At 72.6% G+C, this 230,686-nt stretch carries 195 protein-coding genes, 3 tRNA genes, 1 pseudogene and 1 riboswitch (1 of these 200 running past the window's edge); of the genes and pseudogenes, 85 read left to right on the forward strand and 114 right to left on the reverse strand.

Features of this window, described 5'->3' with window-relative positions; genetic code table 11:
• Positions 1-483: 483 nt before the first annotated feature.
• Complete coding sequence (locus DDJ31_RS15610) at positions 484-1,491, reverse strand: stage II sporulation protein M (RefSeq protein WP_127179684.1); 1,008 nt, start codon at positions 1,489-1,491, stop codon at positions 484-486.
• A 128-nt stretch (positions 1,492-1,619) separates the two neighbouring features.
• Here DDJ31_RS15610 and DDJ31_RS15615 point away from each other — a divergent pair, with 128 nt between their 5' ends.
• Positions 1,620-2,642 carry an RDD family protein gene (locus DDJ31_RS15615; RefSeq protein WP_127179683.1) on the forward strand — a complete coding sequence of 341 codons (1,023 nt, stop codon included), beginning with the start codon at positions 1,620-1,622 and terminating at the stop codon, positions 2,640-2,642.
• 10 nt (positions 2,643-2,652) lie between these two features.
• Here DDJ31_RS15615 and DDJ31_RS15620 read toward each other — a convergent pair whose 3' ends face one another.
• From DDJ31_RS15620 to DDJ31_RS15660, 9 genes are all read right to left on the reverse strand, one after another.
• Positions 2,653-3,267: a hypothetical protein gene (locus tag DDJ31_RS15620; protein WP_127179682.1), complete on the reverse strand. Its 615-nt coding sequence runs from the start codon at positions 3,265-3,267 to the stop codon at positions 2,653-2,655.
• A 251-nt stretch (positions 3,268-3,518) separates the two neighbouring features.
• Positions 3,519-4,976 carry an adenosylhomocysteinase gene (gene ahcY, locus DDJ31_RS15625; RefSeq protein WP_127179681.1) on the reverse strand — a complete coding sequence of 486 codons (1,458 nt, stop codon included), beginning with the start codon at positions 4,974-4,976 and terminating at the stop codon, positions 3,519-3,521.
• 301 nt (positions 4,977-5,277) lie between these two features.
• Entirely contained in the window at positions 5,278-6,258 is a 981-nt protein-coding gene (locus DDJ31_RS15630) for a cation diffusion facilitator family transporter (protein ID WP_127179680.1), read from the reverse strand.
• Positions 6,259-6,409: 151 nt separating this feature from the next.
• Positions 6,410-7,561, reverse strand: a complete 1,152-nt coding sequence (manA, locus tag DDJ31_RS15635) for a mannose-6-phosphate isomerase, class I (RefSeq protein ID WP_127179679.1) — start codon at positions 7,559-7,561, stop codon at positions 6,410-6,412.
• A gap of 83 nt (positions 7,562-7,644) precedes the next feature.
• Positions 7,645-8,787, reverse strand: coding sequence for an SIS domain-containing protein (locus DDJ31_RS15640; RefSeq protein WP_127179678.1), 1,143 nt, complete (start codon positions 8,785-8,787; stop codon positions 7,645-7,647).
• A gap of 57 nt (positions 8,788-8,844) precedes the next feature.
• Complete coding sequence (locus DDJ31_RS15645; protein WP_127179677.1) at positions 8,845-9,015, reverse strand: Trm112 family protein; 171 nt, start codon at positions 9,013-9,015, stop codon at positions 8,845-8,847.
• 225 nt (positions 9,016-9,240) lie between these two features.
• The gene (locus DDJ31_RS15650) at positions 9,241-10,605 is read right to left on the reverse strand and encodes a phosphomannomutase/phosphoglucomutase (RefSeq protein ID WP_127179676.1); all 1,365 of its coding nucleotides are present in this window, start codon (positions 10,603-10,605) and stop codon (positions 9,241-9,243) included.
• 104 nt (positions 10,606-10,709) lie between these two features.
• Positions 10,710-12,326 (reverse strand): L-lactate permease, encoded by a 1,617-nt coding sequence (locus DDJ31_RS15655; protein WP_127179675.1) that lies wholly within the window; start codon positions 12,324-12,326, stop codon positions 10,710-10,712.
• Positions 12,327-12,549: 223 nt separating this feature from the next.
• Complete coding sequence (locus DDJ31_RS15660; protein WP_127179674.1) at positions 12,550-12,969, reverse strand: DUF3499 domain-containing protein; 420 nt, start codon at positions 12,967-12,969, stop codon at positions 12,550-12,552.
• A gap of 303 nt (positions 12,970-13,272) precedes the next feature.
• Between DDJ31_RS15660 and DDJ31_RS15665 the strand changes: the two genes are divergently transcribed.
• Positions 13,273-13,722, forward strand: coding sequence for a metallopeptidase family protein (locus tag DDJ31_RS15665; RefSeq protein ID WP_127182772.1), 450 nt, complete (start codon positions 13,273-13,275; stop codon positions 13,720-13,722).
• A gap of 40 nt (positions 13,723-13,762) precedes the next feature.
• Here DDJ31_RS15665 and DDJ31_RS15670 read toward each other — a convergent pair whose 3' ends face one another.
• The 3 genes from DDJ31_RS15670 to DDJ31_RS15680 form a co-directional block, all read right to left on the reverse strand.
• A complete protein-coding gene (locus DDJ31_RS15670) occupies positions 13,763-15,259 on the reverse strand; it encodes a DUF5719 family protein (RefSeq protein WP_127179673.1) in 1,497 nt (498 codons plus the stop codon).
• Complete coding sequence (locus DDJ31_RS15675; RefSeq protein WP_127179672.1) at positions 15,256-18,918, reverse strand: glycosyltransferase family 2 protein; 3,663 nt, start codon at positions 18,916-18,918, stop codon at positions 15,256-15,258. The genes DDJ31_RS15670 and DDJ31_RS15675 overlap by 4 nt, the downstream gene beginning before the upstream one ends.
• 217 nt (positions 18,919-19,135) lie before the next feature.
• Positions 19,136-19,399: a WhiB family transcriptional regulator gene (locus tag DDJ31_RS15680; protein WP_003975777.1), complete on the reverse strand. Its 264-nt coding sequence runs from the start codon at positions 19,397-19,399 to the stop codon at positions 19,136-19,138.
• A 691-nt stretch (positions 19,400-20,090) separates the two neighbouring features.
• Between DDJ31_RS15680 and DDJ31_RS15685 the strand changes: the two genes are divergently transcribed.
• From DDJ31_RS15685 to DDJ31_RS15700, 4 genes are all read left to right on the forward strand, one after another.
• Positions 20,091-20,609 (forward strand): cysteine dioxygenase, encoded by a 519-nt coding sequence (locus DDJ31_RS15685; RefSeq protein WP_127179670.1) that lies wholly within the window; start codon positions 20,091-20,093, stop codon positions 20,607-20,609.
• Positions 20,610-20,642: 33 nt separating this feature from the next.
• Positions 20,643-21,602: a 2-phospho-L-lactate transferase gene (gene cofD, locus DDJ31_RS15690; RefSeq protein ID WP_127179669.1), complete on the forward strand. Its 960-nt coding sequence runs from the start codon at positions 20,643-20,645 to the stop codon at positions 21,600-21,602.
• 14 nt (positions 21,603-21,616) lie between these two features.
• Positions 21,617-22,960 carry a coenzyme F420-0:L-glutamate ligase gene (locus DDJ31_RS15695; RefSeq protein ID WP_127182771.1) on the forward strand — a complete coding sequence of 448 codons (1,344 nt, stop codon included), beginning with the start codon at positions 21,617-21,619 and terminating at the stop codon, positions 22,958-22,960.
• Positions 22,961-23,411: 451 nt separating this feature from the next.
• Complete coding sequence (locus tag DDJ31_RS15700) at positions 23,412-24,410, forward strand: DNA-3-methyladenine glycosylase family protein (RefSeq protein WP_127179668.1); 999 nt, start codon at positions 23,412-23,414, stop codon at positions 24,408-24,410.
• A 214-nt stretch (positions 24,411-24,624) separates the two neighbouring features.
• Here DDJ31_RS15700 and DDJ31_RS15705 read toward each other — a convergent pair whose 3' ends face one another.
• Positions 24,625-25,707 carry a sugar phosphate nucleotidyltransferase gene (locus DDJ31_RS15705; RefSeq protein ID WP_127179667.1) on the reverse strand — a complete coding sequence of 361 codons (1,083 nt, stop codon included), beginning with the start codon at positions 25,705-25,707 and terminating at the stop codon, positions 24,625-24,627.
• A gap of 104 nt (positions 25,708-25,811) precedes the next feature.
• A complete protein-coding gene (locus tag DDJ31_RS15710; protein ID WP_127179666.1) occupies positions 25,812-27,194 on the reverse strand; it encodes a peptidoglycan recognition protein family protein in 1,383 nt (460 codons plus the stop codon).
• A 149-nt stretch (positions 27,195-27,343) separates the two neighbouring features.
• On the opposite strand from DDJ31_RS15710, the gene DDJ31_RS15715 reads away from it, so the two are divergent.
• From DDJ31_RS15715 to DDJ31_RS15735, 5 genes are all read left to right on the forward strand, one after another.
• Entirely contained in the window at positions 27,344-28,084 is a 741-nt protein-coding gene (locus DDJ31_RS15715; protein ID WP_127179665.1) for a TIGR03089 family protein, read from the forward strand.
• A gap of 147 nt (positions 28,085-28,231) precedes the next feature.
• Positions 28,232-29,485, forward strand: coding sequence for an LCP family protein (locus DDJ31_RS15720; protein ID WP_127179664.1), 1,254 nt, complete (start codon positions 28,232-28,234; stop codon positions 29,483-29,485).
• Between the two features lie 244 nt (positions 29,486-29,729).
• On the forward strand, positions 29,730-31,463 hold the full coding sequence (locus tag DDJ31_RS15725; RefSeq protein WP_127179663.1) for an LCP family glycopolymer transferase: 1,734 nt from the start codon (positions 29,730-29,732) through the stop codon (positions 31,461-31,463).
• Between the two features lie 133 nt (positions 31,464-31,596).
• Complete coding sequence (locus tag DDJ31_RS15730) at positions 31,597-33,246, forward strand: LCP family protein (RefSeq protein ID WP_127179662.1); 1,650 nt, start codon at positions 31,597-31,599, stop codon at positions 33,244-33,246.
• A 93-nt stretch (positions 33,247-33,339) separates the two neighbouring features.
• On the forward strand, positions 33,340-35,001 hold the full coding sequence (locus tag DDJ31_RS15735) for an LCP family protein (RefSeq protein ID WP_437184207.1): 1,662 nt from the start codon (positions 33,340-33,342) through the stop codon (positions 34,999-35,001).
• 37 nt (positions 35,002-35,038) lie between these two features.
• Here the strand turns inward: DDJ31_RS15735 and DDJ31_RS15740 are convergent, their stop codons facing one another.
• Positions 35,039-36,067: a glycosyltransferase family 2 protein gene (locus DDJ31_RS15740; RefSeq protein WP_127179660.1), complete on the reverse strand. Its 1,029-nt coding sequence runs from the start codon at positions 36,065-36,067 to the stop codon at positions 35,039-35,041.
• Positions 36,068-36,194: 127 nt separating this feature from the next.
• Between DDJ31_RS15740 and DDJ31_RS15745 the strand changes: the two genes are divergently transcribed.
• Complete coding sequence (locus DDJ31_RS15745) at positions 36,195-37,691, forward strand: LCP family protein (protein ID WP_164784958.1); 1,497 nt, start codon at positions 36,195-36,197, stop codon at positions 37,689-37,691.
• Positions 37,692-37,701: 10 nt separating this feature from the next.
• Here the strand turns inward: DDJ31_RS15745 and DDJ31_RS15750 are convergent, their stop codons facing one another.
• Positions 37,702-38,994 (reverse strand): LCP family protein, encoded by a 1,293-nt coding sequence (locus DDJ31_RS15750; RefSeq protein WP_127179659.1) that lies wholly within the window; start codon positions 38,992-38,994, stop codon positions 37,702-37,704.
• Between the two features lie 118 nt (positions 38,995-39,112).
• Between DDJ31_RS15750 and DDJ31_RS15755 the strand changes: the two genes are divergently transcribed.
• The gene (locus DDJ31_RS15755; RefSeq protein ID WP_127179658.1) at positions 39,113-39,670 is read left to right on the forward strand and encodes an acyl-CoA thioesterase; all 558 of its coding nucleotides are present in this window, start codon (positions 39,113-39,115) and stop codon (positions 39,668-39,670) included.
• A 95-nt stretch (positions 39,671-39,765) separates the two neighbouring features.
• Here DDJ31_RS15755 and DDJ31_RS15760 read toward each other — a convergent pair whose 3' ends face one another.
• Positions 39,766-40,923 carry an acyl-CoA dehydrogenase family protein gene (locus DDJ31_RS15760; RefSeq protein WP_127179657.1) on the reverse strand — a complete coding sequence of 386 codons (1,158 nt, stop codon included), beginning with the start codon at positions 40,921-40,923 and terminating at the stop codon, positions 39,766-39,768.
• Between the two features lie 201 nt (positions 40,924-41,124).
• Between DDJ31_RS15760 and DDJ31_RS15765 the strand changes: the two genes are divergently transcribed.
• On the forward strand, positions 41,125-42,468 hold the full coding sequence (locus DDJ31_RS15765; RefSeq protein WP_127179656.1) for a UDP-glucose dehydrogenase family protein: 1,344 nt from the start codon (positions 41,125-41,127) through the stop codon (positions 42,466-42,468).
• A gap of 181 nt (positions 42,469-42,649) precedes the next feature.
• On the opposite strand, the gene DDJ31_RS15770 is transcribed toward DDJ31_RS15765, so the two are convergent.
• On the reverse strand, positions 42,650-43,150 hold the full coding sequence (locus DDJ31_RS15770; RefSeq protein WP_127179655.1) for a CGNR zinc finger domain-containing protein: 501 nt from the start codon (positions 43,148-43,150) through the stop codon (positions 42,650-42,652).
• A 101-nt stretch (positions 43,151-43,251) separates the two neighbouring features.
• On the opposite strand from DDJ31_RS15770, the gene DDJ31_RS15775 reads away from it, so the two are divergent.
• Together DDJ31_RS15775 and DDJ31_RS15780 are read left to right on the forward strand one after the other, a co-directional pair.
• Complete coding sequence (locus tag DDJ31_RS15775) at positions 43,252-43,614, forward strand: VOC family protein (RefSeq protein ID WP_127179654.1); 363 nt, start codon at positions 43,252-43,254, stop codon at positions 43,612-43,614.
• Between the two features lie 15 nt (positions 43,615-43,629).
• On the forward strand, positions 43,630-44,016 hold the full coding sequence (locus DDJ31_RS15780) for a VOC family protein (protein WP_127179653.1): 387 nt from the start codon (positions 43,630-43,632) through the stop codon (positions 44,014-44,016).
• A gap of 40 nt (positions 44,017-44,056) precedes the next feature.
• On the opposite strand, the gene DDJ31_RS15785 is transcribed toward DDJ31_RS15780, so the two are convergent.
• The 5 genes from DDJ31_RS15785 to DDJ31_RS15805 form a co-directional block, all read right to left on the reverse strand.
• Positions 44,057-45,175, reverse strand: coding sequence for a dipeptidase (locus DDJ31_RS15785; protein WP_127179652.1), 1,119 nt, complete (start codon positions 45,173-45,175; stop codon positions 44,057-44,059).
• Positions 45,176-45,268: 93 nt separating this feature from the next.
• Positions 45,269-45,628, reverse strand: coding sequence for a MerR family transcriptional regulator (locus DDJ31_RS15790; protein ID WP_127179651.1), 360 nt, complete (start codon positions 45,626-45,628; stop codon positions 45,269-45,271).
• 89 nt (positions 45,629-45,717) lie between these two features.
• The gene (locus tag DDJ31_RS15795) at positions 45,718-46,932 is read right to left on the reverse strand and encodes a dipeptidase (RefSeq protein ID WP_127179650.1); all 1,215 of its coding nucleotides are present in this window, start codon (positions 46,930-46,932) and stop codon (positions 45,718-45,720) included.
• On the reverse strand, positions 46,929-47,453 hold the full coding sequence (gene purE / locus DDJ31_RS15800; protein ID WP_127179649.1) for a 5-(carboxyamino)imidazole ribonucleotide mutase: 525 nt from the start codon (positions 47,451-47,453) through the stop codon (positions 46,929-46,931). The genes DDJ31_RS15795 and purE overlap by 4 nt, the downstream gene beginning before the upstream one ends.
• The gene (locus DDJ31_RS15805) at positions 47,450-48,616 is read right to left on the reverse strand and encodes a 5-(carboxyamino)imidazole ribonucleotide synthase (protein ID WP_127179648.1); all 1,167 of its coding nucleotides are present in this window, start codon (positions 48,614-48,616) and stop codon (positions 47,450-47,452) included. Before DDJ31_RS15805 ends, purE begins: the two co-directional genes overlap by 4 nt.
• A gap of 218 nt (positions 48,617-48,834) precedes the next feature.
• Here DDJ31_RS15805 and DDJ31_RS15810 point away from each other — a divergent pair, with 218 nt between their 5' ends.
• Positions 48,835-49,380 (forward strand): GtrA family protein, encoded by a 546-nt coding sequence (locus tag DDJ31_RS15810; RefSeq protein WP_127182769.1) that lies wholly within the window; start codon positions 48,835-48,837, stop codon positions 49,378-49,380.
• Positions 49,381-49,387: 7 nt separating this feature from the next.
• On the opposite strand, the gene DDJ31_RS15815 is transcribed toward DDJ31_RS15810, so the two are convergent.
• The gene (locus tag DDJ31_RS15815) at positions 49,388-50,668 is read right to left on the reverse strand and encodes an ATP-binding protein (protein ID WP_127179647.1); all 1,281 of its coding nucleotides are present in this window, start codon (positions 50,666-50,668) and stop codon (positions 49,388-49,390) included.
• A 52-nt stretch (positions 50,669-50,720) separates the two neighbouring features.
• Entirely contained in the window at positions 50,721-51,398 is a 678-nt protein-coding gene (locus DDJ31_RS15820) for a response regulator transcription factor (RefSeq protein WP_127179646.1), read from the reverse strand.
• Positions 51,399-51,878: 480 nt separating this feature from the next.
• On the opposite strand from DDJ31_RS15820, the gene DDJ31_RS15825 reads away from it, so the two are divergent.
• Together DDJ31_RS15825 and DDJ31_RS15830 are read left to right on the forward strand one after the other, a co-directional pair.
• Entirely contained in the window at positions 51,879-53,375 is a 1,497-nt protein-coding gene (locus DDJ31_RS15825) for an oligopeptide:H+ symporter (protein WP_127179645.1), read from the forward strand.
• A 105-nt stretch (positions 53,376-53,480) separates the two neighbouring features.
• A complete protein-coding gene (locus DDJ31_RS15830; RefSeq protein ID WP_127179644.1) occupies positions 53,481-54,119 on the forward strand; it encodes a LysE family translocator in 639 nt (212 codons plus the stop codon).
• Between the two features lie 26 nt (positions 54,120-54,145).
• Here the strand turns inward: DDJ31_RS15830 and DDJ31_RS15835 are convergent, their stop codons facing one another.
• From DDJ31_RS15835 to DDJ31_RS15860, 6 genes are all read right to left on the reverse strand, one after another.
• A complete protein-coding gene (locus DDJ31_RS15835; protein WP_127179643.1) occupies positions 54,146-55,447 on the reverse strand; it encodes a hypothetical protein in 1,302 nt (433 codons plus the stop codon).
• A complete protein-coding gene (locus tag DDJ31_RS15840) occupies positions 55,444-56,637 on the reverse strand; it encodes a hypothetical protein (protein WP_127179642.1) in 1,194 nt (397 codons plus the stop codon). Before DDJ31_RS15840 ends, DDJ31_RS15835 begins: the two co-directional genes overlap by 4 nt.
• Positions 56,634-57,548 (reverse strand): hypothetical protein, encoded by a 915-nt coding sequence (locus DDJ31_RS15845; RefSeq protein ID WP_206280687.1) that lies wholly within the window; start codon positions 57,546-57,548, stop codon positions 56,634-56,636. The genes DDJ31_RS15840 and DDJ31_RS15845 overlap by 4 nt, the downstream gene beginning before the upstream one ends.
• A gap of 30 nt (positions 57,549-57,578) precedes the next feature.
• Positions 57,579-58,319, reverse strand: coding sequence for an LPXTG cell wall anchor domain-containing protein (locus tag DDJ31_RS15850; protein ID WP_127179641.1), 741 nt, complete (start codon positions 58,317-58,319; stop codon positions 57,579-57,581).
• Between the two features lie 476 nt (positions 58,320-58,795).
• Complete coding sequence (locus DDJ31_RS15855; protein ID WP_127179640.1) at positions 58,796-59,341, reverse strand: ATP-binding protein; 546 nt, start codon at positions 59,339-59,341, stop codon at positions 58,796-58,798.
• A gap of 206 nt (positions 59,342-59,547) precedes the next feature.
• Positions 59,548-59,955: an STAS domain-containing protein gene (locus tag DDJ31_RS15860; protein ID WP_127179639.1), complete on the reverse strand. Its 408-nt coding sequence runs from the start codon at positions 59,953-59,955 to the stop codon at positions 59,548-59,550.
• 240 nt (positions 59,956-60,195) lie between these two features.
• Between DDJ31_RS15860 and DDJ31_RS15865 the strand changes: the two genes are divergently transcribed.
• Positions 60,196-61,122 (forward strand): RNA polymerase sigma factor SigF, encoded by a 927-nt coding sequence (locus tag DDJ31_RS15865; protein ID WP_164784957.1) that lies wholly within the window; start codon positions 60,196-60,198, stop codon positions 61,120-61,122.
• Positions 61,123-61,318: 196 nt separating this feature from the next.
• Here DDJ31_RS15865 and hutI read toward each other — a convergent pair whose 3' ends face one another.
• The 4 genes from hutI to hutU all read right to left on the reverse strand — a co-directional run bounded on the left by hutI (position 61,319) and on the right by hutU (position 67,045).
• Positions 61,319-62,488 (reverse strand): imidazolonepropionase, encoded by a 1,170-nt coding sequence (hutI, locus tag DDJ31_RS15870; RefSeq protein ID WP_127179637.1) that lies wholly within the window; start codon positions 62,486-62,488, stop codon positions 61,319-61,321.
• A gap of 71 nt (positions 62,489-62,559) precedes the next feature.
• Positions 62,560-63,942 carry a formimidoylglutamate deiminase gene (locus DDJ31_RS15875; protein WP_127179636.1) on the reverse strand — a complete coding sequence of 461 codons (1,383 nt, stop codon included), beginning with the start codon at positions 63,940-63,942 and terminating at the stop codon, positions 62,560-62,562.
• Entirely contained in the window at positions 63,939-65,141 is a 1,203-nt protein-coding gene (locus DDJ31_RS15880) for an allantoate amidohydrolase (protein ID WP_127182768.1), read from the reverse strand. The genes DDJ31_RS15875 and DDJ31_RS15880 overlap by 4 nt, the downstream gene beginning before the upstream one ends.
• Positions 65,142-65,380: 239 nt before the next feature.
• Complete coding sequence (hutU, locus tag DDJ31_RS15885; RefSeq protein ID WP_127179635.1) at positions 65,381-67,045, reverse strand: urocanate hydratase; 1,665 nt, start codon at positions 67,043-67,045, stop codon at positions 65,381-65,383.
• Positions 67,046-67,172: 127 nt separating this feature from the next.
• On the opposite strand from hutU, the gene DDJ31_RS15890 reads away from it, so the two are divergent.
• The 5 genes from DDJ31_RS15890 to DDJ31_RS15910 all read left to right on the forward strand — a co-directional run bounded on the left by DDJ31_RS15890 (position 67,173) and on the right by DDJ31_RS15910 (position 71,349).
• Positions 67,173-68,642, forward strand: a complete 1,470-nt coding sequence (locus DDJ31_RS15890) for a diaminopimelate decarboxylase (RefSeq protein ID WP_127179634.1) — start codon at positions 67,173-67,175, stop codon at positions 68,640-68,642.
• 171 nt (positions 68,643-68,813) lie between these two features.
• Positions 68,814-69,239 carry a hypothetical protein gene (locus DDJ31_RS15895; protein ID WP_127179633.1) on the forward strand — a complete coding sequence of 142 codons (426 nt, stop codon included), beginning with the start codon at positions 68,814-68,816 and terminating at the stop codon, positions 69,237-69,239.
• The gene (locus DDJ31_RS15900; RefSeq protein WP_127179632.1) at positions 69,236-70,432 is read left to right on the forward strand and encodes a hypothetical protein; all 1,197 of its coding nucleotides are present in this window, start codon (positions 69,236-69,238) and stop codon (positions 70,430-70,432) included. The genes DDJ31_RS15895 and DDJ31_RS15900 overlap by 4 nt, the downstream gene beginning before the upstream one ends.
• 13 nt (positions 70,433-70,445) lie before the next feature.
• Positions 70,446-70,952 carry a roadblock/LC7 domain-containing protein gene (locus tag DDJ31_RS15905; RefSeq protein ID WP_127179631.1) on the forward strand — a complete coding sequence of 169 codons (507 nt, stop codon included), beginning with the start codon at positions 70,446-70,448 and terminating at the stop codon, positions 70,950-70,952.
• A 22-nt stretch (positions 70,953-70,974) separates the two neighbouring features.
• Positions 70,975-71,349: a hypothetical protein gene (locus DDJ31_RS15910; RefSeq protein WP_127179630.1), complete on the forward strand. Its 375-nt coding sequence runs from the start codon at positions 70,975-70,977 to the stop codon at positions 71,347-71,349.
• A 9-nt stretch (positions 71,350-71,358) separates the two neighbouring features.
• On the opposite strand, the gene DDJ31_RS15915 is transcribed toward DDJ31_RS15910, so the two are convergent.
• The 3 genes from DDJ31_RS15915 to DDJ31_RS15925 form a co-directional block, all read right to left on the reverse strand.
• Complete coding sequence (locus DDJ31_RS15915) at positions 71,359-71,952, reverse strand: hypothetical protein (protein ID WP_127179629.1); 594 nt, start codon at positions 71,950-71,952, stop codon at positions 71,359-71,361.
• Between the two features lie 196 nt (positions 71,953-72,148).
• Entirely contained in the window at positions 72,149-73,009 is an 861-nt protein-coding gene (locus DDJ31_RS15920) for a MurR/RpiR family transcriptional regulator (protein WP_127179628.1), read from the reverse strand.
• Positions 73,006-74,691: an aromatic amino acid ammonia-lyase gene (locus DDJ31_RS15925; protein ID WP_127179627.1), complete on the reverse strand. Its 1,686-nt coding sequence runs from the start codon at positions 74,689-74,691 to the stop codon at positions 73,006-73,008. Before DDJ31_RS15925 ends, DDJ31_RS15920 begins: the two co-directional genes overlap by 4 nt.
• A gap of 336 nt (positions 74,692-75,027) precedes the next feature.
• Here DDJ31_RS15925 and DDJ31_RS15930 point away from each other — a divergent pair, with 336 nt between their 5' ends.
• The 3 genes from DDJ31_RS15930 to DDJ31_RS15940 all read left to right on the forward strand — a co-directional run bounded on the left by DDJ31_RS15930 (position 75,028) and on the right by DDJ31_RS15940 (position 78,104).
• Positions 75,028-75,699, forward strand: coding sequence for a carbonic anhydrase (locus DDJ31_RS15930; protein WP_127179626.1), 672 nt, complete (start codon positions 75,028-75,030; stop codon positions 75,697-75,699).
• A gap of 324 nt (positions 75,700-76,023) precedes the next feature.
• Complete coding sequence (locus DDJ31_RS15935) at positions 76,024-77,625, forward strand: SulP family inorganic anion transporter (RefSeq protein WP_127179625.1); 1,602 nt, start codon at positions 76,024-76,026, stop codon at positions 77,623-77,625.
• A 32-nt stretch (positions 77,626-77,657) separates the two neighbouring features.
• Positions 77,658-78,104, forward strand: a complete 447-nt coding sequence (locus DDJ31_RS15940) for a hypothetical protein (protein WP_164785128.1) — start codon at positions 77,658-77,660, stop codon at positions 78,102-78,104.
• Between the two features lie 567 nt (positions 78,105-78,671).
• Here the strand turns inward: DDJ31_RS15940 and DDJ31_RS15945 are convergent.
• Positions 78,672-80,060 (reverse strand): cystathionine beta-synthase, encoded by a 1,389-nt coding sequence (locus DDJ31_RS15945; RefSeq protein ID WP_127179623.1) that lies wholly within the window; start codon positions 80,058-80,060, stop codon positions 78,672-78,674.
• Positions 80,061-80,218: 158 nt separating this feature from the next.
• Between DDJ31_RS15945 and DDJ31_RS15950 the strand changes: the two genes are divergently transcribed.
• From DDJ31_RS15950 to DDJ31_RS15960, 3 genes are all read left to right on the forward strand, one after another.
• A complete protein-coding gene (locus DDJ31_RS15950; RefSeq protein ID WP_171480831.1) occupies positions 80,219-81,277 on the forward strand; it encodes an SGNH/GDSL hydrolase family protein in 1,059 nt (352 codons plus the stop codon).
• 130 nt (positions 81,278-81,407) lie between these two features.
• On the forward strand, positions 81,408-82,628 hold the full coding sequence (locus DDJ31_RS15955; protein WP_127179622.1) for an acetyl-CoA C-acetyltransferase: 1,221 nt from the start codon (positions 81,408-81,410) through the stop codon (positions 82,626-82,628).
• A 285-nt stretch (positions 82,629-82,913) separates the two neighbouring features.
• Entirely contained in the window at positions 82,914-83,690 is a 777-nt protein-coding gene (locus DDJ31_RS15960; protein WP_127179621.1) for a hypothetical protein, read from the forward strand.
• Between the two features lie 224 nt (positions 83,691-83,914).
• Here the strand turns inward: DDJ31_RS15960 and DDJ31_RS15965 are convergent, their stop codons facing one another.
• The gene (locus DDJ31_RS15965; protein ID WP_127179620.1) at positions 83,915-84,226 is read right to left on the reverse strand and encodes a hypothetical protein; all 312 of its coding nucleotides are present in this window, start codon (positions 84,224-84,226) and stop codon (positions 83,915-83,917) included.
• A 104-nt stretch (positions 84,227-84,330) separates the two neighbouring features.
• Here DDJ31_RS15965 and DDJ31_RS15970 point away from each other — a divergent pair, with 104 nt between their 5' ends.
• Positions 84,331-84,561 carry a DUF4287 domain-containing protein gene (locus DDJ31_RS15970; RefSeq protein WP_127179619.1) on the forward strand — a complete coding sequence of 77 codons (231 nt, stop codon included), beginning with the start codon at positions 84,331-84,333 and terminating at the stop codon, positions 84,559-84,561.
• A gap of 95 nt (positions 84,562-84,656) precedes the next feature.
• On the opposite strand, the gene DDJ31_RS15975 is transcribed toward DDJ31_RS15970, so the two are convergent.
• The 3 genes from DDJ31_RS15975 to DDJ31_RS15985 all read right to left on the reverse strand — a co-directional run bounded on the left by DDJ31_RS15975 (position 84,657) and on the right by DDJ31_RS15985 (position 87,337).
• Positions 84,657-85,565 carry a Bax inhibitor-1/YccA family protein gene (locus tag DDJ31_RS15975; protein WP_127179618.1) on the reverse strand — a complete coding sequence of 303 codons (909 nt, stop codon included), beginning with the start codon at positions 85,563-85,565 and terminating at the stop codon, positions 84,657-84,659.
• 177 nt (positions 85,566-85,742) lie between these two features.
• Entirely contained in the window at positions 85,743-86,915 is a 1,173-nt protein-coding gene (locus DDJ31_RS15980) for a 4-hydroxybenzoate 3-monooxygenase (RefSeq protein ID WP_127179617.1), read from the reverse strand.
• Positions 86,916-87,253: 338 nt separating this feature from the next.
• Positions 87,254-87,337 (reverse strand) — tRNA-Leu (locus DDJ31_RS15985).
• A gap of 432 nt (positions 87,338-87,769) precedes the next feature.
• Between DDJ31_RS15985 and DDJ31_RS15990 the strand changes: the two genes are divergently transcribed.
• On the forward strand, positions 87,770-88,543 hold the full coding sequence (locus DDJ31_RS15990; RefSeq protein ID WP_127179616.1) for an ABC transporter ATP-binding protein: 774 nt from the start codon (positions 87,770-87,772) through the stop codon (positions 88,541-88,543).
• On the forward strand, positions 88,543-91,071 hold the full coding sequence (locus DDJ31_RS15995; protein ID WP_127179615.1) for an ABC transporter permease: 2,529 nt from the start codon (positions 88,543-88,545) through the stop codon (positions 91,069-91,071). Before DDJ31_RS15990 ends, DDJ31_RS15995 begins: the two co-directional genes overlap by 1 nt.
• Positions 91,072-91,151: 80 nt before the next feature.
• On the opposite strand, the gene DDJ31_RS16000 is transcribed toward DDJ31_RS15995, so the two are convergent.
• From DDJ31_RS16000 to DDJ31_RS16090, 19 genes are all read right to left on the reverse strand, one after another.
• Positions 91,152-92,441, reverse strand: coding sequence for an SAM-dependent methyltransferase (locus DDJ31_RS16000; protein ID WP_127179614.1), 1,290 nt, complete (start codon positions 92,439-92,441; stop codon positions 91,152-91,154).
• A gap of 246 nt (positions 92,442-92,687) precedes the next feature.
• Entirely contained in the window at positions 92,688-94,076 is a 1,389-nt protein-coding gene (locus DDJ31_RS16005) for an NAD(P)/FAD-dependent oxidoreductase (RefSeq protein WP_127179613.1), read from the reverse strand.
• A gap of 464 nt (positions 94,077-94,540) precedes the next feature.
• Positions 94,541-95,491: a Ppx/GppA phosphatase family protein gene (locus DDJ31_RS16010; RefSeq protein WP_127179612.1), complete on the reverse strand. Its 951-nt coding sequence runs from the start codon at positions 95,489-95,491 to the stop codon at positions 94,541-94,543.
• A gap of 58 nt (positions 95,492-95,549) precedes the next feature.
• On the reverse strand, positions 95,550-96,077 hold the full coding sequence (locus DDJ31_RS16015) for a DUF501 domain-containing protein (RefSeq protein ID WP_127179611.1): 528 nt from the start codon (positions 96,075-96,077) through the stop codon (positions 95,550-95,552).
• 23 nt (positions 96,078-96,100) lie between these two features.
• A complete protein-coding gene (locus DDJ31_RS16020; RefSeq protein ID WP_127179610.1) occupies positions 96,101-96,577 on the reverse strand; it encodes an FtsB family cell division protein in 477 nt (158 codons plus the stop codon).
• Between the two features lie 154 nt (positions 96,578-96,731).
• Positions 96,732-98,012 (reverse strand): phosphopyruvate hydratase, encoded by a 1,281-nt coding sequence (eno, locus tag DDJ31_RS16025; protein ID WP_127179609.1) that lies wholly within the window; start codon positions 98,010-98,012, stop codon positions 96,732-96,734.
• A gap of 334 nt (positions 98,013-98,346) precedes the next feature.
• Positions 98,347-99,078 carry a transglycosylase family protein gene (locus tag DDJ31_RS16030; RefSeq protein ID WP_127179608.1) on the reverse strand — a complete coding sequence of 244 codons (732 nt, stop codon included), beginning with the start codon at positions 99,076-99,078 and terminating at the stop codon, positions 98,347-98,349.
• A 3-nt stretch (positions 99,079-99,081) separates the two neighbouring features.
• A riboswitch (cyclic di-AMP (ydaO/yuaA leader) is annotated at positions 99,082-99,247 on the reverse strand.
• 210 nt (positions 99,248-99,457) lie between these two features.
• Positions 99,458-100,459 (reverse strand): LysM peptidoglycan-binding domain-containing protein, encoded by a 1,002-nt coding sequence (locus DDJ31_RS16035; protein ID WP_127179607.1) that lies wholly within the window; start codon positions 100,457-100,459, stop codon positions 99,458-99,460.
• 200 nt (positions 100,460-100,659) lie between these two features.
• Positions 100,660-101,931: a cytochrome P450 family protein gene (locus DDJ31_RS16040; protein ID WP_127182766.1), complete on the reverse strand. Its 1,272-nt coding sequence runs from the start codon at positions 101,929-101,931 to the stop codon at positions 100,660-100,662.
• Between the two features lie 174 nt (positions 101,932-102,105).
• Complete coding sequence (locus DDJ31_RS16045; RefSeq protein ID WP_240678194.1) at positions 102,106-103,107, reverse strand: nucleoside triphosphate pyrophosphohydrolase; 1,002 nt, start codon at positions 103,105-103,107, stop codon at positions 102,106-102,108.
• Between the two features lie 193 nt (positions 103,108-103,300).
• Complete coding sequence (locus DDJ31_RS16050) at positions 103,301-103,948, reverse strand: SurA N-terminal domain-containing protein (protein ID WP_127179605.1); 648 nt, start codon at positions 103,946-103,948, stop codon at positions 103,301-103,303.
• Between the two features lie 163 nt (positions 103,949-104,111).
• On the reverse strand, positions 104,112-104,939 hold the full coding sequence (locus DDJ31_RS16055; RefSeq protein WP_127179604.1) for a glycoside hydrolase domain-containing protein: 828 nt from the start codon (positions 104,937-104,939) through the stop codon (positions 104,112-104,114).
• 97 nt (positions 104,940-105,036) lie between these two features.
• Complete coding sequence (locus tag DDJ31_RS16060; RefSeq protein WP_276319334.1) at positions 105,037-106,536, reverse strand: serine/threonine-protein kinase; 1,500 nt, start codon at positions 106,534-106,536, stop codon at positions 105,037-105,039.
• Positions 106,537-106,556: 20 nt separating this feature from the next.
• A complete protein-coding gene (locus DDJ31_RS16065) occupies positions 106,557-107,186 on the reverse strand; it encodes a hypothetical protein (RefSeq protein ID WP_127179602.1) in 630 nt (209 codons plus the stop codon).
• A 139-nt stretch (positions 107,187-107,325) separates the two neighbouring features.
• Positions 107,326-108,447 carry a lipid II:glycine glycyltransferase FemX gene (locus DDJ31_RS16070; protein ID WP_127179601.1) on the reverse strand — a complete coding sequence of 374 codons (1,122 nt, stop codon included), beginning with the start codon at positions 108,445-108,447 and terminating at the stop codon, positions 107,326-107,328.
• A gap of 201 nt (positions 108,448-108,648) precedes the next feature.
• Positions 108,649-109,404: an HNH endonuclease family protein gene (locus tag DDJ31_RS16075; protein ID WP_127179600.1), complete on the reverse strand. Its 756-nt coding sequence runs from the start codon at positions 109,402-109,404 to the stop codon at positions 108,649-108,651.
• A gap of 279 nt (positions 109,405-109,683) precedes the next feature.
• Complete coding sequence (mfd, locus tag DDJ31_RS16080; RefSeq protein ID WP_127179599.1) at positions 109,684-113,214, reverse strand: transcription-repair coupling factor; 3,531 nt, start codon at positions 113,212-113,214, stop codon at positions 109,684-109,686.
• Between the two features lie 235 nt (positions 113,215-113,449).
• On the reverse strand, positions 113,450-116,029 hold the full coding sequence (locus DDJ31_RS16085) for an ABC transporter permease (protein WP_127179598.1): 2,580 nt from the start codon (positions 116,027-116,029) through the stop codon (positions 113,450-113,452).
• Positions 116,026-116,814: an ABC transporter ATP-binding protein gene (locus DDJ31_RS16090; protein WP_127179597.1), complete on the reverse strand. Its 789-nt coding sequence runs from the start codon at positions 116,812-116,814 to the stop codon at positions 116,026-116,028. The genes DDJ31_RS16085 and DDJ31_RS16090 overlap by 4 nt, the downstream gene beginning before the upstream one ends.
• Positions 116,815-117,241: 427 nt before the next feature.
• Here DDJ31_RS16090 and DDJ31_RS16095 point away from each other — a divergent pair, with 427 nt between their 5' ends.
• Complete coding sequence (locus DDJ31_RS16095; RefSeq protein WP_431027943.1) at positions 117,242-118,747, forward strand: MFS transporter; 1,506 nt, start codon at positions 117,242-117,244, stop codon at positions 118,745-118,747.
• A 235-nt stretch (positions 118,748-118,982) separates the two neighbouring features.
• Here the strand turns inward: DDJ31_RS16095 and DDJ31_RS16100 are convergent, their stop codons facing one another.
• From DDJ31_RS16100 to DDJ31_RS39665, 3 genes are all read right to left on the reverse strand, one after another.
• Positions 118,983-119,870, reverse strand: a complete 888-nt coding sequence (locus DDJ31_RS16100) for a cellulose-binding protein (RefSeq protein ID WP_127179596.1) — start codon at positions 119,868-119,870, stop codon at positions 118,983-118,985.
• A gap of 245 nt (positions 119,871-120,115) precedes the next feature.
• A complete protein-coding gene (locus DDJ31_RS16105) occupies positions 120,116-123,001 on the reverse strand; it encodes an SUKH-4 family immunity protein (protein ID WP_127179595.1) in 2,886 nt (961 codons plus the stop codon).
• Positions 123,002-123,008: 7 nt separating this feature from the next.
• Positions 123,009-124,028, reverse strand: a complete 1,020-nt coding sequence (locus DDJ31_RS39665; RefSeq protein WP_127179594.1) for an SMI1/KNR4 family protein — start codon at positions 124,026-124,028, stop codon at positions 123,009-123,011.
• A 777-nt stretch (positions 124,029-124,805) separates the two neighbouring features.
• Between DDJ31_RS39665 and DDJ31_RS16115 the strand changes: the two genes are divergently transcribed.
• Entirely contained in the window at positions 124,806-125,366 is a 561-nt protein-coding gene (locus tag DDJ31_RS16115; protein WP_127179593.1) for a YwqJ-related putative deaminase, read from the forward strand.
• A 64-nt stretch (positions 125,367-125,430) separates the two neighbouring features.
• Positions 125,431-125,925, forward strand: coding sequence for an SUKH-3 domain-containing protein (locus tag DDJ31_RS16120; RefSeq protein ID WP_127179592.1), 495 nt, complete (start codon positions 125,431-125,433; stop codon positions 125,923-125,925).
• A 113-nt stretch (positions 125,926-126,038) separates the two neighbouring features.
• Here DDJ31_RS16120 and DDJ31_RS16125 read toward each other — a convergent pair whose 3' ends face one another.
• Positions 126,039-127,346 (reverse strand): sensor histidine kinase, encoded by a 1,308-nt coding sequence (locus tag DDJ31_RS16125; protein ID WP_127179591.1) that lies wholly within the window; start codon positions 127,344-127,346, stop codon positions 126,039-126,041.
• A 167-nt stretch (positions 127,347-127,513) separates the two neighbouring features.
• Here DDJ31_RS16125 and DDJ31_RS16130 point away from each other — a divergent pair, with 167 nt between their 5' ends.
• From DDJ31_RS16130 to DDJ31_RS16160, 7 genes are all read left to right on the forward strand, one after another.
• Positions 127,514-128,386 carry a hypothetical protein gene (locus tag DDJ31_RS16130; protein ID WP_127179590.1) on the forward strand — a complete coding sequence of 291 codons (873 nt, stop codon included), beginning with the start codon at positions 127,514-127,516 and terminating at the stop codon, positions 128,384-128,386.
• Positions 128,387-128,397: 11 nt separating this feature from the next.
• A tRNA-Gln gene (locus DDJ31_RS16135) sits at positions 128,398-128,471 on the forward strand.
• Positions 128,472-128,585: 114 nt separating this feature from the next.
• A complete protein-coding gene (glmU, locus tag DDJ31_RS16140) occupies positions 128,586-130,034 on the forward strand; it encodes a bifunctional UDP-N-acetylglucosamine diphosphorylase/glucosamine-1-phosphate N-acetyltransferase GlmU (RefSeq protein WP_127179589.1) in 1,449 nt (482 codons plus the stop codon).
• A 79-nt stretch (positions 130,035-130,113) separates the two neighbouring features.
• A complete protein-coding gene (locus tag DDJ31_RS16145) occupies positions 130,114-131,088 on the forward strand; it encodes a ribose-phosphate diphosphokinase (RefSeq protein WP_127179588.1) in 975 nt (324 codons plus the stop codon).
• A 197-nt stretch (positions 131,089-131,285) separates the two neighbouring features.
• Complete coding sequence (locus DDJ31_RS16150; protein ID WP_127179587.1) at positions 131,286-131,885, forward strand: 50S ribosomal protein L25/general stress protein Ctc; 600 nt, start codon at positions 131,286-131,288, stop codon at positions 131,883-131,885.
• A gap of 77 nt (positions 131,886-131,962) precedes the next feature.
• The gene (gene pth, locus DDJ31_RS16155; RefSeq protein WP_127179586.1) at positions 131,963-132,565 is read left to right on the forward strand and encodes an aminoacyl-tRNA hydrolase; all 603 of its coding nucleotides are present in this window, start codon (positions 131,963-131,965) and stop codon (positions 132,563-132,565) included.
• Positions 132,566-132,606: 41 nt separating this feature from the next.
• Complete coding sequence (locus tag DDJ31_RS16160) at positions 132,607-133,110, forward strand: hypothetical protein (RefSeq protein WP_127179585.1); 504 nt, start codon at positions 132,607-132,609, stop codon at positions 133,108-133,110.
• A gap of 70 nt (positions 133,111-133,180) precedes the next feature.
• On the opposite strand, the gene ppc is transcribed toward DDJ31_RS16160, so the two are convergent.
• Positions 133,181-135,925 carry a phosphoenolpyruvate carboxylase gene (gene ppc / locus DDJ31_RS16165; RefSeq protein ID WP_127179584.1) on the reverse strand — a complete coding sequence of 915 codons (2,745 nt, stop codon included), beginning with the start codon at positions 135,923-135,925 and terminating at the stop codon, positions 133,181-133,183.
• 310 nt (positions 135,926-136,235) lie between these two features.
• Here ppc and DDJ31_RS16170 point away from each other — a divergent pair, with 310 nt between their 5' ends.
• Together DDJ31_RS16170 and DDJ31_RS16175 are read left to right on the forward strand one after the other, a co-directional pair.
• The gene (locus tag DDJ31_RS16170) at positions 136,236-137,249 is read left to right on the forward strand and encodes an acyl-CoA desaturase (RefSeq protein ID WP_127179583.1); all 1,014 of its coding nucleotides are present in this window, start codon (positions 136,236-136,238) and stop codon (positions 137,247-137,249) included.
• Positions 137,246-137,923, forward strand: a complete 678-nt coding sequence (locus DDJ31_RS16175) for a TetR/AcrR family transcriptional regulator (protein ID WP_127179582.1) — start codon at positions 137,246-137,248, stop codon at positions 137,921-137,923. Before DDJ31_RS16170 ends, DDJ31_RS16175 begins: the two co-directional genes overlap by 4 nt.
• 197 nt (positions 137,924-138,120) lie before the next feature.
• On the opposite strand, the gene DDJ31_RS16180 is transcribed toward DDJ31_RS16175, so the two are convergent.
• Together DDJ31_RS16180 and DDJ31_RS16185 are read right to left on the reverse strand one after the other, a co-directional pair.
• Positions 138,121-138,294 carry a CsbD family protein gene (locus DDJ31_RS16180; RefSeq protein ID WP_093828070.1) on the reverse strand — a complete coding sequence of 58 codons (174 nt, stop codon included), beginning with the start codon at positions 138,292-138,294 and terminating at the stop codon, positions 138,121-138,123.
• Positions 138,295-138,394: 100 nt separating this feature from the next.
• Entirely contained in the window at positions 138,395-139,207 is an 813-nt protein-coding gene (locus DDJ31_RS16185) for a trans-aconitate 2-methyltransferase (RefSeq protein WP_240678193.1), read from the reverse strand.
• 89 nt (positions 139,208-139,296) lie between these two features.
• Here DDJ31_RS16185 and tamR point away from each other — a divergent pair, with 89 nt between their 5' ends.
• Positions 139,297-139,794 (forward strand): MarR family transcriptional regulator TamR, encoded by a 498-nt coding sequence (gene tamR, locus DDJ31_RS16190; RefSeq protein WP_127179580.1) that lies wholly within the window; start codon positions 139,297-139,299, stop codon positions 139,792-139,794.
• On the opposite strand, the gene DDJ31_RS16195 is transcribed toward tamR, so the two are convergent.
• On the reverse strand, positions 139,753-140,520 hold the full coding sequence (locus tag DDJ31_RS16195; protein ID WP_127179579.1) for a LuxR C-terminal-related transcriptional regulator: 768 nt from the start codon (positions 140,518-140,520) through the stop codon (positions 139,753-139,755). The genes tamR and DDJ31_RS16195 overlap by 42 nt on opposite strands.
• 264 nt (positions 140,521-140,784) lie before the next feature.
• On the opposite strand from DDJ31_RS16195, the gene DDJ31_RS16200 reads away from it, so the two are divergent.
• Positions 140,785-141,261, forward strand: coding sequence for a GNAT family N-acetyltransferase (locus DDJ31_RS16200; protein WP_127179578.1), 477 nt, complete (start codon positions 140,785-140,787; stop codon positions 141,259-141,261).
• Here the strand turns inward: DDJ31_RS16200 and DDJ31_RS16205 are convergent.
• Positions 141,258-141,965 (reverse strand): ATP-binding protein, encoded by a 708-nt coding sequence (locus tag DDJ31_RS16205; protein ID WP_164784954.1) that lies wholly within the window; start codon positions 141,963-141,965, stop codon positions 141,258-141,260. The genes DDJ31_RS16200 and DDJ31_RS16205 overlap by 4 nt on opposite strands.
• Positions 141,966-142,128: 163 nt before the next feature.
• Here DDJ31_RS16205 and DDJ31_RS16210 point away from each other — a divergent pair, with 163 nt between their 5' ends.
• The 3 genes from DDJ31_RS16210 (at position 142,129) to DDJ31_RS16220 (ending at position 144,841) form a co-directional block, all read left to right on the forward strand.
• The gene (locus DDJ31_RS16210) at positions 142,129-142,995 is read left to right on the forward strand and encodes a helix-turn-helix domain-containing protein (protein ID WP_127179576.1); all 867 of its coding nucleotides are present in this window, start codon (positions 142,129-142,131) and stop codon (positions 142,993-142,995) included.
• Positions 142,992-143,216 carry a DUF397 domain-containing protein gene (locus DDJ31_RS16215; protein WP_127179575.1) on the forward strand — a complete coding sequence of 75 codons (225 nt, stop codon included), beginning with the start codon at positions 142,992-142,994 and terminating at the stop codon, positions 143,214-143,216. The genes DDJ31_RS16210 and DDJ31_RS16215 overlap by 4 nt, the downstream gene beginning before the upstream one ends.
• Before the next feature lie 116 nt (positions 143,217-143,332).
• Positions 143,333-144,841 (forward strand): hypothetical protein, encoded by a 1,509-nt coding sequence (locus tag DDJ31_RS16220; RefSeq protein ID WP_127179574.1) that lies wholly within the window; start codon positions 143,333-143,335, stop codon positions 144,839-144,841.
• 68 nt (positions 144,842-144,909) lie between these two features.
• Here DDJ31_RS16220 and DDJ31_RS16225 read toward each other — a convergent pair whose 3' ends face one another.
• Positions 144,910-145,431 carry an NUDIX domain-containing protein gene (locus tag DDJ31_RS16225; protein WP_164784953.1) on the reverse strand — a complete coding sequence of 174 codons (522 nt, stop codon included), beginning with the start codon at positions 145,429-145,431 and terminating at the stop codon, positions 144,910-144,912.
• Positions 145,432-145,645: 214 nt separating this feature from the next.
• On the opposite strand from DDJ31_RS16225, the gene amcB reads away from it, so the two are divergent.
• The 3 genes from amcB to DDJ31_RS16240 all read left to right on the forward strand — a co-directional run bounded on the left by amcB (position 145,646) and on the right by DDJ31_RS16240 (position 147,743).
• Positions 145,646-146,797, forward strand: coding sequence for a cyclophane-forming radical SAM peptide maturase AmcB (gene amcB, locus DDJ31_RS16230; protein WP_127179572.1), 1,152 nt, complete (start codon positions 145,646-145,648; stop codon positions 146,795-146,797).
• Entirely contained in the window at positions 146,794-146,982 is a 189-nt protein-coding gene (gene amcA / locus DDJ31_RS16235) for a multiple cyclophane-containing RiPP AmcA (RefSeq protein WP_127179571.1), read from the forward strand. Before amcB ends, amcA begins: the two co-directional genes overlap by 4 nt.
• Positions 146,983-147,053: 71 nt before the next feature.
• Entirely contained in the window at positions 147,054-147,743 is a 690-nt protein-coding gene (locus tag DDJ31_RS16240) for a pentapeptide repeat-containing protein (RefSeq protein ID WP_164784952.1), read from the forward strand.
• A gap of 98 nt (positions 147,744-147,841) precedes the next feature.
• Here the strand turns inward: DDJ31_RS16240 and galK are convergent, their stop codons facing one another.
• From galK to galT, 3 genes are read right to left on the reverse strand one after another with little or no spacing between them, the layout of a single operon-like run.
• Complete coding sequence (galK, locus tag DDJ31_RS16245) at positions 147,842-148,996, reverse strand: galactokinase (RefSeq protein WP_127179569.1); 1,155 nt, start codon at positions 148,994-148,996, stop codon at positions 147,842-147,844.
• Entirely contained in the window at positions 148,996-149,964 is a 969-nt protein-coding gene (galE, locus tag DDJ31_RS16250) for a UDP-glucose 4-epimerase GalE (protein WP_127179568.1), read from the reverse strand. Before galE ends, galK begins: the two co-directional genes overlap by 1 nt.
• Positions 149,964-151,028: a galactose-1-phosphate uridylyltransferase gene (gene galT / locus DDJ31_RS16255; RefSeq protein WP_127179567.1), complete on the reverse strand. Its 1,065-nt coding sequence runs from the start codon at positions 151,026-151,028 to the stop codon at positions 149,964-149,966. The genes galE and galT overlap by 1 nt, the downstream gene beginning before the upstream one ends.
• A gap of 181 nt (positions 151,029-151,209) precedes the next feature.
• On the opposite strand from galT, the gene DDJ31_RS16260 reads away from it, so the two are divergent.
• Both DDJ31_RS16260 and DDJ31_RS16265 read left to right on the forward strand, forming a co-directional pair.
• On the forward strand, positions 151,210-152,898 hold the full coding sequence (locus DDJ31_RS16260) for a sodium:solute symporter family protein (protein ID WP_127179566.1): 1,689 nt from the start codon (positions 151,210-151,212) through the stop codon (positions 152,896-152,898).
• Positions 152,899-152,935: 37 nt separating this feature from the next.
• Positions 152,936-153,283, forward strand: coding sequence for a hypothetical protein (locus tag DDJ31_RS16265; protein WP_127179565.1), 348 nt, complete (start codon positions 152,936-152,938; stop codon positions 153,281-153,283).
• Between the two features lie 15 nt (positions 153,284-153,298).
• Here the strand turns inward: DDJ31_RS16265 and DDJ31_RS16270 are convergent, their stop codons facing one another.
• From DDJ31_RS16270 to rsmI, 10 genes are all read right to left on the reverse strand, one after another.
• Entirely contained in the window at positions 153,299-153,997 is a 699-nt protein-coding gene (locus DDJ31_RS16270; protein ID WP_127179564.1) for a helix-turn-helix transcriptional regulator, read from the reverse strand.
• A 218-nt stretch (positions 153,998-154,215) separates the two neighbouring features.
• A complete protein-coding gene (locus DDJ31_RS16275) occupies positions 154,216-156,105 on the reverse strand; it encodes an outer membrane protein assembly factor BamB family protein (protein ID WP_127179563.1) in 1,890 nt (629 codons plus the stop codon).
• Positions 156,106-156,178: 73 nt separating this feature from the next.
• Complete coding sequence (locus DDJ31_RS16280; RefSeq protein ID WP_127179562.1) at positions 156,179-158,062, reverse strand: outer membrane protein assembly factor BamB family protein; 1,884 nt, start codon at positions 158,060-158,062, stop codon at positions 156,179-156,181.
• 187 nt (positions 158,063-158,249) lie between these two features.
• The gene (locus DDJ31_RS16285) at positions 158,250-160,064 is read right to left on the reverse strand and encodes an ABC-F family ATP-binding cassette domain-containing protein (protein WP_127179561.1); all 1,815 of its coding nucleotides are present in this window, start codon (positions 160,062-160,064) and stop codon (positions 158,250-158,252) included.
• A gap of 349 nt (positions 160,065-160,413) precedes the next feature.
• Positions 160,414-161,313, reverse strand: coding sequence for a 4-(cytidine 5'-diphospho)-2-C-methyl-D-erythritol kinase (locus tag DDJ31_RS16290; RefSeq protein ID WP_127179560.1), 900 nt, complete (start codon positions 161,311-161,313; stop codon positions 160,414-160,416).
• Between the two features lie 135 nt (positions 161,314-161,448).
• A complete protein-coding gene (gene rsmA, locus DDJ31_RS16295; protein ID WP_127179559.1) occupies positions 161,449-162,312 on the reverse strand; it encodes a 16S rRNA (adenine(1518)-N(6)/adenine(1519)-N(6))-dimethyltransferase RsmA in 864 nt (287 codons plus the stop codon).
• Positions 162,313-162,370: 58 nt separating this feature from the next.
• The gene (locus tag DDJ31_RS16300) at positions 162,371-163,759 is read right to left on the reverse strand and encodes a resuscitation-promoting factor (protein ID WP_240678192.1); all 1,389 of its coding nucleotides are present in this window, start codon (positions 163,757-163,759) and stop codon (positions 162,371-162,373) included.
• Between the two features lie 119 nt (positions 163,760-163,878).
• Positions 163,879-164,757: a TatD family hydrolase gene (locus DDJ31_RS16305; RefSeq protein WP_127179557.1), complete on the reverse strand. Its 879-nt coding sequence runs from the start codon at positions 164,755-164,757 to the stop codon at positions 163,879-163,881.
• Between the two features lie 42 nt (positions 164,758-164,799).
• Positions 164,800-165,207 carry a hypothetical protein gene (locus DDJ31_RS16310; RefSeq protein WP_127179556.1) on the reverse strand — a complete coding sequence of 136 codons (408 nt, stop codon included), beginning with the start codon at positions 165,205-165,207 and terminating at the stop codon, positions 164,800-164,802.
• Positions 165,208-165,443: 236 nt separating this feature from the next.
• Complete coding sequence (rsmI, locus tag DDJ31_RS16315) at positions 165,444-166,316, reverse strand: 16S rRNA (cytidine(1402)-2'-O)-methyltransferase (protein WP_127179555.1); 873 nt, start codon at positions 166,314-166,316, stop codon at positions 165,444-165,446.
• Between the two features lie 86 nt (positions 166,317-166,402).
• Here rsmI and DDJ31_RS16320 point away from each other — a divergent pair, with 86 nt between their 5' ends.
• From DDJ31_RS16320 to DDJ31_RS16330, 3 genes are all read left to right on the forward strand, one after another.
• A complete protein-coding gene (locus DDJ31_RS16320) occupies positions 166,403-168,145 on the forward strand; it encodes a dolichyl-phosphate-mannose--protein mannosyltransferase (protein WP_127179554.1) in 1,743 nt (580 codons plus the stop codon).
• Between the two features lie 130 nt (positions 168,146-168,275).
• Positions 168,276-169,898, forward strand: coding sequence for a penicillin-binding transpeptidase domain-containing protein (locus tag DDJ31_RS16325; RefSeq protein ID WP_127179553.1), 1,623 nt, complete (start codon positions 168,276-168,278; stop codon positions 169,896-169,898).
• Between the two features lie 114 nt (positions 169,899-170,012).
• A complete protein-coding gene (locus tag DDJ31_RS16330) occupies positions 170,013-171,677 on the forward strand; it encodes a penicillin-binding transpeptidase domain-containing protein (RefSeq protein ID WP_127179552.1) in 1,665 nt (554 codons plus the stop codon).
• 25 nt (positions 171,678-171,702) lie between these two features.
• On the opposite strand, the gene DDJ31_RS16335 is transcribed toward DDJ31_RS16330, so the two are convergent.
• On the reverse strand, positions 171,703-172,059 hold the full coding sequence (locus tag DDJ31_RS16335) for an SsgA family sporulation/cell division regulator (RefSeq protein ID WP_127179551.1): 357 nt from the start codon (positions 172,057-172,059) through the stop codon (positions 171,703-171,705).
• A 176-nt stretch (positions 172,060-172,235) separates the two neighbouring features.
• Between DDJ31_RS16335 and DDJ31_RS16340 the strand changes: the two genes are divergently transcribed.
• The 5 genes from DDJ31_RS16340 (at position 172,236) to DDJ31_RS16360 (ending at position 177,387) form a co-directional block, all read left to right on the forward strand.
• Complete coding sequence (locus DDJ31_RS16340) at positions 172,236-173,327, forward strand: energy-coupling factor ABC transporter permease (protein WP_127179550.1); 1,092 nt, start codon at positions 172,236-172,238, stop codon at positions 173,325-173,327.
• A 1-nt stretch (position 173,328) separates the two neighbouring features.
• Positions 173,329-174,090, forward strand: coding sequence for a cobalt ECF transporter T component CbiQ (cbiQ, locus tag DDJ31_RS16345; RefSeq protein ID WP_127179549.1), 762 nt, complete (start codon positions 173,329-173,331; stop codon positions 174,088-174,090).
• Positions 174,078-174,932: an energy-coupling factor ABC transporter ATP-binding protein gene (locus DDJ31_RS16350; RefSeq protein ID WP_431027922.1), complete on the forward strand. Its 855-nt coding sequence runs from the start codon at positions 174,078-174,080 to the stop codon at positions 174,930-174,932. Before cbiQ ends, DDJ31_RS16350 begins: the two co-directional genes overlap by 13 nt.
• A 213-nt stretch (positions 174,933-175,145) precedes the next feature.
• The gene (locus tag DDJ31_RS16355; RefSeq protein WP_127179548.1) at positions 175,146-176,096 is read left to right on the forward strand and encodes a GNAT family N-acetyltransferase; all 951 of its coding nucleotides are present in this window, start codon (positions 175,146-175,148) and stop codon (positions 176,094-176,096) included.
• A gap of 91 nt (positions 176,097-176,187) precedes the next feature.
• Positions 176,188-177,387 carry a serine hydrolase domain-containing protein gene (locus DDJ31_RS16360; RefSeq protein ID WP_127179547.1) on the forward strand — a complete coding sequence of 400 codons (1,200 nt, stop codon included), beginning with the start codon at positions 176,188-176,190 and terminating at the stop codon, positions 177,385-177,387.
• Here the strand turns inward: DDJ31_RS16360 and DDJ31_RS16365 are convergent.
• Entirely contained in the window at positions 177,374-178,219 is an 846-nt protein-coding gene (locus DDJ31_RS16365; RefSeq protein WP_127179546.1) for a DMT family transporter, read from the reverse strand. The two genes, DDJ31_RS16360 and DDJ31_RS16365, sit on opposite strands and share 14 nt — an antisense overlap.
• Positions 178,216-178,710: a YbaK/EbsC family protein gene (locus DDJ31_RS16370; protein WP_127179545.1), complete on the reverse strand. Its 495-nt coding sequence runs from the start codon at positions 178,708-178,710 to the stop codon at positions 178,216-178,218. Before DDJ31_RS16370 ends, DDJ31_RS16365 begins: the two co-directional genes overlap by 4 nt.
• 211 nt (positions 178,711-178,921) lie before the next feature.
• On the opposite strand from DDJ31_RS16370, the gene DDJ31_RS16375 reads away from it, so the two are divergent.
• Positions 178,922-179,692 (forward strand): class I SAM-dependent DNA methyltransferase, encoded by a 771-nt coding sequence (locus DDJ31_RS16375; RefSeq protein ID WP_431027919.1) that lies wholly within the window; start codon positions 178,922-178,924, stop codon positions 179,690-179,692.
• A gap of 174 nt (positions 179,693-179,866) precedes the next feature.
• Here the strand turns inward: DDJ31_RS16375 and DDJ31_RS16380 are convergent, their stop codons facing one another.
• Positions 179,867-182,086, reverse strand: coding sequence for an MMPL family transporter (locus DDJ31_RS16380; protein ID WP_127179544.1), 2,220 nt, complete (start codon positions 182,084-182,086; stop codon positions 179,867-179,869).
• 121 nt (positions 182,087-182,207) lie between these two features.
• On the reverse strand, positions 182,208-182,807 hold the full coding sequence (locus DDJ31_RS16385; protein ID WP_127179543.1) for a TetR/AcrR family transcriptional regulator: 600 nt from the start codon (positions 182,805-182,807) through the stop codon (positions 182,208-182,210).
• Positions 182,808-182,990: 183 nt separating this feature from the next.
• Here DDJ31_RS16385 and DDJ31_RS16390 point away from each other — a divergent pair, with 183 nt between their 5' ends.
• A complete protein-coding gene (locus tag DDJ31_RS16390; protein WP_127179542.1) occupies positions 182,991-186,254 on the forward strand; it encodes a S41 family peptidase in 3,264 nt (1,087 codons plus the stop codon).
• Positions 186,255-186,365: 111 nt separating this feature from the next.
• Here DDJ31_RS16390 and DDJ31_RS16395 read toward each other — a convergent pair whose 3' ends face one another.
• From DDJ31_RS16395 to DDJ31_RS16410, 4 genes are all read right to left on the reverse strand, one after another.
• Positions 186,366-186,629, reverse strand: coding sequence for a hypothetical protein (locus DDJ31_RS16395; protein ID WP_206280685.1), 264 nt, complete (start codon positions 186,627-186,629; stop codon positions 186,366-186,368).
• A 92-nt stretch (positions 186,630-186,721) separates the two neighbouring features.
• Positions 186,722-187,600: an SDR family oxidoreductase gene (locus DDJ31_RS16400; RefSeq protein ID WP_127179541.1), complete on the reverse strand. Its 879-nt coding sequence runs from the start codon at positions 187,598-187,600 to the stop codon at positions 186,722-186,724.
• On the reverse strand, positions 187,597-188,541 hold the full coding sequence (locus DDJ31_RS16405; protein WP_127179540.1) for an alpha/beta fold hydrolase: 945 nt from the start codon (positions 188,539-188,541) through the stop codon (positions 187,597-187,599). Before DDJ31_RS16405 ends, DDJ31_RS16400 begins: the two co-directional genes overlap by 4 nt.
• A complete protein-coding gene (locus DDJ31_RS16410; RefSeq protein WP_127179539.1) occupies positions 188,538-190,079 on the reverse strand; it encodes a flavin-containing monooxygenase in 1,542 nt (513 codons plus the stop codon). Before DDJ31_RS16410 ends, DDJ31_RS16405 begins: the two co-directional genes overlap by 4 nt.
• A gap of 175 nt (positions 190,080-190,254) precedes the next feature.
• Between DDJ31_RS16410 and DDJ31_RS16415 the strand changes: the two genes are divergently transcribed.
• Positions 190,255-190,875 carry a MerR family transcriptional regulator gene (locus DDJ31_RS16415; RefSeq protein WP_127182762.1) on the forward strand — a complete coding sequence of 207 codons (621 nt, stop codon included), beginning with the start codon at positions 190,255-190,257 and terminating at the stop codon, positions 190,873-190,875.
• A 32-nt stretch (positions 190,876-190,907) separates the two neighbouring features.
• Here DDJ31_RS16415 and DDJ31_RS16420 read toward each other — a convergent pair whose 3' ends face one another.
• Positions 190,908-191,732 carry an exodeoxyribonuclease III gene (locus DDJ31_RS16420; RefSeq protein ID WP_127182761.1) on the reverse strand — a complete coding sequence of 275 codons (825 nt, stop codon included), beginning with the start codon at positions 191,730-191,732 and terminating at the stop codon, positions 190,908-190,910.
• A 46-nt stretch (positions 191,733-191,778) separates the two neighbouring features.
• Here DDJ31_RS16420 and DDJ31_RS16425 point away from each other — a divergent pair, with 46 nt between their 5' ends.
• Entirely contained in the window at positions 191,779-192,261 is a 483-nt protein-coding gene (locus DDJ31_RS16425) for a GNAT family N-acetyltransferase (RefSeq protein ID WP_127179538.1), read from the forward strand.
• A gap of 161 nt (positions 192,262-192,422) precedes the next feature.
• Here the strand turns inward: DDJ31_RS16425 and DDJ31_RS16430 are convergent.
• The 7 genes from DDJ31_RS16430 to galU form a co-directional block, all read right to left on the reverse strand.
• A tRNA-Ala gene (locus DDJ31_RS16430) sits at positions 192,423-192,496 on the reverse strand.
• Between the two features lie 96 nt (positions 192,497-192,592).
• The gene (locus DDJ31_RS16435; RefSeq protein WP_127179537.1) at positions 192,593-194,008 is read right to left on the reverse strand and encodes a gephyrin-like molybdotransferase receptor GlpR; all 1,416 of its coding nucleotides are present in this window, start codon (positions 194,006-194,008) and stop codon (positions 192,593-192,595) included.
• A 184-nt stretch (positions 194,009-194,192) separates the two neighbouring features.
• Positions 194,193-194,840, reverse strand: coding sequence for a GNAT family N-acetyltransferase (locus DDJ31_RS16440; RefSeq protein ID WP_171480833.1), 648 nt, complete (start codon positions 194,838-194,840; stop codon positions 194,193-194,195).
• 20 nt (positions 194,841-194,860) lie between these two features.
• Positions 194,861-195,376: a MogA/MoaB family molybdenum cofactor biosynthesis protein gene (locus DDJ31_RS16445; protein WP_127179535.1), complete on the reverse strand. Its 516-nt coding sequence runs from the start codon at positions 195,374-195,376 to the stop codon at positions 194,861-194,863.
• Positions 195,373-195,852 carry a cyclic pyranopterin monophosphate synthase MoaC gene (gene moaC, locus DDJ31_RS16450; RefSeq protein WP_127179534.1) on the reverse strand — a complete coding sequence of 160 codons (480 nt, stop codon included), beginning with the start codon at positions 195,850-195,852 and terminating at the stop codon, positions 195,373-195,375. Before moaC ends, DDJ31_RS16445 begins: the two co-directional genes overlap by 4 nt.
• Before the next feature lie 105 nt (positions 195,853-195,957).
• Positions 195,958-197,280, reverse strand: a complete 1,323-nt coding sequence (gene glp / locus DDJ31_RS16455; RefSeq protein ID WP_127179533.1) for a molybdotransferase-like divisome protein Glp — start codon at positions 197,278-197,280, stop codon at positions 195,958-195,960.
• A 4-nt stretch (positions 197,281-197,284) separates the two neighbouring features.
• Positions 197,285-198,187 carry a UTP--glucose-1-phosphate uridylyltransferase GalU gene (galU, locus tag DDJ31_RS16460; protein WP_127179532.1) on the reverse strand — a complete coding sequence of 301 codons (903 nt, stop codon included), beginning with the start codon at positions 198,185-198,187 and terminating at the stop codon, positions 197,285-197,287.
• 156 nt (positions 198,188-198,343) lie between these two features.
• Between galU and DDJ31_RS16465 the strand changes: the two genes are divergently transcribed.
• Complete coding sequence (locus DDJ31_RS16465; RefSeq protein ID WP_240678191.1) at positions 198,344-198,904, forward strand: 5-formyltetrahydrofolate cyclo-ligase; 561 nt, start codon at positions 198,344-198,346, stop codon at positions 198,902-198,904.
• 65 nt (positions 198,905-198,969) lie between these two features.
• Here DDJ31_RS16465 and DDJ31_RS16470 read toward each other — a convergent pair whose 3' ends face one another.
• On the reverse strand, positions 198,970-201,822 hold the full coding sequence (locus DDJ31_RS16470; RefSeq protein WP_127179531.1) for a penicillin acylase family protein: 2,853 nt from the start codon (positions 201,820-201,822) through the stop codon (positions 198,970-198,972).
• Between the two features lie 209 nt (positions 201,823-202,031).
• Here DDJ31_RS16470 and DDJ31_RS16475 point away from each other — a divergent pair, with 209 nt between their 5' ends.
• From DDJ31_RS16475 to DDJ31_RS16505, 7 genes are all read left to right on the forward strand, one after another.
• On the forward strand, positions 202,032-203,594 hold the full coding sequence (locus DDJ31_RS16475) for a potassium/proton antiporter (RefSeq protein ID WP_171480834.1): 1,563 nt from the start codon (positions 202,032-202,034) through the stop codon (positions 203,592-203,594).
• Positions 203,595-203,903: 309 nt separating this feature from the next.
• Complete coding sequence (locus DDJ31_RS16480; RefSeq protein WP_127179530.1) at positions 203,904-205,196, forward strand: MFS transporter; 1,293 nt, start codon at positions 203,904-203,906, stop codon at positions 205,194-205,196.
• A gap of 67 nt (positions 205,197-205,263) precedes the next feature.
• A complete protein-coding gene (locus DDJ31_RS16485) occupies positions 205,264-205,611 on the forward strand; it encodes an FmdB family zinc ribbon protein (protein WP_127179529.1) in 348 nt (115 codons plus the stop codon).
• Positions 205,612-205,765: 154 nt separating this feature from the next.
• On the forward strand, positions 205,766-206,599 hold the full coding sequence (locus DDJ31_RS16490) for an S-methyl-5'-thioadenosine phosphorylase (RefSeq protein ID WP_127179528.1): 834 nt from the start codon (positions 205,766-205,768) through the stop codon (positions 206,597-206,599).
• A gap of 306 nt (positions 206,600-206,905) precedes the next feature.
• Positions 206,906-207,454: a hypothetical protein gene (locus DDJ31_RS16495; protein WP_127179527.1), complete on the forward strand. Its 549-nt coding sequence runs from the start codon at positions 206,906-206,908 to the stop codon at positions 207,452-207,454.
• A gap of 147 nt (positions 207,455-207,601) precedes the next feature.
• Entirely contained in the window at positions 207,602-208,084 is a 483-nt protein-coding gene (gene mscL / locus DDJ31_RS16500) for a large conductance mechanosensitive channel protein MscL (protein ID WP_127179526.1), read from the forward strand.
• A 34-nt stretch (positions 208,085-208,118) separates the two neighbouring features.
• Positions 208,119-208,376 (forward strand): hypothetical protein, encoded by a 258-nt coding sequence (locus DDJ31_RS16505; RefSeq protein WP_127179525.1) that lies wholly within the window; start codon positions 208,119-208,121, stop codon positions 208,374-208,376.
• A 66-nt stretch (positions 208,377-208,442) separates the two neighbouring features.
• Here the strand turns inward: DDJ31_RS16505 and DDJ31_RS16510 are convergent, their stop codons facing one another.
• Positions 208,443-208,640, reverse strand: a complete 198-nt coding sequence (locus tag DDJ31_RS16510; RefSeq protein WP_127179524.1) for a hypothetical protein — start codon at positions 208,638-208,640, stop codon at positions 208,443-208,445.
• A 53-nt stretch (positions 208,641-208,693) separates the two neighbouring features.
• Here DDJ31_RS16510 and DDJ31_RS16515 point away from each other — a divergent pair, with 53 nt between their 5' ends.
• The 4 genes from DDJ31_RS16515 (at position 208,694) to DDJ31_RS16530 (ending at position 213,911) form a co-directional block, all read left to right on the forward strand.
• Entirely contained in the window at positions 208,694-210,001 is a 1,308-nt protein-coding gene (locus DDJ31_RS16515) for a low temperature requirement protein A (protein WP_127179523.1), read from the forward strand.
• 151 nt (positions 210,002-210,152) lie between these two features.
• Entirely contained in the window at positions 210,153-211,181 is a 1,029-nt protein-coding gene (locus DDJ31_RS16520; RefSeq protein ID WP_127179522.1) for a P1 family peptidase, read from the forward strand.
• A gap of 415 nt (positions 211,182-211,596) precedes the next feature.
• Positions 211,597-212,823, forward strand: coding sequence for a L,D-transpeptidase (locus DDJ31_RS16525; protein ID WP_127179521.1), 1,227 nt, complete (start codon positions 211,597-211,599; stop codon positions 212,821-212,823).
• 341 nt (positions 212,824-213,164) lie between these two features.
• Complete coding sequence (locus tag DDJ31_RS16530) at positions 213,165-213,911, forward strand: DUF6227 family protein (RefSeq protein ID WP_127179520.1); 747 nt, start codon at positions 213,165-213,167, stop codon at positions 213,909-213,911.
• 234 nt (positions 213,912-214,145) lie between these two features.
• On the opposite strand, the gene DDJ31_RS16535 is transcribed toward DDJ31_RS16530, so the two are convergent.
• From DDJ31_RS16535 to DDJ31_RS16550, 4 genes are all read right to left on the reverse strand, one after another.
• Positions 214,146-216,356, reverse strand: coding sequence for a PTS fructose transporter subunit IIABC (locus DDJ31_RS16535; protein ID WP_127179519.1), 2,211 nt, complete (start codon positions 216,354-216,356; stop codon positions 214,146-214,148).
• A gap of 97 nt (positions 216,357-216,453) precedes the next feature.
• Positions 216,454-217,401: a 1-phosphofructokinase gene (pfkB, locus tag DDJ31_RS16540; protein WP_127179518.1), complete on the reverse strand. Its 948-nt coding sequence runs from the start codon at positions 217,399-217,401 to the stop codon at positions 216,454-216,456.
• A complete protein-coding gene (locus DDJ31_RS16545) occupies positions 217,398-218,159 on the reverse strand; it encodes a DeoR/GlpR family DNA-binding transcription regulator (RefSeq protein ID WP_127179517.1) in 762 nt (253 codons plus the stop codon). Before DDJ31_RS16545 ends, pfkB begins: the two co-directional genes overlap by 4 nt.
• Before the next feature lie 301 nt (positions 218,160-218,460).
• On the reverse strand, positions 218,461-220,095 hold the full coding sequence (locus DDJ31_RS16550) for an MFS transporter (RefSeq protein WP_164784951.1): 1,635 nt from the start codon (positions 220,093-220,095) through the stop codon (positions 218,461-218,463).
• A gap of 62 nt (positions 220,096-220,157) precedes the next feature.
• On the opposite strand from DDJ31_RS16550, the gene DDJ31_RS16555 reads away from it, so the two are divergent.
• Positions 220,158-221,117 (forward strand): helix-turn-helix transcriptional regulator, encoded by a 960-nt coding sequence (locus tag DDJ31_RS16555; RefSeq protein WP_127179516.1) that lies wholly within the window; start codon positions 220,158-220,160, stop codon positions 221,115-221,117.
• Positions 221,118-221,232: 115 nt separating this feature from the next.
• Here the strand turns inward: DDJ31_RS16555 and DDJ31_RS16560 are convergent, their stop codons facing one another.
• Entirely contained in the window at positions 221,233-221,931 is a 699-nt protein-coding gene (locus DDJ31_RS16560) for a TetR/AcrR family transcriptional regulator (RefSeq protein WP_127182757.1), read from the reverse strand.
• A 1,036-nt stretch (positions 221,932-222,967) separates the two neighbouring features.
• Complete coding sequence (locus DDJ31_RS16565; protein ID WP_127179515.1) at positions 222,968-223,966, reverse strand: sigma-70 family RNA polymerase sigma factor; 999 nt, start codon at positions 223,964-223,966, stop codon at positions 222,968-222,970.
• Between the two features lie 198 nt (positions 223,967-224,164).
• Between DDJ31_RS16565 and DDJ31_RS39175 the strand changes: the two are divergent.
• Positions 224,165-224,422 (forward strand): annotated as a pseudogene (locus DDJ31_RS39175) (N-acetyltransferase family protein); the annotation flags it as partial.
• Between the two features lie 156 nt (positions 224,423-224,578).
• On the opposite strand, the gene DDJ31_RS16570 reads toward DDJ31_RS39175, so the two are convergent.
• Positions 224,579-225,370, reverse strand: coding sequence for a dioxygenase family protein (locus tag DDJ31_RS16570; protein ID WP_127179514.1), 792 nt, complete (start codon positions 225,368-225,370; stop codon positions 224,579-224,581).
• Positions 225,371-225,464: 94 nt separating this feature from the next.
• Between DDJ31_RS16570 and DDJ31_RS16575 the strand changes: the two genes are divergently transcribed.
• Positions 225,465-225,965 (forward strand): MarR family winged helix-turn-helix transcriptional regulator, encoded by a 501-nt coding sequence (locus DDJ31_RS16575; protein ID WP_127179513.1) that lies wholly within the window; start codon positions 225,465-225,467, stop codon positions 225,963-225,965.
• Positions 225,966-226,137: 172 nt separating this feature from the next.
• Here the strand turns inward: DDJ31_RS16575 and DDJ31_RS16580 are convergent, their stop codons facing one another.
• Together DDJ31_RS16580 and DDJ31_RS16585 are read right to left on the reverse strand one after the other, a co-directional pair.
• Positions 226,138-227,688 carry a DHA2 family efflux MFS transporter permease subunit gene (locus DDJ31_RS16580; RefSeq protein ID WP_127179512.1) on the reverse strand — a complete coding sequence of 517 codons (1,551 nt, stop codon included), beginning with the start codon at positions 227,686-227,688 and terminating at the stop codon, positions 226,138-226,140.
• Positions 227,689-228,127: 439 nt separating this feature from the next.
• Entirely contained in the window at positions 228,128-228,772 is a 645-nt protein-coding gene (locus tag DDJ31_RS16585) for a TetR/AcrR family transcriptional regulator (RefSeq protein ID WP_127179511.1), read from the reverse strand.
• Positions 228,773-229,094: 322 nt separating this feature from the next.
• Between DDJ31_RS16585 and DDJ31_RS16590 the strand changes: the two genes are divergently transcribed.
• Together DDJ31_RS16590 and DDJ31_RS16595 are read left to right on the forward strand one after the other, a co-directional pair.
• A complete protein-coding gene (locus tag DDJ31_RS16590) occupies positions 229,095-230,378 on the forward strand; it encodes a M6 family metalloprotease domain-containing protein (RefSeq protein WP_127179510.1) in 1,284 nt (427 codons plus the stop codon).
• Positions 230,379-230,473: 95 nt separating this feature from the next.
• Positions 230,474-230,686: the start of an IclR family transcriptional regulator domain-containing protein gene (locus tag DDJ31_RS16595; RefSeq protein WP_240678190.1), read on the forward strand. 1,668 nt of this gene lie beyond the right edge of the window; 213 of the gene's 1,881 nt are visible here — the first part of the coding sequence; it begins with the start codon at positions 230,474-230,476; its stop codon lies beyond the right edge, outside the window.

Consider the following 230,686-nt stretch of genomic DNA (forward strand, 5'->3'; position numbering starts at 1 on the left):
TGTTTTCTTCAAAGGAACCTCGCCCCGGTCATGATGACCGGAGACGGGGTATCAACATATCTGGCGTTGACTTTTGGCACGCTGTTGAGTTCTCAAGGAACGGTCGCTTCCTTTGTACTCACCCTCTCGGGCTTTCCTCCGGGCTTCCCTTCGGTCTTGCGTTTCCGACTCTATCAGATCTTTCCGATCCGATTTCCTCGGTGCTTTCCGGGGTTTTCGCTTTCGCGCTTTCCCTTTCCGGCGGTTCCGACTTTATCAGAAGTTTCGCGCCGGACTGACCGGCAACTCATTTTCCGATTTATCGGGAGTGCTTCTGCGGCATCGACGTTCACCGATGTTCTGAGAAGCAGTCAGATACTCACCGCTGCCGACCGGAAGAACCAGTTCTAGGCAACTGTTCGAATCTACCGCCCCGATCGCTCCGTGTCAACGGACCTCCTGGGGCGAACAAGAGACTAACAGCTCTGGAGGGCTGTCTGCACATCAGGCGGCCAGGGGCACCGAGGCGCTCCGTTCCGAGGCTTCCACGTCGCCCGTCGCGCCCGCGCGGACCGCTCGTCCGCCCAGGACGAAGACGTAGGCGAGGAAGGCCGCCTCGGCCGCCACCCCGATGCCGATGCGGGCCCAGGTGGGCAGTCCTGACGGTGTCACGAAGCCTTCGATCGCTCCCGAGACGAAGAGGACCAGGGCCAGCCCGATGGCCATGCCCACGGCGGCTCGGCCCTCCTCGGCGAGAGCCGTGCGCCGGGTCCGCTGGCCGGGGTCGATGAGGGTCCAGCCGAGACGGAGTCCGGTGCCGGCGGCGACGAACACCGCGGTCAGCTCCAGGAGCCCGTGCGGGAGGACCAGGCCGAGAAAGGTGTCCAGACGGCCGACCGAGGACATCAGACCGAAGCCGACACCGAGGTTGAGCATGTTCTGGAAGAGGATCCACAGGACGGGGAGGCCCAGGAAGACCCCGAAGATCAGGCACTGGGCGGCGGCCCACGCGTTGTTCGTCCAGACCTGGGCCGCGAAGGACGCCGCGGGATGGCTGGAGTAGTACGTCTCGTACTGGCCCCCGGGACGGGTCAGCGCGCGCAGTTCGTCGGGGGCCGCGATGCTCGCCTGGACCTCCGGATGGGTGCCGATCCACCACCCCAGGAGCACGGCGACGGCCGTCGACAGCAGCGCGGTCGGCACCCACCAGCGGCGGGATCGGTAGACCGCGGCCGGAAACCCCTCGGTGAGGAAGCGGGTCACGTCCCGCCAGGAAGCGCGTCGCGTTCCCGTCACCGCGTTACGCGCGCGTGCCACGAGTTGGCTGAGGCGTCCGGTCAGCTGGGGGTCGGGAGCGCTGGACTGGATCAGCGAGAGGTGCGTGGCCGTGCGCTGGTAGAGGGCGACGAGTTCGTCGGCCTCCGCCCCGGTGAGACGACGTCGACGTCCGAGCAGCGCTTCGAGGCGGTCCCACTCGGCCCGGTGGGCGGTGACGAATACGTCGAGGTCCATCGGTCTGCCTGCTCCTCGGCTGCTCGTCGGGGCGCGTCACTGATGTCAGCTTGTCTTACTGACGCACAAAGTGTCCTCAGCTTGGCAGACTGGCCGTTCTCGATGCTGATCAGGGGAAGGACCATGACGTGAGTGAGCTGGTGACGGGCGAGGCGGTGGCACTGGAGCTGCGCCCCGCGAAGCTGCCCAGCAGGGGGCTCGCGATCCTGCTCGACCTGCTCCTGGCCGTGGTCGTGTACATCGTCCTGAGCATCGGGCTGTCCGCCGCGACCGCCTCGCTCGACGACGCCGCGCAGACCGCCGTCTCGATCGCGGGCTTCGTGCTGATCCTGGTGGGAGCGCCGATCGCCGTCGAGACCCTCACGCACGGGCGGTCGCTCGGGAAGATGGCGTGCGGGCTGCGCGTCGTACGGGACGACGGCGGCCCGATCCGGTTCCGGCACGCGCTGGTCCGCGGCGGGATCGGCGTGGTCGAGATCCTGATGACGTTCGGCGTCGTCGCCTGTATCGCCTCCCTGGTCTCGGCGCGTGGGCGCCGCCTCGGGGACGTGTTCGCGGGCACCCTCGTGGTGCGGGAGCGGGTGCCCGTCTCGCGGACCGGTTTCCTGCCGCCGCCCCCGCCCTGGCTGGCCGGGCGGTTCTCGGACCTCGATCTGTCGGCGGTCCCCGACGGCCTGTGGCTCGCCGTGCGTCAGTACCTGACGCGGATGCACCAGTTGGACCCGCAGGTCGGCTGGGGCATGGCGCAGCGGCTCGCCTCCGACCTGGCGGAGCGCACCGGCACTCCGGTTCCGCCCGACGTCCCGCCGGGCGCGTATCTGGCGGCCGTGCTCCAGGAGCGGCAGGCGCGGGAGGCGCGGCGGGCCTTCGCCCACGGTTCCGCGCTGCCCGGCGGACCGGTCGGTGCGGTGCCTCCGTACGCGGTCGCTCCCCAGTTCCCCGGGGCCGGGATGCCGGCGAAGGCTTCGGCCTACGCTCCTCCGGCCGCCTGGGCCCCCGAGGCGGGTCCGGCGCCGGGCAAGGCTCCGGCCGACGGTCCCGTCGCCGCGCCTTCCTCGCCCTCCGCGCCTCCCGCCACTCCCGCGCCTCCCACGGACACGAGTCACCCCGGCGGCACTTCCAAGCCCACCGGCTTCGTGCCGCCCGCGTAGGCGGGTTCCGTCACGCGAACGTCGACGGCGGTGTCTCCAGGTCCTCCAGCTCGATCCCCGGTGCCGAGAGCACCACGTCGCCGGCCAAGTGCACGGTGTGCCGCTCGCCGGTGTCCAGGGCTGTGACCTGGTATTCCTCCACGGTCAGAGGGCCGTTGTCAGTGGCGTGTGCTTCGCTGTTCACCAAGGCCCAGGACTGATCCACGGTGCGTGGCGCGAGCACCGGATCGGTGAAGGCGACCAGGCGTACGCGGGTGGCGGAGGCGGAGGGGGTGAGGCGCAGCAGACGGGCGGTGGCGATGAGGAACGCGGGGGATGTGCCGGTGAAGGCGTGGGCGCGCACGTTGCCTTCGGTGGCCTCGGTCCCCGTGGGGTCGGTACGGACCCAGGTGACGCCGTCGAGGGCGGCGCCGCGGATCTGCCAGCTCTCGGCGTGCAGTTCGAGGCGGATGGGGCGGCCGAGTTCGTCGAGGGCGAGATCGACGGAGCCTCGGTGGTCGCCTGTGGGGGAGGTCAGTTGGGAGACATAGCGCCAGCCGGACGGGCCGGGGGCGCAGTGGAAGTGCTCGTCTGCCAAGGGGGTGTGATCGTGCGGATCGTGGAGCGAATAACGGCCGCGGGGCATGGGGGTCCTGGGTCTTGACGGGTTGATCCGGCCGCGCCTGGCGACGGCCGACCGGCTACCGGCTACCGGCTACCGGCTACCGGCTACCGGCTACCGGCTACCGGGCGAGGCGACCACTGACGGCGGTCAAAGAGGCAGGCCCCCGGCACGGGGGTGCGGGGGCCTGACTCTTGAGCTTGCCGGGGATAGGACCCGGGCTCGCCCTGGGTCCCATCCCGGTCAGGTCCGGGTCACGCCCGGATCTGGTCGGCTCAGTAGCGGTAGTGGTCCGACTTGTACGGGCCGTCGACCTCGACGCCGATGTACGACGCCTGCTCCGGGCGGAGCGTCGTCAGCTTCACGCCGAGCGAGGCGAGGTGCAGCCGGGCGACCTTCTCGTCGAGGTGCTTGGGCAGCACGTAGACGTCGGTCGGGTACTCGTCGGGCTTGGTGAACAGCTCGATCTGGGCCAGGGTCTGGTCCGCGAAGGAGTTGGACATCACGAACGACGGGTGGCCGGTGGCGTTGCCGAGGTTCAGCAGGCGGCCCTCGGAGAGGACGATGAGCACCTTGCCGTCCTCGAAGGTCCAGGTGTGGACCTGCGGCTTGACCTCGTCCTTGACGATGCCGGGGATCTTGGCGAGGCCGGCCATGTCGATCTCGTTGTCGAAGTGGCCGATGTTGCCGACGATCGCCTGGTGCTTCATCTTGGCCATGTCCGAGGCCATGATGATGTCCTTGTTGCCCGTCGTGGTGACGAAGATGTCGGCCTTGTCGATGACCTCGTCGAGGGTCGTGACCTGGTAGCCGTCCATCGCCGCCTGGAGGGCGCAGATCGGATCGATCTCGGTGATGATGACGCGGGCGCCCTGGCCGCGCAGGGACTCGGCGCAGCCCTTGCCGACGTCGCCGTAGCCGCAGACGACCGCGGTCTTGCCGCCGATGAGGACGTCGGTGGCGCGGTTGATGCCGTCGATCAGGGAGTGGCGGCAGCCGTACTTGTTGTCGAACTTCGACTTGGTGACGGCGTCGTTGACGTTGATCGCCGGGAAGAGGAGGGTGCCCTCGCGCTGCATCTCGTACAGGCGGTGGACGCCGGTGGTGGTCTCCTCGGTGACGCCGCGGATCTCGGACGCCAGCTGGGTCCACTTCTGCGAGCCGTCGATGATGGTGCGGTTGAGGAGTTCGAGGATGACGCGGTGCTCGTCGGACTCGGCGGTGTCGGGCGAGGGGACCTTGCCGGCCTTCTCGAACTCGACGCCCTGGTGGACGAGGAGGGTGGCGTCGCCGCCGTCGTCCAGGATCATGTTCGGGCCGCCGGTGGGGCTGTCCGGCCAGGTCAGCGCCTGCTCGGTGCACCACCAGTACTCGTCGAGCGTCTCGCCCTTCCAGGCGAAGACCGGGATGCCCTGGGGGTTGTCCGGGGTGCCCTCGGGGCCGACGGCGATGGCGGCGGCCGCGTGGTCCTGGGTGGAGAAGATGTTGCAGGAGGCCCAGCGGACCCGCGCGCCGAGGGCGACGAGGGTCTCGATGAGCACGGCGGTCTGCACGGTCATGTGCAGGGAGCCGGTGACGCGGGCGCCGGCCAGGGGCTGCGTCGCGGCGTACTCCTTGCGGATCGCCATCAGGCCGGGCATCTCGTGCTCGGCGAGGGTGATCTCCTTGCGGCCGAAGGCGGCCAGGGAGAGGTCGGCGACCTTGAAGTCCTGTCGGCTGTCGACAGTCGTCATGGGGAGCTGCTCCTCGGGGTTGGGGCGAGGTGGGTACGGCTGGTCTGCGCGAGCGGACACAGGGGTGCCCGAAGGAGGGCACAGGCATGCCCGCGTGCGCGCAGCGCAGTCCGTCGGAGGCCCTCTCTCCCTCGGCCGGTCCGCGGTGGGACCGCCCGACCGCCATCAGCAGCGACGTCTGGCTCTGTCCCAAGCTACACCGGGCGGGCGGCCGTCCCCAGTCCGCCTCCGGATCGGCCGGCGTGATCAGGACCGATCAGGACGGCCGTGGCGGACGAGGAGGCGGACGGAGGAGGGGGGATCAGTGGCCGGCGGGGTGGGCGTCGGGGCCGCCGGGGGTGGCCTCGCGGTCGGCGCCCTTGGCGGCCTCGGCCTCGCTGTAGATGTCCGGTTCCAGGTAGATGACGCGGGCGATCGGGACGGAGGCGCGGATGCGGGCCTCGGCGGCGTTGATGGCGGCGGCGACCTCGGCGGCGGTGTCGTCGTGCTGGACGGCGATCTTCGCGGCGACCAGCAGTTCCTCGGGGCCGAGGTGGAGGGTGCGCATGTGGATGATGCCGGTGACCGTGTCGCCGTCGACGACGGCGGCCTCGATCTTCCTGACCTCTTCGGTGCCCGCGGCCTCGCCCAGGAGCAGGGACTTGGTCTCGGCGGCGAGGACGAGGGCGATCAGGACGAGGAGGATGCCGATGAGGAGGGTGCCGATGCCGTCCCAGATGCCGTCGCCGGTGAGCAGGGCGAGGCCGACGCCGCCGAGGGCGAGGACCAGGCCGATGAGGGCGCCGAAGTCCTCCAGGAGGACGACGGGGAGCTCGGGTGCCTTGGCGCGGCGGATGAACTGGGACCAGGAGAGCGTGCCCCGGAGCTGGTTGGACTCCTTGATGGCGGTGCGGAAGGAGAAGCCCTCGGCGATTATCGCGAAGACGAGGACGCCCACCGGCCAGTACCAGTGCTCGATCTCGTGCGGGTGCTTGATCTTCTCGTAGCCCTCGTAGATGGCGAACATGCCGCCGACGGAGAAGAGGACGATGGAGACGAGGAAGGCGTAGATGTAGCGCTCGCGGCCGTAGCCGAAGGGGTGTTGCGGGGTCGCCTCGCGCTGGGCCTTCTTGCCGCCGACCAGGAGCAGGAACTGGTTGCCCGAGTCGGCCACGGAGTGGACGCCCTCGGCGAGCATCGACGACGAACCGCTGAAGGCGAACGCCACGAACTTCGATACCGCGATCGCGAGGTTGGCGCCGAGTGCCGCCACGATCGCCTTGGTGCCGCCTGACGCGCTCATGTGTTCGCGTTGTCCCTTCACCCTCGTACGCCCACCGGCCGGGTCCGCTGCCCGCCCTGGGGTTTTGCCCGGCCTTTGCCGGTGGGTCATTGTTGCAGTCCGGTCGGGCAGTGGTGTGTCAGGTGTCCACAAGCCCGATAAGACAAACCGATCAGACGACCACGGTGGCCCGGAAGACCGTTCCCGCGCCGGACACCTCGGCCTTCTCCCCCGCCGGGACGAACACGGAGTGTCCGGGCGTCAGCTCGTGCTCGCCCGCGCGGACCGTGCCCGCGGTGCAGAGCAGGATCTGCGGGGTGTCGCGGGTGAGGTCGCGGGCCGCGGCGCCCTCGGGCAGGACGTACCGGGAGAGCCTGAACTCGTCGATGGGCGTCGCGTAGACCTCTTCGCCGTCCGGGGCCGCCTCGGGGCGCAGGACGCCCGCGTCACCGGCCTCGAAGCGGACGACGCGCAGGAGTTCGGGGACGTCGACGTGCTTGGGGGTGAGACCGCAGCGCAGCACGTTGTCGGAGTTGGCCATGATCTCGACGCCGAGGCCGTTCAGATAGGCGTGCGGGATGCCCGCGCCCAGGAAGAGGGCCTCGCCGGGCTGGAGCCTGACGTGGTTGAGGAGCATCGCGGCGATGACGCCGGGGTCGCCCGGGTAGTGGTGGGCGATGTCCGCGTAGGGGGCGTAGGCGCCGCCCAGGTGTGCGCAGGCGGCCGCCGTCTCGGTGACCGTGCGGCGCATGTCCTCCGGGTCGGCGGTGAGGACGGCGGTGAGGACCTCGCGCAGGGCCGCGTCCTCGGGACGGGCGCGCAGCAGGTCGACGTACGGCTTCAGGGAGTCGACGCCGAGTCCGGCCAGCAGGTCGGCGGTCCCGGCCGGGTCGCGGAAGCCGCAGAGGCCGTCGAACTCGGTGAGCGCGCAGATCAGTTCGGGCTTGTGGTTGGCGTCCTTGTAGTTGCGGTACGGGGCGTCGACCGGGATGCCGCGCCGCTCCTCGTCGGCGTAGCCCTCCTTCGCCTGCTCCAGGTCGGGGTGGACCTGGAGGGAGAGCGGGGCGCCCGCGGCGAGGAGCTTGAGCAGGAAGGGCAGCCGGGGGCCGAACTTCGCCGTGGCGGCCGGGCCGAGCTCCCGGCGCGGGTCGGCGTCGATCACCTCGACGAGGGTGCCGCGTCCGGTGCGCGAGGGCGCGCCGGGGTGGGCGCCCATCCACATCTCCGCCTGCGGTTCGCCGCTCGGTGCGGTGCCGAGCAGCCCGGGGAGGGCGGTGGTTGAACCCCAGGCGTAGGGGCGGACGGTGTTGTCGAGGCGGTCCATGCGGTTCTCTCTGCCGTTCTCGGTCGGGCACTGGGGTGACGCGGGTCGCCGTCGCCGCGGCGGTCAGGGCGTCGGCGTCAAGGTCAGGCCCCGGAGACGAGCGCCAGGTAAACGGCGGCGAAATCCGTGATGGCGATCAGTTCGGCGAGGGTCTCCAGTTCGCCGCCGGCCTCCGGCTCCAGCTCGCTGATCGGCGTGTCGTGGCTGAGGGCCAGGTCACGGGCGGCGGGGGCGGCGGTGAGGCCGCCGGTGGGGCGGTCGCGCAGCAGCACCACGCGCGCGTGCAGCGCGGGCGCCTGGTCGACGCGGTCGCGGAAGAAGTCGTCCGGGTCGGCGCCCGCGGCGAGCCGGCCGGCCAGCAGCGTGCTGTGGGCGACGAGGGCCTCGGGCAGTTCGGCGACGACCGCGGGGGTGCCGGAGAGTTCGGCGAGGGAGGCGGCGAAGCGGCGCCCGGCGGGTCCGGCGGAGACGCCTTCGGTCCAGACGACGGGCAGCGACTCGGCGAGTTCGGAGGCGAGCGTCTTGGCGGGGTTGCTGTACGTCGCGACGGCCGGGCCGCACCGTTCGGCGACCTGGTCGAGGCGGTCGGCGACCTTCGCCAGGGCCTCCGGCGGGGCGCTGAGCACGCCGGTGCGGTCGAGGAGCGCGAGCAGCGGGGTGAGCAGCGCCCACAGGACGCCGGGGGCCGAGGCGGTGACCTCGACGCCGTTCTCGTCGTCCTCCTGCTCGTAGGGGGCGGTCGCCATCGGCACGAAGAGGCCGTGGGCGCCGGCGACCGACTCGCTGAGCGGGGTGCGGCCCGGGGCGACGGCGACGACCGTGCAGCCGCGCCGGTAGGCGGCGTCGGCGAGCAGGGACAGGCCGGGTTCGGAGCCGTCGGGGGTGGCGATGAGGAGCAGGTCGACGGAGCCCGCCCAGCCCGGCAGCTCCCAGCGCAGGGCGCCCGCGGCCGGGGCGACGCCGGTGGGGGCGAGGCGGATGACGGGGCTGCCCGCGCCCGCGAGGGTGCCGAGCAGGTCGGCGACGTTGGTGGCGGCGGCGCCGGGGCCCGCGATCAGGACGGCGCGGGGGCGGCCTTCGGGCGTGAGGTCGGGGACACCGGCCTCGACGGCGTTGCGGGCGGCGGTGCGGACCCGGGCGCCGGCCTCGGCCGCGCCGCGCAGCAGGCCGCGGCGGTCGGCCGCAGAGAGCGCCTCGGGGGTGTCGAGCAGCGATTCGTCGAGCATGTGCGGCAGCCTCCGGGCGCCGTGCGGGCGGGCGGGTCGTGCGGGCGGCGGGCCTGGTTACGCCGGGCGGCGGGCCTCGTCGACCAGGAGGACCGGGATGCCGTCGCGGACGGGGTACGCGAGGCCGCAGTCCTGGCCGGTGCAGATCAGCTCGGTGTCGTCCTCCCTGAGGGGGGCGTGGCACGCCGGGCAGGCGAGGATCTCCAGGAGGCCGGCTTCGAGCGGCATGGGTTTTCCCTTCGGAGCTGGGGCGGATGTGCCTGGTCAGGGTACCGCCGTGGCGGGGTGCGGGCGGGGTCGTGGGACGGGCCCGCCCGGCGGGCGTCCAGGCGGTGGCGGGCCGGGCCCGCGGAGAGCACCGCGGGCCGGGCCCCGGGCCCCTGTCGGCGTCGGTCCGGGTCCGGCCGGCTCTGACCGGGCCGGCTCCGGCCGGGACCGGTCGGCTCTGGCCGGTCAGCCGCGGATGAGGGCCAGTGCCTCGTCGCGCACCTTGGCCATCGTCGCCTCGTCCCGCGCCTCGGCGTTCAGCCGCAGCAGCGGTTCGGTGTTGGAGGGGCGGACGTTGAACCACCAGTCGGCGGCGGAGACGGTGAGGCCGTCGAGTTCGTCGAGGGTGATGCCGTCGGCGCCCTGGTAGGCGGCCTTGATCGCGGCGAGGCGGCCGGTCTGGTCGTCGACGGTGGAGTTGATCTCGCCGGAGCCGACGTAGCGGTCGTACTCGGCGACGAGGGCCGAGAGCGGGCCGTCCTGGCCGCCGAGGGCCGCGAGGACGTGCAGGGCGGCGAGCATGCCCGTGTCGGCGTTCCAGAAGTCCTTGAAGTAGTAGTGCGCGGAGTGCTCGCCACCGAAGATCGCGCCCGCGCGCGCCATCTCGGCCTTGATGAAGGAGTGCCCGACGCGGGTGCGCACCGGGGTGCCGCCGTGCTCCTCGACCACCTCGGGGACCGACCAGGACGTGATCAGGTTGTGGATGATCACGCCGTGTCCGCCGTTGCGGGCGAGTTCGCGCGCGGCCACCAGGGCGGTGACCGCCGACGGGGAGACCGGGTCGCCGTGTTCGTCGACGACGAAGCAGCGGTCGGCGTCGCCGTCGAAGGCGATCCCGAGGTCGGCGCCCTCCTCGCGGACGCGCCGCTGGAGGTCGACGATGTTGGCCGGGTCGAGGGGGTTGGCCTCGTGGTGGGGGAAGGTGCCGTCCAGCTCGAAGTACATCGGGACCACGGTCAGCGGGAGGCCGGCGAAGACCGTGGGGACCGTGTGACCGCCCATGCCGTTGCCCGCGTCGACCACGACCTTCAGGGGGCGTACCGAGGTCAGGTCCACGAGCGAGCGGAGGTGGGCCGCGTACTCCTCCAACGTGTCCCGCGAACCGATGGTTCCCGGGGTCGCGACGGGTTCGGGGGCGCCCGTGTCGCTCCAGCGCTCGGCGAGTTCGCGGATCTCGGTGAGGCCAGTGTCCTGGCCGACGGGTGCCGCGCCCGCCCGGCACATCTTGATGCCGTTGTACTGGGCCGGGTTGTGCGAGGCGGTGAACATCGCGCCGGGCAGGTCGAGCGCGCCGGAGGCGTAGTAGAGCTGGTCGGTGGAGCAGAGGCCGATCTCGGTCACGTCCGCCCCGCGCGCGGCGGCCCCGCGCGCGAAGGCCCGCGACAGGCCGGGCGACGAGGGCCGCATGTCGTGCCCGGTCACGATCGCGTCGGCGCCGGTCACCTGGACGAAGGCGGCCCCGAACAGCTCGGCGAGGGACTCGTCCCACTGGTCGGGGACGACTCCGCGCACGTCGTACGCCTTCACGATCCGCGTGAGATCAGCAGCCACGGCCAGCCCTTCCGAAGTCCTGTGGGTCGCCTCAAACTACCCGGAGCGGATGGCCGTGCGCTGTGCGGACGCCCTGGGGGCGGGCGGGGCGGGCGCGCGGCGGCTCAGGGCAGCGTCCAGCCGAGGACCGGGGTGCTCTGGCCGACCACGATCAGGCACATCACCAGCAGCAGTCCCACGCTCCACGGCAGCACCTTGCGCAGCACGTCCCCCTCGCGTCCGGCGAGACCCACGGCCGCGCAGGCGATGGTCAGGTTCTGCGGGGAGATCATCTTGCCGAGGACACCGCCCGAACTGTTGGCGGCGGCGAGGAGTTCGGGCGACAGGCCCGACTCGCGGGCGGCGGTCACCTGGAGGGCGCCGAACAGCGCGTTGGCGGACGTGTCGGAGCCGGAGACGGCCACGCCGAACCAGCCGAGCACCGGTGACAGGAAGGCGAGTCCGGCGCCCGCCGCCGCCACGCAGTAGCCGATCGTCGCGGCCTGTCCCGAGAGGTTCATGACGTACGCGAGGGCGAGCACGGAGGTCACGGTGAGGATCGCGAACCTCAACTCGCGCACGGTGGCGAGCCATTCCGCGGCCGCCACGCGCGCGTGCACGCCGAGCACGACGGCGGCGGCCACCCCGGCGATCAGTACGAGCGTGCCGCCGGTGGAGACGACCGGCCAGCTGAAGACGTTGCCGCCGACCCGCGCGCCGTGCGCGTCCACGACGTCGAGGAAGGGCCAGTCGAAGGTCCGGGTCGCCCGCGCCAGCCAGTCCTTGACGGCGGGGATCTGGGCGACCGAGAAGACCACCACGATCAGCGCGTACGGGGTGTAGGCGCGCAGCACCTCGGGGCGCGGGTCCCGCTGGTCGAAGTCCTCGCCGCGCGCGCCGGTGAGCACGGAGGCGCGGACCGTCTCCGCGGCGGGCACGCGCGCGTGCGGTACGGCGACCAGGGCGCCCGCGCCGATCAAGGAGGCGGCGATGTCGGCGAGTTGCGCGGAGACGTAGTTGGAGGCGGCGAACTGGGCGGCGGCGAAGGCGACTCCGCACACCAGGGCGGGCACCCAGGTCTCGCGCAGTCCGCGCCTGCCGTCCACCAGGCCGACCAGCACGAGCGGCACCACCAGGGCGAGCAGCGGGGTCTGACGGCCCACCACGGAGGCGACGGTGTCCAGTGGCAGCCCGGTCACCTGGGCGAGGGTGACGACCGGGGTGCCCATGGCGCCGAAGGCGACCGGCGCGGTGTTGGCGACCAGACAGACCACGGCCGCGCGCACCGGGTCGAAGCCGAGGGCGACGAGCATGACCGAGCAGATCGCGACGGGGGCGCCGAATCCGGCGAGGGCCTCCAGGAGGGCGCCGAAGCAGAAGGCGACGACGAGCGCCTGGACGCGCGGGTCGTCGGAGAGGCGTCCGAAGGAGCGGCGCAGGACGTCGAAGTGGCGGGTGCGGACGGTCATCCGGTACACCCACAGGGCGTTGACGACGATCCAGAGGATGGGGAAGAGGCCGAAGGCGGCGCCCTGGGCGGCGCTGGAGAGGGTCTGGTCCAGGGGCATGCGGTAGGCGAGGCAGGCGACCAGAACGGCCGTCAGGAGGCCGCTGAGGCCCGCGAGATGGGCTTTCATCCGGACGCCGCCGAGCAGGACCAGGACGATCACCAGGGGCAGCGCGGCGACGAGGGCGGAGAGGCCGAGCGAGTCGGCGACGGGTCGCAACTGCTGGACGTACACGGGCGCCTCCCCGGTCCGGTTCCATGATGCGGAAAGGTGATTTCTTGATTCCGCTCAGGAAATGGTCGTGTCCGCGACAAGAACGAGTCAATGGGCGCGCACGGACGACCGGGCCGGGACAGGATCCGCGAGGGTGTCTGCGCCGGCGGGGGCGCGAGGAAGGGAAGAGGGCGACGGGAGGAGCGCGAGGAAACCGTTCAGCGGCTGCCGGTGAAGGCGGTCGTCAGTTGTCCGGGGAGCGCAGCACGCGCAGATGGCCCCGGCGCGCGACCTCCATCGGGTCCGCCCCGCGGGCGCCCCCGGCCTGCGCCCTGCGCTCCTGCGGGCGGGCCGCCTCGCGGACCGCGTTGGCCAGCGCCTCCAGGTCGTCACCGCTCGGGCGGGCCGGGGCCGAGCTGTCGAGGAGCCGGACGACCTCCCAGCCGCGGGGCGCGGTGAGACGCTCGGAGTGCTCGGCGCACAGGTCGTAGCAGTGGGGTTCCGCGTAGGTGGCGAGCGGGCCGAGGACCGCGGTCGAGTCGGCGTAGACGTACGTCAGCGTCGCTACGGCGGGACGGCCGCAAGCGGTGCGAGAACAGCGACGTACAGGGCTCACGACGTTGGACGGTACCGCACTCTTGAACGGGCCGCGACGACTCTCCACCAGGTCACTCCACCGTGTCGTGTTGTGAAACGCCCCACACGTCCCTTTCGGCACACCCACCTGACCTGCGCGGACGCGCACTGACAGGGTGTCATGCAACCCGCACCCGATCAACACTCGGTACAAACGCACCAATTGTCTCGCACGCAACGGTCCTGCGGCATACCAGAACGAGCCCAACCTTGGCTGGAATGATCGCCTCGCGCCAGGCGGTCCGGGCGTGCCCCGGCGCGGCCCCGGCGCGGCCCCGATGCAGCGTGGGGGCGGGCGTGCGGCCCCGCCGAGGACTACGCTTCAGCGGTGATGGACAGCCCCGTACCGCCCCGAGCCACAGGTCCAGGACCCCGCCGTCGTGACCGCCACGGCCGGGGGATGCGCGGACCGATCGCGCCGCCCCAGGTGCCGCTCGCGGCGAGCCGCGCCGACGCGTTCGCGGACCTGGTGCGGGACTCCGTGGAGCGGCTGGAGCGGCGGTGGCCGCAGCTCGCCGAGATCGACTTCCTGGTCCTCGAGGTGCCGCGCCTCGACGGCCCCGGCACCACCTGGAACGACGAGGCCGTGCCGCTGGGCGGCACGATCGCGGCCCGCGACGGGCAGCCCGCGCGCGTGGTCGTCTACCGGCGGCCGGTGGAGATCCGCGTGAAGGGCCGCGACGAGCGGGCCGCGCTGGTGCACGAGGTTGTCGTCGAGCAGGTCGCCGAACTGCTGGGCCTGACCCCGGAGACGGTCGACCCGCGCTACGGGGAGGAGTGACCTTCCCGGTCACCCTTCCCCGCGGCCCGTCCCCCGCAGGTCACTTCTGGAGCACCGACAGGTCCTGCCGCGCCCGCGGCACCGACACCGTGCCCCGGTCGTCGGAGAGCGTCTGGACCGTGAAGCCCGGGACGCCGCCCTCCGTGGCCGCGAGGGTGCGGGAGGCGTAGACCGGGCCGCCGGAGAGCGGTTCGACGGTCAGCGCGTAGCCGCCCTTCCCGCCGCTCGGGGTGGGCGCGGCCACGTCCTGGGTGGTACCGCCCTTGATCGTGAACGTCTTGGACGCCGCGGTGCCGCCCTCGCTGCCCGCCGACGCCGTCACCTTCACCTGGGCACCCGCGCGCGGGGCGGTGATCGACAGGGTGGAGCCCTTGGCGTTGTTGTCGGCGGACGTCGCGCGGGCGCCGACCGCGCCGGCCGCCGGGATGAACGCCGTCTCCTGGGCCGCGCCCTTGCCGCGCACGACCCGCAGCGCCGCGACCACCGGCACGGACCGGCCGGTCTGCGTCAGCACCAGGGAGCCGGCCTCGCCCCGGGTGATGTCCCCGAGGTCGGCGGCGGCCGTCATGCCCGCCTTGACGTGGAGTTCGCCGTTGCCCGCGGGGGTGATCAGGCCGGTCGGGGAGGCGAGCTTCACGGTGAGGTCGGCGTCCGCGTCGCCCGGCGCGAAGGCGATCAGCCGGACCGCGGTGGCGTCCTTGGGGATGCCGGGCAGCACCAGGCTGCCCGCCGGGTCGGTGGCGGCGGCCAGCCAGTCGCCGCCGATCTTGTCGTCGAGCGCCTGGACGGCGGCGCCCACCCGCCCGCTGCGGACGTTCACGTGGACCGTGAGGTTGGTCTGCTTCTCAGGGGTGAGCGTGGAGAGCAGGATCGGCTCGCTGGAGTGCGGCGGGACGGTGAGGTTCTCCCCCACCTGCGAGGCGATCGCGCCGTCCTTGCCGTACAGCTCGATGTCGACGACGGCGGCGGAGTCGTCCGGGTTGGTGAGGTGGACGTAGTCGGTGCGGTCGGCGTCGGTGCTGGCGCCCGGGAACCAGAACGAGGTGTCGGGGGGCGTGCAGTTGACGCCCTGGAGGCCGCGTCCGGTGCCGGCGGCGACCTCCGTGGTCTGCTGCACCGTCCACCCCGGGGCGAACTTGCCCTCGGCGGAGCCGATCAGCGCGGGCGCGTCGCTGCCCGAGGTGTCCCCGGTGGCGGGCGTGCCGGGGGCCTTGGGCGTGACGACGGGCTTGCCCGCCTTCTTCTTGCCGGTCTTGCCGCCCTTGCCGTCCGCCGACTCCTCGGTGGCGGCCGTCAGTTCGGCCTTGCCCGCGCTCTCCGTGCCCTTGGTGACGGGCGTGAACGACGTGAACGAGGTGTCGGCGAGGTCCGAGGTGCTCGGCGCCGGGCAGAGCAGGCTGGTGCGCTCCACCGGCAGCACGGCCGCGGCCCGTTCGGGTTCCTTCGTGGCGGCGGCCGGTTCGGACATCGAGGCGAAGCCGGTGATCGCGGCGAGCGCGGCCGTGCCGGCGAGCAGGGAGAGGGTGCTGCGGTTCACTGCTGACTCCCGTCGGGGCGATCGGGGTTGTTCGGGTGCGGCTGCCCCGCCTGGTCGTACCGGGGGTCGTAGCCCTGCTGCTGGTACGAGGGGTCGTAGGGCTGCTGCTCGTAGCTCCCCTGGGAGCCGTCGTAGGCGTACGGGTCGTACTGGCCGCCCTGGTAGGGGTCGGCCTGGTACGTCTGGTCGTAGCCGCCCGCCGGGTACTGCCGCTGGTCGCCGTAGCCGCCGTACTCGGCGCCCGCGTACGGGTTCTGGTCCCACTCGCCGTAGGACTGCTGCTGCGGGATCGCCGCCGCCGTCTCCTCCTGCGGAGCGTGTTCTGCGTGTTCTGCGTGTTCGGCGTGTTCTGGGTGTCCCGCCTGTTCCGGGTGTTCGGTCTCCTCGGCCTGGGCGCGCAGACGGCGGGCGCGGCGGCCCTCGCCGGCCTCGGCCTGGGTCGGGATCTCCGGCTCGTCCGGAAGGTCGTCGTCGACGACGCGACGGCGCCCCGGCAGGGCCAGCACGACCAGGACGAGGGCGAGCAGGCCCTGCCCCCACATCCAGGCGGTGTGGGTGATCGGGGCGTCGTAGGTGACGTCGAGCCGGCCGCCCGCGGCGGGCAGCCGGAAGCCCTGGGCCCAGCCGTCGACGGTGGTGCGGGTGAGCGGCTTGCCGTCCAGGGTGGCCGTCCAGCCCTCGGCCGCGGTGTCGGCGAGGCGCAGGACGCGGCCGTCGGCGCCGGCCGGGATCTCCGTGTGGATCTCGACGGGTCCCGCGGCGACGGGCTGCGCGGCGCCGGTGCCGGAGGCCGGGGTGATGGTGGCGCGGGCCACCTCCTGGTTGACCCGCCACAGGGCGCTGCCGCCCTGCTGGCTGAGCCGGCTCAGTCCGGGGGTGGCGTCCAGGACGCGGGTGACCTGACGCGGGGTGCCCTTGTGGACGAGGACGTAGCGGACCGCGAACTTGCCGAGCTGGTCGGACTGGTCGGCGCCCGATCCCGCCGCCAGGTTGGCGACGACCTTGTCCAGGACGGCGTTGCCGCCGGCGGCCGCGGCGAGGTCGGCGTCGCCGAGGCGGGCGCCCGAGCCGCGGACCAGGGTGTAGGCCACGCGCGCGGTGGAGTCGCTGTCGAGGACCAGGGTGCGGGCCTGGTCCCTGGTGCCGCTGTCCTCGGCGACGAACGCGGGCACCTGGACGGGGTCACGGCGTTCGAGGGGGCCGTCGGCGCCGCGGATCATCCAGCCCGCGGCGATGAGCAGCGGGCCCGCGGCGGCCGCGAAGGCGATCAGCGCGGCCACCGGCTGGCGCCAGCCGAAGCTCTGCTCGGCGACCCGGGAGCGGGCGCCGTCGGCGCCGAGGACGGCGGCGGCCAGCAGGGCGAGGCCGTAGACGAGGGTGGCGGGTCCTGCCCAGGTGGAGCCGTTGGACAGCACCGCGAAGACCAGGCCGACCAGGGCGACCAGCCAGGACGCCCAGATCCCGAACTGCCGTTCGGAGCGCAGCAGGGCGGCGAGCGCGGCCAGCACGATGCCGATGAGCATCAGCCCGCTGACCGTGCCGGGGCCGCCGGGGCTGGCGCCGAGCAGGTCGAGCGCGGAGGCGGCCGAGGAGCCGTACTCCAGGCCCGCCTCCTTGAAGAAGCCGAACGGGAGCAGCGAGAGCGACCACGGCGCGAGGACCAGCAGGGGCGTGCCGAGCTGGGCGAGGAAGCGCGGGCCGTAGGCGGTGATCTCGGTGCGGCGCACGGCCAGGACGGCGACGCCGAGCAGCAGCGCGACCGGCCACACGATCGGGGTGAACGCCGTGGTGACCGTCAGGAGCAGGGCGTACGCCCAGGTCGCGCGCCAGCTGCCGCGCGCTCCCGAGCTGTGGGCGAGACCGCTGGCGGCGACGCCCGCGCGGGCCATCAGCGGCAGCAGCACGGCCAGCACGGCGGTGCCGAGCCTGCCGCCCGCGAGCGCGCCGGTGGCGGCGGGCAAAAAGGCGTAGACGACGGCCGCCCAGGCGCGCAGCAGCCGTGACTCGACGAGCGGGCGGGAGGCGAAGTACGCCGTGAGTCCCGCGAGCGGTACCGAGCAGACCATCAGGACGGTGAGCGCGAGGCCGGTCGAGCCGAACAGCAGGGTGGCGAGCGCCGCGACGACGGCGAGGTACGGCGGTGCGGAGGGGATGCCTCCGGTGCCGACCGGGTGCCAGGCGTCGAGGTAGTGGGACCACAGCTCGGAGGCGTCGGCCGGGGCGGGCAGCAGGGCTCCGCCGGAGAGCGCGCCGGTGCCGAGCAGGGAGCGGCAGGCGGCGAGCGAGACCAGCAGCAGCATCAGGAAGAGCATCGGCCCCGGCTTGCGGGCGATGCGCTTGAGGCGGGCGAACTGCTCGATCTCCAGGAAGTCGGCGTCGTCGCCGCCGGGTCCCGACTCGATGCCGCCGCCGTGCCGGCCCGCGCCCGAGGTGACCTCGGGGTCGGAGTTGTCGACGAAGCTGCCCGCGGCCTGTTCGACGGTGGCCCTGATGGTCGCTCCGGGCGGCGGGAACAGCGCCCGCAGCTCCTCCTTGTCGATCTGCGGGCTGCCCCGGCCGCGCCGTCCGGCGATGATCCGCTCGGGGCGCAGCAGGGTGCCCAGCAGGCCGCGGATCTCGTCGAGGGCCTGTCCCGGCACCTTGCCGACGAGGTAGGCGAGGGTCCGCAGGACGGTGCCGAGGACCAGGCGCAGCAGCACCCAGGGCAGCGCGGCGCCGCGGACGTTGACGAGGAGGGTGTAGGCGGCGCCGGCCTTGTCGACCTTGTGCGGGGAGGCGGCGGTGCGGCCCACGCAGTCGACGGCGCGGCGCTCGCGGGAGGCGGCCTCGGCGTGCCGGACGACGGCCTCGGGGGCGACCAGGACGCGGTGGCCCGCCAGGTGGGCGCGCCAGCACAGGTCGACGTCGTCGCGCATGAGCGGCAGGCGGCGGTCGAATCCGCCGAGCTGCTCGAAGACGTCGCGGCGGATCAGCATGCCGGCGGTGGAGACGGACAGCACGGCGCGGACGTGGTCGTGCTGGCCCTGGTCCTGTTCGCGGCGGTCGAGACCGGTCCAGCGGCGGCCGGAGTTGGCGATGGAGACGCCGACCTCCAGCAGCTGTCTGCGGTCGTACCAGCCGCGGAGCTTGGGGCCGACGACGGCCACGTCGTCGCGGCCGAGTTCCATCTCGTTGTCGACCACGCGCAGCAGCTGGGCGAGCGCGTCCGGTTCGGGGGCGCAGTCGTCGTGCAGCAGCCACAGCCACTGGACGGGTTCGCCGTACGGCAGTTCGGGCAGGTCGTAGGCGTCGTCGCGCCAGGTGCGGGTGACGGGGTCCCAGCCGCTCGGCCGCTTCAGGTACGGCAGTTCGTCCGGTGTGAGGACGGGTGCCGTGCGGCCTGCCTCCTCGACGGCCTGGCCGAAGCCGGTGCGCCGGGCGAGGTGCAGCACGTGGTCGGCGCCGAGCGCCTCGGTGACCAGTTGGGCGGAGGCGTCGGCGCTGCCGGTGTCGGCGGCCACCGCGAACTGGACGGGGCGCTCCTGGCCGAGGAGCCCGGACAGCGCCTCGGGCAGCCAGCGGGCACCGTCATGGGCGACGAGCACCGCCGTCACCACGTGACGCGGGAACTCAGGAGTGGCAGCGTCGTGTTGGGCTGCCGTATGGCTGTGCACGGACATCGAGGTACGGGCCCCGGTTCGATGGACTGCGGTGGACTCTCGCGGCCGCTGGGAGCGGCGCGGTGTCTCGGACGAGCGACCACACTATCGGCTGGGCATGACGGCGGCCCGCCGCCTGTGGATAACCCACTGGTGACGGGCCGTTGCCGCGGTGCCCTGCTGCTCGGATGACGCCCTGTCAGGCGCTCGCCGCCGTCTGCGGTGCCGCTGTGGAGCCCTAGACGGCGGCCTTCTTGAGGCGGCGCCGCTCGCGCTCGGAGAGGCCGCCCCAGATGCCGAAGCGCTCGTCGTTGGCGAGGGCGTACTCAAGGCATTCGGAGCGGACCTCGCAGGCGAGGCAGACCTTCTTGGCCTCGCGGGTGGAGCCGCCCTTCTCGGGGAAGAAGGACTCGGGGTCGGTCTGGGCGCACAGTGCGCGCTCCTGCCAGCCGAGTTCCTCGTCCGCGTCGTCGACCAGCAGTTGCTGCACCAGCTCGGTCATGTGCGCCCCTCGTCCGTCTTTCGCGTCCCCGTGATGTGGCCGTTACCGTTCCGGCTGAACGACACGAGTGAAATTACAAGTGTGCTGCTCCGGGCGAGTCAAGCCGAGATCTGCTATTGGGCCCCTTATTCACTCTGCGGAACCAAGGCCGTGCGGTAAGTGTTCAAATCGGCATAAACCTTGACACGCAGACGAGGCCCCCCGGAACCTCCGTTTCCGCGCCCGGCCCACCGGGCTCGGTACGGAGGAGGACGTGCAGGGGTTCGATCGCGTTCCCGCGCGCCCCTCGGATGAGGTGTGCGCGCCCGGTCCTGCGCCATGTGTCCCGGCAACCCGGTGAACAAACCTTTCATCTTTCAGAAGAACCGGAAGAGGTGAACCATGTCCCGCATTTCGGACGTCGAGTTGACAGTGAAGGTGTGAACCGCTGTCCTAGTGGGCATGCTCGCGAACTTGGCACTCACCTCGACCCGCCCCGCCGGGTCCCACGGTGCTGCCCGCGCTCGCTGTAGCTGTTGTTGCCGTTCCAGCTGTTGAGCCACCCGCGCTCCGGCTGCCCCTGAGTCCATCCCGACTCGGCTGCTGCTCTCCCGCCCCACCCAGGGCCCGCCTCTCCCGCCCGCGACCCGGGCGGACGGTATGTGACACCCAGCCAGCCCCACTTCTCCCGCCGAGGACCCTCCCCACCCCCATGAACAGCGACAACGACCTCCAGATCGCCGGCGACATCCTCGAAGTGCCCCACCTCCTCAAGCCCCCGCGCGAGCACCCGGTGACCGTCGCCGAGTTCGTCGGACTGGCCCGCTCGCTGGCCGCCGACCGCTCCCGGTGGGCGCACCTGGTGCGCTACGACGCGAGCGCCCGCTGGTACCACCGGCTGCGCACCGGGCCCGGCTACGAGGTGTGGCTGCTGTCCTGGGTGCCGGGCCAGGGCAGCGGCCACCACGACCACGGCCGCTCCTCCGGGGTGCTGACCGTCCTGGAGGGCACCCTCACCGAGCGCGCCGGGCGCACCACGCGCGTGCTGGGGGCGGGCGCCCAGCGGGTCTTCGCGCCCGGATATGTGCACGAGGTGGTCAACGCCACGCTGGAGCCCGCCGTCAGCCTGCACATCTACCACCCCGGTCTCACCGAGATGCCGATGCACACCGCGCCGCACTGCGAGGCCAGGACCGAGCCGCGCCCCGGGGCGGGTGCGGTGACTGCCTGACGCGTTGTCGTACCCGCCTGCGAGACTTCTCCCATGCGCATTGTGGTTCTGGCAGGCGGCATCGGCGGTGCCCGGTTCCTGCGCGGTCTGAAGCGGGCCGCGCCGGAGGCGGACATCACCGTCATCGGCAACACCGGGGACGACATCCACCTCTTCGGTCTGAAGGTCTGTCCCGACCTCGACACGGTGATGTACACCCTCGGCGGCGGCATCAACGAGGAGCAGGGCTGGGGGCGGGCCGAGGAGACCTTCCATCTCAAGGAGGAGCTGGCCGCGTACGGCGCCGGGCCGAGCTGGTTCGGGCTCGGCGACCGGGACTTCGCCACGCACATCGTGCGGACCCAGATGATCGCCGCGGGCTTTCCGCTCAGCGCGGTCACCGAGGCGCTGTGCGACCGCTGGCAGCCGGGCGTGAAGCTCATCCCGATGACCGACGACCGCGTGGAGACGCACGTGGCCGTCGAGATCGACGGCGAGCGCAAGGCCGTCCACTTCCAGGAGTACTGGGTGCGGCTGCGGGCCTCCGTGCCCGCCGAGGCCGTGGTGCCGGTCGGCGCCGAGCAGTCCAAGCCCGCGCCCGGCGTCCTCGAGGCCATCGCGGCGGCGGACGTCGTGCTGTTCCCGCCGTCCAACCCGGTCGTCTCGGTCGGCACGATCCTCGCCGTGCCGGGGGTGCGCGAGGCCATCGCCGAGGCGGGGGTCCCGGTGGTCGGCCTCTCCCCCATCGTCGGGGACGCGCCCGTGCGCGGGATGGCCGACAAGGTGCTCGCGGCGGTCGGCGTGGAGTCGACGGCCGCGGCGGTCGCCGAGCACTACGGCTCGGGGCTGCTCGACGGCTGGCTCGTCGACACCGTGGACGCGGGCGTGGTGGAGCGGGTCGAGACGGCCGGCATCCGCTGCCGCGCCGTCCCTCTGATGATGACCGACCTGGACGCGACGGCGGAGATGGCCCGCGCGGCCCTGGCGCTGGCGGAGGAGGTGCGGGCGGCGTGAGCGGCACGGGCGCGGTGACGGACAACGGCGGCCGCGGGAGCGGCCCGGGTCCCGCGGAGTACCGGGTGTGGGCGCCCTCAGGGATGCCCGAGGTGCGCGCCGGGGACGATCTCGCGAAGCTGATCGCCGCCGCCGAACCGGGTCTTGCCGACGGGGACGTCGTGCTGGTCACCTCGAAGATCGTGTCCAAGGCGGAGGGCCGGATCGTCGAGGCGGCCGACCGGGAGGCCGCGATCGACGCGGAGACCGTACGGGTCGTCGCCCGGCGCGGCACCCTGCGGATCGTCGAGAACCGGCAGGGGCTGATCATGGCCGCCGCGGGCGTCGACGCGTCCAACACCCCCGCCGGGACCGTCCTGTTGCTGCCCGTCGACCCCGACGCCTCCGCGCGCGCGATCCGCGACAGAGTGCGCGACGCCCTCGGCGTCCGGGTCGGTGTGGTGGTGACGGACACGTTCGGGCGGCCCTGGCGCTCGGGGCTCACCGACGTCGCCATCGGCGCCGCCGGGGTGCGCGTCCTCGACGACCTGCGCGGCGGCACGGACGCGTACGGCAACCCGCTCAGCGCGACGGTGGTGGCGACCGCCGACGAACTGGCCGCGGCGGGCGACCTCGTCAAGGGCAAGGCGGCCGGGCGGCCGGTCGCCGTGGTGCGCGGGCTGCCGCACGTCGTGACCGACGCCGGAGCCGACGCCGATGACGACGGCGCGCGGGCCATGGTGCGCGGCGCCCGCGACGACATGTTCCGGCTCGGCACCTCGGAGGCGGTCAGGCAGGCGGTGACCCAGCGCCGCACCGTGCGGGCGTTCACCGACGCGCCCGTCGACCCCGGCGCGGTACGGCGGGCGGTCGCCGCGGCCGTCACCGCGCCCGCGCCGCACCACACCACGCCGTGGCGGTTCGTGCTGCTGGAGTCCGAGGAGTCACGGACCCGGCTGCTCGACGCGATGCGCGACGCCTGGATCGCCGACCTGCGGCGGGACGGCAGGTCCGAGGAGTCCATCGCCAAGCGGGTGCGGCGCGGGGACGTGCTGCGGGCCGCGCCCTACCTGGTCGTGCCCTGTCTGGTGACGGACGGCGCGCACCGCTACGGCGACGCCCGGCGGGACGCGGCCGAGCGGGAGATGTTCGTCGTCGCCGCGGGCGCCGGGGTGCAGAACCTCCTCGTCGCGCTGGCCGGGGAGCGGCTGGGGTCGGCGTGGGTGTCGTCGACGATGTTCTGCCGGGACGTGGTCAGGGAGGTGCTGGGGCTGGCGGCGGAGTGGGACCCGATGGGCGCGGTCGCCGTGGGCCACCCCGCGGAGGAACCGCGGCCGAGGCCCGCACGGGACGCGGGGAGTTTCATCGAGGTGCGGTGAACGGCGGCACGGCCCGGCGCGAGGTGTCCGGTGAGGACCGGGCGCCGGGCGCCGAGTGGCACGCGGTGTCCGGGGCGGGCCGGGTTTTCGGGGCGGACCCGGCTCCCGGAGCAAACCGGGTTCCCGGAGCAAACCCGGTTCCCGGAGCGGAGCAAGCTCCCGGTCGGGGAGAGTTCCATGTCCGGGAGAGTTCCACGTCCGGGAGAGTTCCACGTCCGGGAGAGTTCCACGTCCGGGAGAGTTCCACGTCCGGGAGAGTTCCACGTCCGGGGCGGTTCCGGATCGAGGACCGCTCAGGATCGAAGGCCGCTCCGGATCGAAGCGTGCTCGGGATCGAAGGCCGCTCCGGATCGAAGCGTGCTCAGGGCTGCTGGCCGCCGCACATCGCGGGGCGTTTAAGCTCGTAGGGGCGGTTTTCGGCTACCGGTTTTCGGCTACCTCAGGACTTTCGTTGGCGGGACGTTTCGCTCCACGGACCACGCGTACCGACGTGCGCGTGCCGTCCGGTGTGCCCCGGCAGGATGCCGCCGGTGCCGCGCGGGTGCGGGTCGTGGTGCCCGGCGGGCCCGTCGATCTGGGGCTCGTGCTCGGGCCGCTGCGGCGCGGGCCCTGGGATCCCACCTACCGGGCGCTGCCCGACGGATCGGTGTGGCGGGCCAGTCTGACGCCCGCGGGACCCGGCACCCTGCGCGTCACCGCCTCCGCCTGCGCGACCGCCGTGCGCGGCGAGGCGTGGGGGCCGGGCGCCGACTGGCTGCTGGAGCGGCTGCCCGATCTGGTCGGCTGCGCCGACGACCCCGCCGCCTTCGTGCCGCGTCACCGCGCCGTCGCGCTCGCCCGGCATCTGCGGCCCGGGTTGCGGCTGACCAGGACCGGTCTCGTGCTGGAGTCGCTGATCCCGTCGGTGCTCGAACAGAAGGTCACCGCCGACGAGGCGTACCGGGCCTGGCGGCTGCTGGTGCGGAAGTTCGGGGAGCCCGCGCCGGGACCCGCCGCCGGTGGCCGGCTCTGGGTGATGCCCTCGCCCCGCGCGTGGGCGCTGATCCCGTCCTGGGAGTGGCATCGGGCCGGGGTCGACGACAAGCGGGCCGCCACCGTGCTGCGGGCGGTGCGGGTGGCCGCGCGGCTTGAGGAGTCGGTGGGGATGACGCCCGAGGCGGCCCGTGCCCGCCTCGAGGTGGTGTCGGGGATCGGCCCGTGGACGTCGGCGGAGACCGTGCAGCGCAGCCATGGCGCCGCGGACGCGGTGACCGTGGGGGACCTGCATCTGCCGGGGATCGTCGGGTGGGTGCTCGCGGGGGACCGGGACGCGGACGACGAGGTGATGCTGTCGCTGCTGGAGCCGTACGCCGGGCAGCGGCACCGGGCCGCCCGGTTGGTGCTGCTCAGCGGGAACGGCCCTGCGCGGCGGGCGCCTCGGATGTACCGGACCGACATCGGACGGTTGTGACGCGGGGGCGCCGGAGGGTGTTCCCGCCCCCGCCGCCCCGCCCGTCCTGTCCCCGGGGGCACGCGCCCCCGGGTCCTCGCTTCCCGCCCGACGGCCTCGTCCTCGAACCCCGGACGGGTCCGGCCGCCGACCGCCCTACCGGTCCGGCGAGAAGGACCGCTCTACCGGTCCGACGAGAACGACCGCCCACCGGTCCGACGCGAAGCCGACCGCCCTACTGGTCCGACGAGAAGCGGACCGCTCCCGCCGGGATCCTCGCGTCGCACCACACCCGTACGCCGTCCCGGAGTTCGTTGTCGGCGCCGACGATCGCGCCGTCGCCGATGACCGTGCCGGTGAGGACGGAGCGCCGGCCCACCCGGGCCCTGGTACCGATCAGGGAGTCGGTGACCACCGCGCCGGGTTCGATGACGGCGCCGGGCAGGATCGTCGAGCCGAAGACGCGGGCGCCCTCCGCGACGAACGCGCCCTCGCCGACCACCGTGCCGCCGGTGAGTTTGGCGTCGGGGGCGACGGTGGCGGTCGGCAGGACCAGGCGGTCCCCGCAGCGGCCGGGGACCGCGGGCGACGGGGCGCGCCCCATGACCAGGTCGGCCGAGCCGCGCACGAAGGCGGCCGGGGTGCCGAGGTCGAGCCAGTAGGTGGAGTCGACCATGCCCTGGAGGTGGGCGCCGGCCGACAGCAGGTCGGGGAAGGTCTCGCGTTCCACCGAGACCGGCCGGCCGGCCGGGATGGTGTCGATCACCGATCTGCGGAAGACGTACGCGCCCGCGTTGATCTGGTCGGTGACGATCTCCTCCGGCGTCTGGGGCTTCTCCAGGAACGCCAGGACGCGGCCGGTCGGGTCGGTGGGGACCAGCCCGTAGGCGCGCGGGTCGGTCACCCTCGTGAGGTGCAGGGAGACGTCCGCGCCGGTCGTCGCGTGGGTGTCGACGAGCCGTCGGATGTCGAGGCCGGTGAGGATGTCGCCGTTGAAGATCAGGACCGGGTCCTCGGGGCCCGAGTGCAGGCGCGAGGCGACGTTGCGGATGGCGCCGCCGGTGCCGAGGGGTTCCTCCTCGGTGACGTACTCGATGTGCAGGCCGAGCGCCGAGCCGTCGCCGAAGTGGGGTTCGAAGACCTCCGCGAGATAGGAGGTGGCCAGCACGATGTGTTCGACGCCCGCCGCTCTCGCTCTCGCCAGCTGGTGGGTGAGGAACGGCACCCCGGCCGCCCGGACCATGGGCTTCGGCGTGTGCACCGTGAGCGGGCGCAACCGGGTGCCCTTGCCGCCGACCAGGAGGATCGCTTCTGTCACCTGTCGTCTCTGCTTCCTGCCGGGACCGGCCGAACTGTCTTTCGGCCGGCCAGTGTATGCAGACCGTTGTGCGGCGGCTTAGACGGCGGGAGAGGCTCCGCGGTTCAGCGGCCCTGGTAGCGGGCCGCCGTCGTGCGGGTGGTGCCGAGCCTGCTGTAGAGCTGCCCCCCGGGGCAGTCCGTGGCGAAGCCGTCACGGTGGCCGGAGATCACGTTCAGTCGTACGTTCTTACCTTTTCGGTAGAGATTGCCACCGCCGGACTTCAGATATGTCTTGCCCCGCGGATTGGCACCGTAGAGGCCGAGCTTCCACGCGGTGAGGCGGGCGAGCGCGGTCACGGCGGCGGCCGGCGGCTTGGCCGAGCCGAAGCTGCCGAGGACGGCGATCCCGGTGCTGTTGGAGTTGAAGCCCAGGGTGTGGGCGCCCAGGACGGCCTTGCCCACTCCGCCGGCGCGGCCCTCGTAGATGCCTCCGCACTTGTCGATGAGGAAGTTGTAGCCGATGTCCCGCCACCGCAGGCTCTTGACGTGGTAGCGGTAGATCCCGCGGATGACGGACGCGGACTGCGCACAGGTGTACCCGTTGCCGGTGGCCGTGTGGTGGACGAACGCGGCCTTCACGGTCGTCGTGTAGACGAACTTCCGTTCGCGCAGCTTCTCGTCGGCGCCCCAGCCGCGCCGGGTGACGATCCGCGGGCGGTCGCCGATGTGGGGCTTGGCGCGCTGATCGTCCGTCAGTTCGGTGCCGCGCAGGGTGACCAGTTCGCGTTCGGTCGCCGTGCGGCCGAGGGCGGGGATCTCGGTCGCGCCGGCCGGGGCGAGGTCGGCGTTGGCGACGGCCGCCTCGGTGGCCTCAGCCGACTCGGCCGCCCCCGGGGTGCCCGCGGCGCGGGAGGCGGGGTCGGGCGGCGCGTCGCCCGGGTCGACGAGTTCCAGGCGCAGACCCTCGGGCAGCGGGGCCCGCGGGCGGACGGCGCGGGCGGTCTCCTCGGTGCGGTCGGCCGGTTCGGCGCTGACCCTGGCCTCGACGGCGTCGGAGTCGCCGACCCAGAGCGGGGCCGTCGCGCCGCGCACCCGGCCGGTGGCGCGTTCGGCGGAGTCGGGGTCGGCCGCGTCGTCGTTGTGGGTCTCCACGTCCCGCCAGTCGGACCAGGTACCGGTGCCGGTCGACCGGGAGCGGACCTGGACCTCGCCGTGCAGGGCGGTGTCGGGGTCGTCCCAGACCACGCCGACCATCGAGAAGCGGGCCACCTCGCGGCGGGTCACGCCCTGGTCGGCGGCGGGGCCGAGGGTGCGGTCGGCGGTCGGTCCGGTGGCGAGGGGGGTCAGCGGGAGGGACTGGGTGGAGCCGGGCAGGTCGGGTCCGGCCGTCCCGGTCGCTCTGCCGGTCGCTGGGGCCACCGGTGCCGCGGTCGCGGGCGGGGTCAGCGGAAGGGCGAGAGCCACCGCGCAGGTGACGCCGATGGAGGAAGCAAGGAATCCACGCATGCCCCTGATCTTGAACATAGTCAGACATATATGTCCATACGGGAACTGACGGGCCGTCGACTCGCCCTCCGCCGTACTCCCCCGGGATTCCCCCGAACCGGTGGCCCCGCCCCGGCCGCGCACGGCTCGCCGCGCGTACCCTTGCCCGGGTGAACGCCACTGATCGCACCCCTGCCGACCTGCTGCGTTCCGCGCTCGCCGCGGACCCGGGACGCCCCCTGGTGACCTTCTACGACGACGCCACGGGCGAGCGCGTGGAATTGTCCGTGGCCACCTTCGCCAATTGGGTGGCCAAGACAGCCAACCTCCTCCAGGGCGACCTGGCCGCCCAGCCGGGCGACCGGGTCGCGCTGCTGCTGCCCGCGCACTGGCAGACGGCGGTCTGGCTGCTGGCGTGCGCGTCGGTGGGCACGGTCGCGGACGTGGGCGGCAACCCCGCGGCGGCCGACGTGGTGGTGAGCGGCCCCGACACGCTGGACGCGGCGCGGGCCTGCCGGGGCGAGCGGATCGCGCTCGCGCTGCGGCCGCTGGGCGGCCGGTTCCCGCAGCGGCCGGAGGGGTTCGCCGACTACGCCGTCGAGGTGCCGGGGCAGGGCGACCGGTTCGCGCCGTTCGCGCCCGTCGACCCGGAGGAGCCCGCGCTGATCGTGGCCGGACGGGAGTTCTCGGCGGCCGAGGTCGTGGAACGGGCCCGCGCCGAGACCACGGAGGCCGGGACCCGGGTCCTGTCCGGGCTGCCGTACGACACCTGGGACGGCCTGGTGGCGGGCCTGTTCGGTCCGCTCGCCACGGGCGGTTCGGTGATCCTGTGCCGGAACCTGGCCGAGCTGGACGAGGACGCGCTGGCCCGCCGCGTGGAGTCCGAGAAGGCGACGGCCCTGCGGCGCTGACCGACCGGCCCGGCACCGGGCGCCACGCCCCCGCCCCTCCCCGATCGCCTCCCTCTCACCCGTCCGGCGCAGCAGCGGCGGCCCCCCGCGCCGGTTCGGGAGAAGGTCGGGAGAGTGCACGCGCCAGACGATCGGGGGGCAGCGGACGTGACCGACAGCGCGGGGTCCCGGCGGACGGGGGCGGTCGCGAGCGGCTGGGGAGCGGGACGGCGGCGGCGACGGCGGTGGATCTGGGCCGGCGCGGTCGCGGCGGCCGTCGCCGCGATCGGCGCGGGCGGCGCCGGGTGGGCCGCGTACGTGACGTTGAGCGGGAACATCACGCCGGACGAGGCAGCCGCCGCCGAACTCGCGCGGTACGCCGGGGAGCGGCCCCCCTCACTCGTCAAGGGCGCGCGCAACGTCCTGCTCATCGGGTCCGACTCGCGCGCGGGGCGCGGCAACGCGCGCTACGGGCGCGACTCGGGCACCGAGCGCTCCGACACCACGATCCTGCTCCACCTGGCGGCCGGGCGGCGCAGCGCCACCGCCGTCTCGCTGCCCCGCGACCTGATGGTGGACGTGCCCGCGTGCAGGCGCCGGGACGGCAGCAGGTCGGAGCCGGAGTTCACGATGTTCAACTCGGCGTTCGCGACGGGCGGTTCGGCCTGCACCATCCGGACCGTCGAGAGACTGACGGACATCAGGGTCGACCATCACGTGGTCATCGACTTCCAGGGTTTCCAGAAGATGGTGGACGCGGTCGACGGCGTCCGGCTCTGCCTGCCCGAGCCGATCCACGACAGCGCGGCCGGACTGCGGCTGCCCGCGGGGAAGGTGACGCTCGACGGTGCGCGGGCGCTGGGCTATGTGCGGGCCCGCAAGTCCCTGGGCGACGGCAGCGACACCGAGCGCATGGACCGCCAACAGCGGTTCCTGGGCGCGCTGGTGAACAAGGTGCAGAGCAACGGCGTCCTCCTCAACCCGGCGAAGCTGTATCCGGTGCTGGACGCGGCCACCTCGTCGCTCACCACCGACCCGGGGCTCGCGAGCCTGCGCGGGCTGTACGACCTCGTCCGCGATCTGCATGACATCCCCACCGAACAGGTACGCTTTCTGACGGTCCCGAGGGAGGCGTACGTGGACGACGACAACCGCGACCAACTCGTGGAGTCCGAGGCGCGGAAACTCTTCGAACGGCTGCGCAGGGACGCCCCGGTGACCGTCGTGAGGAAAGCGCCACAATCGGCTTCGGATTCGCACGAGAAGTCCGGTCAGGATTCGTATACGCAATCGGACGACTACGATGAGTACCGGGGAGATGACGGGAAGCCCCGCGGAAAAGGGCCCGGTGCGGCCTCGGATCCCGTTTCTCCGGCGCCGACGTTCCGTGGAAACACGGCCGCGGAAGACGTCTGCGGGTAAAGCGATCGCCAAGCCGATCAGCGACCGTTCCTAAAAAGTCCAAGGAAATGGGCGGATTGCCCACTTGTAGGGATGAAGAATTTGTCACCGGCGTCGCTCGACGCCGAACTGGCCGGATAGTGTGAGCGATCCGGTGCACCCGGCAGCTTGGGACCGTCCTTGCGTCGCGCACTGAGAGACCGAGACCCGAGCGCCTTTGTAGGGGGAAGGCGCCGCGTGGCCCAGACGGAGGATTCGGACGACCGTGGACGCGCAAGGCCGTGGGCGGGCGGACAACATCGATCCCGCAGACCAATGGGTGCTCAATCCGGACACCGGCGAATACGAACTGCGACTGACTCCTTCCGCACCGCAGTCGGCGGTGCCTGGACCCCGCAGAGGCGCCTCACGCGGCAAGGGCGACGCGACGGCGGGCAAGCGGTCGGCACCTCCCCGGCAGGCCCCGGGCCGTGACGTCCCCGGGCCGCGGCGGCGCGGCGCCCCCGCGCCCGAGGAGCCGGCGGCGGGCCGGCGCGGCAGGCGGCCGGCGAAGAAGAAGCCGAAGGCGAAGAAGGTCCTGCTGTGGACCGGCGGCGCGATGGCGTTCGTCCTGGTGGCGGGGGCGGGCGGCGCCTACCTCTACATCAAGCACCTCAACGACAACATCACCGCCGTCTCCGACGACGGCGCGAGCACCGGTGGCTTCCAGAAGGACAAGGCCATCAACATCCTGCTGATCGGCACGGACAAGCGGACCGGCGCGGGCAACGAGGGCTACGGCGACTCGGGCAGCGTCGGGCACGCCGACACCACGATCCTGCTGCACGTCTCCAAGGACCGTTCGAACGCGACCGCGTTGAGCATCCCGCGCGACCTGATCGTGGACGTCCCCGACTGCCCGACCGAGCAGGAGGACGGCACCACGAAGGTCATCCCGGGCGACAGCGGTGTCCGCTTCAACACCAGCCTCGGCCAGGACGACCGGACGCCGAGCTGCACCATGCGCACGGTCACCGAGCTGACCGGCGTCAAGCCCGACAACTTCATGGTCGCCGACTTCAACGCCGTCAAGACGCTGACCACGGCGGTCGACGGCGTCGAGGTCTGCCTCGGCAAGGACATCGACGACGCCGACTCGCACCTGAAGCTGAAGAAGGGCATGCAGCACATCTCAGGCGAGAACGCGCTGGCTTTCGTCAGGACCCGGCACTCGGTCGGCTTCGGCGGCGACCTCAGCCGGATCGCGCTGCAGCAGCAGTTCCTCAGCGCCCTGATGCGGAAGCTGAAGTCGAACGACACGCTCACCGACCCGACGAAGATGATCAAGCTGGCGGAGGCGGGCACCAAGGCGCTCACCGTCGACTCCCAGCTCGACAGCATCAGCAAACTGAAGGACCTCGGCCTCGAGTTGGGCAAGCTCAACGTCAAGAACCTGACGTTCACCACGGTTCCGGTGATCGACAACCCGGCGGAGAAGGTCAAGGCGACCGTCGTCCTCAAGGCGACGGCCCCCGCGGTCTTCAGCGCCATCAAGAACGACGTCTCGTTCACCGAGGTCGAGAAGAAGAAAAAGCAGCAGAAGAAGGACGCGGACGCCGCCAAGCTCAAGGGCACCAAGGCCGACGCCTCCGAGGTCCGGGTCCGCATCCTCAACGGCGGCGCGGAGCCGGGCAGCGCCCAGGAGACCCTCCAGTGGCTCCAGAACGACGAGGGCGTCCTGAAGTCGGAGAACGCGGGCAACGCGCCCGACAACCTGGCCAGGACGACCCTGGAGTACGCCCCCGACCAGGCCGACCAGGCCCGCCGGCTGGCCGACATCATGGGTCTTTCGGGCTCGGCGCTGAAGCCGGGCGAGAGCGTGCGGAACTCCCAGGGCCTGCCCGCGATGACCCTGACCCTCGGCAAGGACTTCGAGGGCGCGGGCGTCCCCCTCACCGCCCCGACCACGGCGCCGGACGTCGACAAGACGACCGCGGACAAGGTCGAGTGCGCCAAGTAGCAGTGATCCAGTGATCCCTGGAGGCCTGCCGTACGTCTGACAGGACGTACGGCAGGCCTTTCAGTGGCTCGGTATGCCCCGGCCCGCCGCCCTTCGCGGCGGTGCGGGCCGGGGAACGGGGAGGGACGGGGAGATGACGGGGAACGGCGTGCGGGAAGACGGCCCGCTCCAGGAGAGCCGGTGGGTCAGGGGCGCGGCGGCGCCGGGAGGCGCGGGCGGCGCGCCCGCGGGCGGCGACGGCGCGGGCCCCGCGACGCGCGGAACGCCGCGCGGACCGCGGCGCGGGCGCCGGGCGCTCAAGGGCGCGGCGACGGCCCTCTCGGTGCTGATCCTCGGCACCGCGGGAGCCGGGTACCTCTACTACGAGCACCTCAACGGCAACATCCAGAAGGGCGAGCGCAGCAGCGGCGACGCCAAGGCGCGGCGCGCCGGCGCCAACGCGGCCGGGCAGCGCCCGATGAACATCCTGCTGATCGGCTCCGACAGCCGTAACTCGGCGGCCAACGTGCGGCTGGGCGGCAGCAGGTCGAGCCGGGGCAACCCGCCGCTCGGCGACGTGCAGATGCTGATCCACCTGTCCGCGGACCGCAAGAGCGCCTCCATGGTGAGCATCCCGCGCGACACCCGCGTCGACATACCCGCGTGCAAGGACCCCGACAGCGGGCGCTCCTACCCGGCGACCAACGCGATCATCAACGAGTCGCTGGCCCGCGGCGGGGCCGGCTGCACGCTCGCCACCTGGGAGAACCTCACCGGGGTGTACATCGACCACTGGATGACGATCGACTTCGCCGGCGTGGTGAAGATGGCCGACGCGATCGGCGGCGTCGAGGTGTGCGTCAACCAGAACGTGTGGGACCGCCCGCTGCCCGGGGTACCGGGCGGCTCGGGGCTGAAGCTGACCGCGGGCACCAAGAAGGTCAAGGGCGAGCAGGCGCTTCAGTGGCTGCGCACCCGGCACGCGTGGGGCAGCGACCCGCTGCGGGCCCGCGCCCAGCACATGTACCTGAACTCGATGATCCGCACCCTCAAGGGGCAGAACGTGTTCACCGACTCGGGCCGGCTGACGGGCCTGGCGGAGGCGGCGACGAAGTCCCTGACGGTGTCCTCGGAGATCGGCACCGTCAAGAAGCTGTACGACCTCGGCACACAGCTGAAGACCGTGCCGACGGACCGCATCACGATGACGACGATGCCGGCGATCACCGACCCGCAGGACATCGACCATCTGCTGCCCGACGGCGCCCGCGCGGAGAAGATGTGGTCGATGCTCCGTGACGACGTGCCCTTCGACGACAAGGGCGGGGCGTCCGGCACGGCGAAGAAGCCGGCCGCACCGGCGCGGGCCACGAAGGAGCCGTCCACCTCGCGGGACGGGATCGGGGTCGTCGTCCAGAACGCCACCAGGTCCGCCACGCTCGCCCCGGTCACCGGGCGCGCGGGCACCGTCGCGCGGGCGCTGGCGGGCAAGGGGTTCACCCGGGCCGGGACGGACACCACCGCCGGGCTCGCCGAGGAGCGGACCGTGGTGCGCTACCCGAGCGCCGAACTGGAGGGCGACGCCCAGGAGGTGGCCGGGGCGCTCGGGGTGCCGCTCGGCTCGGTGAAGCGGTCGGCCGACGTCTCGGCGGTCACCGTCGTGGTGGGCTCCGACTGGCGCGGCGGGACGTCGTACCCGAAGCAGTCCGCGCCGTCGGCGGGTGACCTTCCGGACAACGCCGACGCCATCAACGGCTCCGACTCCGCGCAGTGCATGGACGTGTACCAGCCGTACCGATGGTGATACCGGGCAGATGGCAGGTAACCCATTGGGGTGTTCGCGCGTCTGACTTGGCGCGGGGAAGCCCGATTCAGGCGCAGGGGTGGAGGCAGGGAGTTGGCGCAAAGTGTGCGCGGTGAGGTTCCCGCGGTCGAGGAGAAGTCCCTCGGATCGCGGGAACCGGCGGAGCCGGCGGACCAGGACGGTGGCAGAGGCGCGGACGGAGACGGAGGGCAGGATCTCGGAAGACGTCGCAGACGGCGTGCGCTGCGCTGGTCGGCGATGGTGCTCGCGGTGGTGATATCGGGGACGGCGGGCGCCGGATACCTCTACTACCGCCATCTGAACGCGAACATCAAGAAGGACCCGCTCAACATCGGTGCCCCCAGGGACCGGGCGACCAAGGTCAGGGCGAACGCGGCGGGGCAGACGCCGTTGAACATCCTGCTGATCGGGTCCGACGCGCGGAACTCCAAGGAGAACCAGAAGCTCGGCGGTGCCAAGGACACGTACAACACCGCCCCGCGCGCGGACGTCCAGATGCTGCTGCACGTCTCGGCGGACCGCACCAACATCTCGGCCGTGAGCATGCCCCGCGACACCCTCCTCGACCTGCCGCAGTGCACGGACCCGGAGACCGGTGACGTGTACGAGGCCCGCTCGAACACCATCACCAACGACTCGCTGGGGCGCGGCGGTCCGGGGTGCACGGTGGCGACCTGGGAGAAGCTCACCGACATCCACATCGACCACTTCATGATGATCGACTTCGCGGGTGTGGTGTCGATGGCGGACGCGGTCGGCGGGGTGCCGGTGTGCGTGGACGCCAACATCCACTCCAAGTCGTCGGACGGCCACGGCTCGGGTCTGAAGCTGAAGAAGGGCACGACGTCGGTGAAGGGCGTGCAGGCCCTGGAGTGGCTGCGCACCCGCTACGGCTTCGAGGACAACACCGACATCGCGCGGGCCAAGGCGCAGCACCAGTACATGAACTCGATGGTGCGCGAGCTGCGTGCCAACGCCACCCTGAGCAACCCGAACAAGCTGCGCACGCTCGCCGAGACGGCCACCCGGGCGCTGACCGTGGACGAGGGGCTCGGCACGGTGGCGAAGCTGTACGACCTGAGCAAGGAGCTGCGGAAGGTCCCGACGGACCGCATCACCATGACGACGATGCCGTGGCAGTACTCGACGACGAGCCCCGGCCGGGTGGTGCCGAGGCCGGGCGACGCGGCGAAGCTGTTCCGGCTGGTGCGCGAGGACATCGCGCTGGACGGCAAGGACGGGACCGACACCCAAGACTCCTCGGACTCCCCAGACGCCGCGGACGCCGCGGACTCGGCTTCGGCGGCCGACCGGGCGGCGGCCGACGACCGGATCGCCGTGCGGGTGGAGAACGGCACCCGGGACAGCGCCAGGGCCGCCGTCGAGGGGCGCGCGGACGCGGTCGCCGACCTGCTCGTCGGCAAGGGGTTCGCCAAGGCCGTCGCGGACCCGTCGGCGGTCGACGGCGAGAAGACGACGGTGGTGCGCTACCCGAGCGCCGAGCTGAAGGGTGACGCGCGCCGGGTGGCCGAGGCGCTCGGGGTGCCGCTCGGCTCGGTGAAGCGGTCGACGGACGTGTCCGGGGTGACGCTGGTGGTCGGCGCCGACTGGCGCTCGGGGACCGCGTACAAGGCGGCGAAGGACGACGACGACTCGACGCCCGACACCGCGGAGGCGATCAACGGCTCCGACGAGAAGCAGTGCATGCACGTCAACCCGAACTACACGTACTAGTCCGGGTCGGGCGTGCGGCGGGAGGGGCTCGCGGGACTCAGTCGGTGACGAGGACCGCGGGGCGGCGGGACGCGATGACCTTCCTGGCCAGCGACTTGGGGCTGGTCAGAAAGCCCCAGCCCCAGCACATGTGCATGGTGGCGAGGGCGAGCGGGATGCGCAGCCGGGCCCCGGCGGGCAGGCCCTTGCCCGCGGGGAGCGAGCCGGCGACGATCGCGGCGAGGTAGCCGCCGGGGACCACCAGGCCCCACGGGGTGACCAGGGCGCCGACCAGCAGGCCCGCCGCGATGGCCAGCACGGCCGTCGGCGGGGCGAGGTAGCGCAGGTTGATGGAGCCCTCGTGGTAGCGGGCGACGACGTGCCGCCAGCGGCCGTAGTCCTTGTACTGCTTGGCGAGGGCCCGCACGCTCGGCCGGGGCCGGTAGGAGACCCGCAGTTCGGGCGAGAACCAGATCAGGCCGCCGGCCTCGCGGATGCGGAAGTTCAGCTCCCAGTCCTGGGCGCGGATGAACTCCTCGTTGTAGCCGCCCTGCCGCTCCAGCGCCTCGCGCCGGAAGACGCCGAGGTAGACCGTCTCGGCCTCGCCCGCCGCGCCGCCGGTGTGGAAGGCCGCGTTGCCGACGCCGATCTTGGAGGTCATGGCGGCGGCGACGGCGTGCTCCCAGTCGTTCTCGCCCTCGGCGTGCATGATGCCGCCGACGTTCTGCGCGCCGGTCTCCGCCAGCAGCCTGACGGCCGTCGCGATGTAGTTCGGCGAGAGCACGCCGTGGCCGTCGACCCGCACCACGACCGGGTGCCGGGAGGCCTTGATCGCCGCGTTCAGGGCGGCCGGGGTGCGGCCCGTCGGGTTGGGCACGGTGTGCACGCGCGGGTCCTCGCGGACCAGTTCGGCGGCGATCTCGTCGGTGCGGTCCGTGGACGGGCCGAGGGCGATCACCACCTCCATCGCACCGGCGTACTCCTGGGCGAGGATGGCCAGCACGGCCGTGCGCAGGTGCCGTTCCTCGTTGAGGACGGGCATGATCACGGAGACGGCGGGCGAGCGCATGTCGGCGTTGGCGTTCATCGGTGCTCACGTTACCGCGAACGGGGGACACGGTACGCCCCGCCGGGTGCGGTGCACCGGTCCGCAGATCGTATCGGCCTACGGTGCTCACGGATCCCGCGTACGGCCGTCGCCCGGAGGTGTCCCCTTGCCCACGCCGCCCCGGTCCGCCGCTCCCGTCCGGCCGCAGCGCCGCCCGCAGCCGCCCCGCCCGCCCCGGTCGGGTCCGCCGCGGCCGGCGGTGCGACGGCGCAGGCCGCGCTGGGCCGGGCGGGTGGTGACGACGCTCTCGGTGGTGGTGCTCGCCTCGGCCGGCATCGGGCACGCGGTGGTCACCAGCCTCGGCTCGGACATCGGCCGGGTCGACCCGTTCAAGGACATGAAGAACCGCCCCCGGGCCGGCCACGGCATGAACGTGCTGCTGGTCGGCACCGACGGCCGGGACAAGATCACCGAGCAGGAGCGGCAGGCTTTCCGGCTCGGCGGGGCGCCCTGCCACTGCACCGACACGATGATGATCGTGCACATCTCGCAGGACCGGGAGCGGGCCAGCGTGGTGAGCCTGCCGCGGGACTCGTTCGCGATGACGCCCGAACACACCGACGAGACGACGGGTCAGCACCACAAGGGCCACCCCATCAAGATCAACGCGGCGTACGCGGAGGGCGGACCCCAGCTGACCGTGCGGACCGTCGAGGACATGACGCACGTGAAGATCGACCACTATCTGGAGGTCGACTTCGCGAGCTTCATGAGGACGGTCGACGTCCTCGGCGGCGTCCGGATCTGCACCAGCGAGCCCCTCAAGGACTCCTACACCGGCCTCGACCTGCCCGCGGGCACCCACACCCTGAAGGGCGGCCAGGCGCTCCAGTACGTCCGTTCCCGGCATGTCGACGGCGCTTCGGACCTGGGCCGGATGAAGCGTCAGCAGCGGTTCCTCGCCGCGCTGATCGAGCAGGCCACCTCCTCGGGGGTGCTGCTGAACCCGCTGCGGTTCCGGGACGTGACCCGGGCGGTGCTCGGCTCGGTCCGGGCCGACCAGGGCTTCGGCACCGACCAGTTGCTCGACCTGGGGCGGGCGATGCGGAACTTCTCGCCGTCGTCGTCGGAGTTCACGACCGTGCCGATCGGGGAGATGTCGTACCCCGTCAAGGGCATCGGCTCGACCCTGAAGTGGGACACCGTCAAGGCCGACCGGCTGTTCCGGGCGCTGCGCGAGGACAAGCCGCTGACCGAGCACCGGCCGGGGCAGCCGCAGCCGCAGGCGCGGGTGGAGGTGGCGCCGCAGCAGATCCGGGTCCAGGTGGAGAACGGGACGGCGACGGCGGGCCTCGGCAGGCGGGTGGACGCGGCGCTGGCCGCGAGCGGGTTCAGGACCACCGGCGCCCCGACCGACGCGGCCGACCGCACGGCCACCCGCACGGTCGTCTCCTACGACCCGCGCTGGGACCGCTCGGCGAAGTCCGTGGCCGCCGCCCTGCCCGGCAGCGAGCTGCGCCAGGTCGCGGGCCTCGGCCCGACCCTGAAGGTCACCGCGGGGACGGACTTCCGTGAGGTGCGCGGGGTGCGCGCCCAGGAGCCGTACCAGGGCGCCTTCGAGGCGGCGAGCGGCGACCGCGTGGTGTGCGGGAAGCAGACCTGACCGGAGCGGGTCAGTCGCTGGTGACGGTGACCTTCTGGTCGTTGTTCAACTCGTCGACCAGCGTCTTCACCTTGGCCTTGTCCCAGACGAGGTTGCCGCCGGTGGAGCCGGAGATCGGCATGTTCATCGAGGTGCCGTCGCCGCCGCTGACGCCCTTCATCGCCCAGAACATCGACGCCAGGTCCCAGAGCGACATGTCCTTGTCGACGGTGAGGGAGTCGAGGCCCGCGCCGAGCGTCGGGTAGAGCTTGAAGGGGTTGAGGACCGTCGAGGGGGTGGCCACCTGGTGGGCCAGCGCGGACAGGAACTTCTGCTGGTTCTTGGTGCGCTGGAGGTCGGAGGCGGCGAAGGCGTGCCGGGTGCGGACGAAGGCGAGGGCCTGCTGGCCGTCGAGGGTCTGCTTGCCCGCCTGGAAGTCGGCGCCCGAGTACTTGTCCTTGAACGCCTTGTCGATCTCGATGTCGACGCCGCCGACCGCGTCCACGATGTTCGCGAAGCCGGCGAAGCCGATCTCCACGTAGTGGTCGATGTGCAGGCCGGTGTTGTACTCGACGGTGCGCACCAGGAGGGTCGGGCCGTCGAAGGCGTAGGCGGCGTTCAGCTTGTTCGGGCCGAGCGGGCCCTTGACCTTGCCGGACTCCGAGCCCTTGAAGGTGGGGATGGTGACGTTGGAGTCGCGGGGCAGCGAGATGAGCGTGTCGCCGCTGCCGCCGACGTGCAGGATCATCATCGAGTCGGTGCGCTGGCCCTCGGCCGAGCCGGTGTGCAGCTTCTTCTTGTCCTCGTCGGACATGCCCGCGCGGCTGTCGGAGCCGACGATCAGGTAGTTGGTGCCCTCGCCCGCCTCGGGGCGGTCGATGACCTTCGAGAGGTCGACGTCCCGGTGGAGCTTGGAGTCGGCCCAGAAGTAGGTGCCGACGGTCGTCACGACCAGCACGGCGACGACGGTGGCCGCCGTCCACTTGATGCGCCGGCGCCAGTCGGGCCGGGGTGCCCCGCCGCCGGGGCCGCGTCCGCCGGGGCCGCCGCCACCGGGACCGCCGTAGACCTGGCCGGTGTTGTAGCCGCCGTCCTGGTAGCCGCCCTGCCCGTAGCCGCCCTGGCCCTGGCCGTCGCCGTACGACGGCTGCTGCGGCACCCCGCCGTAGGGGGGCGCGGCGGGGCGGGGGGCGCCGTGTCCGCCCGCGTCGGGGCGGCGGACCTGGCGCATGACGCGAGGGCCCTCCGGCTGTGCGCTCGCGCTGCCGCCGCCGCGCTGGTTGCGGCGGTTCTGGTCGGACCATGCATCGGGCCATTCGCTCATGGCATCAGTGTGCAGGCAGCCGCTGTGCCTCTTACAAGGGTCGTCGGAAAATCAGGTCACGGCTGTTGCCAAGCCGACACAAATTTCTTGGACACGCGTTCGGCATAAGGTGGAGTCCATGACAGAACAGGCCTCCGGCGCGGACCCGGACACACCGGAGATCCCCGGCAAGCCCACCTCGGCGTCCCGCACCACGCTCAGCCACATCATGACCCACGCCGACACCAACCTGCTGGGGACCGTGCACGGCGGCGTGATCATGAAGCTGGTCGACGACGCGGCGGGCGCGGTCGCGGGACGGCACAGCGGCGGTCCCGCCGTCACCGCGTCCATGGACGAGATGGCGTTCCTCGAACCGGTCAGGGTCGGCGACCTGGTCCATGTGAAGGCACAGGTGAACTGGACCGGGCGGACCTCGATGGAGGTCGGGGTGCGGGTGCTGGCCGAACGCTGGAACGAGTCCACGCCCGCCACCCAGGTCGGCTCCGCGTACCTGGTCTTCGCGGCCGTCGACGCGGACGGCAAGCCGCGCCGGGTGCCACCGGTGGTCCCGGAGACCGAACGCGACGAGCGGCGCCGCCAGGAGGCCCAGATCCGCCGCACCCACCGGCTGGCCCGCCGCCGGGCGATCACGGAACTGCGCGAGCAGCGCGCGGCCGAGGGCCTGGACGCCTGACCGCCCGAACACGAAGGCCCCCGCGGACGGCGCCGGACCGGCGGCCGGTCAGCGGGGGCCGTCCGCAGCGGCCGTTCGCAGGGGCCGTTCGCGGGTTACGGCAGGTTCCGCGCCATGACGATGCGCTGGACCTGGTTGGTGCCCTCGTAGATCTGGGTGATCTTGGCGTCCCGCATCATCCGCTCCACCGGGTAGTCGCGGGTGTAGCCGTAACCGCCGAGGAGTTGGACGGCGTCCGTGGTGACCTCCATCGCGGTGTCCGAGGCGAAGCACTTCGCGGCCGCGCCCAGGTACGTGAGGTCGCCGTCGCCGCGTTCCGAGGCGGCCGCCGCCTGGTAGGTCAGGGCGCGGGCGGCCGAGATCTTCATCGCCATGTCGGCGAGCATGAACTGGATGCCCTGGAAGTCGGCGATCGGCTTGCCGAACTGCTTGCGCTCCTGGACGTAGCCCTTGGCGTAGTCGAGGGCGCCCTGGGCGATGCCGAGGGCCTGCGCGGCGATGGTGATGCGGGTGTGGTCGAGGGTCTTCATCGCGGTGGCGAAGCCGGTGCCCTCGGCGCCGATCATGCGGTCGGCGGGGACGCGGACCTGGTCGAGGTAGACCTCGCGGGTCGGGGAGCCCTTGATGCCGAGCTTCTTCTCCGGGGCGCCGAAGGAGACGCCCTCGTCGTCCTTCTCCACCACGAACGCCGAGATGCCCTTGGAGCGCTTCGTCGGGTCGGTCACCGCCATCACCGTGTAGTACTTCGACTCGCCCGCGTTGGTGATCCAGCGCTTCACGCCGTCGAGGACCCAGTGGTCGCCGTCGCGGACCGCCCTGGTCTTCATGCCGGCCGCGTCGGAGCCGGCGTCGGGCTCGGAGAGGCAGTAGGAGAACATGCCGTCGCCCTTGGCGAGGGGCGTCAGGTAGCGCTTCTTCAGCTCCTCGGAGCCGGAGAGGACCACCGGCAGCGAGCCCAGCTTGTTCACCGCGGGGATCAGGGAGGAGCTGGCGCAGACGCGGGCCACCTCCTCGATGACGATCACGGTGGCGAGGGCGTCGGCGCCACCGCCGCCGTACTCCTCGGGGACGTGCACCGCGTGCAGGTCGTTCCCCACCAGGGCGTCGTGCGCCTCCTGCGGGAAACGGGCCTCCTCGTCCACCGCGGCGGCGAACGGCGCGATCTTCGCCTCGGCCAGCGCGCGGACGGCGTCGCGGAGCATGTCGTGCTCCTCGGACGGGCGGTACAGGTCGAAGTCAGCCGATCCGGCCAAGGTCTCTCACGCTCCAAGGACGCTTGTGACGAGCTGTGGTGACAGTGCTAGTTACCGTTAAGTAACTCGAATTTTAGGCGGCCTCTCACGACAGCGGTACGTGAGCTTGGCGACAGCGGGAAAAGTGCCCGGCGAAAGGCCTTCCCATGCCCCGGCTATGCTCGGGCACCGCAGCAGCCGCCCCACCCGTCTGGAGCATCGATGAGCCTGAAGATCAGTGTGATCGGCACCGGTTATCTCGGCGCCACGCACGCCGCGGCCATGGCCGAACTCGGCTTCGAGGTGCTCGGGCTCGACGTCGTCGCGGAGAAGATCGACAAGCTCAGGCGGGGCGAGGTCCCGATGTACGAACCCGGGCTTGAGGAGCTGCTGCGCAAGCACGTCGCGGGCATCCCCGGCTCCACCGGGCGGCTGCGGTTCACCATGGACTTCGCCGAGGCCGCCGACTTCGGCGACGTGCACTTCGTCTGCGTGAACACCCCGCAGCGGCACGGCGAGTACGCGGCCGACATGAGCTACGTCGACGCCGCGATCGCCTCCCTCGCCCCGCATCTGACCCGCCCCACGCTGGTCGTCGGCAAGTCCACGGTGCCGGTCGGCTCGGCCGACCGGCTCGCCGCCTACCTGGCCGCGCACGCGCCGGCCGGCGCGGACGTCGAGCTGGCCTGGAACCCGGAGTTCCTGCGCGAGGGCTTCGCCGTCGACGACACCCTGCACCCGGACCGGATCGTGACCGGGGTGCGCAGCGAGCGCGCGGAGCGGCTGCTGCGCGAGGTGTACGCGGCGCCGATCGCGGACGGCACGCCCTTCGTGGTGACGGACTTCCCGACCGCGGAACTGGTGAAGACCGCCGCGAACTCCTTCCTCGCCACCAAGATCTCCTTCATCAACGCGATGGCCGAGGTGTGCGAGGCGGCCGGCGGCGACGTCGCGAAGCTCGCCGAGGCGATCGGGTACGACGACCGGATCGGCCGGAAGTTCCTGCGGGCCGGCATCGGCTTCGGCGGCGGCTGCCTGCCCAAGGACATCAGGGCGTTCATGGCCCGCGCGGGCGAGCTGGGCGCCGACCAGGCGCTGACGTTCCTGCGCGAGATCGACTCGATCAACATGCGCCAGCGCGGCCAGATGGTGGAGCTGGCCCGGCAGGCGGTGGGCGGCGGCTCGTTCCTCGGCCGCCGGGTCGCGGTGCTCGGCGCCGCCTTCAAGCCCGACTCGGACGACGTGCGGGACTCCCCCGCGCTGAACGTGGCCGGGCAGATACACCTCCAGGGCGGCCAGGTGACGGTGTACGACCCGAAGGGCATGGACAACGCCCGGCGGATCTTCCCGACCCTCGGCTACGCGGACAGCGCCCTGGAGGCGGTGCGGGGCGCCGACGTCGTCCTGCATCTGACGGAGTGGCGGGAGTTCCGCGAGCTGGACCCGCAGGAGCTGGGGTCGGTGGCCGCGGCCCGGGTGATCCTCGACGGGCGCAACGCCCTCGACCCGCAGCTGTGGCGCAAGGCCGGCTGGACCTACCGCGCGATGGGCCGCCCGACGGCCTGAGCCGCCGCTGCGGCCGGGGGCGCCGTCGCCACGCACTGAGCCGCCGCTGCGGCCGAGGGCGCCGTGGGCCGGGCGACGCCGGTTCGGCCGAGGCTCAGTCGGCCGAACCGGCGTCTGACCGCATTCTGCCCCAGATGGCGCGGACGTGCCGGACGTCGGCCCAAGTGCCCCTGTCCGCGCGCTACTTGGCCCGGTAGCGGCGCATCTTCGCGCGCGCCCCGCACACCTGCATCGAGCACCAGCGGCCCCGCGCCGCCGGGCTGCGGTCGTAGTACGCCGCACGGCAGTCGGCGGCCTCGCACGCCTTCAGCCGCTGCCAGGTGCCCGCGACGAGCCCCTCGGCGACGGCGAGCGCGACCCGGGACAGCAGCGGGCCGCCGCCCGCAGGCGCGAGGGCAGCCGAGCCGTCACCGCCGTCGACGCTCACCCTGAGCGGCGCCCCGGCCAGCAGGGTGTCCAGGGGCGTGACCTCGGCGTGCGGCGGATGGCCCGCGTGGGCGAGCAGCGCGGCGCGCAGCGACTCGCGCAGGGCGCGGACGGCGGGCAGGTCGTCGGGGACGAGGCCGAAGCGGGCCAGGCCGTCCGCCGTGTCGAGCGCGTCGACGCCCGATTCGAGGGCCACGGTGTTCACCAGGGACTGGACCAGCGCGAGCCCTCCCGGTGCGGCCGATCTCCCAGTCATGGTTGCGACGTTACCTCCTGTGCGGGAGCATGGGGTAACCGTTACCGGCTCAGGCCGGTTACCAGTAACGTCCGTCACCGCTGCCGCTCCGAGGAGGAGTCATGGCTCTCGCCGCCCTGGGGTCCGTCGTCCTTGACTGCCCCGACCCGCACGCCCTCGCCGCCTTCTACGCCGAGGTGCTCGGCGGGACCGTGACGCCCGACGGCGACGACTGGGCCGACCTCGAACTGCCCGGCGGAGCCACCCTCGGCTTCCAGGCGGCCCCCGACCTCACCGCCCCCGCCTGGCCCGACCCACGGCGCCCCCAGCAGTTCCACCTGGACCTGACCGTCCCGGACCTGGACGCGGCGGAGGCGGGCGTGCTGGCCCTCGGCGCCCGGCCGCTGGACACCGAGGACAGGTCCCGCTCCTTCCGGGTCTACGCGGACCCGGCGGGGCACCCGTTCTGCCTCTGCGCCGGCTGACCGGAGGAGACCGCCATGACACCGTCGATCCGGCTGCGTTCCGTCGTCCTCGACTGCCCCGACGCCCGCGCGCTCGCCCGCTTCTACGCCGGCTTCGCGGGCGGCACGCCCGAGGACGCCGACCCCGAGTGGGTGGTGCTGCGCCTGCCCGACGGCCCCAGGATCTGCTTCCAGCGCGCGCCCGGCCACGTGCCGCCCCGCTGGCCCGGCGAGGGCCGTGACGAGCAGCAGTTCCACCTCGACTTCGACGCGGGCCCCACCTGGGAGGGGATCGAGGCGGCGGAACAGCGGGTGCTTGCCCTGGGCGCGCGCCCGCTGGCCCGGTGCGACGAGGAGGACTTCCGCGTCTACGCGGACCCCGCGGGGCACCCGTTCTGCCTCTGCCGGATCGACACGCCGTAGCGGGGGCGCCGCCGTCCACGCAGACGGGCCCTGCGCGCGGTCAGCCGTCGGTCTCCGCGAGGGTCGCCGTCGACGGCGGGCGGCGGAGTTGGGCGGCGCGGGCCGTGAAGTCCGCGCCGCGCAGCACCCGTTGGACGTTGCCCCAGGTCAGCAGCGCCACCTCGGTCTCAGGCCAGCCCCGGTCGAGGAGTTCGGCGACCAGGCGCGGATAGCCGGAGGCGTCGCCCAGCTCCCGGGGGTGGGCGGTGCCCGCGTCGTAGGTGCCGGAGAGCGCCACGGACTCCGGGCCCGCCACCCGGCGCACATGGTCGAGGTGGTCGGCGACGTCCCGCACGGTGGGTCCGGTCTGTTCGGCGGCGAGCGGCACCATGCACAGCCCCTTGGCCGCGCCCAGGGCGGCGAGCAGTTCGTCGGGGAGGTTGGCCGGGTGGGGGCGCAGCGCGCGGGCGGCGGAACGGGTGCACAGCACCGGCGCCTTGGAGGCGGCGAGCACCCGGCGGATCGTCGCCTCGGAGGCGCCGGACAGGTCGGCGAGGACGCCGAGCCGGTTCATCTCCCTGACCACCTCCTCGCCGAACCGGGTGAGCCCCGCGCCGCTCGCCCAGGAGGTGCCCGACAGGGTCAGCACGCGCAGGCCGAGGACGCGCAGGGACCGCAGGACGGCCAGCGAGTCGGCGAGGGCGGCGGCGCCCGCGGGTCCTGGCAGCACGGCGATCCGGCCGCAGGAGCGGGCGTCGCTGATCTCGCCCGCGGTGTCGGCGAGCCGCAGCCCCTCCGGGTGCGCCCGCACGACGGCCCGCAGCAGGTCGAGCCGTTCCAGGGTGGCGCTCATCGCCCGGTCCCCGGTGACCGCCTCGGGCAGGTGCAGCGACCAGAACAGCGCGCCGACCCGGCCCTCCCGCAGCCGGGGCACGTCCGTGTCGAGGGCGCTCTCCCCCGTCTCCAGGTCGTACCAGGGCAGCCCGCGCAGCGCCGACAGCAGTCCGCAGTAGCCGTCGGCCACGGGGTGCCCGGCGAGCAGGGCGCGGGCGCGGTCGAGACAGGGGGCGTCCCGGTCGCGGGCGGGCGGGGCGGGCGCGGGGGCGGGGAACGGTTCCGGCAGCTCGTCGGGCGCGCCGACCTCGGTCGTCGGGTGCAGTTCGTCCTGGAGGTCTGCCATACCGGGCTCCGTCCGTCGCGATGGCGGTACGGTCACCGTCGCACGGCGGCGGGGGCGCTTCCTGGTGGGTGGGGCGTTCGGGGGGTGTCCGGCTCAGCCGTCCCCGGCGGCCTCGATGACCCCGTCGAGGGTGTCCCGCGACAGGAGCAGCCCGGCGATGTCGCGGTCGATGCGCTCGCGCTCCGCGCACAGGTCGGCGACGAGGCGGGGGGTGGCGGTCGCGGCGGGGCCGCCGTCGGCATCCCGCAGGCACGGCAGGAGCTGGGCGATCGGGCCGCTGTGCAGCCCGGCGGCGAACAGTTCCTGGATGCGGATCACCCGGTCGACGGCCGCCTCCGGGTAGTCGCGGTGGCCGCCGGGTGTCCGGTCGGCGGCGAGCAGGCCCTTGCTCTCGTAGTAGCGCAGCGACCGCTCGCTCACCCCGGTGCGCCGGGCCAGTTCACCGATCCGCATCCGCAGGCCGCCTCACGCTCGTACTCGCAGGGGCCCTCAACGGTACGGGGAACGACGGGCGTACGCACCGCCGTTCCCTGTCGACGACGTCAGCCGTCAGTGCCGTCCGTGCCGTCAGCGCCGTCGAGAGAGGCGCGGCTCGCGTTGGACGGCGGCCTGGTCGCCCGCAGGTCGCGGGCCACGTCCTCGGCCGCGCCCAGCACCCGTACCGCGTTCTGCCAGGTGAGCTTGGCGAGGTCGGGGCGCGACCAGCCGCGCTCCAGCAGCTCCGCGATCAGGTTCGGGTAGCCGGAGACGTCGTCGAGGCCGTCCGGGGTGAACGCGGTGCCGTCGTAGTCGCCGCCGATGCCGAGGTGGTCGACGCCTGCCACCTCGCGCATGTGGTCCAGGTGGTCGGCGACCGTGGCGACGGTGGCGACCGGACGCGGGGTGTGCGCCTCGAAGGCGCGGTGCACCGCCATCGCCTCGGGGCTGGTGTCCAGGTGGTGGAAGCCGTGCGCGCGCATGTTCTCGTCGGCGGCGGCCGTCCAGTCCACGGCGGCCTGGAGCACGAACTTCGGCACGAAGGTGACCATCGCCATGCCGCCGTTGGCGGGCAGCCGTTCGAGGACGTCGTCGGGGATGTTGCGCGGGTGGTCGCAGACGGCGCGGGCCGAGGAGTGCGAGAAGATCACCGGCGCGGTGGAGGTGTCCAGCGCGGCCCGCATCGTCGTCGCCGCGACGTGCGAGAGGTCGACGAGCATGCCGAGCCGGTTCATCTCCCTGACCACCTCGCGGCCGAACGCGGAGAGCCCGCCGACCCTCGGCACGTCGGTCGCGGAGTCGGCCCAGGAGACGTTGTCGTTGTGGGTCAGCGTCATGTAGCGCACGCCCAGGCCGTACAGGCCGCGCAGGGTGCCCAGCGACTCGCCGATCGAGTGGCCGCCCTCGGCGCCCATCAGCGAGGCGATCCGGCCCTCGGCGCGGGCCGCCTCCATGTCGGCGGCGGTCAGCGCGGCCCGCAGGTCGGCCGGGTGGCGGTCGATGAGCTGGCGGACGCAGTCGATCTGCTCCAGGGTGGAGGGCACCGCGTCGGGCAGGTCCGAGCGGACGTACACCGACCAGTACTGGGCGCCGACCCCGCCGGCCCGCAGCCGGGGCAGGTCGGTGTGCAGATGGGCGTCCTGGGGGACGGCGATGTCGCGGGCGTCGAGGTCGTAGGCGACCTGTTCGCGCAGCGCCCAGGGCAGGTCGTTGTGGCCGTCGACGACGGGGAACTCGCCGAGGAGTTCGCGGGCGCGCTCCAGCGCGGTCGGCGCCGTCACTTGCGGAACCCGAAGCCGGCGCCGGCGCCCTCGACCTTGGCGCGCAGCCGCTTGCCCTTCTCGGTGGCCTGGTCGTTCAGCTCCTGCTGGAAGTCGCGCATCCGGTGCAGGAGTTCCTCGTCGTGGGTGGCGAGGATGCGGGCGGCCAGCAGGCCCGCGTTGCGGGCGCCGGCCACCGAGACGGTGGCGACCGGGACGCCGGCCGGCATCTGCACGATCGACAGCAGCGAGTCCATGCCGTCCAGGTACTTTAGCGGCACCGGCACCCCGATGACGGGCAGCGGCGTGACGGAGGCGAGCATGCCGGGCAGGTGGGCGGCGCCGCCGGCCCCGGCGATGATCACCTTCAGTCCGCGCTCGGCCGCGTGCTCGCCGTAGCTCACCATCTCGCGCGGCATGCGGTGCGCGGAGACGACGTCGACCTCGTACCCGATCTCGAACTCGTCGAGCGCCTTGGCGGCGGCCTCCATGACGGGCCAGTCGGAGTCCGACCCCATGACGATGCCTACAACAGGGCTCATTCGGTGATCGTGCCTCTCAGGTAGCCGGCGGCGTGACGTGCGCGTTCCAGCACGTCGTCGAGGTCGTCGCCGTAGGTGTTGACGTGGCCCACCTTGCGGCCCGGCTTCACGTCCTTGCCGTACATGTGGATCTTCAGCCTGGGGTCGCGGGCCATGCAGTGCAGGTACGCGGAGTACATGTCCGGGTAGTCCCCGCCGAGGACGTTGACCATGACCGTCCAGGGCGCGCGCGGGCGCGGGTCGCCGAGCGGGAGGTCGAGGACGGCGCGGACGTGGTTGGCGAACTGCGAGGTGATCGCGCCGTCCATGGACCAGTGCCCCGAGTTGTGCGGGCGCATCGCGAGTTCGTTGACGAGGATGCGGCCGTCGCGGGTCTGGAACAGCTCGACGGCGAGATGGCCGACGACGTCCAGTTCCTTCGCGATGGTCAGCGCCAGCTCCTCGGCCGCCAGGGCGAGGGGTTCGTCGAGGCCGGGCGCGGGGGCGATGACGGTGTCGCAGACGCCGTCGACCTGCCGCGACTCGACGACCGGGTAGGCGACGGCCTGGCCGTGCGGGGAGCGCACCACGTTGGCGGCCAGCTCGCGCAGGAAGTCGACCTTCTCCTCGGCGAGGACGGGCACGCCGGCGCGGAACGCCTCGGCTGCCTCCGTCACGTCGTCGACGACCCAGACGCCCTTGCCGTCGTAGCCGCCGCGCACGGTCTTGAGGACGACGGGGAAGCCGCCGGCCGGGCCGCCGCCGGGGGCCGCCGCCAGTTCGGCGGCGAAGGCGGCCACGTCGGCCGGGTCCTTCACGATGCGGTGCCGCGGGCAGGGGACGCCGATCTCCGTGAGCCTCGCGCGCATCACACCCTTGTCCTGGGCGTGCACGAGCGCGTCGGGCCCGGGGCGGACGGGGATGCCGTCCGCCTCCAGGGCCCGCAGATGCTCGGTGGGGACGTGTTCGTGATCGAAGGTGATCACGTCACAGCCCCGCGCGAAGTCACGCAGCGTCTCCAGGTCGCGGTAGTCGCCGATGACGACATCGCTCACGACCTGGGCCGCGGAATCCTGGGGAGTGTCACTGAGGAGCTTGAACCTGATGCCGAGCGGGATGCCCGCCTCGTGTGTCATACGAGCGAGCTGCCCCCCGCCGACCATGCCGACTACCGGGAACGTCACGCTCCTAGGGTATCGGCCGCCCGGGGGCCGACGGTTTCCGGCCGTTCCGGGCCGCTTCCGGCCGGTCCGGCACTGCTCTTACCTGCCCTTTCCTCGCTCCTTGGGACACTCTTCCCAAGCTGTTCCCAAGCTGTGAGCGCGGAGACAGGCGATCCCGGAGGGGGGTGGTTAGCATGGATGGGTTGACGAAACCGACCCGGACGGGGGCCTGCACGACCATGGGACGTGGTTCCTCGGGGTTTCGGAGGCTGCTGCGCGAGGCCGCCAAGTTCGGTGCGGTCGGCGGCGCGGGCCTGCTGGTCAATCTCGTCGTCTTCAACCTGGTCAGGCACCTCTCCGGGATCCCGGTGGTGCGGGCGAGCGTCATCGCGACGATCGTCTCCATCGCCTTCAACTACGTGGGGTTCCGCTACTTCACCTACCGTGACCGCGACAAGGGCGGGCGGACCAAGGAACTCACCCTGTTCCTGCTGTTCAGCGCGGTCGGCCTGGTCATCGAGAACGGCATCCTCTACACCGCGACGTACGGCTTCGGCTGGGACACCCCGTTGCAGAGCAACGTCTTCAAGTTCATCGGCATCGGCATCGCGACGCTGTTCCGGTTCTGGTCGTACCGCTCGTGGGTGTTCCGGGCGCTGCCCGTCCGCGAGCCGGTGACGGCTGCGGGTACGGCGGGCCAGGCGGGCGCGGAATCGTTCCTGGGGCAGCAGAAGCCGCCCGCGCAGCAGGAGAAGCCCAGGCCGGCCGCCCACCGGGTGGGCTGAGCCGCGGCTACCTGACCGTCGTCGGGTCCTCGTCGGACGCCGACGGCGGCCGCTTGATCGGGGTGCGGGACAGGAAGAGGCCGAAGACCGGCGGCTTCGTCTGGAGCATCTCGAGCCGCCCGCCGTCGGCCTCCGCGAGGTCGCGGGCGACGGCCAGGCCGATCCCGGTGGAGTTGCGGCCACTGATCGTGCGCTCGAAGATGCGGGCGCCGAGGTCGGCCGGGACCCCCGGGCCCTCGTCGGTGACCTCGATGACGGCCTGGTTGCCGGTGACCCGGGTGCGCAGCGCGACCGTGCCGCCGCCGTGCATCAGCGAGTTCTCGATCAGCGCGGCCAGCACCTGCGCGACCGCGCCCGGCGTGCCGACCGCCTGGAGGTGCCGCTTGCCCGAGCTGACGATGGCGCGCCCCACCCCCCGGTAGGCGGGCCGCCACTCGGCGAGCTGCTGCTGGATGACCTCGTCCAGGTCGAAGGTGACGGCGGACCCGGTGCCCGGGTCGCGGGCGTTGGTCAGCAGCCGCTCCACCACGTCGGTCAGCCGCTCGACCTGCGTCAGCGCGACGTTCGCCTCCTCCTTCACGGTGTCCGGGTCGTCGGTGAGGGTGATCTCCTCCAGGCGCATCGACAGCGCGGTGAGCGGGGTGCGCAGCTGGTGCGAGGCGTCGGCGGCGAGCCGTCGCTCCGCGGTGAGCATGCGGGCGATCCGCTCGGCTGAGGAGTCCAGGACATCGGCGACCCGGTCGAGCTCGGGGACGCCGTAGCGCTTGTGGCGGGGGCGCGGGTCGCCCGAGCCGAGGCGTTCGGCGGTCTCCGCGAGGTCGGTGAGCGGGGAGGCCAGCCGGTTGGCCTGACGGATCGCCAGCAGCACCGCCGCGACGACGGCGAGCAGCGCGACCAGCGCGATGATCAGCAGGGTGCGGCCGACCTCGCGGGTCACCGAGGAGCGCGGCTCCTCGACGACGACGGTCTCGCCCTCCTCGCCGGTGGCGTGGCCGCGGATCACCTCGCCGTCCGGCTTGGAGCCGACCTCGAAGGCCGGCTCCCCCGGCAGCTTGATGACGGCGTACCGGTCCGGGGTGACCTGGGCGCGCAGTATCTCCGCGTTCACCGCGCCCGCGCCGATCAGCCGGCTGTCGACGATGCTGGCCAGCCGCTGCGCCTCGGAGCTGACCCGCTCCTGGGCGCTGGTGCTGATCGTGCGGGTCTCCACGATGACGAGGGACACGCCGAAGACGGCGATCACCACGAGCACCACGGCGAGCGTGGACTGGATCAGTCGACGGCGCATGACCTCTGTACCTGGGGTGGGGGGCTGCCGGGTGTGCGCGGTCTCGCGGGGGTCAGCTCTTCTCGAAGCGGAAGCCCACGCCGCGCACGGTGGCGATGTAGCGGGGGTTGGCCGCGTCGTCGCCGAGCTTCTTGCGCAGCCAGGAGATGTGCATGTCGAGGGTCTTGGTCGACGACCACCAGGTGGTGTCCCAGACCTCGCGCATCAACTGGTCGCGGGTGACGACCCGGCCCGCGTCCCGCACCAGGACCCGCAGCAGGTCGAACTCCTTGGCGGTGAGCTGGAGTTCCTCCTCGCCCATCCAGGCGCGGTGCGACTCGACGTCGATCCGCACGCCGTGGGTGGCGGGCGGCTGCGCGGGCTCGGCGGCGCCGCGCCGCAGCAGGGCCCGGACCCGGGCCAGCAGTTCGGCCAGCCGGAAGGGCTTGGTGACGTAGTCGTCGGCGCCCGCGTCCAGGCCGACGACGGTGTCCACCTCGTCGGCGCGGGCGGTCAGGATGAGGATGGGGATCGCGTGGCCCTCGGCGCGCAGCCTGCGGGCCACTTCGAGGCCGTCCATGCCGGGCAGCCCGAGGTCCAGTACGACCAGGTCGACACCGCCCTGCATTCCGGCGTCGAGCGCGGTGGGTCCGTCCTCACGCACCTCGACCTCGTAACCTTCCCGGCGCAGGGCGCGGGCCAGCGGCTCCGAGATGGACGCGTCGTCCTCGGCGAGCAGTACACGGGTCATGGGGTGATGGTAGTCCGCCGGTGACACGTGCTGTGGTGTGATCGGCCCCCACGGCTCTTACCTTTGGGCGTACCGCCACGAACCTGTGTCTGTGGGGTGCGATGCGGAGGGGCACCTTGGAAACACGGCGCGCGGTTCCCTCAAAACCTGTGATCCATCTCTCAAGTCCTTCCATATCAGGCAGTGTCCTGCCTTATGGTGAATGAACGCCTGTAGCATCGCGGGGACCTTTGGCGCCTATTGGACGCTGAGGGTCTCTTTTGTGTGCGGGCCGGTGCGCACCGGCCCGCACGGAACGACCTGTGGCCGGGCCCTCCGTGGTGAGGGCGTGGATCCCGGTGGTCGCCGTCCCCCGCTCCGAGACCCGGGGCGGACTCCCCGAGGGCGTGGGGTGGACGGACCCGACCCCGCCGGTGCCGGCCTCCCCCCACCGGGCGCGACCCGCTCACGCGCACGCGTCCCGACCAGCAAGGAACGACCATGGCGTCCAGCCTGACGAAGGACTCGGCGACTCCGGGCACCCCCGGTCCCGAGAAGACCTTCTTCGGCCACCCCCGCGGACTGGCCACCCTCTTCATGACCGAGATGTGGGAGCGCTTCTCCTACTACGGCATGAGGGCCCTGCTCCCGCTGTACCTGGTCGCTCCCGGCGGCCTGCACCTGAGCGCGGCCACCGCGACCGCGATCTACTCGGTGTACCTGTCCCTCGTGTACCTGCTCGCCCTGCCCGGCGGCTGGTTCGCGGACCGCGTCCTCGGCCCGCGCAGGACGGTCGCGGTGGCCGGCGCGGTCATCATGCTCGGCCACCTCACGCTGGCGCTGCCGTACGCGGGCAGCTTCTACGCGGGCCTCGGCCTGGTGGCGATCGGCTCCGGTCTCCTCAAGGCCAACATCTCCACGATGGTCGGCCACCTCTACGACGGTCCCGACGACCCGCGCCGCGACGGCGGCTTCACCGTCTTCTACATCGGCATCAACGTCGGTGCCTTCGTCGCGCCGCTGACGATCGGCACCGTCGGCGAGAACGTCAACTGGCACCTGGGCTTCGCGCTGGCCGCGGTCGGCATGGCGCTGGGGCTGGCCCAGTTCCTGCTGGGCGGCCGCTACCTGAGCCCGCGGTCGGACGTGGTGCCGACCCCGATGAGCCAGGCCGAGAAGGCGTCGACGCTGCGCAAGTCCGCGCTGTGGGCGGCCGTCGCGCTGGTCTTCTACACGGTCGTCGGTGTCTCCGGCCACTACACCCTGAACTGGGTGATGGTCCCGATCACCGTCGCGGGACTGGTGATCCCGGTCGTCGTCCTCGGCCGCATCAAGCGGGACAGGACGCTCGACCGCGCCGAGCGGTCGAAGATGTCGGCGTACATCTGGTTCTTCGTGGCCGCCGCCGTGTTCTGGATGATCTACGACCAGGGCGGCTCGACGCTGTCGATCTTCGCGGACTCCTCGGCGAAGAACTCCGTCCTCGGCTGGGGCTTCCCGGTCTCCTGGTACCAGTCGGTCAACCCGGTCCTGATCATGGCGCTCGCGCCGGTGTTCGCCGCGCTCTGGCTGGCGCTGGCCCGGCGCGGCAAGGAGCCGAGCACGGCGACCAAGTTCGCCTTCGGCCTGATCCTCGTCGGCCTGTCCTTCTTCCTGTTCCTCGCCCCGCTGGCCATCGCCGACGGCGGCCACAAGGCGGCGGCGCTCTGGCTGGTGGCGATCTACTTCGTGCAGACGGTCGGTGAGCTGATGCTCTCCCCGGTCGGCCTGTCGGTCACCACGAAGATGGCGCCCGCCAAGTACGCGTCGCAGATGATGGGCGTCTGGTTCCTCGCGGTCACGGCGGGCGACGCCACGACCGGACTGCTGTCCATCGCGGGCGTCGACCTGAACAAGACGGGCGTGGTCGCCCTCGAAGCGGTGCTCGCGGTCGCGGCGGGGATCGCGGTGTGGATGTACCGCAAGCGCGTGAAGGCGCTGATGGGCGACGTGAACTGACACCGCCCGCGCACCCGCCGCAGGGGTCCGCCCCTCCGCCTCCCGGCCCCTGACCGGCCGGAAAAGGGCGGAGGAACGGACCCCTCCCGTGCTTCCATGAGCGTCATGGTGTCTGCCGACCGCTTGCTCGCCTTCGCGGCGATGTCGTTCCTGCTGATAGTGATCCCCGGCCCCAGCGTGCTGTTCGTGATCGGACGGGCCCTCGCCCAGGGCCGCAGGGCCGCCCTGACCACGGTCGTCGGCAACACGCTCGGCGCCTGCGTCCTCGTCGTCGCGGTCGCCCTCGGCGTCGGGACGATCGTGGAGCGCTCGGTCCTCGTCTTCACCGCGCTGAAGCTCGCCGGGGCCGGCTACCTGGTGTACCTGGGCGTCAGGGCGTGGCGCCGACGGGGCTCGCTGCGGTCCGCGTTCACCACCGAGGCACCCGCCCACGGCGGCCTGCGCACGCTGCTCGAAGGGTTCACCGTGGGCGTGGCCAACCCGAAGACCATCGTGTTCTTCGCGGCGGTGCTGCCCCAGTTCGTCGACCGCGCCCAGGGCCAGGTGGCGGCGCAGATGCTGCTGCTCGGACTGGTCTTCAACCTGATCGCGGTGACCTCCGACACGGCCTGGGGCCTGCTGGCGGCAACAGGCCGCGACTGGTTCGCCCGCTCACCCCGCCGCCTCTCCCTGATCGGCGGAGCGGGCGGCCTGACGATGATCGGCCTGGGGGTGACGGTGGCGGCAACTGGGCGGGGGGATTGAGGGGGGCGGGGTCAGCCGGTGTGGGGTCAGCGGGATCTGCGGCTTGGCATGAAGGTGAAGATCGCTCCTCCCAGCAGGACCGTCGTGCCCGCGACCAGAGCCAGGGCCTTCAGGGGGCCGTGGTCGTTCGCGCCCGTCTCGGCCAGGCCGCCCGAGGTGGACGTCGAGGTGCCGCCCGAGGTCGTTCCGCCGCTGGTGGACGAACCCCCGGAGGCGCCGCTCGCCTGCTCGGTGGTGTCCAGGGTGAGGGAGACCGCCGTCGTGTCCGGTGTGCAGGTCGTCGTCGTTCCCAGCGCCTCGATGGTCAGCACGCCGGGCGAGAGGGTCGACGAGCCGCTGGCGCCCGGCTTGTAGGTGCCGGTCAGGTCCGGGATGCCGATCGGGTCGCCGCTCTTGATCGCGTCGGGGTTGGTCGGGCCCGTCACATGGACCGTCCCCTTGTCGGCGCCGCCCAGGACGACGTCCATCGACGGTTTCACCGAGCCCGCCGGGATGTCGGCCGGGCTGTCCATCACCGACTTCTTGAACTGCACGGTGAGGGCGTAACTCCCGCCGTCCTTCTTGGCGTTGATCTGGATCGGCGACGTGGCCCTCTTCTCCCCGATCGGCGACTGGCAGGTGTACGGGATCTGCACCTCCTTGCCGGTGAAGTCCGTCTGGCCGCCCGTTCCCGAGCCGCCGCTGTCGTCACCGGTCGCGGTCGGCGACGGCGTGGACGTCGGCGTGGGGGTCGCGCTGTCCGTGGGGGTCGGGGTGGAGCCGCCGGTGCCCGTCGTCACCTCGATCGTCGCCGCCTTCGGCACCGTCTCCGTCGGCGCGCACGCGGTGTCCGTGGAGAACGCGTTCACCGTGTACGCGTCCGGCGTGAGCGTGACCTCGCCCGCCGTCGTCAGCTTCAGCGTCCCCTTCATGTCCGACAGCACCATCGTCGCGCCCTTGGGGATCGCCGGGTTCTTCCGGGTGCCCTGCATGGCGACGGACGCGGTCTGCGCGCCCGTCGCCTTGAGGGTGCCTGACGGCTGCACGGAGTCCGCGGGCAGGTCGACGATGTCCGGGTTCTCCGACGCGGCCTGCATGAACTTCCAGACGACGTCGACGGTGTCACCGACCTTCGCGGTGGCCGGGGCGGTGATCTCGACCTTCGTGGTGCCGTCGACCGGGTCGATGCCCGCGGGCGGCACGCAGTGCGTGGCGTACGACACCTCCGCCGCCTGCGCGGGCCCTGCGGCCAGCCCCAGCGCGGTGCCCGCCGCGCAGAGGACCAGGGCCGCCCCGGCCGCGCCGAGCCGCCCTCCGCCGCCCGGTGTGACTCTCCTTCGCTCGCTCACGTGGGTCCCTTCCTGGTGGGAGTCGTCCACCCCGCCGAATCCGGTGGGGGCGGAGAACTCGTCGGGCTGTCGTCGTGCGGTGCGGAGAGCCGTCCGTCCTGGCCAGGCCCGGTCTCCGGGGTGAACCACGGCAGGGCCGGGGCCGAGGACGGGGTCATGGGCGGGGGCGGGGGCGTCGTGGGGGTGGTGCTTCCGCGGGTCAAGTGACGCAGGCGCGACGCCAGTTGCGGTGCGCGCCAGGGTCCGGTGCCGTGCCTGCGGCCTCCCGACCTCCCGGAGCCTCCCGTCCGGCCGCGACCCCCCGTCCTCCCGCGGCCTTTCGTCCGGCCGGGGCGGAGGCGGTCCACCGCCGCCATCCCGAGCCGGAACACCGCCGTCGGCACCACCACGCACAGCAGCACCCAGAACACCGTCACGCCCCACGGCCGGCCCACGCCCCACGGCTGCTCGGCCAGGACCTTGCCGTCGTACTTCAGGGAGACCGTGTAGTCGCCGTGGGCGCCCGCCGACAGTTCCAGCGGCAGCGCCACCCGCGCCTTGTCGCCGGGTGCGAGGGTGCCGCGCCACTGCTGCTCGTCCCACTGCGGGGCGAACACCCCGTGCGCGGTGCCGACGTGGAAGACCGGGTCCTTGACGGCTGACGTGCCGAGGTTGCCGACCGTGAGGACCAGGGTGCGGGCGGGCGGCGCCCCGAACCAGGTGAGCAGGCCGCTGGAGCCGTCGAGCCTGAGGTCGGTGAGGATCGCGAGCCGGCCGCCCGCCGGTTCCGCGGGCAGCGGCCTGACCGGGTGCCCCGCGACCTGGAACGCGGCGTCGGCCTGCGCCTTGTCGCCGGTCACGGTGGCCACATGCACCACGCACGGGCACGGCACCGGCGGTTCGGCGACCGGCAGCTTCCGGCTGAACCGGCCCGCCGGGTCCGTGGTGACGGCCCGACCGTCCGCGTTGGCACAGGAGTTGGTGCCGCCGACGACGCCCGCGGCCGGGGTGCCCTGCCCGCAGACCAGCACCATGAGGAGCGTGCGCGCCCGCCAGCCCGTGCCGGTGACGGTGACCGAACCACCCACGCCCGCCTGCGCCGTGGACAGTTTCACGGACGGCCCCCCGGCCGCCGACGCGGTCCCCGCCGACGGCGCGAGCAGCAGCGCGCACACCGTCGCCAGCGCCGCGATCCGCGCTCTGCCCCTCACGTCGGCGCTCCCGTCGTCGTCCCGGCTTCCGACAGCGGGCGTATTCGGTTGCCGGGTACGGCGGTTGGGGCGTCCGGGGCGGAGCACTTGCGGCTCGGGCGTCCGCGCCGACGGCGCACGGCGGCCCAGGTGACGCCCGCCGCCGTCGCCAGCACCGCGCCCCCGCAGCCGGCGACCGCCGCCCACGGCACGAAGCGCGCGGAGGCGCCGGCCGTGGCCCGGGTGCCGTCGGGCGCGGTCACGGTGAGCCGTACGTCGACCGCGTCCAGGGCCGGACGGTCGGGCCACGGCTCGGCGAGGCTCGTGCGGGTGCCCGGCGCGAGGCGGACCGGCAGGGTGCGCGGGGCGCGGTCGAGGACCGGTCCGAGGACGCCGTCCGCGCGCACGGCGAGCCGCGGACTCAGCGTCGTCGTCCCCCGGTTGACGATGTCGTAGGTGATGCGGTCGGCGCGCACGACGACCCGCTCGACGGTCAGCGCGGAGAGCGCCGGGACGCCCGCCCGCAGCCGCAGCGGCACCGACCGGGTGCGGCCCACCGCGTCACGGGCGGTGATCGTGCCCGTCCGGTCCCCCGACACCCGTACCGTGAACGGCACTTCGGCCCGGCTGCGGGCCGGTACCAGGACCCGGGGGTCGGCGAAGGCGGCCAGGACGCCATCGGCCGCGAGGCTCACCGTGACGGGGTGGCCGCCGCCGTTGGTCACGGACACCCTGTCCCGCACGACCGTGCCGGGTGCGCCCTCGGCGTAGAAGGACGGCCGTCCGCCGCCCGCGGGCGCGAGCGACCAGCCGGTGTCGGCCGCCGCGGCGCGCGGGACGGCCACCGCGCGGGCCGGCAGCAGGGTCAGCGGCAGGAGCAGGGACAGGACCAGGACGCGGGTGACGTCCGGTCGGGGAGGCGTGGGGCGCATGGGCGGCTCCTGCGGTCGTCCGGGGCGTGGTCAGCGACGCGCCTGGCCCGCCCGGCCGCGCCGGGTCAGCCACAGGGTGCCGGCCGCGCCGGTGAGCAGCACGGTGGCGCCGAGGGTGCCGAGGGCGATCGCCGAGTCGGCCGGGCCGGTCTGCGGGAGCGTGCCGCCGCCGGAGCCCGAGCCGGCGGAACCCGTCGAGCCCGTCGAACCGGTCGAGCCCGTCGAACTGCCGCCTAACGAACCGGAGTCGGAGGCGCCGCCCGCCGCCGTGACGTCGAGGGTGAGCGCGGGACCCGGGGTGTTCGACGGGGTGCAGGTCGTGGTGGTGCCCAGGGCCTTGATGGTGAGGACGCCCGGCGTGAAGGTGACCTTGCCGGTCTTCTTCGGGGTGTAGGTACCCGTCAAGTCACTGATCTTGATGGGGGTGTTGGCGGGGATCGCGGCCTGGTTGGCGGGGCCGGAGACCGCGAGGGTGCCGCTGTCCGCGCCGCCCAGCACGATGGTCGCGCTCGGGCTCATCGCGCCCTTGCCCAGTTCGACCGGGCTGGAGGAGACGCCCTTCTGCCAGGACATGGTGACCCGGTAGCCGGCGCCGCTCTTGACGCCCTTGATGTCGATGGGCGAGACGGCGCTCTTGTCGCCGATCGGCGTCTTGCACTGGTAGTTGACGTCGACGACCGAGGCGTGGGCCACCGGGGCGGACATCAGCACCGCCGAGCCGGCCAGGGCCGCGACGGACGCGAGCGCGGCGGTTCGTTTCTGGTACGACACGGTCCACCCTCATTCCTGACGGCACATCAGATCGGCCGTCAAGGTACGCCCGGGGTCGAGAGGAGGGAAGACACGGCGCGGCCCCGAGTTGTGGGGATCGGGCGCACGGAAAAGGCCCGCGAGCCGCTTCGGGACTCGCGAGCCGTCTTCACACGGCGGGGCGCCGCCGGGTCACCAGCGGTCGAGCGCCGCCGGGTCACCGCCGGTCGAACGCCACCGGGTCACCGCCGGTCGGGCGCACCCGGTCACCAGCGGTCGGGCGGCACCGTTCGCTGGGGTCTCACCAGCGGTCCGGGCGGCACCGTCCGTCCGGGCCTCACCACCGGTCGGGCGGCACCGTTCGCACGGGTCTCACCAGCGGTCCGGGCGGCACTGTCCGTTCGGACCTCACCCCTCCGGTTTCACCTCTCGGCGTCGCCGTCTCAGCGTCGCCGTCGCCGTCTCGGCGCCGCCGTCTCGGCGCCGCCGCTCGGGCGTTACGCCGGTGCGCCCAGTTCCGCCCAGACCGTCTTGCCCGTGCCGCCCGTCGTGCGGACGACTCCCCAGTCGAGGCAGAGCCGCTGCACGATGAACATGCCGTGGCCGCCGGGGCGGCCCGAGCGGTGCGGGGTGCGCGGGGCGGGCTGGCCCGCGCCGCGGTCCGACACCTCGACCCGGATCACCTTCTTGTCGCAGCCGATCCGCAGCTCGTCGGGGCCCTCGGCGTGCAGGCAGGCGTTGGTGACCAGTTCGGAGACGACGAGCAGCACGTCCTCCGCCGCGGCCCTCCGGTCGGCCGTGGCGGCGGGCAGCCAGCCCCACGCGTACAACGCCTGGCGCGCGAAGTCGCGAGCGAGCGGGACGACCCCGCTCTGGCCCTCGAAGCTCAGCCTGCGGACCTGCCGGTCCACTGTGGTCGCCGACGACGCGGGCACGTCCCCCTCGGACGCACCGTTTCCGGACGCGCCCCCCTCGGACGCACCGGAAGCGCCACCGGGCTCCGGGCCGCGGTCGCCCGGCGAGCAAGGCCGGGTGGTGCTCATCAGCGCTTCACCTCACCGATTCACCAGTTCACGTTTCAGAAGTCGGCACGCGACTCGACGGCTGTTCCGCCGGCCGCCCGCCGACCATGTTCAGGATGTCTCCTGCCCGACCGGACCGGCGGAACACCCCCTGTTTCGACACCGAGGGCTTGGCGCCCGGAAAGTGCCGGTCAAAAAGGGGTCGCCGGGGCGGGCCCTGCGGCCGGTCAGCCGGCCTCGCCGGTGCCGTCCTTCCCCCCGTCGGTCTCTCCCGCCAGGGCGTCGTCGAGCGTGGCGTGCACGGTGAAGACCGCGTCCGCCCCGGTGATCTCGAAGACCCGGGCCACCACGGGCAGCATGCCCGCGAGGTGGACCCCGCCCCCGGCGGCCTCGGCCTTCAGCCGGGCACCGAGCAGTACGTTGAGGCCGGTGGAGTCACAGAACTCCAGCCGTGCGCAGTCCACCACCAACCGGCTGAAGCCCTTGGCGAGGCACTCCTCGAGCGGCTCGCGCAACAGATCGGCGGTGTGGTGATCCAGCTCACCCGCCGGTGTCACGACAGCGCTCGAGCCCACTTCGCGCACCTCAACCAGAAGCCGGCCAGACTGTGTGCTGCCGACCGTCCCGCGGTCCATGCCGTCTCTCTCTCCCGACGTCGTGCCTGCTGACTGACGCGTCCGAACACTACGCCTTCCTCACACTCTCCGACACCCGAACAACCGCCATCAAACGGACATATGCCCAGGTAACGCACTTGCGGCGGGTACAGGAAAACGGGTAGGGCTAGTAAAGGAACGCAACCGACACGGCCGGCTTTGGAGGCGCCGCACACCGCAGTGCACGTATTTGGCTTCGGCAGCCATATGCCGAGAACGATGGAGGACATCATGTCACCCCGGCTCGACGCGTCGCATACCCAGCAGGCGACGTCGACATCCCTTCCGGAACATCTGGATCCCATCGACGGTGACGCGGACGCCGCAGCCGGCCCCGCAGGACTCGACGGACTTCCGGAGATCCCGCCGTACGACGAGGTGGGACCGGTCGACGCGCGCGCCCTGTCCAAGACCCTCTTCGAGCGGCTCGAATCCCTCGAAGAAGGCACGCACGACTACTCGTACGTCCGTAACACCCTCGTCGAGCTGAACCTCGCGCTGGTCAAGTTCGCCGCCTCCCGCTTCCGCTCGCGCAGCGAGCCCATGGAGGACATCGTCCAGGTCGGCACGATCGGTCTGATCAAGGCGATCGACCGGTTCGAGCTGTCCCGCGGGGTCGAGTTCCCGACCTTCGCGATGCCAACCATCATCGGCGAGATCAAACGATTCTTCCGTGACACCTCGTGGTCCGTGCGCGTCCCGCGCAGGCTCCAGGAGCTCCGCCTCGACCTGGCGAAGGCCGGCGACGAACTGGCGCAGAAGCTGGACCGCGCGCCGACGGTGGCCGAACTGGCCGAGCGTCTGGGCATCGCCGCCGAAGAGGTCGTCGAGGGCATGGCGGCGTCCAACGCCTACACCGCCTCCTCGCTGGACGCGCAGCCCGCCGAGGACGACTCCGAGGGCACCCTCGCGGACCGGATCGGCTACGAGGACAACGGGCTCGAAGGCATCGAGTACGTCGAGTCGTTGAAGCCGATGATCGCCGAACTGCCGTCCCGGGACCGGAAGATCCTGTCGCTGCGGTTCGTCGCCGGGATGACCCAGTCCGAGATCGGCGAGGAACTGGGCATCTCCCAGATGCATGTGTCCCGGCTGCTGTCGCGCACGCTGGTGCGGCTGCGCAGGGGGCTGACCGTCGAGGAGTGAGCGCGTGAGCGCCACGGGATGACCACGCCGGAGTGAGCGCGTGGCGCGGGGTGCCGCAGGGCACACCGCGCCTTGTCGTGTCCGGAGGGTCCCTGCGGAGGCCGCCCGGCTACCGGCGTCCGCCACTCAACGCCTGGCTACCGGCGCCCGCCCCCGACCACCCGGGCTACCCGGGCTACCGGCGTCCGCCGCCCGGCTACCTGCGCTCGCCGCGCTTCCACACCTCCGTGACCAGGGGCACGCCCGGCCGGTAGGACAGATGGACGTGGCTGGGGGCGTCCAGGACGACGAGGTCCGCGAGGGCGCCGGGGGCGAGACGGCCGATGTCGTCCCGGCGCAGGGCGCGCGCGCCGCCCGCCGTCGCCGCCCACACCGCCTCGTCCGGGGTCATCCCCATGTCCCGCACGGCGAGCGCCACGCAGAACGGCACCGACGAGGTGAACGACGAGCCCGGGTTGCAGTCGGTGGAGAGCGCGACCGTGACGCCCGCGTCCAGCAGTCTGCGGGCGTCGGGCCAGGGCGCGCGGGTGGAGAACTCGGCGCCCGGCAGCAGCGTGGCGACGGTGTCGCTGTGCGCGAGGGCGTCGACGTCCGCGTCGGTGAGGTGGGTGCAGTGGTCGGCGCTGGCCGCGTCGAGTTCGACGGCGAGCTGCACGCCCGGCCCGTGGGAGAGCTGGTTGGCGTGCACGCGCGGGTGCAGCCCCTTCGCCTTCCCCGCCGTGAGGATCGCGCGGGCCTGGTCGCCGTCGAAGGCGCCCCGCTCGCAGAAGACGTCGATCCAGCGCGCGTACGGCGCGCAGGCGTCGAGCATCTCGCCGGTGACGAGCGCGACGTAGGCGGCCGGGTCGTCGGCGAGTTCGGGGGCGACGATGTGGGCGCCGAGGTAGGTGACCTCGTCGGTGTGGGCGGCCGCGACGCGTAGGGCGCGGGCCTCGTCGTGGACGGTGAGACCGTAGCCGGACTTGGTCTCGAAGGTCGTCGTGCCCTGGCGCAGGGCCTCGGCGAGGTGGCGGGTGAGGGTGCGTTCGAGGTCGGCGTCGCTCGCGGCGCGGGTGGCGGCGACGGTGGTGCGGATGCCGCCCGCGCTGTAGGCCCGGCCCGACATGCGGGCGTTGAACTCCTGGGTGCGGTCGCCCGCGAACAGCAGGTGCGAGTGCGAGTCGACGAACCCCGGCAGGACCGCCCGGCCCTCGGCGTCGACCCGGTTGTCAGTGGCGGGTGCTTTGCTTGACTCACCGGTCCAGACGACGTGTTCGCCGTCGATGACGAGCGCGGCGTCCTGGATCAGACCGAGAGGGGATCCGTCACCGAGGGAGGGGTCGTTGGTGACCAGTGCGGCGATGTTGGTGATGGCGGTGCTGCTCATGGTGTCCTCGTGGCTGGCCGGGGGCGGGGAGGTGCCGGCGCGGGCGCTCGCGCGGGCCGGGCACGCGGGGGTCAGGCGCGCAGGTCGTCGACGGCCCGCGCGAGCGCCCGCGGCACATCGGGGACGAGGGTGTGGGCCCCGTCGCGCACGATGTGCCGTCCGGCGACGACCGTGTGCCGTACGTCCGCCGCGGTCGCCGCGAATACGGCGGTCTCGGCGCCGAGCCGGGGTGTCGGCCCGGCCGTTCTGACCGAGTCGAGGGCGAGGGTCGTGAAGTCGGCGAGGGCGCCCGTCTCGAGGACTCCCGCGTCCTGCCAGCCCAGCGCGCGGTGACCGTCGGCCGAGGCGGCGCGCAGCAGCGCGGCGGCCGTCCAGTGGCCCCGGGTGCGGGTGCGCAGCCGCTCGTTCAGCTCCATCGCGCGGGCCTCTTCGAGCAGGTCGATGACGGCGTGGCTGTCGGAGCCGAGACAGAGCGGGGAGCCGGCCCGCTGGAGGGCGACGGCGGGCCCGATGCCGTCCGCGAGGTCCCGTTCGGTGGTCGGGCACATGCAGGTGCCGGTGCCGGTGGCGCCGATCAGGGCGATGTCCTCGTCGGTGAGGTGGGTGTGGTGGACACCGGTGGTGCGCGGCCCGAGCACCCCGTGGTCGGCCAGCAGCCGGGCGGGGGTGCGGCCGTGGGCGGCGAGGCAGGCGTCGTTCTCGGCGGTCTGCTCGGAGAGGTGGACGTGCAGCGGGGCCCGCCGCTCCTCGGCCCACCGCGCCACGGTCGCCAACTGGTCGGCGGGCACGGCCCGTACGGAGTGGACGGCGGCCCCGATCCGCGCGTGATCCCGTTCCTTGAGAACTGAACAGCGTTCGGCCCAGGCGGCGGCGGTGCCGTCGGAGAAGCGGCGCTGGTGGGCGTTGGGCGGCTCGCCGAACCCCGCGGCGAGGTAGGCCGTGTCGAGGAGGGTGATGCGGATGCCGGCGTCGGCCGCCGCCGCGATCAGCGCCTCGCCCATCGCGTTGGGGTCGGCGTAGGGGGTGCCGCCCGGGGCGTGGTGCACGTAGTGGAACTCGCCGACGGCGGTGATGCCGGCCAGCGCCATCTCGGCGTAGGTGGCGCGCGCGAGCGAGAAGTAGGTGTCGGGGGTGAGCCGGTCGGCGAACGCGTACATCACCTCGCGCCACGTCCAGAACGAGTCGGGCGCCCGCCCACCGCCCCGGCCGCCGCCGGCGCGGGTGCCCGCGTCCGCCTGGACGGTGCCGCGCAGCGCCCGGTGGAAGGCGTGGCTGTGGGCGTTCGCCAGCCCCGGGAGGGTGAGGCCGCGCAGGATCTCGGCGCCGGGCGGCGGGGTGTCCACGCCGGGGCGGACGGCGGTGACGCGGCCGTCCGCGGTCTCGACGGTGACGCCCGGCTCGACATGGGGGTCGAGCCAGGCGTGCTCGAGCCAGTACGTGCGGGTGCCGGTCACTTGCGGGCCAGTCCTTCCAGTACGTCGGCGAGCGCGCGCACTCCTGCCACGCAGTCGTCCTCGGTGGCGGACTCGGCAGGGGAGTGCGAGACGCCGGTGGGGTTGCGCACGAACAGCATGGCGGTCGGCAGCGCGGCGGAGAGGATTCCGGCGTCGTGTCCCGCGCCGGTGCCGAGGACCGGCACCTTGAGGCCGGTGTCCCGGCCGAGGACGCGGGCCAGTTCGTCGCGCAGGGCGTCGTCGAACTCCACGACCGGGGTGAAGGACTCGCGGACGACGTCGAGGTCGACGCCGTGGGCGTCGGCGTACTCCCTGGCCGCCTTCTCGATGCCGTCGACGACGGTGTCGAGGGTCGCCTGGTCCTCGGCGCGGGAGTCGAGCCAGCCGCGCACCAGGGAGGGCACGGCGTTGACGCCGTTCGGTTCGACGGCGATCTTGCCGAAGGTGGCGACGGCGCCCGCGAGACGTGCCTCGCGGCGGGCGGCGAGCACGGTCTCGGCGTAGGACAGCATCGGGTCGCGGCGGTCGACCAGCCGGGTGGTGCCCGCGTGGTTGGCCTCGCCGCGGAAGTCGAACCGCCAGCGGCCGTGCGGCCAGATGGCACTGGCGACGCCGACCGGGTCCCCGCTCAGGTCCAGGGCGCGGCCCTGCTCGACGTGGAGTTCGACGAACGCGCCGATGCGGTCGAGCCGTTCGCGGTCGGCGCCGATCGCGTCGGGGTCATGGCCCGCCGCCGCCATGGCCTGCGGCAGGGTGACGCCGTCCGCGTCGGTGAGGGCGTGCGCCGCGGCCACCGTCAGCTGTCCGGCAGCCAGCCGGGAGCCTACGCAGGCGAGCCCGAACCTGGCGCCCTCCTCGTCCCCGAAGTTGACGATCCCGAAGGGCCGGTCGAACCGCGCTCCCCTGCCGCGCAGTTCGTCGAGGGCGGCGAACGCCGACACCACCCCGAGGGGGCCGTCGAAGGCCCCGCCGTCGGGCACGGAGTCGAGGTGCGACCCGGCGACGACGGCGTCCCCGCGGGCCGGGTCCCCCAGCCAGGCCCACTGGTTGCCGTTGCGGTCGACCTCGTAGGCGAGGCCGCGGGCCACCGCCTGCCGCTCGAACCAGGCCCGGCACTCGGCGTCGGCGCCGGTCCAGGCGAAGCGCCGGTACCCACCGGAGCCGCAGTGCCGCCCGATGGGGGCCAGCTCCCGCCACATCTCCTGGAAGGAGGGCAGCGATGTCGTGGGGGCGGGCGGGGCGGGAGAGGGCGCGGCGGGGTCACGGGGCGGGGCGGACTCGCGGGGCGGGGCGGACTCGGCCGCCGCTGCCGCCTCCCTGTTCGCCGCCGCCGTCTCAGCCCGCGCCGCCGTCTCAGCCCGCGCAGCCGTCTCCGCCCGCGCAGCCGTCTCCGCCCGTGCCGGCTCCGTCGCGGGGACCGGTTCGGGGGTCGGCCGGGTCACGCGGTGTCGCCTTCTCGCATGGGGACCCGGACGCCTCGCTCGTCGGCGACCGCCTCCGCGCCCTCGTAGCCGGCGTCCACGTGCCGGATGACGCCCATGCCGGGGTCGTTGGTGAGGACGCGCCTGATCTTCTCCCCGGCCAGCGCGGTGCCGTCGGCCACCGTCACCTGGCCGGCGTGGATGGACCGTCCCATCCCGACGCCGCCGCCGTGGTGGAGGGAGACCCAGGACGCCCCGGACGCGACGTTGACCATGGCGTTCAGCAGCGGCCAGTCGGCGATCGCGTCGGAGCCGTCGCGCATCGCCTCGGTCTCCCGGTACGGCGAGGCGACGGAGCCGCAGTCGAGGTGGTCGCGGCCGATGGCCAGCGGCGCGGCCAGCTCGCCGCTCGCGACCATGTCGTTGAAGCGCTCGCCCGCCCGGTCCCGTTCGCCGTAGCCGAGCCAGCAGATCCGGGCGGGCAGCCCCTGGAAGCGGACGCGTTCGCCGGCGAGCTTGATCCAGCGGGCCAGGGACTCGTTCTCGGGGAAGAGGTCGAGGATCGCCTTGTCGGTCTTGGCGATGTCGGACGCCTCGCCGGACAGGGCGGCCCAGCGGAAGGGGCCCTTGCCCTCGCAGAACAGCGGGCGGATGTAGGCGGGGACGAAGCCGGGGAAGGCGAACGCCCGCTCGTACCCGGCGAGGCGGGCCTCGCCGCGGATGGAGTTGCCGTAGTCGAAGACCTCCGCGCCCGCGTCCTGGAAGCCGACCATCGCCTCGACGTGCCGGGCCATGGACTCCCGGGCGCGGTCGGTGAAGCCGGCCGGGTCCTTCGCGGCGGCGTCGGCCATGTCCTCGAAGGCGACGCCGACCGGGAGGTAGGCGAGCGGGTCGTGGGCGGAGGTCTGGTCGGTGACGATGTCGATGGGGGCGTTCATGGCGAGGAGGTGCGGGACCGCCTCGGCCGCGTTGCCGAGGACGCCGATGGAGAGCGGACGGCGGGCGTCACGGGCCTCGACGGCCAACTGGAGGGCGTGGTCGAGGGAGTCGGCCCTGACGTCGAGGTAGCGGTGCTCGATGCGGCGCTCGATGGCGCGGGGGTCGACGTCGACACAGATCGCGACGCCGTCGTTCATCGTCACGGCGAGGGGCTGGGCGCCGCCCATGCCGCCGAGTCCCGCGGTGAGGGTGATGGTCCCGGCGAGGGTGCCGCCGAACTTCTTGGCGGCGACGGCGGAGAACGTCTCGTAGGTGCCCTGGAGGATGCCCTGGGTGCCGATGTAGATCCAGGAACCGGCGGTCATCTGGCCGTACATGGTGAGGCCGAGTGCTTCGAGGCGGCGGAACTCCTCCCAGTTCGCCCAGTCGCCGACCAGGTTGGAGTTGGCGATGAGGACGCGCGGCGCCCACTCGTGGGTCTGCATCACGCCGACCGGGCGGCCGGACTGGACGAGCATGGTCTCGTCCTGCTTGAGGGTGCGCAGCGTGCGGACCATCGCGTCGAAGGAGCGCCAGTCGCGGGCGGCCTTGCCGGTGCCGCCGTAGACGACGAGCTGGTCGGGGTGTTCGGCGACCTCGGGGTCGAGGTTGTTCTGGAGCATCCGCAGGGCGGCTTCCTGCTGCCATCCCAGGGCGCTCAGTTCCGTACCGCGCGGCGCTCGGACGGGGCGGGGTCCTGACATGGTCTGCCTCCTGGCGGCTTGCTCCCGATGACGCGTTCTCCTGTTATTCACATCCTGACTTTCTGAATAGACCTAGTCAATAGGGGGCGGGGCGGCCCGGCCGGGTCACGGATGTTTGGCTGGATGCATGGGCACGGACTGGGACACGACCGGCGACGGCACGGGGGACGACGTGAGCAACCCGAACTACCCGAACTACCCGCACGACCCGCACCATCCCGATGACGCGACCGGCGGCGGGGTGGACGGGGGCGCTCGGGCCCGCCGTCGCGATCTGGCGGTGCGGGCCGCCGTCGAGCGCGGGCTGCTCGGACCGTCGACGCCGGTCGTGGGGCTGCTGGACGTCGTCGGCATCAGGGAGTCGGCGGCGGCGCTGCGGGCCGCGTTCGACGAGGTCACAGCGCCCGGCACACCCGTGCTGCACGCCTTCGCGGTGAAGGCGTGCCCCCTGGTCCCGGTGCTGCGGCTGCTGCGCGAGGAGGGCGTCGGCGCGGAGGTGGCGAGCCCGGGAGAGCTGGCCCTCGCGCGGGCGGCCGGACTCGCGCCGGCCAGGACGGTCCTCGACTCGCCCGCGAAGACGCCCGCCGAACTGCGGGAGGCGCTGGCGCTCGGCATCGCCGTCAACGCGGACAACCCGCAGGAGCTGGAGCGGCTGGACGCGCTGATGCGGTCGGCGACCAGTGGCTCGCCGCTCGGCATCCGGGTGAATCCGCAGATCGGCGGGGGCTCCATCGGCTCCACCTCGACCGCGACGGCGACGTCGAAGTTCGGGGTGGCGCTGCGCGACGAGGGGGCGCGCGAGTGGGTGGTGCGGGCGTACGAGCAGCGCCCGTGGCTGACCCGGCTGCACGCGCACACCGGCTCGCAGGGCATCCCGCTGGAGCTGATGGTGCGGGGCGTGGCCGAGACGTACGCGCTCGCGGAGGAGATCAACCGGCGGATCGGGCGCCCGCAGATCGACACCCTGGACATCGGCGGCGGGCTGCCCGTCAACTTCGGCTCGGACGACACCGCGCCGACCTACGCCCAGTACGCGCGGCTGCTCGCGCGGGAGGTGCCGGGGCTGTTCTCCGGGCGGTACGGGCTGGTCACCGAGTTCGGGCGGTCGCTGCTCGCCAAGCACGGGACGGTGGTGGCGCGGGTGGAGTACGCCAAGAGCGCGGGCGGCCGGCCGATCGCCGTCACGCACGCGGGCGTCCAGGTGGCGACCAGGACGGTGTACGTGCCGGACGCGTGGCCGCTGCGGATCGCCGCGTACGACGGCTCCGGGCGGCCCAGGACGGGGCCGCCGGTGGTGCAGGACGTGGCCGGTCCCGCCTGTTTCGCGGGCGACCTGCTCGCCGAGGGCCGGTCGCTGCCGCTCCTCGCCCAGGGCGACTACGCGGCGGCGCTGGACACCGGCGCGTACTACTTCGCCCACCACTACGCCTACAACTCCCTCGCCAGGCCAGGGGTGTACGGCTTCGCGCCGGACGGCTCGGGGGGCGTGGCGTTCGCGACGGCCCGTACCCCGCAGAGCCTGGAGGAGATCGTGGCCGAATCCGGCGGGGCGCATGCCGGTGCGCTCGCGACCCTGCGGACACCTGAGCGCCGTTGACGCATCCGCGCCGGATCGGCGTTCATCAGATGAGGCGACCGGGGTCAGCCGACCCACGTTAGTCCCCCGTGGCATGTTCCACCGGAAAATGCCAGATCCCTCACCCGCACCGCGCACGTTGCGTAGCTTCGGCGTCACTCAGCCGAACCCCAGGCGGGAGGGGAGCGAACGGTGCCCGGAATCGACGAGTGTCTGCTGGAGGCCATGCGGCTGCCGGGTGCCCGGGGCGCCTCGCTGGTCGACTGGACCAGCGGACTGGCGCTGGGCACGGTCGGCGAGTCGCCCGGCGGCGACCACGAGGCGGCCGCGGCGGAGGCCGCCGAGTTCGCCCGGCTCGCCGCCGAGCAGCGGGCGTTCGCGCCCGACGACGATCCCACGGACGCCGGGGCGGAGTCCGCGGCCGGCCCGGCGGGCACCGGCCCGCCGGTCGAGGACCTGATCGTCAGCAACCGGGACAGCTACCACGTGCTGCGGTTCGTGGGACCGTCGTTCGACGGCTCGGTCGTCCTGCATCTGTGGCTGGCGCGCGCCGAGGGCAATCTGGCGCTGGCCCGCATCCGGCTCGGCGAGATGGCGCGACAGCTGGTGCTGACATGACCGCCGTCCGCACGACGCCTCCCCCGCGCCTGCCGACCCGGTCCAGATCCGACGGCCGCGACCGGGCCTGGTGCGGTGTCTCGCCGATGCTGACCCGGCTGGCGGCCGAGCGCGCCACCGGCGTCCTGGTCCGCGAGGGCGGCTCCCTGCACCTGGCCGACGGCCTGGTGGTGCACGCCCAGAGCCCGTCCGCCCCGGGGCTCGGCATCCTGCTCACCGCGCACGGCGTCCTGACCGCCGACGACTGGAGCGCGGCCGTCGCCGCGACGGGCGACCCGGCGCGCGCGGGACGGCACTTGGTGGACGCCGGGCGGCTCACCCCGGGCGCGCTGGAGCTGTGCCAGCTCTCCGCGCTGTACGACGCCGCGTACTTCGCCCTCTCGCCCAGCCGCACACCGGGCCGCTTCCGCTACGCCACCCCGGAGGACCCGCCCGGCCCGGCCGAACCTGCCGAACCTGCCGACGCGACGGGCATACCCCGGCCGCCCGGCACCTCCCTCCCGACCGGCACACCTCACCAGGCGGGTACACCTCACCCGGCCGCGACAGCAGGCACCGCGGGCACCGCAGAAATCGCGGCCACCACTGGCCGCCCAGGAACAGCGGACACCGGCGCCGCCGCGGCCACGGACGGCACAGGCGGCGGCTCAAGCCCCGCCACCGGCACGACCGCCACCCCAGGCGCCCCCACCGGCCAAGGCCCCACCCCCGGCACAGGCGCCCCTCCCGGCACCTACACCGGCACCGGCGCAGTCACCGCCTCCCCCGCGAGCATCATGTTCCGTCCGCTTCCGGTGGCCGCCCTGGAGCGGGAGACCTACCGGCGCCGCGCGCTGCTGCACCGCATCTGGCCCGACCCGCGCCCGGACGAGGCCCCGCTCGTCGTCTCCACCCGCACCGCCGCCCCCGCGCTCACCCGCCGCCAGCGCACGCTCCTCGACCGGGTGGACGGCGTCCGCACGGCCACCGACCTCGCCCGCGAGCTGGGCCGGCTGGCCTTCCACACACTGGTCGACGTACGGCGGCTGACCGCGGCCGGGGTCATCGACCCGGGCCGGATGCCCGCGCCGCCGCCCGTCGGGCACCCCTACGAGGACGTCGTCCCCGCACCTCCACCCCGCCCCGAGCTTCTGTCGTCCGATCCCCACATCACGCTGCTGAAGAGGCTCAGAGATGCGCTGGAGGCCCTTTGAGAGGAGACACCGGATGGCCGCCGAGCCCGAAGTCCTGGACGAGCTGCGCCGGTTGAGGGCGCAGGTGCCGCAGCTGACCGGAGCGCTGGTGACCGGCGCCGAGGGCACCGTGCTCGCCCAGGACACCCCGGGCGTCGACCCCGAGGCCATGGCGGCGCTCGTCGCGGCCGCGCACGGCGCCGCGGTCCGGCTCGCGGAGCTGACCGGGCAGGGCGCGGTCGGCCAACTGCTGGTGCGCGGGGCGCACGGCTACGTCGCCACGTACGCGGCGGGCGGCTCGGCGGTGCTGACGCTGCTCGCCGAGGACCGGGTGAACCTCGGACGGCTGCTGATGGAGGGCCGCAGGGCCGGGGCGCGGGTCGGCGAACTGGTCGACGCGCACCGGGCCGCGGCGGCGGCAGCCCACCCCAAGCCGGCCAGACCGGGCAAACCGCCCGCCAAACCGGTCGGCGCCCGGACCAGAACGGCGCGCGTCGCACGCACCACGAACGGCAACGCGCGCACCACCACTGATAGTTGACAGCAACCTAGGGAGCACAGCCATGGCCAACACCGAGACCTCGCTGAAAGAGGCACTGGCCTCCATCGAGGGCGCGACCGGTGTCGCGCTCGTCGACTACACCAGCGGGATGGCGCTGGGGACGTTGGGCGGCAGCAAGGGTTTCGACCTGAACGTGGCCGCCGCGGGCAACACGGACGTGGTGCGCGCCAAGATGCGCACCATGGAGCACCTCGGGCTCAAGGGGCAGATCGAGGACATCCTGATCAGCCTGACCGACCAGTACCACCTGATCCGTCTGATGAGCGGCCGGGGCGGCAACGGCCTGTTCCTGTACCTGGTGCTGGACGCCAAGCGGTCCAACCTGGCGATGGCCCGCCACCAGTTGCGCCGGATCGAGGAGGACCTGGAGATCTGAGAGCGGGTCTCAGACGAGGGCGGCGGTGCGGCGGCGGGCTCCGCCGGGGGCCGCGTCGCCCGCCGCGATGCCGGTGGCGCGGTAGCCCTTGACGGACGGCGCGGCCGGGCGGCCACCGTCGCGGGCGAGCCAGTCGACGCGGACCCAGAGCAGGGTGTCCGCGTCCCGCTCGCGCCGGCCGAGCCAGGCCGCCTTCAGGCGCAGCCCGGCGCCGACGCCGGCCAGCAGCAGGCCACCGGCGACCGGCACCGCGAAGGAGCTGAGCAGCGCGACCACCGCGGCCCCGAGCAGCCACCAGCGGTGTCCGCGCCGCCAGACGCGCACGGTCACCGCGCGGTCCTGGAGGACGTCGTGCTTGCCCGCGCGGGCCGCCGCGCCCGCCAGGACGCGGTACCGCTTGCGGCGGACGGTGGCCACCACCGCCGTCGCGACGATGAACAGGGCCGCCCCGGCCAGCACGCCGATCCGGCGTCCGGTCAGGCCCGGCACCAGCAACCCGATGGCGGCCGCGCACACCCCGAGCCACCAGAGCGGGGCCGCCCCCGCGCGCACCACGACCGCCACCCGGGCCAGTCCCTGTCCTCCACGAGCAGCGCGTGCCACGTTCCGCCTCCTGATCAGCTGGTCACCGTCCGTAGGTGCGGCAGGGTAGCGGCCGTTTGTGAGACGAGCCTGAAAACCCGGAAATCTGAGGGCCCGGAGGGCTGTTCACGACCGGGTCCGGCCGCCGACGCCCCCTCACGGCCGCCGACGGCCCCTCGCAGCCGCTGTTCGGCGGTTCGCCCGTTCGGCGGTGCGGCTACTCGACGAACAGGCCGCGGGTGGCCGCCCGAGTGTCGAACTGCTCCAGGGCGGCCTGCGCGTCGGGCAGGTCGTCGCACATCGCCTCCAGGAGGACCCGGCCGAGCAGCATCGGGGCGCAGGCGGTGTCGAAGGCGAGGCCGGTGCCGACGGCGGCGGGCAGCAGCAGGTCGGACACCTTGGCGACCGGCGCGAAGGCCGAGTCGGCGACGGTGACGACGGTCAGCCCGGCCTCCTTGGCGAAGGCGAGGGTGTCGACGACCTCGCGCGGGTGCCGGGGCAGCGCGAAGCAGAGCAGGGCGGTGGCGCCGGCCCTGACGGCGCCCTCGATCCGGTCCTGGATCATCGTGCCGCCCTCGTGCAGCAGCCGGACGTCGGGGTGGACCTTGGCGGCGAAGTAGGCGAAGCCGTAGGCCTGGGAGGCGGCGGCGCGCAGGCCGAGGACGGGCAGCGGGCGTGAGGCCGCGAGGAGGCGGCCCGCACGGCGCAGCGGGCGCGGGTCGGCGAGGAGTTCGGCGAGGTGCCTGAGGTTCTCGATCTCGCCCTCGACGGCCTGCTGGTACTCGTTGTAGGTGCCCGCGTCGGCGCTCTGCTCGGCGGGCGCGACCTCGCGCAGGTGCTTGCGCAGCGCCGGGTAGCCGTCGAAGCCGAGGGCGACGGCGAAGCGGGTGACGGACGGCTGGCTGACCCCGGCGAGTTCGGCCAGCTCCACGCTGGACAGGAACGGGACGTCGGCGGCCCGCCGCACCATGCTGTGCGCGATGCGCCGCTGGGTGGGGGTGAGCCGGTGCCCCTCGAAGAGTGCCTGCAACCGTGCGGCCGGGCTGTCGCTCACGCCCTGGTCCCTCTCCGCGCTCATGTCCCGCTCCCCCTCCAGATGTCCGTGAACCGGTCAAGCAGTGCGGCCGCGGCCGTCACGTCGTCCGTGAGCGGCCGGTCGGCCTGGTCCGCGTCGAGCACCGGCTCGGCGAGCGCGAGCGCCCGGCCGACCGGCAGCTCCGGGTCGGCGCCGAGGCCCCGCTGACGCAGCGCCCGTACGGCGGCGACGAGTTCGCAGCCGACCACCAGACGGTACGCGCGGCAGGCCCGGAGCGTCTGGCGGGCGGCGAGCGAGGCGAAGCTGGCCTGTTCCTCGACGCCCCGGGAGAGTACAGCGTGGCCGAGGGAGGCGGGCGCGGAGAAGGCGCGCAGGTCACCGAGGGCGGCGCCGGCCGCGTACTCCAGGATCATCACGCCGGACGAGGCGGGTTCGGCGTCGGCGAGGAAGGGGCGCAGCCGGGTGTACGCGGGTTCGTTGAGGGTGGAGAGGCGGGACGTGGAGAGCCGCGCGACCTGGGTCAGGGAGAGCCGGAAGTGGTCGAGGGCCAGGGCGAGTTGGGCCTGGTAGAAGCCGCCGTGGTGGTAGGCGGCGAGGTCCGCGGGGGAGATCAGGGGGTTCTCGGCGGCGGCGTTGATCTCGACGGTGATGATGTCTTCGAGGGCGTCGGCGGCGTCGTGCGCAGGGCCGTGTATCTGGGGCAGGCACCGGAAGCCGTACGGGTCCTGGAGCCGGCCGAGGGGCGGGGTGGGCCGGTCGGCGGCGCCGATCAGCTCCCGCATCCGGCGGGCGACCTCGCCCGAGCCGCGGTGCGGGCGGGCGGCGTGCACGGGGGCGGCGTACGCCTCGTGCGAGCCGTCGACGGCGAGCAGCGACAGCGCGGCGACGACCTGGGTGGCCTCGACGAGCCCGCGCAGCTCGTGCAGGGCGAGCGCGGACTGGCCGAGGGTGAGGGCGTTGCTGCTGATGAAGGCGAGCGCGTCGTTGTTGTCCAGCGGCTGCGCCGCGGGCACCCCGAGCGGACGACGCCCGGCACCCCCGTCACCCGGGCCCCCGGCACCCCCGGGGTTCGCTCCCCCGGCCTCACTCCAGGCCGCTGGGCCCTCGGCAGCACTCGCCGCGTCCGGGCCGTAGGCAGCACCCGCCGCGTCCGGCCCCCCGGCGGCGCTCGCGGGGTCCGTGCCCCCGCCGCGCCACGGGTGCTCCCCCGCCAGGGCGAGTCCCGCCTGTGCCAGCGCCGCGATGTCTCCGGTGCCGACCGAGCCGAACTCGTTGACGACCGGGTGGGCGCCGGACTCCAGCGCCTCGCACAGGGCGGTGACGACGGTGGGCCGCAGTCCGGCGCCGCCGGCCAGCAGTTGGTTGGCGCGGACGGCGAGCATCGCGCGGACCTGCCGGGCCGGCAGCTCGTCGCCGATCGCGCCGGCGTGGCTGCGCAGCAGCCGCAGGCCGTGTTCGGCGGCTGCCTCGGTGGGCACGTCCTCGTTGCGGTTGGCGCCGACGCCGGTGGAGCGGCCGTAGACGCGGCCGGTCGCGGCGATCCGGCGGGCGGCGTCCCAGGACTCGCCGACCCGCCCCAGCGCGTCGGTCCCCGGCACCGGACGGGCGGTGCCGTCGGCGAAGCGCACCACGTCGGCGACGGCGAGCCCGGTCCCGTCGAGGACGACGAGCCCGGTGGGCAGGGAGGGCGCGGCGGCCAGCACCTCCACGACGCGAGACCCCATGGCGGCTGGACTCCCCTCACCCCGTGGCCGAGTTATTCAGACACCGAGAACTCTGCATGACGCTATGCAGCCGGGCAAGGGGGGCGCCAGAACCGTTCCCCGAGCCGAACGCACGAGGTGAACACATGAGGTGAACACACGAGCCGAACGTACGGGCGATTCAACGGAGTCCGGTCCGCGCGGCCCGGCACACCGCCCCCCGATCAAGAAGCGGTATCGACGCGGCGATGATCTGCCGAGGAAACCACCAAGGGTCGTTAAACGCGCACGCTGAGTAATGACACATGTGCTTACCGTGAGGGTGCGCTCATTGGCACAACTCCTTGAGGATGCGTCATGGCCTCGAACCGCAGGGCCTTTCTGACAGCCACCGCCGTCGGCGCGCTGACCGTCGCCCCCGCTCAGGCGGTGCCCAACGGGACGACCGGCGGCCCCCGCCCGCCGTCTCCCCGGGCCGCCCTCGACGAACTGCTCGCCGGCAACCACCGCTACGCCAGCGGCCGCCCGCTCCACCCGCACGAAGGCGGTGGACGCCGGCGGCTGCTGGCCGCCGAGCAGCACCCGTTCGCCGTGGTGGTCGGCTGCGTCGACTCCCGGGTACCGCCCGAGCTGGTCTTCGACCAGGGCCTCGGCGACCTGCTGTGCATAAGAACGGCGGGCCAGGTGCTCGACGAGGCGGTGCTCGCCTCCATCCAGTACGGCGTCGAGGTGCTGCGGGTGCCGCTGGTGCTGGTCCTCGGGCACGAGCGGTGCGGGGCGGTCGCGGCGACGCTCGATCACCTGCGGGCCGGGGTGCCGGTGCCCGGCCACCTCGAACTGCTGGTGGAGGAGATCGCCCCGGCCGCCCGCCGCACCCGGGGCCTGCCGGGCGACTGGGCCGAGCACACCATGACGGCCCACACCCGCTGGGTCCGCGACGCCATCCGCGCCGACCCGGCCTTCGTCCCGGCTCATGTGGCGGCGGCCCGCTTCGACCTCGACACGGGCCTGGTCTCCCTCATCCCCTAGGGCCTGCCGCCCTCGTCCCCCAACCCCTACCGCCCTCGTCCCCCAAGTAACCCCTACCGCCCTCGTCCCCCAAGCCCTGCCGCCCTCGTCCCCCAAGCCCCGCCGCCCCGATCACCCGACGAGCCGCGGGCCGGGCCCGCCACGAGTCGAGGTCCCGGCCCGCCGCCGACCCGAGCCCTCCCCCGCCCCCATGGCTCCGGACTTCCGCGCCCAAGCCCAAGCCCGAGCCCGAGCCCCGTTCCGCGCCCCGTTCCCGGCCCGCCGGCCCCCACCCCGGGCCTTGCGGGGCCGGGCCGTACCCTCCCCACCCACCCCGAGGGACCCATGAACCGCGTCCTCTCCGTCCTGCCCTCCGCCGCCGATCTCCGTTCCATGACCCGTGACCCGCGCCGCGATCTGCTCTGCGGGCTGACCGTCGCCGTCGTCGCGCTGCCGCTCGCCCTCGGGTTCGGGGTCAGTTCGGGGCTCGGGGCCGCCGCGGGGCTGACCGGCGCGGTCGTCGCCGGGGCGCTCGCCGCGCTCTGCGGTGGCAGCGCCCGGCAGATCAGCGGGCCGACCGGCGCGATGACGGTGGTCCTCGTGCCGATCGCGCACCACTACGGCACCGACGGCGTCCTCACCGTCGGCCTGCTCGCCGGTGTGCTCCTGCTGGGCCTCGCCTTCGCCCGCGCCGGGTCCGTCATGGCGTACGTGCCCGCCCCGGTGATCGCCGGTTTCACCCTCGGCATCGCCGGGGTGATCGCCCTCCAGCAGCTCCCGAACGCGCTGGGCGTCCCGCTGCCGCCCGGCGAGCGGGTCGCGCTGATCGCCGTGCGGGCCGCCGGTGAGTTCGGGTCGCTGCCGCGCTGGCCCGCGCCGCTGCTCGCGGCCGGTTGCGCCGCTCTGCTGCTGGCGGGCGCCCGCCGCAGGCCCGCCGTGCCGTTCTCGCTGGTCGCGGTGGCCGCCGCGACCCTCGTCGCCGAGGTCCTCCGGCTGCCGGTGGCCAGGCTCGGCGCGCTCCCCGGCCCGCTGCCCGCCCCCTCGCTCGCCTTCCTCGACGTCGCGCACCTCCCGTCGCTGCTGGCGCCCGCCGCCGCGGTCGCCGTCCTCGCCGCGCTGGAGTCGCTGCTGTCCGCGTCGATCGCCGACGGCATGCGCCCCGGCGCGCGCCACGACCCGTCGAAGGAACTCTTCGGGCAGGGCGTCGCCAACCTCGCGGCCCCGCTGTTCGGCGGGCTCCCTGCGACCGGGGCGATCGCGCGCACCGCCGTCAACGTCCGCACGGGCGCCGTCTCCCGGCTGGCCGCCCTCGCCCAGGCGGTGCTGCTGGCCGGGATCGCGACGGCCGCCGCGCCCCTGGTGGCGCGCGTCCCGCTGGCCGCCCTCGCGGGGGTGCTGCTGGCGACGGCGGTCCGGATGGTCGACTCGGAGGCGGTGCGGGCGATGGCGCGGGCGACCCGCGGGGACGCCCTGGTCCTCGTGCTGACCGCGGCCGCCACCCTCGCCCTCGACCTGGTGCGCGCGGTGCTGATCGGGCTGGGCGTCTCGGTGCTGCTCGCGCTGCGCGCGGCGGTGCGCGGCACCCGGTTCACCCCGGCCGCCTCGGACGAGCTGCCCGGCGCCGGTTGCGCCACGGTGACCTACCGCTTCGACGGCCCGCTGCTGTTCGCCGCCGCGCACCGCTTCCGCGAGGGCCTCGCCCGGGTGGACGGCGTCGCGGCGGTGGATCTGCGGCTCTCGGGTCTGACGGCGGTGGACGCGACGGGCGCCCTCGCGCTGCGGGACGCGGTCGGTGAGCTGCGCGAGCGGGGCATCGAGGTCCGCGTCACCGACGTCGCCCCCGGCCACCGCCGCGCTCTTGAGTCCCTCGGGGTGCTCCCCGCTGCTGTCGCCCCCACCCGGGAGAGGGGGGCTGTCCCCAGTGCGCTGGGCGCTCCGGCTCCCTAACGTGGAGGTCCATGACGGGATGGGAGTCGGGGATGGACACGCGGGACGCGGAGCTGAAGAAGGAACTCAACGCCACGCTCCAGGCGCGCAGGGAGCTGGGTGAGGAGTACGAGTCGGCGCTGGTCGACTCGTTCCTGGAGAAGGTCGACCAGCGCATCGACGGCGCGGTGGAGCGCCGGGTGCGGCGGCAGTTGGCCGAGCAGCAGATGGCGACGGCCCGCGGCGCGCGCTCACCGCGGCCGACGGACACGTGGAGCGAGCGTTTCGGCTTCGCCATCGTCTCGCTGGTGCTGGCGATCCCGCTGTCCGCGATCGGCGGCGGTGTCGCCGGCCGGTCGGGGCTGCTGTTCACCTGGGCGGGCATCGTGGGCGTGAACCTGTTCCAGGCGCTGCGGGGCAACCCGGACCTGTTCGCCGGCCGGCGAAGGGAGCGCGCGAGGCGCGAGGACCGCGAGAAGTCCAGCGCCTGGGAGGAGTGACCCGCCGTCACGACGGAACGCCACCGCACCCCATCGGCACGAGAAAAGCGCCCCGGCCCTCAGAAGGGCCGGGGCGGAGCTATGCGCGGGGACCGCCGCACCCCCGTTACCGGGGGGCGGGACGACGGCGGTCCCCGCGAGGGACGCGGGCCGGGTCAGGGCCTGACCACACGTCCTTGGCGTCCATGGAGGTCCGGGAGCCGCTCCGGAGGTCCTTGGCGCCGTTCGGCGTCGGCCGGGGCGGGGAGCCGCTCCCGCCCTGCCGACACCCACCAATGTGCCGGACGCGTGTTAAGCCGGTGCTGCGTGGACGTGACGCGCTCGTACCACTTCCGCGAAGTCCGGTCTCCGGTTCCGCCGCCGCTCCGGCCGCCGGACGTTCGGCGCCCGGCGGCCGGGTTCACCGCAGGTTTCCCCGCTGGTCACGTTCCCGGCCGCCGCTTCACCGCGCCCCGGCACCACCGGCCGGGACCGGGCGCCACCGGCGCCTACGCGGCCGCTCGCCGCCGCCCGGCGCCCCTCGCGGTTCCCTTGCCGCCACTTGCCGCCACTTGCCGCTGTTTGCCGCTACTTGCCGCCCTTGGCGAGGAACGCCAGCAGGTCCTGCCGGGAGACCACACCGGTCGGCTTGCCCTCGACGAGGACGATCGCCGCGTCGGCCGCGCCGAGCACCGACATCAGGTCGCCGACCGGCTCGCCCGAGCCCACCTGGGGCAGCGGGGCCGACATGTGCTTCTCCAGCGGGTCGGTGAGCGAGGCCCGCTGGCTGAACAGCGCGTCGAGCAGCTCCCGCTCCACGACCGAGCCGACGACCTCGGCGGCCATCACGTCCGGGTGCCCGGCGCCCGGCTTCACGACCGGCATCTGCGAGACGCCGTACTCGCGCAGCACCTCGATGGCCTCGCCGACGGTCTCCTCCGGATGCATGTGGACGAGGGACGGGATGGCGCCGTGCGCCTTGTCGCTGAGCACGTCGGCGACGCGGGCGCTGGGGCCGCCGTCCTCCAGGAAGCCGTAGTCGGCCATCCACTCGTCGTTGAAGATCTTGCTGAGGTAGCCGCGCCCGCTGTCCGGCAGCAGGACGACGACGACGTCGTCGGGGCCGAGCCGCTCGGCGACCCGCAGCGCGGCGACGACGGCCATCCCGCAGGAGCCGCCCACCAGCAGGCCCTCCTCCTTGGCGAGCCTGCGGGTCATCTGGAAGGAGTCCTTGTCGGAGACCGGCACGATCTCGTCGGCGACCGTGCGGTCGTAGGCGGTCGGCCAGAAGTCCTCGCCGACGCCCTCCACGAGGTAGGGCCGCCCGGAGCCGCCGGAGTACACGGAGCCCTCCGGGTCCGCGCCGACGACCTGGACCCGGCCGTCGCTCGCGTCCTTCAGGTAGCGGCCGGTGCCGGAGATGGTGCCGCCGGTACCGACGCCCGCCACGAAGTGCGTGATCCGGCCCTCCGTCTGCTCCCACAGCTCAGGGCCGGTGGAGTGGTAGTGGGAGAGCGGGTTGTTCGGGTTGGAGTACTGGTCGGGCTTCCACGCCCCGGGCGTCTCGCGCACCAGCCGGTCGGAGACGTTGTAGTACGAGTCCGGGTGCTCGGGGTCGACGGCGGTGGGGCAGACGACGACCTCGGCGCCGTACGCGCGCAGCACGTTGATCTTGTCGGTGCTCACCTTGTCGGGGCACACGAAGATGCACTTGTACCCCTTCTGCTGCGCCACGATGGCGAGCCCGACCCCGGTGTTCCCGCTGGTCGGCTCGACGATCGTGCCGCCGGGCAGCAGCTCGCCGCTCTCTTCCGCGGCCTCGATCATGCGCAGAGCGATGCGGTCCTTCACGGAGCCGCCCGGGTTGAAGTACTCGACCTTGGCCAGGACGGTCGCCTGGATGCCCTGGGTCACGTTGTTGAGCCTCAGCAGCGGGGTGTTGCCGACGAGGCTGATCATCGAGTCGTGGAATTGCACCGTTGTCTCCGGATGCCGCAAAAGAAAAGGTCTGAGTTGGTCCGGCCAGCCTACGGCCCGCACGGGTGACCGACCGCGGTTCACTCCCCGTGGGGATTGGGCGACGGGCGGTACGGGGCAAGGAGTGGATGTACGGGACGAGGAGGTGACGGCGGCAGATGACCAGCATGTCGAGGGCGCGGGTGGCCCGGCGGATCGCGGCAGGTGCGGCGTACGGCGGCGGCGGGATCGGGTTGGCCGGCGCGGCGGCGGTCGGGGTGGTGCTGGCCGAGCTGCGGATGGCCAAGCGCCAGGTGGGGCACGGCTCGGGCGGCCGGGTCCCGGTGGCCGACGGCAGGTACGGACACACGTACGACTCCCCCGGAGAGCCGCCGCTGCGGCTGACGGTGCTCGGCGACTCCACGGCCGCGGGCCAGGGCGTCCACCGGGCGGGCCAGACCCCGGGCGCGCTGCTGGCGTCGGGGCTCGCGGCGGTCGCGGAACGGCCGGTGGAGCTGCACAACGTGGCGCTGCCCGGGGCCACCTCCGACGACCTGGACCGCCAGGTGGCGCTGGTCCTCGCGGACGCGTCCCGGGTGCCGGACATCTGCGTGATCATGATCGGCGCCAATGACGTCACCCACCATCTGCCGGCCACCCGCTCGGTCCGCCATCTGTCGGGTGCGGTGCGGCGGCTGCGCACGGCCGGCGCGGAGGTCGTCGTCGGGACCTGTCCCGACCTGGGCACCATCGAGCCGGTCCAGCAGCCGCTGCGCTGGCTCGCGCGCCGGGCGTCCCGGCAGCTCGCGGCGGCGCAGACGATCGGCACGGTCCAGCAGGGCGGCCGGACGGTGTCGCTCGGCGACCTGCTGGGCCCCGAGTTCGCGGCCAACCCGCGCGAGCTGTTCGGTCCCGACAACTACCACCCGTCGGCGGAGGGGTACGCCACCGCCGCGATGGCCGTGCTGCCGACGCTCTGCGCGGCGCTCGGCCTCTGGCCCGCCGAGGAGGACCGCCCCGAGATCTCCCGCCGCGAGGGCTTCCTGCCGGTGGCGAGGGCGGCCGCGGAGGCGGCGGCGGAGCCGGGCACGGAGGTGACGGCGGCGGTGCCGACCGGGCCGCGCGGCCCCTGGGCGCTGCTGAAGCGGCGCAGGCGGCGGCGGGTGCGCGAGCCGGAGCCCGCGCCGGCCGGCCAGAGCCCCGCGAGCGACCGGAGAAGCGACCAAGCAAGCGCTTAGAAAATTGCGGCCAGTGTCACATCACGCCGACGGTGACCCGGCGGGTACGGGCGGGTAACTTCCCAAGCGTCCGTGCCCGCCCCCCTCTCCCGCCGAGGCGCTCCGCGCCGCCCGTCCCACTGGAGCCGTGATGCCCGAAGCCGTGATCGTCTCGACCGCCCGCTCCCCCATCGGCCGCGCCTTCAAGGGCTCCCTCAAGGAGCTGCGCCCCGACGACCTCACCGCCACCATCATCGAGGCCGCCCTCGCCAAGGTGCCCGGCCTCGACCCCCGGGACATCGACGACCTGATGCTCGGCTGCGGCCTGCCCGGCGGCGAGCAGGGCAACAACCTCGGCCGGATCGTCGCCGTCCAGATGGGCATGGACAACCTGCCGGGCTGCACGATCACCCGCTACTGCTCGTCGTCCCTCCAGACCAGCCGGATGGCCCTGCACGCCATCAAGGCGGGCGAGGGCGACGTCTTCATCTCGGCCGGCGTCGAGATGGTCTCCCGCTTCGCCAAGGGCAACTCCGACAGCCTCCCCGACACCCACAACCCGTTCTTCGCCGAGGCCGAGGCGCGCACCGCCGAGGTCGCCCAGCGGGAGGGCACCGACTGGCACGACCCGCGCGAGGACGGCCTGGTACCGGACGCGTACATCGCGATGGGCCAGACCGCGGAGAACCTCGCCCGCGCCAAGGGCATCACCCGCCGGGACATGGACGAGTTCGGCGTCCGCTCGCAGAACCTGGCCGAGCAGGCCCTCAAGAACGGCTTCTGGGAGCGGGAGATCACCCCGGTGACGCTGCCCGACGGCACGATCGTCGCCAAGGACGACGGTCCGCGGCCCGGCGTCACGCTGGAGGGCGTCGAGGGCCTCAAGCCGGTCTTCCGCCCCGACGGCCTGGTGACGGCGGGCAACTGCTGCCCGCTCAACGACGGCGCCGCCGCGGTCGTCGTCATGTCCGACACCAAGGCGGCCGAGCTGGGCCTGACCCCGCTGGCCCGGATCGTCTCCACCGGAGTCTCCGGACTCTCCCCCGAGATCATGGGCCTCGGCCCGGTCGAGGCGAGCAACCAGGCGCTGCGGCGGGCCGGTCTGACGATCGACGACATCGATCTGGTCGAGATCAACGAGGCGTTCGCCGCGCAGGTCATCCCCTCCTACCGCGAACTCGGCGTCGACCTGGACCGGCTGAACGTCAACGGCGGCGCCATCGCCGTCGGCCACCCCTTCGGCATGACCGGCGCCCGGATCACCGGCACGCTGATCAACTCCCTCCAGTTCCACGACAAGCAGTTCGGCCTGGAGACCATGTGCGTGGGCGGCGGCCAGGGCATGGCGATGGTCATCGAGCGCCTGAGCTGAGCGGGCCGCGCGCTCTCGCTGCGTGACCGGCGGCGGACCCGCGGTGAGCCTCAGGCCCGGAGCCCGGGGAGACCCGGCCTCCGGGCCGTTCCGTGATCCAATCTCACCCAGGATGTGACCTATCTCCCTCGGGGGAGTGATTTACGCAGGTCAGAACGGATACGCCGGGCGAGATCAGGCCCAAAGTCCTGTCCGTTTCGTGACGTTACGCACTGACAGCTGGTTAGTCCACCCTTCAAGCTGATGTAGGAAGTCGGGGGTCGACTTTGAACCGGGAGTACGTCAGTGAGCGCCATGCCGATCGCCTTGCTGCTCACCACGGCCGCCACCGGCGCCGTGGGCGTCGCCGTCCTGCGCACCCTCTTGGTGCTGCGCAGGGAGGTCGCGGTCCTGCACACCCAGCTCGCCGAGAGCCGCGCGCCGCACGGATTCGTGCCCGCGGCCCGGCCCGCCGCCGAGGCGGACCAGATACGCAGCGCCGTCGCCGAGGCGCTCGCCGAGGAGCGCGAGCGTGAACTCGCCGAGGCGCGTGCCTTCTGGGCCGCGCAGGAGGCGCGCGACGCCTCCGACGCGCCGTCACTGCTGGGTCTGCCGGACAGTGAGCTGTTCCTGCCCCGCCAGTCGGACTTCGTCGGCCTGGAGCCGGTGACCGAATTCGGTGTGGACGCCGAGGAGTTCCCCGGCGACTCGCCCGAACTGGCCGCCGCCCGCCGCCGCCACCCCTCGCACCCGGACTTCGTGCCGGTGCAGTCGCCGGTGGTCAACGACCACGAGCGCACCGTCACCACGCTGGAGTCGCTGGCCGACGGCCGTGTCGAACTGGCCGACGTCCGCCCGGGTCCGCTGGGCACGCTCGACGTCTACGTCTTCGCGGACGGCACCACCCTGTGCATGACCCCGGGCCACCGCGAGACGGCCGAACGCCTGGCCGCGGCCCTGACGGAGGGCGAGACCCCGTACCTCCTGGGCGGCTCGGGCATCTCGGGCGCCTACACCCTGACCTTCGCCTGCGGCGAGGAGAACGTCTACATACTGGCGGACCGGGTCATAGCGTCCCTGTGAGCGCGAGCCCGTCACAGAAAGCAGGCCGACGCCTTCTCCACAGGCGTCGGCCTCACGTCTCTCGGGGCCGGCGGCTTCCCGCCAGACACCGACCGGACCTGCTCAGGGGCGCGGGGAACCGCGCGACCGGCCCCCACCGGCCCGCACCCGACGCACCCACGCTCAGACCCCTCAGACAGCTGAAGCCCTCAGATCACAGACGCCCCTCGAACCACCGAGGCCCCTCAGACCCCCGCCCGCCCCTGCGCATCGAGCACCAGCCGCACCGCGTCCTCCACCTGCCCCGCCTCGGTCAGCACCAGCGCCAGGTCGTTGCCCGCGACGGTGATCTGGTCCGCGGCGGCGAACATCCCCGCATCCGGCAGCTGCCGCGGCTCGCTCCCCGGCGACTCCACCTCCTGGGTCCACCGGGCCAGCTGCCGCGCGAGTTCCAGCGCCTCGCCGGCGGCCCCCCGCTGGAGTCGGGACTGCGGAGCGGCCCGCAGACGATCGGCGAAGTGCTCCACCGCACGGGTCAGAGGCGTCGTATCAACCACAGCGCGAGAGTACGCGCCGCGACCGGAGTGTTGCCAACGCGCCGACGCTCAGGCACGGTGACGTGAAGGACCGGCTCACATCCCCTTTGCGTCCGGAGGCGCCGATGTCCCACGTGTTCTCCCAGGAGACCCATCGCAACCTGCTCGCCCGCATCCCGCACTGCACCGGTCGTGAGGTGTCCGACTGGCTGCGCACGGTGGAGGAGGGCCCGAGCCTCTTCCGCTTCGAGGACAAGGTCAGCTGGCTCCGCGCGGAGCACGACCTCTCCTACGGCCACGCCAAGGCGCTCGTCCACGAGTTCGACCTGAGAAGGGCCGCCCGCAAGCTGCGCTAGCCCCGGACGGCTCGCGCGCACCCGCACACGACGAAGGGCCCCGGGAGAGATCCCGGGGCCCTTCCGATCGAGTCCGCCGACCGGCGCGTGACGCGCTAGTCGTTGCTGTTGAGGATCGCGATGAGCCTCAGGAACTCCATGTAGATCCACACGAGCGTCAGCGTCAGGCCGAAGGCCGCGAGCCACGACTCCTCGCGCGGCGCGCCGTAGGCGATGCCGTCCTCGACCTGCTTGAAGTCCAGGGCGAGGAAGCACGCGCCGAGCAGGATGCCGACGATGCCGAAGACGATGCCGAGCGGGCCGCTGCGGAAGCCGAGGCCGTCACCGCCGCCGAAGACCGCGAACAGCATGTTCACCATCATCAGCAGCACGAAGCCGAGGGCCGCGGCCATCACGAAGCCGTAGAACCTGCGGTTGACGCGGATCCAGCCGGCCTTGTAGGCCACCAGGACACCGGCGAAGACCGCCATCGTGCCGATCACGGCCTGCATGGCCGCGCCGCTCGCGATGCGGTTGTCGACGACGCTGGAGACGACGCCGAGGAAGACGCCCTCGAACGCGGCGTACGACAGGATCAGCGCGGGCGACGCCTTGCGCTTGAAGGACTGGACGAACGCCAGGACCATGCCGATCAGCGCGGCACCGATGGCGATGCCGTACGAGCGGCCGATGTTGGCGTCGTCGACCGGCAGCAGCGCCCAGGCGAGGGCGGCCGTGACGATCAGGGTGCCCAGCGTGGACGCCGTGCGGAGCACGACGTCGTCGATGGTCATCCGGCCGGCGGCCGGTGCCTGCGGCGGGGCCCCTTGCTGGAGGTCCTGCTGCGCGTAGGGGTTCTGCGCGTAGGGGTTGCCGGCCGGCTGGGCGTACGGGTTGCCCTGGCCGTGCGGGTTGGCCTGCGTGCCGACAGCTGGTCCCCCGGCCTGCGGCGCGGCGTTGAAGCCCGCGTAGCCGTTGTCGCGGCTGAACCCCCGTCGCGAGAAGACCGGGTTTCTGCTCCTCATTTCACTCCTCCATGGCCGCGCTGCGCGGCCTTGGCTCAAGAGTAATAGGTAGGCAAAGGAATGACCCTACTGCTTGGGGAGGATCTTTCCCTCGTCGTGCTGGCCAACACGCTACGCGGGCGAGTGATTCCCGCCACCGCGGGGGGCCGTTCATGACAGAGCTGCTACAGAGCGCCGTCAGAACGGAAGACCCGTGTACCCCTCGGCCAGATCGGTGGCGGCGGCCCGGCAGGAGGTGAGGCGTTCGAGCCGGGCGTGTTGGAGGCGGTCCTCGAACGGCGGTGCGTCGGGGGCCCGGTGGAGCAGGGCCGTCAGGTCGGCGGAGAACCGCTGGGCCTGCCAGACCCGGCGCAGACAGGTCGCCGAGTAGCCGTCGAGGAGCGCGTCGGAGCCGGTCTCGCGCCGATGGACCAGCGCCCGCGCGAAGGTGACGACGTCTCCGACGGCGAGGTTCAGCCCCTTGGCCCCGGTGGGCGGCACGATGTGAGCAGCGTCACCCGCGAGGTAGAGCCGGCCGTACCGCATCGGTTCGTGGACCGAGGAGCGCATCGGGGTGACGGACTTCTGGCTGATCGGGCCGCGGGTCAGGGGCGGGGCGCCGGCCGCCTCGACGCGGCGCTCCAGCTCGTCCCAGATCGCGCCGTCGTCCCAGGAGTCGGCGTCGGTGCCCGCGGGGACCTGGAGGTAGAGGCGGGAGACGGACGGGGAGCGCAGGGACAGCAGGGCGAAGCCGCGGTCGTGGCGGGCATAGACGAGTTCGTCGTGGGAGGGCGGCGCGTCGGCGAGGACGCCCAGCCAGCCGAACGGATACGTCTGTTCGAACACCCGGGAGAGCGCGGCCGGGACCGCCCGCCGGGTCACGCCCCAGGAGCCGTCGCAGCCGACGACGTAGTCGCACTCCAGGACGTCTTCGACGCCCCGGTGCCGGAAGCGGACCCGGGGGCGGTCGGTGTCGGCGCCGTCGACCGCGAGCGCCTCGGCTTCGAACAGCAGCGGGCCGCCGTCCGCGAGCCGGAGGGCGATGAGGTCCTTGCAGACCTCCGTCTGCGCGTACGCCATGACCGACCGGCCGCCGGTGAGGGCGGGGAAGTCGACGCGGTGGCGGGTCCCCGCGTACCGGAGTTCGATGCCGTCGTGGCGCAGGCCCTCCCGGTCCATGCGCTCCCCGGCGCCGGCCGCGCGCAGCACGTCCACCGTGCCCTGTTCGAGGATGCCGGCCCGCTGCCGCCGTTCGACGTGGCGGCGGTCGCGGCTCTCCAGGACGGCCGCGTCGACGCCGGCGCGGTGCAGCAGCCGGGCGAGGAGGAGTCCGGCGGGACCGGCTCCGACGATGCCGACGGTGGTGCGCATCCTGCTCTCCCCTGGGTGCACGTATGTTCGCCGGGTGAAGTTTCCTGCGCGGTGTCGGGAGGCGAGTCTGCGCCGGTGGCGTGGGAGTGTCAACGGACCGCGGTGTTCGGTCTCCGGCTGGCGACCTGCGGCCTTCGGTCTCCGGCCCTCGGTCTTCGGCACACCGGTCCCGGCGGCCATGACATCCGCTCGGCTGACACACATGTGCGAGGCGGCGGAGTGGGTGTCGTGGTGGCGGCCTGCACGGGCGCGGCGGCTGACGGAGCCTGAGGAAACCTGAAGAAACCTGAGAAACCTGAGAAAAGGTGCCCGCCGGGGCGCGGCGGGACGGACGGATGTGCCCGGAGCCGGACTTGAACCGGCACGCCCGCGAGCGGGCAGCGAGGTTTAAGCTCGCCGTGTCTGCATTCCACCATCCGGGCAGGCCATGAGCCCCGCAACGAGGTTCCGAGCCTATCGGGATCCCCCATCCGAACACCGGGCCAGGGGACCGATGTTGTCTTATTTTATTGACGTCTGAGGGTGCATCAGCCCACTGAACTCGCCATCCGCACTTGCCAATAGCCTCGTGCACGCTCACGTACGGCGGTCGGCGGGTGGCGCGGAATGACGGAATTTCACCGCCCGAACGAGGGTGCTCCACCGGTTCTTGACGAACAGGGCCCGGTCAGGGGCGGACGTCATCCCCAGGTATGAGACGTCGGCCCGGACTCCCCCCGCAGTCGCCCCCCGGAACCGGAACTGCGGCTGACTCCACGGGCTTCTTCGGGCGCGACGATGGAACACGTCCCTCTTCACCGCCCCGCGTCGCCTCCGCTGGATCAACGACGTCGTCCCACGAGGAGTTCCTACCCGTGACCACCACACCCGTCGCCGGCCGGACCACGGCCACCGTGGCCGCACGCGCCACGGATCTCTCGAAGATCTACGGCCAGGGCGAGACCCAGGTGGTGGCCCTCGACCGGGTCTCCATCGACTTCCGGCAGGCCGAGTTCACCGCGATCATGGGCCCGTCGGGTTCCGGCAAGTCCACGCTGATGCACTGCGTGGCAGGCCTCGACAGCTTCTCCTCCGGTTCGGTCCGGATCGGCGACACCGAGCTGGGGTCGCTGAAGGACAAGCAGCTGACCAGGCTCCGCCGCGACAAGATCGGCTTCATCTTCCAGGCGTTCAACCTGCTGCCGACCCTGACGGCGCTGGAGAACATCACCCTCCCGATGGACATCGCGGGGCGCAAGCCCGACCAGCAGTGGCTGGACTCCGTGATCAGCATGATCGGCCTCTCCGGCCGCCTCGGCCACCGCCCCTCCGAGCTGTCGGGCGGCCAGCAGCAGCGCGTCGCCGTGGCCCGCGCCCTGGCCTCCCGCCCCGAGATCATCTTCGGCGACGAGCCGACCGGCAACCTCGACTCCCGCTCCGGCGCCGAGGTCCTCGGCTTCCTGCGCAACTCGGTGCGCGAGCTGGGCCAGACCGTGGTGATGGTCACCCACGACCCGGTCGCCGCCGCCTACGCGGACCGGGTGGTCTTCCTCGCCGACGGCAGCCTGGTCGACGAGCTGTACGGGCCGAGCGCCGACTCCGTGCTCGACCGCATGAAGCAGTTCGACGCGAAGGGGCGCACCAGCTGATGTTCCGCACGGCTCTGCGCAACGTGTTCGCGCACAAGGCCCGCCTGCTGATGACCGTCCTCGCCGTGATGCTCGGCGTGGCGTTCGTCTCCGGGACCCTGGTCTTCACCAGCACCATCTCCAACGCCTTCCAGAACAGCTCGGCCAAGGGCTTCGACGGCGTCGACGTCGAGATCACCCCCGCCTTCCACGAGAGCCAGGGCGACACGCTCGGCAAGCCGGGCGAGCTGACCCAGGCGCAGCTCGACACCGTCGAGAAGGTCACCGGCGTCGACTCCGCCGTCGGTGTCGTCAAGGGCTTCACCGCGGTCGCCGACAAGCACGGCAAGCTTGTCGGGGGCGGCTTCCAGTCCCAGGGCGCCAACTACTGGGGCGCCAAGGACGTCCGCTACCCGCTGGTCTCCGGCAGCGCGCCGCACGGCGCGGACGAGATCGCCATCGACTCCGAGACCGCGCAGCGCACCGGCTACAAGGTCGGCGACACCGTGCGCGTCTCGGTCGACGGCCCGGTCCTCACCCCGCGCGTCAGCGGCGTCTTCCGCACCGACGACGGCAATGTCACGGCCGGCGGCAGCCTCACCCTCTTCGACACGGCGACCGCCCAGAAGCTGCTGGGCGAGCCCGGCACCTACCACGCGATCGACGTGAAGGCCGCCGCGGGCACCTCCCAGGCCCAGCTGAAGTCGGCGCTCGACACGGCGCTGACCACCAAGGCCGTCGACACCGTCACCGGCAAGAAGCTCGCCGACGACCAGGCCCAGGTGATCTCCCGGTCGATGAGCGGGCTCAAGCAGGGGCTGCTGGTCTTCGCCGGGATCGCGCTGTTCGTCGGCACGTTCATCATCGCCAACACCTTCACCATGCTGGTCGCCCAGCGCACCAAGGAGCTGGCGCTGCTGCGCGCGGTCGGCGCCTCCCGCCGGCAGGTCACCCGGTCGGTGCTGATCGAGGCGTTCGTGGTCGGAGCGGTCGCCGGCGTCACCGGACTGCTCGCGGGCATCGGCATCGGCGCCGCGCTGCGCTCCCTGCTGGGCACGTTCGGCGCGACCCTGCCCGACGGCCCGCTGGTCGTCGAGCCGAGCGCGGTCGTGGCCGCCCTCGCGGTGGGCGTCCTGATCACCATGCTGGCCGCCTGGCTGCCCGGCCGCCGGGCCGCGCGGATCCCGCCGGTCGCCGCGATGAGCAGCCTGCACGCGCAGGCGACCACGAAGTCGCTGGTGCTGCGCAACACGCTGGGCGCGCTGTTCACGGGCGTGGGCGTCGCGGTCGTCCTGTGGGCGACGACGCTGAGCGGCTCGGACGGCCAGGCCCCGATGGGGCTCGGCGCGGTGGTGCTGATCATCGGCGTGTTCATCCTGACGCCGCTGCTGTCGCGCCCGCTGATCGCCGCCGCCTCGCCGGTGCTGCGGATCTTCGGGGTGTCGGGCAAGCTGGCCCGGCAGAACTCGGTGCGCAACCCGCGCCGCACGGCCGCCACCGCGTCCGCGCTGATGATCGGGCTCACCCTGATCACCGGGATGACGGTGATGGCGGGCAGCCTCCAGCAGGCGATCGACAAGATGGCGTCGGCCGCGCTCCGCGCCGACTACGTGGTGTCGATGGCCAACGGCCGCGACCTGTCGAAGGACGTCGGCGAGAAGCTGGCGGCGTCGAGCGACGTCACCGCCTCCAGCCCGCTGCGCAACGCCCCGGTCCGCATCGACGGCGAGACCGAGTACCTGACCGGCGTCAACGGCTCCACCATCGGCGAACTGACCGACCTGAAGGTCGACAACGGCTCCTTCAAGATCGGCGGCGACCAGGTCGTCGTCGACAAGGACACCGCCGAGCGCAACCACTGGAAGGTCGGTTCGAGCTTCACCGCGCACTTCCAGGACAAGAAGGCCGAGCGGCTGACGGTCTCCGGCGTCTACGACGGCAACGAGGTGATCCAGGGCGCGCTCATGGACATCTCGACGCTGACACCGCACGCCACCGACAGCCGTGACATGCAGGTGCTGGTGAAGACCAAGGGCGGCGTGTCGAGCGAGGCCAAGGACCGGCTGGTCAAGACGCTCGGCACCAACCCGGTGATCCAGGTGCAGAGCAAGAAGGACCTGTCGGACAGCATCGCGCAGATCTTCACGCTGATGCTGAACATGCTCTACGGCCTGCTCGCGATGGCGGTGATCGTCGCGGTCCTCGGCGTCATCAACACCCTGGCCATGTCGGTGTTCGAGCGCTCGCAGGAGATCGGCATGCTGCGCGCGATCGGCCTCGACCGCAAGGGCATCAAGCGGATGGTGCGCCTGGAGTCCCTGGTGATCTCGCTGTTCGGCGGGGTGCTCGGGATCGGCCTCGGCGTCTTCTTCGGCTGGGCGGCCGGTGAGCTGCTGGGCACGAGCATGCCGACGTACGAACTGGTCCTGCCCTGGGCCCGGATGGGGATCTTCCTGCTGCTCGCGGGTCTGGTCGGCGTCCTCGCGGCGCTGTGGCCGGCCCGCCGGGCGGCCCGTCTGAACATGCTGGCGGCCATCAAGGCCGAGTAGCGCGCGACGGCGGGACCGCTGAAGGTCCCACGGGCACGGCGAGGGCCCCGTTCCGCACCGGAACGGGGCCCTCGCGCATCTCAGTTCCAGGTACGGGCGCGCAGCGGCACCCCGGCGGCGCCGGACTCGGGGGTCCGTACCGCGAGAACCTGGTTGACGCCGATCCTGTTGCGCTCGAAGGCGAGGGCGCTGGCCGCCATGTACAGCCGCCAGACCCGTGCCCTGCCCGGTCCCGTGAGGCCGGCCGCGCGTCTCCAGCCGGCCTCCAGGTTGGCCACCCACTGGCGCAGGGTGAGCGCGTAGTGCTCGCGGATCGACTCGACGTCCCGCACCTCGAACCCGGCCCGCTCCAACTGCGTGACGGTGGTGCCGACCGGCGCGAGTTCGCCGTCGGGGAAGACGTACGCGTCGATGAACTCGTCGACGTGGTAGGCCTCTTCGTCCCGCTGCGGGCGGCGGGCGATCTGGTGGTTGAGCAGCCGGCCGCCCGGCGCGAGCAGCCGGTACAGGTTGCGCGCGTACTCCAGGTACTTCTCGGCACCGACGTGCTCGGCCATCCCGATGGACGAGATCGCGTCGTAGGGGCCGTCGGTGACGTCCCGGTAGTCCTGGACCCTGATCTCCACCCGGTCGGCGAGCCCCTCGTCGGCGATCCGCTTGCGGGCGTAGGCGGCCTGCTCCTGCGAGAGGGTGACGCCGACGACGCTGACGCCGTGCTCCCGGGCCGCGTGCATGGCCATCGAGCCCCAGCCGCAGCCGACGTCGAGCAGCCGCTGACCGGGTGTCAGGGCGAGCTTGCGGCAGACGAGTTCGAGCTTGTCGCGCTGGGCGTCCTCCAGGGTGGCGTCCGGCTGCGGCCAGTAGGCGCAGGAGTAGACCATGGAGGGGCCGAGGACGATCTCGTAGAAGTCGTTGCCGACGTCGTAGTGGTGGCTGATGGCGCGCTTGTCGGTGCGCCGGGTGTGCAGGTGCCCCGGGCGGCGGATCTCCTCCGGTGGCGGGGCGGGCGGCAGCGGCAGCCCGGCGAGCTTGACCAGGCCGCGGACGGCGGCCCTGGCCTCGGGGTCGCGCAGGGTCTCGGTGAGGGACCTGGCGTCCTCGCCGCGCTCCCAGACGAGTCCCGACACCAGGCCGAGCAGGGTGTAGAGGTCGCCCTCGATGTCCAGGTCGCCGGCCACCCAGGCGCGGGCCAGGCCCAGTTCGCCGGGTTTCCACAGCAGCCGGCGCACCGCACGGCGATTGCGTACCACCAGGGCCGGCGCCTCCGGCGGCCCTGCCTCCGAGCCGTCCCAGGCGCGGATGCGCACCGGGAGTGGCGTTCCCAGCAACTGTTCGACGAGCCTTTTCAGCCGCAGCGCGGCGTCGCCCATGGCGCGTACCTCCGTGACGACGTGACGACGGATCCCGGAATGTCCAGCACCACGTAAACACCTGGCGGGCCGTAAAGCAGTCCCGTGTGCGTGTCACGACTGGGCAAAATAGATGTACACGCCATGTAGGTCGTCGCGGGAGGCCCCGCGAGGAACGCCGAAGGGCCCCCCGCACCACGGATGGCGGGGAGCCCTTCGGATCGCTCTAGCGGTGACCGGCCCGGCGGCCGGCGGTCACCGGGCGGGTCAGGACGCCTTGGCCTTCTCGGCCTCGGGCTCCGCCTTCACGGCGGGCGCGGGCGCGGGCTTGGCGGCCTCGTAGAACTCCTCGCGGGGGTTCTCCATGGCGCCGAGCGCGACGACCTCGCGCTTGAGGAACATGCCGAGGGTCCAGTCGGCGAAGACGCGGATCTTGCGGTTCCAGGTCGGCATCGCCATGCCGTGGTAACCACGGTGCATGTACCAGGCGAGACGGCCCTTGACCTTGATCTTCATCTTGCCGACGACGATCATCGCGACGCCCTTGTGGAGCCCCAGACCGGCCACCGCGCCCTTGTTGGCGTGCGAGTAGTCCTTCTGCGGGAAGCCCCGCATCCCGGAGATCACGTTGTCGCCGAGGACCTTCGCCTGGCGCAGCGCGTGCTGGGCGTTCGGCGGGCACCAGGCGTTCTCGTTGCCCGCCTTGCGGCCGACGAGGTCAGGCACCTGCGCGTTGTCGCCCGCGGCCCAGATGTAGTCCGTGCCCTGCACCTGGAGCGTGGTCGCGGTGTCGACGTGACCGCGCGGGCCGAGCGGCAGGCCGTAGCGGGCCAGCGCCGGGTTCGGCTTGACGCCTGCCGTCCACACGACCGTGTGGGAGTCGACCTCGAGGCCGTTCTTGAGCACGACGTGGCCGTCGACGCAGGAGTCCATGGAGGTGGAGAGGTAGATCTCCACGCCCCGGCTCTCCAGGTGCTCCTTGCCGTACTGGCCGAGCTTGGGGCCGACCTCGGGAAGGATCTTGTCGGCCGCGTCGACGAGGATGAACCGCATGTCCTCGCGGGAGACCGTCTTGTAGTACTTGGCAGCGTCCCTGGCCAGGTCCTCGACCTCGCCGATGGTCTCGGCGCCCGCGAAGCCACCGCCGACGAAGACGAAGGTGAGCGCCTTGCGGCGGATCTCCTCGTCGGTCGTCGAGTCGGCCTTGTCGAGCTGCTCGAGGACGTGGTTGCGCAGGCCGATGGCCTCCTCGACACCCTTCATACCGATGCCCTGTTCGGCGAGGCCGGGGATCGGGAAGGTGCGGGAGACCGCGCCGAGCGCGATCACCAGGTAGTCGAAGGGCAGCTCGTACGACTCCCCGACGAGCGGGGAGACCGTGGCGACCTTGCGGTCCTGGTCGATGGTGGTGACCCGACCGGTGAGGACCTCCGCCTTCGGCAGCACGCGTCGCAGCGGGACGACGACATGGCGCGGGGAGATGTTGCCGGCGGCGGTTTCGGGGAGGAAGGGCTGGTAGGTCATGTACGACCGGGGGTCGACGACCGTGACGGTCGCCTCTCCGTAGCGCATCTTCTTGAGAATGCGCCGAGCTGCGTACAGGCCTACGTACCCACCGCCTACTACGAGGATCCTGGGACGCTCCGTGGTGCTCATGGCATCGAGTATCCACCCGCTCCGAGGGGGTACCTCGTGCGCCCCTTCACAAGGTCGGGCAGGGGGTGTGTTATCCTCCGCGACCCCGACGATCAGGACCCCGCCCCGGGCCGGGAACCGATGTCCGTTACCCACCGTTGTCAATGCCGCGTGAGCTGCCCCTCTGGGACCGCCGGGCACCCCGCCAGGACCCTCGCGACGCCCCCTCGGACACCCTCGGCGGCGCACCCCTGAACACGTTCAACTCCCAGGTGGGACCCCCGAATGGCCCTCCCGGACCCCGTTCTCACCCTGACACGACAGAATTCCTTGTGAAGAACTTCACGAACTTTGCCGGGAGCGGGTCGCGGGGGACCCCGAAAACCCCCCGCCGACCCGCTCAATCGCCGTCCGACCTGCTCAGTCGAGAGCCCCGGGAGCTTCGGACCGGCGTTCGATCGACGCCGATCGACGCCGATCCGCACTCACGACCCGAGCGCCGTGTGGATCGCGATCCCGTCGAGGATGTCGTGTTCGCTCACCACGACCTCCCGCGCGCCCGTTCGCTCCATGATCGTCAGGAGGACCAGGGCGCCCGCCGCGATCACGTCCACCCGGCCCGGGTGCATCGCGCCGATCGTCGCGCGCTCCGCGTGGGTGGAGCGCAGCAGGCGGTCGGTGATCTCGCGGACCGTGTCGAGGGAGACGCGGGAGTGGTGGATGGCCGCCGAGTCGTACGCGGGCAGGTTCTGCGCGATGGCCGAGACCGTCGTCACCGAACCGGCCAGGCCCACCAGGGTGCGGGCCTCGCGCAGCGGCACCGTCCGCTCGGCGAGGTCGAGGGCCCCTTCGATGTCGGCCCGCATCGCGGCGATCTCCGCCTCGGTGGGCGGGTCGCTCACCACGCCGTCGTGCACCAGGTGCCGTTCGGTCATCCGGACGCAGCCGACGTCCACGGAGCGGGCGGCCAGGACGTCCTCGTCGCCCACCACGAACTCCGTGGAGCCGCCGCCGATGTCGACGACCAGGAAGGGGCGTTCGAGGTCAGGGCGGGCCGTCAGCTCCTTGGTGGCGCCGGTGAAGGAGAACGCCGCCTCCTGGTCCCCGGTGATGACCTCGGGCTCGACGCCGAGGATGTCGAGGACCCCGCGCACGAAGTCGTCGCGGTTGGAGGCGTCACGGGAGGCGGAGGTGGCGACGAAGCGCAGCCGCTCGGCGCCGTGCTCCTTGATGGCGGCGGCGTACTCCCGGCAGGCCGCGAAGGTCCGCTCCAGCGCCTCGGGCGCCAGCCGGCCGGTGCGGTCGACGCCCTGGCCGAGCCGCACGATGGTCATCCGCCGGTCCAGGTCGACGAGTTGACCCGTCGCCGGGTCGACGTCGGCCACCAGGAGCCGGATGGAGTTCGTACCGCAGTCGACAGCCGCGACACGGGTCATGGGCAAGCCCTTCTCTCGGTGCGGTGGCGCGCGGCGCACCGCTCGGTGGTGCGGTCGGTCACGCGCAGCCGGCGTCCGGCACCACGCACGTGCCCTTCTGCCACCACTCGGGGAGCATCCGCAGCGCCTCGTCGCCCAGCGGGTTGACGCCGGGGCCGGCGGCCAGCGCGTGCGCGACCAGGACGTGCAGGCACTTGACCCGGTCCGGCATGCCGCCGGCGCTCGGGAAGCCCGTCAGCTCCTCGATCTCGTCCCGGCGTCTGACGTAGTCCTCGTGCGCGGAGCGGTACGCGGCGGCGAGTTCCGGGTCGGTGGCGAGCCGCTGCGTCATCTCCTTCATCACGCCGTTGGCCTCCAGCGTGCCGATCGCGGAGTTCGCCTTCGGGCACGTCAGGTAGTACAGCGTCGGGAAGGGGGTGCCGTCGGGCAGCCTCGGGGCCGTCTCGACGACGTCGGGCTGACCGCACGGGCACCGGTGCGCGATGGCGCGCAGCCCGCGCGGCGGACGCCCGAGCTGCTGCTTGAATGCCTCGACGTCCGCGTCGGTCGGCTCGGTGCGCGGGGTGGTCGGCGGAGGCGTTTCCACTACGAACTGTCTCTCTGGTCGGGTCACTGGTCGGAGGCGTCGGACTTGTCGACCCCGTCCCAGACGTTGGAGTACCAGGGGCGGTGGGCCGCCCCCTGGCCGGCGCGCGACTGCTTGACCGCGGCCGGGTCGATCACGACGTAGCCGGTCTCCCCCGGCATCACATAGTGCAGCCTGCGCCGGATCTGCTGTTCGGCGTACGCGTCGTCCTGCCAGCGCGCCTTGGTGTCGCGCAGCTGTTCGACGCGCTCCCTGGCCTGCGTCTTCTGCCGCTCCAGGCCGGCGATCTCGGCGCGCTGGGAGACGTACTGCCGTATCGGGTAGGCCAGTGCGACGACGAGCGTGCACACCACGAGCGCGAGCAGCGCCGCGCGGCCGGTGAGCCGGGAGCGGTGGGCCTGCCGCTTGGTCTGGGAGCGGTAGACCCGGGCCGCCGTCTGCTCGCCGAGCAGCTTGATCCTGGTCGCGGTGGAGAACCGGTCCCGGTCCCTCACGGCCATGTTCCCCGCCTCCCGATCACACACGCGCGTACGTCCCCGGACACGGTACGGGACCGGTACGGGGACGTACGTACGACTGGCTCAGGCTTGCCCCTTAACGGCGCAGCCCTCGACGGGCGGCTCTCCCGGGCAGCGCTCTCGGGCAGCCCGTCTGTCAGCCCTTGAAGCGCGGGAAGGCGCTGCGGCCCGCGTACACCGCGGCGTCGTCGAGGATCTCCTCGATGCGCAGCAGCTGGTTGTACTTGGCGACGCGCTCGGAGCGGGCCGGGGCGCCGGTCTTGATCTGGCCGCAGTTGGTGGCGACGGCGAGGTCGGCGATGGTGACGTCCTCGGTCTCGCCCGAGCGGTGGGACATCATGCACTTGAAGCCGTTGCGCTGGGCCAGCTCGACGGCGTCCAGGGTCTCGGTGAGCGAGCCGATCTGGTTCACCTTGACCAGCAGGGCGTTCGCGGAGTTCTCCTCGATGCCGCGGGCCAGGCGCTCCGGGTTGGTGACGAACAGGTCGTCACCGACGAGCTGCACCTTGTCGCCGAGCTTCTCGGTGATGACGTGCCAGCCGGCCCAGTCGTCCTCGTACAGCGGGTCCTCGATGGAGACCAGCGGGTAGGCGGCGACCAGCTCCTCGTAGTACTCCGTCATCTCGGCGGCGGAGCGCTCCTTGCCCTCGAAGAGGTACGTGCCGTCCTTGTAGAACTCGGAGGCGGCGACGTCGAGCGCGAGGGCGATCTGCTCGCCGGGCGCGTAGCCGGCTTCCTTGATCGCTTCGAGGATGAGGTCGAGGGCCTCGCGGTTGGAGCCGAGGTTCGGCGCGAAGCCGCCCTCGTCGCCGAGGCCGGTGGCCAGACCGCGGCCCTTCAGCACCTTCTTGAGGGTGTGGTAGACCTCGGTGCCCCAGCGCAGCGCCTCGGAGAAGGACTCCGCGCCGATCGGGGCGATCATGAACTCCTGGATGTCCACGTTGGAGTCGGCGTGCGAGCCGCCGTTCAGGATGTTCATCATCGGCACCGGCAGCAGGTGCGCGTTCGGGCCGCCCAGGTAGCGGAAGAGCGGGAGGTCGGACGCCTCGGAGGCGGCGTGCGCGACGGCGAGGGAGACGCCGAGGATGGCGTTGGCGCCGAGCGAGCCCTTGTTGTCGGTGGCGTCCAGGTCGAACATCGCCTGGTCGATGAGCCGCTGCTCGGTGGCGTCGTAGCCGACCAGCTCCGGGCCGATCTGCTCGATCACGGCGAGGACGGCCTTCTCGACGCCCTTGCCCAGGTAGCGGTTGGGGTCGCCGTCCCGCAGCTCGATGGCCTCGAAGGCACCGGTGGAGGCGCCGGACGGAACGGCGGCACGACCCGTGCTGCCGTCGTCGAGGCCGACCTCGACCTCGACCGTGGGGTTGCCTCGGGAGTCCAGGATTTCCCGGGCTACGACGACGTCGATGGACGGCACGAGCATCTCCTTCTTGGGATCTGAACGCGGCACGCGGGCGCCGCGGTGGGTTCTGCGAGACCGAGCCTAACCGGCTCCGGCCGATCGGCCAGCCGGTCGGTCACCCCCTGGACAGAACCGAGAGTAAAAAGTTTCCGAACGGAACAAAGAGCGGAGCCGCCGGACCGCGCAGAAAAAGCCCCGCCCCGGTGCGTACGGGGGAACACGCACCGGAGCGGGGGGCCCGTGGGGACGGGGGGTGACCCTCACGAGGTCTTCATGGTGAGGTCCACGGACAGGAGGGCGCTGTGGTTCAGCGGTCAGCCGCCTGTGCGTCCTGGCGCGGACCCGCGGACTACTTCAGGTGCAGCTGCTGGCCCGGGTAGATGAGGTTCGCGTCCTCGACGATGTCCTTGTTCAGCTGGAACAGCTTCGCCCAGCCGCCCGCGACCTCGTGCCGCGCGGCGATCGAGCTGAGCGTGTCACCGGAGGCGACCTTGTACTCGCCGTCGCCCTTCTTGACCTTCTTGCCGGTCGGGGTGGTGACGGTCTTCTTCGCGGCCGGACGCTCGGCGGAGCGGGAGGCGGCCTGCCCGTCGGAGGAGCGGGAGTCACCGGCGCCGCTGGAGGAACCCGAGTTGCTGGAGCTGCCCGAGTTGCTGGAGCTGTTCGAGCTGCCCGAGTTGCTGGAGCCGTTCGAGGAGCCGGAGTAGGCGGCGCCGGAGAGGCCGGTGCCGCAGGTCGGCCAGGCGCCCTTGCCCTGGGAGGCGAGGACCTTCTCGGCGACGGCTATCTGCTGGGCCTTGGAGGCCTTGTCGGCCGTGGAGGCGTACTGCGTGCCGCCGTAGGCGGCCCACGTGGACGCCGAGAACTGGATGCCGCCGTAGTAGCCGTTGCCGGTGTTGATGGACCAGTTGCCGCCGGACTCGCACTGGGCGACGGCGTCCCACTCGGAGGCGGTGGCGGCGGAGGCGTTGCCGGCCGCCATCAGCGGGGCGGCGACGGCGGCACCGGTGACACCGGCGATGGCGATGGCGCGGGTGGCCTTGGACGGGCGACGGTGCTTGCCCTTGCCGGAAAACAGCATGGTTGATCCCCTCACCGACGCCTGCGAGGTGAGCTGTCGGGTTCGGGCCGGTTGAGTGCCCGGCCGCGCCTGGGTGAGAGGCACGGCTTAACCCCAAGCCGCTCCGGTCAACTGCCCGGTGCGGCACTTACCTTGGGTCCCCCGCTCCTGCCTTCGGCGCTTGCGCGACGACTGTTCCCGGACGGCCGCTGGCAGGATTCGGCGTTGCGGCGGCCGGGGCCCGTGGTGACGAGCGGTGTTGACCGTAGCCACGGAAACCGCGGAATTTCAAAGACGATCAGGGCTTCTGAGACTCATCCCACACTTTCACCAAACCGGACATTAGCTGGCGAATGCGGGCGTCAACTCCCCTGGAATCGCGCCGGTTTCGTCCCGTTTACTACCTGACTTCGAGGGTCTGACCGGGAACGATGCTGCCGGGGTCGGCGCCGATGCCGCTCCTGTTCGCGCCGTAGAGCGCCCGCCACCCGCCGTCCACGTCCAGGGAGTCGGCGATGGAGCCGAGGGTGTCGCCCTGGCGGACGGTGTAGGTGTCGGCGCGGCCGATGCCGGCCGAGGCGGTCTCGGTACCGCCCGTCTCCGCGCTCTGCCCGCGGTGCTTGCCGGTGCCCGTGCCGGAGTCCGCCGTCACGGCGCCGGTGTCGACGAGGCTCCAGGAACCGGCGCTCTGGCGCGAGTTGTCCGAGGGGTCGGCGGCGGGCTCGCGGGGGCTGCTCGACCTCTGCTCCTCGGGCGAGGAGGCGGAGGCGGACGGGGTGCCGGACGCGGCCTTGTCGCTCCCGCCGCCCGCGCCGGCCTCACTGTCGTCCTCGCCTTCACCCGTCGCGGGGGCCGAGGGCGAGGGGGAGGTGCCGGTGGAGTCGTCGGCCGACGGATCGGACGAGGGAGAGCTTTCCGCCCCATCGCCGGACGAGTTGGACAATCCGGTGGAACCGGAACTGTCCGACGTACCGGAGGAGTCGGACGTGTTGTCGCCGAGGCCGGTGTCGATGTCGAGCGCCCCCGCCTTCTGGGTCAGCCCGGAGGTGAGACCGCAGCTGTGGAAGGCGCCGACGCCCTGGTCGGCGAGGAGCTTCTCGGCCACCGCGATCTGCTGGTTGCGGCTGGCGAGGTCGGGGCTCGGCGCGTAGTCGAGTCCGCCGTACGTCTCCCAGTCCTCCAGGGAGAGCTGAAGCCCGCCGTAGAGGTCGTTGCCCGTGTTCTGGCTCCACGAGCCGTCGGTCGCGCAGTCCGCCACCTTGTCCCAGGTGGTGCCGTCGGCGGCGCTCGCGCCCGAGGCGGCGAGCAGCGGCAGCGCGATGGCGGTGCCGGTGACGCCGGCCGCGACGAGGAGCGCCGGGGCCTGGCGGGGGCGGCGGTGACGACCGTTCCCGGAGAGCATGCGGGAGCCTTTCGCGAGACAGCAGTTGTCCGCGGCGCAGGGTGTACGGCACCGCGTTGATCCGTGAACGTATAGGCATACGAATGCCTGTCACAAGTTAATGCCGCACAGATCACGTGAAGATCACAGAGTTGAGTGCGTGTCACCTTCGCGCGCGGTGGCCCGTTCGTACCCTTCGCACCCCACCCGCCGGACGCGTCTCACCGGGTGCCGACGGGGGTGAACTCGACCGGCAGCGTGCGCAGTCCACGCATGATCAGGCCGCCCCGCCAGCGCAGTTCGGCCGGGTCCACCGCGAGCCGCAGATCCGGGACGCGGGTGAGGAGCGTGCGCAGCGCGGTCTGCCCCTCCAGGCGGGCGAGCGGCGCGCCGAGGCAGTAGTGCAGGCCGTGGCCGTAGCCGAGGTGCTGATTGTCACGCCGGGTCAGATCGAGGGTGTCCGGGTCGGCGAACCGCTGCGGATCGCGGTCGGCGGCGGCGAGGACGACGAGGACGGGGTCGCCCGCCGCGATGTCCTGGCCGCCGATGGTGAGCGGCTGGGTGGCGAACCGCCAGGTCGCCAGCTCCACCGGGCCGTCGTAGCGCAGGAGTTCCTCGACGGCGCTCTCCAGCAGCGCGGTGTCCCCGGCCGCCAACGCGTCCTGGAGGACGGCCCGTTGGCCCGGTTCGCGGAGCAGGGTGTGGGTGCCGTTGCCGATCAGGTTGATGGTCGTCTCGAAGCCGGCGAACAGGAGCACGAAGCACATCGCGACGACCTCGGTCTCGGTGAGGTGCTCCCCGTGGTCGCTGGCCCGGATCAGGTCCGAGATCAGGTCGTCGCCGAGGTCGGCGCGCTTGCGGTGGATCAGCTCGGCGAGATAGCCCCTGATCTTCTTGACCGACCGCGCGACCCCGCCCCTGGGCGCCCCGCCGTGCCGGATCATCATGCCCGCCCAGTCCCGGAAGTCGTCCTGGTCCTCGGACGGGACCCCGAGCAGGTCGCAGATCGCGTAGATGGGGAGCGGGAAGGCGAACTCGTGGATCAGGTCGGCGCTGCCCCGGCCCGCGAAGTCGTCGATCAGCTGGTCGGTCAGCTCCTGCACGCGGGGCGCGAACTCGGCGACCCTGCGCGGGGTGAACGCCTTGGAGACGAGCCGGCGCAGCCGGGTGTGGTCGGGCGGGTCGATGTTCAGCAGATGGGTCATCAGACCGGCGTTGCGCTCGCCGGGGATGCCGGTCCTGCTCTTGCCCTGCGCGTCCTCGGCGTGGTGCGTGGGGTTCTTGGAGAGCCGGTTGTCGGCGAGCGTCTGCCGGGCGTCGGCGTACCGGGTGACCAGCCACGCCTCCACCCCGCTCGGCAGCCGGGTGCGGTGCACGGGGGCGTGCTCGCGCAGCCAGGCGTACGCCGGGTAGGGATCGGTGGCGAACTCCCAGCTGAAGAGAGCGGGGGTGGGACCGTCCTGGGACGGCTCGGGGTCATTCGGGGTCGGCACGGAGGTGTACGGGTTGGTCACGCCCCGACGGTAACCCTGCCGACCAGGGACGCCACCGCCGAGTCCGGCCTCCGGCCCACCACCGACTCCCCCTATCTCTTGTGGTGCGGCCCTTTCCTTTGTGATGCGGTGCGTCGCTCTCGTCTTCTTTTGTGGTGCGGTGCGTCGCCCTCGTCAGTTCCGTGCTCGTTCCGCTGTTCGTATCGTGTCCCGGTAGGTCTTGGCCGCCGCTCTCAGGGCCGCCTCCGGGTCCACTCCCTCCCGCTCCGCGCGGGCCGCCAGGGCGAGCAGGGTGTAGCCGATGTCGTCAGGGGGCGGCAGCGGGACGTCGAGTCCCGCCGTGCGGGCGCGGGAGGTGAGCTGGGCGGCGAGGGCCAGGGCGGGCTGCCCGAGCGGGACGCCTTCGGTGACGGAGCTGCGCCCCTTCTCCTGCGCCTTGGCGCGCTCCCAGTTCTCCTTGACCTCTTCCGGGGTCGTCGCGGTCGCGTCCCCGAAGATGTGCGGGTGGCGGCGGACGAGCTTCGTGACGATGCCGCCCGCGACGTCGTCGACGGAGAACGGGGCGTCCGGGTCCTCCTCGGCGATCCTGGCGTGGAAGACGACCTGGAGCAGGACGTCGCCCAGCTCCTCGCGCAGTTCGTCGCGGTCGTCGTTCTCGATCGCCTCGACCAGTTCGTACACCTCCTCCACCGCGTACTTGGCGAGGCCCTCGTGGGTCTGCCGGGAGGTCCAGGGGCACTCGGCGCGGATCCGGTCCATGACCTGGACCAGGTCGAGCAGGCGGGCGCCCGGCAGGTCGTAGGAGGCGGGGAGCAGTTCGAGGTCGGGCATCGACACCGCGCCGGAACCGGCGAGACGGGCGAGGCCGTCGGTGAGGGCGGGCTCGCCCTCCCCGGTGGCCACGACGACCACCGTGCGGCCGCCCGCGCAGGCGGCGACCAGTTCCTCGGCGACCGGGGCCGCCTCCGCCACCCGTATCCCGGCCTCCCGCAGATACGGCAGCTGCGGATGGGCGCCGTCCGCGCACAGCACCTCGTCGGCGGTGCGCAGGGCCTGCCAGGCGGGCCAGGACAGCAGGCCAGGGGCCACCCGGTGGCTGGTGGTGAGCAGGACGACCCGGCCGGGGGCGGCGGTCCTGTCCTGCCCGGAGGCGGGGTCGGGGCTGAGTGCGTTCACGCTCCGAACGTAACGCACCGCGCCGACGGCACCGCGAGTTGTCCACAGGCGGCCCGGACGTTCGCCCCCGGTTGTCCACAGGGGTGGCGCGGTGGCTCCTCGCCGGCGCATATTCGGAGCTGCGCCGACGGGAACCCCCACGCAGTCACGCAGTCACGCAGTCACGCCGTCACAGCGTCACGCAGTCACACCGTCACGCCGTGCCGCGCGTCGCCGGTGCCGTCACCTCGCGCAGCCACGGCGTCTTGGCGTCGACGCGGCTGCTCTTCTGGACGTCCCAGGCGCCGTAGCGCGGGTTCAGGTCGACCTTGAGCTCCTTGGACGCCTTGCCCAGTGCGTTCCAGAAGGGCGGCTTGCCGGTGTCGGTGCCGAGGCTGCGGGCGAGCTTCTGGGCCTCCAGCTGGAGGCGGAGGTTGGCGTCGAGCCGCTCGGGGGCGACGCCGTACTGCTGGAGCCAGGCCGTCTCCAGCGCCTTGGAGCCGCCGACCTGCTGTTCCAGGCCGGTGCGCATCTGCTGGATCTCCTTGCGGGTGACGGTGACGTCCGCGTCCCGGGCGGCCCGCTTCAGCACCTCGTCGAGGACCATGCCGTGCAGGGTGTCGCGGGTGAGGGTGCCGGTCTGGGCGACCGCCTGCTGGTACTGCGCCTCGTCCTTCACGGCCGACCGCTGTGCCGTGCGCACCTCGCTCACCCGCTTCTCCAGCTGGGCCACGGTGATCCGCTGGCCGCCGACGACGGCCGCGGCGCCGGGATGCGCGTCGCTCCCGCAGGCGGTCAGGAGGGGGCCCGCGGCGACGATCGCGGCGGTGAACAGGAGCGCGGTGCGACGGCGGCGGTGCAAGGAAGCCTCCCGAGGAGATTGTGCGACGGTGCACAAGGTCTTGCGGTGATCGATGGTAGGCAGTGGTCCAGCTCTGGCCAACCCATTCGACCAACGATTCACCGGGACTTCTGACACCGCCGCGCGCCGCCGCGGTCGGGCGCCGGTCGGGCGGGGCCGTCGGTCAGCCGGTGATGGCCACCGGGGCGTCCCACGCGTCGCGGTCGACGGTGAGGGTGTGGCCGCCGCGGGTCTCCTTGCTGTTGACCAGGTACTGGTGGCCGCGGCTGTGCCCGGTGTACTGGTCCTTGCCGAACGGCCAGTCGCCGGTGGTGGTGTTCTTGCCGTTCCACAGGGCGTACCAGAGGTTGCCCGGCAGGTCGGTCCTGTCCGTGGCGGCGGCGACCGCCTTGGCGCTCGAACTGGTGAAGCCGTAGTAGCCGGCGCGGTAGGTCTTCGCGCGCAGTTCCCTGGTGAAGGCGCGGACATAGGTGAGCACGGCGTCGTTGCACGTCTTGTTCGCGACGTCGTACGGCTCCATGTCGAGGTAGATCGGGCTGCCCGCCTTCATGCCGAGCGCGCCGGCCTTGGCGACCGCGTCCTTGGCGTCGGTGGTGCCGAGGGAGGCGGCCGTGGCGGGGGTGAGCTTCTCGGGGCTCGAACCGGTCTGGCAGGAGGGCTGGGCGCCGACGTAGAGCGGGATGAGCTTCCAGCCGGCCGCGCTGACCGACTTCACCCAGGGCGCGGTGAGGTTGGGCTGGGCGCAGCCGCGGTTCTTGCCGCCGATGTAGACGGCGGCGGCGCCGTAGAAGCCGGTCTTCCAGGCCTTCATGGCGGCGAGCGAGGGCGCGGTGCAGGTGTCGAAGGCGCGGCCGGTGAAGGTCTTCTGGGCGGGCCAGGCGGTGGCCGCCATGGAGGTCTGCGCGGCGATCCCGGCGCCGGCGACGACGGCCGCCCCGGCGACGCCCCACGTCAGGTATCTGCGTCTCTTGGACTGGCGATGACTGGACACGTAAGACCCCACCCCTGTGATCACGGCGAGGGACCGGCCGGTGCGGCGTCGGTCCCGACGGCGATTCTCGCAGGTTCAGGGGCCCTCGACAGGCCGGTCACCGCACCTGCCCGAGCCACTGGAGGGTGCGGCGGATGTCGACCGCGCGGGGGTGGGCGGGGCCGCCGAGGCGCTCCACGTCGTGCAGCAGGCGGACGAGGGTGTCGTGGGCGGCGGCCCGGTCGCCGAGGGCGAGCAGCAGGTGGCCGATGCTGCGGCGGACGTCGTGGGCGCGTTCGGGTCCGCCGCCGACGTACTGGTTCTCGTAGTAGGGCAGCAGGGCGCGGTACTCGGCGAGGGCGGCCGCCGGTTCGCCGAGCTGTTCCAGGCACTGGGCGATGTCCTGGCGGAAGCCGAGGGCCTGCGGGTCGGCCTGGCCGGCCTCGGTGGCGCGTTCGTCGGCGAGTCTGCGCAGTTCGGGCAGGGCGCGCCGGTACTGGCCGTCGTCCATGAGGGTGGCGGCGTACTGCTTGCGCAGGGAGCGCACGACGGGGGAGTTCGCGCCGTGCTGTTCGGCGGCCACCGGCAGGATCGCGCCGAGGACGTCGACGGCCTGGGTGATGCGGCCCTCGCCGAGGAAGCGTTTGACGTCGTCGACGGCGCGGGCGACGTCGGGCCTGCCGGGCAGGGGGGTGCCGGGGGTGGGCCGGTCGGCGGGGGTGCGGGCGCGGTCCGGCCAGGGGGCGTGCGGGCGGACGAAGGGGCGCGTGGGGTCGAGGGGCGCCCCGGTGGGGGTCCCGCGCGCCGCGAGGAGCGGCGCGAGGTCCTCGTAGACCTCCTGGGCGGAGGCGGGCCGGTGCTGGGGGTCCTTGGCGAGCAGGCGCAGCACCAGCGCTTCGAGCGCGTCGGGTATCTCGGGCCGCATCCGGCGCACCGGCACGGGCGGCTCGTAGAGGTGCCTGTGCAGCACGCCGAGGGCGCTGGAACCGGCGAACGGCACGTCCCCGCCGAGGAGTTCGTGGAGCAGCACGCCGAGCGCGTAGAGGTCGGTGTACGGGCCGACGGTGCCGCCCATGGCCTGTTCCGGCGCCATGTAGGCGGGCGTGCCGATGGGGGTGCCGGTGTTGGTGAGGCGGGTGGTGTCCGTCTCCATGACGGAGGCGACCCCGAGGTCGAGGACGACGATCGTGCCGTCCTGGCGGACCATCACATTGCGTGGCTTCAGGTCGCGGTGGACGATCGGCACGGCGTGCACGGCGCTCAGCACGGCGCACAGTTGCGCGGCGACCGCGACGGCCCAGGGCCACGGGTAGGGGGTGTGCTCGGCGAGGTGTTCGGCGAGGTCGGCGCCGTCGACGTACTGCATGACGAGGAACAGCTCCTCGTCGTCGCTGCCCGCGTCGTGGACGGTGACCAGGCCGGGGTGGTCGACCTGGGCGGTGACCCGGCACTCGCGCAGGAACCGGCGGCGCAGTTCGTCGCCGTCCTGGCCCGCGACCCGGTCGGGGCGCAGCAGCTTGACCGCGACGCGGCGGTCGAGGCGCTGGTCGTAGGCGGCCCAGACCTGGCCCATGCCGCCCTGCCCGAGGAGCGTGGAGAGCGCGTAGCGGCCGCTGATGAGGCGTCCGGTTCCCTCGGTCACCTGCCGCCCTCGGGGTTGCCGTCGTGGCGGCGCAGGTAGTCGCTGATCTCGTCGAGTTCGGCGCGCACCTGGTCGATACGGGCGGGCGGCGGCTGCACGGGCGGCTGCGCCGGGGGCGCGGTGTACGGGCCGGGGGCGCCGGGCGCTCCGGACATGGGGGTCATCGGGGTCATCGGTGCCATGGGCGGCAGCGGCGGCTGCGGTGTCCGGCCGCCGGGGCCGTAGGGCTGCGGATGGCCGTATCCGGGCGGTCCCGACGTGACGGTCGGGGCCTGCGGCGTGGCGTGGCCGTGGTGGCCGCGCCCCTGGTCGGCCAGCCTGACGTCGGTGATCAGGAAGTAGGCGATGGCCGCCACGGCCAGCAGCAGCGCCGCGGAGAGCGCGACGTCGCCGCGCGGGTCGGTCTCCTCGACCGAGCCGACGACCGCGAAGCACGCCACCGACAGCGGCAGACTCACCCAGCCCGCCAGCCAGTCGAACCACCGGCCGCGCAGGAAGGCCACCCGGAACAGCGGGACGCAGGCCAGCAGCCCGCAGGAGAAGAACGCGGCGACGGCGATCAGTACCCGCGTGGTGATGACGGTTCCCGCGCTACGGGTGGGCGGCGGCGCGCCGTGGCCGTACATGACTGCTCCTGGGCCGGATGATGCCGATGGGACGGGTGTGCGAGTGACGGGGTCGACAACAGGCTCCGAGCGTATAGGCCCACAGGTGGACGTGGTCCACCGTTGTGCCGAACCGTTGCCGTACCGATCACCGGTCGTCTCAGCGGCGGGACAGATAGAGGCCGAGGGCCTTGTGCAGGACCTTGTTGAGCGGGTAGTCCCACTCGCCGAGGTACTCGACGGCCTCGCCGCCGGTGCCCGCCTTGAACCGGAGCAGTCCCAGCAGGTGGTTGTCCTCCTCCAGGGTGTCCGTGATGCCGCGGAAGTCGTAGATCCCGGCGCCCTGTCCGTGCGCGTCGGCCATCATGCGCCACTGGACGGCGTTGCTCGGCTGGACCTCGCGGCGCCGCCCGGTGGAGGCGCCGTAGGAGTACCAGACGTGCTCACCGACCGTCAGCATGGTCGCGGCGGAGAGCACTTCGCCCTGGTGTCTGGCGAGGTAGAGGCGCATCCGGTCGGGGTGCTCGGCGGTCAGGGCCGTCCACATGCGCTGGAAGTAGGGCAGCGGGCGGGGCAGGAACCGGTCCCGTTCGGCGGTCTCCAGGTAGAGGGCGTGGAAGGCGGGCAGGTCGTCGTGGCCGCCCCTGACGACCTCGACGCCCGCCTTCTCGGCCTTCTTGACGTTGCGTCGCCACTGCTGGTTGAGGCCGCGCCTGACGTCGTCGAGGGAGCGGCCCGCGAAGGGCACCTGGAAGACGTAGCGGGGCTGTCCCGCGGCGAAGCCGTCCTCGCCGCCCGGTTCGGTGCGCTGCCAGCCCGCGCGCCGCAGCCGGTCGGCGAGTTCGGCGGCGCGCGGGTCCTCGAAGGTGGCGGGCACCTCGCCCAGGCGCCGGGTGCCGGGGTCGGCGATGGCGTCCTTGACGGTGTCGGCGCTCCAGCGGCGGGTGACGACGGGCGGCCCCATCTTCACCGAGAACGCCCCGCGCCCGCGCAGGTGCGCGAGCATCGGTGCGAGCCACGCGTCGAGGTCGGGCGCGAACCAGTCGATGACCGGGCCCTCGGGCAGGTACGCGAGGTGGCGGCGCAGGCGCGGCAGGGGCCGCAGCAGGACGAGTCCCGCTCCGACGAGCCGCCCGTCGCCGTCGAACCAACCGAGGCTCTCGGCCCGCCAGTCGGGCTTCACGTCACCCCACGACGGCACCTGCATGTGGCTCACCGAGGATCTGCCCGCGACGAACGCCAGATGGGCCTCGCGGGTGATCGTCTCCAGGCGGTAGGGCATCGACGGCGCTCCTCGGTCGGGCGCCCAAGCCTACTGAGCGCCGCGCCGGGAACCGGCCGTCCGACGCGCCAGCCGGACCCGGCCGCGGACCGCACCGCGACGCCCCGCGGCGGGCGCCCCACGGCAGACGCCCCACGGCCGGCACCCGCGGCAGGCGCCGGTACCTGTACCGCTCAGGCCGCGCGGATCACCCGGCGCGGGTCACTCGGCGCGGAAGCGGGCCGGGGCCTCCGTCGGGTTGCCGCCGGAGGGGAGCTTCTGCTGCGGGCAGGTCCTCAGGACCTTCTCCATCGCGGACTGCTCGACGGAGGACACCCACAGCTCGTACTTCTTCTTCACCGCGACCTGCGCGGCGACATAGGTGCACCGGTACTTCTCGTTCGGCGGCAGCCAGTCGGAGGCGTCCCCGTCGCCCTTGGAGCGGTTGGTGCTGGCGTCGACCGCGATCAGGTTGAGGGGGTCGTTGGCGAGCGCTGTCCGCTTCCTGCGGTCCCAGCTCCTCGCGCCCTTCTGCCAGGCGTCGGAGAGGGCCACCACATGGTCGATGTCTATCTGGCTGCGCCCGCGCCGGTAGGTGATCTCCTTGCCCGAGTACGGGTCGGACTCCAGGACGCCGTAGGTGACCTTGCACGAGCCGCCGGTGTACTTCACCCGCTCCAGGTCCCGCTTCAGGATGTCGTCGCGGGTGCCGCAGCCGTTGGAGTCGGTGTCCGCCCACGCGGTGCCGAACCGTTCCCTCGAATAACCGGTCTTCGAACCGGCCTTCTTGACGGTCAGTGCCTCGGCGGCCTTGAGAGCGGCGCCGCCACCGCCCTTGCCGCCGCTGTCACCGCCGACTGCGGCGCCCGTCCCCTCGGGTCCCGCGGACCCGGTCGTCACGTCCTTGCAGCCGGTCAGCCCGGCCACCCCGATCACGAGTACGGCGACGGCCGCCGCCCCGCCCTTAAGACGCCTCACTCCGCGCCCCTCCCCTGCCTGGCCTGCCTGGCCCATCGGCCCTGGTATCAGGCGTCTTCCCCACGCATCTGCCCGCACACCGTAGCGAGCGGGCGCGCGGGAGCGTCGGGCAGGGCGGTCAGGAGGCGCGGACGGGGGCCGAACAAGCCCCCGTGAACCGGGTGATGACGGGCCGCCAGGGGATCAGGAGGGACGGAAGGCGGCGCGAGGGGAGCGGGCGGCCGGGGCTGCGGACCCGGCGGCCCCAGGGGACCCGGGGGACCGGCACCCCGGCCGGGGCTACGAACCCAGGATCGACGCCAGGAACTCGCCCACCCAGCCGAGCAACTCCCGCCCGACCAGCGGCTTCCCGCCCACCTTCGCCGTCTTGGGGCGCGGCACCAGCAACTGGTGCGCGGCCGGCTTGATGACGGTGCCGGGGTAGAGCCGCTTGAGCCGCAGCTCCTGGGACTCCCTCAACTCGGCGGGAGCGAACCGGATGTTGGTGCCCTGGAGGACGATCTCGCCGACCCCGCAGGCCCGCGCCAGCATCCGCAGCCCCGCCACCAGCAGCAGGTTCTCCACCGGCTCGGGCAGCTTGCCGTACCGGTCGGTGAGTTCCTCGCGGACGGCGGCGACGTCCTGCTCGGAGTTGGCGGACGCGATGGACCGGTAGGCCTGGAGCCGCAGCCGCTCGCCGGGCGCGTAGTCGTGCGGGACGTGCGCGTCGACCGGCAGCTCGATCTTGACCTCCAGCGGCGGCTCCTCCTCCAGGCCGCCCTCGAGCGCGGCCCGGTAGTCGGCGACGGCCTCGCCGACCATCCGCACGTACAGGTCGAAGCCGACGCCCGCGATGTGCCCCGACTGCTCGCCGCCGAGGAGGTTTCCGGCGCCCCGGATCTCCAGGTCCTTCATGGCGACGTACATGCCGGCGCCCATCTCGGTGTGCTGGGCGATGGTCGCGAGCCGCTCGTGGGCGGTCTCGGTGAGGGGCTTCTCCGGCGGGTACAGGAAGTAGGCGTAGCCGCGCTCCCTGCCGCGCCCGACCCGGCCGCGCAGCTGGTGCAGCTGCGAGAGGCCGAAGTTGTCGCCGCGCTCCACGATCAGGGTGTTGGCGTTGGAGATGTCGATGCCCGACTCGACGATGGTGGTGGAGACCAGGACGTCGAACTTCTTCTCCCAGAAGTCGACGACGACCTGTTCGAGCGCCAACTCCGACATCTGGCCGTGCGCGGTGGCGATGCGCGCCTCGGGGACGATCTCGCGCAGCCGCGCGGCGGCGCGGTCGATGGACTCGACCCGGTTGTGGATGTAGAAGACCTGGCCCTCGCGCAGCAGTTCACGGCGGACGGCCGCGCCGATCTGCCGTTCCTCGTAGGGGCCGACGAAGGTGAGGACCGGGTGCCGCTCCTCGGGGGGCGTGGTGATGGTGGACATCTCGCGGATGCCGGTGACGGCCATCTCCAGGGTGCGCGGGATGGGGGTGGCGGACATCGTCAGGACGTCGACGTTGGCGCGCAGCTTCTTCAGCTGCTCCTTGTGCTCGACGCCGAAGCGCTGCTCCTCGTCGACGATGACCAGGCCGAGGTCCTTGAACTTGGTCTCGGAGGAGAACAGCCGGTGGGTGCCGATGACGACGTCGACTGAGCCCTCGCGCAGCCCCTCCAGGACGGCCTTGGCCTCGGTGTCGGTCTGGAAGCGGGAGAGGGCGCGCACGTTCACCGGGAACTGCGCGTACCGCTCGCCGAACGTCCCGAAGTGCTGCTGCACCAGCAGGGTCGTCGGCACCAGGACGGCGACCTGCTTGCCGTCCTGGACGGCCTTGAAGGCGGCCCGCACGGCGATCTCGGTCTTGCCGTAGCCGACGTCGCCGCAGATCAGGCGGTCCATCGGGACCGTCTTCTCCATGTCCTCCTTGACCTCGGCGATGGTGGTGAGCTGGTCGGGGGTCTCCGCGTAAGGGAAGGCGTCCTCCAGCTCGCGCTGCCAGGGCGTGTCGGCGCCGAAGGCGTGGCCCGGGGCGGCCATGCGGGCGCTGTAGAGCTTGATGAGGTCGGCGGCGATCTCCTTGACGGCCTTCTTGGCGCGCGCCTTCGTCTTCGTCCAGTCGGCGCCGCCGAGGCGGTGCAGGGTGGGGGCCTCGCCGCCGACGTACTTGGTGATCTGCTCCAGCTGGTCGGTGGGGATGTAGAGGCGGTCGCCCGGCTGGCCGCGCTTGGCGGGCGCGTACTCGACGACGAGGTACTCGCGGGTGGCGCCCTGGACGGTGCGCTGCACCATCTCGATGTAGCGGCCGACGCCGTGCTGCTCGTGGACGATGTAGTCGCCGGCCTCCAGGGTCAGCGGGTCGATCGTCTTGCGGCGCCTGGCGGGCATCCGCGCGCCGTCCTTGCCCGCGGCCTTCTGGCCCGAGAGGTCGGTCTCGGTGAGCACGGCCACCCGCAGGGCGGGGTCGACGAAGCCGTAGTCGATGGAGCCGCACGCCACGTGCACGACGGACGGGCTCAGCCCGGTCAGCTCCACGTCGAGGCGGGCGGCGATGCCCTCGCCGCCGAGCACCTCGACGGTGCGGGCGGCGGGGCCGTGGGCCTCGGTGACGTAGACGGTGCGCCAGCCGTCGGCGAGCCAGCCCTTGGTGTCGGCGAGCGCCTTCGCGGTGTCGCCTCGGTAGCTCTCGGGGGCGCGCATGCCGAGCTTGAGGGTGTCGGTGCCGACCGTCTCGTCGGCGGCGAACGGCGACACCGACCACCACATCATGTCGAGGGCGCGGGCCCGCTCGCGGACGTCCGCGATGGACCACAGGGAGGCCGCGCCGACGTCGATGGGCGCCTCGCCGCCGCCCGCGGTGGCCGCCCAGGACGCCTGGAGGAACTCCTGCGAGGTGGCGACGAGGTCGGCGGCGCGGGTGCGGACCCGCTCCGGGTCGCAGACGACGGCCATGGCGCCCTTCGGCACCACGTCGAGCAGCAGCTCCATGTCGTCGACGAGGACCGGTGCGAGGGACTCCATGCCCTCGACGGCGATGCCCTCGGCGATCTTGTTGAGCAGTTCGCCCAGCTCGGGGTGTTCCTCGGCGAGGGTCCGCGCCCGCGTCCTGACGTCCTCGGTGAGGAGCAGTTCGCGGCAGGGCGGCGCCCACAGCCCGTGGTCGGCGACTTCGAGGGAGCGCTGGTCGGCGACCTTGAAGTAGCGGATCTCCTCGACGTCGTCGCCCCAGAACTCGACGCGCAACGGGTGTTCCTCGGTGGGCGGGAAGACGTCGAGGATGCCGCCGCGGACGGCGAACTCGCCGCGCTTCTCGACCAGCTCGACGCGGGCGTACGCGGCGGCGGCGAGGGCTTCGACGATCGTGCCGAGATCGGCTGCCTGGCCGGTCCTCAGGGCGACGGGCTCCAGGTCGCCGAGGCCCTTGACCTGCGGCTGGAGCACGGATCTGACGGGCGCGACGACGACCGAGACGGGTCCGGTGCCGGGGTCGTCGGTGCGCGGGTGGGCGAGGCGGCGCAGGACGGCGAGGCGGCGGCCCACGGTGTCGCTGCGGGGGCTGAGGCGCTCGTGCGGGAGCGTCTCCCACGAGGGGTACTCCACCACGCCGTCGGGGGGCAGCAGGGAGCGCAGGGCGGCGGCGAGGTCCTCCGCCTCCCGGCCGGTCGCCGTCACCGCGAGCACGGTGCGGCCGGTCTCGCGGGCGAGCGCGGCGACCGCGAAGGGTCGGGCCGCGGGCGGACCGACCAGGTCGACGTGCATCCGGTGGCCGTCGGCGCCCGCGGTGATCGCTTCCGCGAGGGCGGGGTCCTTGACGACGGCGTCGAGCAGACCGTGCAGGCTCATGAAGGGGCTTTCCGTCCGGGGAGGGGCAACGCGAACCGCCCGACACGCTGCGCGGGCCGGGGGTACTTCCAGCGTACGTCGGCGGACGGACAACCGCCGGGCCTGTGGACAACCACCGGGGCGGCGGACGTCCCCCGCGTCGAACGCGCGTGCGCCGGACCTGGGCCGGGCGCCGGCGCGTCCCCGTGGACGCTCCGCCGCCCGGCCCTCCCCCGTGCCCCCGTGCGCGGTGGTCCTACTCGGTGGCGATGGCCGCCAGGACGTTCATCCGTCCCGCCCGGAACGCGGGGACCAGGGCGGCGAAGAGTCCGACGAAGGCCGATCCGACGAAGACGCCGATGATCGTCGGCCAGGGGATCTCCAGGACGCGCAGCCCCTCCAGGGCGAGCAGCTTCTGCGCGGTCGCGCCCCAGCCCATCCCGAGCCCCAGCCCGAGCAGCGCGCCGAAGAGGGCGATGACCACGGACTCCAGGCGGATCATGCGGCGCAGCTGGCGGCGGGAGAGCCCGATGGCCCGCATCAGGCCGATCTCCCGGGTCCGCTCGACCACGGAGAGGGCCAGCGTGTTGACCACGCCGAGGACGGCGACGACGATCGCGAGCCCGAGCAGCCCGTAGATCATGTTGAGCATCTGCCCGATCTGGTCCTTGAGGGCGTCCTTGTAGTCGCTCTGGTCGCGGACCGTGTACTGCGGGTAGTCGTGCAGGGCGGCCTTCAGCGCCGGGTAGGCGTCCTTCTGCTGCCCTTGGTGCGCGGTGGCGAAGACCAGCATGTCCAGGGGCATGTTCGCGGCCGGGACGTACCGGGCGAGGGTCTCGGTGGAGATGTACTTGGCGCCCGCGTCGATGACGACGTCACTGCTGGTGATGGCGCGCACGGTGAGGTGGGCGGTGCGGCCGCCGCGGAACGCGACGGTGATCTTCGAGCCGAGGCGGATGCCGTGGTCCTCCGCGAACTTCTCGTGCACGGACATCGAGTCCGGCAGGTAGGCGTCCTTGAGATCGCCGGCGACGGTCTCGGTGCGCAGGTCGGTCGCGTACGTCGGGTCGGCGGCCGTGATGTCGGTGTTCTTGAGGGTCTTGCCGTCGGGCGTGGTGTAGTCGGCCTTGGTGAGCTTGTACTCGGTGACCCGGGCCAGCTCGGGCGTGTCCTTGATGGCCTTGACGGCCTGCGGGGTGAGCATCTGGCCGCTGTCGGACTGGATGATGAAGTCCGCGCCGACGGTTTCGTCGAGCTGGTCGGTCGCGGAGGCCACCATGGAGGAGCCGACGACCGAGAGGCAGGCGACCAGGGCGAGGCCGATCATCAGGGCCGCGCCGGTGGCGCCGGTGCGGCGCGGGTTGCGCAGCGCGTTGCGCTCGGCCATCCGCCCGACCGGTCCGAAGGCCCGCAGCACCACCGCGCCGATGACCCGCACCATGGCGCCGGCCAGCACCGGGCCGATGACGACGAACCCGATCAGCGAGAACAGCACGCCGAGGCCGAGCCAGAGGGAGCCCTCGCTCGACTTGTCGGCAGCGGAGGCCAGGTAGAGGCAGTATCCGCCGCCGCCGGTGAGGACCGCGCCGAGCAGCGCGCGGACCCGTCCGGCGCGGGCGTCGGCGGGGGCTCCCGCGTCCCGCAGGGCGGCCATCGGCGAGACCTTGCCGGCCCGGCGGGCGGGCAGATAGGCGGCCAGGACGGTGACGACGACGCCGAGCAGCAGGCCGATCACCGGGGTCGTCCAGGCGACCGTCAGATCGCCCGTCGACAGGTTCATGCCGACCAGGCTCATGAGCTTCATCAGCCCGACGGCGATGCCGATGCCGGCGCCGACACCGAGGAGGGAGCCGAGGACGCCGAGCAGCAGCGCCTCGATCAGCACCGAGCGGTTGACCTGCCTGCGGGAGGAGCCGACGGCCCGCATCAGGCCGATCTCCCGGGTGCGCTGGGCGACCAGCATGGAGAAGGTGTTGATGATCAGGAAGATGCCGACGAGGAAGGCGATCCCGGCGAAGCCGAGCATCGCGTACTTCATCACGCCGAGGAGTTCCTCGACGTCCTTCTGGTTGGCGTCGGCGGTCTCCTTGGCCGTCTGCACCTGGTAGCCGGGGCCGAGGGCGCCGACGACGTTCCGCTTGAGGCGCGCGTCGCTCACCCCGTCGGCGGCGGTGACGTTGACGTTCGTGTAGACGCCCGGCTGTCCGACCAGGGTCCGCTGGGCGGTCGGGGTGTCCAGGTAGAACATCGCCGCACCCGGGTTGGTGACCTGGAACGCGGCGATCCCGGAGATCTTCGCGGTGTGCGTGCCGACGGCGCTGATCACGCCGATCTCGTCACCGAGCCCCAGGTGGTGCCGGTCGGCGGTGTCGGCGTCGACCATCACCTGGCCCGAGCCGTGCGGCGCGGCACCGGAGGTGATCCTCATGGTGCGGGCGTCGTTGCCGTTCCAGCTGCCGACGATGGTGGGCGCGCCGCTGGACGGCGACAGGCTCTCCTTCTTCCGGTCGACGACGGTGACCGAGGTCGAGAAGACGGTCCCCTCCGCCGACCGCACGCCGTCCACCGCGCGGACCTTGCCCAGCACCGAGGCCGCCAGGACCGGCGGTCTTCCGGTGTCGGACGTCGTCTCGCCGGTGTCGGAGGCGCCCCGGGCGCTCACCGTGACATCGGACGAGGTCGCCGCGAACAGCTTGTCGAAGGTGGTGTTCATGGTGTCGGTGAACACCAGGGTCCCGGAGACGAAGGCCACCGACAGCAGCACGGCGACCGCCGACAGCGCCATCCGCCCCTTGTGCGCGAGGAAGTTGCGCAGGGAGGTCTTGAGGACGGTCATGACGTACGCCCCCGCGCGTCGAAGTCCTTCATGCGGTCGAGGACGGTCTCGGCGGTCGGCTCGAACATCTCGTCGACGATCCGGCCGTCGGCGAGGTAGAGCACCCGGTCCGCGTAGGAGGCGGCCACCGGGTCGTGGGTGACCATGACGATGGTCTGGCCCAGGTCGTCGACCGAGCCGCGCAGGAAGCCGAGGACCTCGGCGCCCGCCCGGGAGTCGAGGTTGCCGGTCGGCTCGTCACCGAAGATGATCTCGGGCCGGGCCGCGAGGGCGCGGGCCACCGCGACGCGCTGCTGCTGGCCACCGGAGAGTTCGGACGGCCGGTGCCTTAGCCGTCCGGCGAGCCCCACGGTCTCCACCACCCGCTCCAGCCACGCCCGGTCGGGCCTGCGGCCCGCGATGTCCATGGGGAGCGTGATGTTCTCCAGGGCGCTCAGCGTCGGCAGCAGGTTGAACGCCTGGAAGATGAACCCGATCCGGTCCCGGCGCAGTTGGGTGAGCTTCTTGTCCTTGAGCCCGGTTATCTCCGTCTCGTCCAGGTGGATCTGACCGCTCGTCACGGTGTCGAGCCCGGCGAGGCAGTGCATCAGGGTGGACTTGCCGGACCCCGAGGGGCCCATGATCGCGGTGAACTGGCCGCGGGCGATGTCCACGTCGACGTGGTCGAGGGCGACGACCCTGGTCTCGCCCGATCCGTACGCCTTGACGACCTGTCGCGCTCGCGCGGCAACGGCCGTACGCCCTCCAGTGCCCCCGTGCCTGGGAATGGTCACAGCCGATGTCACGGTGCGTCTCCTCTGTCGTTCACGTGGTGTGCCGGACACGCCGCCGCGGTCGCGGCCGGTCCGTACGGATGAGTCTGGTCGGCGCGGGGGTGCGGCGCGCTGGTGCCGGACCCCGTCTTGTACCGGGGGAAAACCCCACCCCGTCCCCCCGGTACGCCGGTGCCACCGGCGCCGTCGTCGGCCTCGGGCGCCGCTCCCCCACGGCGTGCAACCAGGTTATGGACGGGCCGCGCCCCTTCTCCTCCTCCAGCGGTACGACCACGCCCCGAGCCGTCGTACGGAGGAACCCCTAGGGGGCGCCCCCCGGCGGACGTGGCCCGTCTCGGGGTCGGTGCCGTCCGCCGGTGCGCCGATCCGCCACCCTCCCCCGGTGCGGGGGACGGTGGCAGAGTGTCCCCGGCAGACAGGTGCAAGGGGAAGGAATTCCGTGGACCAGGGGGAGACCGGGATACGCCCGGCGGCGACCGACCGGCCGGGGCCCGCGCGACGCGGGCGGGCCGCCGTGGTCGCCGCCCTCATGCTGGCGATGGCGCTGGCCGCCCTCGACTCGACCATCGTCTCCACCGCGGTCCCGCAGATCGTCGGGGACCTCGGCGGGTTCTCCTACTTCTCCTGGCTGTTCTCCGGCTATCTGCTCGCCGTCACCGTCTCGCTCCCCGTCTACGGCAAGCTCTCCGACACCTTCGGCCGCAAGCCGGTCCTGGTGGCGGGCGCGGCGGTGTTCCTGCTCGGCTCGCTGCTGTGCGCCCTCGCCTGGAACATGGCCGCGCTGATCGCCTTCCGGATCGTGCAGGGCCTGGGCGGCGGGGCGTTGCAGGGCACCGTGCAGACGCTCGCCGCCGACCTGTACCCGCTCCAGGAGCGCCCGAAGATCCAGGCGAAGCTGTCGACGGTGTGGGCGGTGTCCGCGGTGGCGGGTCCCGGCATCGGCGGGATCCTCGCCGCCTACGCCGACTGGCGCTGGATCTTCATCGTCAACCTGCCGGTCGGGGCGGTCGCGCTCTGGCTGATCGTCCGTCATCTGCACGAGCCGGCCCGCCGCACCGGCACGGGCCGCCCGCGGATCGACTGGGCGGGCGCCCTCGCGGTGTTCGCCTGCGGCGGCGTCCTGCTGACGGCGCTGGTGCAGGGCGGGGTGGCCTGGCCGTGGCTCTCGGCGCCCTCGACCGCCCTGTTCGCGACGGGACTCGCCCTGGTCGGCGTGGTGGTCCTGGTCGAACGCCGGGCGGCCGAACCGATCATCCCCGGCTGGGTGTGGCGCAGGCGCACCATCGCCGCGGTCAATCTCGCGCTGGGCGCGCTCGGGCTGCTGATGGTCGCGCCGAGCGTGTTCCTGCCGACGTACGCGCAGTCGGTGCTGGGGCTGGCGCCGGTGGCGGCCGGATTCGTGCTCTCCGTCTGGACGTTGAGCTGGCCGGTGTCGGCGGCGCTCAGCCAGCACGTGTACCGCAGGATCGGCTTCCGCAACACCGCGATGCTGGGCATCGGCACCGCGTCCCTGATCCTGTTCGCGTTCCCCTTCCTGCCCTACCCGGGCGCCGCCTGGCAGCCGACACTGCTGATGCTGGCGCTCGGCGCGGCCCTCGGCCTCTTCCAACTGCCGCTGATCATCGGCGTGCAGTCGACGGTGGGCTGGGCGGAGCGCGGGACGGCGACGGCGTCGGTGCTGTTCTGCCGGCAGACCGGGCAGACCGTCGGCGCGGCCGTCTTCGGCGCGATCGCCAACTCCGTGCTCGCGAGCCGGCTGGGCGGCGCGAGCGACCTGGACACGGTCACCCGCAGCCTCGGCACGGACGCCGTGCCGGAGGCGACCCGCAGGGCCATCGCCGACGCGGTCCACTGGGTGTACACGGGCGCGGGCTGCGCGGCGGCACTGGCGTTCCTGGTACTCCTGACCTGGGCACCGCGCCGCTTCCCGACGCTGAAGGAGTGAGGAACGGGGCGAAACGGGAGGGGACGGCGGACGGGGCGGGGGATCTCGGGGGCGTGGGATCTCGGGGGCGTGGGGGCGTGGGACCCGGGGGTGCGGGATCTCGGGGGCACGGGGGCGTTAGACCCGGGGGTGCGGGATCTCGGGGGCGTGGGACCCGAGGGTGCGGGATCTCGGGGGCACGCGGGCGTTAGACCCGGGGGCGCGGGATCTCAGCGGGCGCGCGCCCCGCCGGCGGCTACTCGGCGGGGGCCGAACCCGTCAGCGCCGTCAGCCTGCTGCGGACGTGGTCCATCTGGGCCTGGACGTCGTCCCAGCGCTCCCCGTGCTCGCGCAGCAGCTGCTCCGTGTCCCTGGCGATCCGGTCCGCCCTGATCCGCGCGTCGGCGACGATCTCCGCGGCCCGCGCCCGCGCCTCCTCCTGGCACCGGCGCGCGGACTCCTCCGTCTCCCCGCGCATCCGCTGCGCCTCGGACAGCGCCGCCTCGGCCCGCGCCACCCGCTCGGCCTCGTGCGCCGCCGCGGCGGCCTCCCGCTCCTGCTCCTCCTCGGCCTCCCGCGCCCACCGCTCGGCGTGCTCCTTGGCCTGGTCGGCGAGGGTCGCGGCGGTGCGGTGGCGCATCTCCCGCAGCACGCACAGCACTTCGCTGCGGCCCTCCTTGACCCCGCGCCGGATGGAGACCCGGTACTCGTCGGCCTCGGCGCGGGCGGCGAGCAGCCGCTGCCTGACGTGCTCGTCCGCGTCGGCGCGTACGGCGTCGGCGTGCGCCTGGGCCGCGCCGCGCACGCCCTGCGCGTGCTCGTCTGCCTGCGCCATCAGGCGCCGCCCGTCCGCGCGTGCCCCCTCACGGACGGCCGCCGCCTCTTCCCTGACCAGCGCGAAGAGGTTCCGCGCCCGGTCGCCGAGCGCCTCGTAGGACTGCGGCGCGAGCTGCGCGACGACCTCACGCAGCCGCGCCGTCTCGGCCTCCATCTGCTTGGCGAGGACGGTGAGACGCGCGGCCCGCTCCCAGGCGGCGTCCCGGTCCCGCCAGAGGTCGGACGTGTACGCGTCGACCTGTTCGGGACGGTACCCACGCCCTCGTACCGCCACGAAACCGTGGGGCGAGACCGGTGCGCTGCTCATCGTGGAACCCCTCTCCGCCGAACCGGCGCCAGAAAAACGACGTGGCGCACATCTTCATGTATCGGACATAAGGGTTCATAACCCGACACTCCGCTAGGAGGTCACGGGAGGCGGCGGCCCCGGACACGACGACAGACAGAGGAGCGAGGAGCGAGAAGCGAGGGAGGGGGGACGGCGACGGGCAGCGACGAAGCCGGGCCCGGTCGTGAGGACCGGGCCCGGCTTCGGGGATGGATCGGGGACCGCTACAGGAGGCCGTCCCACATCTGCTCCAGCAGGACCGACCACCAGCTCTCCGGCGAACCGAGCGCCGCCGGGTCGAGGGAGGCCAACTGGGCCTGGAAGTCGACGGTCCAACGGCCCGCCTGCTCCTGGTTCAGGCCGAACCTGAGCCGCCACATCCGGCCGAGCAGCGCCAGGCACCGCTGGAACTCGGGCAGCCCCGTGTTCACGAACTGCGGCGCCACCGGCGCCCCGCCAGGACCCGCCTCCACCGGCACCGCCACGATGTTCGCGGTGCCGTACTGGACACAGACCGCCTTGCCGAAGTCACTGCCCATGACCAGGTAGGAGCCCGCGTCCGAGGCCGGCCGCACCCCGCGCTCCTGCGCCAGTTCGGCGAGCGTCGGCACCGGCCTGCCCGGCTGGGCCTGCGCCCAGAAGAACGGACCCATGTCCAACGGCAGCCCGGCGACCACCAGCGTGTGCGCCACCACCGGCGGCACCCCCTGCCGCGACACCGCGGCCTGCTCGAACCGGAACACCCCCGGCCCGAACGCCCCCGCCAGCTCCTGGGCGATGCCCTCCGGCGGGATCGGCGGCGCGGGCGGCACCGGCGGCAACGGCGCCCGCACCGGCGCGGGCCGCGCGGGACCGTCCGCCACCTGATGCAACTCACCCTGGTGCGCCAGCAGTTGACTCATCCCCTGCTGACGGCTCGCGTGGTCGGCGCCGTACGGGGCGATGCTGGTGATACGGGCCTGCGGCCACTGCTCCCTGATCATCCGCGCGCAGTACGCGCCGGGCAGCTCGCAGGACTCCAACTCCGTGTGCAGTTCGAGGACCTGGTCGGGCGGCACGTTCATCCCGCGCAGCTCGTGGAAGATCTGCCACTCCGGGTGCGGTGTCCCGGGCGCCGAACGCCGGATCACCTGCTGCTCGGAACCGTCCTGCGCCCGGAAGCGCAACACCGCCTGGTAGCCGGGCCCGACGGTCGGCTGCCCCTGCTGCTGCGGCGGGTAGCCGTACGCCGGGGGCTGCGGGACGCCGGGCGGCATGCCGGGAGCGCCGCCCGGGGCCCCGGGCATGCCGGGGGGCGGCGGCGGGGCGCCGGGGCCGCCGACCGGGGGTCCGGACAGCACCGTCTCCGCCTGGTGCACGGAACCGGGGGCGCGCGGCGGCTGCGGTGCGCCGGGGCCCGAAGGAGCGCCGGGAGCGCCCGGAGCACCGGGCGGCACCGGGGCGCCGGGCACGCCGGGGGGACGCGGGGCGCCGGGCGCGTGCGGGGCGCCGGTGCCCGGCTGCGCGCCGGGGGCGCCGGGAGGGCCGGGCGGCGGGGGCGGCGCGCCGGGGCCGGCCACCTGGGGGCCCGCGAGCACCGTCGCCGCGTGGTGGACACCGCCCGGAGGCGTCTGGCCGGGGGCGTTCGGGGGAGCCGGCGCCTGGGGCGGGGTGCCGGGAGCGGCCGGAGTGCCGTCGGGGCCGAGCGAGGCCACGAACTGCGTCGGCACATAGCCGTCGGCGGCCGGGGGCGGCGGCGGGCTGCCCGGCCGCGCGCCCGGCGTGCCCGGGGCGCCCGGCGGAGGCGGCGGGTTGGCACCACCGCGCGCCCGGTTCGGCGGGGGCGCGGCCTTGCTGGTCGCGGCGTCGGCGATGTCAGCCGCGTGCGGGGCGAGCGGCCTGCCCGGCGCGGCGCCCGGCCCCTGCGGGTAGCCGTACGGCGGCGGCCCCGGCACCGCGGCTCCCTGCGGAGGCGGCGGCGTGCCCGGAGCGGCCTGGCCCTGCGGGTAGCCGTAGGGCCGGCCCGCGGGGGGCGGCGGCGTGCCGTCCTGCGGATACCCGTACGGCGGTGGCACGGCACCCGCGCCGGGCGCGGGCGTGTTCCCCGTACCGCCGGCGCCGGGCGCACCGGCCGCGGGACCCGGGTCGTCGAGCGCGGGGGCCACCGCCGTCGGCGGGAGCCGGCTGCCGCCGGCGATCAGGGCCGTCTGGGAGTCCGGGAGGGCCACGTCACTGGGGGGCGCCGCGAAGACGGTCGCCGGGAGCGGGACGGAACGGTCCTCGCCGTTGTCGGCGTTGGTGTCGGTGCCGGCCCACGGGGTCGCACCCGGCGGCACACCGGGCGCCTCGTCGCGCACGGACCCACCGGCCTCGGGCCACGCCGTGGCGCCACCCGCACCCTGGGTCCTGGGCAGGGCGCCACCGGAGGCGCCCCAAGAGCCGGACCCGGAACCCGAAACGGCACCGGAACCCGAACCGGCACCGGAATCCGCGGCGGGGGCCGTCACCCCGGCCGCACCCGCCCCGGAGGCCCCGCTCGCCGAACTCCCGCTCCCCACGGCCCCGTTGCCCGAACCGCCATGGCCCGTACTGCCGTTGCCGGGACTGCTGTTGCCGGGACTGCCGTTGCCGGACGCGGCGTTGCCCGAACCCCCGCCGCCCGCAGGCGCGTTGTCCGAACTCCCGCCGCCCGCAGGCGCGTTGTCCGAACTCCCGCCGCCCGCCGTCGCGTTCTCGCCCCGGCGGTCCGGGATGCCCAGTTTGTCGGCCGCCTCCTGGAGCCACTCCGGTGGACTCAGCAGGAACGACGTCTGGTTGAGGTCCACCCGCGCGGCCGCGGGCGTCGGGGCCGGCGGCTCGTCCTCGGGGTCGGGCCGGCCGTATTCCTCCTCGTAGCGGCGGATCACCTCGCCCACCGGCAGCGCGGGCCAGAGCGTGGCCTCCCCGCTGTCCCGGGCGACCACCAGCCGCTGCCCGCCGCCGTCCGAGCGCGGCCCGTCGGCGCGGTCCTCGGCCCAGAGCACGAAGCCGAGGTCGAACTCCCGTACCCGCACCGCGCGATGCTGGTACGACGGCATGTCGCCGTTGATCCACTCCTCGGCGCGCTCCTGCGCCTGCGCGAAGGTCACCATCGTCGCGTCACTCCCCCTCGGACGTCACGGGCACCGCTCGCGCGAAGCCGCCGTCCACCATCAGGTTCGCCACGGTCTCCAACTCCGGTGGCGAGCCGGCCAGCCGGGAGAGGAACGTGTCGAAGTCGTCGCCGCACGGCAGCAGCAGCCGTTCCACGCGCTCGGCGGGCGCCCACGACGGGTCCACGTCGCGGGCGTCGTCGTAGGCGCAGAACCACACCGAGCCGGGCCGTTCGCCCTTCACCTTCACCGCCAGCAGACCGCCCTGGACGAAGCCGACGCCCAGGTAGTCCTTGGTCAGGTGATCGCGCAGGCATTTGTTGACGTACACCAGGTCGTTGACGGCCGCCTCGTCGCGGACCGTGAAGAACGGCTGGTCGATGAGGAGGCCGAGGGCCGGGTCGAGCGCGGTGCCCACCGGCGCGCAGCCGCCCGCCGCCTTCAGGAACGAGCGGTAGGCGCCGGGCAGCCGGTAGCCGAGGTCCTCCTCGACGCCCTGCACCTGCCCCTCCGTCACCGCGAGCCCCGACTTCGGCAGCCCGAAGTGCGCGGGCCTGGTCTCCTGGAGCGGCCGGGTGCCCCGCTTGTCGTGGTCGACGGCGGACAGCGCGATGCCGCCGTGGTGGCGCAGCAGCGCCTTCACCTCGACCGGCACCAGGTACAGCCTGCGGGTGCCGGCCACGTGGTGCCAGGTCCAGCCGTGCGGGGTGGCCACGCTCGGCACGGTGTCCCACAGGTCGTGGCCGGTGGCGGCCAGCGCGGCGTTGGCCGACACGTAGTCCGTGAGCCGCAGTTCGTCGACGCCGAAGCCCTCCGGCGGCTCCGCGACCTCCGCGGCGGCGCGCGCGTACGCCGAGAAGTCGGGGTAGCCGTGCTCGTCCATCCGCACCCCTCTGGGGTGACGAGCGGCCCGGACCGGATCCGGGAAGTGCACGACCTGCCCGGCGTAGGCCGCGTTCGGCGGCACGGCGCGTCCCTGGGCCTGGCGGCCGGGAGGTGCCCCCGGCCCGAGCCGACCTGTCGTCATGGCGGTTGCCCCCTGCGGCGTTCTGTACGGGCGGTGACGACCGTCCTCGGCCGCACTCCCGTATCGAGTGTTCGACTGCCCTCGTCCGACGTGGTGTCCGAACTGTCTCGCCCGACGTCCCGTCCGGCAAAACCGTGCCCGACGGTCGCGCCCGGTCCCGGCACCCGGCCACCGCGCCGGACCACCGTGCCCGGCCACGGGCCGGACCACCAGGTCCGACCGCCGTGCCCGACTGCCGTGCCCGACCGCCGGACCCGACTGCTGAACCCGACCGCCAGACCCGACTGCTGAACCCGACCGCCGGACCCGCATACCGGACCCGACTGCCGTGGGCCCGGCGTCCGCGTCCGACACCTACATCGGACACCGCGCCCGAAACGTTCATCGGAACGTTCATCGGAACGCTGACCGGAACCTTGACGTGACACCCGTCCGACACCTGTGCCGAATGTTGCGTCCGCCACGTTTCACCGGATCACGCGTCCCGCTGCCCGATCCACCCGGACGACCGTTTCCAACCGGAAACGACCGGGTCCGAGCGGGACGGACCCGAACGGACCGTCTCCATGCGTCAACCGCATGGATCGCGGTGCGGACAGCCTATGCCGTACGACCGCACGGGTCACCGGGCACCGGCCGACCACACCCGCACCACCGTGACCAGCGGTCACCCCACCGTGACAGCCCGCCCAACCCCTGGCGTGTCGCACCGCCCCAGCTACCGCAGGAGGCGCGGGATTTGGCACTCTGTCTCCGCCGGGGGATGCTCGGGAGGGGATGATGATCATGAATGCGACGCAGACGGGTCCGCACGCGGAGGCCCGCCGCACCGGAACCCGCACGGGTGCCTCCGGCGACCCCCGGGTCGGCTGGAGCAGCGCCGAGGCCCCCCACACCCCCGTCCTCCGGCACCGTCGCGACGGCATACTCCCCACCGTCGCCGCCGCCCTCTCCGTCCGCGGCGCCACCCTCACCGGCACCGCCGCCCGCGGCGACCAGCCACCCGAACTCCACCCCCTCGTGCAGGACTTCCTGGACACCCTCACCAGCGCCCAGCGCGACCGCTACACCGGCCGCTGCGCCGAGACGATCCTGATCTCCCGGCACATCACCACCGCCGACGCCGGCCGCAGCAAGCGGGCCGCCCGCAAGCCCATGACCAACGGCGAGGCCCGCAAGGCCCTCAAGCACGCCAAGCTGACCGCCCGCCGCATCCGCGAGGACGGCGACCCGCTGCACGGCAGCTTCGCCGCGCCCTGCCGCGCCTGCGCCGCCCTCAGCGCCCACTTCGGCGTCCGGGTCGTCGAACCGGCCGTCCCCGCCGACCCGGCGGGCTGACCGGCCCGCCCGCACCGCAGGCGCCACCGCCGCGCCACCCCATGACCTCGACGAACGAAGGCAGATGCACGCCGACCGCACCTCGACCACCCGATTCGCCGTACCCGTCGACGCCGCGCTCCGCGACGCCGGCTGGCAGCCAGGACGCTGGGACATAAAACAAGCCGAGATCTGGGCCGACACCCTCCGCGAGCACGTCTCGCCCGCCGGCCACCGGCACGCCGTCTTCCCCGCCGCCGTCGAGGCGTGGGCGGAGTTCGGCGGACTGGACATCACACCGGGCGGCCCCGGCCGGCAGATCGCACCCGCCGCCTTCCACCTCGACCCGCTGCACGGGCTGCACATGGCCCGCACCCTCGCCGACCTCGGCCGCGCCCTCGACGCCGAGGTCAGCCCCCTGGGCGCGGAGACCGACAGCCAGTCACTCCTCGCGATCGACGACGAGGGCCGCGTCTACACCCTCGACCACACCGGCGACTGGTACCTCGGCCCGACCATCGACCGCGCCCTTGCCACCCTGATCTCGGGCCTGGCCCCGGCCCGCCTGACCGCGGGCTGAGCACCACCGGCGCCACCACCGGGACGACGGCACCGACCGCCCCGACCACGGCCCCGCCCCCAGCCCCCAAATCCCGCGGCACGGACGGCGCCCCGCACCGCCGGCGCCCACGCCTACGCCGCCGCCGGAATCACCGCCGACACCCGGAACCCGCCCGCGTCCGTCGGCCCGGACACGAAGACGCCGCCCAGGGCGACCACCCGCTCCTTCATACCGAGCAGGCCGTTGCCACCGGACGGCAGCCGGGCCGAGGACGCCGAAGCCGCCTCGGGCGGCGGCTCGTTCTCCACCTGCATCGCGATCTCCGCACTCCGGTGCGCGAGCCTCACATGCGTCTTGGCGCCCGCCGCGTGCTTGTGCACATTGGTCAGCGCCTCCTGCACGACCCGGTACGCGGTCTGCTCGACCTGCGCCGGATAACCCCGCCCGTCCCCCTCGACCGACAGGTCGACGACCATCCCGGCGGCGGCCGACTGCCCGATCAGCTCGTCCAACTCCGACAGACAGGGCCCGTCGCCCTCCTCCACCGCCCGGGACGCGGCCGCCGCGGCGGCGACCCCCACCGCGGCCAGCGGCACCACCCGCTCGGCCCGCCGGGCACCGTCACCGCTGCGCAGCACACCGAGCATCTCGCGCAGCTCGGTGAGGGCCTGCCGGCCCATGTCCCCGACCAGCGCCGCGTTCTTCACGGCCTTCTCCGGGTCCTTCCGCGCCACCGCCTGGAGCGCGGCGGCGTGCACCACCATCAGACTGACCCGGTGGGCGACGACGTCGTGCATCTCCCGCGCGATCCTGGTCCGCTCCTCGTTGCGGGCCCACTCCGCGCGCTCCTCGGCCCGCTCGGCGAGCAGCTGCAACTCGCGCTCCAGGCTGTCCGCGCGCTCCCGCAGGCTCTCCATCAGCCGCCGCCGCGCGCCGACGTAGAGGCCGAGCAGCAGCGGCGGGGCGGTGACGCCGACGGCGGTCGTGATCGCGGCGAACGGCACGAACCAGTCACCGAGGTCGAGGGTGCCGCGCGCGATGTCCTGGCGGACCCGCACGAACATCACGATGAGCATCCCGACCAGGGACATGCCCGCGAGCGAGGCGATGATCCGGCGCGGCAGCTCGGAGGCGGCGAGCGTGTACAGGCCGACGACGCCCATCAGATAGCCCATCTGGGCCGGGGTGATCGCGATCGCCACCAGCACGACGGCTATCGGCCATTTCCTGCGCACCAGCAGCGCCGAACCGGCCAGCGCGCCGAAGACGACCCCGACGCCCGCCGGTATCCCGGCGTCCGTGGCGAACCTGATCCCCTCGAAGGCGCACTCCACCGCGGACAGCGACGCCAGGCCGACGTCGAGCAGCGCGCCGCGCCGCCTCTCCCACCACCAGGGCCCTGACCGGGCCGCGGCGTGGTCTTCCCCCGTCGTGGTCATAGCCACCACCCTACGGGCGCCCCCACCCCGCGTTCCGTCGAGTTTCCGCGACCACATCCCCCACACGCCATGATCGAACGACACCGGAACACCCCGACATCCCTCGAACTGCTGAACAACCCCGCATTCACCCCCGGACGCCCCCGTTCCGCCCGAACGGTATGCCCATGGCACATTCACCCGACCACCACACCCCACCGGAATCCCTCAGGGAACGGGCGGTGGCGCTGCGGCGCGCGGGGCGCAGCCTGCGGCAGATCCGGGACGAACTGAAGATCTTCAACAACGACCTGCTGCGCCGGCTCGTCCAGGGCGAGCCCCTGCCGGAGCCCGCGGAACGCCCCAGGACCACGGACGGCCTGCGGGCCCGCGCCCGCGAGCTGCGGCTCCAGGGGTGGACGTACGACCAGATCGAGCTGGAGCTGGGCTGCTCCAGGGGTTCGGTCTCGCACTGGGTCCGCGATCTGCCCCGGCCGGAGCGCCCGGCCGCGCAGGAGCAGGCGAGACTGGCGGCCCGCAAGCGCTGGGAGCACGAGCTGACGGTGCGGGACGAGGAGCGGCGGCGGACGAAGACGGCCGCCTCGGCGGAGGTCGGTCCGCTCTCGGACCGTGAGCTGTTCCTCGCGGGCGTCAGCCTCTACTGGGCCGAGGGCTCCAAGGACAAGCCGTACGCGCGCCGCGAGAGCGTCATCTTCGTCAACAGCGACCCCGGCGTCATCGAGGTCTACCTCGCCTGGCTGGGCCTGCTCGGCGTCGGGCCCGAGCGGCTCCGCTTCAGCGTCATGATCCACGAGAGCGCGGACGTGGAGGCCGCCGAGCGCTACTGGGCCGAGTTGGTGGGGGCGGACCGGTCCGCGTTCAACAAGACGACCTTGAAGAAGCACAACCCGAAGACCGTCCGCAAGAACGTCGGGGCGTCCTATCGCGGCTGTCTGGTCGTCAGGGTCCTGAAGGGCGCCGACCTGTACCGTCGCATCGAAGGCTGGTGGTGCGGCATAGTGGTGTCCGCACGCCGAACCGATCAACAGAATCGGACATAGCGTGCGATCCTTCCCGGATCGTCTAAAGGTAGGACAAACGGTTTTGGTCCGTTGAATGAGGGTTCGAGTCCTTCTCCGGGAGCCAGCTCCACCCCCTCCGGGCCCTGACAGCCACTGTCAGGGCCCGCTCTCATGTCCCTCACGAAACGCGCCGGTATCCTGCGGATGTCCCCATCGTCCACAGCCGAAGGGCAACCCCGTGAGCGTCCATCACCCCGCAGCCGTCGTCGTTCTCGCAGCGGGTGAGGGCACCCGTATGAAGTCGGCCACACCCAAGGTCCTCCATCAGCTCTGCGGACGCTCCCTGGTGGGCCATGTGCTCGCCGCCGCCCGCGAGTTGGAGCCGCAGCACCTCGTGGTCGTCGTCGGGCACGCGCGGGAGAAGGTCACCGACCACCTCACCGGGATCGATCCGGACGTGCGCACCGCCGTGCAGGCCGAGCAGAACGGCACCGGGCACGCCGTGCGGATGGGCCTGGAGGAGCTGGGCGGCGGCGTCGACGGCACGGTCGTCGTGGTCTGCGGCGACACCCCGCTGCTCACCGGCGCGACGCTGCGCGCCCTCGCCGCCACCCACTCCGGGGACGGCAACGCCGTCACGGTGCTGACCGCCGAGGTCCCGGACGCGACCGGCTACGGCCGGATCGTGCGGGACGACGCGACCGGCGCCGTCACCGGCATCGTCGAGCACAAGGACGCGACGGACGCGCAGCGGGCGATCCGGGAGATCAACTCCGGTGTCTTCGCGTTCGACGGGCAGTTGCTGGCGGACGCGCTGAAGAAGGTCCGTACGGACAACAGTCAGGGCGAGGAGTACCTGACGGACGTGCTGGGCATCCTGCGGGAGGCCGGGCACCGGGTCGGGGCGTCGGTGGCGGGGGACCACCGGGAGATCGCGGGGATCAACAACCGTGTGCAGCTGGCCGAGGCGCGGCGGATTCTCAACGACCGGCTGCTGGAGGCCGCGATGCTGGCGGGGGTGACGGTGGTCGATCCGGCGACGACGTGGGTCGATGTGGCGGTGACGTTCGAGCAGGACGCGCTGGTGCACCCGGGCACGCAGTTGCTCGGCGCGACGCATCTCGGTGAGGGCGCGGAGGTCGGTCCGAACAGCCGGCTGAAGGACACCCGGGTGGGCGCGGGTGCCCGGGTGGACAACACGGTGGCGGACGGCGCGCAGGTGGGCGCGGGGGCGACGGTGGGTCCGTACGCGTATCTGCGTCCCGGTACCCGGCTGGGCGCGCGGTCGAAGGTCGGTACGTACGTGGAGACGAAGAACGCCTCCGTGGGTGAGGGGACGAAGGTCCCGCATCTGTCGTACGTGGGGGACGCGACGATCGGTGAGTTCACGAACATCGGTGCGGCGAGTGTGTTCGTGAACTACGACGGGCAGGACAAGCACCACACGACGATCGGCTCTCACTGCCGCACCGGGTCGGACAATATGTTTGTGGCTCCTGTCACCATCGGGGACGGCGCGTACACCGCCGCCGGCTCCGTGATCACGAAGGACGTGCCGCCCGGCTCGCTGGCCGTGGCCCGTGGCCAGCAAAGGAATATCGAGGGTTGGGTGGCTCGCAAGCGTCCGGGGAGCGCCGCCGCGCAGGCGGCGGAGTCGGCCTCCCGGGCGGGTACGGGCGAGGACTGACCTGAAATCGGTGCCCTGAACACCGCGTACCGTGATAAGTGCACGCCACCAGCTGAGACACCTCTGAGGAGACTGTGCTGTGACCGGGATCAAGACGACCGGCGAGAAGAAGATGATGTTCTTCTCCGGCCGCGCCCACCCCGAGCTTGCCGAGGAGGTCGCCCACCAGCTGGGTGTGGAGGTCGTTCCGACCAAGGCCTTCGACTTCGCCAACGGTGAGATCTACGTCCGTTACCAGGAGTCGGCGCGCGGCGCCGACTGTTTCCTGATCCAGAGCCACACCGCTCCGATCAACAAGTGGATCATGGAGCAGTTGATCATGATCGACGCGTTGAAGCGCGCGTCGGCCCGCTCCATCACGGTGATCGTGCCGTTCTACGGCTACGCCCGGCAGGACAAGAAGCACCGCGGCCGTGAGCCCATCTCGGCCCGGCTGATCGCGGACCTGATGAAGACGGCCGGTGCGCACCGGATCCTCACCGTGGATCTGCACACCGACCAGATCCAGGGCTTCTTCGACGGCCCGGTGGATCATCTCTTCGCGCTGCCGCTGCTCGCCGACTACGTGGGCGCGAAGGTGGACCGCAACAAGCTGACGGTGGTCTCGCCCGACGCGGGCCGGGTGCGGGTCGCGGACCGCTGGTGCGACCGGCTCGGGGCGCCGCTGGCGATCGTGCACAAGCGCCGGGACAAGGACATCGCCAACCAGGTCACCGTGCACGAGGTGGTCGGTGAGGTGAAGGGCCGGGTCTGTGTCCTGGTCGACGACATGATCGACACCGGTGGCACCATCTGCGCGGCGGCGGACGCGCTGTTCGCGCACGGCGCCGAGGACGTCATCGTGACGGCGACGCACGGGGTGCTCTCCGGTCCCGCGGCGGACCGGCTGAAGAACTCGAAGGTCAGCGAGTTCGTGTTCACCAACAGCCTGCCGACCCCCGGCGAGCTGGATCTGGACAAGATCACGGTGCTGTCCATCGCGCCGACGATCGCCAGCGCGGTCCGTGAGGTCTTCGAGGACGGTTCGGTGACGAGCCTCTTCGACGAGCAGTGACCCTGGTGGCCACCGGGTCCTGAGTGATCGATTTTCCCGCGGCCTCCCCCGCCGAGTAGACTGCCCGAGTTGCTCGGCGAGGGAGGCCGTTTCCCGTTTGACGGGGTACGGCGATCCGTTATCGACGCGCTCTTCGTAGCAGGCCGTTCGTGGCCGGGTGACCACGTCCGCCGCTATCTCTACGAGGAGTGATCATCATGTCCGAGGTCAAGCTGGCCGCCGAGAGCCGCACCGAGTTCGGCAAGGGCGCCGCCCGCCGCATCCGTCGTGACAACAAGGTTCCGGTCGTCCTGTACGGGCACGGCACCGAGCCCAAGCACCTGACCCTCCCGGGTCACGACCTGCTGCTCGCGCTGCGTACGCCGAACGTCCTGATCGCGCTGGAGATCGAGGGCGCGAGCAGCGAGCTGGCGATCCCGAAGTCCGTGGTCCGCGACCCGATCAAGGGCTTCCTTGAGCACGTCGACCTGCTGCTGGTCAAGCGGGGCGAGAAGGTCACGGTCGAGATCCCGGTGCACGCCGAGGGCGAGCTGGCCCCCGGCGGCAACCTGCTGGAGCACGTCCTGAACGCGCTTCCGGTCGAGGCCGAGGCCACCCACATCCCGGAGTCGGTGACGGTCTCCGTCGAGGGTCTCGAGGCCGGTGCCGCGATCCTCGCGAAGGACATCACCCTGCCGAAGGGTTCCACCCTGGCCGTCGAGGACGACACCGTCGTCCTCCAGGTCCTGGCCGCGCAGGCCGAGGAGGAGTCCGCCGAGGACGAGGAGCCCGCCGGCGAAGAGGTCGCCGAGGCCTGATCCTCGCCCCGCCTTTCGACGGTTCGTCAGCCGCTGCTCCCTCCCGGGGGCGGCGGCTGGCGCGTATCCAAGGAGACATGGACGTGACCACCCCCGCCAATGGCCCCTGGCTCGTCGTGGGCCTCGGCAATCCCGGACCCGAGTACGCCATGAACCGGCACAACGTCGGGTTCATGGTGGCCGACCTGCTGGCCGAGCGGATCGGGGGGAGGTTCAAGCGGGCGGGCAAGGCGCAGGCGCAGGTCGTGGAGGGGCGGTTCGGGCCGCCCGGTCCTGCCGGTCGGCGGGTGGTGCTGGCCAAGCCGATGTCGTTCATGAACCTGTCGGGCGGTCCGGTGAACGCGCTGCGCGACTTCTACAAGGTGCCGGTGGCGAACGTCGTCGCCGTCCATGACGAGTTGGACATCGACTACGGGACGCTGCGGGTGAAGCTGGGCGGCGGGGACAACGGGCACAACGGTCTGAAGTCGATGACGAAGGCGATGGGCGCGGAGTACCACCGGGTGCGGTTCGGGATCGGCAGGCCGCCGGGGCGGATGCAGGTCGCCGACTTCGTGCTGAAGGACTTCTCGGCGGCGGAGCGCAAGGAGCTTGACTACTTCGTGGACCGGGCGGCGGACGCCGTCGAGTCGCTGGTGACCGAGGGGCTCGAACGGGCGCAAAGCACGTACAACTCGTGACTTGTCCCGGCCGGAGTTGACCGCACGCAGTGCCATGGCCAATGATCCCGGCCATGCCGGCCTCCTCCGCTCCGTCCCGCCGGATCGCGGGTTCCGTCCTGCGGTTCGGGCGGCTCGCGTCGATGGGCACGCTCACCCTGCTCATCCTGGTCGCCGGGGTGTGGGCGTCCTGGGGCACCGCGCACCATGTGATGCTCACCAAGGGGCGTGAGCGGGGCACGGTCGTGGTGACGGCGTGCGGGGAGTCGACCTGTACGGGGCCTTTCACGCCGGTGACCGCCGGGTCGCAGCCGCGTGCCCGGGTGGTGATCGAGAAGTCGTACGCGGTCCGCGCGGGCCGTACCTACGACGTCGTCGTGAAGCCGGGCGGTGACGAGGTGGTGCGCTCGGGTCCGGCCGGCATCCTCTACGCCTGGGTGCCGCTGGCGGGGGCGCTGCTGCTGGCGTCGGTCGTGGTGGCGGGCGGTCTGGGGCTCGGCCGGCTGGGCAAGCTGCTGGCCGGGGCGGGGATCGCGCTGCTGACGGCCGCTTTCCTGACCGGGTAGCCGCGGGACGTGACACGAGGGGTGCCCCGGGCGGGGCACCCCTCGTGTCGTGTGCGGTGGCGCCTGGGCGTCAGCCGGTGTTGCGCAGGCCGGCCGCGACGCCGTTGACGGTCAGCAGGAGGGCGCGGGCCAGCAGCGGGTCCGGGTCCTGTCCTGCGGCGGCCGCGTCGCGCTGGCGCTTGAGCAGGGTCACCTGGAGGTAGGAGATCGGGTCCAGGTAGGCGTCACGGATGGTGAAGGTCTGCTTCAGCACCGGGGTGGCGGCGAGGAGTTCGCTCTCTCCGGTGACGCGCAGCACCTCGCGGACGGTCAGTTCGTGTTCGGCGCGGATGGTGTCGAAGACGTGCTTCAGCTCGTCGGGGACGAGGGTGTCGACGTAGTGGGACGCGATCCGCAGGTCGGTCTTGGCGAGCGTCATCTCGACGTTGGAGATGAAGTTGCGGAAGAAGTGCCACTGTCCGTGCATCTCGTCGAGGACGGTGTCGCCCTCCTGCCGCAGGCCCGCCTCGCGCAGGGCCTTGAGTCCGGAGCCGACGCCGTACCAGCCGGGCACGATCTGCCGGGACTGGGTCCAGCCGAACACCCAGGGGATGGCGCGCAGTCCGTCGAGGGAGACGCCGGAGCCGGGGCGGCGGGAGGGGCGGGAGCCGAGGTGCAGGTCGGCGAGCTGGTCGACGGGGGTCGAGGCGAGGAAGTACGTCGGCAGGTCCGGGTCCTCGACGAGCTTGCGGTACGCGGCGTGCGCGGCGTCCGACACGACGTCCATCGCCGCGTCCCAGCGGGCGAGCGCCTCGTCGGACTGGCGGGGGGCGGTGTGCAGCGCGGACGCCTGGAGGGTGGCCGCGACGGTCAGTTCGAGGTTCTCCCTGGCCAGGGACGGCACCAGGTACTTGTCGGAGATGACCTCGCCCTGCTCGGTCACCTTGATCTCGCCCTCCAGGGTGCCCCAGGGCTGGGCGAGGATCGCGTCGTGCGAGGGGCCGCCGCCGCGGCCGACGGTGCCGCCGCGGCCGTGGAAGAGGCGCAGCCGCACGCCGTAGCGGTGGGCGACGTCGCGCAGCCTGCGCTGGGCGCGGTGGATCTCCCACTGGGAGGTGGTGATGCCGCCGAACTTGGAGGAGTCGGAGTAGCCGAGCATGACCTCCTGGACGTCTCCGCGCAGCGCGACCAGGCGCCGGTAGGAGGGGTCGGAGAGCATCTCCTCCAGGATGGTGTCGGCGGCCTTGAGTTCGTCGGTGGTCTCCAGGAGGGGCACGATGCCGATCCTGGCCCAGCCGGCGTGCAGGTCGAGGAGGCCGGCCTCGCGGGCCAGTACGGCGGCGGCGAAGACGTCGTCGGCGCCCTGGCACATGGAGATGATGTACGACTCGATGACCTCGGGTCCGAAGACTTCGAGGGCGCGCTTGACGGTCTGGAAGACGCCGAGGGTCTTCTCGCCCGCCGCGTCGACGGGTGCGGGGGTGGCGGCGAGCGGGCGGCGGGAGCGCAGTTCCTTGGCGAGGAGCTTGGCGCGGTACTCGCGGGGCATGTCGGCGTAGCGCCAGGACTCCTCGCCGAGCCGGTCGAAGAGCTGGCCGAGGGCGTGGTGGTGGGCGTCGGCGTGTTCGCGTACGTCCATGGTGGCGAGCTGGAGGCCGAAGGCGGAGAGGGTGCGGATGGTGCGGTTCATCCGGCCGTCGGCGAAGAGGCCGCCGCGGTGTGCGCGCAGCGAGGTCTGGATGAGGACGAGGTCGGCGAGGAGTTCGGCGGTGCCGAGGTAGTCGCGGCCGTCCTCGTGGGGGGTGCCCTTGGCGAGGCGCTGCTTGGTGTTCTCCAGCTTCTGCCGGATGCAGGTGGCCTTGAGCCGGTAGGGCTCCTCGGCGTTGAGGCGCTTGTAGCGGGGGCTGATCTCGGGGAGCAGCTCCAGGTCGGTCTGGAGGGAGGAGAGGAGTTCCTCGGTGGCGCCGGTGTAGCGGATCGAGTTGGAGAGGAAGCCGCGGAGTTCGTCGATCATCTCCAGGGCGTCGTTGATGCCGTGCTCGTGCTGGAGGATGAGGACGTCCCAGGTCACCTGGGGGGTGACGTTGGGGTTGCCGTCGCGGTCGCCGCCGATCCAGGTGCCGAAGGTGAGGGGGCGGGTGTGGTCGGGCAGGGTGACGCCGACCCGTTCGAGTTCGGCGGTGAGGTCCTCCAGGACGTCGCCGACGGCGCCGGCGTGGAGTTCGTCGAGGTAGTAGATGGCGTTGCGGGCCTCGTCGGCGGGCTCGGGGCGCACCACGCGGAGTTCGTCGGTCTGCCAGACCAGGTCGATGTTCTCGGCGAGCCGGGTGTCGTAGCGGCGCCGGTCGGCCTCGATGACCGGGGTCTCCAGGAGGGTGGCGATGCGCCGGAGCTTGTTGAGGACGGAGCGGCGGGCGGCCTCGGTGGGGTGGGCGGTGAAGACGGGGCGGACGTTGAGGTTGGCGACCGTCTGCCGCAGGTGCTCGGGGTCGGCGTCCTTGAGGCGGTCGGCGGTGCGGGCGAGGAGGCTGCCCTCGGCGGCGCGCTTGGCGCGCAGTTCGCGGCCGCGGTGCACCTGTTCGGTGACGTTGGCGAGGTGGAAGTAGGTGGAGAAGGCGCGGACCAGTTTGGCGGCGGTCTCCAGTTCGATGCCGCGCAGCAGTTCGGCGGCTGCTTCGCCGTCCTCCCGGGTGAGGCGGCGGACCTTTTCGACCAGGTCGAGCAGTTCGGGCCCTTCCTGCCGGACGAGGGCCTCGCCGAGGAGGTCGCCCAGGCGCCGGATGTCGGCGCGCAGCTCGCTGCTGGTGGTCGTGGTCTGGTCGTCGGCACTGCTCACAGGTGCGGCTCCTTGCAGTGTTGAAGCTCGTCCGAGTGGGGAACCCGGTGGGCCGAGCCGGGCGGCGGGCGCCGCTCGCGGCTCTGGCAACCGGGAAGAAAACAGAGCGGACCGCGCTGTCCGACCGACTCCAAGGATAGGTGGCCGGGCGGACGCGGAGAATCTCGGGCTCGTGCCGCGAGGCGGCGCACTGCCATACTTACGTCGCCGTAGGTTACGGAACCGTAGGGACCGACGTAACGGAACCCGGGCACGGTGGCCGCGACCGCACCGGCATCTGCCTCCATCCTCGACCCCACAGGGGACGCCCATGACCTCAAGGTCCGATGTGATCGATGACGCCCGGCCGGGGGACGGCTATCCGTCCGCGCCCTCCGCGACCCTGGGTGGTGAAAAGAAGCGCTCGATCGAGCAGATCTCGCTGCTGGCCTTCATCATTGTCCCGTTCCTCGCGCTGGTCGCGGCGGTGCCCCTGGCGTGGGGGTTCGGCGGGGTGAGCTGGCTCGACCTGGGCCTGCTGGTGTTCTTCTACTACCTGGGCTGCCACGGCATCACGATCGGTTTCCACCGGTACTTCACGCACGGCGCCTTCAAGGCCAAGCGGCCCTTGCGGATCGCGTTGGCGGTCATGGGGTCGATGGCGGTGGAGGGGCCGCTGGTGCGCTGGGTGGCCGATCACCGCAAGCACCACAAGTTCTCCGACGCGGACGGCGACCCGCACTCGCCGTGGCGGTTCGGGGAGAGCGTCCCGGCGCTGATGAAGGGCCTGTGGTGGGCGCACATCGCATGGATGTTCGACGAGGAGCAGACCTCGCAGGAGAAGTACGCGCCCGATCTGATCAAGGACCCGGCCATCCGGGCGATCTCCCGGCAGTTCGTGTACTGGACAGCGCTGTCGCTGGCGCTGCCGCCGCTGATCGGCGGTCTGGTGACGATGTCGTGGTGGGGTGCGTTCACCGCGTTCTTCTGGGGCTCACTCGTTCGGGTGGCTCTGCTGCACCATGTGACCTGGTCGATCAACTCGATCTGTCACGCGGTGGGCAAGCGTCCCTTCAAGTCGCGGGACCGCTCGGGCAACGTGTGGTGGCTCGCGGTGCTGTCCTGCGGCGAGTCCTGGCACAACCTGCACCACGCCGACCCGACCTCCGCGCGGCACGGTGTGGAGCGCGGCCAGCTCGACTCGTCGGCCCGGCTGATCCGCTGGTGCGAGCAGCTCGGCTGGGCCTCGGACGTGCGCTGGCCGTCACGCTCGCGTATCGATTCCCGCCGCAACCCGGACCAGGGAGGATCCCGGCGCCGGAAGGAGACGGCCGAGGCGGCATGATTGACGCCGTGGCGACCGACTCCAGCAGCACCCCGAGCAACGACAAGCAGCGGCGGGTCCGCCGCACCCGGATGACCGGCGCCGAGCGCCGCCAGCAGTTGTTGGAGATCGGCCGCACCCTGTTCGCCGCGAAGGGGTTCGAGGGCACGTCGGTGGAGGAGATCGCCGCCAAGGCCGGGGTCTCCAAGCCGGTGGTGTACGAGCACTTCGGCGGCAAGGAGGGGCTGTACGCGGTGGTCGTGGACCGCGAGATGCGGCGGCTGCTCGACATGGTCACCAGTTCGCTGACGGCGGGGCATCCGCGGGAGCTGTGCGAGCAGGCGGCGTTCGCGCTCCTCGACTACATCGAGGAGTACACGGACGGTTTCCGCATCCTGGTCCGCGACTCCCCCATCCCGCAGTCCACCGGGTCCTTCGCGTCCCTGATCTCGGACATCGCCACGCAGGTGGAGGACATCCTGGGCCGCGAGTTCCGCAACCGGGGCTTCGACTCCAAGCTGGCGCCGCTGTACGCGCAGGCCCTGGTGGGCATGGTGGCCCTGACCGGCCAGTGGTGGCTGGACGTGCGCCGCCCGAAGAAGGCGGAGGTCGCCGCCCATCTGGTGAATCTGGCCTGGCACGGGCTCGACGGCCTGGAGCAGAAGCCGCGGCTGATCGGCCACCGCAAGAACTGACCGACCGCGGGGGCGGCCACCGGTGGACGGGGCTGCGCCCGCTCCCCGGGTCCCGGCTCCGGGCACCCGGCGGGCCCCACCCGTCCCCGGCTCCGCGCACGCGACGGCGGGCCCCCAGCCGTCCCAGGCTGGGGGCCCGCCGTGTCTCCCCGGCGCCGCGGCGTCATCGGGCCGGGGTGGTCCGTGACGCGGGGGCGTCAGTGCTTGAAGACGTCCTTGGCCTTCTCCTTGGCCTGACGGGCGTCGCCCTTCATCTGGTCGGCACGGCCCTCGGCGGTCATCCGCTCGTTGCCGACGGCACGGCCCACGGTCTCCTTGGCCTTGCCCTTCATCTGCTCGACCTTGGCCTGGCCCTTCTGATCCTCAGCCACCGCTCATCACTTCCCTACTGGTACTGGTCGGACTCCGGTGCACAGTCCGGGTAACCGGCTTCTCCGGGCGCAAACCTCCCCTGTCCGCGCCGCCCCCGCGTCAGCCGTCCCTGCGGGCCACCGCGAAGATCCGGCGGAACGGGAACGGGGTGCCGTGCGCGGTCGCCGGGTAGGCCGATCGCAGGGCCGCGCGGTACTCGTCGACGAAGGCGTCCCGGGCCTCGGGGTCGTCGGCGAGGGCGGTCAGGACGGGCCGCAGTCCGGTGCCCTTGACCCAGTCGAGGACGGGGTCCTCGCCGGTCAGGAGGTGGAGGTAGGTGGTCTCCCAGACGTCGGCGGCGCAGCCGAGGCCGGTCAGCAGCGCCAGGTAGTGGCCGGGGGTGTGGACCGCGTCGCCGTGGCGCAGGACGCCGTCGAGGCGGTCGCGCCAGCGGGGGCCGGCGGCCAGGTCGCGCAGGGCGCGGTGGCTGGGGGCGTCGAAGTTGCCGGGGACCTGGAAGGCGAGGACGCCGCCGGGGGCGAGGGCGTCGATCCAGTCGGGGAAGCGGTCGGTGTGGCCGGGGACCCACTGGAGGGTGGCGTTGCTGACGATGAGGTCGTGGGGGCCCTCGGGGGTCCAGGTGCGGGCGTCGGCGGGGGCGAAGGCGATGCTGCCGCCGCCGGTGGTGGGGCCCTCGTGCGCGGTGTGGGCCCGGTCGAGCATCTCGGGGGAGTTGTCGTAGCCGGTGATGCGGGCGGTGGGCCAGCGGTCGGCGAGCAGGGCGGTGACGTTGCCCGGACCGCAGCCGAGGTCGGCGATCCTGGGCGGGGTGCCGGGCAGCCCGGGGACGCGGGCGAGCAGGTCGGTGAAGGGGCGGGCCCGGTGGTCGGCGTGGCGGAGGTACTGGGCGGGGTCCCAGACGGGGGAGGTCATGTCCGTCATCCTCACTCCCCATTTCTCTCGATGTCAAGAAACTTGAGATCAAGAGACTTCATGTCGACAGAACCACTACACTGATCGTCATGGAGGACGAGGTCGATCGGCTGGTCGCTGCGTGGCGCCGGGAGCGCCCGGACCTCGACGTGGAACCGCTCGAGGTGCTCAGCCGCGTGAGCAGGCTGGCCCGGCACCTGGACCGGGCACGCCGACTGGCCTTCGCGGAGCACAGTCTCGAGCCGTGGGAGTTCGACGTGCTGACCGCGCTCAGGCGCGCCGGGACGCCCTACCAGCTCTCGCCCGGACAACTGCTGACCCAGACCCTGGTCACCTCGGGCACCATGACCAACCGCATCGACAGGCTCGCCAAGAAGGGCCTGGTGGAGCGGCTGCCCGACCCCAGCGACCGGCGCGGGGTGCTGGTGCGGCTGACCGGCGAGGGCCAGGACCGCGCCGACCAGGCGCTGGCCGGACTGCTGGCCCAGGAACGCGCCATCCTGGCCGAGCTGTCCCGTGGGCAGCGCGGTGAACTGGCGTCCCTGCTACGCCAGTTGACCGCCCCGTTCGACAACATCCCCGGCTAGCTCGGCGGGGCCTACGCCGGCCCTGCGGGCGAGGGCCACGGCGGCGAGGGTGGAGTGCACGCCCAACTTGCCCAGCACGTTCTGCATATGGGTGCGGACGGTGTGCGGGGAGAGGTAGAGGCGCTCGGCGACGGCCTTGCGGCCCAGGCCCGCCACCATGCAGCGCAGCACCTCGCGTTCGCGCGGGGTGAGCGACTCCACCAGCCGCTCGCTCTCCGTGCGGTGCTTGCGGGCCGCCGTCAACTCCCGCAGGACGCCGGTGAGAAGGGCGGGCGGCAGATGCGTCTCGTCGCGCAGCACCCCGCGTATCACCGTCAGCAGCCGGGAGAGCGAGCAGTCCTTGGCCACCCATCCCGAGGCGCCGGCCTGGAGGGCGAGCGCCGCGCGGCGCGGGTCGTCCTTCTCGGCGAGGACCACGAACCGGACGTTCGGCTGCGCGGTGCGGACGCCGGTGACGAGGGAGATCCCGTCCACCGGGCCGTCGGCCGCGGCCTCCTGGAGCGGCGCGGCGGGCCGTACGCCCGGCGCGGCACCGCCCAGATCGGCGTCCACGAGCAGCACGTCGAACCTGCGGCCCTCGGCCGCGGCCCGGTCGAGGCTGCGCAGCGCGGCGGGACCGCTGCCCGCCGCGGTGACCTCGACGTCGGGCTCGGCGGCCAGCGCGGCCGCGAGCGACTCGGCGAAGATCCGGTGGTCGTCGACGACCAGGACTCGGATGCGAACCACGAAACCCCCTTCCCCGCGCTCGCACGGAGCGGGGGATACCTCATCGTCGGGAGACGGCACGGGCGCGGGCACGACGCCCGATGCGTGATGGCGGTGTTGCGCGGCACGGCCGCCGCCGTGCGGACCTGCTACCCCCCATGCGGACGTCGTACCCGCTTGTCTCGCCCCCTGATCAGCACCGGCCCCCACCGGTGCTGTTCATCAGAGTACGGGCGGCGGCGGACAGCGGAAGGCGAATCGCAGAACTGACGGTCCGGCGCGTTTATGGTGAGGCACATGTTTCGTCTGGAGACAGAAGTCGACAAATCCCGGCGCGATCTTCTCCGTTCGCGGCTCCTGGAGAGCAACACGGCGGCGTCACCGGTACTGAGAGCGCTGCGCGGAACCCCGGCCGAGCGCGAACGGCCGCTGCACGTTTGGGCGTTGGACGAGCGGGGGGCGATGGCGGGCGGCCTGGTCGGCCACACCTGGGCGTCCTGGCTGCACGTGACGTTCCTGTGGGTGGACGACCTGCACCGCGGCGCGGGCCTCGGCGGCCTGCTGCTGACGGAGGCGGAACGCCTCGCGACGACCGAGCGCGGCTGCACGGCGGCCCGACTGGAGACCTGGGACTTCCAGGCGCCGGACTTCTACCGCAAGAAGGGGTACGAGGTGGTGTGCGTGATCCCCGACTATCCGCCGGGCGTCACGGAGTACACGCTGACGAAGCGGCTGGGACCGCAGCCGGACGGTCGACGCTAGCGGGCCGCCCCGAGGAGACCCGGGACGAGGTCGAGTTCCGCCCAGACGGTCAGCCCGCGCCGGGTCAGCCGGGTGCCCCACCGATCGGCGAGCGCGTGGGTGATCAGCAGTCCCCGCCCCCGCTCCGCGCTGCCGCGGGCCGGCACGGGCCGGACCGGGGGCGCCTGCCCGCCCTCGTCGGTCACGCTGACGGAGGCCGTGGACACGGTGAAGGCGCAGCCCACCGCGATCGTGTGACTGACGGTGTGCTCCAGGGCGTTGGCGACGAGTTCGCCGGCGATCGACTCCAGGTCGTCCACCAGCGCCGGATCGAGCCCGCGCGCACGGGCCGCGTCCCTGACATGCCGGCGGGCGGCGCGGGCGGAGGCGAGATCGGCACCGGACACGGCGAGCGCGTCACCGGCACGCGGGCCGGGGGCGGCGAGACGGTCGCCCCGGCAGCGGGCGATGACGAGGACGTCGGCGAGGGCGTCGCACAACTGCCCCACCCAGTGCAGCGGTTCATCACCCTCCTCCACCCGAGCCTTCTGGACCCTGCTCAGCAACCGCTGTGCCAGATCGAGTTGGACGGCCTCGATCTGGTCGGCCATGCGGGAGGCGGGGCCATCGGGGGTGTCCGACACGAGCAGGGCGGGGTGGCGGTGGGGGCCGGACGGGGGGAGGTGGCGGTTGAGGCGGGGATCTCCGGTGGCGTCGTTCTGCACGGCAACTCCTGTGTCGGGGGATGAGAGTGAGGGTCATCTCCCCCGCTAAGATTCCAGCGAGAAAATTGTCTCGCAAGGAAAGTCACTCAAAAGGATGTCCCCTGCGACATCAGCCGCCAGGGTGGCCGTCCATCGATACGCTCCGCGCCAGGAGGTGGGAAACATGACCGACGCCCAACCCAACCTGCATCGAAGGCGCCTGGGCCTGGAGCTCCGCTCGCTGCGCAAGGCCACCGGGATGAATCTCGCCGAGGCGGCCGAGCGCCTGTGCCTGTCCGGCGCTTCGGCCCTGAGCAAGATCGAGAACGGCAAGCAACGGGTGCCCGGCATCGCCCTCGCGGGCTTCTTCGAGGTCTACGGCCTCCAGAAGAAGGACCGCGTCGAGAAGATCCGCAAGCTGGCGTCGCTGGCGAACTCGGGCAGGCGGGCGAACCTGTTCGATCAGTACCGGCAGTCCGTTCGCGACCCCTTCGCCGAGTACCTGCACCTGGAGGAACTGGCGTCCAAGTGCGAGACGTTCGCGTGGGTGATCCCCGGCCTGCTCCAGACCCCGGACTACGCCCGCGCGATCGTGGAACGCAGCCGTAAGTGGCACACCGGCCGGGAGATCGACAACTTCGTCGAACTACGCATGGCCAGACAGGAGGCCCTGCTGCGAGAGCAACCACTTCATCTGTGGTGCGTGCTCGACGAGTCGGCGCTCCTCCGGGAGGTCGGCGGAAGACAGGTGATGAAGGCCCAGCTTGAGCACCTGCTCCAGGTGTCGGAGGAGCACAAGCACGTGGCACTCCAGATACTGGCCTTCGCGCACGGGGCTCACGCCGGGATCGACGGCCCCTTCCACCTGCTGCACTTTCCCGTCGGACCGCCCGTGGTCGTGGTCGAGCCGATGACAACTTCGTTGTACCTGGAGGAAGATAGCGACATCGGGCGCTACGAGACGGCGTTCAGCCACCTCCGCGGCGAAGCCCTCGACGCGGAAGCCTCTCGGCGCCACATCGACGACTTGATCAAGGACCGCTACGCATGAAGAAGAAGATCGACCTCACCGAGGCCATATGGGTCAAGAGCGACCTCAGCAACGGCGGGGACAACTGCCTCGAGGTCGCCTTCGTCGACGGTGTGGTCGCTCTCCGCGACTCGAACGACGTCGGCGACCCCGACGCCAAGATCCTGATCATCTCCGAGGACGACTACCGCGCGTTCACCGGCGGAGTCGCGAAGGGCCAGCGGGATCTGCTCCTGCCGTGACGAGCGGGGCTGAGGAAGGCGACTCAGCCCGCGCGGATCCGTTCCACAGGGTCGTCGACGCCGTCGGCTCCGGCGTGCTTCTTGAATGAGCGACCGCATCGCGGCGGAGGCGAAACATGAAGACGGTGCACGCGGGACTGGCGGCGTACGAGACGCGAGTGGGCGAGGCAGCTCGGACCCTGCTGCACAACCAGGGGTACGACGGTGGTTGGGGCCTCACCCTGACCTCGGTGTCCTCGATCGTCAACACCAGCGAGGTGCTGCCGATCCTGCGGGCCGCAGGCGTTGCCGGACAGCCGGTCCGGCAGGCGCTCGACTTCCTCACCGGCGCGATCCCTGAGCACTGCCGGCCCCGTCACAAGGGCGGACGTGGCGAACACACCCGGTTCATCGCCTTCGGTCTGGCCGGGCTGCTGTCCCACCCCCGGTTCTTTCACCACGCGGGCGTCGCGGAGGCCACAGCCTGGTGCGTCGACTGGCTGGAGGACCACCGGGTCGACCACGGATGGCCCGAGGTTCTCGGCCTCGACGACACCTCTCTGCACCAGACTGCCCTCGCGGTGCACGGGCTCGCCGAACTCAGGTGTGTACTGCACGACCTCGGCCCTGGGCTCCTCCTGCCCGGCGGGGTGGATACCAGCACCCTGCTGGAACGCGTCGAGCCGCTGATCGATCACGGCGTGCACGGATTGCTCTACCATCGCCGCCCCAGCGGGGCCTGGGGCTGGCGGACCTACATCGACACCGACCCCAGCCCGAGCAAGACCTCGCTGTGCCTGCTCGCGCTGTCGGCCGTCGCCTCCGGTACCGGGCCCGGCGGCGAACCCGCCTACCGCGACGATCCGCGGGAGGTGGGCGGCGTGCACGGTCCGGTGCAACGCAGGCAGCTGTCCGAGGTGGTCGTCGAGGCCGGCAAGTGGCTACTGCACAATCACCACCGCTGGGAGACCTTCGTCGAAGACGACAAGGACGTGCAGGGCACGGCCTGGGAACACATGGCGTACGCACTGTGCTGCCAGGCCGCCGTCCGGGCCGGGGCCGGTCCACGTGACCCCCGGCTGGCCAAGGCGTGGCGGTTGATGAACGAGCTGTGGGATCCAGAAGCCAGGCTCTGGAACGAGCCGGGCGCCTCAGGCCGGCGCGCCACCGTCCGGGCCGCGTACTACACGGTCTCGGCTTATGAGGAAGCGGCTCGGCACCTGGCTCGGACAAGCCTCACCGACAACGGCTCGGGAGACGTGCGTGAGCCGTCGGCCGACAGGGTCATCGAGCGGGTCGAACTCGGCCCCGGTCGCACGGTCCGCGTCAGCGCGACCGGCAGTGAGACCGCCGTGACCTGCGAGTTGACAGAGCGTCTGTTCGACCTGGTGAAGGTTGTCTTCGACGCCTCCGCGGTCGGGCTGTCGACCGAGCGGATCGCGGCAGCCCTCTACGTCGCGCCGTCCTCGGTGCCGAAGTACGTGCAGCGGCTGAACCAGGCGGTATCGGCAGCCCTTGGCGGCGCTCCGGCACGCCTGCTCCTGGCTGTGACGGTCGACGGGACCGGAGGGTATCGCCTTGCGGGACGAGGCCCTGCGGGGGACGCGGGACGGCTACGGCCAGGTGCGGGCAGACGAAGTCGATGACGGTGGCCGGCTGCCGCAATGGCGGCCCGCCGCATCGCGGGACGAGGCCGGCCCCGTGGCGCAGCGGGCTACGGCCGGGTGCGTTCCTCGGCCACCGGGTAGTTCAGCAGGGCGAATCGGGCCAGTGAGCGCACCTGGTCGAAGGTCTTGAGGCTGTCGAGGTCGTCGAGGCTGAACCAGTCCGCTCCGTGGACCTCCGCGCGTTCGGCCTCGACTGCCTGCTCGCGGGTGCCCGGCTGTCGCTTGACGTAGAAGAACTGGACCAGCGCCGGAGTGGGGAACCCCTCGCGCTCGATGTCCACATAGAACGGCACCGGCTCAGGGGTCGCGTTGTGGTCGGCGGGGTGGACGGGCGGCTGGCTGGAGATCGCCTCGACCACCAGCCCCGTCTCCTCCTTGAACTCGCGCACCGCGGTGCCGGCGAAGGACTCGCCGGGCTCGATGTGGCCACCGGGCGGGACCCACTTGTCGAAGCGGTTGTGGTGCACGAGGAGGACTCTGCCGTCCTCGACGAGGTAGCCCGAGCAGCAGTACACCAGGCCGACGTCACGGGAGGTCCGGCCGTCGTGAATCAGAATCGAGCGAGGCACGCCCGTCACGATAGCTCACGGGGGTGTGCCCGAACTCCGGTGCGGGGCACGCGCCTTCGGTGCGATGTCAGCGCCGCGAGAATGACATGTCAGCAGTGATGACAACGCGATGTCATCGCGTGCCGGGAGCAGCCGGACCCATGGTGGTGGCATCCCGAACCGCGGACCTCCGGCACGCGCCAGGGATTCCCTGTCCGACGTGGAGAGGACTCCGATGCGCTCTCGCCCGTCCTCGTGGCGTGCCCGGTACCACCAACGGTTCGCGGCCCCGCAGACCGTGGTGGTGCAGCCCACCACCTGGTGCAATCTGGACTGCCGGTACTGCTACCTGCCCTTTCGCAGGCTCAGGCACCAGATGTCCCCGGAGGTGGCCGAGGCCCTCGCGCAGGCCGTGGGCCGGCTCGACGACAGTGGCCATCCGATCGGCATCGTCTGGCACGGCGGGGAGCCGCTCGCCGTCGGCCGGCAGCACTTCCGGTCCCTGCTGGCACCGTTCGAGACGCTGCGCCGCGCGGGCCGTGTCCACCACTACGTGCAGACCAACGCGACGTTGATCACCGACACGTGGTGCGAGCTACTGGCCAGCTATGACGTCCGCGTGGGGGTGAGCATCGACGGGCCGGCCGCGTTGAACGCCGAGCGTGTCGGCCTTCGCGGCAAGCCTGCCTTCGACCGCATCCTCCGCGGCATCACCACTCTGCGTGAGTGCGGCGTCCCGTTCTCGGTCATCTCGGTGGTCGGCACGCTCGGCATCTCCATGCCGGAGGAGCTGATGGAGTTCCTGGACTCCCTGGGCGCTCGCTCGGTGGGCTTCAACATCGAGGAGATCGAAGGGGTCAACACCGATCGGGAGCCGCCCAACGCGCTTCAGGCCCAGGACTTCTGGCTTGGTGTCCTGACCTGGTCCGGTCAACACCCCGACGCACCGCAGGTGGGCGCGGTGGCGCGCCTCGCCGAGTACCTCCGTCTGATCAGATCCGGGCAGGGCGCCGAGTGGTCCGGGCGCCTCCTGGACCCGATCCCGACCGTCTCGTGGAAGGGGGACGTGGTCCTGCTCTCCCCGGAACTCGCAGACACGGCGGCGCCCGAGTACGGCGACTTCTCGGCAGGCAACATCCTCGAGCAGCCACTGGTCGAGATCCTCCGCGACGCGCACCGGCTCCGCTACGTACGCGACTTCCTCACCGGCCTGGACCGCTGCGAGGCCGCGTGCGAGTTCTTCGGCTTCTGCCGTGGAGCGCAGGCCGCCAACCGCTACTTCGAGAACGGCAGCCTCAAGTCCACCGAGACCAACTACTGCCGGGTCTCCCGGCAAGCGCTGGTCAAGGCCCTGTCCACACTCGCAGAGAAGGAGTCGGCCGTATGACGCTTCTGGAGGGTCTCGCCGCATCCGACGCCCCCGTCGTGATGAAGTTGGTGGGCACGCACGGCGCTCCGGCCCCGTCGATCGCTGGAACACCATGGGACAACCGGCCCACGTGGGACAACTGGAACAAGAACCCGGCCCCCTTCGACAACCGTCCGACCTGGGACAACTGGAACAAGAGGTAGCCGCTCGGTGCTGCCGGCCCCGAGCGGAGCGGCAGCACCCGGCGTCGCGTCTCCGCGCTGAAAGGCTCTTGATGGACACCCGCACGATCCGTCGGACCAGCGTCACCCTCCCCGCCCTGGACGAACCGGGCCTCTCCCTCTCCGACGTCACCTCGCTGGAGGGCGGACGAGGACGGCTCGCGGAGTTCCACTACGCCGACGGTGATCTGCGCGACCTCGATCTCGCCGACACGCACCTGCTCGACGGTCGGATCGCCGGCCTGAAGGCCCAGCGCACCCGCCTGGAGAGGCTCCGCGTCGATTCCGTGGAGTTCATCCGCTGCGACCTGGCCTCCCCGCAGTGGGCCGACAGCAGGATCTCCCGGTCGGTCTTCCGCGACTGCAAGCTCATGGGCGCCGCCTTCGAGGACGTCACGCTCGACAACGTGCTGTTCGAGAACTGCAAGCTCGACTACAGCGCCCTCACCCGTGTCCGGGCCACCGGACCCGTGATCTTCTCCGCATGCTCGCTGCGCGAGACGACCTTCGCCGCCGCAGACCTGTCCAACACTCTGATCGACGACTGCGATCTACGGCTGACGGAGTTCGACGGCGGGAAGTACCGCGGCCTGGACCTGCGGGGCAACACCCTCTCCCAGCTCCGCGGCCTCTCCTCGCTCAGGCAGGTCGTCATCGACCGGGCCCAGACGCTCCAACTGGCCGAGGCCCTCGCCGCCGAGCTGGACATCACCTTCGGCGAAGACCTCGCCGTCCACGCGTAGGCAGCCCGGCTCGTCGCCCCGCGTTCGCGGCGTTCGTCACCGGTCTGCCTCCCGCGCGCGGCCGGGCCGGGGCGCCGCGGATGGGCGGCGCCCCCCTGTCAGGACACCCGCAGCGCCCCCGCCGAAGGCACCGCCTCGAAGACCCGTGGGGTGGTGAACCCTGCGGTCGCGAAGGCCGATTCGATGGACTTGGTGAGTGTCTCGACGTCGGACGCCTCGGCCAGGACGATCGCCGAGCCGCCGAAGCCGCCGCCGGTCATCCGGGCGCCGAGCGCGCCGCCTGCCAGGGCGGTGTCGACGACCAGGTCCAACTCCGGGCAGGAGATGCGGAAGTCGTCGCGGAGCGAGGCGTGGCCCGCGGTGAGGACCTGGCCGATCGCGCGGGTCTCGCCCGACTCCAGCAGGGCGACGGCGTGTTCGACGCGCTGGTCCTCGGTGACGACGTGCCGCACCAGCCTGATCACCTCGTCGTCGTCGCCGAGGCGGGCCAGCGCCGCGTCGAGGCCGTCGTAGGGGATGTCGCGCAGCGCGTCCACGCCGAGGAGCGCGGCGCCCTTCTCGCAGCCGGCCCGGCGCTTGCCGTACTCGCCGTCGCTGTGGGCGTGTTTGACCTGGGTGTCGACGACCAGCAGCCGCATGCCCTCGGCGGCCAGGTCGAGCGGGATCTGCTTCTGGGAGAGGTCCCGGGTGTCGAGGAACAGGGCGTGGCCGCGCTCGCAGCAGGCGGACGCCGTCTGGTCCATGATGCCGGTGGGCGCCCCGACGTACACGTTCTCGGCGCGCTGGCACAGGCGGGCCAACTGCCAGCGCTTCAGGCCCAGTTCGAAGAGGTCGTCGAGGGCGAGGGCGATCACCACCTCCAGGGCCGCCGACGAGGACAGGCCCGCGCCGGTGGGGACCGTGGACGCCAGGTGGATGTCGGCGCCGGTGACGGCGTGGCCCGCCTCGCGCAGCGCCCAGACGACGCCCGCCGGGTACGCGGTCCAGCTCCGGTCGGTCTGGGGGGCCAGCGCGTCCAGGCGCAGTTCGGCCACTCCCCCCTCGACGTCCGCCGAGTGCAGGCGCAGCACGCCGTCGTCGCGGCGGGAGACGGCGGCCGTCGCCACGTGCGGCAGGGCGAACGGCATCACGAAACCGTCGTTGTAGTCGGTGTGTTCACCGATCAGGTTGACCCGGCCGGGCGCCGACCAGACCCCCTCGGGCTCGGCTCCGTACAAGTCGACGAAGCCCTGCCTGACCTGCTGTGCCCCCACTAGTGCTCCTTCGAGATGTGCTGCGCGAACTCCCAGGCGTCCGCGACGATACCCGCGAGGTCCGCGCGGGACGGCTGCCAGCCCAGCTTCTGGCGGGCGGCGTCGGCGGAGGCGACCAGGACGGCCGGGTCGCCGGCCCGGCGCGGGGCGCTCACCTCGGGGATCGGGTGGCCGGTGACCTGGCGGACCGTCTCGATGACCTCGCGGACCGAGAAGCCGTTGCCGTTGCCGAGGTTGCAGATCAGGTGCTCGCCGGGGGTGGCGGCCCGGACGGCGAGCAGATGGGCCTCGGCGAGGTCGGCGACGTGGATGTAGTCGCGCACGCAGGTGCCGTCGGGCGTCGGGTAGTCGTCGCCGTAGACGGAGATGGCCTCGCGCCTGCCCTGGGCGACCTGGAGGACCAGCGGGATGAGGTGCGACTCGGGGTCGTGCCGCTCACCGCTGCCGCCGTAGGCGCCCGCCACGTTGAAGTAGCGCAGGGAGACCGCGGCCAGGCCGTGCGCGGCGGCCTCGCCGCTGATCATGTGGTCGACGGCGAGCTTGGAGGCGCCGTAGGGGTTGGTGGGCTTCGTCGGGGCGCTCTCCACGATCGGGACCTGCTCGGGCTCGCCGTAGGTGGCGGCCGTGGAGGAGAAGACCAGCCGGCGCACGCCCGCGTCGCGCATCGCGCCGAGCAGCGCCATGGTGCCGCCGACGTTGTTGTCCCAGTACTTCTCGGGCCGCACGACGGACTCGCCGACCTGGGAGAAGGCGGCGAAGTGCAGGACCGCGTCGTAGGAGGGGTCCAGCCACTTGGCGGCGTCGCGGATGTCGCCCTCGACGAAGGCGGCGCCCGCCGGTACGCCCTCGCGGAAGCCGGTCGACAGGTTGTCCAGGACGGTGACCTCGTGGCCCGCCTCCAGCAGATGCCGGGCGACCACGCTGCCCACGTATCCCGCGCCCCCGGTGACCAGGTACTTACCGCTCATCAACTCGCTACCTCTCGCAGTCGCTCGGCCGCGCGCTCCGGCGGCACGTCGTTGATGAACACGTTCATGCCGGACTCGGAACCCGCGAGGAACTTCAGCTTGCCTGACGTACGGCGGATGGTGAAAAGCTCGAGGTGGAGCGCGAAGTCGTCCCGGTTGACGGCGGCGCTCCCGTCGAACGCCGCCGCGCCGAACGGGGCCTGGTGCCAGGCCGCGATGTACGGCGTCGGCGGCTCACCCTCGCCGAAGATCCGGTCGAAGCGCCTCAAGAGTTCCAGATAGAGCTGGGGGAACTCTGTGCGCGCGCCCTCGTCGAGGGCGAGCAGGTCGGGCACCCGGCGCTTGGGGTAGAGGTGGACCTCGTAGGGCCAGTGCGCCGCGTACGGCACGAAGGCCACCCAGTGTTCACCCTCCAGGACGACCCGCTCACCGGCGCGCTCGCGCTCCAGGACGGCGTCGAAGAGGTTCTCCCCGCCGGTCGCCTCCTTGTGGGCCGCGAGTTGGCGCAGCATCAGGGCGGTGCGAGGGGTGGTGAAGGGGTAGGCGTAGATCTGGCCATGGGGGTGACCCAGGGTCACGCCGATCTCGGCGCCACGGTTCTCGAAGCAGAACACCTGCTCGACGGAGGGAAGATGCGACAGCTCCGACGTACGGTCCGTCCACGCGTCGAGGACCAGCGCCGCCTGTTCCTCGGTGAGGTCGGCGAAGGACGCCTGGTGGTCGGAGGTGAAGCAGACGACCTCGCAGCGCCCGGAGTCCCCGGCCAGTGACGGGAAGCGGTTCTCGAAGACGACGACGTCGTACGCGGAGTCCGGGATCTCGCTCAGCCGCTCCCCGTTCGAGGGGCAGAGCGGGCACTCGTCGGCCGGGGGGTGGTAGATGCGGCCCTGGCGGTGCGAGGCGATGGCGACCGCGTCCCCGAGGAGCGGGTCGTGGCGGATCTCGGACGTGGTGACGGTGGGCTCCAGCGGGCGCCGGTCCACGGCGTCCCGCACGGTGTCGTCGCGCAGGTCGTAGTAGATCAGCTCGCGACCGTCGGCCAGCCGGGTCGAGGTCTTCTTCACTGCGACTCCTTATTCGAGTCACTCGAACAATCTTCAAACAGAACCGAACACATCGAAACACAAGGCATCACGAGCGTCAACATCACAATCAAACAAAGAGCATCAACAGAAGTGTTCAATAACTGAACACCGAGGCGTAGGTTCCGCACTGGATCAGTTCACGCGACGAAGCGAGATCTTCATGCAAACCCCCACACAACCCGCCTATCTGGCGGCCGAGCTGCGACTCCCCACGAACTGGCTCGACTACACGATCCTCGGTATCTACTTCGTGGTCGTGCTGGGAATCGGCTTCGCGGCCCGCCGCTCGGTCAAGACCAGCCTCGACTTCTTCCTGTCCGGACGTTCACTGCCCGCCTGGATCACCGGCCTGGCGTTCGTCTCGGCCAACCTGGCCGCCACCGAGATCCTCGGCATGGCCGCCAACAGCGCCCAGTACGGCGCCTACACCGTCCACTGGTACTGGATCGGCGCCATCCCGGCGATGGTCTTCCTCGGCCTGGTGATGATGCCGTTCTACTACGGCAGCAAGGTCCGCTCGGTCCCCGAGATGCTGCTGCTGCGCTTCGACAAGGCCGCCCACCAGTTGAGTTCGGTCCTGTTCGCCTTCGCCGCCATCCTGATCGCCGGGGTCAACCTCTACGCCCTCGCGATCGTCGTGGAGGCGCTGCTCGGCTGGCCGGAGTGGGTGGCGATCGTCGTCGCCGGCTTCTTCGTGCTGGCATACATCACCCTCGGCGGACTGTCGTCCGCGATCTACAACGAAGTCCTCCAGTTCTTCGTGATCCTGGCCGCCCTGATCCCCCTCACGATCCTCGGCCTGAAGAAGGTCGGCGGCTGGGACGGCCTGACCGACAAGCTCACCGCCTCGCACGGGGACGACTTCGTCACCGCCTGGGGCGGCACCGGCATCGGCAGCACCAACCCGCTCGGCGCCAACTGGCTGACCATCGTGCTCGGCCTCGGCTTCGTGCTGTCCTTCGGCTACTGGACCACCAACTTCGCCGAGGTGCAGCGCGCGCTGTCCGCGAAGAACCTGAGCGCGGCGAAGCGGACGCCGCTGATCGCCGCCTTCCCGAAGATCTTCATCGTCTTCCTGGTGATGATCCCGGGTCTGGTCGCCGCCGTCCTGGTGCCCAGCATCGGCACCAAGGACTCCGGTCTCCAGTACAACGACGCGATCCCCTACCTGATGCAGGAGTTGCTGCCCAACGGCGTCCTGGGCATCGCGGTGACCGGTCTGCTCGCGGCGTTCATGGCGGGCATGGCGGCCAACGTGTCGTCCTTCAACTCCGTGTTCACCAACGACATCTGGGCCAAGTACGTCGTCAAGGACCGTGAGGACGCGTACTACGTGCGCTTCGGCCGGCTGATCACCGCGATCGGTGTGCTCGCCTCGGTCGGCACGGCGTTCCTCGCCTCCTCGTTCTCGAACATCATGAGCTACCTCCAGACGCTGTTCTCCTTCTTCAACGTGCCGATGTTCGTGGTCTTCATCGTCGGCATGTTCTGGAAGCGCGCGTCCGCCAAGTCCGGCTTCTGGGGCCTGCTCGCGGGCACCGTCACCGCAATGGTCAACTACTTCGTCCTCTACAAGCAGGGCGTCATCTCGATCCCCTCCGACCAGGGCGCCAACTTCGTCTCCGCCATCGCGGGGTTCGTGGCCGGCGCGGTCGTGATGGTCGTCGTCTCCCTGTTCACCAAGCCGAAGCCGGCCGCCGAACTCCAGGGCCTGGTCTACGGCACCCGCTCCCCGGGGCTCTCCGAGGCGCCCGCCGAGGGCGACGACGCCTGGTACCGCAAGCCCGCGCTGCTGGGCTGGGGCGCCGTGATCCTGGCCGCCGTCTGCTACATCCCGTTCTCGTTCTGAGCCGGCCCTGCGACCGGGGAGCCCCTGAGAGGAAACCATGCCCGAACACCCCGACACCCCCGACAGCCGCGACAACGGCGGCTTCTCCGAACACGACGCCCAGCGCCAGGTGACCGAGTTGGAGGGCGAGTCGGCCACCGCGGCCCGCATCTTCGACCTCCGGCGCATCATCGGCGGCCTCTTCGTGGTCTACGGCGTCATCGTCACGATCGTCGGCATCACCGACGGCCAGGCCGCCATCGACAAGGCCCAGGGCGTCAACATCAACCTGTGGACCGGTCTGGCCATGCTGCTGCTCGGCCTGTTCTTCCTGGCCTGGCTGTGGCTGCGCCCGACCCCGCCGCCGGTCCCGGCGACCGCGCCGGACGACGACGCCACGACCTGACCCGGACGCCGGCCCCTACGGCAGCCGCGGGCCCGCTCCGCTGCGGTGGAGCGGGCCCGCGCGGTCGAGCAGTCCGGTGCGCGCGGCCAGGGCCGCCGCCTCCAGGCGGGAGCCGACGCCCAGTTTCATCAGCACCCGCTGGACATGGGTGCGGGCGGTGGACGGCGCGATGCCCATGCCGGCCGCGATCAGCCGGGTGTCCTCGCCGTCGGCGACCCGCACCAGCACCTCGACCTCACGCGGGGTCAGCAGGTGCAGCAGCCGCTGGCCCTCGTCGTCGGGCTGGGCGGCCGGGTTGAGGAGTTCACCGAAGGCGCCCTGGAGGAGTTGCGGGGCGACGGCGGCCTCGCCCGCGCGGGCCTTCATGATGGCCCGCTCGACGCCCTCGATGCGCTCGTCGTGCCGGACGTAGCCGCAGGCGCCCGCGGCGAACGCGGCGGCGATGCCGCGCGGGCTCGGCACCGGGCCGAGCACCAGGACGGCGACCTGCGGACGCTCCTTCTTGATCCGCACCACCGGGTCGAACATGCCGGGCTCGGCCGGTGTCGCCGTCCCCAGCAGACAGACCTCGGGCGCTCTGGTGATCACCAGTTCCGCCGCTCCCGCGGCCGGCGCCGCGGCGGCCAGCACCCGGTGGCCGCGCAGTTTGAGCGCCGAGGCCAGCGCCTCGGCGAGCAGTCGGTGGTCGTCGACCACCATCAGCCGCACTCCCATCGGGCACCCCCCAGTCCCGGGCGGCAGCCCCCGCCCGGCTCCCCCCGCCCTTCATGCCCCCGGAAGCTACACGCTTGTTCGACGTTGCGCTCCCCCAACCGGTGAGATGTGCCCTGGATCGGCGGAAATTCTGGGTTTCCCCGCATTCGCGGGCGATGAGCGGTACGCGTACGGCCCCGCCCCTGAGCTGGGGCGGGGCCGCGGGCCGCGGGCGGGGCTCAGCCGGTCGGGCCGAACGCCACCACCAGGTCCTTCTTCAGGGACGAGGTGCTCGCGAACACCCCGGACAGATACAGGTGGCCCTGGCTGTAGAGGGCCTCCGAGTAGGTGGGCAGCATGCCCGTCTCGGCCTCGCGGGCGGCCGGCGTCGACGGGTTCACCAGCAGCGTCGTCGCCTTGAAGGAGCCGCCGTCGAGGCTGACGACCTGGCCGCCCTTGTTGTACGGCGGACGCTTGTAGGCGATCAGGTCGGGGCCGTCCATGCGCAGCGGGGTGAGGGTGTAGCCGTCGCCCGCGTCGGCGCGCTGGCCGGTCTGCCTGCCGGTGCCGAGGTCGAAGGCGACGACCTCGTTGGTCTTGGTGTACTGCCCGGTGCCGTCGTGCGCCTCGGTCGGGATGTACAGCCGGTCGTTGCCGACGGCGAGGCCCGAGCAGTACTCCAGCTTCGAGATGCCGTCGCAGCGGGCCGCGTAGTCCTTGCCCGGCGCGGAGATGCGGGTGCGCAGCTTGCCGGTCTTGTTGTCGATGGAGAAGAAGTCCGAGATGCCGCTGCCGTCGCCCGCGCTGTCGCCGACGTCGGCGGCGACCACCAGCGGGTCGGTGGAGACGACGGCCGCGTACGAGATGCCGGGGGACATCTTGTACTCGGAGTTCACCTTCCCGGTCTTCGGGTCGATGGTCTGGATGTGCAGCTGGCGCTCGTCGTAGGAGCCGCACCTGCGGACCGCGACGAGCTTGGCGCCGCCGCCGTACCCGGCGTCGTAGCAGGTGTCGGTGGGCTTCGGGGCCCAGAGCGGCTTGGCGGTGGAGACGTCGAAGGCGGCGCCGCCGCTGGTGCCGCCGACGGCGACGGTCCGCCCGCTGACGGTGACGTTGTCGAGGCGGACCTCCTGGTCGGCGTTCTTGACCGTCCTCGTCCACAGCTTCTTGCCTGCGTCGAGGTCGAGGGCGGCGACCTGGGTGCAGCCGTGGGTGGGCTTGGCCTTGGTCGGCATCGCGGGCTCGTAGACGATCGCGGTCAGGTCGTCGTCGGTCGTGTGCCTGCTGGCGGTGCAGACCGGGCCCGGCAGCTTGATCGACCACAGCTTGGTTCCGCGGTCGGGGTCGTAGCCGTCGACCGCGGCGACGCCGGTCTTCACGTACGCCTTGTCGGTGAGCCAGGAGCCGTACACCGTGACGGTGGTGGTGTCCGAGACCTTGGGCGACGGGACCCGGAAGAGGATCTTCCCGGCGGTGTCGGCGGGCACCTTCTCGGTGCCGCCGCCCGCGGTGTCCCCGCCGCCGTCCTTGTCGTCCTTGCCGCCGGTGCCCGCGGTGGAGCCCGCGGTGTCGTCCTTCTTGCCGTCGCCCCCGCCGGAGGAGGAGTACCAGACGCCGGCGCCGACGATCAGGGCGATCGCCGCGACGGCCGCCACGATGATGGCCACCTGCGCGTTGCCCTTCCGCTTGCCGCCGGGCACCCCGCCCGGCGGGGGCGGCGGCCCGGGGTAGCCGTAGCCGGGCTGCGAGCCGTAGGCGGTGGGCTGCCCGTGGACGGGCGGCTGGCCGTACGGGTTCGGCTGACCGTACGGGTTCGGCTGACCGTAGGCGGTGGGCTGCCCGTGGACGGGCGGCTGGGCGTACGGGTTCGGCTGCCCGCCGGGGTAGCCGTAGCCGGCCGGCGGCTGCGGCGGCTGCCCGGCCGGGGGTGCCTGCGGGTAGCCGTAGCCGGGCGGCTGCGGGGGCGGGGTCGGCTGCGGATGGCCGTAGCCGGGCTGCTGGGGCTGCGGCGGCTGCGTGCCGTGGCCCGGCTGCTGCGGCTGGTCCTGTGGCTGCTGCGGGGGCTCCGGGGGGCCGAATCCGCCCGGCTGCGAGGGCTGGTGGGGCGGTGGGGGTGGCGGCTGGCTCATGGGGAGGACGCTCCAGGGACGCTCTGCGGGGACGACGGAAACGACGGGCGGGGGCGGGACAGCGCGGGCCTGGTCACTTGCCGTAGGCGAGCATCAGCTTCCCCTTCCCGGCGGCGCCGCCGGTCAGGCGGGTGGTGGAGAGGTAGAAGCGGCCGTCGACCCAGTCGAAGTCCTTGGAGAAGAAGCCGTTCTCGACGCGGGCGGCGGACATCGGGTTCTGGAGCAGCTTCACCGGCGTGTGCGCGGCGGCGCCGGTCGCGATCGACACGACCCGGCCCGCGGAGTCGTACGACGGCTCGACGTAGGCGATCAGCTTGCCGCCCTCGGCCCTGACCGGCAGCATCGACTCGTCCGCGGGGGACTTGACCCGCCACTTCTCCTTGCCGCTCGCCAGGCTGACCGCCACGATCTCGTTGGGCCCCGTGGTCGCCCGGGTCGGCAGGTAGAGGGTGTCCGCGTCGGCGGCCACGCCCTTGCAGCCCTGGAGGTCGCGGTTGAGGATCGCGAGGCCGCACAGCGGGGCGAAGTCCTCCTGGACGGAGACCTGGGAGCGGATGGCGCCGCCGGAGCCGAAGGTGGAGATGTTCCAGGTCTTCTTGTCCCGGTTGGTGCTGTAGACGACCAGCGGGTCGACCGAGTAGACCCGTGCGACCGTCCACCCCTTGTCGATCCTGTGGGTCCAACGGGCCTTGCCCGACGCCGGGTCCAGCTCCTGGAGCTCGTCGTGGGCGTTCGACCCGCCGGCGCCGCAGGAGGCGACCGACAGCAGCTTGCCGCCGCCCGCGAACGCGGTCGGGAAGCAGGCTTCGCCGTACTTGGTCTTGTCGAACAGCTTGGCGCCGCTGTCCACGTCGTAGGCGACCCCGGACTGCGAACGCCCCACCATGAGCGTCCTGCCCGTGACGGAGAGGCCGACGGTGAGGGTGCTGTCGAACAGCGCGCCCTCGGGGAGCTGGGTCTTCCAGCCCTTCTTGCCGGTGGCGAGGTCGATCTGCTGGAGCTGGTTGCACTTGGCGCGGTCGCTCGTGCCGCTCTCGTAGGCGACAACGATCTTGCCGTCCGTGGAGGCGTCGGGGGTGGCCGCGCAGATCTTCTGCGGGAGCGTGATGGTGGCCCAGGCGGGCTCGCCGTCGGCGGTGCCGTAGCCGAAGACCTGCTTGTAGGCCGCCTTCACCGCCGTCTTCCCGGAGATCCACATGCCGGGTGCGTCGGCGCCCGAACCGGGCACGGCCGGGGCCTCCTTGTACCAGAGGACCTTCGACTCGCCCGCCCGGCGGCCGGAGTTGAGGTCCTCGGCGCCGGAACCGCCTTCGCCGTCACGGGAGTCGGCCGACGCCGAGGCGGACGCCGAAGGCGACGCCTTCGCGTCGTCGCTCCGCGCGACGGCCGGCTTCCCGCCGTCGTCGTCACCGCCGCGGGTCACCGCGAACACACCGGCGCCGATCACGGCGAGCGCGGCCACCACGGCGCCGGCCACGAGCGCGGGCCTGCCCTTGAAGGGGGTGCGGAAGCCGCCCTGCGGGGCGCCCGGCGCACCCGGGTACGGGGGCTGCTGCGGATACCCGTGGCCGGTCGGGGCGTAGGGCCCCGGCTGCTGCGGCGCACCGTACGGCCCCGGCTGCTGCGGCCCGTAGCCGCCGCCCGGCTGCCCGTAGGGACCGGGCTGGGCGTACGGACCCGGCTGCGCGTAGGGGCCGGGCTGGGCGTAAGGGCCCGGCTGGTGGGGCGGCGGGGGTGCCTGGGGGTAGCCGTAGCCGGGCTGCCCCGCGGGCGGGCCCTGCGGGGGCGGCGGAGTGCCCGGCGGGGACGGCGGCTGCGGCGGCGCCTGGGGCGGCTGGGGTGGTTGCTGCGGTGGCGGCGGCTGCTGCTGCGGTGATTGCTGCGACGGCTGCTGTGGCGGCTGCTGCGGTGACCGCTCCTGTGGCGCTCCGAAGCCTTCCTGCGGCGGCTGAGTCATCAGCGCCTCCCCCGTTCCACTGATTTTTGGCCACGCGCCGGGCCGTCCAGGGCCTCGGGCAGGCTCAGAAAGTTCTCAGACGGCCCTTTCTATCACTCACCACCGACAACGGACCGGGCCGGTTCATCCCCTGTTCCCAAGGGAGAACCGGCCCGTGATGCCTCCGTTACGCGCCTTCACGCGCCGTTCACGCCTCTTCGGCCAGTTCCAGCCACCGCAGCTCCAGGTCGTCCCGCTGCCCGGCGAGATCGCGCAGTTCGGCGTCGAGCCCCGCGACCTTCGCGAAGTCGGTGGCGTGCTCGGCGATCTGCGCGTGCAGCTTGGTCTCCCGCTCGGCGACCTTGTCCAACTGCCGCTCGATCTTCTGGAGTTCCTTCTTCGCGGCGCGCTGGTCGGCGGCGCTGCGCTCGGCGGCGGGCCGCTCCGCCGCCGCGGCCAGGACGGCGGAGGCCGCGGTGGCCGTCTCCGCCATCCGCTGCCTGCGCTCCAGGTACTCGTCGATACCGCGCGGCAGCATCCGCAGGGCGGCGTCCCCGAGGAGCGCGAAGACCCGGTCGGTGGTGCGCTCCACGAAGAACCGGTCGTGGGAGATGACGATCATCGAGCCGGGCCAGCCGTCGAGGACGTCCTCCAGCTGGGTCAGGGTCTCGATGTCGAGGTCGTTGGTGGGCTCGTCGAGGAAGAGGACGTTCGGCTCGTCCATCAGCAGCCGCAGCAGCTGGAGCCTGCGCCGCTCACCGCCGGACAGGTCGCCGACCGGCGTCCACTGCTTCTCCTTGCCGAAGCCGAACGTCTCGCACAGCTGGCCCGCGGTCATCTCGCGGCCCTTGCCGAGGTCGACGCGCTCGCGGACCTGCTGCACGGCCTCCAGGACCCGGGTCTGCGGGTTCAGTTCGGCGACCTCCTGCGAGAGGTAGGCGAGCTTGACGGTCTTGCCGACGGCGATCCGCCCGCCGGCCGGCTGCTGCTCGCCCTCGCTGCGGGCGGCCTCGGCCATCGCGCGCAGCAGGGACGTCTTGCCCGCGCCGTTGACGCCGACCAGGCCGATCCGGTCGCCGGGGCCGAGCTGCCAGGTGACGTGCTTCAGCAGCACCTTGGGGCCGGCCTGGACGGTGACGTCCTCCAGGTCGAAGACGGTTCTGCCGAGCCGCGACGACGCGAACTTCATCAGCTCGCTGGTGTCCCGGGGCGCGGGCACGTCCTTGATGAGTTCGTTGGCGGCCTCGACCCGGAAGCGCGGCTTGGAGGTGCGGGCGGGGGCGCCCCTGCGCAGCCAGGCCAGCTCCTTGCGGACCAGGTTCTGCCGCTTGGTCTCCTCGGTGGCGGCGATGCGTTCCCGCTCGGCGCGCGCGAAGACGTAGTCGGAGTAGCCGCCCTCGTACTCGTAGACCGAGCCGCGCTGCACGTCCCACATGCGGGTGCAGACCTGGTCGAGGAACCAGCGGTCGTGGGTGACGCAGACCAGCGCGGAGCGGCGCTCGCGCAGATGGCGGGCGAGCCAGGAGATGCCCTCGACGTCGAGGTGGTTGGTGGGCTCGTCGAGGACGATCAGGTCCTGGTCCTCGATGAGCAGCTTGGCGAGCGCGATCCGGCGCCGCTCGCCGCCGGACAGCGGCGCGATGACGGTGTCGAGGCCCTGCGGGAAGCCGGGCAGGTCGAGGCCGCCGAAGAGGCCGGTGAGCACGTCCCTGACCTTGGCGTTGCCGGCCCACTCGTGGTCGGCCATGTCCCGGATGACCTCGTGGCGCACGGTGGCGTTCGGGTCGAGGGAGTCGTGCTGGGTGAGGACGCCGAGGCGCAGTCCGCCGGAGTGGGTGACCCGCCCGGTGTCGGCCTCCTCCGCCTTGGCGAGCATGCGGATGAGGGTGGTCTTGCCGTCTCCGTTGCGGCCGACCACCCCGATCCGGTCGCCCTCGGAGACGCCGAGCGAGATGCCGTCGAGCAGGGCACGGGTGCCGTACACCTTGCTGACGTTCTCGACATTGACCAGGTTGACGGCCATTTCACTCCTGCTCGGGGGGACGGGTCAGCCTCCCAGGGTAGTGCGCGCCGGGAAGCCGACCCGCCGCGCTGTTACCCGGCCGCCCCGGTGCGGACCTCGGCGAGCAGTTCGTGTGCCGTGGTGTCGAGGCCCTTGAGCCGGGCGATCACCTTGATCAGCTCGACCAGGGAGGCGCGGGCCGCGTCGGTGGGGCCCTGGTCGACGAGGGTGCCGATCAGCGTGATGCCGAGGTTGCCCGAGTCGAAGCCGCCGGTGTGGAAGGCGGTGACGAGGTTGCCGTCGGCGTCGAAGGCGGGGACGGCGCCGTCGCCCGAGTAGCGGCCCTCGCAGGGCCTGGCGCGGGTCCGGTTCAGGCGGTGAGGACCGTGGCGCCCGGCGCGGGGGCCGCCGCGGTGCGGACCGTACGGCAGGTGCCCGAGGCGCGCAGCGAGCGCGCCACCGTCTCGGCCGACGCGGCGTCCCTGACCAGGAACGCCGTGGTCGGTCCCGAACCGGAGACCAGCGCGGTCAGGGCGCCCGCCGCCAGGCCGGCCGCGAGGGTGTCGGCCAGCTCGGGGTAGAGGGAGAGCGCGGCGGCCTGGAGGTCGTTGGAGACGGTCGCGGCGAGCGCGTCCGGGTCGCCCTTGGCGAGCGCGGCGATCAGCTCGGCCGAGGCGACCGGCTCCGGGATGTCCGCGCCGGCGCCGAGCCGGTCGAACTCCCGGAAGACGGCGGGCGTCGACAGGCCGCGCCCGGCCATCGCGAAGACCCAGCGGAAGGTGCCGCCGACGTCGAGGGCGGTCAGTCGCTCGCCCCGCCCGGTGCCCAGCGCCGCGCCGCCCACCAGGGAGAACGGCACGTCGCTGCCCAACTCGGCGCAGATGTCGAGGAGTTCGGCGCGGGAGGCGCCGGTGCCCCAGAGCGCGTCGCAGGCCAGCAGGGCACCCGCGCCGTCCGCGCTGCCGCCCGCCATGCCGCCGGCCACCGGGATGTCCTTGGCGATGTGGAGGTGCACGGCGGGGCTGCGGCCGTACCGGGCGGCGAGCGCCTCGGCCGCGCGGGCCGCCAGGTTCGTCCGGTCCAGGGGCACGTGGGCGGCGTCGGGACCCTCGCAGGTGACCCGCAGGGTGTCGGCGGGGGCCACGGTGACCTCGTCGTACAGGCCGACGGCGAGGAAGACGTTGGCCAGGTCGTGGAAGCCGTCGGGGCGGGCCGCCCCCACCGAGAGCTGGACGTTGACCTTGGCGGGGACGCGGACGGTGACACTCACGGGCGGGAACTCCTGGGTCTCGACGGGGCCGACGGGGCTCGGCGCCCGCGCGGTTCGGTGCCGGCCGAAGGCGACGCGGCGGACGACGGCACGGCAAGCGGCCGGGCCCGCCGCCGCCACCCGCCCCGCCGCGCGCTACCGGGGCTTGTTCTCGGCGATGCGGGCGAACTCCTCGACGGTGAGCGCCTCGCCCCGCGCCTGGGGCGACACCCCCGCGGCCACCAGCGCGGCCTCCGCCCCGGCCGCCGATCCGGCCCAGCCGGAGAGGGCGGCCCGCAGCGTCTTGCGGCGCTGGGCGAAGGCGGCGTCGACGACCGCGAACACCTCGCGCTTCTCCGCCGTCGTCCTGACCGGCTCGGCCCTGCGGGTCAGCGCGACGAGGCCGCTGTCGACGTTCGGGGCGGGCCAGAACACCGTGCGGCCGATCGATCCGGCCCGCTTGACGTCGGCGTACCAGTTGGCCTTGACGGAGGGGACGCCGTACACCTTCGAGCCGGGGGCGGCGGCGAGCCGGTCGGCGACCTCGGCCTGGACCATGACCAGGGTGCGTTCGATGGTCGGGAAGGTGGCGAGCATGTGCAGCAGGACGGGCACGGCGACGTTGTAGGGCAGGTTCGCGACCAGCGCGGTCGGGGCGGGGCCCGGCAGCTCGGTGATCTGCATGGCGTCGGAGTGGACGAGCGCGAACCGGTCGGCGCGCTCCGGCATCCGGGCCGCGATCGTGGCGGGCAGCGCGCCGGCCAGGACGTCGTCGATCTCGACGGCGGTGACCCGGTCGGCGACCTCGAGGAGGGCCAGGGTGAGCGAGCCGAGCCCCGGTCCGATCTCGACGACCGTGTCGTCGGGGCGGACCTCGGCGGTGCGCACGATCCGGCGGACGGTGTTCGCGTCGATCACGAAGTTCTGGCCGCGCTGCTTGGTGGGGCGCACGCCGAGCGCCGCCGCCAGTTCGCGGATGTCGGCGGGGCCCAGCAGGGCGTCGTGGGTGGGGCTGGTCACCCGACCAGGGTACGGGGCCGGGCGGGCGCCCCGGCCGCCCGGCACCGCGGACCGCCGCTCAGCCGTGCAGCCGGGTCCCGCAGTGCGGCCAGGGGCTCGCCCCGCGCCGCACGTAGAGGGTCTTCGCGCGGAGGGTCTGTTCGGCGGCCGGTGCGTCCTGCGGGCGTCCGCTGCCGCCGAGCGCCTGCCAGGTGCGGGTGTCGAACTGGTAGAGCCCGCCGTAGGTGCCGGACGCGTCGACCGCGTCGGGCCTGCCGCCGGACTCGCAGACGGCGAGGGAGTGCCAGTCGAGTCCGTCGGCGCCGGCCACGGAGGCGGGCAGCGCCCTCGTCCCGTACCGCACCAGTTGGGTGCGCGGGGCGCGCGCGACCTCGGCGCGGACCAGGCGGGGCCGCTCCCTGACGCCGTTGACGGTGCGCAGCGCGTAGGTGACCCGGCGCAGCCCTGGCTGTCCGGTCCGTTCGACGACCTCGGTGCCACGGAACAGCGAGGGGTCGGCGGCGCGCTCGGTGGCGAACGGGATGGGTTCCTCGCGCACTTCCTCGCTGCCGGTGACGCGCAGCACGGTGACGGTCTGTCCGTCGCGCGGGAAGCTGTCGCCGGCCACGGAGGTGCTGTCCTGGCCGTGCAGGGTGACGCCGGCCTGCTGGACGACCTCGCGGACGGTCGCCGCGTTGGTGCGGACGGTGCGGGCGCGGCCGTCGGCGAGGACGGTGACGGCGCGTTCGGTGCGGACGTCGAGGGTGAGTCCCGCGCGGCCGATGGGGGTGGAGCGCGGGGCGGACAGATAGGCGCCCGCGGCGCGCACGCCGAGCTGTTCGAGCGCCTCGTGGACGGTGTGCGCGGTCGTCCACACCTCCTGGCGCCGGCCGTCGAGGGTGAGTCCGACCGGTCGGCCGTAGCGCACGGAGACCTCGTCGCCGCTGGTGAGGGCGGTGCCGGGGGCGGGGGCCACGACGTCGTGGGCGCCGATGCCGACGCCTTCGCGGGCGAGGAGTCCGGTGACGTCGTCGGCGAAGGTGTGCAGGGTGCGCGCCTCGCCGTCGACGTTCAGCTCGATGGCCTTGTCCTGGGCGACGAAGGCGGTGGTGCCGCCGGCCAGGAAGGCGACGACGAGCGCCTGCGGCAGCAGCCGGCGCACGGCCCGGTCGGGCCGTGGGGCGGAGCGGACCGGGCGCCGGTGTCCGGCCCGCCCGGCCGGGTCGTCGGCGCCGGCCGCGGCGCCGGCGCGGTCGGGGCCGTCCGCCGGGCGGGGCAGGCCGGACGGCGAGGAGGGCGCGACCCCGGACCCGTACGGGCCGTAGGAGTCGCCCGACGGGCCGTAGGAGTCGCCCGACGGGCCGTAGGACTCGCACGGCGGGCCGTAGGACCCGTACGGGCCGTGGGGCTCGTTTCTCTCGTTCGGAACGGCCGGTGTCCCGAGGGTCCGGTACGGGGAGTTGCTCACGCCGACACGCTCCAGTGGGCCAGAGGGGTCCGATCGGGCCCACAGAACCTAGCGGAGCGGCGGTCACTCTCCAAAGCGGCGCGACCACGCAGGGTGGCGGTCGCGGGGCGCGCTCGGCCTCAGTAGGCGAAGGCGCGTGCGGTGTTGGCGGCGAGCGCGGTCGCCAGGGTGTCCTCGTCGACGCCCCGGACGGCGGCCATCGCGCGGACCGTGACCGGGATGAGGTAGGGGGCGTTGGGCCGCCCGCGGTAGGGCGCGGGCGTCAGGAACGGCGCGTCCGTCTCCACCAGGAGCAGTTCCGGCGGGGCGACGGCGACGGCGTCCCGCAGGTTCTGCGCGTTCTTGAAGGTGACGGTCCCGGCGAAGGACATGAAGTACCCGGCGCGGGCGCAGATCTCCGCCATCTCGGCGTCGCCCGAGTAGCAGTGGAAGACGGTCCGTTCGGGGGCGCCCTCCTCCTTGAGGACGCGCAGCACGTCGGCGTGGGCGTCCCGGTCGTGGATGACGAGGGCCTTGCCGTGCCGCTTGGCGATCTCGATGTGGGCGCGGAAGGAGGCTTCCTGGGCGTCCTTGCCCTCGGGCCCGGTGCGGAAGTGGTCGAGGCCGGTCTCGCCGACGCCCCTGACCTGCTCGAGTGCGGCCAGCCGGTCGATCTCGGCGAGCGCCTCGTCCAGCGCGGCGGTGCCGCCCGGTCGCCGCGCGCCCTGCCGCGACCAGCCGTCGGGGTCGCCGTGCACGATGCGGGGCGCCTCGTTGGGGTGCAGGGCGACGGTCGCGTGGACGGCGTCGTGGCGGGCCGCGGTCTCGGCGGCCCAGCGCGACCCGGCGAGGTCGCAGCCCACCTGGACGAGGGTGGTGACGCCGACCGACGCGGCCGTCGCGAGCGCTTCCTCCACCGTGCCCGACTGCATGTCGAGGTGGGTGTGCGAGTCGGCGACGGGCACCCGGAGGGGCTCAGGGGGCGGCGGCGCGCTGTTCTTGTCGGACGAGGCAGGCATGTCCCGATCCTACGAAAGGGACACCCCGCCCGGCGTCACGCGTCAGCCCGCCCTGTGCTGGAAGGGGTGCAGGAGGTCGGAGAGGTGCCAGTGGTGGTGGCCTCCGGCGGGCACGGCGGGGACGTCCGTCTCCTGGGCGGCCGCGGCCGGCGGGGTGCGCCGCTCCTGGTGGTGGGCGGCACCCTGGACCGACGAGACCTGTCCGGGCCGCATGATCCGCACGACGTGGCTGTCGCAGTTGTGGCAGCTCGGGCGGCTCAGCGGGGACGGGACGACCCCGCCGTCCGCGACGTAGACCACGAACGGGTGGCCGTCGGTGCCCGTGTGGTGCTCTATCTCGTAGGACTGTTCCCAACCGTGCCCGCACCGCATGCAGGCGAAGGAATACGACTCGTGCACGACCGCGGTCGCCGGGCCCCGAAGGCCGGTTCGCCCTGCTGTCTCGCTCATGCCAGCTCCTCTTTTTCCGCTGGACACAGGGACGGGTACGTCCCCACGACCCAGTGGACGCCTCCCCTCGCGGGAAAGCACCAGGCGCTGTCATGTGTTGAGGGCGATTTGGACTTTCCTTGCCGAAGGGGCCTCGGGCCAGGGTCTGGGCTTTGCCTTCGAGTACGGTCCTTTGCCCGGCCGTGGGGCGCCCGCTCAGAGGAGATGCGCCCTGCTCAGAGTGGGTATGACCCAACTCACGCGTCGCCGCGCGCCCCCCGTTCAGGTGAGGCGTTCTTCGCGGCCACAACGGCGTCGAAGACCTCGCGTTTGGGCAGTCCCGCCTCCGCCGCGACGGCCGCGATGGCCTCCTTGCGCCGCTCCCCCGCCTCCTCGCGCACCCGCACCCGGCGCACCAGTTCGGCGCCGTCGAGTTCCTCGGGCCCCTTCTCGGGCGCCCCCTCGACGACGACGGTGATCTCGCCGCGCACCCCGTCGGCGGCCCACGCGGCGAGCGCGCCGAGCCCGCCCCGCTTGATCTCCTCGTACGTCTTGGTCAGCTCCCGGCAGACGGCGGCCCTGCGGTCGGCGCCGAACACCTCGGCCATGGCGGCGAGGGTGTCGTCGAGGCGGTGCGGGGCCTCGAAGTAGACGAGGGTGCGGCGTTCGGCCGCGACCTCGCGCAGCCGGGTGAGGCGTTCGCCCGCCTTGCGCGGCAGGAACCCCTCGAAGCAGAACCGGTCGACGGGCAGCCCGGAGAGGGCGAGCGCGGTGAGCACGGCGGAGGGTCCGGGCACCGCGGTGACCCGGACGTCCTTCTCGACGGCGGCGGCGACCAGCCGGTAGCCGGGGTCGGAGACGGAGGGCATGCCGGCGTCGGTGACGAGCAGCACGCGCGCGCCGCCCACGAGTTCCTCGACCAGTTCGGGGGTGCGGGCGGCCTCGTTGCCCTCGAAGTAGGAGACGATCCGGCCGCCGGGTGTCACGCCGAGGGCCTGAGTGAGGCGGCGCAGCCGCCGGGTGTCCTCGGCGGCGACGACGTCGGCGCCCGCCAGTTCCTGGGCGAGCCGGGGCGGGGCGTCCGCGATGTCGCCGATGGGGGTGCCTGCGAGGACGAGGGTTCCAGTCACGCCCTCCATCCTCCCAGCCGCGCTCCGCGGTGGACGCATCCACCCATGCACGGGACTCACACAGCGCTGTTCCCTACGATGGCGCGGTGACCAGTACCGCGTCCTCCACGGACACCCGGCAGGGCCAGACCTCGCACGACCAGCGGCCTCCCTGGCAGCAGCGGCTGCGCCGTTTCGGCCACTCGGCGCGGGCCGGGTCAGACGTCCGCGCGCGTCTGGTGCCGCCGTACGCGGCGCCGAGTCCGCGGCTGTGGCAGGTGCTCGGGGTGGGTCCGGTGCTCGCCGAGCGCCTCGGGCGCTGGTCGGGCTGGGGCGGTCCGCTGCTCGTGACGCTGGTGGCGGGCGTGATGCGGTTCTGGAACCTGGGCAGCCCGAAGGCGGTGATATTCGACGAGACGTACTACGCGAAGGACGCGTGGGCGCTCGTCCACCGCGGTTTCGAGGTCGACTGGGCGAAGAACGCCAACGATCTGATCCTGGCGAAGAACGGCCAGGTGCCGATCCCGACGGACGCCGCGTACGTGGTGCATCCGCCGGTCGGCAAGTACGTGATCGGGCTCGGCGAGCTGATGTTCGGGTTCGATCCGTTCGGCTGGCGGTTCATGACGGCGCTGCTCGGCACCCTGTCGGTGCTGATGCTGTGCCGGATCGGGCGCCGGCTGTTCCGTTCGACGTTCCTCGGGTGCCTGGCGGGCGCGCTGATGGCCGTCGACGGGCTGCACTTCGTGATGAGCCGCACGGCGCTGCTCGACGGGGTGCTGATGTTCTTCGTGCTGGCCGCGTTCGGCGCGCTCCTTGTGGACCGGGACCGGGCGAGGGAGCGGCTCGCCGCGGCGCTGCCCACCGATGAGGACGGCGGGGCCAGGCCGGACGCGGCGGTGGCGGAGGGCACCCGGCTGGGGTGGCGGCCGTGGCGGTGGACGGCGGGACTGCTGCTCGGCCTCGCGCTGGGCACCAAGTGGAACGGCCTGTACTTCCTGGCCGTGTTCGGTCTGATGGCGGTGGCGTGGGACGTCGCGGGGCGCCGGGTCGCGGGGGCGGGGCGCCCGTACCTGGCGGTCCTCAAGCGCGACCTGGGGCTCGCGTTCCTGTCGACGGTGCCGGTCGCCATCGTCACCTATCTCGTGTCGTGGACCGGCTGGATCCTGTCGTCCACCGACGGCAGCGGCGGCTACTTCCGCAACTGGGCGGCGACCGACGGCAGGGGAGGCAGTTGGACCTGGCTGTTCCCCGACTGGCTGCGCAGCCTGTGGCACTACGAGCACGAGGTGTACGAGTTCCATGTGGGGCTCTCCTCGCCGCACACGTACATGTCGAACCCGTGGAGCTGGATCGTCGACGGCCGTCCGGTCTCGTACTTCTACGAGTCGCCGTCGCCCGGCGCGGACGGCTGCCCGGCCGACGCGGGTGAGAAGTGCGCCCGTGAGGTCCTCGCGATCGGCACGCCGCTGCTGTGGTGGGTGGCCGGGTTCGCGGTGCTGTACGTGCTGTGGCGCTGGCTGCTGCGGCGGGACTGGCGGGCGGGCGCGATCGTCTGCGCGGTGGCGGCCGGGTATCTGCCCTGGTTCCTCTACCAGGAGCGGACGATCTTCTTCTTCTACGCGGTGGTCTTCCTGCCGTTCCTGTGCCTGGCGGTGGCGATGCTGCTGGGCGCGATCGTCGGGCCGCCGGGTTCGAGCGACACCCGCCGGGTGGCGGGCGCGACGGGCGCGGGCGTCCTGGTGCTGCTGATCGCGTGGAACTTCATCTACTTCTGGCCCCTCTACACGGGTACGGCGATCCCGATCGACCAGTGGCGCTCGCGGATGTGGCTGGACACCTGGGTGTAGCCCCTAACGATCGTGAAACTCCTCTCGCCCCGGCCGTGGGCACCCCGTACTGTGCAGGGTGCGGAGGGTTTTCTGAACGTGTTCAGAAAACCCTCCGCACCACGGTGGACGGGACAACGGGGAGGTCCTGATGGGCAGGAAGGTCAGAACCGCCGTCATAGGCGGCGTGTTCGCGGTGATGGTGGGCGGCGCCGGGTACGGCGCGTACAACGTCCTCTCCGCGGTGACCGACGACGGCGGCTCGGGCGGCTCGGACCGGGTGCGCTCGGGACCGCCGGTCGGCTCGGAGATCGAGGAGACGTCGACGGCGTTCCTCACGGCGTGGCAGGAAGGACGCAGCGGCCCGGCCGCCGCGCTCACCGACAACGCGGCGGGCGCGGAACCGGTGCTGACGTCGTTCGGCACCACCGCGCACCTCAAGGACGTGCGGATCACGCCGAGCAGGGCCACCGGGGCGACCGTGCCGTTCACCGTGAAGGCGACGGTGTCCTTCGGCGGGAAGTCCCGGCCGCTCTCCTACCGCAGCGAGTTGACCGTGGTGCGCGGCAGGACCACCGGGCGGGCCCTGGTCGACTGGCGGCCCTCCGTGGTCCATCCGCGGCTGGTGGCCGGCGACACCCTGATCACCGGCGAGGCCGCGAGCCCGCCGATCGAGGCCGTCGACCGCGACGGCACCGTCCTGACCGAGGACAGGTACCCCTCGCTCGGCCCGATCCTGGACGAGCTGCGGGCCAAGTACGGTGCGGCGGCGGGCGGTTCACCCGGGATCGAGCTGGCGGTCAAGCACCGGGCCGAGGGGTCCGCCGACACCACGCTGCTGACGCTGGCCGAGGGCAGAAAGGCCACGCTGCGCACGACGCTCAGCGCGCGGGTCCAGGCGGCGGCCGAGAAGGCGGTGGCCGGGTACGACGAGTCGTCCGTGGTGGCCGTCAAGCCGAGCACCGGTGAGGTCCTCGCGGTCGCCAACCACCGCGCGGACGGCTTCAACGCGGCCTTCCTCGGCACGATGGCGCCCGGCTCCACGATGAAGATCATCAGTGCCGCCGCGCTCATCGACGCGGGGCTCACCACCGCCGACGGCCCGGCCACCTGCCCGCCTGAGGCGGTGTGGCAGAGCCAGACCTTCCACAACCTGAAGGGCATGGCGCCGAACCTGGACGCGACGCTCTCCGAGAGCTTCGCCCGCTCCTGCAACACGGCCTTCGTGAAGTTCGCCGACGACGTGCGTCCCGACACCCTCACCAAGGAGGCGCAGGACCGCTTCGGGCTCGGCCGGGACAACTGGAAGACCGGCATCCCGTCCTTCGACGGCTCGGTGCCCGCGTCCGGCGGCCCGGACACCGCGGCCAACCTGATCGGCCAGGGCCAGGTGCAGCTGAACCCGCTGAACATGGCGTCGGTGACGGCGACCGCGATGACCGGCAGGTTCCGGCAGCCGGTGCTGGTCTCCCCGAAGCTCGACGACCGCGAGCTGGCGACCGCCCGGGGCCTGCCGGGGGCCACGGTGAGCCAGTTGCGCGCCATGATGAACCGCACCGCGACCAGCGGCACGGCGGCCCAGGTGATGGCGGGGCTCGGCGGCAGCGTCGGCGCGAAGACCGGCTCAGCCGAGGTCGACGGCCGGTCGAGGTCCGACAGCTGGTTCACCGGCTACCGCGACGACGTCGCCGCCGCCGCGATGACCCAGGACGGCGGGCACGGCGTCGACGCGGCCGGTCCGATTGTCGCAACCGTGCTACGAGCGGGCGGCTGAGGCCGTCCGAGCGGCAGGGGACTTTAGGCTGGTGGTCGTCGTTGGGGTCGTGCGGGCTGAGGACAACACGGCGTGGCGGGGACCCTGGGGATTGTGGCGGAGGATGCGGTAACTGTGGGCAAGAGACGACGAGTCGCCGAGCGACGCAGGACCCGGCCGGCCGTGGTGGGCGGGATGATCGCCGTGGTCGTCGGCGGCGCGGGCCTCGGCGGCTGGGCGCTGTTCGGCGGCGGGGCCGCGGCCGACGACGGTCCGGTGGACGCCCGCCACAAGCCGGCGAAGACGGGACCGCTGACGACGGCCGAAGTCACCGCCACCGCCCAGCGGTTCCTCACCGCCTGGCAGCAGGGCCGGGTGCCGAAGGCCGCCGCCGCCACCGACGACAGCGCGGCGGCCACCGCCCTGCTCACCGGCTGGACCAAGGACGCCCGCATCGGGGAGGTCACCCTCACCGCGGGCACCCGCACCGGCGGCACGGTGCCGTTCGACGTGAAGGGCATGGTCTCCTACAAGGGCGTCAGCAAGCCACTGGCGTACACGAGTTCACTGACCGTGGTGCGGCGGGCCGAGGACGGCGAGCCGATCGTCTCGTGGCGGCCCTCGGTCGTCCACCCGGACCTCAAGGACGGCGACACCCTGGTGACGGGCGCGTCCGGGACCCCGCCGGTGAAGGCGTTCGACCGCGACGGCGGCGAGCTGACCACCGCCGCGTACCCGTCCCTCGGGCCGGTGCTCGACGGTCTGCGGGAGAAGTACGGCAAGACCGCGGGCGGCACGGCGGGCGTGGAGCTGCGCGTGGTGCGCGGCGCGGCGTCCGAGAAGGCGAAGCTGTCGGACAAGACGGTGCTGGAGCTGAGCAAGGGCACCCCCGGCTCGGTGCGCACCACGCTCAGCGCGAAGCTCCAGGCCGCCGCCGAGAAGAAGGTCGCCGAGCGCTCGTCGGCGTCGGTGGTGGTGATGCGGCCGTCGACCGGTGAGATCCTCGCCGCCGCGAACTCCTCGAAGGGGTTCAACGTCGCCTTCCAGGGCTCCCTCGCGCCCGGCTCCACGATGAAGGTCGTCACCTCGTCGCTGCTGATCGAGAAGGGTCTCGCCGGCGCGGAGAAGAAGCATCCGTGCCCCAAGACGTTCACGTACGGCGGCTGGAAGTTCCACAACGACGACGACTTCGAGATCAAGGGCGGCACCTTCAAGGCCAGCTTCGCCCGCTCCTGCAACACCGCCTTCATCAGCCAGGCGAAGAAGCTCTCCGACAGCGACCTCACCCGGCAGGCCCAGGAGGTCTTCGGCCTCTCCCGCAACGACTGGGCGATCGGGGTGCCGACCTTCGACGGCTCGGTGCCCGTGCAGTCGGCGGCCCAGATGGCAGCCTCGCTGATCGGGCAGGGCGGGGTCAGGATGAACCCGCTGAACATGGCGTCGGTGGCGGCGACCGTGAAGTCGGGCTCCTTCCACCAGCCGTACCTGGTCGCGCCGAGCGTCGACGGCCGCACCCTGGCGAAGGCGTCCCGGACGATGTCGGCGGACACGCTGTCGCAGCTGCGCGAGCTGATGCGGTACACGGCCGCGTACGGCACGGCCGCCGAGGCGATGTCGGGGCTCGGTCCCGACTACGGCGCGAAGACGGGCTCGGCCGAGGTCGACAACCAGAAGAAGCCGAACGGCTGGTTCACCGCCTACCGCGGCGATCTGGCGGCGGCCGGTGTGGTGCAGGCGGGCGGCCACGGCGGTGACACCGCGGGCCCGATCGTCGCCGCGCTGCTCGGCATGGGCGGCTGACGGCCCGACCGGCGGCGGACCCGGTTCAGCCCGTGACCGCGGGCGTGACCGTGTAGGTGCGGCGCAGGAAGCGGGTGAGGGTCTTGGTCTCGAACTGGACGACCGCGACCTCGCGCGCGGAGTGGAACTCCACCACCGCCTGCACCCGCCCGCACGGCCACACCCGCACCGCGCCCTCGCCGGCCGGTGCCCGCAGGCCCCGCTCCAGCAGGGACCTGGCGAACGTCCACTCGTGCGGGCCCGGCAGCCGAACATGGATCGCGCCCGGGTCGGCCTGCGGGTCGTAGCGCAGGACGACGGGGACCGCGACCGCGCCGGCCTGGACCGCCTCGTCGGCGCCGGTGACGATATGGGCTCTGGCGTACTGCTCGATCACCGACATCGGAGGGCCCCTTCACCCTGCGTGACCTGTGCGGAAGTTGCGCGTCCGCCTTCCCTCCAATGTCGCACATTTTGCCGATTTCGCCCTCCGCTGCCGGAGAACGTCCACGGCGCCGCGCGGATTCGGGACCGTCTCGCTCTTGCAAAGGGTTCGCAAGAACTCACTATCATCAGACGGTGCATGTCCCTGACGGATTCATCAACGCCCCTGTCTCCGCCGCGACCGGAGTCGTCGCCGCCTGTGCCATCGCCGTGAGCCTGCGCGGCGCGCGCCGCGAACTGGCGGGCACCGCCCTGGCCGGCGACGGCGAGCCGGGAGGCGAACGCACCGCGCCGCTCGCGGGGCTCGTCGCCGCCTTCATCTTCGCCGTCCAGATGCTCAACTTCCCGGTCGCCGCCGGGACCAGCGGCCATCTGCTGGGCGGCGCGCTCGCCGCGATCCTGGTCGGCCCCTGCACCGGCGTCCTCTGCGTCTCGGTGGTCCTGCTGATGCAGGGCATCCTCTTCGCCGACGGCGGGCTGACCGCGCTCGGCGTGAACATCACCGACATGGCGATCGTCACCACGGTCGTCGCCTACGGCGTCTTCCGCGGGCTGCTGAAGGTGCTGCCGCGCGGCCGCCGCTCGATCACCGGCGCGGCCTTCGTCGCCGCGCTGCTCTCGGTGCCGGCCGCCGCCGTCGCCTTCACCCTGCTGTACGCGATCGGCGGCACCACCGACGTCTCGCTCGGCAAGGTCGCCACCGCCATGATCGGCGTGCACCTGCTGATCGGGATCGGCGAGGCGGTGATCACCGCGCTCACCGTGGGCGCCGTCATCGCCGTCCGCCCCGACCTCGTGTACGGCGCGCGCGGGCTGACCAGGCAGCGGCTGCGGCTGCGGGTCGACGGCGAACTCGTCGACCTTCCCGCCGCTCCCGACGCTCCCGCCGCCGACCCCGAGCCGGTGGCCGCCGCGCCCCGCACCTCCCGCCGGGCGCTGTGGATCACCGGCCTGGTGACCTCCCTCGTGCTGGCGGGCTTCGTCAGCTTCTACGCCTCGGCGAACCCCGACGGCCTGGAGAAGGTGGCCGCCGACCACGGCATCGACAGGACCGTCGAGGAGCACGCGTCGGCCGACTCCCCGCTCGCCGACTACGGCGTCAAGGACGTCGGCGACGCCCGGCTCTCCGGTGGCCTGGCCGGGGTGATCGGCGTCGGCGCGACCGTCGTCGCGGGCAGCGCGGTGTTCTGGGCCGTGCGGCGCAGGCGCGCGCCCGAGGCGTCCTGAGATGGGGGCGGGCCACGCGCACCGGCTGCACCGGCCGGGTGACTCCCGTGTGCACGCGCTGGCGCCGCACATCAAGCTGGCCGCGACGTTCGCCTTCGTGGTCGTCGTGGTGTCGACCCCGCGTGAGGCGATGTGGGCGTTCGGGGCGTACGCCGTGCTGCTCGCCGCCGTCGCGGTCGCCGCGCGGGTGCCCGCCGGGTTCCTGCTGAAGCGGCTGCTGATCGAGGTGCCGTTCGTGGCGTTCGCGGTGCTGATGCCGTTCGTGGCGAACGGCGAGCGGGTCGACGTCCTCGGCCTGTCGCTCAGCGTGAACGGCCTGTGGGGCGCCTGGAACGTCCTCGCCAAGGGCACCCTGGGCGTCGCCGCGTCGGTCCTGCTGGCCTCGACGACCGAACTGCGCGCCCTCCTGCTGGGCCTGCAACGGCTGCGGCTGCCGCCGCTGCTGGTGCAGATCGCGTCCTTCATGATCCGCTACGGCGACGTCATCACCGACGAGATGCGGCGGATGCGGATCGCGCGCGAGTCCCGCGGCTTCGAGGCGCGCGGGATGCGGCACTGGGGCGTGCTCGCGAAGTCGGCGGGCGCGCTGTTCATCCGCTCCTACGAACGCGGCGAGCGGGTGCACCTGGCGATGGTCAGCCGCGGGTACGCCGGGTCGATGCCGGTGATCGACGAGGTGCGCGCGGACCGGGCGCAGTGGTCGTACGCGCTGGCCCTCCCGGGTGCCGCCCTCCTCATCTGTCTGCTGGGATGGACCCTGTGACCGACCCCGTGAACGACCTGGCGACCGACCCCGCGAACGATGCCGTGCCCGACGCGGCGCCCGGTGCGGCGAACCGCCCCGCGCCCGACCCGGCCGCCCCCGCGTCCCTGGAGGTCGCGGGGCTCGCCTTCGCCTACCCGGACGGCCATCAGGCCCTGTTCGGCGTCGACTTCCGGGTGGCGCGCGGCGAACGGGTCGCCCTGCTCGGCCCGAACGGCGCGGGCAAGACGACCCTCGTCCTGCACCTCAACGGCATCCTCACCGGCGGCGCCGGCACCGTGACGGTCGCCGGACTGCCCGTCGGCAGGCGGCACATGGCGGAGATCAGGCGCCGGGTCGGCATCGTCTTCCAGGACCCCGACGACCAGTTGTTCATGCCGACGGTCCGCGAGGACGTGGCGTTCGGCCCGGCGGCGGCCGGGCTGCGCGGCCCGGAGCTCGAGGAGCGGGTGGACCGGGCGCTGGCGCTGGTCGGCATGGGCGGGTTCAAGGACCGGCCGCCGCACCACCTGTCGTTCGGGCAGCGGCGCCGGGTGGCCGTGGCGACCGTGCTCGCGATGGAGCCGGAGATCCTCGTCCTGGACGAGCCGTCCTCCAACCTCGACCCGGCCTCCCGCCGCGAACTCGCCGACATCCTGCGCGCGTTGGACGTGACGGTGCTGATGGTCACGCACGATCTGCCGTACGCCCTCGAACTGTGCCCGCGGTCGCTGATCCTGAGCGAGGGCGTGATCGCGGCGGACGGGGCGACGGCGGAGGTGCTGGCGGACGACGCGCTGATGCGCGCGCACCGCCTGGAGCTGCCGTTCGGCTTCGACCCCCGCACGGCGGGCCGCCGCTGACAAGCGTGAAGCCCGCCCCGCGCGAGCGGGACGGGCTTCATCGTGGAGCGCCGGGCAGGCCTTGCACCTGCATTTCCCCGCAGGAAGCGGGGCGTCTTTCCTTGGACCACCAACGCACAACCAGTTACCGCGAGTTGTGGTGACCGGCTCAAGATCAATCATAGCCCATGCCGGTCGGTGCGGAACACCTCGCTGCGGGGCAGTCTTCCTCCCATGCGCCCCTCCTCCGCGTTCGTCCCGCCCCCCGGATACCGCGCCCGCCCGGCGGCGCCCGCCGACGCCGACGCGATCCACCACCTGGTGGCCGCCTGCGAGCGCACGGCGCACGGCGGCTCCCCGGCCGCGCCCGACGGCGTCGCCGCCCGGCTCGCCCTGCCCGGCGTCGATCCGGCGACGGACACGGTGCTCGTGCACGGGCCCGACGGCGCGCCCGCGGCCTGGGTCTGGGTGCGCGGGCGGCGGTGCGCGATCGACGTCCACCCGGACCACCGGGGGCGCGGGCTCGGCGGCGCGCTGCTCGCGTGGGCGGAGGCGCGGGCCAGGCGGGCGGGCGACGACCGGCTGGCGCAGACCGTCGCGGACGGCGACCCGGCGGCCGGGGCGCTGCTGCGGTCCGCCGGGTACGCCCCGCTGGCCACCGAATGGCTGCTGGAGATCGCGCTGCCGGTGCCCGGCGGGGTGCCGAGGCCGCCCGAGGGCGTCACGGTGCGGCCGTTCTCCGCGGGCGACGAGCGGGCGGCCCACCGGCTGACCGAGGACGCGTTCGACGAGTGGCAGCAGCGCAGGAAGCCCTACGCGGAGTGGGCCAAGCACTGCGTGGAGCGGCCGTCGTTCACGCCGTCGGCGTCGCCGCTGGCCTTCGACGGCGGCCGACTGGTGGGCGTGCTGCTGTCGTTGGACGATCCGGGGAGCGGGGAGGGGTATGTGGAGCGGCTCGCGGTGCGCCGGGACCAGCGGGGCCGCGGGCTGGCCCGGCTGCTGCTGATGACGGCGTTCCACGCCTTCGCGCTGCGGGGCAGGCGGGCCTGCACGCTCGGCACGCACACGGACACCGGCGCGCTGTCGCTGTACGAGCACCTCGGCATGACGGTCCGGCACAGCGCGACGGTCTACGGCAGGCCGTTGGCCGAGCGCGCGGACCCGGCGCAGGCAACGCGGGCGTAACGATCCCGTGGGCGCGCGGACACCCGGGAATCGCGGCATGCCGGGGGGTGTTGCGCCAGAGGCGGTGGACGAGTGGGAGGGACGTGGGGGCGTGGACGTGAACGGTGTGGTGGCCGGTGGTTTCGAGCCGGTCAGGGACGCGTTCGCGCGGAACTTCACGGCGCTCGGGGACCGGGGCGCGGCCGTCGCCGTCTACCGGGACGGGCACCGGGTCGTCGATCTGTGGGCCGGTACCAAGGACGTCGACGGGACGGCGCCCTGGGAGCACGGCACCGCGCAGATCGTGCGGTCGGCGACGAAGGGCGTGGCCGCGGCCGTCGTGCTGCTGCTGTCCCAGCGCGGGGAACTCGACCTGGACGCGCCGGTCGGCGTGTACTGGCCGGAGTTCAAGGCGGCGGGCAAGGAGCGGACGCGGGTGTGGCACCTGCTCGCGCACCGGGCCGGGGTGCCCGTCCTCGACCGGCCGCTGACCCTGGCCGAGGCGGCGGACCCGGCGCTCGGCGCGGAGGCGGTCGCGGCCCAGGCGCCCGCCTGGGAGCCCGGCACGGACCACGGCTACCACGCGCAGACCTTCAGCTGGCTGACCGGTGAGCTGGTGCGGCGCGTCACCGGCGGGCGGACGGTCGGTGAGCTGATCGCCGAGGAGATCGCGGGGCCGCTCGGCGCCGAACTGTGGCTGGGGCTGCCTGAGTCGCAGACGGCGCGGGTCGGCAGGGTGGGCCGGGTCGAGGCGCCCGAGCAGCCGGGCGGGCTGCGCACCCGCCCCAAGCGCGCGGTCTCGGAGGCGTACGCGGACCCGGCGTCCCTGACCCGGCGGGCGTTCGCCGCGATCACCCCGCTGCCCGACGAGAACGACCCCGGCTACCGGGCCGCCGCGCTGCCCGCGTCGAGCGGCATCGCCACGGCCGACGGGCTGGCGCGTTTCTACGCGTCGCTGATCGGTGAAGTGGACGGCGGGAGGCGGCTGTTCACACCGGAGACGGTGGCGGCGGCCCGTACCGAGCGCAGCGCGGGCCCGGACCGGGTCCTGGTGGTGGGCACCCGCTTCGGCCTCGGCTCCATGCTGCACTCACCGGCGTCCCCGCTGCTGTCCGCGGGCTCCTTCGGCCACCCGGGCAGGGGCGGCTCCCTGGGCTTCGCCGACCCGGAGTCGGGCATCGCCTTCGGCTATGTGACCAACGGCTTCCGCACGGGCGTGACGGCGGACCCGAGGGCGCAGGCGCTGGTACGGGCGCTGCGGCGGTCGCTGGAGGAGAACGGCCGGCCGGTCCCGCCGGCTATCCGGCTCTGAGCATCAGCCCTATCCCCGCCACCAGCAGCACGGCGGCGGCTATCCGCGGGGCGCCGAAGCGCTCCTTGAAGAAGATCGCGCCGATCGCGGCGCCGACGATGATCGAGGACTCGCGCAGCGCGGAGACGGGGGCGAGGTCGGCCCTGGTCTGGGCCCACAGGACCAGGCCATAGGCGAGCACCGAGAGGGCGGCGCCGAGCAGCCCGAGCCCCGCGTGGGGGCGCAGCACGGTGAGGATCTCGCCGCGCCATCTGAGGTAGGCGTAGACGGGGATGACGAGCCCTTCCAGGGCCATCAGCCAGGCGATGTAGCCGAGGGCGGTTCCGGAGGCGCGGACGCCGAGCCCGTCGACGACGGTGTACGCGGCGATGGTGACGCCGGTCGCCAACGCGGCGCCGATGGCCGCCCAGTTGGGCCGTGCGCCGCGCATGCCCCACATCGCGACGCCGGTCAGTCCGGCGCAGGACAGCGCGATCCCGGCCGCCGCCCAGCCGTCCGGCACCTCGTGCGCGAAGGCGGCGGCCAGCGCGGTGACGACCAGGGGCGCGGTGCCGCGCGCGATCGGGTAGGCCTGCCCGAAGTCACCGAGCTTGAACGACCGCATGAGCAGCAGGTAGTAGGCGACGTGGATGAGCCCGGAGACGATCAGGTACGGCCACGCGGCGGCCGCGGGGAACCCGGCGAACGGCGCCAACGCCAGACCGATCAGCAGCCCGCCGCCGGATATCAGGGTGAAGCCGACCACCTTGTCGGTGATCTGGTGGGCGATGGCGTTCCAGCTGGCGTGGGTGACGGCGGCCAGCAGTACGGCGGCGGCGACCAGCGGCGTCACGAGGTGCGCTCGCGCACGTCCACCAGTACGCCGCCGGCCTGCGCGATCAGTTCCTTCGGCTCGATCGGGAAGACGCTGTGGGGGGTGCCGGCGGCGGCCCACACCACGTCGTGCTCCAGGAGCGACCGGTCGGCGAGCACCCGGGTCCTGGTGGCGTGCCCGAAGGGCGGCACCCCGCCGATGGCGTACCCGGTGGCCTCCCGGACGACGTCGGCCTTGGGCCGGGTCACCTTCGCGGCGCCCAACTCGGCCCGCACCCGCTCGACGTCGACGCGGGAGGCGCCGTCCATGAGCACCAGTACGGGCACGCCGTCGGCGGCGAAGATCAGGGACTTGCAGATCTGGCTCAGCTCGCACCCGACGGCGGCGGCGGCCTCGGCGGCGGTCCTGGTGGCCTCGGGGAACCGCCGGACCCGCCCGATCAGCAGGTCGAGCCCCCGCTCCCGCAGGGCGTCGGCGAACCGGGGGTGAGCGTCATCGGAGGAGGTCATGAGCAGCACGCTAGCGCCGCCCGAGCCCGGAACGCGAGCAGGTTCGCGGCCACGGACAAGCCGCTGCCGCCGCGGCGGCTCCCGCGCCGGCGGGGTCCCGTCGGTCACCGCGGACGGCCGGGGCAGATCACCGGACCTGAGTGCGCGCGCCCGCCAGGCAGCCGCCAAAAGCGTTGGACAACCCCCTTCCCCGACCGCCACCCTTCCGCTCATGGACGTGACGCAGCAGCAGCTCTGGGATGTCGATGCCGCTCGTTCCTACGACACCCCGGGTACCGGCATGTTCGCGCCCGACGTGCTCGGGCCGACCGTCGAGCGGCTTGCCGAACTCGCGGCGGGCAAGGCCGCGTTGGAGTTCGCGATCGGGACCGGGCGGGTCGGGATTCCGCTGGCCGGGCGGGGGGTGCCGGTCACCGGGATCGAGCTGTCCGAGGCGATGGTGGCGCGGCTGCGCGAGAAGGCCGACGAGACGGCGCTGCCCGTGGTCATCGGGGACATGGCGACGACCGTCGTGCCGGGCACGTTCGGTCTCGTCTACCTCGTCTTCAACACCATCTCCAATCTGCAAACCCAGGACGAGCAGGTGGAGTGCTTCCGCAACGCGGCCCGGCATCTGGGGCCCGGCGGGCGGTTCGTGGTCGAGCTGTGGGTGCCCGAGCTGCGGAGGCTGCCGCCGGGGCAGTCGGCCACCGTCTGGCGGTCGGAGTCCGGTTACGTCGGGATGGACGTGTACGACGTCCTCGAACAGCGGGCCGTCTCCCACCACTCCCACTTCGACGCGGAGGAGGCGCACCGCACCGGCAGGACGGACGCCGTGCGGCTCGGGCTCAGTCCGCACCGCTACATCTGGCCGTCCGAGCTGGACCTCATGGGCAGGCTCGGGGGATTCGAGCTGGAGAGCAGGCACGCGGACTGGTCGGGTGCCCCCTTCACCGCCGACTCCCGTTCGCACGTCTCGGTCTACCGGCTTCCTCCCAGCTGACCCCGGCCGGCCCGCGGCTGCCCGGCCGCGCCGCGCCGCCGTCGCCCCGTGACGAGTCCGTCCGCCGTGCCCGGTGCACCACGAGGAAGCGGCCTCCCGGGCCGGGGGTGCGGTGTGCTCCACCACGCCCCGGTCCGGGAGGCCGCCGTCGGGTGCTCTCCCCCGTGCGGGCCGTTACGCCCGTGCGAGTTCCCGGTCGTCGTCCGTGCCGTTGCCGTCGCCGAGCGTCTTCAGGCCCTCGCCCTCGACGTCCACGTTGGGCAGCAGGCGGTCGAGCCACTTCGGGAGCCACCAGGCCCGCTTGCCGAGCAGGGCGAGGACGGCGGGGACGATCGCCATGCGGACCACGAACGCGTCGAAGAAGACGGCGATCGCGAGGCCGAAGCCGATCATCTTGATCATGGATTCGCTGGAGCCGATGAAGCCGGCGAAGACGGCCATCATGATGACGGCGGCGGCCGTGACCACCCGCGCGCCGTGCCGGAAGCCGGTGACGACGGCCTGGGCCGGCTTCTCGCCGTGGACGTACGCCTCGCGCATCCGGGTCACGAGGAACACCTCGTAGTCCATCGCGAGCCCGAAGACCACGCCGACCATGAAGATCGGCATCATCGACATGACGGGCCCGGTCTCCTCGACGCCCATCAGGCCGGACAGCCAGCCCCACTGGAAGACCGCGACCACCGCGCCGAGCGCCGCCATCACGGAGAGCAGGAAGCCGAGGGCCGCCTTCAGCGGGACCAGGATCGAGCGGAACACCACGATCAGCAGCAGGAAGGCGAGCCCGACGACGAGGATCAGATACGGGATCAGCGCGTCGTTCAGCTTCTGCGAGACGTCGATGTTCATCGCCGTCGAGCCGGTGACCAGCACCTTCGCGTCGGTCTCCGCGGTGATGGAGGCGCCCTTGTCGCGGATCGCGTGCACCAGGTTCTCGGTGGAGTGCGAGGACGGCTTGGAGTCGGGGACGACGGTGATCGTCGCGGTGTCGCCCGCCTTGTTGGCGGCGGCAGGGGTGACCGTGACGACGTCCTTCAGGCCCTTGATCTCGTCGCCGACCTTGGTGAAGGCGGCCTTGGGCGAGTCGCTGCCCTTGGCGTCGACGACGACGACCAGCGGCCCGTTGAATCCGGCGCCGAAGCCCTCGGAGAGCAGGTCGTAGGCGCGGCGCTGGGTGGTGGAGGTGGGCTGGGAGCCGTCGTCGGGCAGCCCCAGTTCGAGGGAGGTGGCGGGGACGGCGGCGGCGCCGAGGCCGACGACGCCGAGGAGCAGCACGGCGACCGGTCGGCGCACCACGAAGCGGGCCCAGCGGGTGCCCATGTTGGGCTTGCCCGACTCCCGGACCGCCGTGGCGCGTCGGCCGCCGAGGAACCTGCTCCGGTGCCCGGTCGGGCCGATCCTGCGGCCGGCGTAGCCGAGCAGCGCCGGGATCATGGTGAGGGCGATGAGGACGGCGATGGCGACGGTGCCCGCGGCGGCCACGCCCATCTTCGTCAGCATCGGGATGTTGACGACGGAGAGGCCGACCAGCGCGATCACGACGGTGAGTCCGGCGAAGACGACGGCGGAGCCCGCCGTGCCGACGGCGCGTCCGGCCGCTTCCTCGCGTCCGCGGCCCTCGGCGAGTTCGGCGCGGTAGCGGGAGACGATGAAGAGGGCGTAGTCGATGCCGACGGCGAGGCCGATCATCGTGGCGAGGGTGGAGGTGGTGGAGCCGAGGTCGAGGGCGCTGGCCAGCGCGGTGATCGACGCGACGCCGATGCCGACGCCGATGATCGCGGTGAGCAGCGGGAGCCCGGCGGCTATCAGGGAGCCGAAGGTGACGACGAGGACGACGGCGGCGATGGCGATGCCGATGACCTCGGTGGCGCCGGTCTCGGGGGTGGTCTGGAGGGCGTCACCGCCGATCTCCACGGTCAGGCCGGCGTCGCGGGCGTCCTGCGCGGCCGTTTCGAGGGCCTCGCGGGAGGAGTCGGACAGTTCCATGCCGGAGACGTCGTAGCGCACCGACGCGTAGGCGATGGTGCCGTCCTTGCTGACGGCGCCCGCCGTGAAGGGGTCGGCGACCGAGGAGACCTCGGAGCCGTCGGAGAGGTCGGTGACGGTCTTCTCGACGGTGTCCTTGTGGGCGGCGGCGGAGATCTTCTCGCCGTCGGGCGCCTTGAAGACGACCCGGGCGGTGGCGCCGTCGGCGCTGGTGCCGGGGAAGCGCTCGTCGAGGACGTCGAAGGCCTTCTGCGCCTCGGTGCCCGGGATGGAGAAGGAGGTGGAGCCCGCGGTGGGGGCGCTGGCCGCGCCGACGCCCGCGAGCGTCAGCAGGGCCACCCACAGGAGGGCGACGAAGTGCCGTCGCCTGAAGGCGAGACGGCCGAGTTTGTAGAGGAATGTGGCCACGCGGGCGTACTCCCGGTCAGGTCGTTGGTGGTGCGGGCAGGGGTGAGCGGCTCTGCGGGGAGGCAGGGCTGATCGTCCCGACGACGTGAGCGGAGACGTCAGGTGGTGAGGTGGGGATCGGTCAGGTGGTGGACGCGCCGAGGGCGGGGAGGACCACGGCGTCGATGTACGACAGCAGGAAGGCCTGTGTCGGGGGCATCTCGTCGATCAGGGTGCGGGCCGCGAAGCCGCCGATCATCATGTGGATCACGTAGTCGAGTGCCGGGTTGTCGGCACGGACCTCGCCGCGGTCGATGGCGCGGGCCAGGATTCTCCGGAACTCGTCGAGCTCCGGTTCGACGAGGTGGTCGCGGAACGCCCTGAGCAGGTCGGGGTTGCCGTGCACGGCCATGGCGAGACCCCGCATCAGCGCGGAGTTCTGCTCCATCTGGCAGTCGTCGGAGCGCAGGGTCAGGGCGTGCAGGTCGCCCTTGAGGGTGCCGGTGTCGATGTCGGAGAGGGCGCCCGGTTTGCTGTGCCTGACGGCCTTGACGACCAGCTCGGCCTTGCCGCCCCACTGGCGGTAGAGGGTGGCTTTGCTGGACCGGGTGCGGGCGGCGACGGCGTCCATGGTGAGGGCGTCGTAGCCGACCTCCCGAAGCAGGTCGAGCACGGCCTCGTACAGCTCGGCCTCGCGCTCGGGCGTGATTCGACTGCGACGCGCCGTTGCGACCTCAGTCATGCGACTCACCCTTCTCTCTCCTGCTCCGTACCGCCGTGTCGTACGTCATGAATGTAGCGCAGTGCCTATAGAAACGAAACCGTTTCGTACGTGTGCTGGGTCACGCGTGTCAGCGAGGCATAAGCGCCGGGCCCCGCCCGTCCACGACTTGCTGGGCCAGTCGCGCGGGAAAAACATGGGGAGGTGAGCTACCTGCGCCTTCCCCACCTCAGCGGCGACCTGCTGTGCTTCGTGGCCGAGGACGACCTCTGGCTGACCTCCCTCGACGACCCGCGCCGCGCCTGGCGGCTCACCGTCGACCGCACGAAGACCGGCGACCCCCGCCTCTCCCCCGACGGCCGCCACCTCGCCTACACGAGCTGGCGCAGCCTGGTGCCGGAGATCCACGTGATGCCGGTGGACGGCGGACCAGGACGCCAGCTCACCCACTGGGGATCGGCCGACACCCGGGTGTGCGGCTGGACCCCGGAGGGCGCGGTCCTCGCCGTCGCCTCGCACGGCGAGCCCTTCTCCTACTTCACCTGGGCCCACAAGGTCTGCCTCGACGGCGGCCCCGGCGGCCGGCTGCCCTGGGGCCCGGTCTCCGACATCCAGGTCGCCGACCTCGCGGGCGAGCGCCGCACCCTGCTGCTCACCGGCACCCCGCCGCACGAACCGGCCGCCTGGAAGCGCTACCGGGGCGGCGCCACCGGCCGCCTGTGGCTGCACGGCGAACGGCTGCTGCCCGACCTCGCCGGCCATCTGCACTCCCCGATGTTCGTCGGCGGCCGGATCGCGTTCCTCTCCGACCACGAGGGCGTCGGCAACCTCTACTCCTGCGCCCACGACGGCTCCGACCTGCGCCGCCACACCGACCACGACGCCTTCTACGCCCGGCACGCGGCGAGCGACGGCACCCGGGTGGTCTACCAGTGCGCGGGCGACCTCTGGCTGGTCGACGACCTGTCCGCCGGCGCACGGCCGCACCGGATCGACGTACGGCTGAGCGGCCCGCGGGCAGGCCGCCGCCCCTACCAGGTGCCGGCCGCGCAGCACGTGGACGGCATCTCGGTCGACGAGACCGGCCGGGCCAGCGCCGTCGTCGTCCGCGGCAGCCTGTACTGGCTCACCCACCGGGACGGCCCGGCCCGCACCATCAGCGACACCCCCGGCGTCCGGGTCAGGCTCCCGGCGATGCTCGGCCCGGTCGGCCAGATCGCCTATGTGACGGACGCGGAGGGCGAGGACGCCGTCGAGATCGCCCATCTGCCGCGCGCCTCGGGCGACCGGCCGCCGCGCCGGCTGGCCTCGGGCGAGCTGGGCCGGGTCCTGGAGATGGTCGCCGACCCGCTCGGCGAACGCCTCGCCGTCGCCGCGCACGACGGCAGGCTGCTGCTCCTCGACACCACCGAGAACCCCGAGGACCCGGCGGGCGGGCGGGTCACCGAGCTGATCCGCTCCGTCAACGGCCCGGTCCGCGACCTCGCCTTCTCCCCCGACGGCGGCTGGCTGACCTGGTCGCACCCGGGCATCGGCCGCTCCCTGCGCCAGATCAAGATGGCCCGGGTGCCGGGCCCCGGGCAGGCCGAGCGGCTGATCGTCGACGTCACCAACGGCCGCTTCGAGGACGAGAACCCGGTCTTCACCCGCGACGGCCGCTATCTCGCGTTCCTGTCCTGGCGCGGCTTCGACCCGGTCTACGACGTCCACACCGGCGACCTGTCGTTCCCGCTCGGCTGCCGCCCCTACCTGGTGCCGCTGTCGTCGGCGACCCCGTCGCCCTTCGCGCTCAGCCCGGAGGGCAGGCCGGCCGCGGGCGGCCTCGACCCGGTGGCGGACGACCCGGGCGCCGACGGCTCGGTGATCGTCGAGGTGGAGGGCCTGGAGAGCCGGGTCACCCCGTTCCCGGTCACCGCCTCCAAGTACTCGGCGCTCTGCCCGGTCGCGGGCGGCGGCCTGGTCTGGCTGCGCTGGCCGATCTCGGGCGCGCTCGGCGAGACGTTCGCCAACCCCGCCGACACCAGCGGCCGGCCCACCCTCGAACACTTCAGCATCAGCAAGGCGAAGAAGGCCGAACTCGTCGCCCACCTCGACTGGTTCGAGATCAGCGGCGACGGCAGCAGGCTCGTCGTGGTCGACGACGACGAACCGCGCGCCGTGCCCGCCACCGACATCGGCGACAGCGACACCACCGTCTGGATCGACCTGCGCCGCATCCTGCACCACGTCGACCCGCCCGCCGAGTGGCGCCAGTCCTACGAGGAGGCCGGGCGGATCATCCGCGCCTACTTCTGGGACCCCGGGATGTGCGGGATCGACTGGGACGCCGTCCTCGACCAGTACCGTCCGCTGGTCGAACGGGTCGCGTCGCCCGACGAGTTCGCCGACCTGCTGCGCGAGGTCCTCGGCGAACTCGGCACCTCGCACGCCTATGTCACCCCGGCCCGCCGCAACGAGGGCCCGCCGCACTACCAGCGCGCCCAGGGCCTGCTCGGCGCCGACTTCGTTCGCAGGGACGACGGCTGGGCTCTCGCGCGGATCCTGCCGGGCGAGTCCTCCGACTCCAAGGCGCGCTCCCCGCTGGCCGGCACCGGCATCCGGGAGGGCGCCGTCCTCACCCATGTCGACGGACGGCCGGTGGACCCGCTGACCGGACCCTTCCCGCTGCTGGCCGGCGCGGGCGCCACCACGGTGGAGCTGACGTTCGTCCCCGCCGAGGGCGGGACCCGGCTCGCCCGGCGGGTCGCGGTCGTCCCGCTGGTCGACGAACGGCCGCTGCGCTACCAGGACTGGGTGGCCAAACGCCGCGCGGTGGTACGGGAGTTGAGCGGCGGCCGGTGCGGCTATCTGCACATCCCCGACATGGGCGGCTCGGGCTGGGCGCAGTTCAACCGCGACCTGCGGATGGAGGTGTCGAGGCCCGCGCTGATCGTGGACGTGCGGGGCAACGCGGGCGGCCACATCAGCGAACTGGTCGTGGAGAAGCTGACCCGCACCATCCTGGGCTGGGACCTGACCCGCGACGCCCAGCCGGTCTCCTACGCCTCCAACGCGCCCCGGGGCCCGGTGGTGGCGCTCGCCGACGAGGCGACCTCCTCCGACGGCGACATGATCACGGCCGCCTTCAAGCTGCTGCAACTCGGCCCGGTGGTCGGTCAGCGCACCTGGGGCGGGGTGGTCGGCATGACCGGCAGACACCGGCTCGGCGACGGCTCCGTCATCACCGTCCCGATGAACGCGGCCTGGTTCGACGCCTACGGATGGGGCGTCGAGAACCACGGCGTCGCCCCCGACCTGGAGGCCCTGCGCACCCCGCTCGACTGGGCGGAGGGCCGGCACGCCCAGCTCGACGACGCGGTCGAACTGGCCCTGCGCCTGCTGGAGTTGTCCCCGCCCGCCACCCCGCCCGACCACTCGGCCACCCCGGACCGCTCCCGCCCCCCGCTCCCCCCACGCACGACGACCTGAGCGACGACCGGGACGGCCGTCGCCCTGCCGCTCGCCGGCGCCGGCCCCTGCGGGCACGGCGCGAGGGGCGCCCCTCGTCAGGGGCGCCCCTCGCGCTTCAGGACGGCGCCGTCAGGCGCCTGCGGCCCGCTCGGGCCGGCGGTCGCGGATCTGCTGCCCGTCGTCCTCGCGGTGCGGACGGCCGGACTCCCGGGCGTCCTGCCCCTGCCGCTGAGCCTGGCCCTGGCCCTGAGCCTGCCCCTGGCGCTGGGCCTGGCCCTGGCCCTGCTCCTGGTGCCGGGCGCGCTCCTGCGCCTCGTCCCCGCGCTGTCCGGTGCGCTCGGCCCGGTCCTTGAGCTCGTCGGCCTTCTGCTGGAACTGGTCCTTCATACCCATGTGGGTTCACTCCCGTGGTGAGGGGGGTCCGTGGCCCTCGGTGGGGCCTCGACCAGATTCACACGACCGCTCACCCTCCGCATCTCGACCCCTCACGGTGCGTGACGCGCCTCCTCGTCGGCCGCGCCGCCCGCGCCCACGAGCCCGACCCGCATCCCGTCGAGCCGCGCCCCGAACCGCCGCATCTCGCGCTGCCCGACGGTCCCGATGAGGCCGGGCAGGGCGCCGCGCACCCCCTGCATCCCGCGCAGCCACCACTGCCCGTAGACATGTGCGGCCCGCCGCTCGATGCCGTCCACCAGCCGGTCCACCGCGGGCCCCAGCGGGTACGTCTTGTTCGACGGCCACGGCAGCCGCTGCCTCAACTCCCGCATCACGTCGTCCTGGTCGGCGCCGCGCACCATGTCGGTGTCGGTCCACGACAGGTAACCGACGCCGACCCGCACGCCCTTGTGGCCGACCTCGGCGCGCAGGCTGTGCGCGTACGCCTCCACACCCGACTTGGAGGCGCAGTACGCGCTCATCATCGGGGCCGGGGTGAGCGCGGCGAGGGAGGCGATCTGGAGCAAGTAGCCGCGGCTCGCGACGAGATGCGGCAGGAAGGCGCGGCCGGTCACGGCCGAGCCGATGAGGTTGACCTCGATCACCCGGCGCCAGGCGTCCGGATCGGAGTCGACGAACGGACCGCCGGTCGCCACCCCGGCGTTGGCGACCACGAGGTCGATCTTCCCGAACCGCTCCTTGACCTCGCGGGCCACCCGCGTCATCGCCTCCTGGTCGGTGACGTCGGCGTACCAGTGGCCGCTGTCGCCGTGCAGCCGCCCGGCGACCTCCTTGAGGGCGTCCGGCTCGAGGCCGACCAGCGCCACCTTCGCGCCGCGCGCCGACAGCTTGCGGGCGAGCAGCTCACCGACCCCGCGCGCCGCGCCGGTGACCACGGCCACCTGTCCTTCGAGTCCGACCCTGCTCATGCGCCCTCCTTGATCGTCACGTCCGTGGAGCCTGTCGTGCGCGTGCCGTACCCGGTGACGAGTTCCCTGATCCGCGCGGTGACCACCTCGGGCGCCTCCACCGGGGTCATGTGGCCGACGCCGGTCAGCTCGGTGCCGCCCACGCAGACGGGCAGCGCGGCGATGAGCGAGCGGGCGTGCACCGGTGGGGTGAGCCGGTCGGCGGTGCCCACGACGACCGCCGTCGGCACCCGCAACTCGCCTATGTTGTGGTCGAGTTCGAGGGTGTCGAGCACCTTCGACCAGGCGTGCCGCACCCGGGTGGGGCAGCCGTGCACGATCCGTGCGCACGCCTCGACCATGTGCGGCGCGGCGCCCGGTCCCATCGTCCCGTAGCGCAGTATCCGGCGGGCCACCGGAGTGACCGGCCCGAGCGGGGCCCGCGAGCCGAGGATGCGCCGGGTCAGGCCGGTCCTGAGCGGTCCGGGGCGGAGCGGCACCACGGTCGACTCGGCGACCAGCCGCGAGGAACCGGTGCTGCACAGCAGGACGGCGGCCGCGTGCTCGCGGAACCCGGGGCGGGCGGCGGCGGCCAGGATGGTCATGCCGCCCATCGAGTGCCCGGCGATGACCGCCTTCTCACCGGGGGCGAGGGTGGCCGCGAGGACGGCTTCGAGGTCGTCGGCGAGGGCGTCGGTGGTGCAGGCGGGGCTCGCGGGGGTGCGTCCGTGGCCGCGCTGGTCGTAGGCGACGACGCGGTGGTCGGCGGCGAGATCGCGGATCTGCGCCGCCCAGAAGGCCGTCGAGCAGGTCCAGCCGTGCGAGAGGACGACGGCGGGCGCGTCATCCGGGCCGTGCACCTCGACGTGCAGCCGGGTGCCGTCGGCGGAGACCGCGGTGAGGGCGCGGGCCGGGACGGGCGGCGCGTAGGGGCCGGCGGCGACGTGGCCGGGCCTGCTCACGCGGACACCTCGCGCTTCTCGTCCAAGGGGGCCGCGGTGGCGGCCGCGGGCCGCAGCACCTCGTACTCGGCGAGGTCCACGCTCCGCGTCGCGCGCCGGAACTCGGTGGTGGTGCCCGGCCAGACGGTGGTGTTGCGGCCGTTCGCGTCGAGGTACCAGCTGGTGCAGCCGCCGGTGTTCCACACCGTGCGCTCCATCCGCCGCTGCACCCGCCGGTTCCAGGCGTGCACGGCGCTCGGCCGGGCGTCGAGGGCCACCCGGCCGCCGAGGACGTCGAGTTGGCGGACGTAGTCGGCGAGGTAGTTCAGCTGGGACTCGATCATGAGGATCATGGAGGAGTTGCCGAGGCCGGTGTTGGGCCCGATGACGGTCATCCAGTTGGGGAAGCCGGCGGCCGACGCCCCGCGCAGCGCCTCCATCCCGCCGCTCCACGCCTCAGCCAGGGTCCGGCCCCCGACCCCGACCACCCGCTGGGCGATGGGCATGTCGGTGACGTGGAAGCCGGTGCCGAAGATGATCGCGTCGACCTCGGCCTCGGTGCCGTCGGCGGCGACGACGGTCGACCCGCGCACCTCGGCGAGCCCGGCGGCGACGACGTCCACGTTGGGCCGGGCGAGCGCCGGATAGTAGGTGCTGGAGAGCAGGATGCGCTTGCAGCCGATCCGGTAGTCGGGGGTCAACGTGGCGCGCAGGGCGGGGTCCTTGATGGCGCGGGCCATGTTGCGCTTGGCCAACTGCTCGACGAAGCCCAGCTCGTCGGGGTGCTTGGTGAACGCCTGGACCTGCAACTCCCTGATGCCCCACAGCAGTCCGCGGCGCATCCGGCCGGTGACGGGCAGCGCCCGGTGCAGGGCGCGCTCGGCGCCCGTGATGCGCCGGTCGACCCGGGGCATCACCCAGGGCGGGGTGCGCTGGAAGAGGGTGAGCCGGGAGACGTCGGGCTGGATCGCCGGGACGATCTGGATGGCGGAGGCGCCGGTGCCGACCATGGCGACCCGCTTGCCGCGCAGGTCGTAGCCGTGGTCCCAGCGGGCCGAGTGGAAGACCTTGCCGGGGAAGGAGTCGAGCCCGGGGACGTCGGGGACCTTGGGGTCGGAGAGCGGGCCGGTGGCGGAGACGACGAGGTCGGCGGTGTAGCGGCCCGAGGTGGTCTCGATGTCCCAGCGCAGCCGCTCGGCGTCCCAGGTCATCAGCGTGACCTCGGCGCCGAAGCGCAGGTGCGGGCGGAGCCGGAAGACGTCGGTGACGTGCTCCAGGTAGGCGCGGATGTGCTCCTGCCCCGAGAAGGTGCGCGGCCACTGGGAGTGCGGCGCGAACGAGAACGAGTACAGGTGCGAGGGCACGTCGCAGGCGCACCCCGGATAGCTGTTGTCGCGCCAGGTGCCGCCGACGCTGTCGGCCCGCTCCAGGACGACGAAGTCGGTGACGCCCTCGCGCCGCAGCCGCACGGCGGCCCCGAGCCCGCCGAACCCGGATCCGATGACGGCCACCCTGACATGTTCGGTGCCGCGTTGTTCTTCCCGCTCCTGCTGGGCCATCCCGAAGCCTCCACGCATCGCATCGCCGCTGGGACTCTGCCAGTGAACACTGGCGCAATGGGAGCGTAGAGCAGCTCCCTACCGATGGGTAGGGGGCGGGGGAAGGAAAGTTACCGGCGGTACAACGTAAGGTGCCGACGTGGCAGAAGACGACGGAGGACGACGCGAGTACCGCATGGAGGAGCTGGCTAGGCTGGCCGGCATCACCGTGCGCACCCTGCGCTTCTACCGCGAACGCAAACTGATCCCGCCACCCCGCCGCGAAGGCCGCATCGCCTGGTACGACGACCACCACCTGGCCCGGCTGCGCACGATCGCGGCCCTGCTGGAGCGCGGCCACACCCTCAGCGGCATCGCCGAACTCGCCGACGCCCTCGACCACGGCAGGGACGTCGCCGACCTGATCGGCGTCGACTCCCCGACCGAGGAGGAGCCGGTCCGCCTCACCCCCGAGGAACTCGCCGCCCGCTTCGAGGGCGAGGTCACCCCGGAGAACCTGGCCGCCGCGATGGACCTCGGCTACCTGGGCACGGACGGCGACGAGATCGTCCACATCAGCCGACGGCTGCTCGACGTGTCGTCGGCCCTGGTCCGCGAGGGCATCCCGCTGGCGGACGTCCTGGCGGCGGGCGCCGAGGTCCGCCGCCACACGGAGTCCCTGGCCGACCTCTTCACCACCCTGATCCTGCGCCACGCGGCCAGGGAGGACCTGCACCGCCTGCGCCCGCTGGCCCGCAGCGTGGTGGAGGCGGAACTGAGCCTGGCCCTCGACCGCGAGGTGCGACGACGCGGCTAGCGCCGGCCCTGCCGCGTCCGCCCGCTACCGCTTCACCGCTCGTAGACGACGGTCACGGGCGCGTGGTCGGACCAGCGCTCGGCGTGCGTGGCCGCGCGCTCCACGACCGCCTTGACGGCGCCTTCCGCGAGCCCGGGGGTGGCGATCTGGTAGTCGATGCGCCAGCCGGCGTCGTTGTCGAAGGCCCGCCCCCGGTACGACCACCAGGAGTAGGGCCCCTCCCCGTCGGGGTGCAGCGCGCGGACGACGTCGACGTAGCCGCCGTCCTCCGCGTCGAGGACCCGGCCGAGCCACGCGCGCTCCTCGGGCAGGAACCCGGAGTTCTTCACGTTGCCGCGCCAGTTCTTGAGGTCGGCCTCCTGGTGGGCGATGTTCCAGTCGCCGCAGACGACCACCTCGCGCCCGTCGGCGGCGGCCCGCTCACGCAGCTCCTTCAGATAGGCGTGGAACTCGCCCATGAAGCGCAGCTTCTCGTCCTGCCGCTCGGTGCCGACCTCACCGGAGGGCAGATAGAGGGAGGCGACGGTGACACCGGGCAGGTCGGCCTCGACGTACCGTCCGCTCGCGTCGAACTCGTCCGACCCGAACCCGATCCGCACCCGGTCCGGCTCCCTGCGGGTGTAGAGGGAGACGCCCGCGCGCCCCTTCGCCGCGGCCGGGGCGTGCACGACGTGCCAGCCGTCGGGCTCCCGCACCCCCGCGGGCAGTTGCCCCGGTTCGGCCCGCACCTCCTGGAGGCAGAGCACGTCCGAGGAGGTCTCGGCGAGCCACTCCACGAAGCCCTTCTTCGCGGCGGCCCGCAGTCCGTTCACATTCACCGTGGTCACAGTCAGCACCCGGGCACGATACCGGCACACTGGACGAACCATCCGTCCACCTCCGCATAGAAGTACGATGCCCAGCATGAATATACGCCCGGTGCCGTTCGACCACCCCGACGCCGTGAAGCTGAACGACGAGGTCCAGGCCGAGTACCACGTCCGCTACGGCGACGGCGGTGACGCCACGATCCTGGCCGCCACCGACTTCGCGCCCCCGAACGGCGTCTACCTCATCGCCTACGACGCGTCCGGCTGCCCGGTCGCCACCGGCGGCTGGCGCTCCCAGGACGCCAACGCGGAGGGCAACCTCGACGGCGACGCCGAACTGAAGCGCATGTACGTCAGCGCCGGGATGCGCGGCCGGGGTCTGGCCCGCCGCATCCTGAGCGCCCTGGAGGACGACGCCCGCGCCGCCGGCCGGCTCCGGATGGTCCTGGAGACCGGCACCAAGCAGCCGGAGGCGATCGCCCTGTACACGTCCAGCGGCTACGAGCCCTGCGAGAAGTTCGGCTACTACCGCCACCACGAGTCGAGCCGCTGCTTCGCGAAGCCCCTGACCCGCTGAGCGCCCCCAGGCCGCCGACGAGCCGCCGCCCGGTCTCCCGCCCTGACGCACCCTCACCCGCGCGGGCGGGAGCACCGGGCACACAGCGAAGATCCCGCCCGATCTTCCGATCGGACGGGATCTCGTCAACTCCCCCGGATTTCTCCGGAGAGTTGTTGCGGTGGACCTGAGGGGATTCGAACCCCTGGCCCCCTCGATGCGAACGAGGTGCGCTACCGGACTGCGCCACAGGCCCTTGCAACGAGTGAAACTCTAGCACCCCGCCCAGCGTGCTTGGAAATCCGTTCCCGCCCGCACGACGGGCCGCGCCACAGGTGGGAGGGGCGAGCCGCTACTCGTTGGCCGCGCGCGGCCGGTCGCCGTCCTCGTACTGGTCGAACAGCGGGGTGCGGCCGCGCTCCCGGGCACGCCGCGCGGACGCCGCCCGCCGCGCGTCGCTGCGGTCACCGCCCTCGGCCTTCTCCTCGGCACCGTCCTCGGGCTCCCCGCCAGGCTCCTCGGCGTCGGCGTCCGCCTCCTGCTCGGGCGCGACGGCGCTGGAGCGCGCCGAACTCCACGCGTCGGGCGCCCCGAGGTCGACGTCCGCGGTGGCCCGCGGCGCCACCGGCGCGGTCACGTACGTCGGCAGCGGCACCGGCACCGGGTCCCAGCTGTCCCCGTGCCCCGGCCTGCGCTGCCGCTCCCGCTGCTGGTCGACCCACTCGGCGTGGTCGGTCTGCTCCACCAGCGCCCGCCGGTCGGCGGCCAGCGCCGAGAGCCCGGGATCGGTCTGCTGCTCTGGGGCATCCTCCGGCTCGTCGACGTCCGCCTCGACGACCGCGCGGCGGCGCGGCTGCCGCTGCCGCTCCCGCAGCCGCTGCGCCGCGGCCTCGGCCTGCCTGCGGTCCATCTGGTAGGCGAAGCGACGGCGCTCCTGCGAGCGCAGATGCGCGATGTACGTGCTGAGCAGCACGGCGGGCACGCCGGGCGCCCAGAGGAAGGCGAGCCCGCCGACGGCGGCGACGATCGCGCCGCAGGTGAAGGCGATGAAGAGCATCATGGTGGTCCGCCGGCGGCGCGCGAGCACCTTCACCCGCCGGGCGCGCGCGGCGGCGGCGTCGGCCGCGGGCGTGCGCCGGGCGGACCTGCCCGGGTGCGGGACGCCCGGGGCGGCCTGCGCCTGCGGGCCGGCCTGCGCGGCCGGTTGCGGCACCTGGTTCCCGGGATGCGCCGACGCCTGATCGGCGGTGGCAGCGGGCGCGTGGCCCGCGGCCGGTTCCGGCTCGGAGGCGTTGCCGCCGTGCTCACGGGACGCGTGCTCACGGGATGCGTGGTCGCGGGGAGCGTGCTCACGGGACGCGTGCTCACGGGACGCGTGGTCGCGCTGCGAGTGATCGCGCGCCGGGGGCGTACGCCCCGCCGTCTGCGCGCGCCCCTCGCCGCGGGACTCGCCCCGCGCGTCACCGCGCACCTCGGCGCGGACGCGCGGCGAGGCCGGGGGCATGGCGAAGGCCCGGACGTCCACCGCGTCGGTGGCGGCGTCCGGGTCGGACGTGTCGTGCTCCCCCTCGTCGGCGGAGCGCGCACGCAGGTCCTTGGCGTACCGGCGCTCCATCCCCGCCCGTCCGGACAGCAACCGGATGGCAGTGCTGAAGCGTTCCGTCGGACGGGCCTCGTTCAGCTCGTCCTGCCTACGGAGCCACATCGGCACCAAGTAGGCGGCCCAGGCCCCGACAATGACTGCGTAGATGAGGCCGCTGCTGCTCACGTCTCACACCGTAGAGGGGTTTGTGTGAGGCCATCCGCCAATTGAGCCGGTGTGTCGCACGATCTGGCTGATATTTCGAACTTTTTTTGTGATCGATGCGATCAGCAGCCCGCCGAGGTGACGAATTCAATGCCCCAGGGCGGTCGTCGGCCGGTCAATTTCGAACACTTATTCAATTAATTCGCTAGGTGGGATTGCCCGGGGTGTGGGGCGAGGTGTTCGGCGCGGAGTCCTGCGACGTCCGCCGGGAACGGGCCCGGTGCCAGCGGTTCAGCAGGCCGTCGGGGACCTCCTCCGCGGTGAGCGCGTACACCAGGTGGTCGCGCCAGGCGCCGTCGATGTGGAGATATCGGGGCCGCAGCCCCTCCTCCCGGAATCCGAGTTTCTCCACCACCCGGCGGCTCGGCCGGTTCTCGGGGCGAATGCAGACCTCGATGCGGTGCAGTCCGACGGTTCGGAAACAGTGGTCGACGACGAGCGCCACGGACGCCGGCATCACCCCGCGTCCGGCGACCGACTCGTCCACCCAGTAGCCGACGTGCCCCGAGCACATGGAGCCCCAGGTGATCCCGGCGACGGTCAACTGCCCGACCAGGCGCCCCTGGTACTCGATGACGAACGGCAGCATCCGGCCGGCGTTCGCCTCGGAGCGCAGGTGCCTGACCATCTGACGGTAGGTCGGCCGGTGGGCGATCGGCCCGCTGGGGGTGGGCGGCGGGATCGTCGCCTCCCAGGGGCGCAGCCAGTCGCGGTTGCGCCGGTTGACCTCGCGCCAGGGGCGCTGGTCGCGCAGCTTTATCGGCCGCAGGACGAGGTCGCCGTCCGCGAGCACGACCGGCCAGGACGGGCTGTTCAGCTCGCACCCCCACGGATGGCGCCGGGTCTCGGGTGGTCGCCGCCGCGGAGCTGGTCCACGGCGTGCAGCAGCAGGGGCTCCAGGACGGCGAGACCGTCCTTCACCCCGCCGGTGGATCCTGGCAGGTTGACGATCAGGGTGCGGCCCGCGACTCCGGCGAGACCGCGGGAGAGCGCCGCGGTGGGCACCTTCTCGCGTCCGTACGCCCTGATCGCCTCGGGGATGCCGGGCACCTCGTAGTCGACGACCCGGCGGGTGGCCTCCGGCGTGCGGTCGGTGGGCGAGACGCCGGTGCCGCCGGTGGTGACGACGACGTCGTACCCGGCGTGCGCGCCGGCGCGCAGCTCGGCCTCCACGGGGTCGCCGTCGGCGACGACCCGGGGCCCGTCGACGGTGAACCCGAGTCCTTCGAGTCCCGCGGCGACGAGCGGCCCGCCCCTGTCCTCGTAGACGCCGGCCGCGGCCCGGTTGGAGGCGGTCACGACCAGCGCGCGGTAGGGCGCGGCGCTCATGCCCTGCTCCAGTCGCCCGACGCGCCGCCCGTCTTCTCCTCGACGCGCACGTCGGTGACGACCGCCGCCTTGTCGACCGCCTTGACCATGTCGATCACGGTGAGCGCGGCGACGGAGACCGCGGTGAGCGCCTCCATCTCGACGCCGGTGCGGTCGGTGGTCCTGACGGTGGCGAGGATCTCCACGGCGTCGTCGGCGACCGAGAGGTCCACCGTCACGCCGGAGACCGACAGCGGGTGGCAGAGCGGGATCAGCTCGGGGGTGCGTTTGGCGCCCATGATGCCCGCGATGCGCGCGGTGGCGAGCGCGTCGCCCTTGGGGACGCCGTCACCGCGCAGCAGTTCGATCACCCGGGGTGAGACGAGCACCCGGCCGCTGGCACGGGCGGTGCGCGCGGTCACGTCCTTCCCGGATACGTCGACCATGCGGGCGGCCCCGGCGGCGTCGATGTGGGTCAGTCGGTCCTGCGTGCTCATGACGTGTGGCGCTCCCGGTCCTGGCCTGTTGTGCGCGACACGGTACCGCCAACTCGGCGCGCGCACCGGACCAGGACCGGCCGACCGGCGTCGCGCGCGCGGGGCTCAGCCGAGCAGGACCACCTCGACCTCGGTGCCCGGCTCCACGGACTCCACGTCCTCGGGGACGACGATCAGCGCGTCGGCCTGCGCGAGGGCCGCGACCAGGTGCGATCCGGCGCCACCGACGGGGCGTACGGAGCCGTCGGAGACGGTGGCGCGCAGGAACTGCCTGCGGCCCGCGGGCGAGGTGAGCGCCTTGTCGGCGACGAGGCGCGCGCGGGTTCTCGGGCGGTGGACGTCGTCGAGCCCCATCAGGGTGCGGATCGCGGGGCGCACGAACAGCTCGAAGGAGACGTAGGAGGAGACCGGGTTGCCCGGCAGGGCGAGCAGCGGGGTGTGGTCGGGGCCGATGGTGCCGAAGCCCTGGGGCTTGCCCGGCTGCATGGCGAGCTTGCGGAACTCGACGCCGCTGCCGGGTTCGTCCTCGTCGCCGACGTGCGACAGCGCCTCCTTGACGACGTCGTAGGCGCCGACGCTCACCCCGCCGGTGGTCACCATGAGGTCGGCGCGCACGAGTTGGTCCTCGATGGTGGAGCGGAGCGTCTCGGCGTCGTCGGGGACGGCGCCGACCCGGTAGGCGATGGCGCCGGCGTCACGGGCGCAGGCGGTGAGGGCGAAGCTGTTGGAGTCGTAGATCTGGCCGTCGGCGAGCGCCTCGTCGGGCTGGACCAGTTCGCTGCCGGTGGACAGCACGACCACGCGCGGGCGCGGGCGGACCTTGACGGTGCCGCGGCCGATCGCGGCGAGCAGCGCGATCTGCGGCGGGCCGAGGACCGTGCCGGCGTCGAGGGCGCGGTCGCCTGAGCGTGCGTCGCCGCCCCGCGCGCGGATGTGCGCGCCCGCCTCGGCCGCCCGGTGCACCTGCACCTGCCCCTGGGCGCCCTCGGGGACGAGGCTGTGGGCCGGCATCCCGGTGACGGGTCCCTCGCCGAGCCCTCCGTCGGTCCACTCCACGGGGACGACGGCCTCGGCGCCGGGCGGCATCGGGGCGCCGGTCATGATGCGCGCGGCCTGCCCGGGGCCGACCCGCAGGGAGGAGGCGAGGCCGGCCGCGATGTCCCCGACGACCTCGAGGACGGCGGGGAACTCCTCGCTCGCGCCCGCGACGTCGGCGACCCGTACCGCGTACCCGTCCATCGAGCTGTTGTCGAACGGCGGCAGCGAGACCGCCACCGTGATGTCCTCGACGAGGACGCAGCCCTGGGCGTCGAGGAGGTTCAGCTCGATGGGTTCGAGGGGGCGGACCGTGGCGAGGACGTCCTCCAGGTGCTCCTCCACCGACCACAGGTGGTCCGGGTCGGCGGGGCGGGGCGCGGCGCTGCTCAACTCGCTACATCTCCTCGGCTACGTAACTGCGGAGCCAGGTCCGGAAGTCCGGTCCCAGGTCTTCACGTTCGCACGCGAGTCTGACAATGGCACGCAGATAGTCGCCGCGGTCGCCGGTGTCATAGCGGCGGCCGGTGAAGACGACGCCGTGCACGGGTCCGCCGACCTTCTCGTCCTGGGCGAGCTGCTGGAGGGCGTCGGTGAGCTGGATCTCGCCGCCGCGGCCGGGCTCGGTGGTGCGCAGTATGTCGAAGACGTGCGGGTCGAGGACGTAGCGGCCGATGATCGCGTAGTTCGAGGGCGCGTCGGCGGGTTCGGGCTTCTCGACCATCCCGGTCACCTTGACGACGTCGCCGTCCTCGGTGCGCTCGACGGCGGCGCAGCCGTAGAGGTGGATCTGCTCGGGCGCGACCTCCATGAGGGCGATGACGCTGCCGCCGTGCCGCTCCTGGACCTCGACCATGCGGGCGAGCAGCGGGTCGCGGGGGTCGATCAGGTCGTCGCCGAGCAGGACGGCGAAGGGCTCGTGGCCGACGTGCGGGGCGGCGCACAGCACGGCGTGGCCGAGCCCCTTGGGGTCGCCCTGGCGCACGTAGTGCATGGTGGCGAGGTCGCTGGACTCCTGGACCTTGGCGAGCCTGCTCGCGTCGCCCTTCTTCTGAAGGGCCGACTCCAGCTCGTAGTTGCGGTCGAAGTGGTCCTCCAGGGGGCGCTTGTTGCGTCCCGTGATCATCAGGACGTCGTCGAGCCCCGCCGACACGGCCTCCTCGACCACGTACTGGATCGCCGGCTTGTCGACGACCGGCAGCATCTCCTTGGGCGTGGCCTTGGTGGCCGGCAGGAACCGGGTGCCGAGGCCGGCCGCGGGGATGACAGCCTTGCTGATCCTGGGGTGGGACTGAGTCATGTCCGCAACCTTATCCGGTGCCTTGAGAGGGAATCTGAGGCTCCGGTTATTTTGCTCTCATATGAGCGCAGAGGAGAGGAAGCGGTGGGAACAGTGCCTGACCAGGGTTCAGGGGACGAGCCTGACAAGCGATTGTTGCGACGAGGACTCCTCGCGGTGAGAAGCAGGTTGACGGCCGATGACGTGCGCGAGGCCGCGACCGCGCTGGCCGCGCGGGCGCTCGCGCTGCCCGAACTGGCCGCCGCGCGCACGGTGGCCGCGTATGTCTCCGTCGGGAGCGAACCGGGCACCCTCACGCTCCTGGACGCGCTGCGCGCGCGGGGCGTGCGGGTCCTGCTGCCCGCGCTGCTGCCCGACAACGACCTCGACTGGGGCCTCTACACCGGCGAGGGCTCCCTCGCGCGGGTGCGGCACGACGGCCGGCTCTCCCTGTTCGAACCGGCCGGCGACCGGCTCGGCCCCGACGCGGTCACCGAGGCCGACGTCGTGCTGCTGCCGGGGCTCGCGGTGGACGGGCGCGGGATGCGGCTGGGGCGCGGCGGCGGCTCCTACGACCGCGTCCTGGCCCGCCTGGAGCGCGCGGGCGCCCGTCCCGCGCTGCTGGTGCTGCTGTACGGCCCCGAGGTCGTCGAGCACGTCCCCGAGGAGGCCCACGACCGGCCCGTGCAGGCGGTGGTGACGCCGGAGGGCGTGCGCAGGTTCCCGCCGAGCCCCTGAGACGCCGTGAGGGCCCTCCACGCGCGCGTGGAGGGCCCTTAAAGGGTGGTGCGTGCCTCAGAGGGTCACGGCTTGAGCACCAGCGTGTCGCTCGTGCCCTTGTCGACCGCCGCGCCCGAGAACGACCACGGCAGCAGCTCGCCGTCGGCCCACTTGTCGGTCTGGTCGGTGTAGTGCGCGCTGTAGGCGTGCCCGGAGGCGCCGGTGAGGTTGATCCACTTCGACTTGTCGAGGTCGCCGAGGTTGACGACCATGCGCATCGACGGCACCCACACCACCCCGTAGCCGCCGGCCGCGTTCCAGCCGCTGGCGTTGACGGTCGCCTCGCCGCCGCTGAGCTTCCAGGGGCCGCGGTTGAGGACGTACTTGAGGAGACTCGGGCCCTCGGTGCCGAGGGTCTGGTTCTTCAGGAACAGCCGGTGCAGCCGGCCCCAGCTCCAGGTGTCGATGTCCTTGCCGAGCTTGGCGGTCAGCTCCCAGCGGGCGTCGGTCATGGCGCGCGCGAACAGCTCGTCACGGTTGTCGGCCTTGGGCCGGGTGCCGGACTTCGGCGTCGTCCACCAGCCGCTGTCCTCGTCGTTCATGAGGGTGCGCACCACCTCGAACCAGCGGTCGCCGCCGTCGGGCTGGGCCTGCTCGGCGTCGCGCTGGCCGCACTCGCGGACCTTCTCGGTGGGGTCGACGGGCCCGGTCGTGTTGACCGGGTCGACCCACAGGCACTGGCCCTTGACCCGCAGCTCCTTGGGCAGCTTGTTGCCGAAGGCGAGCTTGACGATGTTGCGCCAGACGGCGTTGAAGTACGCGGCCGCCGCCGAGTCGGCGTCCTGGGTGTAGTCCCAGCCCTCCAGGAGCTCCTGCGCCTGCCTGACGTCCTTGTCCTTGACGTCGAGCTTCAGCAGCTTGGGCACGAGCAGCTTGGCGATCTCGCTGCTGTTGTCGAGCTGCATCTGGCGCATGTCGTCGGTGGAGATCTTGCCGTCGCCCTTGATCTTGGACTCGATCAGGTCGGTGATCCGCTGGCTGCGGGTGCCGTAGCCCCAGTCCGTGGTGAGCGTGTACGGGTAGGAGTCCTCGTCGACGACGGCCTGGTTGGCGGTGACGATGTAGCCGCGCGCGGGGTCGTACTCGTAGGGCAGTTCGTCCTGCGCGATGTAGCCGGTCCAGCGGTACTTCGAGTCCCAGCCGGGCGCGGGCAGCGAACCGTCGTCGCCGTCCGCGCGGGTGGGGATCTTCCCGGGCAGCGTGTAGCCGATGTGGCCCTTGGTGTCGGCGTAGATCAGGTTCTGCGACGGCACGTCGAACAGGGCGGCGGCGCCGCGGAACTCCGTCCAGTCCTTCGCCTTGTCGATGGCGAAGACGGCGTCCATGGAGGTGCCGGGCTGGAGCGCGGTCCAGCGCAGCGCGATGCCGTAGCCGTCACCGCGGTCGGGCGCGTCGGAGCCGACGGTGGCCTTCTTGCCGACCTTGACGAGTTCGTCGTCGCGGTCGGAGAGCAGCGGGCCGTTGTTGGTCTCGCGGACGACGATCTTCTTGGCGGCGCCGCCCGCGACCTTGATGGTCTCGTCGCGGGTGGTGAACGGCTTCACCTTGTCGTCGTAGAGGTAGCCCTCGCCGCTGAACTTCTCCAGGTACAGGTCGCTGACGTCGACCCCGGAGTTGGTCATGCCCCAGGCGATGTTCTGGTTGTGCCCGATGATCACACCGGGCATCCCGGCAAACGTGTAGCCGCTGACGTCGTACTGGCACGAGCTGGAGACCGACCGGCAGTGCAGGCCCATCTGGTACCAGACGGACGGCAGCGAGGCCGACAGGTGCGGGTCGTTGGCCAGCAGCGGCTTGCCGGTGATGGTGTGCTTCCCGGAGACGACCCAGGAGTTGGAGCCGATGCCCTGGCCGTTCACCCCGACGGCGGTGGGAAGGTCGTCCAGGACGTTGTAGAGGCCGGAGAGCTGGCTCTCCAGGGCCGAGGTCCCGGCGGACACCGTCGAGCCCTGGGCGACCCCGCCGGCGGTGCCGGACGTTCCCGTCCCGGTTCCGGTCCCTGTTCCCGTCCCGGTCCCTGTTCCCGTGCCGGTTCCGGTCCCCGTGCCGGTCCCGGTTCCGGTCCCCACGGCGGTGTTGGTGGTGCCGCTCTGCTGGAACGTCTTGGTCAGCTCGTCGTACTGGCCCTCCTGGACGATCGCCTTGTTGCGGCCGTAGGGATAGTCCGGGTAGAGGTCCTTGATCTGCTTCGGGCCGAGCCTGCTGGTCATCAGGGCGCGGTCGATCTCGTCCTGCATGTTGCCGCGCAGGTCCCAGGCCATCGCCTTCAGCCAGGCGACGGAGTCGACCGGCGTCCACTTCTGGGGCTTGTAGTCGTTGGTGAGACCCAGGGCGGCGTACTCCAGGGAGATGTCCTTGCCGTCCTTGCCGCCGAGGTAGGCGTTGACCCCCTCGGCGTACGCCTGGAGGTTCTTCTTCGTGGCGGCCGACAGCTTGGTGTCGTACTCCTTCTGCGCCACCCGGTCCCAGCCCAGGGTGCGCAGGAACTCGTCGTTCTTGACCTGGCCCTTGCCGAACATCTCCGACAGGCGCCCGGCGGTCATGTGCCGGCGCACGTCCATCTCGTAGAACCGGTCCTGGGCCTGCACATAGCCCTGCGCCATGAACAGGTCGGCGTCCGACGAGGCGTAGATCTGCGGGATGCCGTAGCCGTCCCGCTTGACGTCGACGGGTCCTGACAGACCGTCGAGCGTGAGGCTGCCCTTCGTCTGCGGGAACGACGCGCGGACGGTGCTGACGGACCAGTACCCCCCGTACGCGACGCCTCCGACGATGGCCAGCACCAGGACGAGGACGAACAGACGGCCCTTGCGCCCCTTCTTCCTGCCGGACTTGCCGGGCTGCTGACCCGTTGAGGCGGTGGTGTTGGGGGGCATCGCTGTCCTTGCTGTCCTAACGCGAGCGGCAGGCGGGCTGAGCTTATGACCGAGCAATGGAGCAACCATAGGCGCAGGGCCCGGCCCGCCTTGACGCGGATGGGGGTACTGGCGCGGAAGGATGTTCGATCGTGCACCCATGAGCGTCAAGGAATCGTCAAGAGTTAGGTAAGGTAACGAAGTACTTGGGTGCGGAGCCGCATGACTCCGTGTCCTGTGTACGTGAGCTGCCGCGCGGGCCGCGCGGCAGCCAGGGAAGGGAACGGCCGCTGACTGTCCACCACCTCAACCAGATTCTGCTCGTCTGCTCGCTCGTCCTGCTCGTGGCCGTGGCCGCGGTCCGGATCTCCTCGCGCAGCGGGCTCCCCAGCCTGCTCGTGTACCTGGGGATCGGCATCGCCATGGGCCAGGACGGCGTCGGCATCCACTTCGCCAACGCCGAACTGACCCAGGTCATCGGATACGCGGCCCTCGTCGTGATCCTCGCCGAGGGCGGCCTCGGCACGAAGTGGAAGGAGGTCAAGCCGGCCCTGCCGGCCGCCTCCGCACTGGCACTGGTCGGGGTCGCGGTGAGCGTCGGGATCACCGCGACGGCCGCGCACTACCTGGTCGACCTCGAGTGGCGGCAGGCCCTGATCATCGGCGCGGTCGTCTCCTCGACGGACGCGGCGGCCGTCTTCTCCGTGCTGCGCCGCATCCCGCTCCCCTCCCGCGTGACGGGCATCCTGGAGGCCGAGTCCGGCTTCAACGACGCCCCCGTCGTCATCCTGGTGGTCGCCTTCTCCACCGCGGGCCCGGTGGAGCACTGGTACGTCCTGATCGGCGAGATAGCACTGGAGCTGGCCATCGGCGCGGCCATCGGCCTCACGGTGGGCCTGCTCGGCTCCTGGGGACTGCGGCACGTCGCGCTGCCCGCCTCCGGTCTCTACCCGATCGCCGTCATGGCCATCGCCGTCACCGCGTACGCCGCGGGCGCCCTGGCGCACGGCAGCGGCTTCCTCGGCGTCTACCTCGCCGCGATGGTGATGGGCAACGCCAAACTGCCGCACTGGCCCGCCACCCGCGGGTTCGCCGAAGGACTCGGCTGGATCGCCCAGATCGGCATGTTCGTCCTGCTCGGCCTGCTGGTCACCCCGCACGAACTCGGCGACGACGTCTGGCCCGCCCTGGTCATCGGCCTGGCGCTCACCATGGTCGCGCGCCCCCTCAGCGTGCTGGTCTGCCTCAAACCCCTCAGAGTCCCCTGGCAGGAACAGGCCCTGATGTCCTGGGCCGGGCTGCGCGGCGCGGTGCCGATCATCCTGGCGACCATCCCGATGGTGCAGGGCGTCGACGGCAGCCGCCGCATCTTCAACATCGTCTTCATCCTGGTCGTCGTCTACACCCTCGTGCAGGGTCCGACGCTGCCCTGGCTGGCCCGCACCCTGCGCCTGGGCGGCGACGCCGAGGCCGCCGACCTCGGCGTCGAGTCGGCACCCCTGGAGCGGCTGCGCGGACATCTGCTGTCGGTCACGATCCCCGACGGCTCGAAGATGCACGGCGTCGAGGTCGCCGAACTGCGGCTGCCGCCCGGCTCGGGCGTCACCCTGGTGGTGCGCGACGGGACGTCCTTCGTGCCGCTGCCGACGACCGTGCTGCGCCACGGCGACGAGCTGCTGGTCGTCGCCACCGACCCGGTCAGGGACGCGGCGGAACGACGGCTGCGCGCCGTCGGCCACGGCGGCAAGCTGGCCGGCTGGCTGGGCGCGGGCGGGGCGGGCGCGGAACGCTGAGCGGCGCGAGCCGTCCGCGCGGGTCGGTTAAGGGCGCGTTTCGGGGTGTTCACACCGTCGTCAATGACAGGTGAACGTGTCCGTGGTGCTCATTTTCACAGGCACACCGCCCCCCGGCCCCTGTAGGATCAAGGCGCACCTTGATCGACCAACTCTGCCTGACGCAGAGCTGGCGCGACCGTATGGCGGCCGGGACGACCCTCTGTGGTGGACGCCGGCATCTACCGCAGTTCCGCGCAAGAGGACAGCTCTCGGCGTCGCCCCCCTACCCGGCGGGGCCGCGCTACCAGGCGGCAGAAAGGCACGGCCGTGGCATCCACGGTCACCACCGAGCCGTCGAAGGACGAGCCGGCTCCCTCCCGCCCCGGATACGGGCAACTGCTGCGCACCCGCGGCGCCTGGACGTTCCTGCTGCCCGGCTTCGCCGCGCGCCAGCCGTTCGCCATGCTCACCATCTCCATCGTGCTGCTGGTGCAGCACACCACCGGCTCCTACGGGGTGGCGGGCGCCGCCGCGGCCGCCACGGGCGTCTCCATGGCAGTCTTCGCGCCCTACAGCGGCCGGCTCGCCGACCGCCACGGACAGCGCGCGGTCCTGATCCCCGGCGTGCTCCTGCACACCGTGTCCGGCCTGACGCTGACGGCGCTCGCGCTCGGCGACGCGCCCCTGTGGGCGCTGTTCGCCGCGGCCGTGCCCACCGGCGCCTCGGTGCCGCAGGTCGGGCCCATGGTGCGGGCCCGCTGGGGCGTGAAGCTCCAGGGCTCGCCCCTGATGAGCACCGCCGCGGCCTTCGAGTCCGTCACGGACGAGCTGACGTTCGTCCTCGGACCGCTGCTCGCCACCGCCCTGTGCACCACCGTCGACCCGGCCGCCGGCCTGGTGACGGAGGCCGCGCTGACCCTCGTCGGCGGCCTGCTGTTCGCCGCGCAGCGGCGCACCCAGCCCACCGTCGCCGCCGCGGGGCACGCGCGCGTGGAGCACGCCTCCGCGCTCGGCATCCCCGGCGTGCGGGTGCTGATCGTGACCTTCCTCGGCATCGGATCCGTCTTCGGCGGCATGCAGGTGTCGCTGGCCGCGTTCACCGAGTCGATCGGCGAACCCGGCCTGAACGGCGTCCTGTACGGCACGTTCGCCGCGGGAAACATGATCTCCGGTGTGATCTGCGGCGCCATCGCCTGGAAGACCGCTCCGCGCCGCCGGCTCCTCATCGGGTACGCGGCGCTGGCGCTGGCGGCCTCAGGACTGTGGACGGCGCACTCGGTGCTCCTGCTCGCGGGCCTCGGCCTGCTCGTCGGCATGTGCATCGCGCCCGCCCTGATCACCGGATACACGCTGGTCGACGGCCTGGTCCCGGCCGGCGCCAGGACCGAGGCGTTCACCTGGCTCACCGGAGCGGTCGCGCTCGGCCAGGCGGCGGCGGTCACCGTCGCCGGACAGCTGGAGGACCGCTTCTGGGGCGGCGCCGGATTCCTGGTCCCGATGGGCGGCACGGTACTGGCGCTCGCGGTCCTGCTGGCCCTGCGATCACGCCTCGTTCCGCCGCCCCGCGGCACCACCGTGGCGCGTGGCGTCGGTCACCGCGTGCCGGTGACGGTGGACTGATCCTCTGGAATACGTCACTATGGACCGTCGTTAGCACTCATTGAGTGAGAGTGCCAGGAGGAAGACAGTGCCGACCTACCAGTACCAGTGCACCGAGTGCGGCGAGGGCCTCGAGGCGGTGCAGAAGTTCACCGATGACGCCCTCACCGAGTGCCCCGCCTGCCATGGCCGCCTGAAGAAGGTGTTCTCGGCGGTCGGCATCGTCTTCAAGGGCTCCGGCTTCTACCGCAACGACAGCCGGGGCTCCTCGTCGAGCAGCGCGCCGTCGACGAGCAAGACGCCGACGGGGTCGGGGTCCTCATCGACGTCGTCCTCGTCATCATCGACGTCGTCTTCGTCGTCTTCGTCTTCGTCGTCCTCCTCGGACTCGAAGTCGTCCGGCGGCTCCTCGTCGAGCAGCACCTCGGCCGCGTAGACACCCGGCGGACCCGCGGGACCCTGTCGTCTTGGGACGACGGGGTCTTCGGTGTTTTCGTGGAGTCCGCGGAGTCCGCGAGGGCGGTCGGGGCGGTGAGGGTCCCGGTGGGCTGGCTCCCCGGGCGTCTGCGGGTGCCGATACTGTGCCGGGCATGGCGAACGCAGAGATCGGTGTCATCGGCGGCTCGGGCTTCTACTCGTTCCTCGACGACGTGACCGAAGTCCAGGTGGACACCCCGTACGGCCCGCCCAGTGACTCCCTCTTCCTCGGCGAGATCGCCGGGCGGCGGGTCGCCTTCCTGCCCCGGCACGGCCGCGGCCACCATCTGCCGCCGCACCGGATCAACTACCGGGCCAACCTGTGGGCCCTGCGGTCGGTCGGGGTGCGCCAGGTCCTCGGCCCGTGCGCGGTCGGCGGTCTGCGCCCCGAACACGGACCGGGCACGCTGCTGGTGCCCGACCAGCTCGTCGACCGCACCAAGTCCAGGGCGAACACCTACTTCGACGGGCTGCCGCTGCCGGACGGCACGGTGCCGAACGTCGTGCACGTCTCGCTGGCCGACCCCTACTGCCCGACCGGGCGGGCCACCACGCTCAAGGCGGCGCACGGCCGGGAGTGGGAGCCGGTGGACGGCGGCACGCTGGTCGTGATCGAGGGGCCGCGCTTCTCGACCCGCGCTGAATCGTTGTGGCACCAGGCGCAGGGCTGGTCGGTGGTGGGCATGACCGGCCACCCGGAGGCCGCGCTCGCCCGCGAACTGGAGCTGTGCTACTCGTCGTTGACGCTGGTCACCGACCTGGACGCGGGCGCGGAGACCGGCGAGGGCGTCTCCCACGACGAGGTGCTCCAGGTCTTCGCGGCGAACGTGGACCGGATGCGGGGCGTGCTGTTCGACGCGGTGACGGCGCTGCCGGCCACGGAGGACCGCGACTGCCCGTGCGTGAACGCGCTGGGCGGGATGGACCCGGGGTTCGTGCTGCCGTAGCGGGGCGGGAGTGGCCTAGCGGGGACCGGGCTGGGCCGGCGCAGGGGGCCGGGGGCACGGAGTGACCGGCGGGCGCGGGCGTCGGAGGGCGGGCGCGGGCGTCGGAGGGCGGGCGCGGCTGGGGTTTCTTCGGTCGCCTCGGTCACTCCTGTCACCTCTGTCACCCGGTGTTCTCGGGGGCGGAACGTCACGTTCGGGTGGGCGGGTTTTCCACAATCCGCCGGCCGTCCACGGGTCCCGGCGGGGATCGTCGCGAAGCCGCACTCTGGGCGGGCAAGCCGATTCCGTCGCAGGTGGTGGCCTCTCATGTCGTTCGCTCCTTTTCCTCCCCCTCCCCCGCTCGTCCCCGCTCCGTGCGAGGTCCCGCGCTTCGACCCGGTGCGGGTGCGCGGCGGGCGGTACCGGCTCGGCCGGTTCTTACGGCATCGACGGCGGGCGCTGGCCGCCGGTCTCGTCGTCACCGCGGCGGCGCTGGTCGCGGCGGGCCCACGGGACACCGACCGGGCGCGCGGGCATCCGACGGCGCGGCCCGTCCCGCGGCACACGACCGTCGAGCTGGTGTCCGCGCCGGTGCGGATCGCCGACGGCGCCACGGTCAGGCTGCTGCGGCCGGGAGACCGGGTGGACGTCATCGCCGCCGCCCGGACGCCGACCGGCGGTGGCGACGCCAGGGTGGTCGCGCACGGGGTCCGGGTGGTCGAGGTGCCGAAGCCTCCGGCCGGGATGCCCGACGACGCGGTCGACGGCGAGGGCGGGGGCGGCGGGGCGCTGATCGTCGTCGCGGTGCCGCGGACCACGGCGGTGGACCTCGCGGGGGCCGGCGCGGGTGCGCGGCTGGCGGTGACCCTGTGCTGACCGTGCTGAGCGTCCACGCGCGAAGGCCGCACAGGCTGGTGTCAAGTCGCCCGTCCGAGGTATCCAATTGGACAGAACGGCGGAGCCTTGACGTAGGTTGCGGAACTGTTTGTTCTACAACCTGTGTGTGTGAGGAGTGGCTCCAAGGTGAGCGAGAAGAAGGAACCCACCGTCCTGCAGGGGTTCAAGGCGTTCCTGATGCGCGGGAATGTCGTGGACCTGGCAGTGGCCGTGGTCATCGGCGCCGCGTTCACCAACATCGTCAACGCCGTGGTCAAGGGGATCATCAACCCGGTGGTCGGGGCGATCGGCACCCAGAACCTCGACGACTACAGCTCCTGCCTGACGCCCACCTGCACGAAGGACGAGGGCATCCAGATCATGTGGGGCTCGGTCCTGGGCGCCACGCTGAGCTTCCTGATCACCGCCGCCGTCGTGTACTTCCTGATGGTCCTGCCGATGTCGAAGTACCTGGCACGGCAGGCGGCCCGCAAGAAGGCCCAGGAGAACACGCAGGAGGTCATGGAGGTCACCGAGCTGGAGCTGCTCACGGAGATCCGCGACGCGCTCCTCGCCCAGCGCGGCTCGGGCCCCGGCACGGGAACGGGCTCCACCCCGGGCGACCGCTAGCGACAGCACGGGCCGGTACCCGACGGGCGGCCTGGTGCGAGTCGCGGGCGGCCGGGTACGGGTCACGGTCGGCCCGGTACGGGTCGCGGTCGGCCCGGTACGGGTCGCGGTCGGCCCGGTACGGGTCGCGGTCGGCCCGGTACGGGTCGCGGTCGGCCCGGTACGGGTCGCGGTCGGCCCGGTACGGGTCGCGGTCGGCCCGGTACGGGTCGCGGTCGGCCCGGTACGGGTCGCGGTCGGCCCGGTACGGGTCGCGGTCGGCCCGGTACGGGTCGCGGTCGGCCCGGTATAGGTCGTGGTCGGCCCGGCGGGCGCAGGCCGCCGGTCGACGGCCGTGGCGCTCGCGCCGGGCCCGGCTTCAGATGTGGTGGGGCGGCTTCTCGTCGAGGAAGCGCTTCAGATCGGCCGCGCTGTCACGGTCGGCGGCGGGCCGCTCACCCCACCCGTGGTCCGTGTCGTCCGCCGACTGCCGGTCAAGCGGGTCGTCGAAGACCAACGCGGCCTTCGGCTCGCGGGGCTCACGCGGCTCGGGGGCGGGATCGGGAACGGCGCTCATGCGCCCAGGGTACGCGCGCCGCGTCCGTGCCCGTTATCTGCTGTGCTGGGATCATGACGCCCAGCCCCACTCCGCACCCCACCTCATCCTCCGGCGCACCGGCGGGCAGGAGCCCGCTGCGCGGCCTCGCGTCCCGCGGCCGCGACGAGGCGCACCGCGTCGCCTCCCCGCTGGAACTCTTCTTCGACCTGTGCTTCGTCGTGGCCATCTCCCAGGCGGGCGTGCAACTGGTGCACGCGGTCGCCGGGGGCCACACGGGCGAGGGCATCCTCAACTACGCGATGATCTTCTTCGCCATCTGGTGGGCGTGGATGAACTTCACGTGGTTCGCGTCGGCGTACGACAACGACGACACGCTGTACCGGGTCGTGACGCTGGTCCAGATCGCGGGCGTGCTGGTACTGGCCGCCGGGGTGTCCCAGGCGTTCCAGGAGCACGACTTCGTGGCGGTCTGGCTCGGCTATGTGATCATGCGGCTGGCCATGGTGGCGCAGTGGCTGCGGGCCGCGCTGTCGACGGAGGGCGCGGAGCGGACCACGGCGCTGCGGTACGCCGGTGGCGTGCTGGCCTGCCAGGTCGGCTGGCTCGGGCTGCTGGTGCTGCCGGAGGGCGCGCGGCCGTGGGTGTTCCTGGTGATGGCGGTGCTGGAGATGTGTGTGCCGCCGTTCGCGGAGAAGGACCGTCCGACGTCCTGGCACCCGCACCAAATCTCGGAGCGGTACGGACTGTTCACGATCATCGTGCTCGGCGAGAGCGTGGCGGCGGCGACCGTGGCCGTGAAGTCCGGGATCGACGAGCACGACGCGCTGGGCGAGGTGCTGCCGATCGCGGTGGGCGGGCTGCTGATCGTCTTCGCGGCCTGGTGGATCTACTTCGTGGTGCCCATCCATGGTCATCTGCGCTCCAACCGGCAGGCCTTCCTGTGGGGATACGGCCACTACCTGATCTTCGCCTCGGCGGCGGCGATCGGCGCGGGCCTGGAGGTGGCGGTGGAACAGACCGTCGGGAAGACGGAGCTGTCCACGCTGGCCGGGTCCGCCGCGGTGACCCTCCCGACCGCGCTGTACCTGCTGACGGTGTGGGCTCTGCACTCCCGCTACTACAAGGTGGGCATCGCACAGCAACTGGTGCTGCCGACCACGGCGTTGCTGGTGATCGCCTGCACCTTCCTGGGCGACCTGGCGGTGCCGGCGGCGGGCGTGGTCTGCGCGCTGGCGGTGGCGGTCGGCACGACGCTGACGGCGCGCACGGCCCGCCGAGGACACGGGCAGGGCGGGACGGCCGGGCCGGCCGGGACGAGCGCTACGGAGAGCCCGGACGGCGACGCGAGCGGGGGGACGGCGTCCACTCCGGCCGGGTGACCGGGCGGAAGGGGCACACCATCCGGACCGGGCGGAGGGACGGACCGGGCGGTGGGTGAGCCGGACGGTGGGCGGTGCCCTGAGCCAGGACCCCGGCTCGGGAACAGGCCCAGGATCCTGGCGGAAATTCCGGCCGCGCGAGACTGGAGACATGACAGTTGACGCGTTGACGGACGTCATCGGGGTGCGGGTGGGCCACGCGACCCTCACCGGGGACGGCAGGCTCACCGGGACGACGGTCGTCCTCGCACCGGAGGGAGGGGCCGTCGCGGCCGTGGATGTGCGGGGCGGCGGGCCGGGCACCAAGGAGACCGACGCGCTCGACCCGCGCAATCTCGTCGAGAGGGTCGAGGCGATCGTCCTGACCGGCGGCAGCGCCTACGGGCTCGACGCGGCGTCCGGGGTGATGGCGTGGCTGGAGGAGCGGGGGCGCGGAGTGCGGGTCGGCCCCGATCCCGCGCACGTCGTGCCGGTGGTGCCCGCCGCGTGCGTCTTCGATCTGGGCCGGGGCGGCGACTTCTCCGCCCGCCCCGACGCGGGCACCGGCAAGGCCGCGGTCGAGGCGGCGGCGGCGAGCGCGCTGGGCGCGGCCGTGCGGGAAGGGTGCGTGGGCGCGGGCACCGGCGCCGCGGTGGGGCAGCTGAAGGGCGGGGTCGGCACCGCGAGCACGGTTCTCGACTCGGGGATCACGGTGGCGGCGCTGGTGGTGGCCAACGCTGCCGGGTCCGGGGTCGACCCCGAGACGGGGGTGCTGTACGGGGAGTTGTTCCAGGGGCGGGTGCGGTATCCGGAGAGGCGGGTGCACGAGGCGGCGGGGCGCCGCCTGGCGGAGATCGCGAGGACGAACGGCCGCCCGCCGTTGAACACGACGCTCGCCGTCGTCGCCACCGACGCGGACCTGTCGAAGGCACAGGCCCAGAAACTGGCGGGCACCGCCCACGACGGCATCGCGCGCGCCGTACGCCCGGTGCACCTGCTGCACGACGGCGACACGATATTCGCCCTGGCCACCGGCCGGCGCCCGCTGGGCACCGACTCCCCGCTCGCCCTGAACGACATCCTCGCAGCGGGCGCGGACACGGTGACCCGCGCCATAGTCCGAGCGATACGCGCGGCCGACTCGGTGACCGGCCCAGCGGGAACGTGGCCTTCGTACGGGGAGCTTTACGGGGAGGGGTGAGGGTGGGGAGGGGCGGAGGGTGGGAGGGGCGGAGGGGGAGGGGGGAGGGGGGAGCCCCCCCCCAGTTCAGCGCCGTACCGCTCGCGCCCACCATTCCCCGGCCGACTCTGCTCTCGGCCCCAACCCCGCGCCGCCCCACCCCCACTCACGCCCCACCCCCACCCCCACCCCTGCTCCCGCCCCGCACCGGGCGCCCCCGCACCCGGCGCCCCGCGCTCGGCGTTTCCACACCCGGCGTCCCTGCACCCGGCGCCCGCGCCCGGCGCCCCCGCGCCCCCGTTCCCTCGCCCGATTGTCCCGGTTCTGTCACGTCGGGGGTTTTTCGGTGGGGGGAGGCAACCCCGGGCCTCGGTTGTTCCCTCTTTCCTGACGTACATGAGCGGATCACCCACATCACTTGAACCTGGAGCAGCCCGTGACAACGCCGGACATAGCAGCGCGGCGCGCGCTGGGGGCCTGTGCCGTCCTGATGGTCGGCGCCCTCACCCTCACCGCCTGCGGTGGCAACGCCAACGCGAACTCCGGCAAGGGTGACGGCAAGGGCGGCCAGGGGTCGTCCAAGACGTCGTCGGCGACGATCGCCATCTCGGCCAAGGACGGCTCGACGAGCGCGTCGATCAACTCGACCGGCGTGAAGGTCAGCGGCGGCAAGCTGACCGACGTGAAGATGACGGTGGCCGGGAGCGGGAAGGCCGTCGCCGGGGAGATATCCGCGAACGGCGGGAGCTGGAAGCCCGCGGAGCAGTTGGAGCGCGGGACGAAGTACCAGATCTCGGCGACGGCGAAGGACGCCCAGGGGCGTACCGCGGCGGCCAACTCCATCTTCACGACGGTCACTTCGGCCAGCAGTTTCATAGGGACGTACACGCCGGACGACGGGACGACGGTCGGCGTGGGGATGCCGGTGTCGTTCACCTTCGACAAGGCGATCTCCGACAAGAAGGACGTGCAGTCGCACATCACGGTCACTTCCAGCAGCGGCCAGAAGGTGGTCGGGCACTGGTTCGGGGAGCAGCGGCTCGACTTCCGGCCCGAGGAGTACTGGAAGGCCGGCTCGAAGGTCACGACGAAGATCGACCTGGACGGCGTCGAGGGCGCGAACGGCGTCTTCGGGGTGCAGAAGAAGTCGTTCACGTTCACCGTCGGGCGGGCGCAGGTCTCCACGGTCGACGTGAACACGCAGACCATGACGGTCGTCCGGGACGGCTCGACGCTCAAGTCGATCCCGATCTCGTCGGGCAGCGCCCAGCACACCACGTACAACGGGCAGATGGTGATCTCGGAGAAGTTCCGGCAGACGCGGATGAACAGCCAGACCGTCGGCCTGGGCGGCGAGTACGACATACCGGATGTGCCGGACGCGATGCGCCTGACCACCTCGGGGACCTTCATCCACGGCAACTACTGGTACAACAAGGCCAATCCGCCGTTCGGCCGCGAGGGCACGAGCCACGGCTGCATCGGGCTCGCGGACGCGCAGGGCGCGCAGAGCGACACCCCCGCGCACTGGTTCTTCGACAACTCGCTCGTCGGGGACGTCGTGGTCGTCAAGAACTCCCCCGACAAGACGGTGCCGCCGGACAACGGCCTCAACGGGTGGAACATGGCGTGGAGCGAGTGGGTCGCGGGCAGCGCGGTGTGACTCGGGGCCGACGACGTCCGTGCGGGGCACCTGTCCGGGGCGTCTGTTCCGGAGCCTCTGTCCGGGGCGTCTCTCCGGGGGCGTCTCTCCGGGGCGAGTGGCCGGTGATCGCCCCGGGCGCCGTCGCCGCCGGGCGGTTTGAAGGGCGCTTGACCGTCACATGACCGTCCCAAGGGACCTTTGAGCAGCGTTTTTTGACGGAACGCCGAGCCGCGCGGGAACTTCCCGCGCGGTCGGCGCGTTTTCCGGGCGTACGTTTTCTCGGTTCCCGGACATGATGTCCGACCGAGGGGCTACGGTATGCACCCACAAGGTGACATGCAGCAACGCCGGGAGAGACCTTGAGCGTTCCGTACGAGACGGCAGCGCACGAACCACCCGAGTCGCCCGAGTCTCCGGAGGAGCACCTCGCGCGACTGCTCGGCCGTGCGCTGAATTCTTTCGAGCTGCCCGACGAGACGATAAGGCGGCTGGACTGCGCGCTGGCGCACGACAGTTCGCTGCACTCCGCGCACCACAGCGCGGGCCGGCACCGGGAGACGTACCGGCACACCTGGCTGCTCGCCGACGGCACCGCGCTGACCCTCTGGGAGCTGGTGCACGATACGGCGTCGACCCGCGAGGTCCAGCACGAGGTGTACGTCGACGAGGAGGAGCTGCGCACCGCCACCGCGCGCCTGCCCCTGCCGCCGGACGCGCCGGACTTCGAACTGCCGGTGACGGTCCATCTCTCGCCGCTCCCCGAGCCCCGGCACACCTATGTGCCGGACGACTCGGCGGACCACGCGCGTCGTCTGCTGCGGCGCGCGGAGAACGGCGACCGGCCGGGCGCGGAGACGGCCGCCCTGCTGACGACCGCGTTCGCGCACCAGATCACGCAGGCCTTCGGGCGCTCCTGCCGGGCGGGCCGGGCGGGCTTATGTTTCTCGCTCTACGAGCACGCGTTCCTGCTGGACGACGGCTCGGAGATCTCCCTGTGGGAGGTCGAGCACACGGCGACGCCCGACGGGCGGCACATGTGCGAGGTGTACGTGAGCGAGGACGCGGCCCGGGACGCCATGGAACGACGGGCCACACAGGTCTTCTGAGTCGCTCCGGAAGCACCACGGTCCGCGGACACAGCGGTTCCACGGACACAGCGGTTCCACGAACACCGCGGTTCCATGGACACCGTGCTCCGCGAACCCCACGGTCCCGCGGACACCACAGTTCACGGACACCACATCGCGAACACCACGGTCCGGGACTCTCGTCCCGGACCGTGATCCACTGCCCCGCTCGCGTGGCCATGCACTGCCCCGCTCGCGTGGCCTCACGCGGTCTCACGCGGCGATCGGCTGCCTCTTCTCCGCCGTCGCGCCGCCCGCGTCGTCCGCCGATCCGCCCGGAGCCTGGCGCCGGGTGCTCTTGAGGACGACGACCAAGGCCGTCGTGACACAGACGCCCGCCGCGATGGCGATCAGGTAGAGGAACGGGTTGCCGATCAGCGGGACCACGAAGATGCCGCCGTGCGGGGCGCGCAGGGTGGCGCCGAAGGCCATCGACAGGCCGCCAGTGATCGCGCCGCCGACCATCGAGGACGGGATGACGCGCAGCGGGTCGGCCGCCGCGAACGGGATGGCGCCCTCCGTGATGAAGGAGGCGCCCAGAACCCAGGCGGCCTTGCCGTTCTCGCGCTCGGTGCGGTTGAACAGCTTGCCCCTGACGGTCGTGGCCAGCGCCATCGCCAGCGGCGGGACCATGCCGGCCGCCATGACCGCGGCCATGATCTTCATCGCGGAGTCACTGGGGCTGGCGACCGCGATACCGGCGGTGGCGAAGGTGTACGCGACCTTGTTGACGGGTCCGCCGAGGTCGAAGCACATCATCAGGCCGAGCAGCGCGCCGAGGAGGATGGCGTTGGAGCCGGTGAGGCCGTTCAGCCAGTCGGTCATCGCCTTCTGGGCGGAGGCGATGGGCTTGCCGATGACGACGAACATCAGGAATCCGACGATCGCCGAGGAGATCAGCGGGATCACCACCACCGGCATGATGCCGCGCAGTGCCGCCGGGATCCTGGCCCTCTGGATCGCCATCACCACGCCACCGGCGATCAGACCGGCCGCGAGGGCGCCGAGGAAACCGGCGTTGATGGTGAGGGCGATGGCGCCGCCGACGAACCCCGGGACGAGCCCCGGCCGGTCCGCCATGCCGTACGCGATGTAGCCGGCCAGGACCGGGATCAGGAAGCCGAAGGCGACGCCGCCGATCTGGAAGAGCAGCGCGGCCCAGCTGTCGGTCTGGGTCCACACGAAGTGGTCCATGACCGACGGCGCCTTGTTGATCTGGTAGCCGCCGATCGCGAAGCCGAGGGCGATCAGCAGACCGCCCGCCGCGACGAACGGGACCATGTAACTCACGCCGGACATCAGCCACTTGCGCAGCTTGGTGCCGTAGCCCTCGGCGGTGTCACCGGAGCGTTCGACCGGCGTGGGTGCCGTGCCGCCGGTCGCCTCGCCGCGCTCCGCCTTCTCCTGGACCTCGGAGATGAGGGCGCCTGGGCGGTTGATGCCGGCCTTCACGCCGACGTCGACGGTGGGCTTCCCGGCGAAGCGGTCCTTGTCGCGCACCGGCACGTCATGGGCGAAGATCACGCCGTCCGCCGCCGCGATGACGGCCGGGTCGAGCCGGGTGAATCCGGCTGACCCCTGCGTCTCGACGACGACCTCGACGCCCGCGTCCCGGCCCGCGTTCTCCAGCGACTCGGCGGCCATGTAGGTGTGGGCGATGCCGGTGGGGCAGGAGGTGACCGCGACGATACGGAAGGGACGCGCGGCGGACGGGGAGGCGGGGGAAGCGGGGGAGGCAGGGGCCTCGGACTCCGCGGAAGTCGCCGCCGTCGCCGTCTCCTCCGCCGTACTCGTCTCCTCCGCCGTACTCGTCGCCGTCGCCGCCGTCTCCGTCTCCGCCGTGCTGCCCGCTGCGGCGCCGGCGGAGGCCGCCCCCGGCGACGCAGCGGTGTTCTCCGAGGTGCCCTCGGCACCCGCGTCGCCCTGGGTGCCAACGTCGGCGGCGCTGCTCGCGGTGTCGGCGCTGCTCGCCGTGTCGGTCCGCGCGTCGCCGCGGATCAGGGCCGTCGCCGTCTCCGCGTCCTGTGCCGATCGCAGCGCCGTCGTGAACTCGGCGTTCATGAGCTGTCGGGCCAGCGAGGACAGGATGGTGAGGTGGGCGTCGTCGGCGCCCGCCGGGGCGGCGATCAGGAAGATCAGGTCGGCGGGGCCGTCCGGCGCACCGAAGTCGACGCCGTCGGCGCTGCGGCCGAAGGCGAGGGTCGGCTCGGTGACGTGCGCGCTGCGGCAGTGCGGGATGCCGATGCCGCCGTCGAGGCCGGTGGGCATCTGGGCCTCGCGGGCGGCCACGTCGGCGAGGAAGCCGTCGAGGTCGGTCACCCGGCCCTTGGCCACCATGCGCTCGGCGAGGGCGCGCGCCGCCGCTTCCTTGGTGTCGGCGGACAGGTCGAGATCGACCAGGTCCGCGGTGATCATCTCGCTCATCGCGGGCTCCTTCGCACGCGTATCGCCCGGGGGGTGAGGTGGGCGGGGACAGGGACGGGGGTGAGGGTGGGGACGGGGGTGGTCGGGGGCCTGCGGCTCATGGCACCGGTTCCGTCAGGGCGCGGTCGAGGGGGACGGCCGTCGTGACCGTCACCGCCGCGGGGTCGAGGTCGGCCGGGGTGGGCATGACGCTGCCCGGCAGTTGGACGGCGGCGGCGCCGTGCGCCACGGCGGAGGCGAGGGCGTCGGGCCCGCTGCCGCCGGCGATGAGGAAGCCGGCGAGGGAGGAGTCGCCGGCGCCGACGTTGCTGCGGACGGTGTCGACGCGGGCGCCGGCGAACCAGGTGCCGGCGTCGTCGACGAGGAGCTGGCCGTCGGCGCCCAGGCTCGCGAGGACGGCGCGCGCGCCCATCCCGCGCAACTCCTCGGCGGCCTTGACGGCGTCGCCCACGGTCGTGAGGGGGCGTCCGACGGCTTCCGCGAGTTCCTCGGCGTTGGGCTTGACCACGTCGGGCCGTTCGCGCAGCGCTTCGAGGAGAGCGCGCCCGGAGGTGTCGAGGGCGATCCGCGCTCCGCCCGCGTGTGCCCGCGCGACGACGTCGGCGTACCAGGCCGGTGCGAGCCCCCGGGGGAGGCTGCCGCAGCAGGCGATCCAGTCGGCGTCGCGGGAGTGGACGCGGACCGTCTCCAGGAGGAGTTCCTGTTCGGCGGGGCTCAGTTCGGGGCCCGGCGCGTTGATCTTGGTGAGGACGCCGTCCGCCTCGGCGAGGGCGATGTTGGAGCGGGTGGCTCCGGCGACCGGCACGGGGGCGACCTCGATGCCCTGCGCGTCGAGCAGTTCGGCGACGAGCGCGCCCGGCGCACCACCGAGGGGCAGGACGGCGACCGTGCGCCGTCCGGCCGCGTTGACGGCGCGCGAGACGTTGACGCCCTTGCCGCCGGGGTCCATGCGTTCGCCGGTGGCGCGGATGACCTCGCCGCGGTCGAGCGAGGGGACCTCGTAGGTGCGGTCGAGGGACGGATTGGGGGTGACGGTGAGGATCATGCGCGTACTACTTCCGTGCCGCCGCGTTCGATGACGGCGGCGTCGTCCGGGCTCAGCCCGCTGTCGGTGATCAGCAGGTCCACGTCGTTCAGGTCACCGAAGCGGGCGAAGTGCTCCTGGCCGTGCTTGGTGGAGTCGGCGAGCAGCACCACGCGCCTGGCCGCCGCCATGGCCGCGGTCTTGACGGCGGCCTCGGCGAGGTCGGGGGTGGTGAGGCCGTGCTCGGCGGAGAAGCCGTTGGCGGCGACGAAGAGGACGTCCGCCCGGATCTCGCCGTACGCGCGCAGCGCCCAGGCGTCGACGGCGGCCCGGGTGCGGTGCCGTACCCGGCCGCCGACCAGGTGGAGCTGGATGCCGGGGTGGTCGGCGAGCCGGGCGGCGATCGGGAGGCTGTGGGTGACGACGGTGAGGGAGGACTCCAGCGGGATGGCGGCGGCGAGTCGCGCCACCGTCGTACCGGCGTCGAGGATGAGGGTGCCGTCGGTGGGGAGTTCGGCGACGGCGGCCTGCGCGACGCGGTCCTTCTCGTCGGCGGCGGTGCCCTCGCGTTCGGTGAGGTCGGGCTCGAAGCCGAGGCGGCCGGCCGGGATGGCGCCGCCGTGCACCCGGCGCAGCAGTCCGGCGCGGTCGAGGGCCTTCAGGTCGCGGCGGATGGTCTCCGCGGTCACCTGGAACTCCTCGGCGAGCGACACCACGTCCACCCGGCCGCCGTCGCGGGCGAGCCGCAGGATTTCCTGCTGACGCTCGGGTGCGTACATGTCCGCCTGCCTCCGACTGGATGTCCGACCGTTTCCGTTCGATGCCCGAACGTGTGGTTTCAGTCGGGAGGCTACGCACAGATTTCCAAAAAGTAAACAGGTTCGGAGACAGGCGGACACAAACGGGCATCCGGGGGGCGAGGGGGAGGCTGGCGCCCCACCCAGGCAGCCACAGGCAAGGCCGCGCCCGGCACCTTCACGGTGCCGGGCGCGGCCTCGGGTGGCATGCCCGGCGCCCTCTCGGTGCCGGGCGCGGCCTCGGGTGCCTCGGGTGGGGTGGTCCGAGGGGCGCGGCGGTGCCTCAGGCGGGCACGCCGGCCGCTCCCGTCGTCACCGCCGTGTCCGCGGAACCAGCCGTCCCATCCATCCCGTCCATCTCGTCCAACCTGTCCGCCACATCCGGCCCGCCCGGCTCGTCCGTCCCGGCGCCCTCCAGGTGCTGGGCCGGGCGCTTCGGCAGCGCGAACATCAGGACGAAGATCGCGGCCATCACCACGGCCACCCAGCCCAGCGCGTTCTGGAAGGCGTCCACGAAGGCGGGGCCCATCTGGGCCGGGGTCAGCCGGTCGCCGATCTCGCCGAAGAAGACCACGGACACCAGGCCGAGTCCGAGCGCGTTGCCCATCTGCTGCACGGTGTTGATGAGCCCCGAGGCGGACCCGGCGTGCTCGCGCGGGACGCCCGACAGGACGGCGTCCGTCAGCGGCGCGACGATCAGGCCCATGCCGACGCCCATCACGACCAGCGGCAGCGCCATCTGCCAGGAGGTGATGCCGAGCCCGTAGTGGCCGGCCTCCCAGAGGTAGGACAGCACGCCGAGGCCCATCAGCAGCGCGCCCGCCTGGAGCACCCCGCGTCCGAAGCGCGGCACCAGCTTCTGCACGGACAGCGCGGCGGCCGTGGAGACGGCGATCGAGAACGGCACGCCGGTCAGCCCGGCCCGCAGCGCGCTCCAGCCGAGGCCGACCTGCATGTACAGGGTCCACACCAGGAAGAAGATGCCGAGCCCGATGCCGAAGACGGTCTGGACGGCGATGCCCGCGGCGAAGCTCTTGACCTTGAAGAGGGACAGCTCGATCAGCGGGGAGCCGTCCCGCGCCGCCTTGCGCCGCTCGTACGCCACCAGCGCCGCGAAGACGCCGAGCGCGCCCGCCATCGACGCGTAGCCCCACAGCGGCCAGTCCAGCTCCTCGCCGCGGGTCAGCGGGTAGAGCAGCATCAGCAGTCCGAGGGTGACGAGCGCGACGCCCACCAGGTCGAGGCGGAGGGCGCGGGGCGCCTTCGACTCGGTGATGAACCGGCTGCCGAGGATCAGTCCGACGACGCCGACCGGCAGGTTGATCAGGAAGATCGGGCGCCATTCGAGGCCGAAGAGGTTCCACTCCGTCAGCAGCGCGCCGAGCAGCGGCCCGGAGACCGCGCCCAGGCCGACGATCGCGCCGAAGAGGCCGAAGACCTTGCCGCGCTCGTGCGCGGGGAAGGTGGCGTGCACGATCGACAGGACCTGCGGGACCATCATCGCCGCCATGGCGCCCTGGAGGATGCGTGAGGCGACCAGCATCTCGGGGTTGGCGGCGAAGCCGCAGAGCGCGGAGGCGACCGTGAACCCGCCGATACCGAGCAGGAACAGGCGTTTGCGTCCGTGAATATCACCCAGGCGTCCGCCGGTGATGAGCCCGGCCGCGAAGGCGAGCGCGTAGCCGGCGGTTATCCACTGGATCTGGCTGAAGGTGGCGCCCGTGTCCCGTTCGATCGACGGGATGGCTATGTTGACGATCGTGACGTCGACGAGGTCCATGAAAGCGGCCGTCATCACGATCGCGAGAGCGAACCAGCGCCGCCGGTCCGTGGCGTCGGCGGGCGGGTCGACGGGCACGTCGGCGGGCGGGGTGACCGGTGCGGCGACCATCTCCGCAGGGGTCTCGGGTGAAGTCATACCGTGAAGCTAGGAGCCGCTTAGGTCAGATCGTGTCCTAGTTGTCGGGCATCCTCGACTGTATGACGACCGACACTCCGGCGCGGCTCCTCCAGCTCCTCTCGCTCCTCCAGACGCCCCGCGAATGGCCGGGCGGCGAGCTGGCCGACCGGCTCGGCGTCTCCCGGCGCACGGTCCGCCGCGACATCGACCGGCTGCGTGAACTGGGCTATCCCGTCCAGGCGTCGAAGGGCGCGGACGGCGGCTACCGGCTGGTCGCGGGCAAGGCGATGCCCCCGCTCGTCCTGGACGACGAGGAGGCGGTGGCCATCGCGGTCGGGCTGCGCGCGGGGGCGGGGCACGCGCTGGAGGGGGTCGACGAGGCGTCCGTGCGCGCCCTCGCCAAGCTGGAGCAGGTGCTGCCGTCCCGGCTGCGCCACCGCGTCTCCACCCTCCAGGCCGCGACGACGCCGCTGACCAGCGGGGACGGCGCGAGCATCTCCCCCGAGACGCTCACCGTCATGGCGTCGACGGTCGCCGGGCGGGAGCGGCTGCGGTTCGCCTACCGGGCCGGGGACGGCACCGCGTCGCACCGGGTCACCGAGCCGTACCGGCTGGTGTCGACGGGCCGGCGCTGGTACCTCGTCGCGTACGACCTCGACCGGGCCGACTGGCGCACCTTCCGCGTCGACCGGGTCAGCGACCCCTTCGCCACCGGCGCCCGCTTCACCCCTCGCGAGCTGCCGACGGGCAGCGCGGCGGAGTTCCTGCGGCGCTCGATGCGGGGCCTGCACGAGTCCTACGTCTTCGCGGCCACGTTCGCGGCACCCGCCGACCGCCTCCCGAGCTGGCTGGGCAGCCCCGAGCCGCTGGGCGCGACCCACTGCCGGGTCAGCGCCACGACCGACGACGCCCCGCGGTGGCTCGCGGTCAAGCTCGCCATGCTGGGCCACGAGTTCACGGTCCACGAACCGGAGGAACTGAAGGACGCGATAAGGGAGTTGGCGGGCCGCCTGACGAGAGCGGTGACGGAACCCTCCTGAACCGGGGCGATCGATGAGGCGCAGGAGTCACCCGCGCCTCATCGGTCCCTCGCGCCCCATCAGTCCCTCGCCCTCGCCCCCGCCCCCGGCCCCCACTCTCGCCCTACCCCTACCCCTACCCCTCACCCTCGGCCGAGGTGGCGGAGGACCCTGAGGCCCGTTCGCCCCCGGCCGGCGTTGCGGGCCCCTCCGCGCTCCCCCACCCGAACCCCCGCAGGGACTCCAGGTTCCGCAGCGCTCCGGCCGCCGGGCCCGCCGCTCCGGAGGCGGGCGACTCGTCGGCCGCCCAGCTCTCCACCGCGACCCGGACGACGGCCCCGGCGACCGCCGCCGCGAACCTCAGCTCCCCGTTGCCAACGTTGTCGCCGCCCTCCGCACCCCCGGAACCACCGCTGCCGTCATCGGCGCTCCCCCGGCGCAGGCGCTGGGCCAGCACCTCGACGAGCCGTTCCTCCGACTCAAGGCAGACCTCCGCCCAGACCCGGGCCAGCGCCGGGCTGCTGTCGGTCAGCCGGATCAGGGTGCGCACGAGCTGCCAGGAGGCCGCGGAGACCCCGGCGCCCGGCGTGAACGTGTACCGGACCGCGTGCGCCAGCGCCTCCGGGACCGTCAGGTCGGCGGGGGCCGTGCGGACCGCCTCCGCCCAGCGTTCCGCGCCGGCCGCGTAGAGCGGGGCGACGGCCTCCTCCTTGGTCGCGAAGTACCGGTAGAAGGTGCGCGGGGCGATCCCCGCGGCCCGCGCGATGTCCTCGGCGCGGGTGGCCCGCAGCCCCTGCCGTACGAACAGTCCGGCCGCCGCGCGGGCGATCTCGATCCGGGTGGCGGCCTTGCGCCGCTCGGTCAGCGAGCCCTGCGCCGAAGGTGCCTCGTCGGGTGGCCCGGAGGGCGGTCCTGAGGGTGGCTCGGCCGGGAAGGCGGGGTGGGGATTCCGTGCGGGGGTGGGGCTGCTCACGTCGGCAGGCTATGCCCATGTGACACAATCTGCCATCCGGCGGGCCACCCCGGGGTTCAGGTTCGGGGTGCCCCGCCGTCCAGGCTTCGGACGGCGACGGGACGGCGTCCGCGGGGCGATTACAGGCGGAATGACGGCGCCGCCCGGCACTCACCCGGCGAGAAGTCCGCGGACGCGGCACCCGGCCTTCGGCCCCCTGCCCCCTGCCCCCGGCTCCCGGCTCCCGGCTCCCGGCAAGGAGAGAGCCGGGCCTCAGCGCCCGGGGGGAGGGGCGCCGAAGCCCGGCTCACGGAAGGTCCCGGCGCCGGGGGGGATGTGCGTCGGGACGCGTGGTCCAGGAGGGGCCCTCGGGTGGTCGTTCTCGGGCCCGGTGTGGTGGGGCGGTGGCCCCAGGGGTCAGTGCGGTCTGCTCGTCCGGTGCTCCACGGTCCGCGGTCCTGGGACGGTGCGATCAGCGAGGGCGGTGGGCGTCCGCGGTGCGGTGCGGTCTGCGAGGGCGGTGGGTGCCCCGGTGCGGTGCGACTCCCCGGGACCGGTCCGCGTCCCCGGGAGGGGCCCGATCCTCGGGCCCTGTTGTCTTGTTTCCCGCGAGTCGAACACTTGAAGCGACGACTCAGAGCCATGTTTGCGCGGTCTTTCGCCACCCGGCGTACGCGGCGGGCCCAAAGCAGGCCCCGTCCCTCCCTCAACCATGCCCCACTCCCCCTCCGTCGGCCCTCACGGCCGCCGGTTCCCGGCCACCCGCCCTCGGGGGCCGTCCGTGCCCCGGACCCGGTCCTGGCCGACTCAGACACGCGCCCCTGTCAGGCCGCGGCCAGGTCACGCCGGGGCCAGTTCAGGCCGGGGCCAGGCCACCCCGGAACCAGGCCACCTCGGGCCAGGCAACCTCGGACCCAGGTCAGGCCGCGGCCTCGAAGCCCGTGTCGCGGGCCAGCTTCTTCAGTTCGAGCAGGGCGTGCTTCTCGATCTGCCGGATGCGCTCACGGGTCAGCCCGTGCTCCTTGCCGACCTCGGTCAGCGTGCGCTCACGGCCGTCGTCGATGCCGTACCGCATCTTGATGATGGACGCCGTTCGCGGGTCGAGACGGCCGATGAGGTCGTCCAGCTCCTCGCTGCGCAGCAGTGTCAGCACGGACTGCTCGGGGGAGACCGCCGACGTGTCCTCCAGGAGGTCGCCGAACTGCGTCTCGCCCTGGTCGTCCACCGCCATGTTCAGCGAGACCGGGTCGCGGGCCCAGTCGAGCACGTCGACGACACGCTCGGGCGTCGAGCCAAGCTCCGTCGCCACCTCGGTGGGCTCCGGGTCACGGCCGTGCTCGCGGTTGAACTCGCGCTGCACACGCCGGATCCGGCCCAGCTCCTCCACCAGGTGGACGGGGAGGCGGATGGTGCGGGACTGGTCGGCTATCGAGCGGGTGATCGCCTGACGGATCCACCAGGTCGCGTACGTGGAGAACTTGAAGCCCTTGCGGTAGTCGAACTTCTCCACCGCGCGCACCAGGCCGGCGTTGCCCTCCTGGACGAGGTCGAGCAGCGGGAGGCCACTGCGCGGGTAGCGGCGTGCGACCGCGACGACCAGCCGGAGGTTGGAGCAGATGAAGATGTCCTTGGCCCGCTCGCCGTCGGCGATCAGGGCGTCCAGCTCCTCGCGGGTGGCGGTGGCCCTCGACTCCTCGAACCCGTCGAGGACCTGTCGCGCGAACACACCCGCCTCGATCATCTGAGACAGCTCGACCTCCTTGGCGGCGTCGAGCAGCGGCGTACGCGCGATCTCGTCGAGGTACATGCCGACCAGGTCACGGTCGGCGATCTCGCCGGTACGGGCGCGAACACTGCTTGCCGCGTCGGCCGTCTCGCCGGTGGCGGACTTACGACGGGCGACGGCACGGGTTGCCATGCGAGCTCCCTTGCGATGGTGGGCTGGCGGGTGGTCCTTCAGACACCCGGGCACTCGACGTGGAGTACCCGTCGGCACCTTTTCGGGTGCCCAGCATCTGATGGAAACAACGACTGGAATCCGGACAGAATTCCCAACCCGACCCCCGATTTTTCTGATCATGCAGTACCCTGTGCCGCCCCGGAGGCCCGCGTGACGGTGTCGGAACCCACAGAGGCGCAGGTCAGGCCGGGAGCAGAGAAGGATCTCGACGCTCTCGCCGACCTCTGCCACCCCTATGTACGTGAGACGTCCATCACGTTCGATACCACCGTTCTCCGTAGCGAGGAGCGCCGATCGCGGCTGCTCTCCCACCCTGAAGACGGTCCGTACCGGCTGATGGTTGCCGCGGATGCGGACACACAGGAGATTCTGGGCTACGCCATATGCGGTCCTTATCGCGCCAAGAGCGCGCACCGGGCGGCATCCCGGTAGCGCCCGGCCTTGCGGCCCACCTCGCGGCCCACCTTGCGGCCCACCTCGCGGCCCCGCGCCGGCGACTGGGAGCCGAACCGTTCGCGCAGCCGGGTGGACGCCTCGTCGGGCTGCGCGACGGCGCGCCCTCCCCGTCTCTCAGCCGAACTGCACCGACCGCTTGGCCAGCCCCAGCCAGAACCCGTCGATGACGGACTTCTGGGCGTCCAGGTCGCCGGTCGCGTCCGCCGCGCCCATGGTGACGAACAGCGGTGCGAAGTGCTCGGTGCGCGGGTGGGCGAGCTGTCCCGCGGGCGACTTGCGCGGGAAGTCGAGGAGCGCGTCGACGTCGCCGGCGTCGAGCATCCGGTGCCCCCAGTCGTCGAACTCGGCCGACCAGCCGGGCACCCCGGGGCCCTGGTGGCGCAGCGCGGCCAGGTTGTGGGTGAAGAAGCCGGAGCCGACGATCAGGACCCCCTCGTCGCGCAGCGGTGCGAGCCTGCGTCCGATCTCCATGAGCCTGACGGGGTCGAGGGTCGGCATGGAGACCTGGAGCACCGGGATGTCGGCGGCCGGAAACATCTCGACGAGCGGCACGTAGGCGCCGTGGTCGAGGCCGCGGTCGGGGATGTCCTGGACCGGGGTGCCGGGGGCGCGCAGCAGCTTCCGTACCGACTCGGCGAGCGCGGGGGCGCCCGGGGCGTCGTAGGTCACCCGGTAGTAGTGCTCGGGGAAGCCCCAGAAGTCGTAGACGAGCGGGACGGCGGTGGTGGCGCCGAGGGCGAGCGGGGCCTCCTCCCAGTGGGCGGAGACCATGAGGATGGCCTTGGGCCGCGGCAGGTCGGCCGACCAGGCGGCGAGTTCGCCGGGCCAGACGGGGTCGTCCGCGAGCGGCGGGGCGCCGTGGCTCAGATAGAGGGCGGGCATGCGCTCCTGGGTGGCGGCGGACATGGCGGCGACTCCCTACTTGAAACCTAAAACGTATGCGCACAGCCTACGCCGCACTTGTTTAACTTTCAATGAGGGTGCTCGTACAGTGGAGCCCATGAACACGGCATCCGAGAACCCCCGCTGGCTGACCGACGAGGAACAGCGAGTCTGGCGCGCCTACCTGCACGCCAGCACCCTTCTCGAGGACCACCTCGACCGGCAGCTCCAGCGGGACGCCGGTATGCCGCACGTCTACTACGGGCTGATCGTCGCGCTCGCCGAGGCCCCGCAGCGCCGGCTGCGGATGACCGAACTGGCGATGAAGGCGAAGATCACCCGCTCCCGCCTCTCGCACGCCATCGCCCGCCTGGAGAAGAACGGCTGGGTGCGCCGCGAGGACTGTCCGTCCGACAAGCGCGGCCAGTTCGCGGTCCTCACCGACGAGGGCCTGAAGGTTCTGGAGCAGACCGCTCCCGGGCACGTCAGCGCCGTCCGGCAGGCGGTGTTCGAACGTCTGACGCCGGAACAGCAGAAGTCCCTCGGCGAGATCATGCAGATCGTCGCCGAGGGACTCCAGCCGAACGAGGCGGGCGCGGACCTGCCCTGGCTGCGGTAGGCGGCCGGGGACACCGGCCCCGGCCGCCACGTCAGGGCGACACCGCCGACACCGGGCCGTGGTCAGCGGCCCGCTGCCCACGGCCCGCGGACGGACGCCACCCGCGGCTCCCGCCCGTCACGGCGGCCCCCGCCCGTCACGGCGGCCCCCGCCGTCCGCCCTGCCGCTCCCGTCAGTGGGCGATGACCGGTATCGGCAGCTCGTCGTCCTGGCCGGTGCCCGCTCCCGGGCCGGTGGTGACCACATGGGCCCCGGGCCGGCCCGCGTTCACGAACACCGAGACGATGACCGCGGCCAGCAGCAGCATGCCGACGGCGAACCAGATCGCGGCCGTGTAGCCGTGCACCATGCCCTGCAACTGCACGAGCTGCTGCTGGGACTTGGAGCCGGCGCCCACGATGTGGTCCGCGATGTACCCGGTCGTCGCGGAGGCGGCGATCGTGTTCAGCAGGGCGGTGCCGATCGCGCCGCCCACCTGCTGCGAGGTGTTGACCATCGCGGAGGCGACACCGGCGTCCCGGGGCTCGACGCCCAGCGTGGCCAGGGACATGGCCGGCATGAACGCCGTACCCATGCCGAGGCCGAGCAGCAGCATCGCGGGCAGGATCGTCGAGGCGTACGACGAGCCGATCTCGAGCCCGGTCATCAGCAGCATGCCGACGGCGGCGACCACGAAGCCGGGCGCCATCAGCATCCGGGCCGGGAGCCGGGTCATCAGCCGGGTGCCGATCTGGGTGGAGCCGACCATCATGCCGACGACCATCGGCATGAAGGCGAGGCCGGTCTGGATCGGGGTGAAGCCCTTCACGACCTGGAGGTAGTAGGTCAGGAAGAGGAACGTGCCGAACATCGCGATGATCGCGATGCCGAGCGAGAGGTAGATCCCGCCGCGGTTGCGGTCGGTGACCACGCGCAGCGGCAGCAGCGGCGCCTTGACCCGGGCCTCGGTGACGACGAACGCCAGCAGCAGCACGGCCGACGCGACGAACAGCGAGACGGTGAACGCGTCGCTCCAGCCGTCGGACTCGGCGCGGGTGAAGCCGTAGACCAGCGAGACCAGGCCGAGGGTGGACAGGACGACGCCGGGGATGTCGAGCGGGGAGCGGTTGCGGCTGCCCTCGGGCTCCCGGATCACGAAGTACGCGCCGAGCGCGGCCACGATCGCGAACGGGATGTTCACGAAGAACGTCCAGCGCCAGTCGAGGTACTCGGTGAGGACACCGCCGAGGATGAAGCCGACGGCGCCGCCGCCACCGGCGATCGCGCCGTAGATGCCGAACGCCTTGGCGCGCTCCTTCGCGTCCGTGAACATCACGGCGAGCAGGGAGAGCGCGGCGGGCGCGAGGAGCGCGCCGAAGACGCCCTGGAGGGCGCGGGCGCCGAACATCATGGCGCCGCTGGTGGCGGCGCCGCCGAGCGCGGAGGCGAGGGCGAAGCCGGTGAGTCCGGTGACGAAGGCGCGCTTGCGTCCCCAGAGGTCGGCCAGCCGCCCGCCGAACAGCAGCAGTCCGCCGAAGGCGAGGGCGTAGGCGGTGACGACCCACTGCCGGTTGCCGTCGGAGATGCCCAGGTCGGTCTGGGCGGAGGGCAGGGCGATGTTCACGATGGTGGCGTCGAGGACGACCATCAGCTGGGCGAGCGCGATGAAGACGAGCGCTTTCCAGCGGTTGGCGTCGCCGCTCTTGTCGGCGGCGCCGCGGGCCGGGGCGGCTGTTTCTGACATGGAGGTACCCACTTCGGGACTTTCGGGACGGAAAAAGGTGGCGTGAACGCGGAAAACGTGGCGTGAAGGCGGAAAAGGGCGTGGCGGACTACGGGACGTCGACGGTGACGGCCGCGAGGGCGTGGACCGGGTCGGCCGGAGTGCGGGCCGGGGCCGGAGTCCGAGGGGAGCCGGCGCCTGAGTGGGAGCCGCTGCTGCCTGGATGGGGCCGCAGTCGGTCAGGACGATCAGCCGGGCCGGACGGTGGGACGGTGAGACGGGTCGGACGGTGTAACGGTTCGGACGGTGAGACGGGTCGGACGGTGGGACGATCCGCCGGGTGGGACGGTTCGGACGGTGGGAGGTCCGGACCGGTCAGCCGGGCGCGGGAGCGCGGAAGCGCGGGCGGCCGGCCGGGTCGCGGGGGCGGGGGCAGGGGCGGGGGCGGGGCGGGAGACGGTCAGGACTGTCGGAGGTCCTCCATGGTCACGGTCGCCCCCGGCAGGACGGAGCGGGCCGGGGCCCGCAGTCCGTCGAGGAACAGTTGCAGATGGCGGTGGACGAAGCCGTCGACGCTGAGGCAGGCCGCACCGGCCGGGGGCCGGCTGAGCTGCGCGACGGCGACCATCACGTCGCCGACACCGACGTCGGGACGGAGCTGTCCCGCCGCCCTGGCGCGGCCCATGATCTCCCCGACGATCTGCTCGACCCGTCGCCGGGCCGCCTCCAGGTCGGGGTGGTTCTCGTCGAAGGCGCTGGAGATCATCGGGCACAGGGCGCTGATCCGCTCGTCCCCCGCGGTGTGCACGAAGCGCTCCAGCGCCGCGAAGGCGTCCCCGCTGGCCGCGAGCGCCGTCTCGGCCGCCTCGGACGTCCGGTCCATGACGGAGCAGACGACCTCGCGCACCAGCGCGTCACGGTCGGGGAAGTGGCGGTACACCGTGGCGTTGCCGACGCCGGCCCGGCGGGCGATCTCGTCGAGCGGGACATGGGGCCCGTGTTCGACGAACATCTCGCGGGCGGCGGAGACGATCCGCTCCCGGTTGCGCTGAGCGTCGGCACGCGGCCGGGTCACCTTGCGCACGGGACTTGCGGTGGCCGTCACGGCGTACTCCCTGGGTCGATGGTCGGTGCGGTGGTCGGTGCGGGCGCGATGCGGGGAAAGCGTCCCCGTTTCGCTCGGACACGAGTTCAAACGGGGAAAGGCTCCCCGGTTATTTCCGGCCGCGCGGAAACTTCCAGTGACCTGAGTCACACGCGATCCCGGGGACGTCACACGCGATCCCGGGGGCGGCGACACGCGCCGGTATGCCCGCCTTTCAGCCACGTTCGGGCGCTTCCAGCGCGCGCCCACGCGCCCCCCGAACGAGGGTGATCGGAAGGGGGCAGCCGGTGACCGGTGGCTGCCGTGGACGAAGGGCTCGCCCATGCAGCAGCCGACCAGACGTCGGATACGCCCGCGTCGCGTGGCCGCCCTCGCCTCCGTGACCGCCCTGACCCTCACGGTCAGCACCTCGGCCGGTACCGGACACCTCACGAGGGGGAACTCGGGCTCGGGCGCCGGCCCGATAGCCATGGCCCGCGGCACCGCGCTCGACCCCTGCATGATCAACGGAGGGCACGCCGTCCAGATGTCCGAGGGCGTCCCGACCACCGGCGGCTACTCCCGCTCCACCGGCACCGTCCGCGCCCTGACCCTGATGGTCGACTTCTCCGACGCCCCCGGCCAGGGCGACGCGCTCGACCGGTTCAGGGAGTTCTTCCCGCAGACCCAGGAGTGGTTCCGCACCGCGTCCTACGGCCGCCTCGACTACCGCCCCGAAGCCCCCGTCGCGCGCTGGCTGCGGATGCCGAGGTCGTTCAAGGAGTACGGGATAGAGCGCGGCGCCCCCTTCGACCCCGCCTACCGCGACCTCGTCCAGGACATCGTGTCCGCCGCCGACCCTCAGGTCGACTTCCGCTCGTACGACTTCCTGAACGTGCTGGTCACCCCCAACGCCGGCCCCTCCGCCCTCGACACGGTCCTGTCGGTGACGTTCGCGGGCAACCCGGACGCCCCGGTCGCCGACGGCGTCCCGATCGCCAACGCGTCGTTCGTCTACTCCCGCCAGGACGACGGCTCGGGCTCCTACGCCCGCACCGGCTACCGGGTGCTGCCGCACGAGAACGGCCATGTCTTCGGCCTGCCCGACCTGTACACCCAGGAGGGCGGGGGCGCGGTCGGCCACTGGGACATCATGAGCGAGGACTGGGGCGCCGACAACGACCTGCTCGGCTGGCACAAGTGGAAGCTGGGCTGGCTCGACCCGTCCCAGGTGAGATGCGCGTCGGGGCGCGGCAGGTCCGAGTTCACGCTGACGCCGCTGGCCCGCAAGGGCGGCCCGAAGCTCCTCTTCGTCCCCCTCGGCCGCGGCTCCGGATACGCCGTCGAAGTGCGCACCCGGGAGGGCAACGACGAGGCCGTCTGCCGCCCTGGGGCGCTGATCTACAAGGTCGACGCGGGCGTCGACACCGGGATGGGCCCGGTGAAGGTGCTCGACTCCCACCCCGACAGCGGCGGCTGCACCCGCAGCCCGAACGTCCACGCGGAACTCTCCGACGCGCCCTTCACCCGGGGCGAGGTCTTCAAGGACCCGGGCCGCGGCATACGGATCACGGTGACGGGGACGGACCCGCAGGGCGCCTACCGGATCGCGGTGACCCGGGGGTGAGGCCCCTGGAGAGCGTGGCCCCCGGAGCGGACGTCCTGACGGGCCAGGTCCGCGCACTACCGTAGGCGTGCCCTGATCGCCGTACCGGAGAGCCGATGCCCGCGAACCCTGAACCGGAGCCGCCCGCCGTACCGGCGGAGGCGGTCGCGCCCCTGATCCGCGGGGTCTCCGTGCTGCGGGCGCTGACCGAGGCGGGCGGCGCGCTGAGCCCGAGCGGCCTCGAACGGGCGACGGGCCTGGCCCGTTCCACGGTGGACCGGGTCACCGCGACGCTCACCCGGATGGGACACGTACGGATGGACGGCCGC

The sequence above is a fragment of the Streptomyces griseoviridis genome (genome assembly GCF_005222485.1).
GTDB lineage: Bacteria > Actinomycetota > Actinomycetes > Streptomycetales > Streptomycetaceae > Streptomyces > Streptomyces hintoniae.

Coding starts and splice junctions, on each gene's coding strand:
- DDJ31_RS15810 (WP_127182769.1), top strand. CDS start 48,835: ATGGGACGTGGTTCCTCGGGGTTTCGGAGGCTGCTGCGCGAGGCCGCC.
- DDJ31_RS15645 (WP_127179677.1), bottom strand. CDS start 9,015: ATGCCGCTCGAAGCCGGCCTCCTGGAGATCCTCGCCTGCCCGGCGTGC.
- DDJ31_RS16035 (WP_127179607.1), bottom strand. CDS start 100,459: ATGCTCTCCGGGAACGGTCGTCACCGCCGCCCCCGCCAGGCCCCGGCG.
- DDJ31_RS16130 (WP_127179590.1), top strand. CDS start 127,514: ATGGCACATTCACCCGACCACCACACCCCACCGGAATCCCTCAGGGAA.
- DDJ31_RS16385 (WP_127179543.1), bottom strand. CDS start 182,807: ATGACTGAGGTCGCAACGGCGCGTCGCAGTCGAATCACGCCCGAGCGC.
- DDJ31_RS16520 (WP_127179522.1), top strand. CDS start 210,153: ATGACAGTTGACGCGTTGACGGACGTCATCGGGGTGCGGGTGGGCCAC.
- DDJ31_RS15970 (WP_127179619.1), top strand. CDS start 84,331: ATGTCCCACGTGTTCTCCCAGGAGACCCATCGCAACCTGCTCGCCCGC.
- DDJ31_RS16310 (WP_127179556.1), bottom strand. CDS start 165,207: ATGAGCGAGACAGCAGGGCGAACCGGCCTTCGGGGCCCGGCGACCGCG.
- DDJ31_RS16285 (WP_127179561.1), bottom strand. CDS start 160,064: ATGGCCGTCAACCTGGTCAATGTCGAGAACGTCAGCAAGGTGTACGGC.
- DDJ31_RS16370 (WP_127179545.1), bottom strand. CDS start 178,710: ATGACCTCCTCCGATGACGCTCACCCCCGGTTCGCCGACGCCCTGCGG.
- DDJ31_RS15865 (WP_164784957.1), top strand. CDS start 60,196: ATGGAGGACATCATGTCACCCCGGCTCGACGCGTCGCATACCCAGCAG.
- DDJ31_RS16010 (WP_127179612.1), bottom strand. CDS start 95,491: ATGACCCGTGTCGCGGCTGTCGACTGCGGTACGAACTCCATCCGGCTC.
- DDJ31_RS15710 (WP_127179666.1), bottom strand. CDS start 27,194: ATGCGTGGATTCCTTGCTTCCTCCATCGGCGTCACCTGCGCGGTGGCT.
- DDJ31_RS16335 (WP_127179551.1), bottom strand. CDS start 172,059: ATGTCGGTGATCGAGCAGTACGCCAGAGCCCATATCGTCACCGGCGCC.
- DDJ31_RS15630 (WP_127179680.1), bottom strand. CDS start 6,258: ATGAGCGCGTCAGGCGGCACCAAGGCGATCGTGGCGGCACTCGGCGCC.
- DDJ31_RS16220 (WP_127179574.1), top strand. CDS start 143,333: ATGAAGACGGTGCACGCGGGACTGGCGGCGTACGAGACGCGAGTGGGC.
- DDJ31_RS16170 (WP_127179583.1), top strand. CDS start 136,236: ATGACCTCAAGGTCCGATGTGATCGATGACGCCCGGCCGGGGGACGGC.
- DDJ31_RS16175 (WP_127179582.1), top strand. CDS start 137,246: ATGATTGACGCCGTGGCGACCGACTCCAGCAGCACCCCGAGCAACGAC.
- pth (WP_127179586.1), top strand. CDS start 131,963: ATGGACGTGACCACCCCCGCCAATGGCCCCTGGCTCGTCGTGGGCCTC.
- DDJ31_RS15900 (WP_127179632.1), top strand. CDS start 69,236: ATGACCGCCGTCCGCACGACGCCTCCCCCGCGCCTGCCGACCCGGTCC.
- DDJ31_RS15770 (WP_127179655.1), bottom strand. CDS start 43,150: ATGACTGGGAGATCGGCCGCACCGGGAGGGCTCGCGCTGGTCCAGTCC.
- DDJ31_RS16565 (WP_127179515.1), bottom strand. CDS start 223,966: ATGGCAACCCGTGCCGTCGCCCGTCGTAAGTCCGCCACCGGCGAGACG.
- DDJ31_RS15955 (WP_127179622.1), top strand. CDS start 81,408: ATGCCCGAAGCCGTGATCGTCTCGACCGCCCGCTCCCCCATCGGCCGC.
- DDJ31_RS15855 (WP_127179640.1), bottom strand. CDS start 59,341: ATGAGCACCACCCGGCCTTGCTCGCCGGGCGACCGCGGCCCGGAGCCC.
- DDJ31_RS15920 (WP_127179628.1), bottom strand. CDS start 73,009: ATGAGCGCGGAGAGGGACCAGGGCGTGAGCGACAGCCCGGCCGCACGG.
- DDJ31_RS16240 (WP_164784952.1), top strand. CDS start 147,054: ATGGACACCCGCACGATCCGTCGGACCAGCGTCACCCTCCCCGCCCTG.
- DDJ31_RS15930 (WP_127179626.1), top strand. CDS start 75,028: ATGGCCTCGAACCGCAGGGCCTTTCTGACAGCCACCGCCGTCGGCGCG.
- DDJ31_RS15740 (WP_127179660.1), bottom strand. CDS start 36,067: ATGAACGCCAACGCCGACATGCGCTCGCCCGCCGTCTCCGTGATCATG.
- DDJ31_RS15610 (WP_127179684.1), bottom strand. CDS start 1,491: ATGGACCTCGACGTATTCGTCACCGCCCACCGGGCCGAGTGGGACCGC.
- DDJ31_RS15775 (WP_127179654.1), top strand. CDS start 43,252: ATGGCTCTCGCCGCCCTGGGGTCCGTCGTCCTTGACTGCCCCGACCCG.
- DDJ31_RS16210 (WP_127179576.1), top strand. CDS start 142,129: ATGACCGACGCCCAACCCAACCTGCATCGAAGGCGCCTGGGCCTGGAG.
- DDJ31_RS15750 (WP_127179659.1), bottom strand. CDS start 38,994: ATGAGCGAATGGCCCGATGCATGGTCCGACCAGAACCGCCGCAACCAG.
- DDJ31_RS15815 (WP_127179647.1), bottom strand. CDS start 50,668: ATGCGCCGTCGACTGATCCAGTCCACGCTCGCCGTGGTGCTCGTGGTG.
- tamR (WP_127179580.1), top strand. CDS start 139,297: ATGGAGGACGAGGTCGATCGGCTGGTCGCTGCGTGGCGCCGGGAGCGC.
- DDJ31_RS16580 (WP_127179512.1), bottom strand. CDS start 227,688: ATGTCAGAAACAGCCGCCCCGGCCCGCGGCGCCGCCGACAAGAGCGGC.
- DDJ31_RS15950 (WP_171480831.1), top strand. CDS start 80,219: ATGACCAGCATGTCGAGGGCGCGGGTGGCCCGGCGGATCGCGGCAGGT.
- DDJ31_RS16030 (WP_127179608.1), bottom strand. CDS start 99,078: ATGCTGTTTTCCGGCAAGGGCAAGCACCGTCGCCCGTCCAAGGCCACC.
- mfd (WP_127179599.1), bottom strand. CDS start 113,214: ATGAGCCTGCACGGTCTGCTCGACGCCGTCGTCAAGGACCCCGCCCTC.
- DDJ31_RS16200 (WP_127179578.1), top strand. CDS start 140,785: ATGGTGAGGCACATGTTTCGTCTGGAGACAGAAGTCGACAAATCCCGG.
- DDJ31_RS16490 (WP_127179528.1), top strand. CDS start 205,766: ATGGCGAACGCAGAGATCGGTGTCATCGGCGGCTCGGGCTTCTACTCG.
- amcB (WP_127179572.1), top strand. CDS start 145,646: ATGCGCTCTCGCCCGTCCTCGTGGCGTGCCCGGTACCACCAACGGTTC.
- DDJ31_RS16020 (WP_127179610.1), bottom strand. CDS start 96,577: ATGGCCGTGAGGGACCGGGACCGGTTCTCCACCGCGACCAGGATCAAG.
- DDJ31_RS39665 (WP_127179594.1), bottom strand. CDS start 124,028: ATGACGACAGGTCGGCTCGGGCCGGGGGCACCTCCCGGCCGCCAGGCC.
- DDJ31_RS15620 (WP_127179682.1), bottom strand. CDS start 3,267: ATGCCCCGCGGCCGTTATTCGCTCCACGATCCGCACGATCACACCCCC.
- ahcY (WP_127179681.1), bottom strand. CDS start 4,976: ATGACGACTGTCGACAGCCGACAGGACTTCAAGGTCGCCGACCTCTCC.
- cofD (WP_127179669.1), top strand. CDS start 20,643: ATGCGCATTGTGGTTCTGGCAGGCGGCATCGGCGGTGCCCGGTTCCTG.
- DDJ31_RS16000 (WP_127179614.1), bottom strand. CDS start 92,441: ATGGGCGACGCCGCGCTGCGGCTGAAAAGGCTCGTCGAACAGTTGCTG.
- DDJ31_RS16495 (WP_127179527.1), top strand. CDS start 206,906: ATGTCGTTCGCTCCTTTTCCTCCCCCTCCCCCGCTCGTCCCCGCTCCG.
- DDJ31_RS15860 (WP_127179639.1), bottom strand. CDS start 59,955: ATGGACCGCGGGACGGTCGGCAGCACACAGTCTGGCCGGCTTCTGGTT.
- DDJ31_RS15995 (WP_127179615.1), top strand. CDS start 88,543: ATGTTCCGCACGGCTCTGCGCAACGTGTTCGCGCACAAGGCCCGCCTG.
- DDJ31_RS16445 (WP_127179535.1), bottom strand. CDS start 195,376: ATGAGCGCCGCGCCCTACCGCGCGCTGGTCGTGACCGCCTCCAACCGG.
- DDJ31_RS15680 (WP_003975777.1), bottom strand. CDS start 19,399: ATGACCGAGCTGGTGCAGCAACTGCTGGTCGACGACGCGGACGAGGAA.
- DDJ31_RS15935 (WP_127179625.1), top strand. CDS start 76,024: ATGAACCGCGTCCTCTCCGTCCTGCCCTCCGCCGCCGATCTCCGTTCC.
- DDJ31_RS16410 (WP_127179539.1), bottom strand. CDS start 190,079: ATGGCCCAGCAGGAGCGGGAAGAACAACGCGGCACCGAACATGTCAGG.
- galU (WP_127179532.1), bottom strand. CDS start 198,187: ATGACTCAGTCCCACCCCAGGATCAGCAAGGCTGTCATCCCCGCGGCC.
- DDJ31_RS16100 (WP_127179596.1), bottom strand. CDS start 119,870: ATGAGCAGCGCACCGGTCTCGCCCCACGGTTTCGTGGCGGTACGAGGG.
- DDJ31_RS16125 (WP_127179591.1), bottom strand. CDS start 127,346: ATGACCACGACGGGGGAAGACCACGCCGCGGCCCGGTCAGGGCCCTGG.
- DDJ31_RS16185 (WP_240678193.1), bottom strand. CDS start 139,207: ATGACCTCCCCCGTCTGGGACCCCGCCCAGTACCTCCGCCACGCCGAC.
- DDJ31_RS16150 (WP_127179587.1), top strand. CDS start 131,286: ATGTCCGAGGTCAAGCTGGCCGCCGAGAGCCGCACCGAGTTCGGCAAG.
- amcA (WP_127179571.1), top strand. CDS start 146,794: ATGACGCTTCTGGAGGGTCTCGCCGCATCCGACGCCCCCGTCGTGATG.
- DDJ31_RS15820 (WP_127179646.1), bottom strand. CDS start 51,398: ATGACCCGTGTACTGCTCGCCGAGGACGACGCGTCCATCTCGGAGCCG.
- DDJ31_RS16510 (WP_127179524.1), bottom strand. CDS start 208,640: ATGAGCGCCGTTCCCGATCCCGCCCCCGAGCCGCGTGAGCCCCGCGAG.
- DDJ31_RS16425 (WP_127179538.1), top strand. CDS start 191,779: ATGAATATACGCCCGGTGCCGTTCGACCACCCCGACGCCGTGAAGCTG.
- DDJ31_RS15780 (WP_127179653.1), top strand. CDS start 43,630: ATGACACCGTCGATCCGGCTGCGTTCCGTCGTCCTCGACTGCCCCGAC.
- DDJ31_RS16260 (WP_127179566.1), top strand. CDS start 151,210: ATGCAAACCCCCACACAACCCGCCTATCTGGCGGCCGAGCTGCGACTC.
- DDJ31_RS16065 (WP_127179602.1), bottom strand. CDS start 107,186: ATGTACGGCCACGGCGCGCCGCCGCCCACCCGTAGCGCGGGAACCGTC.
- DDJ31_RS16215 (WP_127179575.1), top strand. CDS start 142,992: ATGAAGAAGAAGATCGACCTCACCGAGGCCATATGGGTCAAGAGCGAC.
- DDJ31_RS16515 (WP_127179523.1), top strand. CDS start 208,694: ATGACGCCCAGCCCCACTCCGCACCCCACCTCATCCTCCGGCGCACCG.
- hutU (WP_127179635.1), bottom strand. CDS start 67,045: ATGTCAGGACCCCGCCCCGTCCGAGCGCCGCGCGGTACGGAACTGAGC.
- DDJ31_RS16105 (WP_127179595.1), bottom strand. CDS start 123,001: ATGGTGACCTTCGCGCAGGCGCAGGAGCGCGCCGAGGAGTGGATCAAC.
- DDJ31_RS15905 (WP_127179631.1), top strand. CDS start 70,446: ATGGCCGCCGAGCCCGAAGTCCTGGACGAGCTGCGCCGGTTGAGGGCG.
- DDJ31_RS16355 (WP_127179548.1), top strand. CDS start 175,146: ATGCGCCCCTCCTCCGCGTTCGTCCCGCCCCCCGGATACCGCGCCCGC.
- DDJ31_RS15880 (WP_127182768.1), bottom strand. CDS start 65,141: ATGTGGCGGGAGCTGGCCCCCATCGGGCGGCACTGCGGCTCCGGTGGG.
- DDJ31_RS16400 (WP_127179541.1), bottom strand. CDS start 187,600: ATGAGCAGGGTCGGACTCGAAGGACAGGTGGCCGTGGTCACCGGCGCG.
- DDJ31_RS16555 (WP_127179516.1), top strand. CDS start 220,158: ATGACGACCGACACTCCGGCGCGGCTCCTCCAGCTCCTCTCGCTCCTC.
- DDJ31_RS15765 (WP_127179656.1), top strand. CDS start 41,125: ATGAGCCTGAAGATCAGTGTGATCGGCACCGGTTATCTCGGCGCCACG.
- DDJ31_RS16575 (WP_127179513.1), top strand. CDS start 225,465: ATGAACACGGCATCCGAGAACCCCCGCTGGCTGACCGACGAGGAACAG.
- DDJ31_RS15640 (WP_127179678.1), bottom strand. CDS start 8,787: ATGCTCGACGAATCGCTGCTCGACACCCCCGAGGCGCTCTCTGCGGCC.
- DDJ31_RS16590 (WP_127179510.1), top strand. CDS start 229,095: ATGCAGCAGCCGACCAGACGTCGGATACGCCCGCGTCGCGTGGCCGCC.
- DDJ31_RS16325 (WP_127179553.1), top strand. CDS start 168,276: ATGGGCAGGAAGGTCAGAACCGCCGTCATAGGCGGCGTGTTCGCGGTG.
- manA (WP_127179679.1), bottom strand. CDS start 7,561: ATGGACCGCCTCGACAACACCGTCCGCCCCTACGCCTGGGGTTCAACC.
- DDJ31_RS16415 (WP_127182762.1), top strand. CDS start 190,255: ATGGAGGAGCTGGCTAGGCTGGCCGGCATCACCGTGCGCACCCTGCGC.
- DDJ31_RS16265 (WP_127179565.1), top strand. CDS start 152,936: ATGCCCGAACACCCCGACACCCCCGACAGCCGCGACAACGGCGGCTTC.
- DDJ31_RS16550 (WP_164784951.1), bottom strand. CDS start 220,095: ATGACTTCACCCGAGACCCCTGCGGAGATGGTCGCCGCACCGGTCACC.
- DDJ31_RS16120 (WP_127179592.1), top strand. CDS start 125,431: ATGCACGCCGACCGCACCTCGACCACCCGATTCGCCGTACCCGTCGAC.
- DDJ31_RS15975 (WP_127179618.1), bottom strand. CDS start 85,565: ATGAGGAGCAGAAACCCGGTCTTCTCGCGACGGGGGTTCAGCCGCGAC.
- DDJ31_RS15910 (WP_127179630.1), top strand. CDS start 70,975: ATGGCCAACACCGAGACCTCGCTGAAAGAGGCACTGGCCTCCATCGAG.
- DDJ31_RS15675 (WP_127179672.1), bottom strand. CDS start 18,918: ATGTCCGTGCACAGCCATACGGCAGCCCAACACGACGCTGCCACTCCT.
- pfkB (WP_127179518.1), bottom strand. CDS start 217,401: ATGATCCTCACCGTCACCCCCAATCCGTCCCTCGACCGCACCTACGAG.
- DDJ31_RS15755 (WP_127179658.1), top strand. CDS start 39,113: ATGACAGAACAGGCCTCCGGCGCGGACCCGGACACACCGGAGATCCCC.
- DDJ31_RS16305 (WP_127179557.1), bottom strand. CDS start 164,757: ATGCCTGCCTCGTCCGACAAGAACAGCGCGCCGCCGCCCCCTGAGCCC.
- DDJ31_RS16270 (WP_127179564.1), bottom strand. CDS start 153,997: ATGGGAGTGCGGCTGATGGTGGTCGACGACCACCGACTGCTCGCCGAG.
- DDJ31_RS16395 (WP_206280685.1), bottom strand. CDS start 186,629: ATGGGTATGAAGGACCAGTTCCAGCAGAAGGCCGACGAGCTCAAGGAC.
- DDJ31_RS16160 (WP_127179585.1), top strand. CDS start 132,607: ATGATCCCGGCCATGCCGGCCTCCTCCGCTCCGTCCCGCCGGATCGCG.
- DDJ31_RS15830 (WP_127179644.1), top strand. CDS start 53,481: ATGGTGTCTGCCGACCGCTTGCTCGCCTTCGCGGCGATGTCGTTCCTG.
- DDJ31_RS16070 (WP_127179601.1), bottom strand. CDS start 108,447: ATGCCCTACCGCCTGGAGACGATCACCCGCGAGGCCCATCTGGCGTTC.
- cbiQ (WP_127179549.1), top strand. CDS start 173,329: ATGGGGGCGGGCCACGCGCACCGGCTGCACCGGCCGGGTGACTCCCGT.
- DDJ31_RS15665 (WP_127182772.1), top strand. CDS start 13,273: ATGGACAGCCCCGTACCGCCCCGAGCCACAGGTCCAGGACCCCGCCGT.
- DDJ31_RS15940 (WP_164785128.1), top strand. CDS start 77,658: ATGGACACGCGGGACGCGGAGCTGAAGAAGGAACTCAACGCCACGCTC.
- DDJ31_RS16470 (WP_127179531.1), bottom strand. CDS start 201,822: ATGCCCCCCAACACCACCGCCTCAACGGGTCAGCAGCCCGGCAAGTCC.
- DDJ31_RS15925 (WP_127179627.1), bottom strand. CDS start 74,691: ATGGGGTCTCGCGTCGTGGAGGTGCTGGCCGCCGCGCCCTCCCTGCCC.
- DDJ31_RS16350 (WP_431027922.1), top strand. CDS start 174,078: ATGGACCCTGTGACCGACCCCGTGAACGACCTGGCGACCGACCCCGCG.
- galE (WP_127179568.1), bottom strand. CDS start 149,964: ATGAGCGGTAAGTACCTGGTCACCGGGGGCGCGGGATACGTGGGCAGC.
- DDJ31_RS15785 (WP_127179652.1), bottom strand. CDS start 45,175: ATGGCAGACCTCCAGGACGAACTGCACCCGACGACCGAGGTCGGCGCG.
- DDJ31_RS16570 (WP_127179514.1), bottom strand. CDS start 225,370: ATGTCCGCCGCCACCCAGGAGCGCATGCCCGCCCTCTATCTGAGCCAC.
- DDJ31_RS15980 (WP_127179617.1), bottom strand. CDS start 86,915: ATGCGCACCACCGTCGGCATCGTCGGAGCCGGTCCCGCCGGACTCCTC.
- DDJ31_RS15825 (WP_127179645.1), top strand. CDS start 51,879: ATGGCGTCCAGCCTGACGAAGGACTCGGCGACTCCGGGCACCCCCGGT.
- DDJ31_RS15890 (WP_127179634.1), top strand. CDS start 67,173: ATGGGCACGGACTGGGACACGACCGGCGACGGCACGGGGGACGACGTG.
- DDJ31_RS15790 (WP_127179651.1), bottom strand. CDS start 45,628: ATGCGGATCGGTGAACTGGCCCGGCGCACCGGGGTGAGCGAGCGGTCG.
- purE (WP_127179649.1), bottom strand. CDS start 47,453: ATGAGCCCTGTTGTAGGCATCGTCATGGGGTCGGACTCCGACTGGCCC.
- DDJ31_RS15730 (WP_127179662.1), top strand. CDS start 31,597: ATGACGGGGAACGGCGTGCGGGAAGACGGCCCGCTCCAGGAGAGCCGG.
- DDJ31_RS16280 (WP_127179562.1), bottom strand. CDS start 158,062: ATGACTCAGCCGCCGCAGGAAGGCTTCGGAGCGCCACAGGAGCGGTCA.
- DDJ31_RS16005 (WP_127179613.1), bottom strand. CDS start 94,076: ATGAGCACCACGGAGCGTCCCAGGATCCTCGTAGTAGGCGGTGGGTAC.
- DDJ31_RS16545 (WP_127179517.1), bottom strand. CDS start 218,159: ATGTACGCACCCGAGCGTCAGCAGGAAATCCTGCGGCTCGCCCGCGAC.
- hutI (WP_127179637.1), bottom strand. CDS start 62,488: ATGAGCAGCACCGCCATCACCAACATCGCCGCACTGGTCACCAACGAC.
- DDJ31_RS16115 (WP_127179593.1), top strand. CDS start 124,806: ATGATGATCATGAATGCGACGCAGACGGGTCCGCACGCGGAGGCCCGC.
- DDJ31_RS16535 (WP_127179519.1), bottom strand. CDS start 216,356: ATGAGCGAGATGATCACCGCGGACCTGGTCGATCTCGACCTGTCCGCC.
- DDJ31_RS16085 (WP_127179598.1), bottom strand. CDS start 116,029: ATGACCGTCCTCAAGACCTCCCTGCGCAACTTCCTCGCGCACAAGGGG.
- DDJ31_RS15685 (WP_127179670.1), top strand. CDS start 20,091: ATGAACAGCGACAACGACCTCCAGATCGCCGGCGACATCCTCGAAGTG.
- moaC (WP_127179534.1), bottom strand. CDS start 195,852: ATGAGCACGCAGGACCGACTGACCCACATCGACGCCGCCGGGGCCGCC.
- DDJ31_RS16375 (WP_431027919.1), top strand. CDS start 178,922: ATGGACGTGACGCAGCAGCAGCTCTGGGATGTCGATGCCGCTCGTTCC.
- DDJ31_RS16275 (WP_127179563.1), bottom strand. CDS start 156,105: ATGAGCCAGCCGCCACCCCCACCGCCCCACCAGCCCTCGCAGCCGGGC.
- DDJ31_RS15845 (WP_206280687.1), bottom strand. CDS start 57,548: ATGCGCCCCACGCCTCCCCGACCGGACGTCACCCGCGTCCTGGTCCTG.